This is a genomic window from Luteibacter sp. 9135, from assembly GCF_000745005.1.
Taxonomy (GTDB): domain Bacteria; phylum Pseudomonadota; class Gammaproteobacteria; order Xanthomonadales; family Rhodanobacteraceae; genus Luteibacter.
This window is the reverse complement of sequence record NZ_JQNB01000001.1, coordinates 2,300,853-2,531,538: the sequence shown is the minus strand read 5'-3', so window position 1 is coordinate 2,531,538 and position 230,686 is coordinate 2,300,853. Positions and strand designations below refer to the sequence as shown.

Genomic DNA, 230,686 nt, shown 5'->3' with positions numbered 1-230,686 from the left:
GTAATTCGCGTCCACGCCGTTGGCGGCCAGGTAGGCGTTGACGGCCGGCGTGTTGACCGGAATGTTGGACGACAGGTTGATCCGGTTGGCGATCTTGATCCAGTAGGCATCCGCACTGACGTTCCAGCCGTCCAGCGGTTCCAGCACCAGGCCCAGCGTGGCGCTGCGCGACTTCTCCGGCTTGAGTTTCACCGCGCCGAGCAGGCCGGCCGCCGCGGAATCCACGGGGAACGTGCCCGACTGCACCAGCACCTGGCCCTGGCCGAGGTCTTGCAACTGCGAGGAAATATCCGCGTAGTGCTGCTGCACCAGCGTGGGCGCGCGGAACCCGGTGCCTACGCTGCCGCGCAGGGCCACGCGCGGGGTGAAGTCGAAGCGACCGGACAACGCACCGGACGTGGTACCGCCGAAGTCGCTGTACTGCTCATGGCGGCCGGCCAGCGACACCGCGAAGCGGTCGGTCAGGTTGGTGTCCAGGTCCACGTACACGGACGTGTCGTGGCGCTGCCAGTTGCCTTGCAGGTCGCCGGTAATACCGCCGTTGGCGCCGTACTGCGACACGGCGTCGCCCGGCTTCACCTTGTAGCCCTGGCGCAGGTATTCCGCACCGAACGACACGCTGATCGGGTTGGGCAGCCACGACGGGCTGAATTCCTTGCCGATGTCGAGGTTGGCCACCTGCTGGTTGGTCTTGTAATCGGCGCCCTGGATGAAGAACGGCGTGCTGCCGAACGCGCGGTAGTAGTCCGCGTTGATCGCATGGCTGCGCTGGTCGTATTCGTTCGACCCATGGCTGACCGACGCGTCGTAATGCCAGCCGCTGTCGAATTCGCCACGCACGCCGGCGGTCAGCGTGGTGTCGTTGACGATGGGCACGTTCACCGGCAGGTAGCCCTGCGGATAGATCGACGCGACGTTGGTCGATTCGCCACGGTGGCGATAGAGGCTGGCGGTCTCGTCGCGATCGCGCCGGTAAAGGGCTTCGACATACACCTCGGCCGCCTTGCTGAAGGCGTACTGTCCCACCAGCGACACCTTGTTCGACTGCACGGCGGGTTCGCCCAGCCAGTACACCTTCTTCCCGTAGGTGGTGCCGACCGAGGCGGCCGTGCGATCCAGGCCGGCGCGGTTGGTGCCGTCGTTGTTCTGCGTGTCGATGGCGACATGGATCGAGCCCTTGTCGCCCAGCTTGAATCCGGTGTCCGCGCTCAGCTGGCGCTGGAGGCCATCGCCCGCGTCGTAGCCGCCGAACTTGGCGGTCACCTGCCCGCCCGTGCCGGACTTCTTCAGGATCACGTTGATCACGCCACCGATGGCATCGGAGCCGTAGCGCGCCGACTGCCCGTCACGCAGCACCTCGATGCGCTCCACCGCCGAGACGGGGATGGCGTTGAGGTCCACGGGGTTCGAACCGCGTCCGATCGCACCGCCCAGGTTGAGGAAGGCACCGGCATGCTGGCGCTTGCCGTCGATCAGCACCAGCACCTGGTCCGGGCTGAGACCGCGCAAGGTCACGGGACGGGCCACTTCGGCACCGCTGATCGTGGTCGGCTGCGGAAAATTGAGCGACGGCACCAGCCGCGCCAGGGCGGCCGTGAGCTGGGTGGCGCCGGTCTGCTGCAGCTGCTGCGGGGTGATCACGTCGATCGCCTGCAACGAGCTGGAAACGGTGCGCTCGGTGCTGCGGGTGCCGGTGACGATCACGGTATCCAGCTGGCTCGGTTTTGCCGATTCCGCTTTGTCCGCCGGGGCGGCCTCCTGGGCATGGGCGGACGTGGCGCCGAGCACGAGGGCCAGCGCGAGGGACAACGGGTGACGACGATGGGTCGAAGGCGACATGGGTGGGACTTTCCCCTGGAAAACGATGAAAGGATCGGCACCTGAGGCGCCGGATAGCCGGGAACGGCGGCACGACACCGCGGCGAAGGCAGCGGCAGCCGGCATGGCCGGAAAAGAATCGAAATATCGTTACCTGCGGCCGACCCGCAGGACACGCGCAACGCGTGGCGTCAGTCGCTCAGGCCCGTCGACACGAACGACACGCAGCGCCGACCGGACATCGCGGCGTGGCCGCTGACATCGACGGAAAGGCAGGTGCGCGGCAGGTGTGTGCGTTCACGGTGAGCGGGTGTCGCCTGGATAGGGCCAGGTGCCATTTGTTGCACCGCAGCGACCCGATGTCAACCCGGTCGATTGGACGTCCATTTCAAGGACTGCGACGCTTTGACGCGCATCGTGCGATGATTTCGCCAGTTCTCCACAGGCCCTTCCCCATGAGCTACGACGACGATTACCCTGAAGAACGCGAGTTCGACGACGAAGAAGGCGAGGAGACGGTCGAGTCGCAGGTGTGGCAGCTGTTGCTGCTGATCAACCCGGGCGACGAGGAAAACGCGCTTCGCCAGTTCACCGTCTACCGCGCGGAAATCGAGGACCAGGGCGACGACGATCCCATCCGTGTCGTGGCGCAGGTCACCGACTGGCAGTCCAGTTTCGAAGTGGACGCCGACGATACCCGCACGCTGGTGGATGCGATCGCCGAGCTGGTCTCGCGCTGGAGCGACGTCACCATCGACTGGGACGGCGACCCCAGCGAGGACGACTTCCACGAGGACATCGACGGTCCGGAGATCTTCAGCCGCGCCTTCGACCAGCTCAACCAGTACGGTTACACGTTGTGGGCCCGCGAAGCGGAAGACGACGACGTCTACGCCGGCTGGATCACGTCCTCGCGCGATGACGAGAACATGCGCCAGCTGGCGGCCAAGCTGGGGATCAACCTTCGGCTGGGTAGCCAAGTCACGTAAGCGGCAGGCGCGCCACGCGGTGCGGCGCGTTCAGGCCAGACGTTCCTTGAGCAGGTCGATGAACGCCCGCACCTTCACCGGCGGTTGGTTGCCCGGATAAACGGCGTGCACCCCGCCCTCGGGCAAGGTGTAGCCCGGCAGCAGGGCCACCAGGCCGCCCGCTTTCAGTTCGGCCTCCACGATGTAATCGGGCAGCACCGAGAGGCCCAGGCCTTCGAGCACGAAGCGGTACGCCGCCGTGGCGCTGTTCGCGCTGGCGACGGCGCGGGTCTGCACCACGCAGTCCGCGGCGTTCGGATCCTTGAACACCCAGCGGGTCGGCGAGGCGAGCACGCTCACCGCGATCCAGCGATGCGTGGACAGATCCTCGGGCACCGCGGGGATGCCGTGGCGGGCGAGATAGGCCGGGGACGCCACCAGGCATTGCCGGAAACTCGACAGCTTCGTCGCGCGCAGGCTGGAGTCGCGCAGCCAGCCCAGGCGGATGGCCAGGTCGAAGCGCTCGGCGATCAGGTCGGTCACGGTGTCGGTAACCACCAGTTCCACACGGACCTGCGGGTAGCGCTCGGCATAGGCGGCCAGCGCCGGCGCCACCACGTTGATGCCGTGGTCGTTCGCGGCGCTGATGCGCAGCGTGCCCATCGGGGTGTCGCGACATTCGCCCAGGCGGGCGATCGCGGCTTCCGCCTCCGCCAGCACGCGCGCGCAGTCCTCGTGGAAACGCTCGCCCGCGTCGGTCAGGGCCATGCGGCGGGTGCTGCGCACCAGCAGCTGCACGCCAAGCTCGGCCTCCAGGCGGGCCAGGTGCTGGCTGACCATCGCCTTGGTCGTGCCCAGTTGCTCGGCGGCGGCCGTGAACGAGCCGGCACGAACCAGGGCGACGAAGACGCCGAGACGGTTGAGGTTGATGTCGATGGCCATGGGCTGGGCTGGGCTGGGCTGGGCTGGGCTGGGATCGTAAAGCAGGAGTTTACGATGAATCGCGCAGATGGCGGTTTTTCCGTAACGGTGCGAGGCGCATGCTGTGCGCCTGACCTGACCAACCCGAGGTTTTTCCATGAAGATCGTTCTGTTCGGCGCCACCGGCAACATCGGCAATGTGATCCTCGACGAGGCCCTGGCCCGCGGCCACGAGGTCACGGCGGTGGTCCGCGACCCGTCGAAGCTCGCCACGAAGCATCCGAAGCTTCACGTGGTGAAGGGCGACGTGGCCGAGCCGGCTTCGTTCGCTCCCTCCCTTGGCGGCGCCGATGCCGCCATCGCCAGCCTCAACGACCACGCCGATCCCGCCAACGTCCCCCGCCAGGCGACCACCCTGCTCGACGCGCTGGCCGCGGCACACGTGAAGCGCTTCGCCTGGGTTGGCGGCGCCGGCAGCCTGGAAACGGCGCCCGGCGTGCGCGTCATCGACGATCCGCATTTTCCCGAGGCATGGAAGACGGCCGCGAACGCGCAGATCGAGGCGCTGAAGGCGTTTCGTGCCAGCACGGCGGCCGTGGACTGGACCTATATCAGCCCCGCCGCCGAGATCGCTCCCGGTGAGCGAAAGGGCAGCTTCCGGGTCGGCGGCGAGCAGTTGCTGGTGGATGCTGGCGGGCACAGCAAAATTTCCACGGCGGATTTCGCCATCGGCGTGCTGGACCGGATCGAGCAAGGCGATGCGGCGAAGAAGCGGGTGACGTTCGCGTATTGAGGGGTGTGAGGTGCGACCGCAACCGCAACCGCAACCGCAACTGTAGGAGCGCACGCATGTGCGCGACATCTTTTCGCGACAACCTCGGCGCTGGCGCTTAGAGGTGGGGGACTGGTGCGAAAAGCACTCGCGCACATCGTGCGCTCCTACGGTATACCGGCCTGCGGCCGGTATACTCTGCCCCCATGAACTACCGTCACGCTTACCATGCCGGCAATTTTGCCGATGTCCTCAAGCACATGGTGCTCGTGGCCCTCATCGATGCCTTGAAGCAGAAGGCCTCGCCGTTCTGCTACATCGACACCCACGCCGGCGGCGGCCGCTACGACCTTCAGGGCAACGAGGCACGCAAGACGGCCGAGGCGGACGAAGGCTTCGGCATCCTCAAGACCGCCAGCGGGCTGCCGCCCCTGCTGTGGAAGTATCTCGAGATCGTCCGGGCCTGCAACGAGGGCAGCGATACGCTGCGTTACTACCCGGGCTCGCCGTGGATCGCCGCGCACCTCATGCGGCAGACGGATTCCGCCCAGATGGTGGACCTGCGCAACGACGAGTCCAGCGCCCTGCGCCAGCTGTTCCATCACGACAAGCGCATCCACGTGCACGAGCGCGACGGCTACGAAGCCATGAAGGCGTTCGTTCCGCCGAAGGAAAAACGCGGTCTGGTCCTTATCGATCCCCCGTTCGAGGCGCAGGAAGCCGAGTTCCGGTTGATCGAGAAGACGCTGAAAGCCGCGCTGGAAAAATGGCCCACCGGCGTCTACGCCGTCTGGTATCCGATCAAGCTGCGCAGCCATGTCCAGCCGTTCCACCGCTGGCTGACCAAGTGCGGCGCCCGGCGCGTGCTGGTGGCCGAGCTGCTGCTGCGTCCGGACGATTCCCCGCTGCGCTTGAACGGCACCGGCATCGCCATCGTGAATGCGCCGTGGAAGCTGGATGACGCCCTGCGCGATTCCCTCAAGCTGCTGCCGAAACTCCTGGGCACCGCCGGCCAGTCCGAGTACCGCCTGACCTGGCTGGTTGAGGAAGGCAAGGATGAAGACGTAGCCCACGCGCCGCAGTCGCCACGTTCAGTCCGCCGGCGGTAGATTGGTGGCACACGCCAGGAGCCGACCCATGCGCCCCCAGACCGTTCGTTTCACCGCCGCCGCTTTCCTGTTCGCCGCCGCCCTTTCCGCCTGCGCCCCGGCACCGATCTACAAGCCGACCCCCAACAACGCCGCCGTGCCGCCGTCCCAGGTGGCCCGGGAGCCGGAACGATACGGCAGCGCCGACGTCATCTGGGGCGGGCGCATCGTCAAGGTCAGCAACTTCGCCGACCACAGCGAGATCGAGATCCTCGCCTACCCGCTGGACCGCTCGCAGCGGCCGCAGGCCAACGACACCGGCAACGGCCGCTTCATCGCCGCCATGCCCGGTTATGTCGAAAGCCTGGATTACCCGGCGGGGGGGCTGGTCACGGTATCCGGACGCCTCAACGGCACGCGCGCATCGAACGTGGGCCAGGCGTCCTACACCTTCCCGCTGGTGACGGTGAACCAGTCGCACGTATGGACGGCCAAGGAAATGTCCGGTGGCCATCCGAACGTGAGTTTCGGCGTGGGCGTGGGCATCCTACGGTAAGATCTTTCGATTACCCATCGGGAACAGGGATCACATGTCGGGACACGCCGATTCGAAGCGCGCGATCTTTCTTGCGCTCGGAGCCAATTTCGCCATCTTCGTCGCCAAGCTCGTAGCGGCCATCTTCACCGGTTCCGGGGCCATGCTGGCCGAGGCGGTCCATTCCCTGGCCGACTGCGGCAACCAGGGCCTGCTTCTGCTGGGCATGCGCCAGGCCAAGCGCCCCCCGTCGGCGGACTATCCGCTCGGCTGGGGCCGTGCGCTGTATTTCTGGTCGTTCCTGGTGGCGATCCTGCTTTTCAGCGTCGGCGGCATGTTCTCGGTGTACGAGGGCGTGCACAAGCTGACCCATCCCGAGCCGCTCAAATGGGCGTGGCTGGCGATCGGCGTGCTGGCCTTCTCGATCGTCACCGAAGGCATTTCCATGCATGGCTGCATGCAGGAAGTGAACAAGGCCCGCGGCGACCAGCCGCTGTGGCAGTGGTTTCGCGAAACCCGCGCCAGCGAGTTGCTGGTGATCTTCGGCGAGGATCTGGCGGCGCTGGTGGGGCTGTGCTTCGCGCTGCTCGCCGTGCTGCTCACCATGCTCACCGGCAACCTCATGTTCGACGCCATCGGCACCATCGCCATCGGCGTGCTGCTGATCGTGGTGGCGGTGGCGGTGGCGCGCGAGGTCAAGGCGCTGCTGATCGGCCAGGGCGTGGAGCCGAAGCGCCGCGTGCAGATGATGGCCTTCCTCGAGGCCCGCCCGGAAATCGACACCGTCTACAACCTGCTCACGCTGCAGATGGGCAACGAGGTGATGGTGGCGATCAAGGCCCGCATGAGCCCCGCGCCCACCGCGCGGGCCATGGTCGAGGCGATCAACATCGTCGAGGCCGACTTCAAGGCCGAGTTCCGCGATGTGCGCTGGAGTTTCTTCGAGCCCGACATCACCGACTGACCCCGTCCGAGGGGCCGGCACCGCTGGCCCTTCACGGGCAGGTAGTACAATCGTCGGCTTGTCCGCAAGCTGCCAAGCCGACTCCATGCCTCTAGTGCTCCCCCGCCCGTCGCTCCCCGCCACCGCCAAGACCCGCCGCTACTGGGCCACGCCCCATGGCTCGGCGTGGGCACTCGAAGTCGCCGAGGCGGCACGCGCGCACGAGGGCGTACTGGTCGTGGTCACCCGCGATACCCGCAGTGCCGACAACCTCGAAAGCGAACTGGCGGTGTTCGCCGGTGAACTGCCGGTGCTGCATTTCCCGGACTGGGAAACCCTGCCCTACGACGTCTTCAGTCCGCACCCGGAAGTGGTTTCCCAGCGTATCGCCACGCTCTATCGCCTACCCACCACCCGGCGCGGTGTGCTGGTGGTGCCGGTGGCCACGCTGATGCAGCGCATCGCGCCGCGCGCCCACATCACCGGATCGGGACTGGTGCTGCGCAAGGGCCAGAAGCTCGACATGGGCGCGGAGCAGCGTCGGCTGGAGGCCGCCGGCTACCGCAACGTGCCGCAGGTGGCCGAACCGGGTGACTTCGCCGTGCGCGGCGCGCTCATCGACATCTACGCGATGGGCGCCGACGAGCCCTACCGCGTGGAGCTGTTCGACGACGAGATCGAGTCCATCCGCAGTTTCGACACCGAAACCCAACGCTCCACCCACCAGGTGGACAGCGTCGACCTGCTGCCCGCACGCGAGTTCCCGCTGACCGAAGACGCGGCGAAGACCTTCCGCGCCAACCTGCGCGAACGCTTTCCCATCGACATCCGTCGCTGTCCGCTCTACCAGGACATGAAGGAAGGCGTGACGCCCGGCGGCATCGAGTACTACCTGCCGTTGTTTTTCGGCGCGACCGAAACCCTGTTCGACTACATCGCGGGCGATGCGATGTTCGTCCTCGGCGAGGGCACGCTGGACGCCGCGGAGCAGTTCTGGACGCAGACCGCCGAGCGCTACGACCAGCGCGCGCACGATATCGAGCGCCCGGTGCTGCCGCCGGCGGAGATCTACCTGCCGCCGGAGCAACTGCGCGAGCGCCTCAACAAGCAGGTGCGGATCGACGTGGTGCCCGCCGGCCACGAGCACGCGGTGGACCTGGGCACGCAGCCGGCACCGGACGTACCGCTGAACCGCAAGGGCGACGAACCGGGCGCGGCGCTGCGGCATTTCCTGTCCAGCTACAAGGGCAGCGTGCTGATCGCGGCGGATTCCGCCGGCCGCCGCGAGGCGCTGATCGAGCAACTGGCCGGTGCCGGCCTGAAACCGGTCAACCTCGACAGCTGGAAGGATTTCCTCGCGCGCGACGAGAAGCTCGCCATCACCGTCGCGTCGCTGGAACAGGGTTTCGCGATCACGAAGCCGGCCTTCACCGTGCTCACCGAGCGCGAGTTGTTCGGCGAACGCGTGCGCACCGATCGCAAGCGTCGCGCCGGTGCCGCGCGCGATCCCGAAAGCATCATCAAGGACCTGACCGAGCTGTCCATCGGCTCGCCCATTGTCCACATCGATCACGGTGTCGGCCGTTACCAGGGGCTGGTGTCCCTGGACGTGGGCGACATGCCCGGCGAGTTCCTCACCATCGAATACGCCAAGGGCGACAAGCTCTACGTGCCGGTGGCCCAGCTCGGTCTGGTCAGCCGCTATACCGGCACCGCGCCGGAACTGGCACCCCTGCACTCGCTCGGCGGCGACGCCTGGGAGCGCGCGCGCAAGAAGGCTGCGGAAAAAGTCCGCGACGTGGCCGCCGAGTTGCTGGGCATCTACGCCCAGCGCGAGGCGCGCCAGGGGCAGTCGCTGTCCGTCGACCGCCCGATGATCGAGGAATTCGCGGCCACCTTCCCGTTCGAGGAAACCCCGGACCAGCAGGCGGCGATCGATGCGGTGATCGTCGATCTGGCCGCGCCGCGCGCCATGGATCGCGTGGTCTGCGGCGACGTGGGTTTTGGCAAGACCGAGGTCGCCCTGCGCGCCGCGTTCGCCGCGGCCACCGCGGGCAAGCAGGTGGCCGTGCTGGTGCCGACCACCCTGCTCGCCCAGCAGCATTACCGCAACTTCGCCGACCGCTTCGCGGACTGGCCGGTACGCGTCGACGTCATCTCCCGCTTCAAGTCGAAAAAGGAAGTGGACGGGGCGTTGCAACGGCTGGCCGACGGCCAAATCGACGTCATCGTCGGTACGCACAAGCTGCTCGGCCCGGACATCCGCTTCAAGGACCTGGGCCTGGTCATCGTCGACGAGGAACAGCGTTTCGGCGTGCGCCAGAAGGAACAACTGAAGAAGCTGCGCGCCGAGGTGGACCTGCTGACCCTCACCGCCACGCCGATCCCGCGCACGCTGAACATGGCGATGAGCGGCCTGCGCGACCTGTCGATCATCGCCACGCCACCGGCCCATCGCACGGCCGTGCGCACGCTGATTTCCACCTATCAACCCGCGCTGATCCGTGAAGCCATCCAGCGCGAGCTGGCCCGCGGTGGCCAGGTCTACTTCCTGCACAACGAAGTGGAGTCGATCGAGCGCATCTCACGCGAGCTGGGCGAACTGGTGCCCGAGGCACGCATCCGCGTCGCCCACGGCCAGATGCCCGAGCGCGAGCTGGAACAGGTGATGGCCGATTTCCACCGGCAGCGGTTCAACGTGCTGGTGTCCACCACCATCATCGAATCGGGCATCGACATCCCCACCGCCAACACCATTGTGGTGAACCGTGCCGACCGCTTCGGCCTGGCCCAGCTGCACCAGTTGCGCGGACGCGTGGGTCGCTCGCATCACCGCGCCTATGCCTACCTCATCGTGCCCGACCGCAAGGCGATGACCGCCGATGCGGAGAAGCGCCTGGAAGCGCTGGCCTCGCTGGAGGAACTGGGGGCCGGCTTCACGCTCGCCACCCACGACCTAGAGATCCGCGGTGCGGGCGAGATGCTGGGCGAGGAACAGTCCGGACAGATCCAGGAGATCGGCTTCGGGCTGTATACCGAGCTGCTGGACCGCGCGGTGCGCGCGCTGAAGTCGGGCAAGGTGCCGGATTTCGACCTCACCTCCGAGCACGAAACCGAGGTGGAACTGCACCTGCCCGCGCTGATCCCCGGAGACTACCTGCCCGATGTCCACACGCGACTGACGTTGTACAAGCGCATCGCCAGCGCGCGCGACGAGCACGGCCTGCGCGAGCTGCAGGTCGAGATGATCGACCGTTTCGGCCTGCTGCCCGAACAGACCAAGTGCCTGTTCGCCGTTGCGCAACTGAAGCTCATGGCCACCCCGCTCGGCATCCGCAAGGTCGATTTCGGCGCCAGCGGTGGACGCATCACCTTCCGCGACAAGCCCGACATCGACCCGATGGCCCTGATCAAGCTGATCCAGCAACAGCCGCGCATCTTCAAGATGGACGGCCAGGACAAGCTCCGGGTAATCCTCGAGCTATCTGGTAGCGCCGAACGCATCCGCACCGCGCAAGACCTGCTGGTCTCCCTGGGTGCCCGCCGGCCGGGGTGATGCCCCCCCGCACAACACATGCACGCATCTTCCAGGCGACACATGTAGGAGCGCACGATGTGCGCGACATCTTTCAAAGCCGACCCTTCGAGCTGGCGCGCCAACTCGAAGAATGCAGTGAAAAGATGTCGCGCACAGCGTGCGCTCCTACAACCGCCGATGTAAGGCGGCGGGCGAACGGGTCAGGCGACAGGCGTCGTCCGCACCAGGTACTGCACGCTGAAACGGCGATCCTCGTCCATCCAGACCTGCTCCACCGACAAACCGGCTTTGTTCGCCATCTGCGCGAAGTCGTCCAGCGAATACTTGCAGCTGTACTCCACCTGCATTGCTTCGTCCTCGCGGAAGGTGAAGGCGTCGCTACCCACATGCACCACCTGGTGGCGGGTGCTGACCAGCGAGGTCTCAATCCGGCCGGCCAGCACGTTGTAGCGTGCGCGGTGGCGGAACGCATCGAGATCGAAATCGGTGCCGATCTCGCGATTCAGCCGCACCAGCATGTTGAGCGTGAAATCGCGCGTGACACCGGCGGCGTCGTTATACGCCGCCTCGATCTCCGAGGCGTCCTTCTTAAGGTCCACGCCGATCAGCACCCCGCCGCCGTCGCTCATCTCGGCGCGCATCTGGCGGAGAATCTTCACCGCATCCTTCGCCTCGAAATTGCCGATGGTCGAACCCGGGAAGTAGATCACCGTACGCCGCGGGGAGCGCGAGGCCACCGGCAGCCGCAACGGCTGGGTGAAGTCGGCGCACACCGGCTGCATGGGCACGTCCGGGAAACGCGTGGACAATTCGGCGACGCTTTCCATCAGCGCCGTGCGCGATATCTCCACCGGCACATAGGCCACGGGCGTGACCAGATGCTCCAGCAGCATCCGCGTCTTGATCCCGCTGCCGCTGCCGTATTCGACCAGGCGCACGTCAGGCCCGATCACGTCGGCAATGTCGGCCGCATGATCGCGCATGATGCGTATCTCGGTGCGCGTGAGGTAGTACTCCGGCTGCTCGCAGATGGCCTCGAACAGCGCCGAACCGCGCTCGTCGTAGAACAGGCGCGAGGGCAGCTTCTTGATCTTGGCCCCGAGGCCGCGCCGGACGGTCTCGAGGGTGTCCTCGACATCCGGATGGCGGTCGTCGACACGGATGTCTTTGGGTTGAGCACTCATCGATCGTTTCCCAGTCGTATCCCCGTGAACTGCCAGCGCGCATGGGGAGGAAAAAAATTACGGTAGGTGGCACGAATATGATCGGAGGGCGTCGCGCACGAGCCCCCGCGGAGTATCCACTGACCGTTCATGAACTTGCCGTTGTATTCCCCCAGCGCACCGTCCAGCGGACGAAACCCCGGATAACTGACATATGGGCTCATCGTCCATTCCCAAACGTCGCCATACATCTGACCCAGGTCGGTTTCGAACGACGACGCACGTGGGTGGAACAAACCGTTGTCCTGGAAATTGCCGCGAACCGGCAGTGACGTGGCCATGGTTTCCCATTCGACCTCCGTCGGCAGCCGGGCGCCGGCCCAGCGCGCGAACGCGTCGGCCTCGAAATAGCTGACATGACACACCGGCGCATGCGGATCGATGGCCCGGCGGCCCTGCAAGGTGAACTCCGTCTCGCACGCCTCGTCCCAGTAAAACGGACGCTGCCAGCCCTCGGCCCGCACGGTGGCCCAGCCATCCGACAACCACAGCAACGGGTCGCGATAGCCGCCATCCTGCACGAACGCAAGGAACTCGGCGTTCGTCACCGGGCGATTGGCGAGCGATCCCGCCTGACGCCAGGTGCGATGGCGAGGCCCTTCGTTATCGAAGTGGAAACCGTCACCGGCATGACCCACCTCCACCACGCCTTCGTCGAACGGCACATAGCGCAAGACAGGCGCGGCCACGGAGAGCGCACGCGGCGCCTCGGTGGTAAACGCCGGCTCCAACGGATTCTGCGCAAACGCGTGCTTGATATCGGTGAGGAGCAATTCCTGATGCTGTTGCTCATGCTGGCAGCCCAGTTCGATCACGACAGCCAGCGCCGGATCGTCGCCGCGCAGGAGGCGCTCGGCCACGGCGTCGTCCACACGCCGCCGGTAATCCAGCACTTCGGCGAAGTCCGGCCGCGTAATCATTCCCCGACTGGGGCGCGCGTGCATCGGGCCTACCGACTGGTAGTACGAATTGAACAGGAAGTGCCACTCCGGGTTAGCCGACACATAGCCTTCGCTGGGACCGAGAACGAAGTGCTCGAAGAACCATGTGGTGTGGGCGAGGTGCCACTTGGTCGGGCTGGCATCCGGCATCGACTGGATGACGGTGTCCTCCGGACGCAGCCGCGAGGCCAGTTCAGCGCTGCGACGACGCACGCCGAGGAAGCGCGTGACAAGGTCCGCAGGGGCCGAGGGGGTAGGGTCGAGGCCAAGCGGGCGGACCGTCATGCGCTGGCCTCCTGTGCGGCCTTAATAGCGTCAGTCATGACGGAAAGGATGGCCGAGGAAACGTTCAACGAACGTGAGTGGCATTCTCCACGCCCTTAACGAAAGGTGCACCGTGGCCCCTGTCAATCTCGCCCATGGGCCGATCCCGGCTTAACATCTCTATTCCTCCCGGAGGACCCCGTCATGACTGCCCGAATCCTGTTCAGCGCCGCCCTCCTGCTCGCCGGCGCGTCCATCGCGCACGCGCAGGACAACATGCCCCGTCCCGGCCCCTCCCCCCAGGCCCGCAACGAACTACCCTTCAACGATTGCCTGCGCACCGACCGCATCAACGAATGGGCCGTGGTCGATACGCGAACGGTGGCGGTGCGCAACGGACCGAACCATTTCGTCGTGAAGACCAGCGCGGACTGCCCGCGGATGGACCTGGGCGGCGGCATCCGCTTCAAGTCGTCCAACAGCGACAAGGCCATGGGCGAGATGCGTATCTGCGGCGGCATCGATGAGAAAATCCTTCGCCGCAACGAGCCACCGTGCCAGATCCAGTCCGTGCAGACGATCGACAAGGCGACATTCGAATCGATGAAGAAGAGCGCAAAGCGCCGCGGCTCGGGTGCGCAGCTGCCGTCTCCGGGTGGTTGAGGCGGGCTCGCCTTCGGCATCGCGTTGGGGCTCGAGCCTTGGCGTCGCGGAGCAAGAGCCGGCGGGTGCCACCCTCGTGGCCACGCCTGCGGCGACCCGCTAGGGAAAGGCCGCTCCGCGGCCGTTTATTTATTGCCCTTCGGGCCGGGTCGGGCTTCGAACGGGGATTTTCGATTCGACCTCCTGTCTCAGCGAAAATGGCCGGCCGTCCTGGCCGGCCCCCTTCGGGCCTTGTCCGTTCGAAGTCCTCGCCTGCGGCTACCGGCCCCGAGGGCACCCGCCGGCTCTTCCTCAAGCTGAGGTGGGTTGGGGTCGAGCGCAGAGCAGAGCTGGGTTTCGCTTCGTTGCTGGGACCGCTCGCTTGCCTGTTGCGCATGGCATCCGTCGCCTTAGGTACGTCGAGGGTTCGCGCACGTGCGTGCGCTCCTACCCAGCCGATAGATCATGCGTCGGGTATTCCAACACCTGCCCTACCCCCCGAGGTAGGAGCCCACGATGTGGGCGAAAAGCCAACAAAGCGGCGACGCCGTACCCCTCCCGCTACTCGTTCACCACCCCTCGCTGCTCGCCCAACATCCCACCTCAGTTTGAGGAAGAGCCGGCGGGTAGCCCCCTCGGGGCCGGTAGCCGCAGGCGAGGGCTTCGAACGGAAAAAGCCCGCAGGGGGCCGGCCAGGACGGCCGGCCGTTTCCGCTGAGACAGGAGGTCGAATCGGAAACCTCCGTTCGAAGCCCGACCCGTGCCCGAAGGGCAATAAACATACGGCCGCGGAGCGGCCCTTCCCTAGCGGGTCGCCGCAGGCGTGGCACCGAGGGGGCTACCCGTCGGCTCTTGCTCCACGGCCCAAGGCCAAACGCGATGCCGAAGGCGAGCCCTCACGGCAATCCACCACGAAACGTCCGCCCCAAAACAAAAAGAGCCCGGCTTGCGCCGGGCTCCTCCATCAAACCACTCAACCGAAAACGACTCCGATCAATACCCGTCGTCACGCACATAACGGGTGCCACCGTAACCATCGTCCACGTAGGTGGTCGTGGTGGTCACGCGGCGGGTAACGACCGGCGCGTCGTCATAGACCACCGTGCGGGTGGGCGGGGCGTAGTAGTAGCCCGGGCCGTTGTCGTAGACCACCGTGCGCGGCTGCGTGGCGTTGGCGACCAGGCCGACGACCGCACCGGCGACGATGGCGCCAGCGATCCAGCGGCCGGCGTGGTCGTAGTGACCGCGACCGTAGTAACCGCCACGACCGCCGTAGTAGCCACCACCGTGGTAACCATAGCCGTAACCACCATGGTAGCCGCCGTAATAACCACCGCGGGCAAAAGCGCCGGGTGCGAACGCCATCAGACCCGCAGCGGCGAGGACGAGAGCGGACTTTACGAACTTACCTTTCATGACAGTTACCTCCGGGTGTTGACTGCAGATTCGCGCTCGGCCACTGAATCCAATCTGAAGTTTTCTACACCCTCAATTCACGTTTTCCACGGATTCACGAACGGCTTACGGAGCAACCAGCAACCGTGGATGTTGTGCCGGCGGGAGAAGTCGAACGGGATGCTGGGGGCGCTCCAGTCCTCGATGGAAAAATGGGGCTCCAGCGCCGCCTTATCAAGCTGGAAACGACGGAAATTGTTCGAGAAAACAATGACCCCGTCCGGCAGTAGCCGGTCCAGGCACAGCATCAGCAGCTTCATGTGATCGCGCTGCACGTCGAAGTCGTCGGCCTTCTTGGAGTTGGAGAAGGTCGGTGGGTCGACGTAGATCAGCCCGTACTGCATCGAGCGCTTCTCGAGGAAGGTCAGGGCATCTTCCTGCACCAGCCGATGGCGTGCACCTTCGAACCCGTTCAACGCCAGGTTGCGCGATGCCCAGTCCAGGTAGGTGCCGGACAGATCCACGGTGGTGGTGTCGCGCGCATCGCCGGCCGCAGCATAGACGCTGGCCGTGCCCGTATAGGCGAACAGGTTGAGGAAGTGCTTGCCCGGCGCCAGTTCGCGGATCTTCTCGCGAACCAGGCGATGGTCGAGGAACAGGCCGGTGTCCAGGTAATCGGTGGGGTTGATGAGGAAGCGCAGGCCGCCCTCGCCCACCTCGATGAACTCGCCCTTCTGGTCGAACTGACCGTACTTCGAGCCCCCCTTGCCGCGCTCGCGCGTCTTCACCGCGATGCGCTCACGGGGAATGCCGAGCACCTCGCTGGCCACGCGGCCGATCTCGCGCATGCGGATGCGCGCCACGTCCACCGGCACGTCCTGCGGCGCCTTGTATTCCTGGATGTGCAGCCAGTTTTCGTAGACGTCGATGGCGGCGGCGTACTCGGGCAGGTCCTGGTCGTAGGCGCGCCAGCAGGTGATGCCCTCGCGGGTGAGCCGCTTGCGCAGGTGGCGGACGTTCTTCTCCAGGCGGTTCTTCAGCATCTCCGCGCCGGGCGACAGCGGCTTCGCTTCGCGCGGGGCTTCGTCGCGTGCGCGCAGGGCGTAGGTCAGCAGCGGGGTTTCCAGCGCGCCGTTGAACAGGGCGTAGCGTTTGTCGGGGCTGAGGCGCAGCGCACGACCCAGTTCCTCGTCACCGGCCAGCACCGCCGCGCGCCAGCCGGCGAAACGGTCCTTCAGGGCCTGGCCGAAGTCGCGATAGAGCGCCGGCAGTTCGGCACGATCGCCCAGGCGCTCGCCGTAGGGCGGGTTGGTGATGACCAGGCCGAGCGGGGTTTCCGGCGGCGGGGCCACGTGCACCGCGTCGCGCTTGTCGAGGTGGACGAAACCCGCCACGCCCGCGCTCTGCGCGTTGCGCTTGGCGGTCTGCACCATCTGTGCATCCGAATCGCTGCCGAAGAACACCGGGCGCAGGGCACGCAGGCCTTCTTCCGCCCGCGCCTTGGCCTCGTCGTAGATGGAGCGCCACAACGCGTAATCGTGCTTGGCCCAGCCGAGGAAGCCGAAGTAATCGCGACGCAGGCCGGGCGCCACGTCGGCGGCCATAAGCGCGCCTTCGATCAGCAGCGTACCCGAGCCGCACATCGGATCGACCAGCGCACCGCCTTCGGCGTAGATGCGCGGCCACTGCGCGCGCACCAGCATGGCGGCGGCGAGGTTTTCCTTCAGCGGCGCCTCGCCTTGCTGCTCGCGCCAGTTGCGACGATGCAACGGCAGGCCCGAGAGGTCGATCGACAGCGTGGCGCGGTCGCGGCGCAGGCGCACGTTGACGCGCAGGTCGGGTTCTTCCGGATCGATGTCCGGGCGCGCGCCGGTGGCGGCGCGGAACTGGTCGACGATGGCGTCCTTGGTCTTCAGCGCGATGAACTGGCTGTGCGTGAGCTTGCTCTGTGCCGTGTTGGCATCCACGGCCAGCGTGCCGTGCGCGGCCAGATGGGTGGCCCAGTCGATGTCCTGCACACCCGCATAGAGCGCGTCCTGGTCGGCGGCGTCGAACTCGGCCAGCGGCAGCAGCACGCGGCTGGCCATGCGCGACCACAGGCAGGCGCGGTAGGCCGTCTCGATGTCACCGGCAAAGGAAACGCCGGCCAGGGCCTCGCGTACGTCCTTTGCGCCGATGGCGATCAGTTCGTCCTTGAGCAGGTATTCCAGGCCCTTCGGGCAGGTGGCGAAGAAGTTCATGCCAGGCCCTCGAGGAAACGGCGGAAGGTGGTTTCGATGCCTGCCATGGCGTTGCCCAGCCGGTGGTCGTCCTCGACCAGCAGCATCGGGATCGCATGGCTGCGCGCGAAGGCGAAGGCCTCATCCACCGGGCAGACGTCGTCCGCATAGCCGTGGATCATGAAGGCGGGCACGCCCCTGGCGAGGTCGAAGGCCCGGGCGTAGCCGGGGATGCGCGCAGGCAACGCCAACAGGAACACGCCGGCCACCGGTACCTGCAGCGAGGCCAGCCCCGAAACGAAGGCGCCCATGCTGGAGCCGACCAGGATCGGGGGCGCCCGCGAGTCCGCGATTGCCCGGGCCAGCCGCGCCAGCCGCGGTTCGACGCAGCCGGCGTGGCCGAGGGCGTCGTCTTCACGGTAATCGGGGCGGACCGTGGTCCAGCCCAGTGAGCCCGCCAGGGCCGCCAGCGCGCTGACCTTGGTGGCGTCGGGGCCGGAATCGGAACCGTGGGAAAGGATGATGTGACCGCGCATGGCGGACTCCGTACGCGGAATGACCGGCTATGTTATCAAAGCGCCATGATCGACATCCGCCCTAACCCTCTCCCCTACGAACACCGCCTCCCGGAGCGCCAGGCCGACGCGGTGGACCTGATCGTCATCCACTGCACCGAGCTGCCCGACCTGGCCATGGCGCGCGAGTACGGCGAGCGCGTGCTCTACGAGGACCGCGGCACGGGTGCCAGCGGGCATTACTACGTCGATCGCGACGGAACGATCCAGTGCTACGTCGATCCGCACCGCGTTGCCAATCACACCCGCGGCTACAACCCGCGTTCGATCGGCATCGAACTGGTCAACACGGGGCGTTATCCCGAATGGTTCCACTCGGACCGGCAGGTCATGACCGAGCCCTACCCCGCCGAACAGATCGACGCCCTGCGTGCCCTGCTCGACGACCTCACGCTGCGCTTTCCGTCGCTGCGCCATATCGCTGGCCACGAGGACCTGGACACCGCCATGGTTCCCGCCAGCGACGATCCGCACCGCGAGGTGCCACGCAAGCGCGATCCGGGCCCGCAATTCCCCTGGGCACGCGCCTACGATGCGGCCCGCCTCGCGCGGCTGGCGGGCTGAGGCCCGGTATACTTTCCGGCCATGTCGCCACCCCGCTCAACAGAGACCCCCATGACGGACAACCACGTCGGCGAACTCGTCGAACTGCTCGAACTCGAGCGCCTCGAAGACAACCTCTTCCGCGGCCAGAGTCGCGACATCGGCACCAAATTCGTCTTCGGCGGCCAGGTGCTCGGCCAGGCGCTGTCCGCCGCGCAGCGCACGGTGGACCCGCGCCGCGAGGCGCACTCGCTGCATGCCTATTTCCTGCGTGCCGGCGACATCAACGCACCGATCGTCTACAGCGTCGAGCGCACGCGCGACGGCGGCTCGTTCTCGTCGCGCCGCGTGGTCGCCATCCAGCACGGCCAGCCCATCCTCAACGGGTCCATCTCGTTCCAGGAACCGGAAGCCGGCTACGAGCACCAGATGTCGATGCCCGAGGTGCCTGCACCCGAGGACGTCGAGCCGATGCCCGCGATGACCGCCGAGCAGCTGGCCCGGCTGCCGGAGAAGACCCAGCGCTGGCTCGGCATCGACGGCCCGTTCGAGTTCCGCCACGTGTGGCCGCGCGACGAACTGCGCCCGGCCAAACGGCCGCCTTACCAGCACATCTGGTTCCGCCTCACCGCGCCGATCGACGACACCCTCGGGCTGCACCAGGCGCTGCTGGCCTACGCGTCGGATTTCCACCTGATCGGCACGGCCACCCTGCCCCACGGCATCTCCTACCTCACCCGCAACATGCAGATGGCCAGCCTGGACCACGCGTTGTGGTTCCATCGCCCGTTCCGTATCGACGACTGGCTGCTGTATTCGTTCGACAGCCCCACATCGCAGGGCGCGCGCGGCCTGGCGCGCGGCATGATCTACACCCGTAACGGCGTGCTGGTGGCCTCCACCGCGCAGGAAGGCCTGATCCGCGTCCGGCCGGACTAGGCAACCCATGGGCATCGAGCTGCGGCACCTGCGTTATTTCATCGCCGTGGCCGACGAGCTGCATTTCAGCCGTGCCGCCGAGCGGCTGGGTATGTCCCAGCCGCCGCTCAGCCAGCAGATCCGCGACCTGGAAAGCCTGCTCGGCCTGCGCCTGCTGCGACGGACGAACCGGCGCGTCGAACTGACCGATGCCGGCCGCGTCTACCTCGACGCCGCCCGCGACATCGTCACGCGCGTGGACGATGCCGCCGACCAGGCGCGCCGCGCCGAGCGTGGCGAGATCGGCGAACTGCATGTGGCTTTCACTCGTTCCACCCCGTTGATCGAGCGGTTCCCGCGAACGATCCGCGCCTTCCGCGACGCTTATCCCGCCGTGCGGCTGGTGCTGGTGGAACGGAACACGTTGCAGCAGGTGGCGTGCCTGCTGGAGGGAAGCCAGCACGTCGGCCTCCTGCGTGGCGGTGCACTGCCCGCCACGCTGGTCTCGCACAAGCTGGTCGACGATCCCCTGGTGGCCGTGCTGCGCGCCGATCACCCGCTGGCCACGCGCAAGCGCGCCCGGCTACGCATGGACGAACTGGCCGACGAACGCTTCGTGGTGTTCAGTCGTGCCGCCGGCACCGGCGTGCACGACCAGCTGCTGTCGATGTGTCGCAATGCGGGCTTCGTGCCGCGCATCGCCCAGGAAGCCGGCGAGTCGTCCACGATGATCGGCCTGGTGGCCGCGGGCCTGGGCGTCGCCGTGCTGCCGGACTCGCTGCGCCACGTGCGTGTCGACGGCGTGGCCTACGTCGCCATCGATTCGCCGGATGCCGCCAGCGCGCTGCACGTCGCCCACCGTCGCGACGATGCCTCGCCGCTGGTGAAGGCATTTACGACGCTGATGCTAAAGGCGTGAGCGTGCGCAGCTTCAACGCGACAGCCAGGCCGGCAAGGATCAGCACGGCCGCATAGATCGCCACGCCGTTCCACCCGCCGTGGTTCCAGGCCAACCCGCCGATCGAGCCGGCGATGCTCGACCCCATGTAGTACGCGAACAGGTAGAACGACGACGCATGCGCCTTGGCGAACGACGCGCGCCGGCCCACCCAGCTGCTGGCGATGGAATGCCCGCCGAAGAAACCGAAGGTCAGCAAGGCGATCCCGGCGACGATGGCCCACAGCGACCCGCTGGCCGTCAGCGCCACGCCGGCCAGCATGATGACGAACGCCGCCCACAGCACGCGACGGCGACCCAGCCGGCCGGCAAGCGCACCCATCCACGCCGAGCTGCCCACGCCGATCACGTAGACCATGAAGATGGCACCTACATGCGACTGCGACAACGAGAACGGCGCGGCGATGAGACGGTACGACACATAGTTGTAGATCGTGACGAAGGCGCCCATCAGCAGGAAGCCTTCCGCGAACAGCCACGGCAGGCCCTTGTCCCGCCATAGCGAACCGAACGACGCCAGCAGGGCCCGCGGATGCGCGCGCCGCTTCTCGAAATACGCCGACGCAGGCAAGCCGCGCAGCACCAGGTACGACGCGATCAGGCCGAGGCCACCGATGACCGCCACGGCCACGCGCCACGAGGCATGATCCGCGGCGAAGCCGGCGATCAGGCGCCCGCCCATGCCGCCGAGAGCATTGCCACCGATATACAGCCCCATGGCGAAGCCGAGTGAATCGCCGTGGATCTCCTCGCCCACATAGGTCATGGCCACCGCAGGCAACCCCGCCAGGGTAAGGCCCAGCAGCGCGCGGATGATCAGGAACGTACCCCAGTGCGGCGCCATGGCGGAGAGCAGCACCAGCAGCGACGAGCCCAGCAGCGAGGCCAGCATCACCGGCTTGCGCCCCAGGACATCGGAGATCGCCCCGGCGAACAGCATGCCCACGGCCAGCACGCCGGTGGTCAGCGACAGCGACAGGCTGCTGCTGGCCGCGTCCACGCCGAAATCGTGCGAGAACGCGGGCATCAACGGCTGCACGCAATAAAGCAGGCCGAACGTAGCGAACCCCGACGAGAACAAGGCCAGGTTGGTGCGCCGGAACGCCGGCGTGCCGTGCCTGATACGGCGATCGACTACGACGGCCGGTGCGGGCGACGAACCGTCCACGGGAACCTCCAGGGAATGCGCCATGTCGCCAAGGCTAGACCCTGAATTGAGTCGGATCGATACCGGTATGCGTCCTCTTCGATATGTCCTGCGTATGAATCGGCTCAGCGGGTGACGGTGCCGGTGTCGCCGCCATCCCACTGGATGGCGGCGGCCAGTTCCTCGTCGGTGAGGGCAAGGGCGCCGGACCCGGCCTCGGTCTTGAGCGACAGCACATGGCCGTCGTGACGGGACAATTCCCGCGCGCCCGAACTCGCCATCGCATGCGCGCGTTCATCGTCCGAGGACAGCAGCACCAGCAGGGTCTTCGCGCCGGCCACGAAGCGCACGCCGCTGGTGGCTCCCGACTTCGCCAGCGCCGCGGAATCCAGCGGCACCGCCGTGACCTTGTCCGTCCAGCGCGGCGGCCCGACGAAGGTGTACCCCGCAGCTTCATCGCGCCAGGCGAAACGTTTCATCGGATCGGCCGCCGGGGCGCGCTGCCCGTGGGTACCGGGCGGGGTCTGCGCGGCCGAGGCGGCGAAGGTGCAACCAAGCAGGAAAGCGATGGCAAGGGGTTTCATGGCGCACCTCGGGAAGATAGGCGCAGCGTACGCTTCCCGTGTCTGGATGGCGTCAAGCGCCCCGGTCGGCGTCCGGCCCGTCCGGATCGGGTGAACCGTCCCGGCCACTCGCCCATGCGAACAGGGCGATGCCGACGACGATGGCCACGGCTCCGAAGGCCGCGAGCGGGCCGGGCAGCGACTCGTGCAGGAAGAGCACGCCGATGCCCGTGGCGAACAGCAGTTCGGCGGCTTGCATGGCCTCCACGCCGGCCAGCGCGGTGCCTTGGCGTCCCACCATCTCGGTGGCGTGGAAGAACAGCACGGTGGCCACCACACCCGAGGACAAAGCCACGCCACCGGCCAGCAACACCTCGCGCAGCGACGGCGGCCCCAGGGTGAACCACGCCACGCCCGCGAGGACCAGCCACACCGGCGCGCTGGCCAGGGTCATCCCGAACACGCGCTGCACGGCGCCCAGCCGGGTGCCCGTGCGCTCCAGGTGCAGCAGGATCATCCGGTTGCCCAGCGGATACGCGAACGCGGCGAACACCACCGCGCCCACCGCCAGCCAGGCGGAGGCATCCAGCGCACCCCGCGCATGGCCGAACTGCAGCAGCATGACGCCCAGCACGATCAGCGCCCCGATCGACAGCGCCCCGACCTGCCAACGGGCCCGCTCGTCGCGATAGATGAAGGGCGCCAGCAGGGGGCCGGCCAGCACGGTGGTCTGGAAGCTGCCGGCCACCAGCCACGACGGCCCGCTGCTGGCCGCCCAGGTCAGCGGCACGCCGAACAGCACGAAACCGACGCCGCTCCAGGTGAGCCAGGTGCACGTATGCCCGCGCAGTTCCTGTGGCAGCGCGCCCAGTCCACCGCTGAAGGGCAGCACCGCCGCCAGCAGCGGCAGCGTGATGAGATAACGAAGGATCACCGCCCATTGCCAGTGCCCGCCCCCGCTGACCACGGCGCGGTTGAGGACATAGGTGAGCGTGAAGAACAGTGCGGACAGCAGCGCGAGGGCGACCGCCCGGGAAGCACGGGAACGCATGGCATGACCTGGAACGAACAGGCCCCAGTGTGCCAGCGACCGCGCGCAACGTCAGCCGGCGTCGTCCGTCGCCTCGTTGAGCTCCAGGAACAGCTCCTGCAACTCGCCACCGATGGGCCGGCCGTCGATGCACAATGTCACGTCGCCCTCGATACCCGCCACCGGGCAGCAGCCGTCGACGATACCGAGCAGATTGGCCGTGGTATCGATCATCGTGTGGCAGATCACCTGGAGGAAGACCTCCTTGCCGGCCTCGTCCAGCCCGTTGAACAGTTCCAGCGCGTTCACCCAATGCGGGTCCACCGCGCGCTCGGCCGGCGTGGTGCGGAACAGTTCGGCGTAGACGGCGAGGTTGTCACGGACCACGGCCTGCTGGAGGGCGGAGACGAAACACTCGGGAGACATGGCGCCACCTGCGGGAAGACGATATGCAGCCTATGTGTGGGGGGTGTGCCCCCGGCTCAATGGCGCTCCCGCCCTTTTCGTCCTTCCCGCCGCGGCCGGCGCGACGCCGGCACGTAGCCGGGCCAGATAGCGTCGTAGAAATAGCGCTCCACCGCGCTGGGCGGCGCATAGGCCTGCACCGGTGGCGGAATGAGCTTCCGCAGCTTAGCCTCGTTGTGCTCGGCCCAGCGCGTCACCATGCGCTGCATCAGGGACATCCCCCGCAGTACGGCCCCCTGCCCCTGCCGCGGCCCATAGCGCCAGCGCACCACCCAGCGCCCGTCCTGCGGACTGACCCGCGCGAACGGCCGCGTCGTCCCATCGAGGACCGCGTACTGCCGCTCACCCATCCGTATCCAGTTCACCGTGGCCATGGGGCCGAGATTAGGTGGGCCCCGTCTCAGATATGTGGACGGCGCGGCAGGTTTGCCTGAGGTTTTTCAGGCAAGTCGCTGGGCACGGACGCGAATCCGCCGCGGGCCCTAAAGCGCCGGCTGCCGAAGGTGTGTAGCGATAACGAGTAGGAAGATGGGGATCAGAGACAGGGCGGCAAAGGGAATATCAAGCCCCACAAAGGTATCGGGCTTGAGCAGCGGAGGGAAAACAAAAAGCGCAGCACCCACCACAGCTACGGCTACACGGCTGGGAAAGACCACCCAAAGTACGACCAATGCGCAGGCAACCGTCAGAAACCCAAGATCGAGGAAGTGAGCATCCGCATTCGCGAGGTACCACCCGTAGCGCATCTTGAACATGACGTAGCTAGCGACGAGTCCAATGCAAGCCGTTGCTAAGAATAAAATCTTAGTCATGGGCGTTATTCCCCGAGTAGCTGGCTGTCGGTAATGTCGTGCTGATTCTTCTACCACGTCTGGTACACCTCCCGAAGCCGAAGCCGTCGTTCTCGCATGGCGCGGCGACGAGGTGCTGGGTGGTCACACTCTGCGCTCGAGCAGCGGCCGCAAGCGGCCGAACTCGCTCAGAGCGTAACCACCCAGCACCTCTGCGACGACAGAGGCAAACGGGGGTGGAGAGCAAAGCGGCGGCGACTTCGGGGGCTCCACCCTGGGGATGCCGCTCCGTGCGACGCGGCGAGCGTTGCTTTCCCAGCCCGCAACCTCAGTGGTCAGGGAGGTGTCGGGTGGTCATCCTCTGAGCGAGTTCGGCCGCTTGCGGCCGCTGCCCGAGCGCAGAGGGTGACCACCCGACGCCTCCTCCCCGCACCCTACGAGGAAAGCGGCTTCGACCCTTAAAGGGCTTCCATATGCGTCAGCAGCAACCGCACGCTTTCCCTGCCCTGCCAGTCGTTGACCGATAGCTCGTAAGCAACACGCATGCGCGCGGGTGGTGGCGTGCCTTCGTAGCAGTTGAACATCACCGCCTCCAGCGGCGCGCCGCCCTGGGTGTGCCGCAGTTGCAGGCGCAGGTGGCGGCTGCCCATGGGTTTCCACGAGGCGCACTCGAAGCGCGCTTCGAACACCGGCGGGGGGAAGGCCTGGCCCCAGGGACCGGCATGGCGAAGCTGCTTCGCCAGGTCCAGCGTGTGGTCGCGGTAATCCAGCTCGCCGTCGGTGTGCACCAGCGCCTGCAGGTGGTCGTCGTCGAGGTGGCGGCGCGCGGCGGCGTCGAACGCCGCGGCGAAACGGTCGAAGTCACGCGCCTGCAGGCTGAGGCCGGCGGCCATCGCGTGACCGCCGAAGCGCAGGATCAGGCCGGGGTGCTTCGCGTCGATCTCGGCCAGCGCGTCGCGGATGTGGAAGCCGGGAATGGAGCGTGCGGAACCGCGCAGCTCGTCGGTGTCGTCGCCGGCGGGCGCGAAGGCCAGCACGGGGCGATGCAGTTTCTCTTTCAGCTTCGATGCGATCAGGCCGACGATGCCCGGATGCCAGCCTTCGTCGAACAACGCCACGCCTACGGCATCCACGTGCCGTGCCAGCGCCACCATGCGCTCGGCTTCCTCGACCATGCCCGCCTGCATTTCGCGGCGTTCCTGGTTGATGCCGGAGAGTTGTTCCGCGTAGCGCCGCGCGATGCCCACCTCATCGGTCAGCAGGCAAGCCACGCCCAGCGACATGTCTTCGAGCCGCCCCGCCGCGTTGAGCCGGGGGCCGATGGCAAAGGCCAGGTCGGTCGCGGCGATGGTGGCCAGCGAGCGGCCACTGGCCTCGATCAGTGCGGTGATGCCAGCGCAGGCCTTGCCGGCGCGCATGCGTTTCAGGCCGGCCTCGACCAGCACGCGGTTGTTGAAATCCAGCGGCACCAGATCGGCGACGGTGCCGAGCGCGACCAGGTCGAGCAGCGCGCCCAGGTCGGGCTCGCCCTGCGTGAACCGGCCGGCATCGCGCATCGCGGCGCGCAGCGACAGCAACAGGTAGAACATCACGCCGACGCCCGCCAGCGCCTTGCTGGGAAAACCGTCGTCGGCGAGGTTGGGGTTCACGATGGCATCGGCCTCGGGCAGCGTGTCGCCCGGCAGGTGATGATCGGTGATCAGCACGCCGATGCCGCGTGCCCGCGCCGCGGCGACGCCGGCCACGCTGGCGATGCCGTTGTCGACGGTGACGATCAGGTCCGGCGACGGTTGCAGCGATGCCACCAGCGCTTCACTGAGGCCATAACCATGCACGAAACGGTTGGGCACCACATGCGCCACGTGCCGCGCACCCAGCAGACGCAGGCCGCGCACGGCGACTGCCGTGCCCGTGGCGCCGTCACAGTCGTAATCGCCGGCCACCACGATGTGCCGGTCGTTCGCGATGGCATCCATCAGCACCGCCACGGCACGGTCCATGCCGCCCAGCAGCGTCGGCGACAGCAGCCTCGCCAGGCGATGTTCCACGCCATCGGGCGTGCACACGCCACGCGCGGCATAGATGCGCTGGATGACGGGATGGACGTGCCCGGGCCAGCCGCTCGGCGGGGCCTCCGCCTCGCGTCGGCGCCACACGCGGCGCGTCATGGCTTGCGCCAGAACCGCAGCCGGTGATGCTTGCGCAGTACCGTGCGCGTGCCGTCGGCGAAAGCGAGACGAAGCTCCGCGCCGTCTTCCAGCCGCGCCTGGATGGCGGGCCACCACGACCGTGCGAAATCGTCCGCCTGCACGTCCTGCAGGTCGAGCAAGGTATACGGCGAGGCATCGCTGCCGACGAACGCGCTGCGCGCCTGCACATCGACATCGGCCTTGTGGCCCAGCGACCAGGCCAGCAGGTCGTCGCTGTGGATACGCGACAAGCCGCACTCGATCCAGTCGGGCAGCACACCCGGTCCCCACAGCCACACGCTGTTGACCGGCGGCAGGCCGCGCGAGGCGCGCGCGTGGTTCACCGGATGGTTGTGCAACACCACCTGCGCCTCGTTGATCAGGGCACGCCAGCGCCGTCCGGCGTCGCCCTTGGGCAACTGCTCGAAGAGGTCGGCACCCAGCGCGTCTTCCGGCTCGGGGAAGGACGGCACGTCCACGTCAGCGGGCAGGCGCAGCTGCCAGTGCTGCGCATCGCCCATCTGCAGGCGCATGCCTTCCGCCTCGAACGTTTCGGTCAGCGCGGCCACCAGGGCGGCCGACTCCTCGACCGTCAGCCCCAGGTTGCCGCATGCCAAAAGGCGCGCGCCGCTGAGCTCGGGCTGCACCCAGGCCGGATCGGCGGACAGCCATTGCGCCGTGCCTGCATCGCCGGCCACCGACTGACGGATCAGTGCGGCGGCGGGCAGCCGCCCGCCGGGCCAGCGGAAGTACTCGGCCATCGCCGCCAGGTAACCCGGCGCGGCGGCCGGCAACGTGCTGCCACGCGCCAGCCAGGTGGCGAATGGGACCACGGTGGCGAGCTTGTCGCGCCCCGGCAACAACACGTTGAGGACGACACCCACGCCTCAGTCCCCGATCTGCTCGAGGATGCCCAGCCATTCCAGCTCCAGGGCCTCCTTCTCGCCGCGCAAGGTCGACTGGCGCTGGCTGAGATTCATCAGCTCTACCGTCGGGCCGTCGTAGACCTTCGGATCAGCCAGCTTGCCTTCCAGCGTGGCCAGTTCCTTGTCGAGCGTGGCGATCTGCGTCTCGATCTTCTTCACCCGCGCGCGCAGCGGTTTTTCCTTCTCGCGTTCCTCGGCGCTGAGCTTGCGTTTCTCCTTCGCGGACGCCTGGATGGGCGCTTCCGCCGCGGCCGAGGCGACGGCGGCGGTCTTGCGCGTGGTGGCGCGCGAGCGCAGCCATTTCGCGTAATCATCCAGGTCACCGTCGAAGGCGTCGACGTTGCCGTCGGCGACACGCCAGAACTCGTCGCAGACCATACCCAGCAGGTGACGATCGTGCGAGACCAGCACCAGTGCGCCGTCGAACTCGGCCAGCGCATCGGCAAGCGCTTCGCGCATGTCCAGGTCGAGATGGTTGGTCGGTTCGTCGAGCAGCAGCAGGTTCGGCTTGTCCCAGGCGATCAGGGCCAGCGCCAGGCGCGCGCGCTCGCCGCCGGAGAACTTGTCCACCGGCTCGAACACGCGATCGGCCGGGAAATTCCAGGTACCCAGGTAGTCGCGCAAGGCCTGCTGGCCGGCGGCGGGCGCCTTCTCCTGCAAGTGGTCGTACGCGCTCCAGCCTTCGTGCAGGCTTTCCACCGTGTGCTGGGCGAAGTAGCCGATCTTCATGTCCTTGTGGAACGAGCGCTCGCCCGTGAGCGGCTCGAGTTCACCCACCAGCGACTTCACCATGGTGGACTTACCCGCGCCGTTCGGGCCGAGCAGGCCGATGCGATCGCCGGCCTCCAGGCCGAAGGCGACGTCGCGCAGCACCACGTGCTCGCCGTAACCGGCGTCGATGTGGTCCAGCTGCAACATCGACGTGGGCAGGCGGTCCGGCGTGGGGAACGAGAAACTGAAGGAGCGCTCGGCGCGCACGGCTTCCGTGCCGGCCAGTTTTTCCAGGCGCTTCATGCGCGACTGCGCCTGCTTGGCCTTGCTCGCCTTGGCCTTGAAGCGGTCGATGAAGGATTGCAGGTGGGCACGTTCGGCCTGCTCGCGCACGTGGGCGATCTGCTGCTGGCGCAGGTGCTCCGCGCGCTGCCGCTCGAAGGCGGTGTAGTTGCCGGTGTAGAGCTTGGCCGTGCCGTCGTGCAGGTGCATCGTGTGCGAGATCACGCCGTCGAGGAATTCGCGATCGTGCGAGATGATCAGCAGCGTGCCGGGGTAGCGGCGCAGCCATTCCTCCAGCCACAGCACGGCGTCCAGGTCCAGATGGTTGGTCGGTTCGTCCAGCAGCAGCAGGTCGGACGGCGCCATCAGCGCGCGGGCCAGGTTCAGGCGCACGCGCCAGCCGCCGGAGAACGACGCCACCGCGCGCTCGTGGGTGTCCGGGCTGAAGCCCAGACCGTGCATCAGCCGGCCGGCACGCGCGCGGGCGTCGTAGCCGTTCAGTTCCTCGATGCGCTGGTTGGCTACCGCGACGGCTTCGTAGTCTTCCCGCTCGTAGGCTTCCGCCTCGGCCTTCAGGACGGCCGCCACCTCCACATCGCCGCCCAGCACGTAGTCGATGGCGGGGTCCGGCAGCGCGGGGGTTTCCTGCGCGACCGAGGCCAGGCGGACCTTGGACGGCATGTCCAGGTCGCCCACTTCCGGCTCGAGCTCGCCCTTGAGGGCGGCGAACAGGGTGGACTTGCCACAGCCGTTACGGCCGATGACGCCGAGGCTCCACCCGCTCTGAATGGTGAGGTCCATCTGCGACAGCAGGGTGCGGCTGCCCCGGCGAAGGGCAAGATTGCGGAACGAGATCATGAATTGGGCAAACTGGCGGCTGGCGACCGCCCATGATAGCCGCCCCATGGCGTGTGTGGAGGCGATCTGTTAAAACGGCGTCTTGCGCCGCATGGGGAGCGCGCCGGAGCCATCATGAACACCTTCAAGCCTGTTTTCCTCGCGACCGCCCTGGCCGTTGCGTTCGCCGCCCTGGCCCCGGTCGCTCACGCCGGCGACAGCCTGCTGGTCAACCGCGTCCAGCAGGAGCAGGCGATGAACCTGCCCCGCAAGGGCATGAGCATGGCCCAGGTGGAACGCCAGTTCGGTACGCCCACCTCGAAACTGGACGCCCGCGGCGGCGGCAGCGCGAAGCAGCCGGTGATCAACCGGTGGATGTATCCGGGCTACATCGTGTATTTCGAGCGCAGCCATGTGGTGCATGCCGTGTTGAATACGCCGGCGGGGAACAACGTGAATCCGCAGGGTTCGCGGTGAGGGGCTTGAAGGTCGGTTGAGGGTACGGGATCGCGCACATCGTGCGCTCCTACACCGGGTGTGCGGCACCGGGTGGTGCGGCAAACGGCGCGGGTGTGTGGTGGGTGGGGTGGAGGCTTTACACTAGCGGGCTCACCCCTTGCCGCCGTTGCCCGCCATGACCGACCGTAGCTCGTATCGCCTGCCCGCCGAATGGGAGCCGCAGGCCGGCGTCCTGATCGCCTGGCCCCACGCGGACACCGACTGGGCCGATCGCCTGGCCGACGTCGAGACCACCTATGTCGCGCTGGCCGTGGCCGTCACCCGCTTCGAACCGCTGCATGTGATCGTGGCCGATGCCGCGCTGCGTGAGCGTGCGCGCCAGGCCGTCGAGCACGCCGGTGCCGACATGGCCCGCCTGCACTTCATCGAACTGCCCTACGACGATACCTGGCTGCGCGATTCGGGCCCGATCACCCTGACCGGTCCGAATGGCGTGCTGCTGAACGACTACCGGTTCACCGGTTGGGGCGGCAAATTCGGCGCCGACCAGGACGACGCGCTGATCGCCGGCCTGCTCGAGCGCGGCGTGTTGTCGGGGCTGCCGCACCGGCGCATCGACTGGGCCCTGGAAGGCGGCGGCATCGAGAGCGACGGCCGTGGCACCGTGCTCACCACGTGGAAGTGCCTCGCCCAGCGCCACCCCACGCTATCCCGCGAGACGATGACCGACACCCTGGCCACCACCCTGCACGCCGACCGCGTGCTGTGGCTGGACCACGGTTACCTTGAAGGCGACGACACCGACGCCCATATCGATACGTTGGCGCGCTTCTCCGAGGACGGCGGCATCGTGTACCAGGCATGCGACGACAGCACCGATCCGCACTTCGCGGAACTCGGCACGATGGCCGATGAACTGGCCGCGCTGCGGACGCCGGAAGGCACGCCGTATCCGTTGCACTCGCTGCCGTGGGCGCAGCCGATCCTCGACGAAGGCCGTCGACTCGCGGCGTCCTACGCCAACTACCTGATCGTCAACGGCGCCGTGCTGGTGCCGTCGTATGGCGACGCCCGTGATGACGAAGCCGCACGCATCATCGGGCTCGCCCACCCCGGCCGCGAGGTGGTGCAGGTGCCATGCCGTCCGTTGATCTGGCAGAACGGCAGCCTGCATTGCATCACCATGCAGCTTCCCGCCGCCGTCGCCGCCTGAAGGAACCCCTCATGTCCCGCACCACCCTCAAGGTCGCCCTGCTCCAGGAAACCGATCGCGGCAGCCGCGAAGCCAACCTCGACGCGATCGAGCAAGGCCTGCGCGATGCCGCCGCGGCCGGCGTCGAGCTGGTGCTGCTGCAGGAACTGCACAACGGCCCGTACTTCTGCCAGCACGAGAACGTCGACCTGTTCGACCTCGCCGAGACCATCCCCGGGCCGAGCACCGAGCGCCTGGGCCGGCTGGCCGAGGAACTGAAACTCGTCGTCGTCGCCTCGCTGTTCGAGAAACGCGCCACCGGCCTGTACCACAACACGGCCGTGGTCTTCGATCGCTCTCGCGCCATCGCCGGCAAGTACCGCAAGATGCACATCCCCGACGACCCGGCGTTCTACGAGAAGTTCTACTTCACGCCGGGCGACCTGGGTTTCGATCCCATCCCCACCTCGGTCGGCAAGCTCGGCGTGCTGGTCTGCTGGGACCAGTGGTACCCCGAAGCCGCGCGCATGATGGCGCTGGCCGGTGCGGACATCCTGTTCTACCCCACCGCCATCGGCTGGGATCCGAAAGACACCGACGAAGAGAAGGCACGCCAGCGCGAGGCGTGGATCACCGTGCAGCGCGGCCATGCCGTGGCCAACGGCCTGCCCTTGCTCGCCTGCAACCGCACCGGCTACGAGGCCGACCCCACCGCTGTCGGCAACGGCATCCAGTTCTGGGGTTCCAGTTTCGTGGCCGGGCCGCAGGGCGAATTCCTCGCCCAGGCCGGCACCGAGGGTCGCGAGTTGCTGATCGTGGATGTCGACATGCAGCGCAGCGAGCACGTGCGTCGCATCTGGCCGTTCCTGCGCGATCGCCGCATCGATGCCTACGGCGACCTCACCAAGCGCTTCCGCGACTAAGCCCCAGCCCAGGACAACCGAGCGCATGATTCCCGCCGAGCACGACGTCACACCGCATCCCGCACTGGACGGCCAGCCCATCGAGCGCATGACGCGCGACGGCGTCGACTACGTCATCCTCGGCACGGCGCACGTGTCACGCGCCAGCGTGCAGGCGGTGGATGCGCTGCTGGAACGCGAACACTTCGACGCGGTGGCCGTGGAGCTCTGCGCCAGTCGCGCGCACGGCATCCGCGACCCGGAAGCCTTCAAGCAGATGGATCTCTTCCAAGTGATCCGCCAGGGCAAGGCCGGCATGGTCGCCGCCAGTCTGGTGCTCGGCGGCTTCCAGAAACGCCTGGCCGCGCAGTACGGCATCGAGCCCGGCGCGGAAATGAAGGCCGCGATGGATGGCGCCGACGCGCGCGGCATCCCGGTGTGGCTGGTCGATCGCGAAGTGGGCACCACCCTCAAGCGCGCCTGGCGCAGCGTCGGTTTCTTCCAGCGCTTCGGCCTGATGGCCGGCATGCTGGGCAGCGTGTTCGAACGCGAGGAAATCGCCGAGGCGGACATCGAGAAACTCAAGCAGTCCGACCTGCTGGAAAGCGCGTTCAGCGATTTCGCGAAGGACTCCGCGCCGCTGTACCGCGCGCTGATCGCGGAGCGCGACGAATTCATGGCCGCGCGCCTGCGCGAAAACGGCCAGCGCATGGATGCCGCCGCGCCCGCGCGCACCGTGCTGGTGGTCATCGGCGCGGGCCACCTCAAGGGCATGAGCCACCAGTTGGCGGAGCAGCACGGCGACGCGCGCGCCACCGCCGACGATCTGGCCGTCACCCCGCCGGCCTCGCCGTGGCCCAAGGTGTTCGCCGTGGGCCTGGTGCTGGCGATCTTCGCCGCCATCGGCTTCGCGTTCTACCGCAGCCCCAGCCTGGGCGCCGACGCGGTGAAGAGCTGGGTGCTGCTCACGGGCGGGTTGTCCGCCCTTGGCGCGCTGATCGCCGGCGGCCATCCGCTGTCCATCGTCGCCGCGTTCGTGGCCGGCCCGCTGAAACCGTTCCGCCCGGGCATTCCTTCCGGTGCGTTCAGCGCCATGGCCGAGGCATGGGTCCGCAAACCCCGTGTAATCGACTTCGAGCACCTGCGCGACGACATCACCCACTGGACCGGCTGGTGGAAGAATCGCGTGGCACGCACCCTGCTGAACTTCTTCCTGGTCTGCGTCGGCACCATCGCCGGCGAGTACATCGCTGGCTTCCACATCCTCAAAAGTCTTTTCTGACCTGCACTTACGCCCGAGTTGTTCCACCTTGCGACAGCCCTCTATACTTCGACGGCTGTTCAACCCCGGCCCCGACCGGCACCCAGGGAACTCTTAATGAAGCGTCTGCATCTGATTGGCCTGATCGCTGTAGCTCTGTGCGCCGCATCCGCCGCGCATGCCGAAGGAGACAAGGCCAGGGGGCGGACGCTGGTCTATACCTGCAATGGCTGCCACGGCGTACCGGGTTATGCCAATGCGTATCCCGAGTACCACGTGCCGCATATCGGCGGCCAGAATGAGCAATACCTCGTCAACGCCCTGAAGGCCTACAAGAGCGGCGAGCGCACTCACCCAACGATGGGCGCCCAGGCGCAGAGCATGTCCGATCAGGACATCGACGACATCGCCGCCTACCTTTCCAGTCTCGCCAAGTAAGCCGCCGAGGACGAATGATGATCCGTGGGTTTTCCCTGATTGCCATCGGCGCGCTCTTCGCGCTGACCGCCACCTCGAGCTTCGCCGCCGGCGACCCGGCCCGCGGCAAGACCAAGATCGCCACCTGCGTAGCCTGCCACGGCCAGGACGGCAACTCCGTCGATCCGCAGTACCCGCGCCTGGCCGGCCAGTACGCCGATTACCTTGCGCAGGCGCTGCACGAGTACAAGGATGGGCGCCGCAACAACGCCATCATGAAGGGCTTCGCCGCAACGCTGTCCGACCAGGACGTCGACGACGTGTCGGCGTACTTCGCCACGATGCCGACGAAGCTGCAGGGCCTGGAACACCACATCCAGGGCGACTGATCCGCCGGGCCGTACTTACGCCTTGGCGAAGTACGGCGTGTCGCCGGTCTCGTGGTCGGTGACGTCGCGCACCTCGGTAATTTCCGGCACGCGCTCGCGTAGGGTCTTCTCCACACCGTTCTTCAGCGTGACATCGACCATGCCGCAGCCGTGGCAGCCGCCGCCGAAGCGCAGCACCACCACGCCCTCGGCGGTAACCTCGACCAGCGAGATGCGGCCGCCGTGCGAGGCGATCTGCGGCGCGACCTCCGACTCCAGCACGAACGTCACCCGCTCCACGATGCCCGCACCTTCACCCGGTGCATCGCCCTTGATCCGCGGTGCGCGGATATTGAGCTGGCTGCCGGTGGCGTGGGTTTCGTAGTCGATGTTGGCCGGGTCGAGCCAGCGCATGCTCTCGCTGTCGACATAGAGGTTGAAGCCGGTGCACTCGACGGTCCATTCGTCGCCGGTAAGTTCCGTCGCGTCGCAGAACTCCAATTCGCACTGTGCGGCAGGCGTGCCCGCCTCGACCACGCGCAGGCGGATACCGAGGCCGTCGCCGCCCTGCTGGGCAAGCAACCGCTGGAAATGCGCCTGGGCGCGCTCCGAAATATCGATCATGACCACTCCGAATCCGGTACCGGCGTGGGGACGCCGGAATACAGCACCATTCTAGTACTGTTTCGCGCGAGGCGCCGCCTTTTGACAATTCCAGCCGGAGCGCCGACGCTTCGCGCTTTCCCCGGACGGATCTTCCCCATGTCGCTTTCCCCACTCGCCTCCCAGCACTGCCAGCCGCGCAAGGGCGCGGAGAACGCGCTCGATCGGGCCACCCTCGACGGGCACCTGGCCACCCTACCCGGCTGGACGGTCACCGCCGACGGCAAGGCCATCGTCAAGGACTTCACCTTCCCGGATTTCCGCCACACCCTGGGCTTCATCAACGCCGTCGGCTTCATGGCCAACCAGGAAGACCACCACCCCGATCTCGAAGCCGGCTACGGCCACTGCCAGGTGCTGTGGTCCACCCACGACGTGGGCGGCCTCTCGCTCAACGACGTGATCTGTGCGGCGCGGGTCGAGGCGCTGCTCGATCGCTGACGTGCCGCCACGCGCCGCCGGTTGGGCCCCGATGGCGACGGTGGTCGCGGCCATCGTCATGGCGGTTGCCCTGCTTTTTCTTGTCTTGCCGCGCTTTGCCGCCTCGGTGGTCCACACGGCCATCGAGCGCGACAGCGCCGTCGACCGCGCCGCTTTTGCCCGCGGCGAGTCCCCTTGGGCATGGTGTTTCCGCGATGCCGGGGATGTCGTGGCGGGACGTGCCTTCGGCGCAGGCAAGCTGTCGTCGTCACCCCAGGGACTGGTGGTGCAGGCCCGGGCCCCCACCGGTTTCGAGATCGGCCTGCCGCTGCGTCGGGATGCGGACCTTGCACGAACCGCGGCATTCCATCTGGATGCGGAGGCGAGTGCCCCGGGCCGATATGGCCTGACGGTTCGCCAGACGCTGGACAGCCCGGGCCTGCGCGCCGAACTGGGCACCCTGGGTCCGGGTCCGCTGGCGAAGAACGCCGTAGGGCTGGACCAGCTGGCATGGACCGACGAGCGAGGCGCGGCCGTGCCGGCACCCCACCGCGTGGCGATGCTGCGCCTACGCGTACAATTGCCCGTCGGTGAGACGCTCACCCTTCGCGACGCCCGCCTGACATCGATCGACGCGCCAGCGTCGCTTGCCCTTGCCGCGACCGTCCTGCCGACCGGCCTCACCGCCGAAGCCATGCTTGGCTGGCGCGACAAGGCACGTGCCCGCGATGCCCTGGTGATTTTCGGCGACGGCGACATCCCACCCCGAGCGGCGGATGCCCCCGGCACCGACGGCACCGCGTCGGGCTGGAAGGCTTGGCTGCTCCCTTCGCTTTACCTGCTTCTGCTGATCGCCCGCCACCGTCTGCGCCGTGGCAGCGCCGGGCCGACCGATGCCGCGCTCGCCGTGCTCGGACCCGTCGCATTCATCGCCGGCCTGGGGCTGTCGTTTCACCCGGCCCCGAGCGAGGTGGCGCTGTTCGTCCTCGGCGTGGCCTACGCGGGCCTGCTCGCAGCGCAACGCCGGCTGCCCTCGTGGGGCTGGCTGGCCGGCTGGCGTGTCGGCTGGGTGCCCGCGGTCGCCCTGCCCGCGGCGCTCGTCGTGGCCGCCATCGCCGGTCATGCGCCCGCGTGGCCCCCGATCGCACGCGTGCTGGTCTACCTGGCCTGGGCCACGTTCCAGCAGTGGCTGATCCTGGCCGTGGTGGCCGGCCTGCTCGACCGCGCGTGGCCCCGCCCGCTCGCCATCCTGGGGACGGCCACCGTCTTCGCCCTGCTGCACACGCCTAACGGTCTGCTGATGCAGCTGTGCTTCGTCGGCGAACTGGGCTGGGCCTGGTGGTACCTGCGCCACCGCGCGCTGGTGCCGGTGGCGGTGGCGCATGCACTGAGCGCGGTGGTCCTGCAGGCCTGCGTCAGCGGCGGCGCGTTGCGATCGCTGGAAGTCAGCGCCCGCTACCTGGGCTAGGCACGGCCGCCGCAACCATGGGCGCGGGATCAGCCGCGAAGGTTGTTCAGGAAAACCTTCAGATCGTCGGGCAACGGCGAAGAAAAATCGTAGTTCTTGCCGCCAAGATCGAAACTCATGCGCGCGGCGTGCAGGAACATCCGTTTCAACCCCTTGGCCCGCAGCCGCTTGTTGGCTTCCTCGTCGCCGTACTTGGGATCGCCCGCCAGCGGATGCCCGACATACTGGGCGTGCACGCGGATCTGGTGGGTGCGCCCCGTGCCCAGCGTGGCCTGCATGAGGCGCGAGCCGGGGTACTGCTCCATCTCCTGGAAGAAGGTGAGCGACGGCTTGCCGCCGTCGTCCACCCGCACCAGGCGCTCGCCGCCGTGCATGACCGACTTCAGCAGCGGCGCGTTGACGTCGAACTTGGCCTTGCGCGGCGTGCCGGTCATCAGGCAGAGGTATTGCTTGGTCACCTCGTTCTCGCGGATCAGCGCCTGCAGGCCGGTCAGGCCCGGGCGGGAACGCGCCAGCACCAGCACGCCGCTGGTGTCCCGGTCCAGCCGGTGAACCAGTTCCAGGTGCTCCGTGGGGCGCGCCGCGCGCAGCAGTTCGATCGCCCCGTGGCTGACCCCGCTGCCGCCATGAGCGGCGATGCCCACGGGCTTGTCGATCACGAGGAAGTGCTTGTCCTCGAAGATGACCGAGTCGGCCACGGCCCTCACCATGCCGGAGGGAGCCACCGTCTCATCGCGCTCCGCGACGCGCACAGGCGGAATACGCAGCATGTCGCCAGCGGCCAGGCGCGTTTCCGGCTTGGCGCGCTTGCCATTGATGCGGACCTGACCGGTTCGGAGGATGCGATAGACGAGACTGCGCGGCACCCCCTTCAGGAGGGTGAGCAGGGCGTTGTCCACGCGCTGACCATCCCGCTCGGGTCCGATTTCGACGATGCGCACACCTTGGCCGCCGTCGAGGGAAGTTGCCGTCTGCATTGATAAAACTCGAAATTGATAGGATACTCGGCCAGCGCCAGGCTCCGCTGAAGACTTATCTCTCGCGGGGTGCCTGTACCGTCACGTAAGGCGAGTGTCGCGCGGGTCCGTCCAGGGAGACGGACCGCGAAGACACCCCACATCGTAACGGTTCGGGTTGCGGTTGTCCGGCTAATCCGTAGGGACGCGGACCGGTTGCAAGGCGCTTATCACGAATCACGCCGGGTCCAGGCATCGGTCCCGGATCCCATGCCGCTTGAAGCCTCACCGCTGCGGCGCGATCCCCGGCAGGCCGCCACATGGGCGCCACCGCGGCCCGCGGCCGCGCGGCAAGGCCGAGGAAATTACAAATGAAGCGTATGCTTATCAACGCGACTCAGCGCGAAGAGTTGCGTGTGGCCATCGTCGATGGTCAGAACCTCTACGACCTCGATATCGAAATCCCGTCCCGCGAGCAGAAAAAGGCCAATATCTACAAAGGCCGCATCACTCGCGTCGAGCCCTCGCTCGAAGCTTGCTTCGTCGACTACGGCGCCGAGCGCCACGGGTTCCTTCCCCTGAAGGAAATCTCCCGCGAATATTTCAATCCCAACGCGGAAGGCAAGTCGAACATCCGCGATCTCCTCAAGGAAGGCCAGGAGATCATCGTCCAGGTCGAGAAGGAAGAACGTGGCAACAAGGGCGCCGCCCTGACCACCTTCATCAGCCTCGCCGGTCGCTACATGGTACTGATGCCCAACAACCCCCGTGCCGGCGGCGTCTCGCGCCGCATCGAGGGTGAAGACCGCCAGGCCCTCAAGGAGGCCATGGAGCACCTGCAGGTGCCCGACGACATGGGCCTCATCGTGCGCACCGCCGGCATGGGCCGCGACGCCGAGGAACTCCAGTGGGACCTGGACTACCTGCTCCAGCTGTGGAAGTTGATCTCCGGCGCGTCGCAGTCGCAGAAAGCCCCGTTCCTGATCTACCAGGAATCCAAGCTGTTCATCCGCGCCCTGCGCGATTACCTGCGCAACGATATCGGCGAAATCCTGATCGACGAGGAGTCGCTGTACAACGACGCCCGCGACTTCGTCCAGCAGGTGATGCCGAACAACCTGCGCAAGCTCAAGCTCTACCAGGATCCGACCCCGCTGTTCTCGCGGTACCAGATCGAAAGCCAGATCGACAGCATCTTCGAGCGTAACGTGCGCCTGCCCTCGGGCGGCTCCATCGTCATCGACCAGACCGAAGCCCTGACCGCCATCGACATCAACTCGTCGAAGGCCACCAAGGGCAGCGACATCGAAGAGACGGCGTTCAACACCAACCTCGAGGCCGCGACGGAAATCGCCCGTCAGCTGCGCATCCGCGACGCCGGCGGCCTGATCGTCATCGACTTCATCGACATGGACAGCCCGCGCCACCAGCGCGAGGTGGAAGAGCGCCTGAAGGACGCCCTCAAGGCAGACCGCGCCCGCGTCCAGATCGGTCGCATCTCGCGCTTCGGCCTGCTGGAGATGTCCCGCCAGCGCCTGCGCCCCAGCCTGGGCGAAGCCACGCAGATCGTCTGCCCGCGCTGCGAGGGCCACGGCCACATCCGCAGCGTGGAATCGCTGGCGCTGTCCACCCTGCGCCTGATCGAAGAACACGCCATGAAGGAAAACACCGGGCAGGTCCTGGTGCAGGCACCGTCCTCGGTGGCCAACTTCATGCTCAACGAGAAGCGCGCCAGCGTCGTCGAAATCGAGCTGCGCCACAACGTGCACGTGGTGGTGGTCGCCGACGAGAAGCTGGAAACACCGCATCTCGAGATCACCCGCATCCGCGAAGTCGACATGGGCGAGCACAGCAAGCCCAGCTACGAGCGCACCACCCCGGTGGTGGCCCAGGCCCTGCCCAAGATGGGCCAGGCGCTGGGCAGCGGCGAGCAGCCGCTGGTCACGGGCGTCGTACCGTCGTCGCCCGCCCCGGTTCGCGAGGAAATCGCCGAGCCGGTGGCCGTCGCCGTTGCGGCGGCGGTGCCCCGCGCTGCCGCACCGGTCGCGCCTGCCGCCCCCGCGGGTGGCTTCTTCTCGCGCCTGTTCGGCAGCCTGTTCGGCGGCAACGCCGGTACACAGCCCGCGCCCACGGCGCAGCCCGGCCCGGCGTCCCGCCGTGACGAGGCGCGCTCCGGCGGCCGCAATGAGCGAAACGACCGCAACGAACGCGGTGATCGCAACGAGCGTGGCAACCGCCGCGACCGTGACGACCGTCGCGGCAACGAAGGCCGTGGTCGCGGTGGCGAACCGCGCCAGGCGCAGGGTCCGCGCAAGGACCGTGACGGCCTGCCCGCACAGGGCAAGACGCAGCAGCCGCGTAACGGCAACAAGCCGGCACAGGGTCGTAACGACGCCGCGCCGCGCCAGGGTGACGAAAAGGCACCGCGCCAGAAGGATCCCGCACAGCAGGGTCGCCAGGGTGGCCGTGCCGAGGCCTCGCCCACGGGTGAGACCACCGGCCGTCGTGAGCGTCAGCCGCGCGGCGAGCGTCAGCCGCAGGGTGAGCGCATCGAGAAGGCCGCCAACGTCAACATCGCGCCGGACGTCGCTGCCGCCGCCCCGCGCAACCCGGCCGAGAAGCCGGTCACTGCGTCGGTGGTCAACGACGACGAGAAGCTGATCCTCGACGCCGACGCACTGGGCGTCGATGCCGTCGCCACGGGCGAGGTCGACAGCGAAGCGCCTTCCACCGATGGCGGCAAGGATACCGAGGGTGGCCAGCGCCGCCGTCGCGGTCGTCGCGGTGGCCGTCGTCGTCGTCGCCAGGAAGACGGCGGTGCCGTCGGCTCGGCCGATGGTGCCAACGGTCCCGACGATCTCGACGACGACGAGGTTGAGGGTGAGGATGAAGCACAGGTCGGCACGGGCCGTTCCAGCGCCAGCGTGCCGCCCATGCTCGACACCGCTGCCGCGGCCGAGAACGCTTTCGCCGTGGAAGCCCCGCGCCACGAAGCCACCCGTCCCGCCCCGGCCGCTTCGATCCGGGCACCGGCCGCCGTACAGGGCGACGCCTCGGACGACGAAAACGTGCCGTCGGCCCTCACCCTGAGCTCGCTGCCCAAGCTGCCGCCGATTCCGGGCCAGCCCACGGCACCGGCACCGGCACCGGCACACCCGGTCGATAGCGCCACCCCGGCGGACTCCGCCCCGGTCCGCACGACCGAGCGTCGGCAGACCGAATCGGATGCACCGCTGAACACGCCGCCGCCTGCTTCGCAGGCTGCCCGTGCCCCGGCAGCAAGCGACGTACCGGCAATGGCAACCGAGACGATTCAGCCCGCCGCCTCGCCGGCCAGCCAGCCCTCGGTGCTCGATGCGCCTGCGCGTGGCATGCTGCCGACCGAAGACGGCACGGATGACGTCGGGACCGAGCGAAAGCCCGAGCGCAAGCCCCGGCCCGCCGCTGCCGTGACTCCGGCTCCGGCGGCGCCTGCGGTCGAGACGGCACCTCGTGCCGAGCCGGTTCGCCAGGCCGACGCGCCCGTGGCCCACGCGCCGGCGCCGGCTCCGGTCCAGGCTCCGGCCCCGGTGCAAGCACCCGCCCCGGTCAAGGCACCCGCTCCCGCGGAAGCCCCGGCGCCTGCGGCACCGGCACCGGCACCGGCACCCGCGGAGTCTCCGGCACCTGCCCCGACCCCGCGTGCTCCGGCCCCGGCTCCCACGCCAGTGCCGACCGCGGTCGCCCCGGCCTCGGCAGCCGTGGACCATGTGCCGGTCGATGCCCCGGCACCGCCCGCCGTGGTCACGCCGAAGTCGCCCGAGGCATCCAACGTCTCGCCGGTGTCCCACGAACCGGTGGCTCCATCGCAGCCGGCTTCGCCGGCACCGGCCCAGGGCGACCTGCTGACGCGCCCGCGTCAGGAGCCGTCGTCCGACAAGCCCTCGTCCGACGAAAAGCCGCACGGCGACGCGTGACACCTGGGGAGGTGAAAGCCTCCCTCTCACCATAAAAAACGCCGGGCTAAGCCCGGCGTTTTTTTGTTACGTCCATCGGTGGATCGTGGTCAGGAATGCCGATTGTCACGTACCGACCTGATGGTTATGGGTATCCAACAGTCCATGCACGGTCATGAGGTGCGCAAGGCCGACGACATGCTCGACGTGCAGCTTCTCCATGAGGCGCTGCTTATAGGTCGAAACCGTCTTGGGACTGAGGTTCAGGCGCTCGCCGATGGAGGTGAGCGGCATACCGCGGACCAACATCATCGAGACCTCCATCTCGCGCGTGGACAAGGTATCGAACGGCGAGTCGGAGCCATCCAGCGTGGCCAACGCCAGTTGCTGCGCCACGGTGGGGGCGAGGTAACGCCGACCCGACGCCACCTGCCGCACGGCCGCGAGCAGTTCGTCGGCCGTGCAGGCCTTGGTCAGATAACCCAGTGCGCCGGCGTCAAGCAGGCGCTTGGGAAAACGCGCGTCGTCGACGACCGTGAGGATCACGACATTGGTGCGCAACTTGGCGCGGATTACACGTTCCGTGAGCTCGACGCCGCTCATGCCCGGCATGTGGACGTCGACCAGTGCGATGTCCGGTGAGTGCGAGCGGATAAGACGCAGGCCTTCTTCCGCCGAACCGGCCTCCCCCCGAATGCGGACGTCGGCCTGCTGCTGCAGGATCATCCGGAAACCGGTCCTGACCAGCTCGTGGTCGTCGACCAATACAACATTAATCATTCTTTGCCCTCCCTGGGCCGACTGTACTTCTGTGCGCGAGGAATGACCTGCACGCTGCCTGCGAATGCATACAATGCCAGATGTGCAGGCGAGACAACCAGCGTGCCGGTATGATCATCGAATGCCCGCAGGGCCTGTAGCGGTAATCTCCCCGCGTCGTGAGGCGACGCGACCCGATCGTCACGTAGGCCGCGTCCGCGTTGGTATGTAGGGGTTCGCTTACTCCCAATCTCGCTGCCACATGTCCTGCGCCACGGGAGCGTAATTCACCGATCGTTACAGCCTGACGGTGGTGAACACCTCGGCCAAATCGGCCATCACGACATCGCACTCACGAAGTGACCACACCATCGTCAGCGCCGACACGCCAAGGTGAATCTTTAACCGAGGAGACGATCATGGCTAATGAGAAAAATCGCCCGCCGCAGCATCCCGGCCAGAACGACGCCCCGCCGCAGAAGCGGGGCCCGACCGAACAGCCGAAGACCGACTCGTCCGGCGACCCGTTGGACGGCACCGGCGAAGACAACAAGCAGCAGGGCTGATTACGGTCAGTACGACGCGTCGGCGTGGCTCGCGAGGGCCATGTCGGCGCGTTGTCGTTGTGCGGCACGTTGTGCGGCGCGCTTGCGCAGCAGGATGATGCCGGCAAGGATCAGGATGGCCGGACCCCATTTTCCACCAGTGGCCTTGGCCAGCAGTTTTCCAGCGGCCAATGCGCCGATGGTGTTGACGTGAGAGCCCGTCGTATTAGCCATGATCCGATCCCCGAGTGGATAGTGCGCGCCAGAGCGGCAAGAGTCGCCGGGGCCGCATGGCAACCACGTGAAGCCGGGGGATAGGACGTATTTACGTCAGCCGGTGTGGTCGCTGGGGGCCCGGATGCCATGCATCAGCAGGGCCAGCGCATGGCGCGTGATGACGTCTGCATCAATGTGGCCCCGCAGGGCATCGCCCTTCCATTTCCGGCTGGCCGTCACCGGCAGCACGGTCAGGCTTAGCACCGTACCCATCAACAGCGCGGGGTCGAGATCCTTCGCGATACGCCCTTCCTCCTGCCACCGGCGAAGGGTGCCGACGACCGCCACCTGGCGCGAGTCGCCCAGCCGTTTGCGCATGTGCTGCTTGAACAGGTCGCTGTCGTTGAGCATCTCGCCAAAGAAGACCGGCCCCACCCACGGTGAATCGCCTGCGATCTCGACGAAGCGGCGCACCAGGCCCGCAAAGGCGGCCACCGGATCATCGGCGTGCTCCAGGAAGATGCCTTCGAGGCGTTTCTGCATCGGCGCGATGCGCTCGTCGAACAACATGTCGAACAGTTGCTCGCGTGTCTTGAAGTAATAGTGCACCGCGGCGGACGTCATGCCCGCGGCCCGGGCGATGCCCGCCAGCGTGGTCTCGGCGTAGCCCTTCCGGGCGATCAGCTCCAGTGCGATATCGGCCAGGCGCTGGCGCTGGTCGGGGCCATCCGGCTGGACGGGTGGCCGACCGGGGCGGCGGCCGCGGCGAGGGACAGAAGTAACCAAGGATGCTCCGACATGGTCGACAGGTGCTCGACACCATGACTTCAATACCACGGCAGCGTGTCGGATTGACCGGACGCCGTGTCGCACCTATATTAACTTACCCATTAATTAAATTCACGGGATACCCTAGTGACCGCTACCCCCGTGCCGGATTCGGCGCCCTCGCCGACCGCCAGCCCCTCCCTGCGCGTGCTGTTCCCTGCCCTGATGCTGGTGATGCTGCTGGCCGCGCTCGACCAGACCATCGTCTCCACCGCGCTGCCGACGATCGTCACGGAACTGGGCGGTTTCAGCCAGTTGTCGTGGGTCGTGACCGCCTACCTGCTCAGTTCCACCGTCGTGGTGCCGCTGTACGGCAAGTTCGGCGATCTGTTCGGGCGCAAGGTGGTGCTGCAGACCGCGATCGCCCTCTTCCTGCTCGGGTCCGTCCTGTGCGGCCTGGCCCAGGACATGACCCAGCTGATCGCCATGCGTGCGCTACAGGGACTGGGCGGCGGCGGCCTGCTGGTGATCGTCATGGCCTCGATCGGCGACGTGATCCCGCCGGCCGACCGTGGCAAGTACCAGGGCCTGTTCGGTGGTGTGTACGGCCTGGCGACCGTTCTCGGCCCGCTGGTCGGCGGCTTCATGGTCGACCATCTGTCATGGCGCTGGATCTTCTACGTCAACCTGCCGCTGGGACTGGTCGCCATCGGCGTCATCGCCGCGGCGTTCCATCCCCATGTGCGCCACGTGAAGCACACCATCGACTACTGGGGAGCCGCGTGGCTGACGCTCGCGCTGAGCTGCCTGATCCTCTTTACCACCGAGGGCGGCACGATGCTGCCGTGGTCGTCCGGGGAACTGTGGTTCATCCTGGCGTTCGCCATCGTCGGCGTGATCGGCTTCGTCTACGAGGAATCGGTGGCCAGCGAGCCGATCATCCCGCTGGGACTGTTCCGGCACCGCACCTTCCTGCTCAGCTGTATCATCGGCCTGTTCGTCGGCGCGGCGCTGTTCGGCTCGACCACCTTCATGCCGTTGTACCTGCAGGTGGTCAAGGGCGTGTCTCCCACGGCGGCCGGCATGCAGCTGCTGCCGCTGATGGGCGGCCTGCTGGTCAGCTCGATCGTCAGCGGCCGCCTGATAAGCCGCATGGGGCGCTACCGGGTCTTCCCCATCGTCGGCACGTTCCTCGCCACCGTGGCGCTGACGCTGTTGGGTACGCTGCACAACGACAGCCCCATCCCGCTCATGTACGCCTACGCCGGGCTGCTCGGCGTGGGACTGGGCATGATCCTGCAGGTGCTGGTCCTCGCCACGCAGAACAGCGTCGACATGAAATACATGGGCGTGGCCACCTCCGGCGTGACGTTGTTCCGCTCGATCGGCGGCTCGGTGGGCGTGTCGGTGTTCGGTGCCGTATTCAGCAACGGCCTGCAGTCGCGCATGGCCGACCTGCTGCCTGCCGGCTCGCCGGTGCGGTCGCTTCGCCCCGACGCCGTGAACGCCCTGCCCCCCGATATCCATGCCTCCTACCTGGAGGCGTTCGGCGCTTCCTTGCATACCGTGTACGACGTCGGCGCCTGCGTGATGGCGGTGGCGTTCGTCGTCGCCTGGTGGATGAAGGACGCGCCGCTGCGCCGCGCACCGGTCGCACCCGTTACGGCAGGCAAGCCGGTCACGTCCGAGGAGCGCCTCGTCGAGGCGCGCCCATGAATCGCGGATACATAGGCGCATCCTCCGGCATCAAGCTTTGCCGACCTCGGCCGTTACCGGTGGCGACCCTCCGGCTGGACATCACGTGAAACGCTACCGCGTACTGGGCCTCATCCTGCTCCCCCTGCTCCTCGCCGGTTGCGCGGGCGACGACCTCCACCTGGCGGGCAAGGGTGCAGACCCTGCCGATATCGCCCTGCAGGGCAAGCGGGGCACGGTCACCTGGCACTGGGGGTCGAAGTCGTTCACCGAGGCGGTCACCGCTAACAAGCGCACCACCGTCCGCGGGGATGCCGGGGTGTCCGGCACGCTCGACATCACGCTTGCCGGCGGAAAGCATGTCTTCCTAGTGGGTGAGCACAGCACGTTCGCCTGCCGGCATGGGTGTGCGGAGCTGCACATGCCGGCGCTTTGGGTTGTGGCTGATCCCTGAGCGAGGTGGCCGTGGTAACGGGCTGGGCATGAGTCCGCGACAGACTATCGCCAAGCTGCCGCTTGCCGAGCTTCCGGGCATGAAGGGGTCAAGGACGGCACGCGTGTAGCCAGAGCCTGGATCCCGCCGGCGTACATGAAGCCGAACGATCGACCCGGCGCGGCTTTGGCGTCATTCCCTGAGCCTACGCGATGCTCCCGATCGTGCCATAACTGGCCGAGCCAGCGGCGCCTGATCCGCCACCGATCGAACCACGAACGGATGTCTTGAGATCATCCAGCTGTCTTTTGGATGGCGTCGGTTTGGCCGCCGCGGCGCCTGCGAGCCAGGCCGTGCCCAGCGTTTCACTCAACGCGTCAGCCGCGGCCACCACAGCCAGTGCGCGGTCCGCGACGGCTGCCGTCTGCCCATGGAGGATTTTCGCCGCTTCATCGCACATGTGCTCCACACCTGCCAACGCGGATCCCCGACCGCCATGCTCAGCAGACACAAACCGGCCGGAAAAGGCCAGCGCGGTGGCCACTTGCAGAAAGTAAAACAAGGCCTGGCGCTCAGCCTCCGCCACCAAAGCACTATCGTGCGCCGAATCCTCCGTAGGAGATGATGCCGTCGGTGGATCGACATCGACCGGCAGGGTGTAGGAGGCAAGCTCTTCACCATGCCCGATGCGCACCGCTTCAATCCGTCGGCGCATCTCCTCCGTCGTCCCGACGCGTCTCGACTGCTCGGCAAGATCATGCAGGAACTCGCTGTGGGCACGCAGCCATTGAGGAATACTTGAGCGAGCGTCCCATGCAGAAGGATGCTGCTTCATCAACAGGAAACGAAGGGCGCTGATTTCGTAATAACGCTGCACGACGCCCCCACCCTTGTGGTGGATCACCTTTACAAGAGCACCAAGGTGGCGCTCCAGGGACGCGACCTGCTGCTCCGCACGTTCGGATCGCTGACGCCATTCCCGAAGCGCGTAGCGCGATTGGTAGACCGTCCAGCCGCCGTACAACATGGCGGCGGCGAGAAGGGAGACGACGGAGGCGACAACGATGACCAGAGGCATGAGCCCATCCCTAAGCAGCCGACAGCACGTCGCGGTGACGTGCGCGGCGAAGATAGGGTTATCGGCGGAAGCCCCGGCAACTTTATCTGCCGTGGTGACCTCGACAGGAACAAGGGCATCCGAGTCTTTGAACTCAAAGACGCTGGCTGTCGATGGATTTGCGTGAGGTTGACTGAAACGAAAAAAGGAGCCGAAGCTCCTTTTTTCGAAGACCTACAGAGGCCGATGAATGCCTGTAGATCGCAATCTGGAGCGGGAAACGAGACTCGAACTCGCGACCCCGACCTTGGCAAGGTCGTGCTCTACCAACTGAGCTATTCCCGCATCGAGCCGGCAATTCTAGGCAAGCCTTGCCCGCATTGCAAGCCCTCGACACGTTTCAGTGATCGTCGTCCAACGGTCCGCGATCGGCGTCGTCGCAGGCCACGCTCGTTGTGCCCGCATCGCCGGGATCGGCCAGTTGCCCTGCCTCGTCCTCGGGATCGCGGTAACGACGTGGATCGACGATCGCCGGGCTACGCACCTCGCGACGCTGCGCCTTGAGTTCGCCGATCAGGCGCTGGTTGATCGTTTCGTACTCGGTCGTCATGGCGAAACACCTCTGGACAGGTCGAACTGGATCAACAGGCACTCATTACCGGCGATTGCTCACGACACGCGAACGGCCATCCACGATCCCGAGATTTTTTCCTGCAGCACCTCGACAGGGCGGCCGTGACCACGCAGCGTGCGGGCGCGCGTCACCGCGAACTCGATCGCCGCGCCTTCCGAGTCGAAGGACTGCTTGGCCGAACCCGGAAGCAGGACCCACCACGCACGGTGATTGATCGACGGATAGAAGACGTAGACGCGCAGTGGCTTGACGTGTTCGGTCGCGGCGGCGGTCACCGTGGCCTGGGTAGATCCGAGCATGGCGCACCTCCCTAATACCCACGTGTCGCACAGGCGGCGTTACGGGGGTGTGACCTGTCGCCGAACCGACACACCAGTGTCATGGCTTACGGGACGACTCGCGAAGCCAAACCGTAGAGATCGGGGTTCAGGAACGGCGCCATCGCCAGCAGCAGGGCCTGCGTGTACGCGCCCTCGCGAGTGGCATGACCACGGGTGACGAGGCCCATGGCGCCTCCTTGCTGCTTGACGTTGACCGTGCCGAACAGCCGGTCCATCACGTCACCCAACTCTTCGCCCTCGAGCAGGGCCTCGTACGCAATCGGCGGCAAGGGCAGCCAGGCGCTGCGCCCTACGGATACGTGGTCGCCCCCGGCGATGGCCACGTAACCGACCGTGCCTGGACCGTCCTCACCCATGTCGATCCCACTTTCCAGCGCGACATGGAAGTCGGCCTCACCACCGTGTCGCTGGCAGTACTGCATGCGCTGGATGGCGCCCTGACGCGTCTCCGTCGCGGTCATCGGCTGATCGGCGACGCCGGATGGCGCATGCATGCCTTCGCAGGCGAGGACATGCTCGGGAAAGAGCGTTGCGAGCGCGTTGCGTACCGCGCCGATCTTGACCGGATTGCGCGAGCCGACAATGACCTTGAGCACCGAGCGGGATGTCATGGGATCGATCTGCTTTCGGTAGACATGGTGCCCGGAGTCGGACTCGAACCGACATACTCTTACGAGTGAGGGATTTTAAGTCCCTTGCGTCTACCGATTTCGCCATCCGGGCTTTCAAGAAAAAAGGCGCACCGCGTGAGCGGAGCGCCTTGGAATGCGATGGAGGCCGAGGTCGGAATCGAACCGGCGTACGCGGATTTGCAGTCCGCTGCATGACCACTCTGCCACCCGGCCATCGCTGGCGCAGCGCGAGAGTATCGCGTGGCGCCTAAAAAACAAAACCCCGGGTGACCGAGGCTTCGTGAAAACTTTGGAGCGGGAAACGAGACTCGAACTCGCGACCCCGACCTTGGCAAGGTCGTGCTCTACCAACTGAGCTATTCCCGCGTCGTTGTCCCGCTATTCTAGATCACGACGTCCATGTGTCAACCACCTTGCAGCGGTTTTTTTTCATTTTTGTTGACCGCCTCGGCGTCGCCACGCAGGGCCGGCCATGCGGCGCGCAGATAATCCAGCCCGGACCAGATCGTGAGGATGCCGGCGATGACCAGCAGGGCCTCGCCGATGTGGTACAGGCGCAGCGTCTCGGCGTCGTGCTGCAGCAGCAGGACCACGAGGGCCACCATCTGCATCGTGGTCTTCAGCTTGCCGAGGAAGGCGACCTTGACCCGCGAGCGCGCGCCGATCTCGGCCATCCACTCGCGCAGCGCGGAAACGCTGATTTCCCGGCCGACGATGACGGCGGCCGTGACCGCCAGCAGGATGCCCTGCCAACCGCCAGGGTGCGACTGCACCAGCAGGAACAACGTGACGGCGACCATCAGCTTGTCCGCCACCGGGTCCAGGAATGCCCCGAACGCCGAGGTCAGGTTCATGCGCCGGGCCAGGTAACCGTCCAGCCAGTCGGTGAAGGCGGCCAGCACGAAGACCAGTGCCGCCGTCAGGCTGGCGCCGCGGAACGGCAGGTAGAAGACGACGACCATGACCGGCAGCAGGAGCACGCGGAACAGGGTCAGCCAGGTGGGAAGGTTGATGCGCATAGGTCAGCCAGTACGGGAGGAATCGGTGCGAGCCGACACCTCCGTTCGATCAGGGATGCAGCATGGCATAGATGCGCTCCGCGAGCCCGCGATCAATGCCCTTCACGCTCATCAATTCCTCGACGCCGGCCGCTTCCACGCCCGCCAGTCCACCGAAGGCCTTCAACAGGGCCGCGCGTCGGCGCGCGCCCACGCCGGCCACGTCCTCCAGCGTACTGCGTTCGCGGGCCGCTTCACGACGGCGGCGATGGCCACTGATCGCAAAACGGTGCGCTTCGTCACGGACCGCGGCCACGAGGTGCAGGGCCGGCGACGAGGTGCCGGGGTGCAAGGTCCGGCCGCTGTCGGCGAGCACGAGGGTTTCCTCGCCGGCACGGCGGCCGGGGCCCTTGGCCACGCCGACGACACGGATGCCCTCGACGCCGAGCTCGCGCAGGACATCCACCGCCTGCCCCACCTGGCCCGTGCCGCCGTCGATCAGCAGGATATCGGGCCGCACACCGCCCTCCACGACCTTCTTGAAGCGCCGGGTCAGTGCCTGGTGCATGGCGGCGTAGTCGTCGCCCGGGGTGATCCCGGCGATGTTGAAGCGTCGGTAGTGCGACTTTTCCGGGCCCTCGGGACCGAAGACCACGCAGGAAGCCACCGTGGCCTCACCCATGGTGTGGCTGATGTCGAAGCACTCGAGGCGTCGCGGCATCTCGGTCAGCTCGAGCACCTTCTGCAAGTCGTCGAAACGCGCCAGCAGCGTGTGCCGACTGGCCAGGCGCGAGGTCAGCGCCGCGCCCGCATTACGCTGGGCCATTTCCAAAAAGCGGGCGCGCTCGCCGCGCACGCTGGGCTTGAGCGACACCGTGTGCCCGGCATGCTCCGACAGCACGCCGGCCAGCACCTCGATGTCTTCCACGTCGTCGCTGAGCACCAGCTCGCGCGGCACCTGGCGCTCGAGGTAGTACTGGGCGATGAACTGCGCGAGGACATCGGGGATCGATGCATCCGTACCCAGCCGCGGGAAGAAATCGCGCGATCCCAGGCTGACGCCGTTGCGGAAAAACAGCACGCTGACGCAGGCCATCCCCCCTTCCATGCTGCAAGCGATGACGTCCATGTCCGCGCTCGCCCCCTGCACGAAATGCTGGGCCTGGAGCCGGCGCAGGGCGGCCACCTGGTCACGCAGGGTGGCGGCACGCTCGAAGTGCAGCGACTGGCTGGCGGTTTCCATGGCCACGGCCAGCTCGTCGATCACGGCGCTGCTGCGCCCTTCCAGGAACATCTCGGCGTGACGCACGTCGTTGCGGTAGTCCGGCACGTCGATCAGGCGCACGCAGGGCGCGCTGCACCGGCCGATCTGGTGTTGCAGGCAGGGGCGCGAACGGTTCCGGAAATAGCTGTCCTCGCACTGGCGCACCTTGAACAGCTTCTGCATCAGGCCCAGGCTCTCGCGGACGGCGAACGTGCTCGGATAGGGACCGAAGTAGCGCCCCGACGCGGTCTTGGCACCCCGATGGAAGCCAAGCCGCGGATACTCATCGGTGCTGGACAGATAGATGTAGGGATAACTCTTGTCGTCGCGCAGGACGATGTTGTAACGCGGCTTCAGCGACTTGATCAGCTGTGATTCGAGCAGCAGCGCCTCGCCCGCGGTGCGGGTCAGGGTCACTTCCGCCCGCGCGATCTGCGACACCATCGAGGCGATGCGCGGGTCCATGGGCGGCTTCAGGAAGTAGTTGCTGACGCGCTTCTTGAGGTTGGCGGCCTTGCCGACGTACAGCAACTCGTCCTCCGCATCGAAATAGCGGTAGACGCCGGGCGAGGTGGTCAGGTGGCGGACGAAGGCCTTGCCGTCAAAGGGGTGCGACTCGGTGTGCTCCATGCGCCCATTTTACCGCGTAGACGTACGCCGGACGCGAAAACGCCGGCATGGGATGAATCATGCCGGCGCGGACCTTCCGTGGGAGCGTCGCCGTCCTTAGGGGGAGAGAGCTTGGCGACAGGGATAGGTTACGTCGTCGCCCTACGGGGCGCGCCCGGCCGAGACCGAATATCCCTGTAGGTGGCGACCAGATACCCGTGTAGGAAATCCCCTAGGACGCGCTCGCTTACCCGGCCTGCGTCGCCACCCAGCGCTCGGCCCGCTCCATATCCTCGGCCGTGTCGATCCCGGGCGGGAACGGCTCCGGCGTGGGCTGGACCGAAATGGCGTGGCCGTGCTCCAGGGCGCGCAGCTGTTCCAGCGACTCCAGTTGCTCCAGCGGGGTGCGCGGCAGGGCCGCCAGCCGGCGCAGGAAGCCGGCCCGATACGCGTAGATGCCGATGTGGCGCAGGAACGGCAGGCCGGGTGGCAGCACGCCCCGGTCCCGGGCGAACTCGTCCCGGGCCCAGGGCGCCGGTGCGCGGGTGAAATACAGCGCGCGACCGTTCTGGCTGCGCACCACCTTGACGATATTCGGGTCGAAGAATTCGTCGGCATGCACGATAGGGGTCGCCAGGGTGGCCATGGGTGCGTCGTCCCCCGCCAGCGTGGCCACCACCGCACGGATGCCGGCGGCGGGAGCGAAGGGCTCGTCGCCCTGCAGGTTCACCACGATGGTGTCGTCGGGCCAGCCGAAGTGAGCTACGGTCTCGGCGATGCGGTCGCTGCCCGAGGCGTGGTCCGTCCGGGTCATGCAGACCAGCAGGTCGCCGCAACCGCGCAACTCGGTCGCCACGCGGTCGTCGTCCGTGGCGACCACCACCTGCGCGGCGCCGGCCTGCCCTGCCCTTGCCGCCACCCGCCGGATCATCGATTCGCCGGCGATCTTCAGCAGCGGCTTGCCCGGCAGTCGGGTGGAGCCGAACCGCGCCGGGACGACGACGACGAACGGGGGGAGTTTGTCAGCCATGGGGGCATCCGGACGGGGAAAGCGACCAGCGTAGCGCCTACGCGGACGTCACGGTATCCGACAGGTCGAAGCCCAGCCCGTTGGCCAGCGCCATGAAGCCGGGAAACGAGGTGGCGACGTTGGCGCAGTCGCCGATGACGATCGGTGCGCTAGCGACCAGGCCGGCAACGGCGAAGCTCATGGCGATGCGGTGATCGCCATGGCTGTCGACGTGGCCGCCGCCGATGCTGCCGCCACGGATCATCGCGCCATCCGGCAGTTCATCGATCAGCACACCGCAAGCCTTCAGCCCGTTGGCCATGCTGGCGATGCGATCAGACTCCTTCACCCGCAACTCCGCCGCGCCGCGAATCGTGGTCATGCCCTCGGCCACGGCTGCGGCGACGAACAACGCGGGAAACTCGTCGATCATGTCGGGGACGATATCCAGCGGCAAGGCCACACCATGCAGCGGCGCGTATTTGACCACCAGGTCGCCGATGTCCTCGCCACCGCTGCTGCGCTCGTTTTCCACGGCGATGTCCGCGCCCATGAGTTCGAGCGCGGCCAGCAGTCCGGTACGGCGCGGGTTGAGGCCCACGCCCTTGATGCGCACGTGGGAACCGGGCACCACGCAGGCTGCGACGATAAAGAAGGCCGCCGACGAGAAATCCGCCGGCACGTCCACGTCCACCGCGGTGAGGCGATGGCCACCTTCCAGCTTCGCCTTGCCCGGCGAATACTCGATCGGCCAGCCGAACGCCTTGAGCATGCTTTCGGTGTAGTCGCGGGTGGGATGCGGCTCGATCACCTCGGTGCTGCCCTCGGCGTAAAGGCCGGCCAGCAGCAGCGCCGACTTGATCTGCGCGCTCGCCACGGGCGGCTGGTAGCGGATGCCCTTGAGCCGCCCACCGCCGTGGATGCGCAACGGCGGCTTGCCGTCAGCGCTGTCGATCGAGGCACCCATCAGCGCCAGCGGATCGGTGACACGACGCATCGGTCGCTGCGACAGCGAGGTGTCGCCGACCAGCGTGCTGTCGAACGCCTGCCCGGCCAGCAGCCCGGCGAGCAGGCGCATGCCGGTGCCCGCGTTGCCGCAATCCAGGTTGTCCGTGCTGCCGCGTAGGCCATGCAGGCCCACGCCATGCACCACGCGCTCGCCCGGGGCCGGCGTGTCGAAACGCACGCCCAGCGTGCCCAGGATCGCCGCGGTGGCGCGGGTGTCCTCGCCTTCAAGGAAACCGCGGATGTGGGTGACGCCCTCGGCCAGCGCGCCGAACATCAGCGCGCGATGGGATACGGATTTATCGCCCGGTACCGTGATCTCGCCGTACAGGGGGCGGCCCGTGCGGCTTTGCCAGTCCATGCGGCTCATGGCAGGTTCTCCAGTAGACGGTGAAGTTCGGCACGGCTGCCGATGCTGATGCGGACCGTATGGGGCAGGCGGTAGCCGCCCATGGGCCGCACGATCACGCCGCGCTCGAACAGATGGGCTTCGACGGGCGCGGCGTCGCGCCCCAGGTCGACCAGCAGGAAGTTCGCCTGCGACGGCAGCACGCGCATGCCGCGCGCGGTCAGCGCATCGGCCAGCCAAGCACGGTCGCCCGCGTTGACCTCGCGCACGCGATCGCGATGCGTACGATCTGCGAGCGCGGCCTCCGCGGCGGCCAGGGCCACGGCGTTGACGTTGAACGATTCGCGCAGCCGCTCGCACACCGCCGCCACCGACGGATGGCTGGCCATGTAGCCGACACGCAGCCCGGCCAGGCCGTGCGCCTTGGAAAAGGTGCGGGTCACGACGAGGTTGGGGAAGCGATCCATCAGGGCGATGGCGGTTGCGGGACCAGCGGCGTCCACGTACTCGTGGTACGCCTCGTCCACTACCACCAGGGTTGACGGCGGAACGCGCCCGAGGAACGCGGCGAGCGCGGCGGCCGTGAACCAGGTACCGGTCGGGTTGTTGGGGTTGGCGAGGTAAACCAGCCGCGTCGCGGGGGTGACAGCGTGCGCGATCGCCTCCAGGTCGTGCCCGTAAGGCGCCTGGGGATGGTCGGCCGACAAAGCGGGCACGGCGATGCCCTGCGCACCGGCCGCCGCGGCGGCGATGGGGAACACCGCGAAACCATACTGCGAGAACACCACCGGGTGCTCGGCGTCGGCGAAGCACTGCGCCAGCAGCATCAGCAGTTCGTGCGAGCCGTTGCCGAGCGTGATGCCTGCCGGTGCGATGCCCAGCTCGGTCGAGAGGCACGCCTTGAGCGCCGTGCCGGTCGGGTCGGGGTAGCGCCACATGTCCTGCAGCACCCGTGTGGCCGCCTGCATAGCCATTGGACTGGGGCCGAGTGGATTCTCGTTCGAGCCCAACTCGGCGATGGTCGCGCCGAAGCGTCGCCGCAGCGCGGGCAGGTCGTGGCCTGGATCGTATGCGCGCAGCGCGGCCGTCGCCCGGTTCGCGAGCGCGGTCGCGTCGAACCCGACGGTCACGGCAAGGCGACCGGATAGGAACCGAGTACGCGCACGTCGGCGGCGGCCGGCTTCATCTCGTCGAGGGCGGCCTTCATCGCGTCATCGTTCACATGGCCCGACACGTCGATAAAGAACGCGTACTGCCACTTACCCGTATGCGCCGGGCGCGACTCGATACGGTTCATGCTGATGCCGTGCTGCGCCAGCGGGCTGAGCACGTCGTACAGCGCGCCGGGCTTGTCACGCACGGACACCAGCAGCGACGTGCGATCGTTGCCCGAGGGCGGGAAGATCGAGCGACCGATGACGAGGAACCGCGTGGTGTTGTCCGAGCGGTCTTCGATCGGGCCTGCGATGGTCTTCAGGCCATACACGCGGCCGGCCGTCTCGCCGGCGATGGCGGCGGATTCCGGTGACAGCTTGGCCGTTCGTGCGGCCTCGGCGTTGCTCGAAACGGGAATGCGCTCGGCGTTGGGCAGGTTCACGCGCAGCCAGCCCTGGCATTGCTGCAACGACTGCGGGTGCGAGTAGACGCGCTTGATTTCTTTCAGCTCGCCGTCGAGCGAGAGCAGGTTCTGGTGGACACGCAGTTCCACCTCGCCGCAGATGGTGGCCTTGGAGACGAGGAACATGTCCAGCGTCATCTGGATCATGCCCTGCCCGGAATTTTCCACCGGTACCACGCCGAAATCGGCATTGCCGGCAGCCACTTCCTGGAAGACTTCCTCGATGCTGCCCAGCGGCAAGCCGTAGGCGGCATGGCCGAAGTGCTTGCGCACGGCCTGCTCGCTGAACGTGCCCTCGGGGCCGAGGAAGCCGATCTTCAGCGGCTGCTGCTGCGACAGGCACGACGACATGATCTCGCGGAACAACCGCACCAGCTCGCCGTTGGGCAGCGGGCCGTCGTTGCGGTCGATTACGCCACGCAGCACCTGGGCCTCGCGCTCGGGTCGGTAATACTCCACCGCCGCCTTCAACGGGCCCTTGGCCCGGCCGACCTGCTGTGCCCAACGGGCGCGCTCGCTGATGAGCGACTGCAGTTGCTGGTCGATGCTGTCGATGCGCGTACGCGCTTCGATCAGCGTGGCTTGCTTATCGGTGGGGGTCTTGCTCATGGACTTCCAGGCGGCTAAGTGGTTGCAAATGAAACGGTTATCACCGCACTACGCATGCTGCAATGCGGTGAATCCCGACTTTAACCGTGACGCGCCGTAAAGTCCCGCATGAAGTTCACCAGCACATCCACGGCGTACTGCGGCACGGCGTTGTACAGCGATGCGCGCATGCCACCCACGGCCTTGTGCCCCTTGAGGGCCAGCAAACCCGCCGCGGCGGATTCGGTAAGGAACGCGGCATCCAGCGCACTGTTGTGCAGGGTGAAAGGCACGTTCATCCGCGAGCGCGATGCCACCGCCACCGGACTGCGATAGAAACCGCCCGAGCCGTCGATCGCGGCATACAGCGTGGCCGCCTTGCGCGCATTGCGTTCGCCCATGGCTTCGAGGCCGCCCTGATCTTCCAGCCACTCGAACGTGAGCCCCGCGAGATACCAGCCCCACGTGTTGGGCGTGTTGAGCATCGAATCGTTGGCGGCGTGCTCGGCGTACCGGAAGATCTTCGCCATGGGCCGGCCTTCGCGGGCCAGCAGATCGTCGCGGATGATCATCACCACCAGGCCGGATGGCCCGATGTTCTTCTGCGCACCGGCGTAGATCAGGCCGAAGCGCGATACGTCGACCGGCCGGCTGAGGATGTTCGACGACATGTCCGCCACCAACGGCACGTCGCCCGCGTCAGGCACGTCGTGGAACTCCACGCCGTGGATGGTCTCGTTGGGCGTGTAGTGCAGGTAGGCGGCGCGGGGATCGAGTTGCCAGGTGTCTCGCGCCGGCAGGGCCAGGTACCGGGCGTCTTCCGAGGTGGCGGCCACGCGGGCGGTGAGGTAGGGCGACGCTTCGCGCACCGCTTTCTCGCCCCAGTGGCCCGTCACGATGTAATCGGCCGACGCATCGGCCCCGGCCAGGTTCATGGGGATCTGCGCGAAGTGCTGCGTGGCCCCGCCTTGCAGGAACAGCACCGTGTAGCCCTCGGGCACCGCCATCAGCCTGCGCAGGCGCGCTTCGGCACTGGCCGCCAGGGCCATGAAATCCTTGCCGCGGTGGGACAGTTCCATTACGGAGGCACCGGTGCCGTTCCAGTCGAGCAGTTCCGACTGGGCGCGGCGCAGCACCGCTTCCGGCAGGGCCGCCGGGCCTGCGCTGAAGTTCCAGGCTCTTGTCATGCTCGATGCACCCTCGGGAAGGAAACCCCGATTATGCGCCCGCTTCAGAGCTTGACGAACAGCACCAGTGCGATACCCACGGCAAGCAACGCCGCGGTGAGGATCAGCCACCACACGTCGCCGCGTGCGCCGGCGGCGTCTTCACTGCCGGGGTCGACCGTGGGAGCGGGCCCGGGCAGCACCACCGGTGGCTCCGCCGACCAGCCCGGGGCATCGACCACGAAGCGATGCGCGGCCAGACCGATCTGGTCGCCCGGCTGCAACACCGCGCGCACGGCGGTGATGCCGTTGACGCGTACGGCATGGCGCGCCGGAACGCGTGAGCCATCGAGGATCAGCTCGCCGTCCTCCCACGCCAGCACCAGCAGGGCGACATCGTTGCCGGGTAATTCGAGCGGCAAGGCACCATGCGTGGCGCCCAGTTCGAGACGATCGCCCACGGTAATGACACGGCCGGACAAGGGGCCGGCCACCGGCCGCAACGCGACGGTGCAACGGGCGTCCGTCGGCTCCACGGTGGGCCGGGCGTCGAGGTCGGCATCGTCGCGCAGCAACATGCGGCAGTCGCCTAGCGACAGGCTGTCGCCGGGGCGCAGGATCGCGCGTTCGCGCACGGGGCGGGCGTTGACGTAGACACGCCCCGTGGACGGGGCCACCTCCAGCACCATGCCGCGACGGTCGCGATGGAGGGTGACGTGCCTGGCGGCAACGTGGTTTTCGGACACGACCAGGTCGTTGTCCTCGCCACGGCCGATCGTGAGCACGGGCCGTGACCAATGGAAATCACCGCGAGCCGAGCTGACGAATTCGATGCGCATGGAGGAACCGGGACGTTGACGAAGTAACTTTAGCAGAGTGCGCTATCTGTTTGACCTTAAAGGTGTCGACGAAAGTGTCGACATGGCGTGATGCCCCATCCTGCTAGACTCCGCCGCTTTCAGTGCAGAGGATCGCTCCGATGGCAAGAATCGATATTCGCCGCCCGCATGGCAAGACCGTCGCGGAAGCACGCGCCGTGGTCGAGAAAGTGGCCGCCCGCATGAGCGAGAAATTCGGTACCGAGGGTCGCTGGGACGGCGACACGATGAGCTTTGCCCGCTCCGGCGTAAAGGGTGCCATCGCCGTGTCGCCGTCCGACGTGCACGTCACCGCCGAGCTGGGCATGCTGCTGTCGCCCCTGAAGGGCACCATCGAGGAAGAGATCCGAAAGAAGCTGGACGAGCACTTCGCCTGAGCCAAGGCGGCTGCGTGGGCTGGCCCGAGCCGGTCCGCTATGGCATACTAAGGGACTTATGCGGCCATTCCGGCCGTTCATCCGACCCGGAACACATGGCAAAAGACGACGTCATCGAAATGGAAGGCACGATCCAGGAGACCCTTCCCAACACCATGTTCCGCGTGCAGCTCGAGAACGGGCACGTCATCATTGCCCATATTTCCGGCCGCATGCGCAAGCATTACATCCGCATCCTCACCGGCGACAAGGTGAAGGTAGAGATGACCCCGTACGACCTGACCAAGGGTCGTATCACCTACCGTATGAAGTAAGCGCGTCTCGCGCCGCACCCGGTAGGCCAAGAAAGCCGCAGCTCACGCTGCGGCTTTTTGTTGTCCGACTGATCCAGACTCAGTCGAGGCGGACGTCCTTGCGATGCTCGATGATGCGCGAGACCAGACCGTAGGTCACCGCGTCTTCGGCCGACATCCAGAGGTCGCGCTCGATATCCTCACGAACACGCTCGATCGGCTGTCCGCTCTCACGCGAGATCACGCGGGCGATGCGCTCGCGCGCCTTCATGATCTCCTTGGCCTGAATGGCGATATCGCTGGCCTGACCACCGGCGCCACCGCTGGGCTGATGGATCAGGAAGCGCGTCTGCGGCAGGCAGACCCGACGCTCGCGCGGCGCGCCCAGGTACAGATGCGTGGCGGCACTGCCGACCCAGCCGGTGCCGATCATGTTGACCGGCGCCGTGATGAAACGCACCACGTCGTGAATCACGTCACCCGACTCCAGATGACCGCCCGGCGAGGACACGATCATGTCGATCGGCGCATCGGACTCCGCGTCCAACGCCAGCAGGCGGCGAACCGTATCCGCGGCGACGGCGTCGGTGATCGTGCCGAACACCAGCACGGTACGCGCGCGGAAGGCTTTTTCTTCGAGGAAGGTGCTGCCCTGGCCCTGACCGGCGGACGCCTTGGGCTCGGTTTCGTTGCTGAACATGTGCATTATCTCCATGGGGCAGTTGTAAACGTCAGGCGGCAAAAAAGGGCGGCCCGCAGGCCGCCCTTTCTCTTACGCCAGCATGTCTTTCAAACCATCATTCCGACTCAGGCCGTCACGGCCGCCGGTTCCGCCGACTCCGTCTCGACGTGCAGTTCGTCGCCGTCCACCGACAAGGTGACCTTGCCGCCGTCGGCCAGCTTGCCGAACAGCAGTTCGTCGGCCAGCGCGCGCTTCACCTTGTCCTGGATCACACGGGCCATCGGACGGGCGCCCATCTGCGGATCGAAGCCGTGCTCCGCCAGCCAGCGACGGGCTTCCGGCGTGACATCCACGCTCACCTTCTTCTCGGCCAGCTGAGCTTCCAGCTCGATCAGGAACTTGTCCACCACCCGCAGGATGTGGTCGAAGTCCAGCGCGTTGAACTGGATCACCGCGTCCAGCCGGTTGCGGAACTCCGGCGTGAACAGGCGACGGATGGTCTCCATGGCGTCCGTCGCGTGGTTCTGCTTGACGAAGCCGATGCCGCGACGCGATGCGAGCTGTGCGCCCGCGTTGGTGGTCATCACGATGATCACGTTCTTGAAGTTGGCTTCGCGGCCGTTGGTATCGGTCAGCACGCCGCGATCCATCACCTGCAGCAGGATGTTGTACACATCCGGATGGGCCTTCTCGATTTCGTCCAGCAACAGCACGCAGTGCGGATGCTTGGTGATCTGCTCGGTCAGCAGGCCGCCTTGGTCGAAGCCGACGTAGCCCGGAGGCGCACCGACCAGACGCGACACGGAATGGGCCTCCATGTACTCGGACATGTCGAACCGCACCATCTCGATGCCCAGCTGCATGGCGAGCTGACGGGTCACTTCCGTCTTGCCCACGCCAGTGGGGCCGGCGAGCAGGAAGCTTCCGATCGGCTTGGACGGGTCGCCCAGGCCGGAGCGTGCCATCTTGATCGACGAAGAGAGGGCCTCGATCGCGCCATCCTGGCCGAACACCACCATCTTGAGGTTGCGCTCCAGGTTGCGCAGCACGTCGCGATCCGACGCCGAGACCTGCTTGGCCGGGATACGCGCCATCTTGGCCACGATGTATTCGATCTCCGGCACGTCGACCTTGCCCGTGCGCTCTTCCTCGGGCAGCAGGCGCTGGCGGGCACCGGCTTCGTCGATGACGTCGATGGCCTTGTCCGGCAACAGGCGGTCAGGGATATGCTTGACCGAGAGGTCCACGGCCGCACGCAGAGCCTCACCGGTGTATTCCACCGAATGGTGCTCTTCGAAGCGGCTCTTCAGGCCCTTCAGGATCTCGATAGAGTCGGCCACGGTGGGCTCGACCACGTCGATCTTCTGGAAACGACGCGCCAGCGCCCTGTCCTTCTCGAACACCCCGCGAAATTCTTGGAAAGTGGTCGAGCCGATGCAGCGCAGTTCACCAGAGGCCAGCATCGGCTTGATCAGGTTGGAAGCGTCCATGGTGCCACCCGACGCCGAACCCGCACCGATGATGGTGTGGATCTCGTCGATGAAGAGGATGGAGTTGGGCTGCTTCTTCAACTGGCCGATGACGGCTTTCAGCCGCTTCTCGAAATCGCCGCGGTACTTGGTACCGGCCACGAGGGCGCCCAGGTCCAGCGACCAGATGGTGCAATCCTCCAGCACCTCGGGCACCTGACCCTCGACGATGCGCTTGGCCAGGCCTTCCGCCAGGGCGGTCTTGCCCACGCCGGCCTCGCCCACGTAGAGCGGGTTGTTCTTGCGGCGGCGGCAGAGCACCTGGATGGTGCGCTCCACCTCGTCCTGGCGGCCGATCAAGGGGTCGATCTTGCCCTGCACCGCCAGTTCGTTGAGGTTGGCGGCGTATTCGTTGAGCGGATTGCCCTTGCCTTCACCGCCCTCTTCCCCTTCGCGCTCGGGGCTTTGCGCGGCCGCGGCCGCTTCATCGCCGATCTTGGCGATGCCGTGGGAGATATAGTTGACCACGTCCAGGCGGGTGATCTCCTGCTGATGCAGGAAATAGACCGCGTGGGAGTCTTTTTCGCCGAAGATCGCCACCAGCACGTTGGCGCCGGTGACTTCCTTCCGGCCCGACGACTGCACGTGGTACACGGCGCGCTGCAATACCCGCTGGAAACCCAGCGTGGGCTGCGTGTCGCGTTCGTCACCGGCCGGCAGCACCGGCACGGTTTCGGCGACGATGCGCTGCAAATCGGCCGAAAGCCTCGGCAGATCGACGCCGCAGGCACGCAGGGCGGCCAGGGCGGAGGTGTTTTCAGTGAGCGCAAGCAGCAGGTGCTCGACGGTCATGAATTCGTGGCGCTGTTCGCGAGCCTGCTTGTAGCAGTGCCCGATGGTGACTTCGAGATCCTTGCTGAACATACGGACCGTCTCCGATAGATGTGGGCGGCGGGGACCAGCCCCTTCGTCTTGCCGCATGAACACCAGATGGGGTAGCGCTTACATTTTTTCCATAGTGCACAAGAGCGGATGCTGATTGGCTCGCGCGTACTCGTTGACCTGCGTCACCTTGGTTTCTGCCACCTCGCGAGTGAACACGCCGCACACGCCCTTGCCGCGGGTATGCACATGGAGCATGACCTGCACGGCCCGTTCCTGGTCCATGCCGAAGAAACTGCGTAGCACCTCGATCACGAAATCCATGGGGGTGAAGTCATCATTGAGCAAAACCACCTGGAAAAGGGGCGGTCTTGCCGTTTCCGGTCTGACGGTCTCGACCGCCAGCCCGTGGCCGCGATCGCTTTCCTGATCGTGTTCGTGTTCCTGGGACATTAATTAAGAACCTGTCGGTGCGCGATTCGATTATATACACCGGAATTCGCCCACCCTCCGGCTCGATTTCCACAGGTGATGGCACAATATGCTTTTTTCCAGAGCCAGACCGATCATCACGCCCATGCCGCCGACACCTTCCCAGCCCGAAAACGTCTGGCGCCCCCGTGCCACGGTGGCATGCGTGGTCGCCCGGGGCGATCGCTACCTGATCGTCGAGGAGGATGTCTTCGGCGAGGTGGCGTACAACCAGCCGGCCGGGCACCTCGATCCGGGCGAGAGCCTGCAGGCCGCAGCCATCCGCGAAACCCTGGAGGAAACGGGTCACACCATCGCCCTGGACCACTTCCTGGGCGTGTGGCAGTGGGCCAGCCCGGAACATGGCGAACAGGTGCTGCGTTTCGGTTTTGCGGGTCATGTGAAGTCATACGATGCGGACCGTCCCCTGGATGAGGGCATCCGTCGGGCGATCTGGCTGCGCCGCGACGAAATAGAAGCGCTCGGCCCCCGCCTGCGCAGTCCGCTGGTGCTCGAAACCATCGACGCCTGGCTGGACGGACGCCGCCTGCCCCTGGACTCGCTGAGCTGCCGCCTGCCGGGCGTGGTCGCGTGAAGGTCATCCTGGGCGTCTCCGGCGGCGTGGACTCCTCGGTCGCGGCCCTCCTGCTCCAGCAGGCGGGACACGACGTGGAAGGCATGTTCATGCAGAACTGGGAGGAGGACGACCGCTCCGGCCCCTGCACCACCGACGACGACCGCCGGGACGCCGTGGCCGTCTGTGGCCGCCTGGGCATCCCGTTCCACGCAAGAAATTTCGCCAGCGAGTACTGGGACGGCGTGTTCGCCTATTTCCTGGCCGAATACGCCGCGGGACGCACGCCCAACCCGGACGTGCTGTGCAACCGCGAGATCAAGTTCAAGACCTTTCTCGACCACGCCCAGGCCCTGGGCGCCGAGAAGATCGCCACCGGCCACTATGCCCGGGTCGATTATCGCGACGAACGCTATCGCCTGCTCCGCGCCATGGATGCCGCCAAGGACCAGAGCTATTTCCTGCATGCGCTGGGCCAGAAGCAACTCGGCGCCACGCTGTTCCCCGTGGGCGAGATCGAGAAACCGCTGGTCCGCCAGATGGCCCGGGACGCCGCGCTGCCGACGCATGCCAAGAAGGATTCCACGGGCATCTGCTTCATCGGCGAGCGCGATTTCCGCGCCTTCCTCTCGGCGTACCTGCCGGCCCGGCCCGGCGCAATGGTCGATCCCGAGGGGCATGTCATCGGCGAGCACCAGGGCGTCATGTACTACACGCTGGGCCAGCGCAATGGCCTGGGCATCGGGGGCCGGGCGGATGCGCCGAACGAGCCCTGGTACGTGGTCGGCAAGGATGTCGCCGCCAACACGCTCATCGTGGCCCAGGGCGGCGAGAACCGATGGCTGCAGTCCACCCGCCTGAGCGCCGGCGAGGCCACCTGGGTGGCGGGCGAGCCCCCAGCGACCGCCTTCCGCTGCACGGCCAAGACCCGTTACCGCCAGTCGGACCAGGCTTGCCACGTGGAAGTGAGCGGCGCCAGCGTGCACGTGCGCTTCGACGAACCCCAGCGCGCGGTCACCCCCGGCCAGTCCGTCGTGTTCTACGACGATGAAACCTGCCTCGGCGGCGCCGTGATCGACGCCACCGATGCCACCTACGGCGGCCTGGCGTGAGCCGCGCCGCCTCCTTTTCCAGGCTTTGCGAATGAACGAAGAACGCGTGCTCGCCCTTGCGGGTGTTTTCCAGGGTGCCTCGCTGGCCCAGCAGCTGGCCACCGAGGGCCGCTGCGACGACGCGGCGTTCGAAGCGAGCATCGGCAGCGTGTTCCGCATCGATGCCGACTCGGTGGCCTCGGTGTACGGCGGGGTGGGCAAGGTGCGCCGTGGCCTGCGTACGCTGGTGTCCCAGTTCGAGGACGCCACCCGCGATGTCGCGGTCATGCGCATGGCGATCACCGTGCTGCGGCTGGAGCGCTCGCTGTCGCGCAACCGCGGCCTGCTCGATCGGCTGCGCGAGGGCATCGTGTCCACGCAGCGGCAGGTGGAGCATTTCGGTATCGAGCACCCCAACGTGGCCGCCCGGCTGGCCGAGGTCTACGCCGGCACCCTGTCCACCCTGAAGCCCCGCGTCATGGTGACCGGCAACCCCACCCACCTGCAGCAGAAGGGCAACGTGGACCGGGTACGCGCCGCGTTGCTGGCGTCCGTACGCTCGGCGGTGCTCTACCACCAGATCGGCGGCCGGCAATGGCACCTGCTGATCTACCGTAAGCAATGCGCGATGCTGGCCCGCGGCCTGCTGACCGGATCGACGCTCGACGACGGCGGTTAATATGCCCCGATCTCCCTGGCCTCACGGGCGGGTGTAGGAGCGCACGATGTGCGCGATCCGGGCTGCCTCATTCCCAATGATCGGCACGCGATGTGGGATACCGCTTTTCCGCCTTGTTGGTTTTTCGCGCACATCGTGCGCTCCTACACCCGACGTTGGGGGCCTAGGCGTTTGTGGCGGCGTCGAGACCGGGAATGGTCCGCGCCAGCTCGCGTAGCAGGTCGCCGAAACGGTCGAGGTCGTCGCGCCAGGGCGTGGCGCTGCGCCAGTAGAGGGCGATGTGCCGGCCGGGTCGCGCGGCGTCCACGCCAGCCAGCACCACGTTGCGGATCGAGCCCAGGCGCTCGTGCGCCAGGATCGGCACCAGGGTGTAGCCGCCGCGCATGGCCACCAGCGTGGCCAGGCTTTCCAGGCTGACGTCCTGGATACGCTCCGGACGCGCCGCACCGGCCATACCCAGGTCGGACACGCCATTGCCGTGGCTTTCCGCCATGAGGGTGGCTTCCGCCGCGTCCAGTTCGGTCAGGGCGATGGCGGCGCGTCCGGCCAGCGGATGCGCCGCGTTGAGCAGCAACTGATAGGGCTCGAAGAACAGCGGCGCCGATTCCAGCCCGGTGGCCGTGACGCTGGGCGGCGCCAGCACGGCATCCAGCTCGCCCTCGTGCAGTCGCCGCAGCAGGCCGCGCGGCTTGCCTTCCGAGATGGTCAGCCGTGCGCCCGGGAAGCGCTGCGGAAACGGCTCGATGAAATGGGGCAGCAGGTAAGGCCCGAGGGTGGAAGGCACGCCCAGCCGCAGTTCGCCACCGAAAGCGACATCGCCGGCGCGTGCCGCGTGCTCCAGGTGCTCGGCGGAGCCCAGCACCGCCTCGATGAAGCCCAGCAGGCGCTGTCCGCCCACGGTGGCCACCACGCGGCGCCCACCGCGCTCGAACAGTGGCACGCCAAGGGCCTGCTCCACCTTCTGCACCTGGTGCGACAGGCCCGAAGGGCTGATGTGCATGGCCCGCGCGGCGCCGGTGAAGCTGCCTTCCCGGGCCACCGCCTGGACCAGGGCGAGGTCGCGCAGCGACACCGATGAGAGGGCCATCGATATCATCGAACGCTGCGTGCCATCAAATACGTTTGCACCCATCCGCCTGCCGCTCCATCCTTTCGCCGCCGAATCATCGCCCGGCCATGCCCCGAAGCCCGCCATTCTAGCCCGACGCCAGAACCGTGGCGGTCGCACAGGGGCAGCGGACTGCGCGATAATCGACGCTTTGGCGGACGCCCTCGGGGGTTTCGCCGGCCTCCCCAGCTAAAGAACGTCACGCCAGGAGTACAGCATGAAAGACTCGTTCTCGGTACGAGACAGCATCGAAGTCAACGGCAAGCGGCACACCATCGCCAGCCTGGCCAAGTTCGGCGAGCAGCACGATATCAAGCGCCTGCCGTACTCCATGAAGATCCTGCTGGAAAACCTGCTCCGCCAGGAAGACGGCGTGAACGTCACCACCAAGGAAATCGAGGCGGTGGCCAAGTGGGATGCCAAGGCCGAGCCGGACACCGAGATCTCCTTCATGCCGGCGCGCGTGGTCCTGCAGGATTTCACCGGCGTTCCCTGCGTGGTCGACCTGGCCGCCATGCGCGACGCCGTCGCCAAGCTGGGCGGTGACCCGAACAAGATCAACCCGCTGGCGCCGGCCGAACTGGTCATCGACCACTCGGTGCAGGTCGACGCGTTCGGTTCGTCCAGCGCGCTGGAAGAGAACGTCGCGATCGAGTTCGAGCGCAACCAGGAGCGTTACTCCTTCCTGCGCTGGGGCCAGAAGGCCTTCAACAACTTCAAGGTCGTGCCGCCGCGCACGGGCATCGTCCACCAGGTCAACCTGGAGAACCTGGCCCGCGTCGTGTTCACCAATGAAGTGGACGGCGAGTCGTTCGCCTATCCGGATACCGTGTTCGGCACCGACTCGCACACCACGATGATCAACGGCATCGGCGTGCTGGGCTGGGGCGTGGGCGGCATCGAAGCCGAGGCGGCCATGCTCGGCCAGCCCTCCTCCATGCTGATACCGCAGGTCGTCGGCTTCCGTCTCACCGGCAAGCTGCCGGAAGGCGTCACCGCCACCGATCTCGTGCTCACCGTGACCCAGATGCTGCGCAAGCTCGGCGTCGTCGGCAAGTTCGTCGAGTTCTTCGGCAACGGCCTGCAGAACCTGCCGCTGGCCGATCGCGCCACCATCGCCAACATGGCCCCGGAATACGGCGCCACCTGCGGCATCTTCCCGATCGACCAGGAAGCGCTGAACTACATGCGCCTGTCCGGCCGCGACGAAGCGCAGATCGCGCTGGTCGAGACCTACGCCAAGGCGCAGAACCTCTGGCACGACGCCGATACGCCGGAAGCCGAGTTCACCACCGTGCTCGAGCTGGACCTCGCCGACGTGCGCCCGTCGCTCGCCGGCCCGAAGCGTCCGCAGGATCGCGTGCTGCTGGAAGGCGTGCAGCAGAGCTTCCTCGACGTGGTCGGTTCGCTCACCGCCAACCGCAAGCCGAAGAGCCACGGCGAAGCCAGCTTCAGCAATGAAGGCGGCGGCACCGCGGTCGGCAACGAAGCCAACAACGTCGGTGAAGACGGCGGCGTGCTGGTCGAGAAGGACGGCAAGTCCTTCCGCATCAACGACGGCTCGGTGGTCATCGCCGCGATCACCTCGTGCACCAACACCTCCAACCCGGCCGTCATGCTCGCCGCCGGCCTGGTGGCGAAGAAGGCCGCCGCGCGTGGCCTCACCTCCAAGCCGTGGGTCAAGCCCTCCCTCGGGCCGGGCTCGCTCGTGGTCACCGAATACCTGAAGAAGACCGGCCTGCTCGCGGAGCTGGAGAAGGTCAACTTCTACGTGGTCGGCTACGGCTGCACCACGTGCATCGGCAACTCCGGCCCGCTGCCGGCCGAGATCAGCAAGGGCATCGCCGAAGGCGACCTCGCCGTGGCGTCGGTGCTGTCCGGCAACCGCAACTTCGAAGGCCGCGTGCATCCGGAAGTGAAGATGAACTACCTGGCCTCGCCGCCGCTGGTGGTCGCCTACGCGCTGGCCGGCACGCTCAACATCGACCTGACCAAGGATCCGATCGCCAACGGCAGCGATGGCCAGCCCGTGTACCTGAAGGACATCTGGCCGAGCAACCAGGAAATCTCCGACGCCATCGCGGGCGCCATCAATCCGCAGATGTTCAAGGACAGCTACGCCGACGTGTTCAAGGGCGACAGCCGCTGGAACCAGATCGCCTCGCCGGATGGCCAGACGTACGCCTGGGACGATTCGACCTACATCAAGAACCCGCCCTACTTCGACGGCATGTCCGCCGAGGCCGGCACCATCGAGGACATCCACGGCGCACGCGCCATGGGCATCTTCGGCGACTCGATCACCACCGACCACATCTCGCCGGCCGGATCGATCAAGAAGGACTCCCCGGCGGGTCGCTTCCTGATCTCCAAGGGTGTCGAGCCGAAGGATTTCAACTCCTACGGTTCGCGTCGCGGCAACGACGACGTCATGGTGCGTGGCACGTTCGCCAACATCCGCATCAAGAACCTGATGCTGGACGGTGTCGAGGGTGGTTTCACGAAGTACATCCCGACCGGCGAAGAGATGGCGATCTACGACGCCGCCATGAAGTACAAGGCCGAAGGCACGCCGCTGGTGGTCCTCGCCGGCAAGGAATACGGCACCGGCTCGTCGCGTGACTGGGCCGCCAAGGGCACCCTGCTGCTCGGCGTCAAGGCCGTGATCACCGAGAGCTTCGAGCGCATCCACCGCTCCAACCTGGTCGGCATGGGCGTGCTGCCCTGCCAGTTCCAGGAAGGCGAGAACGCGCAGACGCTGGGCCTGAAGGGCGACGAAGTGTTCGACATCACCGGCCTCAACGGCGGCGAGTCGAAGACCGCGACGGTCAAGGCCACGCGCCCGGACGGCTCGGTCAAGGAGTTCACCGTGAAGGTGCTGCTGCTGACGCCGAAGGAGCGCGAGTTCTTCCGCCACGGCGGCATCCTGCAGTACGTGCTGCGCCAGCTGGCGAAGGCGGCCTGAGGGTTTCCTAGGCTGGTAGGCGGGTAAAAGCATCGCCCACATCGTGGGCTCCTACACGTATGCCATACGGCGTCCCTGTAGGAGCCCACGATGTGGGCGATGTCATTTATGCCGCAGAAGCCCACGATATGGGCGATGTCGCTTACACCGCAGGATCGCCCATCCCACGCACCCGACGACGCCATCTCCCTGCCTGTTTCACGTTGCATTGCGGCTTGCCGCTATACGCGGGCGTATGCTCCAATGCCGCGATCGTACGACGATTGCCGTGCGTCACGTCACACTACGGAGCCCGTCCGATCCATGAGCATTGAGCGTCCCTGGCTTGCCCACTACCCGGCCGGTGTCCCGGCCGAGGTCGACATCGACGGTTACTCCTCGGTCGCGGCCGTTTTCGAAGAATCCTTTAAGAAATTTCGTGACCGCCCCGCGTTCTCGAACTTCGGCAAGGTCCTGACCTACGGACAGCTCGACGAACTCTCCGCGGCCTTCGCCGGCTTTCTCTCCGGCGAGATGGGCCTGAAGCAGGGCGACCGCATCGCCATCATGCTGCCCAATCTCCTGCAGTACCCCATCGCCCTGTTCGGTGCGTTGCGCATCGGCCTCACGGTGGTCAACACCAATCCGCTTTACACCGCGCGCGAGCTGCACCACCAGCTGGAAGACTCCGGCGCCAAGGCGCTGGTCGTGCTGGACAACTTCGCCGCCACCGCGCAGCACGCGCTGGACGGCACCAAGGTACAGAAGGTGATCACCACGGCCGTGGGCGACATGGTCGGCTTCCCCAAGGGCAACATCATCAATTTCGTGGTGAAGAGCGTCCGCAAGGAAGTGCCGCCCTTCCGCATACCGCAGGCCGTCCGCTTCAAGGATGCCGTGGCCAAGGGCAAGGCGCATGCGCTGCCCGCCGTCACGATCAAGCCGGACGACCTGGCATTTCTGCAGTACACCGGCGGTACCACCGGCGTGGCCAAGGGCGCGATGCTCACCCACCGCAACATGGTCGCCAACATGCTGCAGACGCGCCCGTGGGTGGCCGGCTTCGCCAAGCTCGGCGAAGAAACGGTGATCACCGCGCTGCCGCTGTACCACATCTTTTCGCTCACGGTGAACTGCCTGATCTTCGCCAGCCTGGGCGGCCTGAACCACCTGATCACCAACCCGCGCGACATGAAGGGCTTCGTCAAGGAACTACGCAAGACGAAGTTCACCGCGATCACCGGCGTCAACACGCTGTTCAACGGCCTGCTCAACACGCCGGGTTTCGACCAGGTCGATTTCTCGCACCTGCACCTGGCCATGGCCGGCGGCATGGCCTTGCAACGCTCCGTGGCCGATCGCTGGCAGAAGGTCACCGGGCGCGTCATCATCGAAGGCTACGGCCTGACGGAAACCTCACCCGTCGCGTTCGCCAACCGCGTTGATGTCACCGGCTACACCGGCGCCATCGGTTATCCCATCCCGAATACCGACGCCCAGATCCGTGGCGACGACGACCGCGTGCTGCCCGTGGGCGAGGCCGGCGAACTCTGCATCAAGGGCCCGCAAGTGATGAAGGGCTACTGGAACCAGGTCGAGGAAACCAGCAAGGCGATCGACGCCGACGGCTGGCTGCGTACCGGCGACATCGCGAAGATGGACGAGAACGGCCAGGCCTTCATCGTCGATCGCAAGAAGGACATGATCCTGGTGTCGGGTTTCAACGTATACCCGAACGAGATCGAGGACATCGTCGCCCGCCACCCCGGCGTCAATGAGGTAGCGGCCGTCGGCATCGACGACGAGCACTCGGGCGAGGTGGTGAAGCTGTTCGTGGTCCGCAAGGACCCCTCGCTGACCGAAGAAGCCCTGCGCGAGTACTGCCGGGAAAACCTCACCGGCTACAAGCGTCCCAAGCAGATCGAGTTCCGCGACGCCCTGCCGAAGACGAACGTCGGCAAGATCCTGCGTCGCGAACTGCGCGACGAGGATCGCCGCAAGCGCGCCCAGGCCTGACCCGACCCCGGCTGTGTAGGAGCACACGATGTGCGCGAACCCTCAACGTTGCTGTGGCGAATAAGGCCGCGCACTGACTCCGTGCGGGCGTTTCCGGGCGACACAAAGGAGGCGTCACAAAGGCCGTGCACGGCATCCGTGCGAGCGTTCCCGGCATCGGAAGAACGGATGGTGCGCCAGAAGAGCGAATGCCGGGTTCACGGAAGCGCTCGCCTGTTTGGGGCGGGGGGCTTCATTCGCGTCGGCGGAGGCTGAGGGGTCGCGCACATCGTGCGCTCCTACACCTCTGTTTTGGCGGGCGCGTGCGTTTCGAGGGGGGGGCTTGTGACGTATTACGAGTCTTGCCAGGCCTCGAGTGTGTCGGCGTAGCCACCCAGCAGTTCCCATAGCGCCGCCTGCTTGTCTTCGGGAATCAGGGTGTATTCCAGGCCGATCTGGCGGGCCGACACACGTGCGACGCTGGCTTCCATGTGGATGTGCAGGTCGTGGCCGAAGATCATGTCCAGGACCCAGGTCTGGCCGGACTCGCCGCGCCAGCCGAGCGGGCGGCGCAGCAAGGCGCCCGTGGCGGAGATATCCACGAGGTCGGTGGGGTGCGCTTCGCCACCACGGCTCATCAGCACCGCGCTGTGCACTTTCATGCGCGCGTGGCGGTAACGCATTCCTTCCTTGTCAGACGACATCTGCCTTTGGGTCCATACTGGTTCAACGTTCGTACTTGTGGCGATTTGCATGGTCACACCTCGACCGACTTACCTTTCGTGTCACAAACGGACACATTAGCGCAGTCGGAGGTTCCGCTCCTTAACGTAAGCGTTCATTCGCTGCCACGCGTTTTCAGCACACCCGCACGTACCAGCGCCCCGGCCCCGAAGCGGCCGTTGATCAGATCCTGCACGCCATCGGACGGTTTTTTCGAGGCGGGCGCCGCGAACATGTCCTGCTGCTCGTCACCGCGCCGCGCGTCGAATCCCGAAAGCGTCACCCCCAGCAGCCGTAATCGCGGGCGAGGATGTTGGTTCCACCAGACATGAAGCAAGCGACGTGCCACTTCGAAGATTTCGGGCGTAGCGTTGCCGGGAACGGGCAACTGGGCCTGGCGGCTGTGGGTCAGGAAGGGTGGTTCGCGGAGCTTGACCGATACCGTACGCGCCTCCACGGCACGGCTGCGTGCACGCGCGCCGACCCGCTCGCACTGGCGCAGCAGCCAGGCCTCGGCGATGCCCAGGTCCTCCACGTCGTACTCGAAGGTCCACTCCGCGCCGATCGACACCTCGGGCGCGTCGGTAACCACCGGGCGGCGATCCTCGCCCCGGCAAAGCTGGCGGAGTTGGGCGGCATGGCGCTCCCCCACCGCCTTGTTCAGGCGCCAGGCATCCGCGTGCACCAGGTCGCCGATGGTACGGATGCCGACCCGCTGCAAGGCCTCCTCGGCTACCTTGCCCACCGTCCACATTCGCCCGATGGGGAGCGGATCGAGATAGCCACGCACCTGGTCCGGCGGGATAACCAGGAACCCGTCGGGCTTGGACAGCTCGCTGGCCAGCTTGGCCAGCAGCTTGTTATGGGCCATGCCCACCGAGGCATTGAGGCCGGTGCGGGCCCGGATCGCCTCCTTGACCCGGCGCCCGATCGCCTCGATGGAGGCGAAAAGCCTCAGGCTGGCGGTCACGTCGAGGAAGGCCTCGTCCAGCGACAGGCCCTCGATCATCGGGGTGACCTCGGCGAACACCCCGAACACGATCCGGGATATCTCCGTGTAGCGGGCGTGGCGCGGGTAGATGTAGATCCCATGCGGGCAGCGGCGGCGCGCCTCGGCCGTGGCCATGGCCGAGCGCACGCCGTAGGTACGGGCCTGGTAGTTGGCCGTGGACACCACGCCGCGCCGCCCGAGACCGGCCACGATGACCGGCTTGCCCACGAGGCTGGGGTCGTCCAGCTCCTCGACGGACGCGTAGAAGGCGTCCATGTCCACGTGGATGATCGCGCGGTCGGCGGGCTGCATTCGCCCATTGTGCCAAAACCGCGGAGTGCCCGGCGCATGGCCCCGCTGGACTTGCGTGGACACAGGCGATACCCTGTGTCCATTCGGGTGAACTTATTCGGGCGTCATGCCCTCCCCGGTCCGTCTTCTGGACCGGCAGCAGACAGCTTCCGACGATTCTTCACAGGCGGTGACCCTCCTGGGGTGTCCAGCGGCAAGGCCTTTCGCTCGTCGGCGACGATGCGTGGCATGCCGGACGAGGCGGCGGTATGGCCGCCGGACGGCATCGATTGTTGCGTTCCCGGTCGCACTCGCGACCCTTCTGACGTGTGCCGATGACTAACGAGACAACCGACGTCCAGGTGGTCGAAAACATGCCGGGTGCCTTCGCGGGCATCCCGCAGCAACAGGAAATGCCCCTTGCGCTGGTGCGCGGGCAACCCGTGCTGCACATGCCCCAGGACCTGTACATCCCACCGGACGCGCTCGAGGTCATCCTCGAATCGTTCGAAGGTCCGCTGGACCTGCTGCTTTACCTGATCCGCCGGCAGAATCTGGACATCCTCGACATCCCCGTCGCCGAAATCACCCGGCAGTACATGGATTACATCGAGATGATGCGCGAGGTGATGCGCCTGGAGCTGGCGGCGGAATACCTGCTGATGGCCGCCATCCTCGCGGAGATCAAATCCCGGCTGCTGCTGCCGAGACCTCCCGCGGAAGAAGGCCTGGAAGACGACCCCCGCGCCGAACTGGTCCGGCGGTTGCAGGAGTACGAACGCTTCAAGAGGGCCGCGGCGGATATCGACGAGCTGCCCCGGCTGGAACGCGACACGGCGGTGGTCCACGCCTTCGTAGGCGAGCACACCGTGGTCCGGGTGCCGCCGCCGCTGGACCTCAGGGAGATGTTGCTCGCGCTCAAGGACGTGCTGGGACGCGCCGACCTGTTCACGCACCATGCGATCCAGCGCGAGCCGCTCAGCGTCCGCCAGCGCATGGGCGACCTGCTAGGCACGCTGAGCGAAGGTGGCGGCTTCCGCCGGTTTGAAACGCTGTTCGACGTCAGCGAAGGCCGACTCGGTGTAGTGGTCACCTTCCTGGCCATGCTCGAGCTGGCAAAAGAAATGCTCATCGAGATCGTTCAGGAGGAGGCTCTCGGGCCGATCTACCTGAAGACGAAGGTACAGACGGAGGCCGCGCGCGAAGAAGCGCTCGCCTGACCCAAGCAAGCACCCGAAGGCCTATGCAACCCGAACAACTCAAACCCATCGTGGAAGCGGCGCTGCTTGCGTCGACCCAACCGATGACGGTCGCGCAGTTGAAGGCGATCTTCGCCGAAGAGGATGAAGTCACCGACGACGATCTGGTCGTCGCCCTGGCCTCCCTCACGCACGACACCGACAATCGCGGTGTGGAACTGAAGGAAGTAGCCACCGGCTGGCGCTACCAGGTCCGCCGCGAAGTGCACCCCTGGGTCTCGCGGATGTGGGCCGAAAAACCCAGCCGCTACTCGCGCGCCCTGCTGGAAACCCTGGCGCTGATCGCCTACCGCCAGCCCATCACGCGTCCGGAGATCGAACAGATTCGTGGCGTGGTGGTGTCCTCGAACATCATCAAGACGCTGGAAGAACGTGAGTGGATCCGCATCGTCGGCCACCGCGACGTACCCGGCAAGCCGGCCCTGTTCGGCACCACCCGGCTCTTCCTCGATTACTTCAACCTGAAATCGCTGGACGCCCTGCCCCCGCTTTCCGAGATTCGCGACCTGGAGGAGCTCAACCCGCAGCTTCGCCTGGGCGACGCGGACGGCGTTCCCGCCAAGGCGTCCCTGCCGACCGATCTTCCGGTCGACGTGGACGACGAAAGCCCCACGAATCCCGAACCCACCGATGATGTCGTGGCCGAAGCCCCGACGATCGACCACACCGCCGTGGAGACCGCGCCCGACGAGGGCGTCGATGTCGACGTGGCGAACCACATGCCTGCCGGCGACGACGACGTCGCCGCGGCTTCCCCCACTGCCGACGAGGCAGAGAACCCCGCAGGCGACGTCGTCGACGACGCCCGCAAAGATACCGAGGAGTCACGCGCATGAATGCGCCGCAACGTTCCGTACTCAGTTTGAAGCGCGGTGAGAACCGCACCGAAGAAGGCCCGCAGCTCGAAGAGCGCCTGCACAAGGTCCTGGCCAACGCGGGCCTCGGCTCGCGCCGCATGCTCGAGCAGCGCATCCAGGCCGGTGAGGTCGAGGTCAACGGCACCGTCGCCACCATCGGCGCCAGCGTGCATGCCGGCGACCGCGTGACGATCGACGGCAAGCAGTTCGTCGTCGCCACCGACAACCGCAACGACGCCGAAGTGCTGGTCTACCACAAGCCGGAAGGCGTGGTGACCACGCGCGAGGACACCGAGGGCCGTCCCACCGTGTTCGAACAGCTGCCGCGCCTGAAGGGTGCGCGCTGGGTGGCCGTGGGTCGCCTGGACATCAACACGACCGGCCTGCTCCTGCTCACCACGGATGGCGAACTGGCCAACGCGCTGATGCATCCCAAGAGCGGGCTCGAGCGCGAATACCTCTGCCGCGTGCACGGCGAAGTGCCCGAAGAGACCATCGAGCGCCTGAAGGCCGGCGTCGAACTCGAAGACGGCCCCGCCCGCTTCGACGAGATCGCCACGATCAGCCGCGGCGGCAGCCATAGCTGGTTCCGCGTGACCATCCGTGAGGGTCGCAATCGGGAAGTCCGCCGCTTGTGGGATTTCGCCGGCTTCCTGGTCAGCCGCCTCAAGCGCATCCGCTACGGCACCGTCGAGCTGCCGCGCGCGCTGCGCCGCGGCGACTGCGAATCGCTGGACGAAACCGCCATCAAGGAACTGCGCGAGCGGTCCGGCCTGGGCGCTCCCGCGCCGGTGCTGACGCTGAGCGCCGTGGTGCACCAGCGCCGCGCGCCGCGCCATGTCACCGAATACAAGCCGAACGCCGGTGGCGCCAGCGCCTGGAGCTCGGGCCGTCACGACGAAGCCCGCGAGCTGACCGCGTTCGATCGCCTGCGCGACGATAACCCGCGCGGCGGCCGTGGTGGTCGTGCGGGCGGCGGCGGTGCCGGCGGCCGTGGCGGCCAGGGCGGCGCCCCGCGTCGCGAGGTCAACGGCAACGTGGCGCGTCCGGAACGCGGTGGCAATACCGCCGGCGGCCCGCAGCGCAAGCGTCGCGTCGCACCGGGCCAGGAACTGCCGGGCGTGCGCACCTGGTTCGCGGGCGACTCGCGTACGGGCGGCGGCAATGCAGGCAATGCAACGGGCAACGGCGCGGGCAACCGTGGTCCGCGTCCCGGTGGCCGCAGCGGTGGCAACACCGGTAACGCGGGTGCCGGTGGCGGCTACGGCAATACCGGCAGCGGTGGCGGGTACGGCAACCGCGCCGCGGGCACCGGTGGCAATCGCGCCGCGAGTCCGGGTGGCAATCGTGCGGCCGGTCCGAGTGGCAACCGTGCCGCCGGTCCCGCCCGCGACGGCAACCGTGCCGCCCCGGGTGGCGGCGGTGGCGCGCGCTTCGAAGGCGGCGGCAATCGCGGCGGTCGTCCCGGCGGCGGCGGCAACGCCGGCAACCGTGCAGGCGGCGGCGGTGGCAATCGCACCGGCGGCGGCCCGCGTGCGGGTGGCGGTGGCGGTGGCAACCGTGGCCCGCGTCCGGGCGGCGGCGGCGGTGGCAATCGCGGCGGCGGTGCCGGTGGCGGCAACCGCAGCGGTAACCGGTAACCGACGAAACCGGCGTCTACGAACGAACCTGTGTAGGAGCGCACGATGTGCGCGAAAAGCCAACGAAGCGGCGATGGGGGTGCCTCCATAACGGAGGCACCCCCATCGCGCGCATCGTGCGCTCCTACACGGTCGTGGTTACGTTTAGCGGTGGCGGGCGGCCAGCCTGGCGGCTATCGCATCGAAGCCGATGCCCCGGGCACGCAGCACCACCATCAGGTGGAAGACCAGATCGGCGGCTTCGCCAATCAATGCGTCGTCGTCTTCGGCGACCGCCGCAAGGGCCGTCTCGACGCCCTCCTCGCCCACCTTCTGTGCCATCCGGCGGATACCGCCTTCGAACAGCGTCGTCGTGTAGCTGCCTTCCGGCCGCTCCGCGTGGCGTGACGCGACCAGGGCATCCAGTTCGCCGAGGAACCCCAGCGACGGGGCCACATCGTTGCCGAAGCAGCTGGTCGTGCCGGTGTGACAGGTCGGACCGGCCGGGATCGCCTGCACCAGCAAGGTGTCGGCGTCGCAATCGATCCGGAGATCGACCAGCGTCAGCGTGTCGCCGGAGGTTTCGCCCTTGGTCCACAGGCGTTGCTTGCTGCGGCTGAAGAACGTGACCAGGCCGAGCTCGCGTGTCTTCGCCAGCGCGGCTTCGTCCATGTAGCCCAGCATCAATACCTCGCCCGTGCGCGCATGTTGCACGATGGCCGGCAACAGGCCCTCACCCTTGGCGAAATCGGGTGTCGTCATCTCACTCATCGTCCCACCTCGACACTCATCGTCTGACGCGACGCTCATAGTCTTACCTCGATGCCCTGCGCACGCAGTTCACGCTTCAGGGCGGGAATGCCGATGTCACCGCTGTGGAACACGCTGGCGGCCAGGGCCGCGTCCACGTCCGCCACGCGGAACACCTCGGTGAAATGCGCCGGCGTACCGGCACCGCCGGACGCGACCAACGGCACGCGGCTGAGGGCACGCGCGGCGCTGAGCTGTTCGATGTCATAGCCACGGCGCACGCCATCGGTGCCCATGCAGTTGAGCACGATCTCGCCGGCACCCAGCGCCTGCACTTCCTCGATCCAGTCCAGCGTGCGCTTGCGCAACGCCTTCGTACGGGAGGGATCGCCGGTGTACTGGCGCACGCGCCATTCGCCGTCGTCGTCGCGCAGGCTGTCCACGCCGACCACCACGCACTGCACGCCGAACGCATCGGCAATCTCGGCGACGAGAGCCGGGCGCTCCAGCGCAGGCGAGTTGATCGAGATCTTGTCGGCACCCGCGTGCAATACCTCGCGCGCGTCGTCGACGCTGCGGATGCCACCGGCGACGCAGAACGGGATGTCGATCTCGCGCGCCACGCGCTCGACCCAGTCGCGATCGACGCGGCGACCCTCGGGGCTGGCCGTGATGTCGTAGAACACCAGTTCGTCGGCACCTTCGTCGCGGTAGCGCAAGGCCAGCTCGACGATCTCGCCGACCACCACGTGATCGCGAAAGCGCACGCCCTTCACCACCTGGCCGTCGCGCACGTCCAGGCATGGAACGATGCGGCGGCTCAGCATGATGCGCTCGCCTTGTCGGCCACGGCGAAGGCGTCGGGAAGCGCGAAGGCGCCCTCGAGCAACGCACGGCCGAGGATCACCCCGGACACGCCCTGCAACGCCAGCGTGGCGATATCGTCCAGCGAGCGCACGCCGCCGGACGCCTGCACGTCGAGGCCGGGCGCCAGCGTGGCCAGGTGACGATAGAGGGCGAGGTTCGGACCGGTCATCGTGCCGTCACGGTCGATGTCGGTGCAGAGCAGGTGACGCGCACCCGCCGTCTGGTACCACGGTACCAGGTCGTCCAGGGTGCGCTCTTCGTCGGCGGTCCAGCCCGCGCTGGGCAGCTTCCAGAGACCGTCACGGAAACGCGTGTCGAGGGCAAGCACGATGCGATCGGCACCGTAGCGACCGATCCACGCGGCCACGGTCTCCGGGTCGCGCATTGCCACGCTGCCGACCACCACGCGCTGCACGCCGGCGTCCAGCAGACGACGCACGCCGTCTTCGTCGCGCACGCCGCCGCCGGCCTGCACCTTGAGCCGACCGCTGGAGGCAATGCCGGCCAGGGTAGAAAGGTTTTCGAAGCGACCGGTACGCGCACCGTCGAGGTCGACGACATGCAGCCAGCCGGCCCCTTCGTCGGCGTACCGTGCAGCCAGCGCCTCGGGCTCGAACGCGAAGGTGGTCTGCTGCGCGTAATCGCCTTTGTACAGGCGTACGACCTTGCCTTCGCGCAGGTCGATCGCGGGAATGGGTAACGTCATAGCGAGAGAAAATTCCGCAGGAGTTGGGCGCCGACACCCGCTGAACGCTCGGGGTGGAACTGCATACCCATGAAGTTGCCGGACGCGACGACGGCGGAGAACGGCATGCCGTGCTCGCTGGACGCCAGCGTGTAGTCACCCGTGGGGACGGCATAGCTGTGGACGAAATAAGCGGCGTCGCCTTCGCGCAGGCCATCGGTGAGGCGGTGGCCGCGGGTCGCGCGCAGGGTGTTCCACCCCATGTGCGGCACGCGCAGGCCCGGCTGCTCGTCGAAGCGCCGCACCGTGGCCGGGATCACGCCAAGGCATTCGGTATCGCCCTCTTCCGAACGCGCGCACAGCAACTGCATGCCGAGGCAGACGCCGAGCACCGGCTGGGTCAGGCCGCGCATCACCTCGACCAGACCGGCCTCGCGCAACATGCGCATGCCGGGCGCGGCGGCACCGACACCGGGCAGGATCACATGCGTGGCGGCGCGAATGCGGTCGGCGTCCGAGGTCAGCGCCGCGTCCGTGCCCAGGCGCTGCAGCGCGTAACGCACCGAACCGATATTCGTGCCGCCCGCGTCGACCAGGACCACGCGCATCACAGGCTTCCTTTCGTGCTGGGCAATTCCGACCCCTCGCGGCGGATGGCCTGGCGCAGTGTACGGGCGACGACCTTGAAGCAGCCTTCGACCATGTGGTGCGCGTTGTCGCCGTGCACCGTGAGGTGCAAGTTGGCACCCAGCGTCTCGCACAGCGAACGGAAGAAATGCGGCACCAGCTCGGTCGGTATGTCGCCGACGCGCTCACGCGGGAACTGGCCGTCGAAGACGAAATACGGACGACCCGAAAGATCCAGTTCCGCACGCGCCGCGCTCTCGTCCATCGGCAACGCGAAACCGTAGCGGCCGATGCCACGCTTGTCGCCGAGCGCCTGTTTCAGGGCCTGGCCCAGCGCCAGCGCGGAGTCCTCGATGGTGTGGTGCTCGTCGATGTGCGTGTCGCCATCGCAGCGCAGTTGCAGGGCGAAACCGCCATGCTTGCCGATCTGCTCGAGCATGTGATCGAAGAAGCCCAGGCCGGTGTGCACGACGGGATCGGCGACGCGGTCGAGATCGACGGCGACGGTGATGGATGTCTCCTTCGTCTTGCGTACCACCTCGGCGGTGCGCGGGGCATCGAGCAAGGCGTGGACCAGTTCGGCCCAGCTGATGCCTTCCGGCCCGACGCGGAAGCCACGCACCCCCATGTTCGCGGCAAAGGCCAGGTCGGTCTCGCGGTCACCGACCATGGCCGACTGCGCCCGGCTCCAGCCGTCGTCGGCGAGCCAGTGGCGTGCGAGCCCGACGCCCGGCTTGCGCGTGTCGCGGTGCTCGTGCGGAAAGCTGCGGTCGATCAGCTGTTCGCGGAAGGTGATGCCCTGCGAGGCGAGGATACGCAGCAGCAAGGCATGCGGACCGTCGAAGGTTTCCTGCGGGAACGACGGCGTGCCCAAGCCATCCTGGTTGGTGACCATGACCAACTCGTAGCCGGCGGCCACGCAACGCTGCAGCGCGGCGATCACGCCCGGCAGCAACGCCAGCTTCTCGTAGCTGTCGATCTGCTGGTCGGCCGGCTCCTCGATCAGGCAGCCGTCGCGGTCGACGAAAAGGATCTTGCGGCTCATGCCCCTGCCCTCAGCACCGCGAGCACGCGGTCGTTCTCGTTGCCCGTGCCCACCGTGATACGCAAGGCATCGCCCAGGCCGGGATACTTCGTGATGTCACGCACCACCACGCCGGCGGCGAGCAGGCGGCGATAGGTGCCGGCCGCATCGTCGAAACGGACGGCCAGGAAATTGGCGTGCGAAGGCAGCACCGCGCGAACGCCCGGCTGCTTCGCCAGTTCGACCACCATGCGCGCGCGCTCGTTGAGCACCTCGTGCACGTGATGCCGCTGCAGGCGGCGGCCTTCGTAGGACACCGCACCCAGCGCGGCGTCCACGCACGGCGACGGCAGCGGGTACGGCGGAATGATCCGGCGCAGCAGCGCGATCACCTCTTCCCGCGCGACCAGCGTACCGACGCGTGCGCCAGCCAGCGACCAGGCCTTGGACAGCGTGCGCAGGACGGTCACATGGTCGTACGCGTCGATCAGGCCCACCGCGCTGCGTGTGCCGCTGAATTCGAGATACGCCTCGTCGACCACGAGCACCGCCCTGCCCTGCAACGCGCGCGCGATGCGCTCGATGGTGGGCAGATCCACCAGGTTGCCGGTGGGGTTGTTCGGTGAGCACACGTAGACGAGCTTCGTGGCATCGGTGACGGCGGCGAGCAACGTGTCGGCATCCAGCGCGCCATCGGCCGGCAAGGGCGATTCGATGACGGTCGCCCCCTGGATACGCGCACACACGGCGTACATGCCGAACGTGGGCGGCGACACCAGGACGGCGTCCTGCCCGGCGCGGCAGAACGCGCGGGTAAGCAGGTCGATGGCTTCGTCGCTGCCGCGGGTCACCAGCACGCGCTCGCTCACGCTGCCGTACAACTCGGCCAGCGTTTCGACGAGGCCGCGTGGCTGCGGGTCGGGATAGCGGTTGAGGCCTTCGCCGCCGGGGATGTTGGGCGAGCGCGAGGATTCGTTGGCATTGAGCAGCACCGTACCGCCCTGCGCTTCCATGCGTGCGCTGGAGTAAGGCGCGAGGGCGCGGATATCCGCGCGGGCAAGATCGAGCACGCTCATGCGGCGGCCTCCATGGCGGCGAGGCGCAGGGTGACCGCGCGGCGGTGTGCTTCCAGTTGCTCGGCTTCCGCCAGCGTCGCCGCGCACGGACCGATGGCACGCAGGCCCTCGGCGGTGGCTTCCTGCACGGTCACCTGCTTCTGGAAGCTGGCCACCGACACGCCGCTGTAGCTGCGCGCGTAGCCGTAGGTTGGCAGGACATGGTTGCTGCCGCTGCAATAGTCGCCCAGGGATTCGGGCGTCCATTCGCCGAGGAATACCGAGCCGGCCGATTCCACATCGGCGAGCAGCGCGCGCGGGTCGGCCGTCTGGATGATGAGGTGTTCCGGCGCGTAACGGTTGCTGACCTCGATCGCCTCGGCCAGATCGGCAACGAGGACGAGTCGGCTCTCCGACAGCGCCACGGCGGCGACCTCGGCACGCGGCAGTTCGCGGCGCTGACGCTCCACTTCCACTTCGACCCGATCGAGCAGGTCGGCCGACGGACTGACCAGCAGCACCTGGGAATCCGGCCCATGCTCGGCCTGCGAGAGCAGGTCGGCGGCGATGAAAGACGGATTGGCCTGGGCGTCGGCGACCACCAGTACCTCCGACGGACCGGCCGGCATGTCGATGGCGGCGCCGGCGGGATCGCCGGCCACCTGCAGCTTGGCTTCGGTGACCCAGGCGTTGCCCGGCCCGAACAGCTTGTCGCAACGCGGCACCGAGGCGGTGCCGTAGGCCATGGCGGCGATCGCCTGCGCACCGCCCAGCTTGAACACGCGATGCACCCCCGTCGCACGCGCCGCGAACAGCACCGCATCGTCGCAGCGCCCGTTCGCCTGCACCGGCGTGCACAGCACCACCTCGCGGCAACCGGCGATGGCCGCCGGCACGCCCAGCATGATCGCCGTGGAGGGCAGCGGCGCGCCACCGGCCGGCACGTACAGACCCACGCGACGGATGGGTCGGAGCACGCGCTCCACGCGGACACCGGGCGCGGTATCGACTGCGACCTCAGTGGGCGCGGCCGCGCGATGGAAGCGATCGACACGGCCGGCGGCCTCGCGCACCGCGGCTTTCAGCGCCGGTGCCAAGCGCGCCTCGGCGGCGTCGAATTCCGCGTCGGTGACGGCGAGGTCGTCGAGGGAGGTGCCGTCGTAGCGCGCGGTGAGTTCGCGCAGGGCCACGTCGCCCCGTGCACGGACGTCGGCCACGATGGCTTCCACGCCCTGGCGCAGGTCGGCGGCGCGCGATTGCATGGGACGCGCCAGGGCGGCGTTACGCGCGGTGTCGTCGAGGGAGGTCCAGTCGATCCGTTTCATGCCAGCATCTTCTCCACCGGCAGCACCAGCATGTCGCGGGCACCGGCGCGTTTCATGTCTTCCAGCTGGCGCCAGCTCACCGACCCGGCGCACAGTGCCTGCAACACCACCTGGTCGGGTGCGCCGTCCACCGGGGTCAAGGTCGGCACCGGCATGCCCGGCAGCAGCCGGGTGATCTCCGCCAGCGCCGCGCGCGGCGCCTGCATCAGGATCAGGCGCGAGTCGCGCACCTGGATCACGCCGTCCAGGCGGCGCAGCAGCAGTTCGGCAATCTCACCACGTTCATCCAGCGGCAGTTCCGCATGGCCGGCCAGCACGGCTTCGCTTTCGATCACCACGGCCACTTCGCGCAGCTGGTTGGCGACCAGCGTGGCGCCGCTGGAGACCAGGTCGCAGATGGCGTCGGCGGTACCCAGGCGCGGTGCGATTTCCACCGAGCCGTTGAGCATGAACACGGTGGCCTCGATGCCATGCGTGCGCAGCCATTCGCCGGTGAGGCCGGGGTACGACGTGGCGATGCGCTGCCCGGCGAGCTGCGCGGGACTCTCGTAGGCATCGTCCTGCGGCACAGCGATGGACAGCCGGCAGTGGCCGAAGCCCAGTGAGCGCAGTTCGTCGATGCCGGTGCCGGCCGCCGGGTTGGACAGCTGGAACTCGCGCAGCACGTTGCGGCCCACGATGCCCAGGTCACACACCCCCTCGGCGATGAGGCCGGGGATGTCATCGTCACGGACCAGGAGCAGGTCCACCGGCTCGCCCTCGCCGAAGCAGAACAGCTTGTCGCGGCTCTGGCGGAACTTGAGCCCGCAGCGAGCGAGCAGATCCTGGGCGGGCTCCGTGAGCCGCCCCGATTTCTGCATGGCGATGCGCAGTCGATCACGCGGCTTCATGCGGCACTCCCGGCGTTGCGGCGGGCGGCGGCGGCCATGTAGCCGCCATTGCCCTGGTTGAGGTAACGGGCGACGCGCCCGATGGTGGTGATGCTGACCGCCGTGCGCTCGTGGATCTCACGGTACGACCGCCCTTCCAGCAGGAACGGCACCACGCGCCAGCGATCGACCATCACCTCGATCTCGGCCGGGGTGCAGAGGTCGTGCAGGAAGGCCCGCATCTCCTCGACCGTGGCCAGGCCGGCCAGGGCCTCGCAGAGGCTGGCCTCGGCGGAGTCCGCGGGTGTCTCGGGATCGAGGTGACGTCGCTTCATAATGTACTAACGCGTTAATACGATAACGCATACTAACTTGGGCAACCGAATCGTGGCAAGCGCCGACTCCGAATTGCGCTTTTGTTCCATATACCGCGCAGCGACTCCCCGCCACCATGACGCCATCTTTTCCATGAGCCCTACCCATGCCGAGCACCGTGATCATCGCGGACGATCACCCGGTCGTGGTTGCAGGGGTCGAGACCATCCTGAGGTCGCACCGCTACGACATCGTGGCGCGTGCGCACGACACCGATGCCCTCTTCGACGCCCTGACCGATCACCCGTGCGATGTCGTCGTCACCGACTTCTCCATGCCCGAGGGCAGCCGTCCGGACGGCATGCCGATGATCCGCCGCATACGCGCCCTGCGTCCGGACACCGGCATCGTCGTCCTCACCATGCTGTCCAACGTGGCCATCCTGCGCAGCCTGCTCGACATGGGCGTGGCGGCGCTGTTCGACAAACGCACCAGCCTGCGCGATATCCCGGTGGCCGTGCATGCGGCGGATGTCGGCCGCTGCTACCTCAGCCCCGCCATCCGCCGGCTGTTCCACGAGACGGACTGCGCACCCACCGACAAGGAACTGGTCACGCGGCTGTCCCCACGCGAGGTGGAGGTCCTGCGGGCCTATGCCCAGGGCTACCAGCTGGCGGAGATCGCCAGGGCGATGGGGCGCAGCTTCAAGACGATCAGCCGGCAGAAGCGCTCGGCCATGCTCAAGCTGGGCCTGGCCAACGACGCCCAGCTGTACCAGTACCTGGCCGGCGTGCGCGCGGGCATGCTGGACGACTGGTCGCCGGCGGACGAAGCCGCCGCCAGCCTCAACTTCTGCGCGCCCTGATCAGGCGTCGGCCACCAGCCGGCCGGAGGCCACCAGTTCGCACATCAGGCGCACTTCGCCGTCCATCGCGCGGTCGCGCTGCATGAAGGCGATGTACTCGCGAACGGTGGCAAGGGCGTGGCGCACCGCCACGCCGCCATGGAAGTCCTCGGCACCGGCCAGGGCATCCATCAAGGCACGCACTTCCGTTTCGAAACGCGCGTAGTGCGGCGAATCGGCGCGTGGCGCGCCGGCGACCTTGGCGGCCAGCGCCTGCCAGTCGCCGCGCATGGCCAGCGTGCGGGCGGCGTTGAGCATGTCCTGGCGGTACTCCAGCGCCTGGGCGGCCGTGTACAGCTCCATGGCCAGCACGTGGCCGAGATCTTCGGTCATCTCCAGCACGTGACGCGCCTCGTTGGCGCCCATCGACACGTGATCTTCGGCGTTGGCGCTGGTCGGGATCGAATACACGGAAGCCGGGTGCGCGCGCGTGGCCAGGTCGTTGACCAGGGCCGCGGCGGTGTACTGCACGATCATGAAGCCGGAATCCGTGGCGTCCTCGTTGCCGATCAGGAAGGCCGGCAGGCCGTCGTTGTTGGCCGGGTCCACCAGCTTGGCCGTGCGGCGCTCGGAAATGGAGGCCAGCACCGGGATCGATGCCTTCACGTAGCTCATCACCAGGGCCAGCGGCATGCCGTGGAAATGACCGGCGGAGATCACCTGGTCCTCGATGACCTGCGCATCCTCGGCATCGGGGAACACCAGCGGGTTGTCGGTTACCGCGTTGAGCTCGACGTCGAACACGCGGCAGGCCTGCTCCCACGCATCGCGCACGGCGCCATGCACCTGCGGCGCGCAGCGCAGGCAGTACGCATCCTGCGGCTGGTGCTTCTTGCCGCCCTTGAAGGGCAGGAAGCGCGAGTAGAACGCCTCCTTGCCATGCCGCTGCGTGGCCGGCACCCAATCCCAGCCGATGTCGAAACGGTGACCCTGGTCGGCCGGATCGGCCCACGAGTCGGACAACCAGGGACGGAATCGCGGCACCATGTGGTACGCGATGTCGGCCAGCGTCGAGCCGTCGAGCAGGCCGCGTATGTTCCGCGCCGCGGCCACCTGGCCCGGATGTGGGCGCAGCGCGTGCACCTGCTCGGCATAGGCGCCGGTGCGACCGGCGAAAGCGTCCAGCGTCATCGCCGCAGCCAGATCGGCCGTGCGGATCAGCATGTCCATCGTGTCCAGCGCAAGCACGCCGGTGGCCAGCATCTGCGTGGTGCCGTTGTTGAGCGCCAGGCCTTCCTTGAACGACAGGCGCACCGGTGCCAGGCCCGCACGCTTCAGCGCTTCCGCACCGGGCAGCCGTTCGCCCTGGTAGAAGGCTTCGCCACCGCCTAGCAGCACGATGGCCAGGTGCGACAGCGGCGCGAGGTCGCCACTGGCGCCCACCGAGCCCTTCTCCGGGATCACCGGGATCACGTTGCGGTTGAGCAACTCGGCCAGCGCGCGCAGGGTTTCCACGCGGATGCCGGAGTGCCCCTTCATCAGCGTGTTGACGCGAATGGCCAGCATCGCGCGCACCACGTCCTCGGCGAACGGCTTACCCACACACACCGCATGGGTGATGATCAGGTTGTGCTGCAGTTCTTCCAGCAGCGTGCCCTCGCGCGGCTCGGGGTTGCCACCGGCCAGTTCGTCGCGCACGCGGTGGGCGCCCAGCAGCTTGTCGGCATTGCTGCCGAAACCCGTGGTCACGCCGTAGATCGGCTCGCCGCCACCCACCTTCTCTGCCAGGAAGTCGGCCGCGCGCTTCACCTTGACCAGTTGCGCGTCATCCAGGCGAATCGAGACGCCACGGCGGGCGATGGCCGCCACCTGGGCACGCGTGAGGCTGCGGCCATCGAGAAGGATAGGAGAGGTCATGGGCGATGCCGTGCGAAGTAAAAGGGAGGATCAGCGACCGATGTCGGCCTGGGCCAGTTCGACGCGCAAGGTCTTGATCAGGTCGGCGCGCGCCACCTCGAACTGGTCTTCGCGGCGCAGGTCCTTCACGGTAACGACGCCCTTGGCGATCTCGTCCTCGCCCAGCACCACGACGAAACGGATGCCGGCGCGGTCCGCGTACTTGAACTGCTTGCCCAGCTTGCCGCCTTCCAGCACCACTTCCGTGGCGATGCCGGCGTTGCGTAACTCGGTGGCCACGGCCAGGTAGGTGGGCAACTGGGCCGCATCCATCTGCGTCACCAGCACGTCCACGGTGCTGCGCGCGGTGGAGACGAGGCCGGCGTCGCGCAGTTGCCAGTACAGGCGCGTGAGGCCGATGGAGATACCGACACCCGGCAGGTGCGATTTGGTGTACTGACCGGCGAGGTTCTCGTAGCGTCCGCCCGAGCAGATGGAACCGATGCCGGGATGGTCGTTGAGCGTGGTCTCGTAGACCGTACCCGTGTAGTAATCCAGCCCGCGCGCGATCGACAGGTTGAGCGCGAAATGCGTCTCCGGCACGCCGAAGTCGCGGATCATCGTCAGCACGTCCTTCAGTTCGGCCCTGCCCTGCTCGAAGGTTTCCGAGCCGGAACCCAACGCATCCAGATGGGCGAAGGCATCGGCCACGGACGTGGAACGCACCTGCACGAAGGCGAGGATCTTCGCCGCCACCTCGGCCGACAGGCCGAACGCGTCGCCGGTGAGCGTGTCGCGCACATAGTCGGCGCCGCGCTTGTCCAGCTTGTCCACCTCGCGCAGCACCAGCATCTGCTGCTCCGCGTCGGCGATACCCAGGTTCTCGAAGTAACCGCGCATGAGCTTGCGGTTGTTCATCTGGATGGTGAACGCACCGATGTTCAGTTCCTTGAACACGTTGTAGATGACTGCCGGGATCTCGGCGTCGTAGCGCACCGAGAGGGAATCCTTGCCGATCACGTCGATGTCGCACTGGTAGAACTCGCGGAAGCGGCCGCGCTGCGCACGCTCGCCCCGGTAGACGCGCTGCATCTGGTAGCGACGGAACGGGAAGCTGAGGTCGTGCTCGTGCTCGGCGACGTAACGGGCCAGCGGCACCGTGAGGTCGAAACGCAGCGCCAGGTCGGGTACGGCGCCGGCGTCCTTCTCCGCCGCCGCGCCCAGCGCGCCGGTGGACTGCACGAAGTACACCTGACGCTCGGTCTCGCCGCCGGTCTTGGTCAGCAGGACGTCGCTGTGCTCGATGACGGGTGTCTCGATCGGCAGGAAGCCGAACTTTTCGTAGTTGCGACGGATCGTGTCCAGCATGCGCTGAAAGGCGATCTGGTCGAGCGGCAGGAGCTCGAGGACACCGGGCATGGTGCGGGCCGGGGTGAGTGCCATGCAATTCCTCTTGGGGACAGGCTATACGGGCGCCGCCACGCGGCAGCCGCCTAGGTTAGCAGATGGCCAGGGCCGGCCCCTGCGGCGGGATGGTAAAAAAAGTCGGAGCGCCCTGTTGCCATCCGGCGGGTGCATGGCTAATATACGCGGCTCCCGTCGGGGTGTAGCTCAGCCTGGTAGAGCGCTACGTTCGGGACGTAGAAGTCGCAGGTTCGAATCCTGTCTCCCCGACCAACGAATACGTTCGTTATGAAAACGCCGGCCTAGTGCCGGCGTTTTTATTTGTGTCGCCGGCCTAGGCCTGTTGCAGGTGCGACACCGGTGAGGACAGCTGCAGCAGCAGGCCCTCGGCGAGGTATTCGGTCTTCACGCTGCCCGAGCCCAGGCCCATGGCGATCAGCTTCGAGCCGAAGCCCTTGCGGGACGGCAGCATGACGGCCGGGCCATCCACCTCGCGCCAGATCATCAGGAAATCGCCACCCTCCTGCGTCCAGCTGAGCTCGACACGGCCCTGGTCGTTCGACAGCGCGCCGTACTTCAGGGCGTTGGTCGCCAGCTCGTGCAGCAGCAGCGATAGAGACAAGGTGGCCTTGGGGCCGATCTCGACCGGCGGCCCGCGGAAGTCGATGCGGCTGTCGATACACAGGCGCCCCAGGGCTGCCCGGGAGATCGCTTCCACCGAGGCGCCTTCCCAGTTCTTGTCGAACAGGATGTCGTGGGCCGAGCTCAGTGCCGTGATGCGTTCTTCCAGCGCCTCCACCGGCGCGCGCTCGGGCACCGCGCGCAGCGTCTGCGTCGCCAGCGCCTGCACCATCATCAGCGTGTTTTTCAGACGGTGGCTCATCTCGTGCTTGAGCACCTCCTGCAGTTCTTCCCGCGTGCGTCGCTCGGTCACGTCGCTGACGAAGCCGATCATCCGATCCGGCCCCAGCGGGGTCATGCGCGTTTCGAACCAGCGCCCCGCCAGCAGCGTCGAGCGGCTGACATGAACGCCCGGAACCTGCTCGTCGACGATCTTCTCGAATACCGGAAGGATCTCCGCACCCGCGCCCGGTACGACCTCGCTCAGCAGCGCACCGTTGACCTGCACGCCACCCAGGCCGGTGAGGCGATTGAACGACGGATTGACCTCGTCGAAACGGAAATCGACCACCGTACCGTCGCCATCGCGGATCACGTCGCCGACGTAGAAGCCCTCGCGCATCTGCTCGAACAGCGTGCGGTAGCGCCGCTCCGACGCGCCGACGCGGATCTCCTTGTCGACGATGACCGCGACCGACTCGAGAAAACGCTGGTCGTGCGCCGTCCAGGCGTGCGGCCGTGTGTTGATGGCGGCCAGTGCCCCGATGAGTTCGCCACCGGGCAGGCGAATGGGTACGCCCAGATACGCCACGACGCCCAAATCCGGAATGGCGAGGTTATCGCGCACCAGCGGCTCGGCATAGGCGTCGTTTACCGAAAGCGCCGTACCCCGGTCCACCACGTGCTGGCAGAACGAATGGGTGATGGGCGTCTGCCCACGGGACGACCATGGCTCGGGCAGGCCGCTGTGGCCGGCGAACACCTGGCGGTGCTCATCGACGATGGACACGATGGCCACCGGCACGCCCAGCATCATCCGGACCAGTTCGACAAGGTGCGCGTACTGTGCCCCGCCCGGCTCGTCGAGGATGCCACTGCGGCGAAGTGCGGCGATCCGACCCGGGTTGAGTCGGTGAGGCAACGGGACAGGCATGGGGGTGCGCAGCTGTAGGGGGACCAGTGCGGAGGATAATGGGGATGCCCAGGCGATAGGGGCTTGTCGCCTTGCGCGCTGACGGGACCGTTCAGCGGGCACAAAAAAGCCCTGCGAACAGGGCTTTTTGCAAACTGGCGGAGAGTGAGGGATTCGAACCCTCGATAAGGCTTTTGACCCTATACTCCCTTAGCAGGGGAGCCCCTTCGGCCACTCGGGCAACTCTCCGGGATTGTCGTGAAGAACCTGCCCTCACGAGCCGGCAAGGATACTTAACCTTGCACGCCTCGTAAAGCCTCGGGCCTTACTGGTCTTGGTCGTGGTCGTCCCCGGCATGCGTGCCGGCGTCGCCTTCGTTCTTGATGCGCTGGTAGATCTCTTCGCGGTGGACCGCGACATTTTTCGGTGCATTGATGCCGATGCGCACCTGGTTACCCTTGACACCCAGAACGGTGACGGTCACCTCGTCGCCGATCATCAGGGTTTCACCGACCCGGCGGGTCAGAATCAGCATGATTGATACTCCATAAAATCAGGTATTGGCTTCCCCACCAACGACAACCTCACCCCGAGTGCTTGCCGTCGATGGATTGACGTTTCGACCATCGAAGGCCGAACTGCCTTCCCCGGCTCTAGTTGTGTGTGTCGCTGACCAGCTGTCCTGCCATTTCCGATCCGAAGGATCGATACCGAAAAACGCTTTCGGCATTCGGATCATACTAGCTGAGCCAATCCCGGGTAAGCAACGCGCAAGCACGTGAAGACGTTTACACAAACGGCCTTACAGCCGTCCATGCTCGCGTAGCCCACTCGACGTTCAGCCCAGACGGGATTGCACCCATCCCGGAATGGCGGCAAGGATGCCAGGCAATGCCGGACTATCTACACCGCCACCCTGGGCCATGTCGGGACGACCGCCGCCCTTGCCGTCGATCTTCGAGGCGACTTCGCCCACCAGGTCGCCCGCCTTGACCCGGCCGAGCGCGGAGCCGCCGACACCGGCCACGAGCGCGACGCGCCCGTCGACCGCACCGGCCAGCACGATGGCGCAGTCGCCCAGCTGCTGCTTGAGTACGTCCACGCTGTCGCGCAGGGACTTGGCGTCCAGGCCCTCGACGCGGGCCGCGACCACCTTGATGCCCGCGATGTCGACCGCCGACTCGGCCAGGCCTGCCGAGGCCGAGCTGGCCGCCTTGGACTTGTAGGACTCCACCTCACGCTCAAGCTTCTTCTGCCGATCGAACAGCTGGCGAAGCTTCTCGATCACGTCGTCACCCGTGGCGGCGAGTAGGCCGGACACTTCGCCCAGCACGCGCTCCTCATCGGCCACGCGCGCCATGGCGCCCGCACCGGTCACCGCTTCGATGCGGCGGACACCGGCGGCGACGCCGGATTCGGAGACGATCTTGAACAGGCCGATATCGCCCGTGCGCGACACGTGGGTGCCACCACACAGTTCCGTGGAAAAATCGCCCATCTTCAGCACGCGCACTTCGGCACCGTACTTTTCACCGAACAGCGCCATGGCCCCGAACTCGATCGCTTCGTCGTAGCCCATGTTGTGGATTTCGGCGGCGTCGTTGTGACGAATCTCGTCGTTGACCATGCGCTCGATCAGCGCCAGTTCGTCGGCCGTCAGCGGCTTGAAATGCGAGAAGTCAAAGCGCAGGCGCTCCGGAGCCACCAGCGATCCCTTCTGGGACACATGGTCACCCAACACGGTGCGCAGCGCCGCGTGCAGCAGGTGGGTAGCGGAATGGTTGAGCACAGTGGCCTGGCGCTGGGCGGCATCCACCGACGCGCCCACCACATCGCCCTTGTTCAGCGGTGCGGAGCCCTGCCACGTGCCGAAGTGCGCGAAGAACGCGCCGCCGACCTTCTGCGTGTCCTCCACCGCCAATGCGCCCGCCGGATTACGCAGTATGCCGGTATCGCCGACCTGGCCGCCGGATTCGGCATAGAAGGGGGTGCGGTCAAGCAGCAGGAATGCCTGCTCGCCATCCGCCAGACGGTCCACCGACTTGCCGTCGCGCACGATGGCAACCACGGTCGCATCGGCTAGTTCGAGGCTGTCGTAACCGGTGAAGACCGTGGGCGACACGGCGCTGGCCACCTCGGCCGGCAGCTGCGCCTTGGTGGCGAAGTTGCTGGCCGCGCGGGCACGGGCACGCTGCTCGCCCATGGCCCGCTCGAAGCCGTCCATGTCGACGCTCATGCCGCGCTCGCGAGCGATATCGGCGGTGAGATCCACGGGGAAGCCGTAAGTATCGTAGAGGCGGAACGCGTGCTCGCCCGGGATCACCTTCTCCGACTTGGAAGCCACGTCGTCGAACAGGCGCATGCCGTGTTCCAGCGTTTCTCCGAAGCGATCTTCCTCGGTGCGCAGAGCCTGCTCCACGAAGGCCTGCTTGCGGGCGATGTCCGGATAGGCCTCGCCCATCTCGGCCACCAGCGGGGCCACCATCTTCCAGAAGAAGTCGCCACGCACGCCCAGCATCCAGCCGTGGCGCAGGGCGCGACGGATGATCCGGCGAAGCACGTAGCCGCGCCCCTCGTTCGAGGGCAGCACGCCATCGACGATAAGGAAGGAGCAGGCACGGATGTGATCGGCGATGACGCGCAGCGACTTGTTCGACAGGTCGGCGGTGCCGGTCAGGCGACCCGCCTCGGCGATGAGGTGCGCGAACAGGTCGATCTCGTAGTTGGAGTGCACGTGCTGCAGGACGGCGGCCAGGCGCTCCAGGCCCATGCCGGTGTCGACGCAGGGCGCCGGCAACGGCGCCAGCGTGCCGTCCGGTGCCCGGTCGAACTGCATGAAGACCAGGTTCCAGATCTCGATGTAGCGATCGCCGTCTTCGTCGGGCGAGCCTGGAGGGCCACCAGCCACATCGGCGCCGTGGTCGTAGAAGATCTCCGTGCACGGGCCGCACGGGCCCGTGTCGGCCATCTGCCAGAAGTTGTCGGAAGCGAAGGGCGCACCCTTGTTGTCGCCGATGCGAACGATCCGCTCGGCCGGCACGCCCACTTCCTTGTTCCAGATATCGAAGGCCTCGTCATCCGTGTGGTACACGGTGACCCACAGGCGCTCCGCCGGCAGCTTGTAGACACCCGTCAGGAGCTCCCAGGCATAGCGGATGGCATCGCGCTTGAAGTAATCGCCGAACGACCAGTTGCCCAGCATCTCGAAGAAGGTGTGATGGCGGGCGGTGTAGCCCACGGCATCCAGGTCGTTATGCTTGCCGCCCGCGCGCAGGCAGCGCTGGACGTCGGCCGCACGGACATACCCGGGCTTTTCGCTGCCCAGGAACACGTTCTTGAAGGGCACCATGCCGGAGTTGGTGAACAGCAGCGTGGGGTCGTTCGACGGCACCAGCGATGCCGACGGCACGATGGTGTGGTCCTTGGACCGGAAGAACTCGAGGAAGGTCGAACGGATTTCGGCGGTTTTCATGAGCGATCGTGGCTGGGGAGCTGCGAGACGCGTTGCGTCGACGCTCCGTCCCAATCAAGGCTGGTGGCCTTCAATCGTCGTCGGCGTCTTCCGCATCGGCGTGAGTTAGACCCCGTACTGTGGCGGCGGCGAAGCCGCGACGCAAGAGGAATTGCGCCCGTCGGGCCCGTTCAGCCGGGTCGGCCGATGGCCCGCCATAGCGCCGACGAAGCTGACTGGCGGCCAGATCGTGCCAATCGATCTCGGTGTTTTCCATCAACTCGCGGATGGTGGCGTCGCTGACGCCCTGGCTGCGCAGTTCCGCACGGATGCGGGCCGGCCCGTAGCCCTGCCCTGCCCGGCTGCGAAACAGCGAGGCCGCGAAACGGTCGTCGTCCTGATAGCCCTGGTCGCCCAGCCGCTCCAGGGCGACGGCGGACTCGTCACGCGCAAAACCGCCGCGCTCGAGCTTCTGCTTGAGTTCGCGGCGGGAATGCTCGCGCCGGGCCAGCAGGCCCAGCGCCTTGTCGTACGCGGTGCGGGTGGGGCGAGCGGCCTTGCCGTCGCCCTGCCCGGTGCCCTTATCAGACTTCCTCAAGCTCGTCGGCCTCGGTGGAGGCTTCGGACTTGGGACCCGCCTTGACCAGCAGGCGGGCGCGCAGCTCGGTATCGACCTCGTTGGCGATGCCCGGGTTGTCACGCAGGAACTGACGGACGTTTTCCTTGCCCTGGCCGATGCGGTCGCCCTTGTAGCTGTACCAGGCGCCGGATTTGTCGATCAGGTTCTCGCGCACGCCCAGTTCGATGATCTCGCCTTCGCGCGAGGTGCCCTCGCCGTAGAGAATCTCGAACTCGGCCTGACGGAACGGCGGCGCGACCTTGTTCTTGACGACCTTGACGCGGGTCTCCGAACCGATGACCTCGTCGCCCTTCTTCACCGCGCCAATGCGGCGGATATCCAGGCGGACCGAGGCGTAAAACTTCAGCGCGTTACCGCCGGTGGTGGTTTCCGGGCTGCCGAACATGACGCCGATCTTCATGCGGATCTGGTTGATGAAGATGACCAGGCAGTTGGTCTTCTTGATGTTGGCCGTGAGCTTGCGCAGGGCCTGGCTCATCAAGCGGGCGTGCAGGCCGACGTGGGAGTCGCCCATCTCGCCTTCGATTTCCGCCTTGGGGGTCAGCGCGGCCACCGAGTCGATCACCACCATGTCCACGGCGCCCGAGCGCACCAGCATGTCGGCGATCTCGAGGGCCTGCTCGCCGGTGTCCGGCTGGCTGACCAGGAGGTCGGCGACGTTGACGCCCAGTTTCTCGGCGTAGCTCGGGTCGAGCGCGTGCTCGGCGTCGACGAATGCCGCCGTGCCGCCCGCGCGCTGGCACGAGGCAATGGCCTGCAGGGTCAGCGTGGTCTTGCCCGAGGATTCCGGGCCGTAGATCTCGACCACGCGGCCGCGCGGCAGGCCGCCGATGCCCAGGGCGATATCCAGGCCCAGCGAGCCGGTGGACACCGTGTCGATGTTGTCGTCGACGCGGTCGCCAAGACGCATGACCGCACCCTTGCCGAACTGCTTTTCGATCTGGCCGAGGGCACTCGCCAGCGCCTTGCGCTTATTGTCGTCCATCGTCATATCCGGTCTCTTGTGTAGGTAGGTATCTTGACGGACCGTCGTCTCAGGGACTGCGATCCGCAATCCCCAAGTTTGCCATAGCCCGGGGCGTTCAGCCCTTCAGTTCGGTAGCCATTCCAACAAGTGCGGCCGCTACCGTCTGCCGCCGGACAGCCTCGCGGTCGCCGTCGAAATGGTGAAGGCTGGCGTGGGCGTAGCCCCCGCGCCGCTTCCATCCGATCCACACGGTGCCGACAGGCTTGTCCGGAGTGCCGCCGGACGGGCCCGCGATACCGGTGACCGCCACGGCGATGCCCGCGCCGTAGCGCGCCAGGGCGCCCGAGACCATTTCCAGCACCGTCTCCTCGCTGACCGCACCCGTGCGCTCCAGGGTGCGCGGGTTGACCCCGAGCAGCGACTCCTTGGCGCTATAGCTATAGGTGACCACGCCCGCCTCGAACCAGGCCGAACTCCCGGCCAGGTCCGTCAGGGTCTTGGCGATCCACCCACCCGTGCACGATTCGGCCGTGGCCACCATGACGCGCCGCTCCTGGGCAGCAGCGGCGACGGCCTGGGCTAGCACCATGAGGTCATCGTCGGTGGGCATGTTCTGTGTGGCCATACCTGGGCTACCTGTCGATAAAGGCCAAGGTTCTAACCCGGATCGTGCAGGCGTGTCGATGCAACGCCCACCACATGCTGACGATTTTTCAGAAAAGTTCTATGCCGAACGCATTGTCGCGGCCACGACGCACGGCTACGATGGCAACCCATTAGTGACGTAGCACGTCACACCTACATTGCCATTCAAGAACGGGGCGTCGTGCCAGCGGTTGCGGCACAGCGCCCCTGCACTCCCCCTCGATGTCGATCCGATGGTGCGCTCCGGCGCGCCCTGGAAAGGAGTACGCCCCATGGAAAGGACCGGTCAGCCATCCCGCATCTCCCGCGGTGTGACGGCAACCGTGTATTGCCGTTCGATCTTGCTCGGTGCGATGGCGGCGTTACTCTTCGCGCCACCTTTGCCCGCCGTGGCTGCGGTGGAGGCCATGCCTGCGGTGCCAGACGAGGTCCGTGCAGTCCTCGCCCCGGACGACCTTGTCCTCGCTTATGAAAAGGCGGATGCCACGGGCGATGGCGCCATGGACCTCGTTATCGCCGTGTACCGCGGCGCCCGGTTCACGGAACAACCCGACACCTCCGCCGATAACGCGTGCGAACTGCTCGTCTTCACGGGTTCGAGCACCGGCACCGGCACTGGCGCACAAAGCGCGTGGAAGGAGGCCGAGCGCAGCCGCGAGGCGATCGACTGCGTCGACAACCCTGTCATGGATCGCCCGAGGGAAATGGCCTATCACGACAACCTGCTGGTCAAGCCGGGCGCGATCACCTGGAGCAACCAGGGCGTACGGCGCCACACGACCTTTGCCTTTGTCCATCACCGTGCCGACGGCCACTGGTACGTCAGCTCCATGAGCCAAGGCTATGTACTGACTAACGCCGGGTCCAACAGTGATGTCGTCATGGCGTACGGCGAAATCGCTTCCCCGCGCGACTTCCCGCTTACCCCCATGAGCGAGTTGAAGGCGGCGCCGCTGCAGCGCCTGCTGGACACGCGCACCTCGACGGACGACTGACCCGGCTATGCGCACGCCTCGATTCAATCCGCATTCCGCGCAGCTGCTGAAGCGCGCCATCGACAGCGGCATTACCTCGCCCGCGGAGCTGTCCAACCTCATGGGCCAGACCGCCGTGGAATCCGCCGGGTTCACCCGCACCCACGAGGATTTCCGTTATCGCAGCGCCGACCGCGCGCTGAGCGTGGTGGGACAGCTTCGCCAGCGCCACACTCGTGACGAAGTGGCCGCCGTGCTCGCCGCGCGCGACCCGGAAGCGACCGCCAACCTCTTCTACGACGGGCGTACCGACCTGGGTAACACGACGCCGGGCGATGGCTGGCGTTTCCATGGACGCGGCGTGATCCAACTGACCGGTCGGGCCAACTACGAAACCTACGGGCGCCTGGTCGGAGTCGACCTGATCGAACACCCCGAGCGCGCCGCCGACCCCGAGGTCTCGGCCGATGTCGCCGTCGCCTACTGGCAGCAGCGGCTGAAACACGTCGACCGGACCGATGTCGAAGCGGTAACGCGCCGGATCAACGGCGGTACCAATGGCTACGACGAGCGGGTGGACGCTGTGGCAGGCTGGGCGGCAGTCATTACCCCGGAACTGGTCGAGGGGCTTCGCCAGCAGACTCTCACTCCCGATGACCTGCTGGGACTTGAGCCGTTACAGGCCTCGCAACCCGCAGGCGCGCTCACGGCCGCGACGCTCCGGGCCGGAGCGCACGGCGCCGATGTTCGCCACCTGCAGGAACAACTGCACGACCTCGGCTACGACGTGCGTATCGATGGCGATTTCGGCCATGCCACGCGCCATGCGGTGATGGACTTCCAACATAACCACGACCTGGCCGCGGATGGCGTACCCGGCCCACGGACGCTGGATGTCGCAGACATCGCGCATCGGCATCTGAAGGAAAACCGGGGGCCTTACGCCGATGACAGGGTCGCCGGTCGGACGGAAGCCGCTTCGAAGGAGCCTTCGATTCACGACATGTTCGAGGCGCTGTGCCAGGCGGGACACGATCGCGACGTCGACGCCCTCTGCCGGGTCGGTCAGATCTATGCGAACACGCCGGGCGGAAGTGAGTTCCTGAGGGATGGCGAACACGCCCGGCAGCAGGCGGCAGAGGACGCGCTGGCGGCGCAACAGGCACAGCAAGCCCAGCTACAGCAACAGGAAATCATGGCCGCGCCGCAACGAAGCGGTCCGGTGCTGTCGCTTTGAGACGAGGAATGGAAGGACACATGGATCGAACGGACGTCGAAGAACTCGCGGTGAAACTGGGCATGCTGGCCGCGGGGTTGAAAGACCTCGGCGAGCGACTGACCCGCCAGACCGAACGGTCGCAAACGGAGCTGGCGCGCACGGCAAACGCCCTGGCCAGCACTGCGGAAGCCAGCGCACGACAGGCCACGAGCGACCTGATGTCCCATGCGGGCAAGGCGATCCTGGCAAGCACACAAGCCGTGACGGCCGACCTCGAGCACGTGATCGTGGACGCGTCGTCGACGGTGACACGAGCAAGTACGGGCCTGGAGGAGAAGATCCATGCGCTCAAGCGGCTGCACGCCCTCAGTGTCTGGAAAGCGCTGTTGGCCACGGGAGGCGCCCTGTTGGCCATCGCTGCCGCCACATGCACCATCGGCTGGAGCACTTATACCTACAGAGAAGACACTGCCTGGGCAGGTGAACTGCATGAGGCCCGGATACGTGGGAGTTTGCGCCCCTGTCCCGAGGGAGGCGTGTGCGTGTATGTCAACAAACGCTGGCATCGCCTGGCTCGTTGAGCGCACGGGCACGCCCGGAGAACTTGCGCGGGCCCAACTGACCCAAAAGCATGGGCGTGGACGACTGCTCTCTCGCCGATGCCTCGGTCAGTATGTCGTCTCTCAGGCCGGCCCAGTTCCACAGCGCCGCTAATGGCATGTAGCAAACCTGACATATACCCGTGACACCGTTACGAGCAAGGGATCCAGATATGCGCAAAAAGACCATTTCACGGAATGTAGACATTTCGCCATGTCTCTTACACCAGCCTGACGAACGTGATCCACGTCACCTTCGGGCTGTGTAATTCACGTTACAGCCGGAATTTGTGTGATATCGGCCGCAGAAACGCGTATACAGACCCCTAGTCAGCGCGCGGATATTGCTTTATCTTAACAACGTGGACTAGCTCCATTCAGGGTGGGGGAAACCTCAAGGCTCCAACGCGGCAACCGCAAGTGGCGATTCATCACATCGCTCCGGGAACCCGTTTGGCCGGTCATTAGCGGTTACGTAGTGCAACGGCGCGCCAGCGCTCGATACAGGATGTTTTATGGACGATTTGCATCACGCTCGTGGCCGTTGGGCCCAAGGTTTCAGCTGTTCAAGGGGAGTGTTTGCCATGAACGCGCGTCGCGTCGTGGCGAATCGACCGAACCAGACCCGGCCAGGCGCCGGACATCTGGCTGGGTCGTCAGTTTCGTAGCGATGTAAACGATTTCTCGACCCCGCGTCCCGGCCAAGCCGACGACGAGGGCCGCTGATGTTTTCTTTGCCTTAGATGACTTACGAGCCACGCGTGAAAAAAATCCTCAACCCCGCTTGCACCCTTCTCCTCGCCTCGGGCCTCGCCCTGGTGCTGACCGCGTGCGGCACGCCTTCCGCCAAGGACTTCGGCGGCCGCTGGAAGCCGGTCAACAAATACGACGACAAGGTGGTCGAGATCCCGCTCGCCGTGCCGTACACCTACTATGCGGCGCCGATGGATGGCACGTTGAAGACGATGCTCACGCGGTGGACGAAGGACACCGGCATGAAGCTGGCCTACCGGCTCAGGTCGGATTTCAGCCTGACCCGTGCCACCTCGGGCATCCATACGACGGAACTGCGCGATGCCACCACGCAGCTGAGCACCATTTACGGCGCACAAGGCGTAGCCGTTACCGTCAATGGTCCTGAACTGGTCGTCGAGGAAGTCAGCGCAAGCGTGGCGCCCGCGGCCGCGCCGCCTGCCCAAGCGCATGCAAAGCCTTCCCCCACGCCTGCCGTCTCTCCCGCGAACGACGCAAACGTCGGCGCGAGCGCGAACGCCAAGTAAGCGACGACGACGAGACAGGCCTACCGATGCTAAAGAAGAAAAATTCGCCGAAGATCGACCAGGCCGTTGCGCAGGGTGTGAACTTCGAGGTTACCGTCGCGGATATTGCAAAGCGCAGCGAGAAGCGTGCGTGGGCAGTGGCCATGTGCTCGTTGGCCATGTCGCTTATCCTGGCCGGCGGCTATTTCTACATGCTGCCGCTGAAAGAGAAGGTGCCCTACCTGATCCTTGCGGACGCCTACTCCGGTACCAGTTCACTGTCGCGCCTCACCGATGATGTGGTCAATCGTCAGATCACTGCTAGTGAGGCCGTGAATCGCAGCAACGTGGCTCACTTCATCCTGGCACGTGAGTCGTACGATCTGGCACTGACCAACCTTCGCGACTGGCCGACCGTGCTTACGATGGCATCGCCCGATGTCGCGCAGGCCTATATGAATTTGCATGCTCAGAATAACGAGCAGGCCCCATACAAGGTTTACGGCAAGGTTCGCGCCATTCGGGTAAAGATCCTGAGCATCGTGCTTATTGGTGGAGAGAACGGCCAGACGCCCAAGGGCGCAACCGTACGCTTCCAACGCAGCATCTACGACAAGACCAGCGGTTCGACGTATCCGCTGGACAACAAGATCGCCACGATGGAGTTCTCGTACAAGCCGAATCTCCGCATGAGCGATCAGAACCGCATCGAGAATCCGCTCGGTTTCCAGGTAGGCAGCTATCGCGTGGACAACGATTACGGCTCGCCGCCCCCAGCGGAGTCGGTTGATCCGAACGCCGCCGTTCCTCCGGCGACCGCCGCGGGCACACCGGCGGGTATCCCCGCGGCGGCAACACCCGGTGGTATACCCGCTCAACAGCAGATGGCCCCTACGACCGGCTATGGCCCTCAGGGCACCATGCAGATGGCTCCCGGCCAGCCGCCTCAAGCACAGGCCATTCCATTGCAGCAGGGCCAGATTCCACCCTCCCCGATTCCTTCCGAGGCGGGCTACGCCGCGCAGCCGCAGGCTGCCGGTGCGACCGCTACGTACCCGCAGGCGCCCGCGCCGGCGGCTCGTCCCACGACCCGCGCCGCCAATGGAGGGCGCCGTTAAATGAAGCGTTACATCAAGCTGACTCTAGCCTCCAGCGTGGCCCTTTTGGTCACGGGTGCCCTGTCCGTGGCGCAGGCGGAAACCACTTCCATCACGCCGGCACCGTCGACGACGGGAAGCGCGATTGCCGTCCAGCCCTACGAATACCAGCCCGACCGGATCTACACGATCCGCACGGGCCTTGGTATCACGACGCAGATCGAGCTGAGCCCCAACGAAAAGATTCTCGACTACAGCACGGGCTTCAGCAGCGGTTGGGACCTGACGCGTCGTGACAACGTCTTCTACGTCAAGCCGAAGAACGTCGACGTCGACACCAACATGATGATCCGCACGGCCACTCACTCCTACATTCTGGAGTTAAAGGTCGTGGCTACGGATTGGAAAACACTGGACCAGGCTCGTCGAGCAGGCGTCCAATACAAGGTCACTTTCACCTATCCAGCGGACACGAGCTTCATGTCCGAGTCGAAGAAGGTGGAAGAAACGCCGGAGCTGGACACCGACCTCGTCAAAGGGCGCGATTACAACTTCAATTACGACTTCTCCAAGTCGCGCAAGACGGCGCCCTGGCTGGTGCCGATCAATGTCTATGACGACGGCAGGTTCACCTACATAAAAATGCCGGACCTCAAGCAATTTCCGACCGGCAACTTTCCGACGGTCTACATGCGCGAAAAGGAACACGGAGAGGACTCGGTAGTGAACACCACCGTGGAGGGCAACACCATCGTCGTCCACGGCACGTACAACTACCTGGTTATTCGTCACGACAATAATGTCGTGGGCCTGCGAAGGAACACAAAGAAGTGAGCCCGAACAATCCCTATCAGCCGGACGACGAGTCCAACAACGGCGCCAATCAAGTTCCTCCGCAAGGCGAGCCGCGTCCCGCCGAGCGTGAGCCACTGACCGGCAATCCTTACGCCAATCAGCAGCGCCAAGCATCGCAGCCGGATCTGGACAGCTCGGCTCCGCAGCTGACGACCAACGACATGCGCCGGATGAATCGCAGTGCCCTGGGTCTCCTTGCAGGCATCGTGCTGCTGCTCGTAGTCGTTGCCTTTTGGTTGTTCCATAGTTCAGGCTCGAACGACAGACCGTCGAACAAGCCGCGCGAAGAAACGGTTACCGTGCCCGATGCACCGACGGGTCCGTTCACGCCGCCAACGCCGACTACGGACGCGCAGGCGATCACGCTTGCTCCCCAGTTGCCTCCCCCGACGCCTGCGGCACCGCCCATCCCGATGCAGCAAATGCCCAGCGCGCCGCACATCCCGACGCTTTTGGAGCGACGCATTGCCGCGGCAAATGCTGGAGGTGGCGTCCAGAGCCCGACCGATGCGGCCATTCAGGCCGGCTTCTCCCCTGCATCCTCCGCTGCAGGTGGAATGGGTGGTCCGGGCGGCGCAGGCCCCGGGGGTTACCCCGGCATACCCGGCGTAGGTGCTCCGGCAAACCCGTTCGGCAATAGCGCCTATTCGTCGAGCAAGGAGTTGCCCGATGTGTCGAGCGCAACGCCGTTGCAGCATCCCGATACGCTCATGCTTCGGGGGACGTTTATTCGTTGCGTCCTCGAAACCCGCATCATCACCGACATTCCCGGGTTCACCTCGTGTGTCGTGACCGAGCCCGTCTACTCGTTCACCGGCAAGCGTCTGCTCCTGCCGAAGGGCTCGAAGGTCATGGGCAAGTACGAGATGGAACCGAATGGACCGCGTGTAGCGGTCATCTGGGACCGGATCGTCACTCCGACCGGTATCGACGTGAACATGGCCAGCCCGGGTATCGATACCCTGGGTGGCGCCGGACACCCCGGTTTCTACAATGCTCATTGGGGCAGCCGTATCGGCTCCGCCCTGCTGATCAGCCTGCTAAGCGATGCATTCAAATATGAGGCTGCCGAGCACGGCCCCCGCCAGACGTCGATCAGTAACGGCGTCGTCACCCAAAGCCCGTTCGAGAGCAATACGGCCGATACCGTTCAGCAGCTGGCTAACCAGGCCGTGCAGCGGCAGGCGAACCGTCCTGCCACGGTCACGATCAACCAGGGCACGGTGTTGGCCATCTACGTGGCCAAGGACGTCGATTTCACCGGCGTGGTCGCGAGGTACTGAGGCAGGTATGGACGACGGCGCACTGGCATCGGTGAGTAACGATTTCCTGGACTACCAGTACGAAGTACTGGGGGTGAAGGACTTCCTTGCCTCTTCCGATGTCACTGAAATCTGCATCAATCGCCCCGGCGAGCTCTACCTCGAACGTCGAGGAGGCTGGCAGCGGGTCGAGGTGCCGTCGCTCACCTTCGAGCGCGCCAGACAGTTCTGCACCGCGGTGGTCAACGAAAGCAACACGGGTCAGCGAATCACCGACACGGATCCCGTCGTGTCGCTGACCTTCCCGACCGGCCAGCGTGCACAGTTTGTCATCCCGCCCGCTTGTGAAGCCGGACGTGTATCGATAACGATCCGGTTGCCATCGAAGCAGACGCGTACGCTCGCGCAGTACAACGAAGACGGTTTCTTCGATGAGATACTCGAAGGAGCGAATTCGCTAAGCCAAGCAGACAAGGAGTTGCTTGAACTGCGTGCAGAGAGGCGTTATGCCGACTTCTTCCGGCACGCGGTGCTAAGCAAGAAAAACATCGTCGTGGCCGGTGCCACCGGCAGCGGCAAGACGACGTTCATGAAGTCGCTTGTGGGGCACATACCCGAAGAAGAGCGACTGGTGACGATCGAAGACGCGCGTGAGTTGTTCATCGACCAGCCCAACGTCGTTCACCTTCTTTATTCCAAGGGCGGACAGAGTGCGGCCAACGTGACAGCCAAGAGCTGCATGGAAGCCTGCCTGCGCATGAAGCCTGACAGAATTATCCTGGCCGAGTTGCGCGGCGACGAGTCGTTCTACTTCATCCGAAATTGCGCATCAGGCCACCCGGGATCGATCACAAGCTGCCATGCAGGCAGCGTTGAGCAGACCTGGGACCAGTTGGCCCTGATGGTAAAGGCCTCTACGGAAGGCGCCGGGCTGGAGTTCGCGACCATCAAACGATTGCTCATGCTTACGATCGACATCGTGGTTCATATCAAAGCACACGCCGGACGTCGCTATATCACCGGCATCGACTTCAACCCGGCTCGCGCACTGGGCGCGGACGGGGGGTAACGCTCACACACATCGGTCATCAGACAGGAGTTGTAGAGGTGGTACCAGGAATGGAAATGATGGGCTGTCAAAACCTTGCCGTACCGGCTGAGGTGATGCAGCACGTCGTCAACGTGGAGTCCAGTCGCAACCCGTACGCTATCGGCGTCGTGGGTGGACAGCTCGTGCGTCAGCCGCAAAACCTCCCGGAAGCGGTGGCAACCGTGCGCATGCTGGAAAAGAGCGGCTACAACTATTCGCTCGGCGTGGCACAGGTAAATCGCGCGAACCTCGGCAAGTACGGGCTGGACAGCTACGAAAAGGCCTTCGAATACTGCCCTAACCTGACCGCGGGTTCGCAGATCCTGGCCCAGTGCTACGCGAGCGCAGGCAAGGATTGGGGCAAGGCTTTCAGCTGCTACTACTCGGGAAATTTCACGACGGGTTATCAGGATGGCTACGTCCAGCGCATATTCGACTCCATGGCGAGGAGCGGCACTATCGCCGGGGTACAGGCGATTCCGCTTCAGGCAACGAAGACGCCCGTCAGGGTCGTCAGTGTGGGCAAGGATGTCACCGGCATCACCACGGATAGTTCCGCTTATCGCGTGGCCATGCGGCGTGTCGTCGACGCCGCAGCGGCGTCCCTGATCGGGCCGGCAGTTGCATCCGCTACAGGTACGGGTGGTGCATCTCCGCAACAGATGCTCGCGCAGGCCCAGTTGCCGACGTTGCCTGCCGGCGTCGTCGCCGTCACGAACCCCGCCCAGTCGGGTATGTCACAAGAGCAATCCGGCCGCATTCCCAGCGACCCGGCCACTTCCGCGGCTATGTCGCAGGTCGGCCCTCGGCTGCCGCAGGTCGACCTGACCAATACGCCCGGGCGCATTCGTACCGACGCGTCCACGGCCGCCGTCATGTCGCAGATCGGCATCTCGGCCAACGCAACCGGCAGCGGCCCTCAAGAGGCGCCCCCCGGTAATCAGGCGGGCGCCGATTCGGGCATTTTCGTCCCACAGGTCCATGGGCCTCATGACGCCACGCCCACTCAGGGCAGTGCAACATCCGCTGCACAGCCAGGGCCGCGTCAAGACCCTGCCGATCTACGAAATGGGGGGAGCGATGGCGCATTCGTTTTCTGATCATCAATCGAGCATTTGTGTAGTGGAGTACCTGCCCTGCTACGCAGGCCTTCGGGCCACCCCCGCCTCGACGACATACGTCGTAGGCACCCCTGGAAACCGGATGAGCACCGCAAATCCGTCCCTCGCCCGGCGGCTATCCGCCGTTAACGTCAGAACTGTAGAAAGGAACCACGAGATGGCCCTGCCCTCCCTGTCCAACATGTTTGCCAAGTCCAAAAACCCGGTGATGAACTTCGTCGGCACTGCAGCCCTCATGGCAGCCCTCATGATCCCGAGCCTCGCCTTCGCACAGATAGGCGACACGGGCACCAAGGTGTGCGGCTTCTTCCAGAACATCAACTCGCTGCTCAACGCCGCTTCCATCGTCGTCGTGACCATCGCCGTGATCTTTTCTGGCTACCAGATCGCCTTTGCGCATAAGCGCATTGCCGACGTTGCACCGGCCCTGATCGGCGGCGTGCTGATCGGCGCGGCAGCACAGGTGGCCAAGATGGTCGTCGGCGGTAACGGTAGCGGCAACGGCGCCACGGCTTGCACGCAGAGCAGCGGCGGCACCAGCTTCCTGATCGACGCCGTGAACACGGCGATGCACCTCATCCAGTTCCATGCATAAGAACGCGCTATTTCGTGGATGTACCCGGCCGCCCATGTTCATGGGCGTGCCTTATATCCCATTTTTCATGGGTGCGGGCACCGGGCTGTTGATGGCGATGTACTTCAACTTCTGGTATTTGCTGCTCATTCCTGTATCAGTTCTCGTGATGCGCCAGATGGCCCGTCGTGACGAAATGATCTTCCGGCTACTCGGGCTTCGCCTGAGATTCAAGACGCTGGTGAGGAATGTGCCAGAGCATGACGGGATGTGGGTGTTCACGCCTAACAACTACCGCGACGCCTCCAAGGAAAAAAAGCGTAAGTAAGGACAGCCGCCCTGGCACGTTTGTGCCAGGGCCTTCCCGTTCAACCGGTACCGATGACCATGTTCACTCCAGACGCTCCTATCTCCGCCCACATTACGTTGTCCGCTCATGTCTCACCATCTGTGGTGAAGACAACGGGAGGCGATTACCTGTTGTCCTGGCGCCTGGGCGGCCTTCCCTTCGTAGGCCGCGAAGAATGGGAACTGGAGCACAGGCACAACACCTTCAACCGGATGCTGCAGACGCTGCGCGCACCCGATTACACCAATGTCGCCTTTTGGGTACACGATATCCGTCGGCGTCGCGCCATACGGAACAAGTCGAAGTTCAGCCAGGAGTTCAACCAGACGCTTTCGGACGCCTACTACGAAGCGCTGTCCAGTCAGAAGCTCATGCAGAACGAGCTCTATTTGACCATGATGTATCGCCCTGTAGTGCGGGGCAAGGCTTTCGCTGAGAAGCACTCAGACGTCAGCCGACTGGAATCGGAGCAGGCGCAGGCAATTGCGCAGGTGCTGGAACTCGCCGGCAACGTCGAAGCTGTCCTGAAAGATTACGCGCCCGTCCGTCTCGGCATGTACGAAGCGTCGAACGGTGTGGTGTTCTCGGAAGTCCTCGAGCTCTTTGGCTTCATCCTCAATCGGATCGACGAGCCTGTTCCGGTTTTGAATGCGCCGGTTTACGACTTTCTTCCTGTGAGCCGCCAGCGATTCTCGGCCAAGACCGGTGACTTCGTACTAACCACACCCAACGGCGTGAATCACTTCGGTGCCATCCTGAATCTTAAAGAGTACGTTGATTCCACGTATCCCGGGATTCTCAACGGACTCAAGTTCCTCGACTTCGAATACGTCGTCACCCACTCTTTCACGCCCATGGGCCGCCAGGACGCGCTCAAGGCGCTGGACCGCACCAAAGGCATGATGGTGTCTTCGGGTGACAAAGCTGTGAGCCAGATCATCGAGCTGGACCACGCAATGGATCAGCTCGCATCCGGTAACTTCGTGCTCGGCGAGTATCATTTTACAATCGCGGTCTATGCGCCCAGCCAGGAAGCGCTATCGCAGCAGATCGCGTCCACTCGTGCGGAGTTGTCCAACGCCGGCTTTGTGACGGTCAAGGAAGACCTTGCCGTAACCTCCGCTTTTTATGCCCAGTTTCCCGGCAACTGGAAGTACCGCACGCGACTGGCTAACGTCAGCTCGCTGAACTTCCTTGGTTTGTCTCCCCTGCACAACTTCGCTACGGGCAAGAAGGACCAGAATCCCTGGGGTGATTGCGTCACTACACTGCAGACGACCAACGGGCAGCCGTACTACTTCAACTTCCACGCGACGCATCCGGCTGAGAATTCGCTGGGCGAGAAAGCCATTGCCAACACCATGGTGATCGGCAAGTCGGGTACCGGCAAGACCGCTCTCATCAACTTCTTGCTTAGCCAGGTCCAGAAGCTGGATCCATCGCCTACCATCTTCTTTTTCGACAAGGACCGCGGTGCCGAGATCTTTGTGCGCGCCTGTGGTGGAAACTACCTCGCGCTCGAAAACGGCAAGCCGACCGGCTTCAACCCGTTTCAGTGCGAACGAACGGAAGAGAATGTCCAGTTTCTCGGAAACCTGATCAAGGTTCTGGCCGGCAAGAGCATCTACAGCTCCCGTGAGGAAGAAGATATCTTCCGCGCGGTCGAGAGCATGCTCGATACGCCGATGCATCTACGCAGCATGACCAACTTTCAGAAGAGCCTGCCCAACCTGGGCGACGACGGTATCTTCATACGCATGCGTAAGTGGACGTCAGGGAACGCGCTTGGCTGGGTCTTCGACAATCCACGCGATACGGTGAACCTGTCCAAAGCGAACATTATCGGCTTCGACTATACCGACATCATCGACAATCCCGAAGTGCGTGTACCGGTGATCAACTACCTTCTGCACCGCTTGGAAGAACTGATCGACGGCCGACGCCTTATCTATGTCATGGACGAGTTCTGGAAAATCCTCGACGGCAAGGGCGGATTGAAGGAGTTCGCGAAGAACAAGCAGAAGACCATCCGTAAGCAGAACGGCATGGGTATTTTCGCCACGCAGAGCCCGGAAGACGCGCTTGCAAGCGACATCGCTTCGGCCTTGATCGAGCAGACTGCCACGATGATTCTTCTGCCAAACCCGAATGCGAGCCGAGAAGACTACGTTGATGGCCTCAAACTTACAGACGCTGAATATCAGGTCGTGGTGAGCTTGGACGAGCGCTCACGCTGCTTCCTTGTGAAACAGGGTCACGCCTCGGCGGTGTGCCAGCTGAACTTGCGAGGCATGGACGACGCACTAGCTGTCATATCGGCATCCACGGACAACATCGAGATCATGCACGAAGTCCTGCAGGTACGTGCAGAAGCGGAAGGCGTCCATACCGATGAACTTCGCCCCGAACAATGGCTTGAAACGTTCTACGAAAATCGTAAAGGCAGTGGGAAAGGTCCCTCGCGCCCGAGCCCTTCCAACAAATCGCAACGCGCGGCCTGACACGATGACCATGCTTCCGGAGATGCACATGGAAACCAAGACTTCCGAGAAACATCCTCTTCTGCGTCGCGCATCCAAGATTGCGCTGGCAGCTGCGTTGACGTTGGCCGCGGGGAGCTATACCCCACCGACACGAGCGCAGTGGATCGTGGAAGATCCTTTGCAGATCAGCAACTCTCTTATCGAGTACGGAAAGGACCTGGCCAGGTGGACCGAAACCGCCCAGCATTACGCGGCTACTGTTTCGTTTTGGCAGGAACAGCTTGTAAAGATTCAAAGCATGCAGTTCTCGCTTTTTCAGATACAACAACAGTTTCCGAAGTTGCCCGCCGATTACGGCGTTGCCGTAGAGTGTCCGGGCGCGTCTGCTTTCAGCGGCGACATAACGACCGCCCTCGCAAACTTCGCGTCGAGTCAGTTGACGGGCGGCGACGTGACCACGCAGCAGCGTGACGTGTGCGTACTCATGCAAATGACGCGGAACCAAAAGTACGAAGCGACCCGCCTATATCTCCAAAGGATCGGAGCTCAGGCGTCCGCCTTGCAACAGCTTGCCAATCTCCGCCTCACGGAAGTACTTCAATCTCCTGGCAAGCTGGCGTCGTACTCAGCCGACACCGGTAAGTACTCAGCCGACATGGTTCAAGCACGCGAGGCTTGGCAGTCTCATATGCAGGAACTGGATGCTCAGCTCGAAATGCTCGGACATAGGCAGCAGGTGCTTTCCCGTCAGGCTATTGACGGTTCTGGCTCCAACATCATCGGCAATCTAGTGAATATGGCCGCTTTAAAAGCTGCTTTTTCCATCAATTAACTGTTTTTTGTTCCGCGAGAGCGGACCGCCGTCCACGAAGGTCATCGCATTCATATTGCATGACACGGAATGAGTGACTCATGTCAGATATCGCCAGCTACGTCTACTTCCAGCTTGTCTACAACTACTTGCAGAAGAAGATAAATACCTTTGGAATGGAGCTCATGGGTCGCATGATGACCTGGGCAGCGGCGATCGCTTTGACGCTCGTCACTCTCTGGATACTCATACAGGGTTTCCGCATCATGACGGGGCGCTCGCGCGAACCGCTCATGGAAGTGGTCATCAATATGGGCCGAATCGTGGTCATCGTAGCGGCGGCGACCACGATGGCGGTGACGAGCACGGATCTGAACGACTTCCTTACCAAACAGATGGACCAGGAAGTTCACTACCTCTTTACCGGCAACAAGGACGAGACGACGTCCAGCGCGATCGACCAGAACTTGGCGTATACCCAGCTAGCCCTGGCATCTATCGATTCGGTGAAAGTACTCGACACCGATCAGGAGATGATCGGCAAAAAAGAACGTACTTCACTTCTGGCCACAATCGGCACCGCTAGTCCCCCCATGGCTGCTGGCGCCATGCTCCTGCTTTATCAGTTTGCTATGGCTCTGTTCATTGGACTTGGGCCACTGTTTATCCTGTGTCTCATATTCGACCAAACAAAGGACCTATTCCGTCGTTGGCTGATGTACGGCATTGGAACCATCTTTTCGATGGCGTTGCTTAGCGCGGTTGCCAGCATGGTTCTAGAATTGACCCTCAGGATAAGTGGTGCCATGTGGGGAGCCAAGATTGTGAACAATCTTTTGCATACCACCGCCGAGGGCCTCAGCAGCACGGCCATTCAGCAGGGTGGTATTGGGCTGCTTTTGAGCATGCTGATCATTTCCGTGCCGCCAATGGCTGCGATGTTTTTCCAGGGAACACTGGGGAGTGCGCTTACCTATTCAGTGTTTCAAGGCGCGAGGCCTGGTCCACAGGGACAGCCTATTGGAATGATTCCGGCGCAACATGCCACTGTCACGCATGCAAACCAAAATGCTCAAGTTGCTCAAGGCCAATTTGGCGGAAGGATTTCCGGCCAGAATACGGTAGCTCAACGAGATGAAGTCAAAGACGGAAGAACCACATGACAAAGACGTTACTTCTATTTGCCTTTTTAATGATTACCACAATCTCGACGTCAGCAGCGCGAGCTGAAGGTGGGTGTCCGCCTGGAGAATATCCCCAGGAAGGCAATGGATGGAGAACTTGCGTACCCATTCCTGGTGCTGAGCAAAACAGCACAGCTACAGCTAATTCTGGATATTGGACGGAGAGCTGGGGTGCTTTAGCGACTTACGTGCCGAAAGGGGTTATTGGAGTTGCGACAGGTCTCGGCAAGAGGCGGGATGCGGAACAAGCAGCCCTTTTGGATTGCAAAGAGAAGGCTGGCGCGACTTGTAAGCTGGAGGCATATTATCAAAACGCCTGTGTTGCATTGGCTGGAAGCGATACCGGATATGCGATTAATAGTAATGCCGATTCAAATGTAGCAAAGAGAAATGCTTTGGATACCTGCAGTAAAGCTGGATATCCTAACTGCCACATTTTTTACTCTTCGTGCAGCAAGTCTACTTTTGTCCACCCGTAATAGTGAGATGCCGTAAGACTTGCTGTCCTGGTCCGGACTAACGTTGGAGTGCGTTGTCCGGAGGGATATAGCTAACCGGATGGCTCATTTCATATGACTCGCTGAGTCCGGGCAATCATCTTTCGGAGTCCGTGTTAAGCGACATCAGCAGTATGCTTTCGAGCTGACATGCTAGAGCCCGTTTAGTATCAACCCGAAAGACGTGCAGCACTCAAGTTGGCCGAATAAAAAGTTATAGTTAATTTTAAATTAAGAATATATTGATCAAGGAAAGCAGATGAATAAAATCTTGCTAGCGGCTGTCCTGCTTGGCCTCAGTTCCGGCGCCGTCGCCAACGAGTTCATCCCGTACTACGGCAACAACCCATTCCTGTTTTGCACTTACGGTGTACCTGAAGATTGCTGGACGCCGACGCATAAAGAGTCAGGCCAGTATCGAGTCACCGACAGAAAATGCTTTAAGCCTTGGTCAGCCAGATTGTATTCGCGTGTTTGTAGGCAGGCTTTTCCGAATGGAGCAGTCGACAAATCTGCGCCGGGTGAAACATTGAACGGTACGGGCGGCTCATCGAGTGTGTACAACCCTACAGATCCTAACGCGACAGCGAATCAGCCAAAGCCGGCTATGCGCGCGGTCGCTCGCGATCCTGCCGATGCCAGCCCTTGATGAGGCGACTGGTCAAAAACCGGGAAGGAGCGGCAAGATGAAGATCGTTCATTGCTCGGTTCAGGCTCTTATCTTTGTTTGCCTTGGCGTAGCGTCGGCCTCCAACGCCCAAACCCACAACCCCTACGCCCGCCCTGCCCCCGCCCCGACTGCCGCAAAAACGGCCAAAGGACACGCCATGGACGACCTCACCGCGTTCGCCACCGATGGCGCCAAGGTGCTTGAGTCGGTCAAGGGCGACCTGACGGGCGCCGGCCACGCCGACGTGCTCCTGGTGCTCGATCCGCCCGCAAAAGGTGATGAGAAACTGGGCCAGGGCCCGAACCGCAACGTCGTGCTGCTGGTGCGCGACGACGCGGGTCAGCTGAACAAGGCAGCCGCAAACGCCCACATCATCCCTTGCGCCCTTTGCGGCGGCGTTTCTGGCGACCCGTATGCCTATTCAAGAATCGGCAAGGGCCAGTTCACCATCGTCGTCGGTGGCGGTAGCCGCGAACGCTGGACAGACGAGTACACCTTTATCTACGTCAGTGATAAAAAGAACTGGATCACCTCAGGCGTGACGCGAAAGGTAACCGACACGGACACCGGCAAGGAGAAACACCTCGACCTGACGAGTCGGGAGCTGGGCACGGTGCTTTTCAGTGATTTCGACCCCAGTCACCTGCCGGAACCGACACTACCCTGAAGTCAGACGACGAAGTACCCCGCCAGGACGGTGGGTAGGGCCAGCAGGAGGCAAAGCCGACCGGACATCAACCAGGAGTTACACGTGACGATTGATCGTTTCCCGCCGGCATGCTCCGGCAGCTGTTCCTCGTGCGCACCCATCCAAGCCGGCGCCTCTGCCCTTGGCAGGCAGCCCTTGCCGCGCTTCGCGTCCGCGACCCCGACTCGCCCATGCGCTGAGTCCAGCCCCCTATAACGCATTCGACAACGGCCTCCGCCAAGGACAGCGGATCAGACAGGCTTAAGGACGCATCAAGGCACGCGAGTCAACCAGGAGCTCCACATGGCGATTGATCGTGAAACCCAGGTGCTGAACGACGCGACTGCGGCGGGCATCACGCGACCGAGGGAGCTGGCCAACTTCATGGCCCAGGTCACTCATGAATCGAACGGGCTGAACCGGCTCGAAGAAAGCTTTCGCTACACGCGCAATATCTCGCAGATCCCGGTGCAGTCGGCCTGGCGCGAAGGTCCGGAGGCCCTGGACGCCGCACGCAAGCAGGCGTTGATGGGCAAGCCCGAGACGTTGGCCGAGCTGATGTACGGCGGCCGCAACGGCAACGACGAGCCGGGCGACGGCTGGAAGTACCACGGGCGCGGCTACATCCAGCTCACCGGCAAGGCGAATTACCGCGCAGCGGGCGAGGCGCTCGACCTGGATCTGGTCAAGCGTCCCGAACTCGCCGCCGATCCCCAGAATGCGTCGAAGATCGCCGTCTGGTACTGGGAGAACCGCGTTCCCGACAACGCGAAGGAAGACGTGCGCGCGGCGACCAAAGCCGTCAACGGTAAATACAACGGACTGGAAGATCGCGAGAACCGCTTCGAAGACTGGCAGCGCCGCCTGAATCCGGAGGTCATGCATCGTCTTGCCGAAGGTAACGTCGGACGCCCGCAACCGTCGCATCCGGCGGACGCCCCTGCCCCGTTGACCACGCTCACCCAGGGCGCAAAAGGCGAGGATGTCCGTCTCCTGCAAGGCAGCTTGGCGCGTCTGGGCTATACAGATGGACCGCACGGCGAACTGCATACGGATGGCGTCTTCGGTCCCGGTACACGCGCCGCATTGGAAGCCTTTCAACGCGATCACCACCTCGCGGCCGATGGCGTTGCCGGACCGAAGACCATGGAAGCCATCGCGCAGGCCAAGCATCAAGACGCGGTTCAGCGTACCGCTGCGGCCAGCCGCCTCGATAATCCAGCGCATCCTGACTATGCCCTCTTCGAACAATCCCGCACGGCCGTCCATGCACTGGATGCCCAATACAAACGCACGTCCGATGTGCAGAGCGACCAGCTTGCTGGTGCGGCAGCCGTCGAAGCGAAGCGCCAGGGCTTGACGAAGATCGATCACGTCGTGCTCAGCGACGATGGTAGCCGCGCCTATGCCGTACAGGGCGAGCTCAATTCACCGCTCAAACGCATGGCGGAAGTCGACACCGCAAAGGCCGTCAACACCCCGATCGAACAAAGCAGCGCGGACATCGCGAAGCTGTCCCAGACACCCGCCGCTACCGAGCATACCCGGCAGCCGGTACAGGAGGCCGCAACGCCTTCACCCGCCCCCGCGATGACGCCCAGGGAATAACGCCATGAGCAAAGACATCCTCGATGCCGCCGACGAGCACTTCTTCCACTCCGGGATGAAGTTCGAATACGGCCGCCCCGACTCGCAAAACAAGACCAACTCGGCACATGGCATGACCGACCGGAGCCGCACCGAGCAGGACCTGGATGGTGACGGCTACCGTGGCGTCGACTGTTCGTCCTTCGTCTGGCGCGGGATGAAGAACGCGGGCTACGACGTCGGCGACCAGCCGTTCAGCACACATGCGCTCTATAACGGCAATAAGACGACCGATTATGCGCAGAAGCACTTCGATGTCATTTCGAAGGCGGATGCATCAAAGCATCCCGGTGATCTCCAACCGGGCGACATCCTCATGCTGAAGAGCAAGACGGGGTCGAACCAGCATGTCGCCATCTTCAAGGGCTACGACGCGCACGGAAATATCGAGTTCATAGGCTCGCAGACGTCCACAGGCCCGGCAGCGGTCACGATGGACGCCCGGTCGTATTTCACCAAGAACATGGAAATCGTGGGCGCCCTGCGCGCGAAGCCCGAGTTCCGCACGCACGAGCCGGTCCATGGTCACGCCACGACGCCGACCGGGCAACACGCGGATACCACCGCGCATACGAAGGCCGAGCCGAAGCACGTCGAAGCGAAACCGACGGCGGCACATCCCGATACCCTTCGCAAGGGTGACGAAGGCGCGAAGGTCACCGCGCTCCAGGAATCGTTGATCCGCCTTGGCTACAGGGACGACAACGGCCATGCCCTGAACCCCGATGGCCGCTTCGGAGACCACACCAAGGCCGCCGTCGAGCGCTTCCAGCGCGATCATCGACTGGACCCGGATGGCGTCGTTGGCACGAAGACGATGGAAGCGCTCGACAAGCAGGCGCACACCGGCCCTCGCCTGGATTCACCGGCCAACCCGTACCACGCGATGTTCCGCCAAGCCCAGGACGGCGTGTTCCGCATCGATGCCGAGTACGGTCGCACGCCGGACATCCAGAGTCACCAGCTGGCCGGATCGGTGACGGCCGACGCCGTCAAGGGCGGCTTCAAGAGCATCGACCACGTCATGCTCAGCCCGGACGCCACCCGCACCTACGCCGTCCAAGGCGACCTCAATTCACCTTTCAAACAGATTGCCGAGGTCAACACGATGCAAGGCATGGCCACACCGCTGGAAAAGAGCAGCGAGGCCGTGCAGCAGCATGTCGCCGAGCAGGCCCGGAGCCAGCCGACGCAACAGCAGGCGCAGCAGCAACCCACGTCGCCGGCGGGGCTGTGATCATGAAGACCTCTGGACGGATGCTGGCAGCGACCTTTCTCCTGACTACCGCAACAGCGTCTGCCGCGCCCGGCGATGCCCGCGCCTTGCAGGCACTGCTTCAGGCATCGTCACCCGGGTCCGCCGTGACCTGCACCGGCGATAAGCATGGCAATACCGCCTGCACCATCGATAGCGTAGCGGTCGATGCCGGCGACGACTGCATATCGAATATGTCGTTCGGTGTCATCGGAGCCGATAAAGGCGCAACGCTCGGGGACAACTTCAAGGCGGCCGCCGCCAAGCCCGTCGCCCACGTGGGCGCAAACCAGCTGGTCTGTATCCAGGCCACGCAACGCAAGGACGGCGTGCTGGTCCGCGCCCTCGTCAAGGCGATCCCAACCCGCACCGTGAAGCTCTGCAAGGGCAACGAAATGTGCAAGGGTGCCGACGCAAAGGTCGAATGGATTCGCCCTGCCAGCGGCACCGCGTGCACGCTCAAGCCGGACGGTCACTACACGGGCGATTGCGCCACGGGGTGGGTCGATGGCAAGGAGATCGATGAATACTCCATGGGCCTGAAGCCCGAAGATAACGGAGGCTAAAGCTCCCTCTAATGATCGGTCATCGCTTCATTCGTTTTGCGCGATTCGTCCCTAGCGCACTTCTCCGGGCAACTCGTATAACGGTTGCCCGGAGAATCGTGCAGGTCGCCGTCCCCGGCCTGTTTCTCTTACTGACTGCATGTGGTGGAAACATGGAAGACCCAAGGATCGAACTGAATCCGCATCCGACGATGCGCTACACGATTACGGCGAGCATCGCCGATGCGCCAGGAGCGTTCGACACGATCGAGGCCGACGCGCAGTACCAGGTCACTAATAACGACTGCGCCCCCGAACAACCGATATCGGGCGCAAGAATCGTTCCTCGAAAGCGAGTAAGAATAGAGCTTCAACAAGCGGGAGACGGCGAATACCAAGGCGAGGTATACGTCGACCGAATGAAGGACCAGGACTATTACGCGCACGGCATTTGCCGGTGGTCACTCGTGGCGGTAAGCATTCGGGCACGCCACGGCAAGATGGAGTTCGACACGCCGCTCTTTATGCCGATATTCTTTGAAAAAGGTGGGATTACTCGCTACTTCTCCTATGACGCCTACAACGAAAGTGGGACGCGTCTTGCCATAACCGGCAACGAGAATCGCAATGCCTACGCCGACCCGTCGAAGACGTTCTCAGTGACATTGTCGGCACGGGAGGCTAGCCAGTGACCGAGAAGACAAGCGAATATGCTGCCATCGCTATGGACAGCTATACGATGTCGGTCGAAGGGGACAGCGTACGACTGAGCGGGCGCGACTATCAAATCGACCAGATCGCCATGGACGGGCTAACAGGCTTTTATGCTGCCGCCTATCGCGAAGTCGCCAGCGGCAGAACCATCATTGCGTATCGAGGCACCGATGACGTATCGGACGGGATAGTTGATCTGACCATGGCAGGTGCTCGACTCAATCTGCAGCAGATCGAATCGGAGATGTTCACACGGAGCGTGCTGAAGCACGTCCAGACACGGGCTGAGTTGAGCGGCACCTCGCCCGACATCACCGTCACCGGCCACTCCCTCGGCGGCGGCCTCGCCGAAGTCAACGCCGCGAAGTTCGGCCTCAAAGGCGAAACCTTCAACGCCTACGGCGCAGCCGGCCTGATACGCGGCACACCAGAGGGCGGCGACCAGGCCATCAACCACGTACGTGCGGGCGACCCGGTAAGTGCCGCCAATCGACACTTCGGCGAGGTGAAAATCTACGCAACCGCCGACGACATCACGACACTGAAGCATGCCGGCTACGACAGGCCGCACACCGGCCTGGGTGCGACGTTATCCGCCGTCAGCCCAAGCTCGCACTCCATGTCCAACTTCATTCCCAAAGGCGACGAGACACCGCTACTCGGTCCTGAAGCTGAAGCACGCTACCGCGCAAACAGCACCCTGGTCGATCGCTATCGATCCGACGTGCTCACGTCGCGCGAGATCGCCACGCAGGTCGCGACCGCGCCGTCTGTCGTGGCACCGGCCCTGGCCATCCGTGCCGGCCAGCTCTACGTCGACCGACTAGAGCACGACTGGAACGAACTCGTGGAGCGCAGCAAGCCCGTCGTGGAGGCCGCAGGACGCGGTGCCGTGGCTGCGGGGCATGCGATGGAAGTCGGCGCAGACCACGCACGCACCACCGCCATCACCGGCGCACGCACGCTCGGCCTCGTCCACGAGTCCGTCGCCAGCGGCGTCTGGGGGTCACCCACGCACTCCGCCGAACTGGAGCGCCTGCTGCACCCTCCCCGGCTCGACGAGCCCACGCACCCCGACAACCCGCTGTACAGACAAGCGCTACGCGGCGTCCACGCCATCGACGCCGATACCGGCCGCAAGCCCGACCACATGAGCGAGAACCTCGCTGCGGCCCTGGCCGTCGAGGCCCGAAAGCAAGGTCTCGCCCGTGTCGATCAGGTCACGATGAGCAACGACTTCAGTCGTGCCTATGCCGTGGAGGGCGACATGTACTCACCTTTCCGGAAGACGGCGCAGGTGCCCACGGAGATCGGTATCGCCACGTCCATCGAACGCAGCAGCAGCGCATGGCGTGAGCTCGAAGCGACCCAGGCCGTCTCGTCCGTCGTTGCCAGCCAGACAGCACAGCACGCGGTTACCACCGAAACCCCGCCCACCCATTCCGGCCCGTCGATGAGCCGATAGGAGCACGAGCCAGCCATGAAGCGAAGACTCGCTCTAACCGTTGCCACCCTGTTCGCCATCCACTCCCCTGCCTACGGTGCATCCATGACCCAGCCCGACATTAAGCTCAATCCCCATCCCCGGATGCGTTACGAGATCACCGTCAAGGTCGAGGGTGCGCCGGGTCCGTTCGATCGTATCGAGGGCGTGGTGGACTACCGCGTGGCTAACGAAGCCTGCGTACCGCTAACGCCGGTCACGGGTGCCACGGTGCCGCCGGAGAAGCGGGTGCCGATCAAGCTCACGCCGGCTGGTGACAACGTCTACAAGGGCGAGATCTTCGCCGACCTCCTGCAAGACGAGGATTATTTCGGCAAGGGCGTCTGCCATTGGTCGGTGGTCGCCACGAGTGCCAACCTCTGGGTGAAGCAGGTCGACTTCAGCGCGCCGCTGTTCCATGACGACCTGCTCAAAGGCAAGGCCGCCACGCGCTACTACTCCAACCGGTCCTATGCGACGACGCAGATGGATCGTGTCGACGTGGGTGAGGCGAATCGCGCGCAGTACCAGGATGAAGCCAACGCCACGTTCTCCGTGACGCTGCATGCCGAGGAGAAGCATCCGTGAGCCTCTCATCGACCGACTACGCGCTGCTTTCGCAGGATGCCTACCAGGATCCCGTACTCAACAAACCCAAGGAACTGGGCGGCGTCAATTACGAAGCGATCGACGTGGCCAACAACCCGGTCACCGGCTTCCAGGCCACGGCCTACCGCCGCATGGATACGGGCGAGGTCGTCATCGCGTATCGCGGCACCGAGTTCAAGCGCGAACCGGTGCAGGACGGTGGCGTGGATGCCGGCATGGTGCTGGCCGGGATCAACCTCCAGCAGGCCGATTCGGAGGCCTTCACCCAGCGCGTGCTCGAGCGCGCCAAACTCGATGCCGATTTGCACCATCGCCCCCTGCAGGTGACGGTGACTGGCCATTCGCTGGGCGGTACGCTGGCGGAGCTCAACGCGTCGAAGTTCGGCCTGCACGGCGAGACCTTCAACGCCTATGGCGCCGCCAGCCTGCGGGGTAACGTACCCGAAGGGGGTACGCAGGTCATCGACCACGTACGCGCCGGTGATCTGGTCAGTGCGGCCAGCCCGCATTTCGGCGAAGTGCGCATCTACGCGGCACAGCAGGACATCGACACGCTATCCCGCGCCGGCTACAAGGACGACGGCAGCATCCTCACTCCGCGCAACCCCATCAAAGCCACGGACTTCAGCGCCCACGCCATCGACAACTTCGTGCCCAACAGCAAGCTGCTGGGTCACTCCATCATCGATCCGGAAAACCAGGCGCGGTACACGGCGCACGAGAACATGGTGGATCGCTACCGCAACGATGTTCGCGACATTCGCCTGGGCCTGTCCGCCAGCTGGGAGATTCCCAAGGCGATCGGTGAGCTGAAAGACAACATCGAGCACCGCGTGGGCGAGGCCGTGGGTGCCGGGGTACTTGCCGTCGAGCACGGCGTCGAGCATGTAACGCAGCAGGCCAGGGAAGGCTTCGACCACCTCAAGGAAGGCGTGCAGCACGTGGGCCGTGATATCGCGGACGGCTTCCACGCCGCCGAGGAAAAAGCCCATGCCGCGTGGAACACCGTGACGCACCCAGGCGCGTGGTTCAGCCATGACAAACCGACCGTTCCCCTGGACCACGCCGCCCACCCCGACCACCCGATGTTCCAGCAGGCACAAAAGGCCGTGCATGCCATGGACAAGGCGCAGGGCCGCCAGCCGGACGTGGTCAGTGACAACGTCGCCGGTAGCCTGGTGGTCAAGGCACGCCAGGACGGCCTGCAGCGCATCGACAGCGCGGTGCTGAGCGACGATGCGCAGCGCATCTACGGCGTGCAGGGTACGCCCGAATCCCCCTTGAAGCGGGTTACCGAGGTCCCCACCGAGCAGGCCGTGAATACGAGCGTGGCGCAAAGCAGCGAGGCATGGAACCGTGCGGCGCAGCAGGCCTCGCAGGCGCAGGCGGCGCAGGCGCAAGCACAGGCTCAGCAGCAGCCGCCCACCCGCGATCACAACGCACCCGGTCCAGGGCTGTAAGCGCGGATGAAAGCCGTTACCACCGCGCAGACAAGCGTGACCGTCAAACAGGAGATAAACGTGACGACTGACCGTTCGAAGTCCGCCTACTTGAACACACGATGGTTGGTGGGCCTGCTGACAGCGCAGCTGGTCGTCCTTCCGAGTACCGTCATCGCAGCCGATGCTGCCAAGGTTCCCACCACGACGGCCACTTCCACAAAAGTACCGAAGGCTTTCAGCGCTTACGGCTCCACTTCCGTCGAAGGCGGCGAATGCGTCGCGGGAAATGTCACGAAGGAAGGCATGAACGGTCGTGCCTTTGTCTATTTCAAGGATGCACGGACACAGCAGCTACGCTGGGTCACCGCTATCCCGGTATCGCCCGACTATTATCAGAATCGGGCTACCCACTGCTTCGCCATGGGTGGATCGCTGTTCGTACTGGTGCAGAGCGACACCAACCAGGCCACGTCGCTGTCGCAGACTCTACTTAACGTGGTCGAGCTATCTCCAGCTGACGGGAAGATCGTGAGCGACCGGTACGCTGACGTGCCGGGTGTCGACGCGGCCTATTCATCGTGGGTCGACAAGGGCAAGGAGGGCTTTCACGAAGACCATGGCCAGATCAAGGTCTCGGGACAGTATTTCCTGATGGCTGATCCAAACAAGCGGATGCCGTTTACCGCCACCCTTCCCGCCCATCCGTCGAAGTAAGGACAAGGACCTTAACCATGACGACGCCGCAGCAACAGTTCATCGTCGATATCTACCCCGCCGTGCACAAGGTCGCACAGGAAACTGGTGTCTCGGAGAAACTGCTTCTAGCGCAGGCTGCCGCAGAAACAGGCTGGGGCCAGAAGACGCTGGCTGGAACGAACAATCTTTACAACATCAAGGCCGACTCAGGCTGGCACGGCGAGTCCAAGACCTTCCATGTTCCTGAGTTCCGGAACCATCATCGGGTCATGGAGGATGCCAAGTTCCGGGTGTACGGGTCGTACGAGGAATCGATCAAGGACCGTATCAAGTTCGTGCAGGAAAACCCGACCTACGCCAAGCACGGCTTGAACGATCCGGGCGTCAAGGGCAACCTCGAAGGCGAAGCCAAGGCGTTGCAGGCGGCCGGCTATGCGACCGATCCCAACTACGCCAAGAACCTCATCGAAATCGCCAATGGACCCACCATGCGCAAGGGCCTGGCCCTAGCCACGGGCCATGACCAACCGGCCCACAGCCAAGGAAACGGTAAAAGCCACGCGGCCGACAGTCACGCCGACAAAGGCGTCCTCCGCAAGAACGACGACAGCAAGGACGTTGGCGAACTCCAGGCCTCGCTACAGAAGCTGGGTTACAAGAATCCCGACGGCACGCCGCTCGGCACCGATCACAAGTTTGGCGCCAACACCGAAGCCGCACTGAAGGCCTTCCAGCGCGACCACGGCCTGAAGGACGATGGCGTCGCAGGCCCCAAGACGTTCGAAGCGCTCAAAGCGGCCCAAGAAAAGTCGGTGACGGCCACGCTCGCCGATCCCAGCCACAAGGCCAACGGTCTGTACACGCAGGCCGACGCTGGCGTCTGCCGTATCGATCGCGAGTACGGGCGTGAGCCTTCGCTGCAGAGCAGCCAGTTGTCCGGCTCGCTTGCCACGTCCGCAGTGCTGGCCCAGATGAGCCGCATCGACCACGTCGTACTCAGCGACGATGCCCGCACGATGTACGCCGTGCAGGGCGACCTCAAGTCACCCTTCAAGTCGATGGCCGAGGTCGACGTGGTTCGGGGGTTGAACACGCCGCTGGCACAGAGCACCCAGATCGTCGACGCCCACCTGGCGCGTGCGGCGACACAGGCTCAGGTCCAGCAGCAGACACAGCCGCTGCAGGAACAGGCTCCGACTCAGCCACTGACACCACTGACGCCCACGCCGACATCGACGCAGCACACGTCAGGTCCGAGTCTCTGAATCGTCAGCCCAGGGCGCTACAATCCTGGTACACAGAACGCATAGCAGGAAGGGGCGATGCAGGCGTCGCTCCCTCTGCGACTTAAAGGTCTAAGGGCGAACAACGCATGAGCAAAAACAGGGGATATTGGGCGGCCGGGCTTCTGCTCGTCGCATTGGTCATGGGGGAGATGCTTTCGGGCTACCTCACCCTGTCGTTTCTCGGCCTGGGCCAGGTGCCGCTGAGGTTCGCCACCTATTACGAATACATCCGCGCCCTGGACCTCCCGCAGGTCCAGCCGTATGCGTGGAAGATCAAGGCCGCTGGCGGCATCGGGTTCTTCGTGCCCCTGGCCGCATGGTTGGTCAGCCTGTATTTCCTCACCCGAAAGAAGAAGCAGGCCATGCACGGCGATGCCCGCTTCGCCACGGCCGCCGACCTGCGCAAGCAGAAAATGCTTTCCCCCGCGGACAACGGCATCCTCGTCGGCAAGTTCAAGGGCGAGCTGGTCCGCCTGCCCGGGCAGCAGTTCGTGATCCTCGCGGCACCCACACGCTCGGGCAAGGGCGTGGGCGTGGTCATCCCCAACCTATTGGACTACCAGGAATCCATCGTGGTCCTGGATATCAAGCAGGAGAACTTCGACCTGACCAGCGGCTGGCGCAAGTCGCAGGGACAGGAGATCTACCTGTTCAACCCGTTCGCGGAAGACCGACGAACGCACCGCTGGAATCCGTTGAGCTATGTCTCAAATGACCCGGCGTTCCGCGTGTCGGACCTGATGAGCATCGCCTCGATGCTCTACCCGGACGGTTCGGACGACCAGAAATTCTGGGTCAGCCAGGCACGCAATGCCTTCATGGCGTTCTCGCTGTACCTGTGCGAGAAGTACGAGCACGACGAGAACAAGGGCCTGCCGGCCATCCTGCGCAACAAGCCCACGCTGGGCATGATCTACCGCCTGTCCTCGGGTGACGGCACCGACCTGCGCGAGCTGTACACGCGCCTGTCGAAGGAACCGTTCCTCAGCGCCAACGCGCAGTCGGCGTTCGCCAACATGCTGTCGCAGGCCAACGAGACCTTCGCATCCATCCTCGGCACCTTCAAGGAACCGCTGAACGCCTGGATCAATCCGGTGCTGGACGCGGCCACCAGCGAAGACGACTTCCTGCTGACCGATGTGCGCAAGAAGAAGATGACCATCTACATCGGTATCCAGCCCAACAAGCTGGCCGAGAGCCGACTGATCGTCAACCTCTTCTTTAGCCAACTCATCAACCTCAATACCAAGGAGCTGCCGCAGAACAACCCGGCGCTCAAGCACCAGTGCCTGTTGCTGATGGACGAGTTCACCTCCATCGGCAAGGTGGAGATCATCGCGTCCGCCGTGTCGTACATGGCCGGCTACAACATCCGCCTGCTGCCGATCATCCAGAGCATGGCCCAGCTGGATGCCACCTACGGCAAGGACGTCTCGCGCACGGTCATCACCAACCATGCGCTGCAGATCGTCTACGCGCCGCGTGAGCAGCAGGATGCCAACGACTACTCCGACATGCTCGGCTACACCACCGTGCGCCGGGAGAACATCACCAAGAGCAAGAAGGGCGATATCTCCAAGAGCCATTCGGAAGAGAAGCGCGCCCTCATGCTGCCGCAGGAGCTCAAGGCGATGGGTACGGAGAAGGAAGTGTTCCTCTACGAGGGCATCCCGCATCCGGTGATGTGCGAGAAGATCCGCTATTACCAGGACAAGTACTTCACCTCGCGCCTGATGGAAAAGGCGAAGGTCGAGCCGCTGACGATCTGATGACTCGCCGCTTGCGTGTAGTTTGGCGAAATGTCACTAATCGGATTGACCTATGAAGTTACTTTCCAGGACCCTGTTACTGATCGCCGCCATGGCGTCGTTCGCAGCCAACGCCGGCGTCGCCACGCCCGCACCGACGATGTGCGCCAAAGGTGACCAGCCTGTGTTCTCCTGCCCGCTCGCTGGCGGAAGCAAGACGGTCTCCATCTGCGCGGCGGGGGACGTCGCCCACGGTGCAGGCCGTTTCTACTACGGCTATGGCCGGGTCGGTGCCACGCCTGAACTGACATACCCTGCCAGCGGAGAAACAGCCGCTTTCACGCGTACCCACCTCATGTTCGGCGGCAACAGCGGCGGATATGCGTATGCGTTCACCAACGCGGGTTTCAAATACGTCGTCTACTCGGTATCGGGAGCCAACAACCTTCAGGAAGGCGGATTGACGGTCACCAAGGGTGGCCAGACGAAACCGCTTAAACAGATCACCTGCCAAGCCGGCAAGATCATCGACACGGAAGACGATGCGCTCATCGACGCCACGCTCAAGTGGAAGAGCGACCCTGCGATCGAGAAAACCGGGGTACCGGAGCGATAATCGCGCCGCGTGGGGCCACGCGGCACGTTGGCACAGAGCGACATGGAGGGCCTCGGTCATGCTGGACACGCCGAGAGCCAACGGCAAAACCTTCAGCATGGCGGCCCCGCGCGGTAATCGGACCACCGTACCCAAAGAACTAGCCGGCCGCCCAAAAGGCGGCCGGTTTTTTAGTGGCCTCAGCGATGCGGCGCCATCGGCTCCGGAGGCGTCGGCGTCGGCGCACTCTGCTGCTGTGCCTGGGTCGGCTGCGGCGCCGGGTTCTGTGGCTGTAACGCCGGCTGCCACTCGCGACTGCTCTGCTCCAGCGGCTTGGCCACAGACTGGGCCACGTCCACCTCGGCGATCCGCTTGAACGGCGAATTCAACTCGCCTTGTACCGCATAAGCACGCTTGGCGTCGTCGCTGAGCACGACGTGGTCGATCCGGGTCAGGCCCTGCTCGTGGGCCTTGTTCGCCAGCGAGCCGGCAAAGTTGTTGCTCATCTGGTCCGGCGTGCGCCCCTGCTGCGCATCGATCCCGTGCACGGCATCCAGCGCCTGCTTGTACATCGCGTTACCGGCGTGCGACGGATCGGCAAGGCCCGCGCTCTGGGCCACAGGACGCTGGGTAGCAGCGTGCAAGGCGTCCATCGTCTTCGATCCGGCAATGCCGTCCTCGGTCAGCCGGTGATCGCGCTGGAACGACTGCAACGCGTGCTTGGTGTTGCCGCCGAAATCGCCGTCCGGGTGCAGGGCCTTGCCGTCTGCGCCCTTGTAACCCAGAGCGGCAAGCTGACCCTGCAACACCTGGACCTGTGGAGCGCGATCGTGTTCGCGCAGCGTGCCGGCGCGCTGGATGTGATCCCCGCTGGCCTGGCTGTGCTGTGGTGCGCCCTGTCCGTGCGACGCGGCCTGTCCGTGCGCGGCAGGCGCGGCGGCCGGCTGGCTACGCACATGGCCGGGATGGGTGACATGCAGCAGCCGCTCGTCGGCACCGTTGCGATGCACATTCACGTCCAGGGTCTTGTCGGCGTTGACGTGGGTGGAAATATCCCGGCTGTTGAGCGTGCTCCACTGGCCGTTGACCAGCGCCTGCGCGTGGCCCGAACGATCCCATGTCACCAGGTCGCGGCCTTCCGCCACGAACCCGCGCTTGTTCTGCGTATTTGCATAGGACCCGCCCTCACCCAGCGCCTGCACCATGCCACGCGAGTGAGCCGGATCGGTGAACGCATCGCGGATGGCGGCGTATTCGTGCGGCAGGTTGGGATGGGTGGGGTCGTTACCAAGCTGCGTCGGATTGACCGTCGGGTTGGTGAGCACGTGGTCCCACGCCGGGCGTAGCGGATGGTTCGCACCCGTGGCTTGCAAGTCGTTGAACAGCGCCGTGCCGGCCAGCGCGTGGTCGCGGCCGTCGCGTACGTAATCCGGGTAGCGGTCGATCGAGTGCTTGACGTCGTCGACGCTGTGGTGCTCGTTGTTCTGCAACTGCCCGACCAGGCGATTGCCGTACACCTCGCTCTGGTTGTAGAGCTTGGCGGTCATCGTGATCAGCCGCGCTTGGTCCTGCTCCGACGCATGCTGGTACAGCGGCGTCTGCTGGAGCGGGCCGATCGCCTTGGTCATCAGGCGGTCCACCTGCGCGGTGTCGTGCCGGTGCACGAAGTCGACGCCCGCGTCGCTGGCCATGAAGCTGTCCAGGTGCGACTTGACTGTCGCGTCCAGCGGACGGCCATGCTGCGCGGTGATCTGGCGGCCGGTGCGCCCCAGGTCGTCGATCGTCTGGGTGCGCTGCGCCGCATTCAGGGCCCAGTCCGGGTGCGCCGTGCGTGCCCACGTCTGGTAGGCGTCGGTGAGTTGCGTGGCCACTTCGGGATGCTGGCCCAGGTCGGTCTGCAACGTACCGATGGAAAAGCCGCTGTTGCCGATCGGGTGCATCGCGGGGTTGCCGTGCGCGTCGTTGCGCACATTCCCCGCGAAACTCAATTTATAGGCGACATCGCCGCCTTCCGAACTCACGCCAATGGCGAAATACGACAGCGCCCTGGCTTCGTTATCGGTCAATCCTGGCATCTTCCAACTCCTGGTTAACGGTCGGTGTTACGGGGCGTCCTTGCACTGGGTATCGAGCGGCGCCCTGCCACCCTTCGGCACGCGGTCAAGCGTGACGTATTTCGAATAGTTGCCTTCGCTGGCCGGGCCCTCGGCCTGGTACCACGCCAGCCGCTTGCCCTCGGGCACGACATAGGCTGCGACATCGCCGTAGGCCGGGCACGCGGGATAGCCGCCGCGCTCGGCCGGGTCGGCACAGAAACGCGTATACAGCTTGCCGTCCCGCCACTCACCCTTGAAGCGACCCTGGCTGCCGGACTGATGGGTGCCGTCGGACCAGGTGCCTTCGGCCGTTTTTGCGGTGGACGCGGTGACGCCGAGCTGGGCGGCATGACCCAGGTTGCAGTCGCTGCGGTAGCCCCAGTCGCCGACCATGGCGGTGCCTGCGACGGCGCCCGTCGTGGACGGGGCCGTGGTCGCGCGCGAGCCGCCGGCCGTTTTCAGGCGCGCTGCGAGCTCGTCGGCCCGGAAGCTGGCCTGGGTGGTGGTGCATTCGTTCTTGGCCGTGCTACCCGCGGGCACGCCGCAAGACTGGTCGCGCCCGGCCACCCATTGACGCTCCTCGTCGCGAAGCGCCTTGCGTCCCGGCTCGTCCAGGGACTGCATCAGCTTCTTGTACACGGCATTGAGCCGCACATCCTGCGCGTCGTAGTTACGTGCCGCCTCGTCCTGGCCGGTCGGGGCCGCGGCAGCGACATGGCAGAGTGCCAGCGCCACGGCCAGGCCGCACCCGCGCAGGGCATCGCGTACCTGGATCCTATCCTTTCGCGTCACACGCATTGCAACTCCCGATGTGAGGTAACCCCTGTTCCCGCGCGGGAGGGTAACAGCGAAAGAGTGAATAATTCGCCATTACCCATCCCGCCCGGCCCGGCCGATGCCTAGCGCTTTTCGGCCTCGCGCTTTTCGCCCTCGACGAACTTGTCGTAGTAGCGCACGACCATCTCGGCGACCTCGCTGTTGATGACATGGCCGTCCATCGTCGGATGGTCCACCGCCATTTCCGTCGCGGCATACATCACCTCGGTGGAGAGTCTCATCGCTACGCGCAGCGCTTCCGGGTCCGCGCTCGGGTAGCGGTCACGAAGACCCTTGAAGCTCGTTTCCGCCACGTCGTCGTGCGAATCGAGACGGATATGGCGCAACGTGGGTATGGCGCGCAGCGCTCGCATGATCCACACGGCACCGGGAAAGGCCAGCGTGGCGGCATTGATCGCCGCCTGCATGTCGCGCAGGCCACGGATGCTGGCCTCGCGCGAGCCGTCGTACTCCAGTGCCTGCTCCTCTTCCAGCCACGCGCGATAGGCCTTGTTCTGGCAGGCCATCAGGCGTTCGCCCAACACCTTGAGGATGGCGTACTTGTTGGGGAAATAGCGATACAGCGCCGGCGGCGAGATGCCCGCCTGGGCGCAGATCAGGTTCGTCGAAAGCCGTTCCACGCCGACTTCTCCAAGCAGCCGCGCAGTGACCTCGAGGATCGACTCGAAGGTTTCCAACGAACGCTGCTGGACCGGCTGCTGCTTGGTGTCCAGCGGTATCGCCGGACGCGCGTCGTTCTTCCTTCGACGCGTAACGCTTTTCATGGGTCCACCTCGAAAGGATTGATCGCAAATTCTGACGAATCAGGCGAGGGCTTTCGCATGATAGTTCTTCCATGCGTGCACGCACGTTGCAACGCAAGACGCAGGCTTTCCGCGCCAGACGCCATGTAAACGTCAAGGCACTGTCACGTGCACACGATAGCTTTGATTACTGTTTTAAACACCCCTCCCCCACAGCTTCCATCCCATGCCCTTCGGCCTCGTCAGAGCTGACCGTTGCGGGTCACCGCGCGGCCGATTTACGCAGGAGTTTCGACGCAATGCATCAGACGGTACGGTTTGGATTCGGCCTGGCGGCACTCGCCACCGCCATCGGCGCGACGGCAGGCATCACGGACGCCGGCATCACGAAACAGACGACCACCCTGCAAGGTGTCGCGGTATCCGCAGGCGTGGACGATCCGAATCTCGCACCACCCGGCAGCGCCGCGGCGCTCGCGCCTTCACAGGGCAACCTGTTCGAGATCGAACCGCAGTCGGTGCTGAGCGCGAATTTCATCCACACGATCGCGACACCGAAGGCGGACTACCTGGCGCTGGTGGAACTCACGCCTTCCGCGGTGAACGCCGCTCCGAACGGTGCCGGCCTGTCCAGCAAGAGCGCCACCATACGCGGTTTCCAGGACGGCGAATACGACGTGACGTTCGACGGCATTCCCTTCGGCGATCCCGGCGCTTTCGGCCACGCCACCACGGCGTTCTTTCCGGGGCCATCCCTGGACAAGGTGGTGGTCGACCGTGGCCCGGGAACGGCCAGCAACCTCGGCAACGCGACCTTCGGCGGCACCGTGGCGCTGTACTCTGCACCCACTACGGACAAACCGTCCGGCCAGGTGTCCGCCATGTACGGCAGCGGCGCCACGTGGCAGGTGGCCGGCACCGGCAACACCGGTGCGATGAACAAGATCGGCACCGAGGCATCGGTCAATTACAGCCACACCGAATCCGACGGCCTGATCGACCACGCCGGCTTTCGCCAGGACAACGTGCTGTTCAAGGTCAGCCAACCGGTCGGCGAGAACACGACACTGACCCTGGTAGCCGACTACAACAAGGTGAAGTGGAACACCTTCACCGCCCAGCCCCGGAAGCGCACCGACCTCTATGGCCTGGAGTTCGGTGGCCTGAACGACGATCCGACCTCGCAGGGCTACGCCAGCTACAACATCGACGACCGCCATGCCGATTTCGAATACCTCCAGCTGCATGGCGACTACGGCGACTGGCGCGTCGACAACAAGTTCTACACCTACGGCTTGCGTGACAGCGGTCCGGGGGCCGTGAGCCTGATCGGCTCGGTGCCGAACAACGCACTCCTACCCGGTGGTGGTGTCCCGGGTGCGTTCAACAACAGCCGGTATCGCGCGGTGGGCGATTTCCTCACCGCGGAGAAAGACGTCGGTAGCGGCTGGCTCCAGAGCACCGTGAAAGCAGGTATCTGGGCCGAGCGCACCTACCAGGTACAGGACCAGGTGACGGTGGATCTTTCCACGATGACACCGCGCGTCCTCAAGGGCGAGCCGAACGCCAACATTATCGACACCCGCCAGCACACGAACACCACGCAGAGCTACCTCGAGATCGACTGGCATCCGCTGGAGAACCTGAGCATCGTGCCGGGCGTGAAGCAGATCGTGTTCAACCGCACGCTCGACGGTGTCTCCAACTTCCTGCCGGTGGGCGGTAGCGGCCATTTTTCCACCACGCTCACCTCCGTGGCGGCAAACTACCGGTTCTCGCCGAACCTGGCCGCGTATGCGCAGGTAGCCAAAGGCTTCCAGGCGCCCAAGGTCAACATCCTGCAGGGCACAACCGGCACCGGCAACGTCGAGCCGCAGACCACCACGAACTACCAGGCCGGCGTGGTCTGGAAGACCCCGACCACCGTGGCGGACGTGGACGTCTACTACATCGACTTCGGCAACCTGGTCACCAGCGTCGATGAACCGATCGGGCCCGGCGGCGCCTTGGTCAGCGTATTCGTGAACCAGGGCGGCGTGATCTACAAGGGCGTGGAAGGCGAGCTCACGCACATCCTGGGCGACTCCGGGTTCAGCGTGACCGCCAACGGCAGCATCAACAGCGCGTATTCGAAGACGACCCGCCGGCAGATCGCCAATGCGCCGATGTCCACGGCGGATGCCGGCTTCATCTACGACCACGGCCCGCTGTATGGCTCGTTCCTGGTCAAGTACGTGGGCACGCGCTTCGCCGGCGTGGGCGAGACCGGTGGCGCCACGTACAACCCGAACACGCGGTTGCCCCGCTACAACTACACCAATTTCAACATCGGCTACCGCTTCACGCCCGACCTGAGGCTACAGCTGTCGACCAACAACCTGTTCGACCATCGCACCGCGATCCAGGGCAACGGCCTGGCCAAGGACCCGACGTACTACTACCTGGCACGGCGCAACTACACCGTGCAGGCCACCTACACGTTCTGATCGGACGGTTGAACAGGAAAGTGCACCGATGCATACCCACCGCTCCACGGTACGAAACACCTTCGCTGTCGCCCTCGCCTGCCTGATCCTCGCAACGCCTGCCGCCATGGCCGCCGACCATGCCGGCGACGTCGATCCGCTCATCGGATCGGACTGGTTCGGCGAGGTGTTCGTCGGCGCCACCCTGCCCTTCGGTATGGTCAAGGTCGGCCCGGACCTGCGCGACTACGGTTATCGCAAGGGCTTCCAGAGCACCGGCGACATCCGCAGCTTCTCGCACCTGCACCTCAGCGGCGGATCGGGCAAATACGAGAACGTGCGCGTCATGGCCACCACCGGCGAACTGGAACCCGGCGCGTTCCACTCGCCACGGGCCAACGAGGTGGCCGCCGCAGGTTACTACGCCGTGGACCTCACGCGATACGGCGTAAAAGCCGAGATGACCGCCACGCGCCGCGTGGGCATGCATCGCTACACCTTCGCGAAGGACGGCGACGGCCACATCACGCTCGACCTCGACCTGCTCTACAAGGACACCGGCCCGGAAAGCCAGCGGTTCCTCGGCGGCGAACTGCGCGTGGCCTCGCCCACCGAGGTCACGGGCGTGGGGCATTACGTCGGTGGCTGGAACGAAGGCGGCCCGTACGATGTGTATGTGGACATGATCGTCGACACTCCGGCGTCGGGCACGCGTACGTGGCACGACACCGCCGTGAGCAACGCATCGACGGTGAGCACCACCGGCGCCATGCCACTCGGTGTCTCGTTCGATTACGCGGTCAAAGGCGGCCAGGCGATTCAGGCGAAGGTCGGCATCTCGTTCGTCAGCGAAGCCCAGGCCCGCCGCAACGCGGCGACCGAAGCGCGCGGTTGGGATTTCGACGGCGTGCACCAGGCGGCGGTGGCAGCGTGGAACAAGGCACTGGGACGTATCGAGATCGCGGGAGCGGATGCGGCCCGGCGCCGCATGTTCTACACGGCGCTCTACCACACGATGATGATGCCGTCCGACCACACGGGCGAAAACCCGAAGTGGACCTCGAACGAGCCGTACTACGACGACTTCCAGGCCATCTGGGATACGTTCCGTAGCCAGGGCCCGCTACTGACCCTGATCGCGCCGGACGTGCAGCGCGACATCGCGCGCTCGCTGGTCGATACCTTCCGCCACACCGGCTACATGCCCGATGCGCGGGTCGGTAACGATAACGGACGCACGCAGGGCGGCAGCAATGCCGATGTGCTGGTGGCCGATGCGTACGTCAAAGGGCTGACCGGCATCGACTACGCCACGGCGTTCAAGGCGATGATGAAAGACGCCACCGTCGCTCCCGCCGATGCACGCAAGGAAGGACGTGGCGGCCTGGAGACCTACAACCGCCTGGGCTACGTGGCCCAGCCCACCGAGCGGGCCGGGTCGCGCACCGTGGAATATGCTTACGACGACTTTGCCATCGCCGAGTTGGCCTGTGGCCTGGGCCACGCCGACGAGGCAAAGCGTTACCGCGAGCACGCCGGTAACTGGGCCAACCTGTGGGATGCCATGAGCGCGCAGGAAGGCGTCACCGGCTTTCTTCGTCCCCGCAACGCCGATGGCAGCTGGGCTGCGCAGTACCTGGTCCGCCGAGGCACCTGGCCGGACTTCTACTACGAAGGCGATCTGTGGACGTATTCGCTCTACGCCCCGCAGGACGTCCGCCGGTTGATCGCGCTATCGGGCGGTAACGCGGCCTTTGTGAAGCGCCTGGACACGGTGTTCGACAACCTGCATTTCGACATGACCAACGAGCCGGGCTTCCTGATCCCGGACCTCTATCTCTGGGCAGGACGACCCGACCTCACGGCCGATCGTGTCACGACGTTCCTGCACCGCGCGTTTGGTGCGAATCGCTCCGGCATTCCGGGCAACGACGATTCCGGTGCGATGTCCAGCTGGTACGCGTTCCAGTCGATGGGTTTCTATCCGAACGCGGGACAGGACGTCTACCTGATCGGCACGCCCTCGTTCAGTGAATCGCGGATCGATCTGGGCGGTGGCAAGACCTTTACCGTGCATGCCACGAACTTCACGCCGGACGGTACGAACCGTTATGTGCAGTCGGCCACGCTCAACGGAAAGCCACTCGATACCGCGTGGTTCCGCCACGGCCAGATCGACAAGGGCGGCACCCTCGACCTCGTCATGGGGCCGTCGCCCTCGCGCTGGGGCACCACGTCGCCCCCGCCGTCCCTGGCCGATCCCGACTTCGCCCTGTGCACACGCGTCCGCCACTGATCGCCCCGAGGATACCCATGGCTTCCCTTCGTTTCCGCCTGCTGCCGCTCGCCGCGGCCTCGTTCCTCGTCGCATCGGCCGCGTTCGCCGCGACGAGTGACCTCCGCCTCAACCAGATCCAGGTCATCGGCACGCACAACAGCTATCACGCCGGCTTTGCCCCCAGCGCCACGCGGGTGATGCAGAAGGAAGCGCCGAAGGAGTTCGCGGCGATCGACTATCGCCACCCTTCCCTGACCCGCCAACTCGACGACGGCGTGCGCCAGGTGGAGCTGGATGTTTTCGCGGATGCCAAGGGCGGCCTGTACCTCGACCCGGCGATCGACCACCTCATCGCGATGAACGGCCTCCCGCCCGACCCGCCGACCGCGGCGCCGGGCGTCTGGGAGAAACCCGGCTTCAAGGTCATGCATATCCAGGGCGTGGACCAGCGCAGCACCTGCCAGCCGTTCACCGCCTGCCTGACCGAACTGCGTGCGTGGTCGCGCGCGCACCCGGGACACGCGCCGCTGTTCGTGCTGGTGGAAACCAAGGACGAGCCGCTCAAGGCGAAGATCCCGACCGTGACGCCGGAGCCCTTCACGCCCGCCGTCTTCGATGCCCTGGATGCGGAGATCGCGTCGGTGTTTCCGCGCGACGAGATGATCGTTCCCGACGATGTGCGCGGCGATCACACCCGCCTCGACGAGGCCGTACGTGCAGGTGGCTGGCCCAGCCTAAGCAAGGCACGCGGCAAGGTGGTGTTCCTGCTCGATCAGCGCAAGGTGGAAGGCGTGTACGGCGAAGGCCATCCCTCGCTACGCGGCCGGCTGATCTTCACCAACGCCACGCCGGGCGCCGACGATGCCGCGTTCACCGAGTGCAACGAGTGTTCGGCGAATGAGATAGACGCGCTGGTGCATCGTGGCTATATCGTGCGTGCGCGGACCGACGATCCGGCGCAAGGGCAAGGCGTCAAGAACGACACGACACGCCGCGATGTCGTACTGGCCAGCGGGGCCCAGTTGATCAGTACGGATTACCCGGCGGGCGAACCGTCGGAGCACGGTTACTCGGTGGGTTTTCCGGGTGGGATGACGGTGCGGTGCAATTCGGTGGTTACGACGAAGGGGCAGTGCCAGCACGCGGCGCTGGAGGCCTCCGGAAAGACCGTTACGCTGACATCAGCGACGGCGTTGCACCAACGCCTTGCCTCGCCGGATTACGTCGCCCGCTGAGGCCCAATCTACGATGCTTGCAGCCTCACAGAAGATACGAAGCCTATTCCAGAAGCTCGGGGATGCCAGCCACAACCTGTAACGCCACGTCATCCACATAAGCGCGGCACGATCCACAAGACATGCCTAGTATCTTCCCGCCAGGATCGCCGCCCCCGCGGCTAGAAGAATATGCCTCAATGCCGCCGTGCGACCATGAGCTTTTACTATCTGTAGAACTGTGCTTGCCTTAGAGACGAAAACTAAGGCACTCCACCATTTCCATCCTCGCTCTGGGATTGAGTCTACTCAAGGCGGGGGAAGTCGGAAATCCCACACGCCCTCGATTGAGCTAGCCTCTTTCGACCATCGAAGACCGGAGACGAAACATGCTGGAACGAGGAACCTGGCTCAACGAACCGCCGCACTGGAACATCGCCGACGACGCCCTGCACGTCACGACAGGTCCGGAGGGCGACTTCTGGCGCCATACCTACTACGGTTTCGTACACGACTCCGGTCACGTACTCGCCGTCCCGGTATCCGCTCACTTCACCGCACAGGTCTTCGTCGAAGCGGACTTCCAGCATCTCTACGAACAGGCCGGCCTTATGCTCCGGGCGAGCCCCGCGATATGGTGCAAGGCCGGCGCGGAGTTCAGCGACGGCGAACGGATGATCGGCAGCGTGCTGACCCAGGAGAAATCCGATTGGGCGACCTGTCGCATGCCCGAAGCATCCGGCGGTTTCTGGGTACGGATGACGCTGAAGGACGGCGTGCTACGTGTGCAATATTCGACCGATGGCCATCGCTGGCCGCTGCTTCGGCTGTGTCCATTCCCCGCTGAGGATGGACTTTTGATCGGGCCGATGTGTTGTTCGCCGCAGGGCGAAAGCCTTCGGGTGACGTTTCGTCATTTTTCGGTCGGGGTGGCGCAGAGGAAGGACCTGCATGACCTGAGTTGACAAAGAAATCTGAGAGCAGACCTCACCTCCAAGGCGGGCACGGACGCGACTACATTGCTGCGAATTAGCTCGTCCCACGGCACAGCCACAAGCCTTCTGCAGGCTACTCAGTGGCGCTGCTGGGCCTTGCAGGGGAAGTTGAGGCCCTAGCCGCGACGCCCATTAATCGCGTCACCGAGCCCGAAACGCGGAAAGTGCGACTTCCGCATAGTCTCCGGCGTATAGGAGCGCTCGGCGCTTATCAGCGAAAACGATCGGGCATTGATGAGCAAAAATCTCCCTAGATCGCCTCGAGATTCGTACCGAGGGTATGAAGCCGCCATCCGTAGCTTCGGCATCAATCTCAACCGTGGTGTCTTCTCTCATCGGGGTCATGATGACTCCCGCTCGGATGACGAGGACGTAACGGGCGCGTAGGGTACGTAGCTGATCAAGCCGTCCCTCACCATGATCCGCACCGCGTATGAGCATGCGCGTTGAACGGACGTAGCGCCGCAGCGTTCGCTCAGCCGTAGTGCAGCGTGGAGGCCCTCTACGGCTTCGCGCGTCTCCCCGAACCCTCGATCTGCCGCCATCTCGCGAAGTGCGGACATATGGACCTCGGCCTGGCTCACGTCGTCGGATTTAAGGGCAAGGAATAGTTCAAAAGCCTTTCGCGATAAGGCGTGATGACGACCGACCGGCGAGAGACGGCCAAATAGCGCCGTCCATACGTCTTCGGCCGCTCCATCGGATACCTGGAGCGCATCGTCGAAGGCTCTGCCGGCGTTTATTCGTTGCTGAAGTTGTTGGCGAAGCATGTGCCTTCCCCCATTAGGAACCCACTAACGATCGGGAAGCATCACGCGTGCCAAATCTAAGCCTATGAATTTGCAGTTAACTTAGCTTTGGCTTTGCCGAAAAAGTGCCACTTCTTGCCTGGGGAGGGCAGTTCTTGGCGAGGGGTCACCAACCCTGTTCGTCGAATACTGCCGATGACCGACGACCTTGGGCAGATTATCCTGCTCCGCGTCAGGCGCGCACCGTTTCCCAAGTGCTGTCGTGCCGCTCGACTTTCACGATAGCGTGCCCACCGGAGAGTTCGATCACTGGTGCGTACCTGACCGCAAGAGCAACAGCTTCGCCCTCGGTTGCCCTCTCGTCGACCGCATGCTGATCCCAGCGCACCCGCCACGACAAGGGCCGTGAGTATAAAGGCGGTTATGGCACTCACCTCCATACGCACAATTTTTATCTGATGTGGGAGCCTACGCATGGCACTTCGAAACGCGCCTACTCAGCGATGAACTTCTACCGGTCGACGTGATCGGCCTCCTGCCCTGGCAAGCCCGTATCTCCTACTTTCTCACGGGCTTCAGCGGCCCGATTTAGATAATGCCGGCGGATGACATCAAGTGACTTCTCGTCGAGTTCTTCCAGATCCAATAGCGCGGCATTGGCACCCTTCATGGCGTATATTAGTTCGTCCAGCTTGATTTGCATCGCCTCGGTGTCACGGTTCTGTGTGTTCTGAATCAGGAACACCATGAGGAAGGTGACAATCGTCGTGCCGGTGTTAATGACCAACTGCCAAGTATCGCCGAAGCCGAACACAGGACCGCTGGCTGCCCAGATAACCACAATGCCGGCGGCAGCCGCGAACGTCGCTGGCCTACCAGCAGCTTTGGCCACAGCCATCGCCATGCGCGTAAACAGCGACTGCTTCTTCTGAGTCATCGCAACGCTCTCATAAGGCCGAACTTACTTCATCGTACGGCCCGCGTATTTAATACGTGAAGGTCGCCTAGGCCATATGCAGTAAGCAACACTGCGGTTCATTAGACGGACCCAGCCATTCTGCCTGCCGACCTTCTGCGCCACCTGCGCTGTGCTGGACTCGGTGCCCACCGTAGCCTTGTGGTAGTCGCTTAGCGAGGGTGCACACGATGACCACCGCATTGACCTGTGTCGGAACGCAGCATAGCGCAGTGAAAAATGCCTCGGGTGGCCGCTCCGGTCGTGTCGCGCAGCGTCCTCCTTGCCCCCTCACCATCGTCAACGGCATGTATCCACGTGGCCAGAAACGGTTGACGCTGCATCAACGCGCGAGTAGCAAAGCTTTTCCGGAAGGATCGAGTGCATGGCAGCCAATGGCTGCATTTGCTCCGCTTGCCATTGCCGCCTCGTCATTGTCCACGCCGATCCCGTGACGACGTACGCGTGGGCCAGCGCACTGGAGCATCGAGGCGCCCGCATCGCAGGCATCCCACTGTTCATCAATTCGCCGCAGGAGAATGCGCCATGCCCGAGAAAAAGACCGTCGCGAAAGCGGCCAAAGACAAACGCGAAGGCAAATCTGCCTCGACGCAAGCGGGCGAATTCGTGCATGAACAAATCGAACATATCCGAAAAGGAAAGCACGGCGCGCGCTCGGCGAAGCAAGCCATCGCTATAGGCCTGTCTGAAGCCCGCAGGGCTGGCGTGAAAGCCAAGCCACCCAAAACTGCCAGTACGTCGACCAAGAAGAAAGCCGCCCAGGACACCGCGAGCGCTAAAGAGCGCTCATCGGGAACGGCGACCAAGAAATCGGCGACGCGGAAGCGCGCCACGACGAAAGCGCTCAAACGAGAAGGCAGCGCAGCTGTATCCAAGCGCGCGTTGTCGGCTCACGCAAAGAAGACTGCGGCGAAGCGCTCCTCGGCGAGCAAGTCCGCTGCAGCAAAGAAGGCAGCCAAGACCAAGGGGCCAGCAACTCGAAAGGCTGCCGCAAAGAAAGCTGCGCGGACGCGCGCTAAAAAGTCCTCGTAGCTTCCATCGGGGCGAGCCTCATCGAACGACCAGCTTCCAACGCGCATGAGCCGGCGACGCACGCACTCCGGAAGAAAGATTGGATGCTTCGTTACTGCGAATTCGAGCTGAAGGCACAAGCATCTCGGTCAGCATCAGCATCAGCATCGGCGTTTCGGGGTGAACCAAGGGCACCACGGATGAGACCGTCGGGACCAGGGCTCACCCCTTCGGCCTAAGCAACGCGTCCGAGGCGCCGTACTTGCTCAGAAGCCCTTCTGTACCTGCACCCACGCGCGGACACCGTGCGTATCGCCAAGCATGGCCGGGCGCGCGCCAACGGGATGGGCCACATCCGCACTGACGGTCCATTGGTCCTCGCTCTGCCAACGCATGCCCAGGCCGACATTCTGCATGTGGGCGCTATTGGTGCCTGGTGCGAACCGGTCTTTATACAGGCTCACACGCCCGGCGTCGGCAAATGCCAGCGCGGTCAGGCTTCCGGGCATGCCGACCCGGAGCGTCCGACGAAACTCGAGGTTCACCATTTGCCCCTGGCTGCCTGCCAGGACACCGGTATCGTAGCCGCGCACATTGTTCGCCCCGCCCAGGTAGAACTGCTCGGCCGTGTCGACATTCTTGTTCGCCCACTGCCCCTGAAACCCGACGTACAACGCATTGTTGTCCGACAGCTGCTGCAGACGGGCGACGGACAGGGCGTATTTGAGGTAATGCCCCTTGGTCTGCGCGCTGATGGCATCGACAAACTCGGCGAACGCGTCGTTGAACCCGAGCAGACCATAGGTAGCGGCCAGACTGAAATTGGTCACGCCATGGGCGTCGCGCTGATCGCCAGCGAGTGTCGCTGTCCACCCATACGTGTGACGAAGTGTCCGGACGCCTACGATGTCGATCGAATCGTTGAGATGACGCCTGTCGTAGCCAAGCTGACCATAAAGATTGCCATCGGTCGAGCGAATCAACGGATGGCTGACGAAAACGCTGGCCACTTGTGCGGTGCCGTGCGCATCGAGCACGCGCAAGTCGCCCTTGAGCTTGTAGTCGAGTGATGAGACTGCCGCGCCCACCACGGTGCCTTCGCCATTCACCAAATAGCGGTAGCCCAGGCGGCCATAGTTCATGTTAGAGCCCGCAGTGAGTGCGGTCGCGTCGAGCACATCACCCTGATGGAATAGCCCGTTGACATTGAAGGTGCCGGTCAGGCGCGCGCGACCGGTATAGCGATTGCCGTAGTCGTCCAGAGCCAGGACACCGGTGTAACGCGGGCGATCGTCCGTGCGCACGTCAAGGTCGGACGTGCCCGGTTCCGCACCGGGGCGCAGCGCGGACGACTCCGTCACACCCGCGATGTCGCCGAGCAGAAGTAGGCTGCGATCAAACCCATGGGCCGAGACCGGCATGCCTTCCTTAAGTGGAGCCAGGGTGGCCAGCAACGGCCCGTCGTGGGTTGTGCTGTGGTTTTCCAGCGTGACCTTGCCCAGCCGCGCCTCCTGAACGGCAATGTGCACCGTGCCGCTGGTCAAGGTTTGCGCGGGCACATATGCGACTGTCAGCGGGTAACCCTTTGCGCGGTAGACTGCCGTGATCTTGGCAGCGAGGACATTGAGCTGTCCGAGCGTGAGGTCGCTGTTCTCGCTCGGACCGACCAGGGCACGCAGCTCCTCGGGAGGCACCAGCGTGTTGCCCGTGATCTCGATACGGACGACGTGGAACGGTGCGCTGTCGCCCCGTGCGGCGGGGACTTCCGGCGCGACGGTCAGGCCGGTGTCGTCCGAGCGCTGAAGAGAAGGCGTCGCTGGCACTTGGCGGAGCAAATCGCCCGCTTGTGGCGTCCGCACCTGCGCGGCCGCACCTGGGGCGATAGCCAGCAAGATGCAGGCACCCAGAACGTTCACAGCACGCTTAGGAAATTGAACCATGGTCATCGGTAAGCCGTTTCGAATTCGAGGAGAGTGGGTCACTGCATCACATCCGCAGGCAGGCGCACCCCACCGCCAATGACCTGCAGCGAAAGCCCGGAATTGAAGTCCGACCGCCCCACATTTTTCTCCACGGGCTGGCGGGTCTTCTTATGGTTGCCGGTGTAATCGCCAACCGTCACATTCGAGGCGACGCCATAGGGCGTAGCCAACGCATCCGGCTGAAGCACGGCGTCAATTTGGGTCAGCGCACTCGCAGAGGCGCCCTGCGACGTGTTCTGGTCGATGTTGGCCGAGGTCTCCGCCGTCACGTTGAACGCGTAGTTTCCCGCGTCTGCGCCGGTGGCAAAGATGCCATCGACGGTTACGGGTTTGCCGTGGCCTACCGATGGGTCCGCAAACAGCGCACTCGTGGCACCGAAGCTCACCACGTCGCCGTCAATAAGTCCGCTGCTCGACAGGGTCACCTTGTCGACCGTGTTGCCATCGAAGAACTTGTCCGTCCCCTGGGCGCCCACAACGACGGGGCGCTTCGTAATACTTGCCGTCGTGGTCGGGTTGAAGGTAAGCGTGTAGTTGGCCGAGTCTCCGCCGGATAGCGTCCCTCCGACGACTACCGTCTTCCCATTGGCGGCATTCCTGTCCACAAAACTGCCGGTGGTTGCAAGATTCACCTGGTCGCCACCCAGCACGCCGTCCAGTACGCCGTGCGTGGAGGCACCGGTATTACCGTCGTAAACCTTATCGTCGGCGGAAATACCAGCATTGATCCCCAGCGGCGTCACCGTGGCGACATGGTTGCCACCGACCAGCGTGTAGTTGCTGGCAAGACCGGCACCGTCATCGTTGAGGGCGAGCGACCCGAGACCCGCCAGTGGCCGGTCGGCCGCGACGTTCTTGCTACCGAGAACGCCCTGCCCGCTCAGGATCAGGCTTTCACCGGCCACGCCCGCAATGACCCCGGCACTACCGAACATCCCGGCGGAGCCGACCGTGCCACCGTCATACACACGGGTGCCGTCGAGGTTCAATATGACCTTGTAGACATCGGCCAGGGTGGTGGAGTTCGTCGTGAGCGTGTAATTGCCTGCGTCGGCTCCGGTGAGAACACCGGCCACGCCCACAGCCTTGCCGCTGCCAACGTTCTTGTCGACGAAGCTACCGCTCGTCTCGATACCCAGATTGTCACCCGCCAGCACGCCGTCGACGGTTCCACTGGTCTGCGCCGCAGTCGTCCCGTCATAGGTCTTGTTGACCGCGACGATGCTGCCGCCAATGGCCAGCGGCGTGATATTGCCGGTAGTCAGGGCCGTGGTATTGAACGCGTAGTTGCCGGCATCCGCACCAGCGGCAGTGATTCCGCTGACCGTGATGGTCTTGCCATTGGCGACATTCTTGTCGCTGTAGTTGGCCGCACCGCCCGTGAAGGTGATTTGGTCTCCGCTGACGACGCCGGCCGAACCAAGACCCGCAAAAGCAAGCGACCCACCGTCGTAGACCTTGTTGGACCCAGTGGCATCGACCACGATCTGCTTAGGCGTGATGGTCAGGTCGTGCGCGCCGCCGACCAAGGTGTAGTTGCTGCTCAGCGCGGTCCCGTTGCCTGTGAGCACCAACGTGCCCGTCGAAACGAGTGTCTTGTCGACGCCCACCTGCTTGTCGCCGACCGACCCGGCGCCACTGAGATCCAGCGTGTCACCGTTGATACCGGCGATTACGCCTTGGTTGCCAAATACCCCGGCTGTCCCGACCGTTGAGCCATCGTATTCGCGTTCGCCGTGCAGGTTAATGATGTAAGGCGTAATATTGGCGAGCGTCGCGGCGACCGTGTTGTAAACATAGTTACCCGCGTCAGCGCCCGCAGCGGTGATGCCGCTGACCGTGACCGTCTTGCCGTTGGCCGCATTCGCATCTGAAAACAGCGACGAGGCACCGCTGAAGGTCACGTCGTCGCCACTGAGGAGACCGGTCTGCGACAAGGCGGTCGTCGCCGACGCATCGCCGTCATACATCTTGTCACCCGCGCTGGTGCTCACCACGATGGTCGCCGGTGTGATGTTCGCGATCGTCGTGGCATTGCTCGTGACGACGTAGTTGCCGGCATCAGTTCCACCCACGACACCGGAGACATTCACGGTCTTACCATTGCCGACATGTTTGTCCTGGAAGCTGCCGGTGGTCGAGGTGTAATCGACCACATCGCCGCCGAGCACGCCCGACAGGCTGCCGTGGGTCGCCGCTCCGGTCGTGCGGTCGTAAACGCGGTCGTCGGCGACGATGCTGCCGCTGATGGCAAGCGGCGTGATGCTGCCGGTGGTCTGGGCGGACGTATTGAAGGTGTAGTTGCCGGCATCCGCACCAGTGGCCGTGATACCGGTGACCGAGATGGCCTTGCCATTGGCGACATTCTTGTCACCAAAGATGGCGCCACCCAGGGCAAAGTTCACCGCATCCCCCGAAATCACGCCGCTGGCCGCCAGGGTCGCGGTGGCGGCGGTCGTTGCGTCATAGACCTTGTTGCCGCCCGTCGCATTGACCGTTACCGCCAGCGGGGTGATCGTAAAGCTGTCGGTGCCGCCCTGCAGCGCGTAGTTGCCCGCGCTCGAACCACCCGTGCCATTGAGGACAAGCGTGTCGAGGTCGAAATTGCCCGTGCCATCGCTCGCCCGCTGGTAGGTGGCCACGTTCTTCGATGCGCTCTTGCCCGAACCGGAAAGGACCAGCGTTTCCCCATGAACGCCCGTGACCACGCCGTTCGCGCCAAAGAGGCTTGCACCGGCCGTCGCCGTGCCGTCATAGACGCGCGCGCCACTGAGATTGATGATGAACGGCGTGATGTTCGCCATCGTGGTTGCGTTGGTGTTCGCCAGCGTGTAATTGCCCGCGTCGGTGCCGCTGGCGGTAATTCCATTAACGCTCACAACCTTGCCGGTGCCTACATCCTTGGTGTCGAACAGGTTGCTCGTGGCATTGAAGGTGACTTGGTCAGTCCCCGCCAAGTCCTGGCTCGACAGGGTCGCGCCCGAAGCCGTGGTGCCGTCGTAGACTTTGCTGACGCCATTGGCGTCGACATGAATGAGTTTAGCGGTGATATCCGCGACGACATCAGCCGGCTGCACGAGCGTGTAGTTGCCCGCATCAGTCCCCGCGATGCCCATCGCCGTGCTGACCGCCTTGTGCGTGCCGACATTCTTGTCGCTGAAGGTGCCGGCATCGGCATGGGTCAGGTCAACGGTGTCTGATCCCAGTACCCCATCGAGGGTGGCATGGTGCAAGGCGGCGATGGTATTTGCGTCATACACCTTGCTGTCGGCCGTGGTGTTGATGACATGGAGGGTCGCCGGGGTAATGGTGTAGGTATCGGTACCGCCACTGAGCGTGTAGTTGCCCGCGAGGCCGCCTGCGCCATTGGCGAGGGTAAGCGAGCCCAGCGCGAAATTGCCGCCGTTGTAGCTTCCGACATTCTTGCTTGACGTGTTGCCGGTGCCCGAGAGGCCAAGGCTCTCACCCGACACGAGGTTCCCGAGGGTCAGACCCGCACTGAAAATCGAGGTCGAGGTGTCGTAGACCCGGGTGCCACTCAGGTTAAGGACGCGCGGCGTGATGTTCGCCAGTGCCGTTGCACTGGTCGTCGACAGCACATAGTTGCCCGCATCCGCGCCACCCTTGGTGATGTTGCTCACCGTGACGGTACGGCCGTTGGCGACATCCTTTCCGTCGAACTGCGGCATGGTGGACTTGCCAAAGGTGACGGTGTCGCCTGCCAGGACGCCGGAGGACGACACCGTCGCCGTGGCATTGGTGGTCCCGTCGTACTGGCGGCTATCCGCCGTGGCGGTCGGTGTGATCGTGAGCGGCGTGATCGTCGCTGTCAGCCCTGCCGGCTGCACAAGGATGTAGTTACTGCTGTCGCCGCCGTCCACGGTCATCGACGTGCTGACCGCTTTGTTGACGCCTGCATTCTTGTTGACGAAGGTGCCCGTGGCGAAATTCGCCAACGTCACATCGTCCGAACCCAACCGACCGACAAGCGTGGAGCCCGAGAGCTGGGCGGCGGTGGAACGGTCATAGGCCTTGTCGGCGGCGACCGTGCCGGCCACAGTCAGGGTTGCCGGGGTGATGGTGACCCAATCGATGCCGCCCGCAAGCGTGTAATTGGCCGCGGTGCCGGTGTTGTCACCCAGGGCCAACGTGCCGAAGTTCGCAAAACTCCGCTGGTTGCCCACGTTCTTGGTTGAAAGAACGCCACTGCCCGTCAGAGCAACACGTTCGCCGTTCACGCCAGCGATCGTCCCACCATTTGTAAACAGGCCAGCATCGGCGCTGGTCGTAGCATCGTAGATGCGCTGGCCCATCAAATTGATGACGAACGGCGTGATCGTACCGAGTGCACCCGTCGCGCCGACGGGGAGGTCATAGTTGGCGAGGTTGGTTCCAGCGAGCGCCACGAAGTCCGACACCGAGAGCGTCGAGGTCAAGCCGCGGTTGCTGCCGGCGTTGACGTTGTTGTACTTCGCGGTCGACGACTGCGGGATGGACGCGCCCTGGCCGGAGACGAAACCTGACAGCGTGTAGTCCCCTGCGGTCAGCGTCACTGAGTTTGAACCGTCGTATGGCTTGGTCGGATCGCCTGTGATCGACGCGGTAACGGCGCGCTTTGAGATGTTCGCAGTGAGACCGCTGACCTGGTTGACGCGATAGTTGCCCGCAGCACTGCCTGCCAGGCCAAAGCCAGAGGTTGTGACATCGAGGTTATTGGCGGCATTGGCCGACCTCACGTTGCCCGCAGCACCCGACGCATCGAGGGTCACGTTTCCGTTGTCGGCGCTAAAAATGCCGCCCAGCGACGCGGTGCCGGTATTGAGCGCAATGCCCGTATTGCCATCGTAAATCTTGTCGATGGCCGACACGCCATTGATGCTCAGCGTGAATGGACTGATGGTCGCTGTCAGGCCGGCCAGCGGCATGAGCGTGTAATTACCCGCTTCGCTGCCCGAGATGGAGAAACCGTTCGCCGTGACGGCTTTGCCCACGCCTGCGTTGGCGTCCGCAAAGAGGCCGGTCGTGCCGGCCGTGAGGGCCACTTTCCCGGTGTCGTTCGAGTCGGCGCCAACGAGCCCGACCAGGGAAGCGCCCCCACTGTTGAGTGTCGCCAGGGTCGTTGCGTTGTAATCACGACTCTGTGCGGATACGCCGACGATATAGAGGGGTGCTGCCGTGATGGTACCGGGGCCGGTGGCGACCGTGGGCAGGATGTAGTTCGAAAGCAAGGTCTGGCTGTTCGGCAGGTAAGAGGACACAGCCATGTTCGCCGTGATCGTCTTGTTGCTGCCGACATTCTTGGTGTCAAAGGAAATCGAGGAGCTTGGAACGATATCCGCGCCTTCGCCGGCCACAAAGCCAAGGACCTGGTAGTTCTGGGGCGTGAGCGTCACATAGCGCGTGCCGTCGTACACCTTGGACGGGTTGCCGACGATCGATGCGGTCAACAGCGCCTGCTGGATTTCGCCGGTGCCATACGCCATCGATGGCAGGGTGTAGTTGCCAAGGTTGGTGCCGGCATTGGCATCAAAATTGGCACTCGTCAGCGCCGCAGACACGGCCTGCTTGCCCACGTTCTTCGAAGCAAAGATGCCGACGGTCTGGTTGACCGAAGCACCCTCCCCCGACGCAAAGCCCGAAAGGATGAAGTTAGCTGGCGTGAGCGCCGCGACGGTGGTGCCATCATAAACGCGAGTCGGGCCGTTGATGCCCGCCGTAATGAAGCCAGCCAAGGGGGCCGGCGTGATGGTGCCAACGCCGGTCATCACCGTCGGCAGCACGTAGTTCGACAGCACGGTGGCATTGAGCGCCGTAAAGTCCGCGATGCCTAGGTTTGCCGTGACGTTCCGCTGGCCGACATTGGCGGTGTCGTAGGTGCCATGGGTCTGGGTAACCGTGGCGCCCTCTCCGCTGAGGAATCCGGAGAGCTGGAAGTTGTCACTCGTCAGCGCCGCGTTCGTATTGCCGTCGTAAATCTTGGTGGGATTCCCCACCAGCGACCACGTCAGAATGGCCTGGGCGATCGTGCCATTCCCGGTAATAGAGGTGGGGAAGGTGTAGTTGGAAAGCTGCGCACCGTTGCCCAGGCTGAAGTCCGACGGTTCGAGCAGTGCGGTCAACAGCCGGGTGCCTGCGTCCTTGCTGGCGTATGTGGCGCCAGCACTCTGCACCACGCTGCCCGTTTCGCCACCCTGGAAGCCGGTGATGGTCACGTCGCCCGCGCCAATATTGGCCGTCGTGGTTCCGTTGTACGTGCGGGTGGGATTGCCGGTGATGGATATAAGCAAGGGCGCGGGCGTGATGTTGGCGAACAGGCCGGTGGGCTGCGACAGGGTGTAGTTGCCCGTGCCGGTGCCCGCCAACGTAAAGCCCGACGCGGTAACCCCGATGCCGTTGCCTACGTTCTTTGTGGCAAACGTTCCGTTCGCGCCCGCTGTGACCAGGGAAATGTTGGCGCTGTCGGTGCCGTTGACCAGGCCATTCAGGGCAAGGTTGGTGTAGGCAAGTGATGCCACGCGCGTCGCGTCGTAGACCTTACTGAGGGCCGATACCCCACTGATACTGAGCGCCTTCGGCGTGATGGAGCCGGTGATGTCCGACTGCAAAACCAGGTCGTAGTTGGTCGCCTTGCTACCCACGAGCTGGAAGCCCGTGGCGCTGACGGATTTGCCGTTCCCCACGTTGGCATCGGCGAATTGGCCGATGCCATTCGTGCTGTCGAGCGTGGCGTTGGCTGCGTCGCCCGCGATGACGCCGAAAATCGAGACACGGCTCTTATCCAGGCCATCCGTGGTGGTGCCGTCGTAGACCTTGTCGCTTCCGATGAGGCCCGACAGCTGCACCTTGGCCTTGTTGATGGTGCCGGGGCCCGTCGCCGTCGTCGGCAATACGTAGTTGGACAGCTTCGTGCCGTTCGCCGCCGTGAAATTGGACGGTAGGAAGCCTACGTTGACCGTGCGCACGCCCGCGTCGGCAGAATCGTAAGCCACGCTGTTGGGCTGGCTGAAGGTGATGTTCTCACCCGCCACGAGCCCCGAGGTCAGGTAATTTGCGCTGCTCAGGGTGGCGGTGGTCGTCCCGTTGTAGGTCTTCGTCGGGTTGTTGATGACCGAGACGCCGAGCTGGCGCGGGTCGATAACCCCGATATTTGCCGAAGCGCCACCGCCGGTGATGGTGTAGCCGTACACGGGTACGAGCCCACTCGCGTCGGTGAAGGTGTACCCCGCGCTGCTGCCCGCTGCCGTCACCTGAATGCCGGATGCGGCGTCCTTGCTGCCATAGGTGCCCGTCGCCGTGGCGATGCGGTCGCCGTTTGCCAGCGTCGCATTGACGTTGGTCCCGTCAAGACTGGCCGTCGCCGTGCCGTCGTAGGTCTTTTCCACCGTGCCGCTGAGGCCCGTGATGGCCGCGACCGCGGTCTGTTTGTAGAGGAAGCCACTGCCCGTGCCCAGCGGCGTCGCGCCCGCTGCGGCGTTGTATTGAATGAACTGCGGCGTCAGGCCGCCGGTCACGTCGGCCGCGCGATTCGCGGAATACACCAGCCATTTGCCCGATGCCGAGCTGAGCGCATTGCCACCGGCGTTGTTGATGAAGGCGTTGGCTGCGGTGAGGGTCACCCCTGCTCCGCCGCTCACCGTGCCGCCGGCGGCGAGGTTGATGTTGCCATTGTTGCCTGCGGCGCCCTGGGCCGTGAGCGCCACGCGGCCAGCACCGGAAATGGGAGCATTGACATTGATGGCGCGATACGCCGTCAGGGTCAGTGTACTGTTTGGGTTCGTCCAGTTGATGGCTGCGTTGACATTGATGTCACCCACGCCGTTCGGGTTCTGCACGCCCGCGCCCGAGGCACTGCCTGCCGACGTCGATTCGGTGACATTGGTGCCGTTGTTGAGCGAGCTCGAGATGGCGTTGGCTGCGGTCGCATCGATGGTCAAGTCATAGGGGTCGACCAGCCAGGTGCCCGCTTTGCCGTAGGGTGCGCCGGCGGTGATCGCTGCGCTGCCGATGTGTGCGAACGCGCCCGATGTCTCGATCGCGCCGCCATTGCCGCCATCGGGCGCGCTCGCATCCAGCGTGCCCTCAACATTCACATGGCCGGCCGTCATGCCGCCGAGCAAGACGATTTCGCCGTTGTGGTTTTGCACCGTCTGCGCGCGAACAACACCAGTATTGTTCACCGTGCTGGCCAAGAGCGAATCGGCCGCGCCGGCGGTCATGAAAATTCGGCCGCCATCCGCTTGAACCAGCTGACGGTTCTCCACCAGATTGTCGAGCGTGCTGCGGTCAACCTGGAGATGGAGCAGCTGACTGCCTTCGAAGGTGAGCGTTATGGCACTGCCGCCCCCCATCGCCACTGTGCCCAGCTGCGCGCTGATGGTGCCTTGGTTCGATACCGTGTTGCCCAGCAAGGCCACATAGCCGCCGTTGGCCGCGCGGATCGAGCCCTTGTTGACGATGCTGCCCTTACCATTGCCGCTGAAGGTGCGTGAGGTCGCGTCGAGCGAACTGTCGGCGGTATCGAGTGTCGATGCGACGAGTCCACCGACGTTGACCTGCGAACCCTCGCCGAACAGCACACCCTTGGGATTGATGAGCCAGACCTGGCCGTTGGCATTGAGATGCCCATAGATCTCCGAGGCGCTGTTACCAAGGATGCGGTTGACCGCGATGGCGTCACGACCTGGCTGGACGAAATTGACCGTCTCGTTCGCGCCGATGTCGAAGGTCTGCCAGTTGAGCGAGAGGTGTTGGCTCGCCTGATTGATGGTCGTCGTGGTGCCGTGCTGGTTGATCGCACCGCTGCCCGACACCACCTGACCGCCTGTCTGACCCGCGCGCGCAGCTCCTGCGCTGCCCAGCGCCAGGGCGACCCCTAACGCGATGGATGCTGCGCGTGGGGCGCTTGCGGAAGCGGTGACCCGAGCGCCTGGGCGGCGGCTGCGGGCAAGTTCGCTGGCCGCGACCCACTGAGAGGTGGCGGCGTTCCAGCACAGGCGATAAATACGATTCATTGTTGCGGGGCCCTGATTTGATGCGATCGGTTGCGCGCAGCGCGAGAAAATCGCGACGCAAGCCTGGCCGTCACAGTGCGTCGGCAGGACAGCGTCGCGCTCGCTTGCAAGTGGTCGCGTCGGCAGTCGCAAAAAATGCGAACGGCGTCGCGGCAGCGGGCCGATTCTAGAAACCCGGGCGCGGCGTCGTAAGGCCGCCAGACGGGAACTTATGTCACGCCCGGCGTGACACGTTCCGCCCATTCAAAAGAGCGACTAACGGGATTCAACGAAAAGTAAGCAGCCCCAGCGCTTAAACGGGTCGGACGTTCTTTGCTGGAGGGGACGTCGGGCGCGCAGGGGCGAAAGGCTCCGGATGTGAATGGCCGTCGGATGGGTCGATCAGCCGTGCCACGCAGGACATGACCTCCGCTGCGTCGGACGGCTTCAGCAGCATCACTGCTGTTGGTGAGCGTGATGCGTCGGCGGGAGTCGGCGGAACAGCAGTAAATATCAGGACAGGGACGCCAGGCAGGCGCTCGCTTAGGCGTGGGATCACCGTCCCCTCTCCTCCCCCCGGCCACCGATGCTCGGCAATGATGAGGGCCGGCCGCGTGGCTTCAAGGCCGTCGAGGCCTCTCGCCGAATCCACGGGCATGGACTGGAATCCATAGCCGTCCAGCAAGTCGCACAAAACGGCGCGGCGGGCTGCATCGGGCTCGGCCACGATCACCGCTCTGCCGTGACCCTCCACCGCGACAGGGTCCTGGCCCATAGCCAAGTCCGGCTCGACATCGTACTCGTCCGCCAAAGGAACTTCGATCTCGAACGAGAAACGGCTTCCCGTTCCCCGTGAACTGTCTCCCGCCTCTAGCCGAGACCCCATGCGACTCAAGAGTTGCGCCACGATGGCAAGGCCCAGTCCGCTTCCGGGTGCATCACTGATGTTGGTGCCCCGGACGAACGGTTCGAGAAGTGTCTCTGCGCCCATGCCTCCCAAACCGATGCCCGTGTCTTCGACCGCGAAGCGCAGCCGGCTCGAACGACCAAGAGCGGAGATCCGAGCCTCGACCGTAAAGACGATTTCGCCATTCCGGGTGTACTTGGCGGCGTTGCCCAGGAGATTTGAAAGCACCTGACGCAGGCGCCGAAAGTCCAGCTCGACCACGGCCGGAAGGTCTGTGCCAATGGATACGTTAAGCCGGTTGTTGTTGGACTGGGCAAGGAGTGCGCCCTCTTCCGTGGCCTCGTGGAGGAAGCGGTAAAGGTAACCAGGTGCCGGCTCCAGCAGCACGTCCGTCAGTTCGCCCCGCGAGAATTCCACGACCTCGTCGATGAGTTCCATGAGCATTCGCGCGTGACGCTCAATCGTCCGGGGGTGTTCGACATCCGGTCCAGTCCAGCGCCACTGCCGTGCCACATTCACGATGGCTGAGAGCGGCGAACGCAGATCGTGCCCAATGTGCGCGAGCAAACGGCGCCGGGCGTGCAGAAGCGCGCGAAGCTCCTTGGTGCGTTCCACGACGATCCCCTCCAAGCGGCGGGCATGTGCAACGAGAACTTGGGTCCGCCAGCGCCACGCTCCCACCGCTAGGCCCACGATGGCCAAGGCGAGGGCAATGAAGGCGCCGGGGGTCATCCACCAGGGTGCCTGGATGGTCGCCTCGAGCGAGGCAATGGCCGACACTGTTCGCCGGTTTTCGTCCACGACCTGGACTTCGAACTGGTAGTGGCCCCAGGGAAGCGAGGCGTAGCGGACCTCCCGCTGACTTGTATCGACCCAGTCGCGGTCCAGTGGCTTGAGACGATAGCGAAAGTGCACGGGATGCCCGGCACTGTTGCCCGAGACACCAAACGCGATCGTCAAAGGTGCGCCGCGTTCGTACGGCAGAGCGTCCGATGCCACGGGACGGTCCCCGTAGCGCGCCGGAAAAAGCTGCGGCGTCATCGTTCTAGGCGCCAGCAGGTCCGCGGGCTTGAGCACGTGGGTCAATCCGACGGGGGTTCCGATCCAGACCGACCCCTCGGCATCCGCAAAAAAAGCGCCATGGTTGGTCTCGTCCCACAACAAGCCGTCGCGGCTGGATAGACGCGTCCATATTCCATCCGCAAGGACATCGACGCCCTTGCCGCCGCCCGCCCAAACCCGGCCTTGGTTGTCCGAACGCAGAAAATAAAGGCGCGTCGCGGCCAATAGCGGGTCGTTGACCGATTCCATGGTGAGGCTTTCGCCATCCCCAGCGAGCCCCATGACAAGGCCTGGTTGCAACGAACTGAGCCAGAGGTGTCCGTCGGGGGTTACTGCGACGTTTTCATAGCCTCCCGGAGACTCACCCGGAAGGACGCGAACACGTGCCCATCCACTCTCGTTGTGGCGATACAAGCCAGAGTTGCAGGCGAGCCATAGTCGCCCGGCGGCGTCTTCCGCCAGGTCGGAACACATCGTGGAAGGAATCAAGCTCGGAGCCACGTGCACAGCCGACCCGGAGACCGGGTCAAGCTCGTAAAGCCCGCCCATCGTGTAAATCCAAAAGCGCCCGGACCCGTCCCGATGTGCTCCGCGAATGAGGTAGGGCAGTTGCGCGACTTGCACACTGCGATGGTCTTTCGGCTCATACCGGACCACCCGACCATCGAACAGGAAATACCAGATGGATCCACCCGGACCCGTGAGCACAGCATGCGCCTGGACAGGAGGAGGCACGCTCACAGGCCATCGGTGGGCACGCCCTTCGGACGGAACAATGACTTCTCCGCCGCTTTCGCCCGCCACCCAAATCGAGTCAGGACCTGCTCGGGTGATGGACCAAATGAGGCTATCACTGAGCCCCTGATTGGAGGTCCAGTTTTCGACGGCGCCAGCGCTGCTCCAATAAAGCACCCCTCGGCCGTAGGTTCCCGCCCACAGCGCGCCGTCGTGGTCGGCGATCAGAGCGGAAATCCCAACGCCCGGCAGTCCGTTGTGCGTGTCCAGAAGGTCCCATCGGCCGCCGGCCCAGCGCGCAATGCCTGCGTCCGAGCGCGTGACAATGCGCCCCTCGCCATCTTGTGCCAGATCAATACTGGTCGCCGCCACCTCGCCGTGCCCGCCCGGGATGTCGTGCGCGACGAACGCCGACCCGTCGGCAGCGAGCGCAACGACGCTGCGCAACCCGCGCGCCCAGACCGTGCCGTCACGAGCGACCAAAAAACCTACCCATTTATCGGCGGGGACGCCTTGCGCTGCGGTAAATCGGGTCAGGACGCCGTTACTCGACCGGCACACGGCTTCATCGCACCCGAACCAGATCTGGCCACCATGGCGATAGACGGCGGCGACCTGAAAGGGTGGTTCTTTGCCGGCGGTCTCTTCCGGCCACGGGCTCGCCGTCCATCGATCGGCCGCCTGCCGTTTCAGGCGGACGAGGTGGTGCCCGGTGACCACCAACATGCCGTCCTGCCCGTCCGGCGCCAAAGTCTGCCCTCGATCCACGAGCATGGTCCGGCCATCCGGCCGCACCCAGGAGAACGTCCCGCTGTCGTCTTGCGACTGTAAGCCCGCCCTGGTGCCAGCCCAGACATGTCCGTCGTCGTCCTCGGCCAGGCTCACGACCTCGGAGGTCTGGAAACCGTCCTTTTCGCGCATCGGATTGAAACCGATGCCGTCAAAACGATAAAGGCCCTGCTCGGTTCCGGCCCAAACAAAATGATGCTGGTCCTCCAGGAGCCGGACCACGGACAAGCTCGACAGGCCTGTATTCTGGTCGTAGACCACCAGGGGCAGCTGCACATGCGCCGAGGGAGTGCCGGCGACGGCCGGCGCACCCAGCGCAAGCACTAAAAGTGCGCATGCTGCGCCCCGTAACCAGGTCAGCACGCGGCGGTGACCCCGGCCTTCGCGCGGGCGTCCCCAGCGGCTTCCTCTTGAGACACCTGGCGGAATCGCGTGGGCGTAACGCCCCAGCGCTCCCGGAACGCCGTGGTGAAGTTGCACGCGCTCCGAAAACCTATCTCGAGTGCGATGTCTTGCATATTCAATGTGGTCTCGACCAGCAGGCGCCGGCTTCGCTGAATGCGCTCCTCCCGCAGCCAGGCAAATACCGTGGTGCCAAGGTGTTCCCGGAAGATGGCTGACAAACGCTTGTCATACGTTCCCACTTCACGCGCTACCTCGTCCAGCGACAGAGGCTCCGCGAGGCGACGCCGGAGAAGTCGCATGGCGGCTTGCAGGACCACCTCGTCGGCGGTCAGCGATGCGGCGGACGTTCCATGGTCCGGCGCGATGACAGACCGGGGCGAGAGCCTCAGATGGATGCGAACCCGTGCCACAAGCTCGGCCGGATGGCAGTCTTTCAGGATGTAATCGACGCCGCCGTGGCTGAGCCCCTCCAACCGCTCCTCAACACTATTGGCCGAGGTCAGAAACACCATCGGCGTCCCTTTTAACTGCGGCATTTCCTGAAGCAGACGACTGACGGCAAATCCGTCCATGTGTGGCATGCGCACATCGAGCAGCATGAGGTCCGGCGCCATCGTTTGCGCGCGTTGAACCCCTTGGCTCGCGTTCGTGACGAGACTGACCCGCCACCCTTCAGTACGGAGGGCCGCAACGAGTGCGCCAATCTCCTCAGGCCGGTCATCGACGACCAGAATGTGTGGCGGATTCAAGGTATTCAAGCAAACCCCCGGTGTACTGCCGAGGGGCGCACGAGGCCCCCTTCGGCTGAAGAGTATAGACGACTCAAACGACTTTGCCCGCGACCAAAGACCTTGGTCCCTCCGCCAAAAGCGGCGCCAAACCATCCATTTAAGGTATCGCGCACCTAACGCAAGTCATACAAGCATGAAGCGGACCAACGATATGGCGGACCTGTTCCTATTGGTGCAGGTGATTGAGGCTGGAAGCTTTTCAGTAGCCGCCGAGCACCTGCGGACTACGCGATCCCTGCTGAGCCGCCGTATTAAGGCACTGGAACGGCGCCTTGGAGTGCAGCTCTTGCACCGGAATGCTCGGCGCTTCTCCGTTACGCCCATTGGTGAGGAGGTATACAGGCATGCCTCTGCAATGTGCGAGGCGGCCGTGGCTGCAGAACGTGCGGCCACAGATACCGATGTCGGGGGCCGGTCGTTGAGAATTCATGTGCACAGCCTGCTGATGCCCTTGCTGTCAAATATTCTGCCGGAGTTCTCCGCGGATCATCCTCAGATGCGCGTGTGGTTGACCACGAGCAACGGCGACTTCGAGCCGCTCATCCGGCAGCAGGCAGATGTCGTCCTATCGGTGCGCGATAACCTGCCCGATAGCACGGACGTCGTCGCACGAGTGCTCACGCACATGCCAACCGTTACCGTCGCGGTGCCCGAACTGGTGAGGCGCCTGGGACCGTCACCCAGCGTCGACCGCATCGCGGATCGCGATGTGCTCGCGTATGCCGGCCCAGGCGCGCCGATGAACTTGCTTTTTCGACCCAGCAAGCAAGGTGAAGCAAGAATGGTGACCAGTGACATTGCCGTATTACTCGCCTCCGTTCGTACCGGCCTTGGCTTCGCACGTCTGCCTGCTTGCCTGTGCGAGGAGGATATCCGGAGCGGTAGCCTCACCGTTGTCCACGAGGCTACGGAAAGCCCCGGTGTGCCGGTGCACGCCTTAACGATGTCGGCTCGAGCAATCACAGACGCCGCGCTCGCCTTCGTCCGATTCACGCAAGAACGGCTGAGTATTCGCACTGCACAGTGAATTCGTGCTTAGACAGTTCATTGGATGGCGTTCGAAGTCGACGTGAACCGTCTGTGCGAGAACGTTCGTCTTGATGAGATGGCTTGCGAATGGGATCAAGGTCTGGCACGCCTTCCGCGAACTGAAGGATGTCGGTCATGAATTTGAACTCGCCCGACCCCGCCCAAGGTGTTGCATACGTGCGCGCCGCATCGGTGGCAAGCCAGCACCCAGCTCCAAAATCATTACAGCTTACCTGTACATATTTCCTGTATTTATGTTACGGTCCATACATGGCCCATTCCTCGCTCACACCCAACACACTCTCAGCAGCTTCCCTTGCTGGCGAACTTCGCATCTCCCTGGGAAAGCTGACGCGACGGTTGCGGGAGCAAGCTCACCCAGGTGACTTCACGTCCGCTCAGAAGTCGGTGCTCCTCCGCTTGGATCGTGACGGGGCCACCACCGTGTCTGCCCTGGCTCGAGCCGAAAGCGTCCGCCCGCAATCCATGCGTATCACGGTGGCCAAGCTGGAGGCGATGAAGGCCGTTAGCGGCGCCCCCGATCCCAGCGATGGTCGGCAAACCCTCGTCGACCTGACGCCGAGTTTTCGGAAGACCCTTAAAGAGACACGGGCTGCCAAGGAAGACTGGCTGGTCCGTGCCCTGCAGGCACAACTGTCCCCCCAGGAACAACGCGAACTCGCGGCGGCCATGAAGCTGCTGCAGCGTCTTGCCGACTTTTGAGCTAACCCCGTCCCAGGAACCAGCATGGCCCTCACCACGCTCGACCCAAACACCGCCCTCATCATCGTCGACCTGCAAAAGGGCATCGTCGCCTCCCCTTTTATTCATCCCATTGCCGGGGTCGTGGATCGCTCGCGGGCGCTGCTCGATGCGTTTCGCGAACGCGGCCTGCCGGTCGTTCTCGTCAAGGTCGTCGGCGTAGCGCAAGGCCGCACGGAGCGGCCGCGTCATGGCGGATCGTTCCCAGAGGGGTGGACTGACTTCATCCCCGAACTCGATCAACAGCCGAGCGATCTCGTCGTGGCGAAGCGAACCTGGGGCGCGTTCGCCAACACCGACCTCAAAGATCAGCTAACCGCGCTGGATGTTACTCAGGTCGTCATCATCGGTGTCGCCACCGGGACGGGTGTCGAGTCCACCGCGCGCCAAGCCTATGAGCACGGATTCAATGTCACGCTGGCCCTCGACGCCATGACGGACGCACGTTCCGAGACGCATGACCATAGCAGCCGGCATGTTTTTCCGAAGCTGGGTGAAACGGGCACGGCCCAAGAGGTCATCGATCTCTTGGCAATAAGGGGCACCTGAAAATGGTATGGCTTCTTCTCGTCTCGTGAGTGTGGCACCGGCGGGCGTCTTCCGTTCGCTGAGGAATTCCAACTACCGGATCTGGGCCGCCGGAGCGCTCGTGTCGAATGTCGGGACATGGATGCAGCGCACGGCCCAGGACTGGCTGGTCCTCACCCAACTCACCCATCACGACGCCTCGGCCGTGGGCACCGTCATGGCCCTTCAGTTCGGGCCACAGCTCCTGCTGCTGCCTTGGACCGGCTTCGCGGCCGATCACTACAACCAGCGCAAGCTCCTGATGGCGACCCAGGCAACCATGGGCGTTCTTGCCTTAGCGCTGGGGCTTCTCACTGTCACCGGCGGCGTCCAGCTCTGGCATGTCGATGTCTTCGCGTTTCTGTCCGGCTGCGCCTCGGCCTTTGACGCCCCCGTGCGCCAGACCTTTGTGACCGAACTGGTCGGCGACGCGGACCTGCCCAATGCGATCGCGCTCAACTCGACGTCGTTCAACGCGGCGCGCATGATCGGGCCAGCGGTGGCCGGTCTGGTCATCGCTTCGGTGGGCACCGGTTGGGCATTCCTGCTCAACGGCGCCAGCTTTATCGCGGTTCTGGCTTCCCTATTCCTGCTCCGCCTTTCCGGTCTGCACGCAAACGCTCGGGCCTATAGAACGAGAGGGAGCCTGACCGAGGGGTGGCGCTATGTGTGGTCCCGACCCGACCTCAGGGCGATCCTGGCGATGTTGTTCCTGATCGGCACGTTCGGACTGAACTTCCCGATCTTTATCTCAACCATGGCCGTCAATGTCCTCCACGCCGATGCACGTGGCTATGGCCTGCTGTCGTCGACCATGGCTATCGGTACCATCTCAGGGGCGCTACTTGCCGCCGGCCGCGACCGACCAGGATTCAATGCCTTGCTGATCGGGTCCGCCGTGTTTGGACTGGGCTGCGCCCTGGCCGCTATCGCCCCGAACTATTGGCTGTTCGCCGGTGCGTTGGTGGTCATCGGCGTCGCCGCCTTGACCTTCACGAACGCGACCAACAGCCTGATGCAGCTCACGACGGAGCCCGCTATGCGGGGACGGGTGATGGCATTACGTGTGGCCATCGCCCTTGGAGGAACGCCGCTCGGGGCGCCGATGGTGGGATGGGTAGCAACCATTGGGGCCCGCGCCAGGCACTCGGCGTGGGCGCGGCGTCCGGCGTTGCTGCGGCCTTTGTGGCCGTTTACGCCATGGCGAGACAGATTCATCAGCCACGACGGGCGTCTGACTCGGGACGTGAGCCGAGCTAGCTTCGATACGGACGGCAAGCGAGATCACTCGAATAACGGCAGCCAGATCATCGCGCGGGATGACGTGGCCTGTTGCTTCTGACAGTCATGTCCAGCACGCCGCGGCGAACGAACGAGGAACAGGCGCCAGACCCCGCCCGCGGCCAGGGCGGTATCATGGCCGACCGGTGCGCCATGAGCGGCGTGCCACAAGGCATAAGGTCCAGTTAAATCATGGCTTTAGCACACGACGACCCTTTGGCGGGCCACACGCCCTTCATGCGCCAGTATCTGGCAGCCAAAGCCGAGCATCCGGACATCCTGCTGTTCTTCCGGATGGGCGACTTCTACGAGCTGTTCTACGACGACGCCCGCAAGGCGGCGCGACTGCTCGACATCACCCTGACCCAGCGCGGCCAGTCGGCCGGCGCGCCCATTCCCATGGCCGGCGTGCCCTACCACGCCGTCGAGAACTACCTGGCTCGCCTGGTAAAGCTGGGCGAGTCGGTGGCGCTGTGCGAGCAGATCGGCGATCCGGCGCTGTCGAAGGGCCCGGTCAAGCGCGAGGTGGTGCGCATCGTCACGCCGGGCACGGTGACCGACGCCGCGCTGATGGAAGAGCGGCGCGACAACCTGCTGCTGTCCATCGCCGCCGGCCAGACCGGTTACGGACTGGCCTGGGTGGACCTGTCCACCGGACGCTTCCTGCTGACCGAGGTGACGGGCGCCGAGGGCCTGGCCGCCGAGCTGGCCCGCCTCCAGCCCGCCGAGACCCTGGTCGGCGAAGACGTGGCCTGGCCGAAGCTGGTCGCCTCCCTGCCCGGCCTGCGCAAGCGACAGCCGTGGCACTTCGACGGCGATGCCGCCACGCGCGAACTCTGCCGCTTCTTCCGTACGCGCGACCTGCGCGGCTTCGGTGTGGACGGCATGCCGATGGCGGTCGCCGCGGCCGGCTGCCTGCTGGGCTACGTGGAGGAAACCCAGAAGGCCGCCCTGCCCCATCTCACCGGCATGGCCGTGGAGAACGCGGGCGAGACGATCGCCATGGACGCGGCGACACGACGCAACCTGGAGATCGACACGCACCAGAGCGGGCGCGTGGAAAACACCCTGCTCGGCGTGCTTGACGAAACGGTGACGCCGATGGGCGCGCGCCTGCTCCGCCGCTGGCTCAACCGTCCGCTGCGCGATCGCGTCGTGCTGCGTGGCCGCCACCAGGCCATCGGCAGCCTGATCGATACGCGCCGGCACGCCACCCTACGTGAGCGCCTGCGCGGCATCGGCGACCTGGAACGCATCCTTGCACGCGTCGCACTCCGTTCCGCGCGGCCGCGTGATCTCTCGACGCTGCGTGACGGCCTGGCCGCCGCGCCAGCGCTGCGCGACGACATCGCGGGCCTGGACAGCCCGCTGCTGCACGATCTGGTCGAACGCATCGGCGACCATGCCGACACGGCCGATCTGCTGATGCGCGCGGTGATCGCGCAGCCACCGGTGCTGCTACGCGACGGCGGCGTGCTCGCCGAGGGCTACGACGATGAGCTGGACGAACTGCGCCAGTTGTCTACCAACGCGGATCAGTTCCTGGTCGACATGGAAGAACGCGAGAAAGCCGCCAGCGGCATCCCGACGCTCAAGGTCGGCTACAACCGCGTGCACGGCTATTACATCGAGATTTCGCGGGCTCACTCCGAGAAGGCGCCAACACATTACACCCGCCGGCAGACCACGAAGAATGCCGAGCGCTACATCACCGAGGAACTGAAGCAGTTCGAGGACAAGGTGCTGTCGGCGAAGGAACGCTCGCTGATGCGCGAGCGCGCGCTGTACGAACTGCTGCTGGACAAGCTCACCGAGCACCTGGGCGAGCTGAAGATCGCCGCCGCGGCGATGGCCGAGCTGGACGTGCTGGCCGACCTGGCCGACCGTGCGGAAGCCCTCGACTGGGCCGCACCGGTGCTCACCGACGTGCCCGGCATCCACATCGAACGCGGCCGCCATCCCGTGGTGGAGAAGGTGCGCGACGAACCGTTCGAGCCGAACGACCTGGCGCTGGACTCTGCGCGGCGCATGCTCGTCATCACCGGCCCCAACATGGGCGGCAAGTCCACCTACATGCGGCAGAACGCCCTGATCGTGCTGCTCGCCCATGTCGGCAGCTACGTGCCGGCCTCCGCCGCCACCATCGGGCCGATCGATCGCATCTTCACCCGCATCGGCGCCGGCGACGACCTGTCGCGAGGGCAGTCCACTTTCATGGTGGAGATGAGCGAGACCGCGAACATCCTGCACAACGCGACCGAGTGCAGCCTCGTGTTGATGGACGAGGTGGGGCGTGGCACCAGCACGTACGACGGCCTGTCACTGGCCCGCGCGGCGGCCGTCCATCTCGCGGCGACGAGCTGCGCGTACACCTTGTTCGCCACGCATTATTTCGAACTGACCGAACTGGCTGGCGATTACCGCACCATCGCCAACGTCCACCTGGACGCCGTCGAATACGGCGAGCAGCTGGTTTTCATGCACACGGTGAAGGACGGCCCGGCCAATCGCAGCTTTGGCTTGCAGGTGGCGGCGCTGGCCGGCTTGCCCAAGGCGGTGATCGCCGATGCACGGCGTTATCTGGCTGCCCTGGAACAGGGGCACGAAGTAACGGCCGCCGTGGCGACGCCGCCGGCCGCCGCGCCGCAGATGGGGTTGTTCGCCCCGCCGTTGCCCTCGCCCGTGGAAGAGGCGCTTCGAGCGATGGATCCCGACGACCTGACGCCGCGTGCGGCCCTGGACCAGCTATACAAACTGCGAAAAATGCTGCGCTGAACCATTGAGTCACCCTATCGGATCGATCCAAACAATCGAATTCCCCTTGGGAACTGCGCTGCCTATAGTGGCCTTGTCGATTTCACGGGGTCTTACGACTCTCCATCTTCCGACTCCGTGACGCCCCCGCCCCATCCCCGAGTCAGCAGCCCGGGACATGGGATGCGGGGGCGGTTTTTTTGGGACTCTTCGTACATGACCGGGGCCTGCCCCGGAGCCCATGCCGGGGCCGCCGCCGCTCGTACGGCGCGGCAATGAGGCGCCGGGTGGTCACACTCTGCGCTCAAACAACGGCCGCAAGCGGCCGAACTCGCTCAGAGCGTAACCACCCGCCACCTCCGTGACGACAGAGGCAAGCGGGGACGGAGAGCATTGGCGACGGCATGGCACGAAACGGCTGCTGGAACAGCGCTCTAAACCTGATTCGGCACGTCAGTTGTGAAGAATCCTTTTTATTTGCTTTTGAGCGCGTAGCGAGTCGCCCAACCCGCCTCAAACGTACCCGGCTTCTGGGGCAGGGCTACAACTCCTGCCCCTAGGGTTATGTCCGCCGGCTTGGCTTTGCCGAGAAGGCCAGCCAGGGATGGTGCGATCAAGCCACTTCGCTGCCATTCCGAGACATGCTCAGCCGTCGCCGGGACGCGGAGCACGTTGAAGGACTTCAAGGCGCAGGTTGCCGTATCTCCATCCGTCTGTTTGCACGCATCGTGATTGATGACGACGCTCGCTCCATCGACGACAAAGCCGTCCGCATAGACCACGTCCCCTTTTCCGACCCGGAATGATGCAAACGGGCGAGACAACGACGTAGTCACAAGCAAACCGCTTACCTGCTTGTCGAGTTGCACGGTCTTGTATCCTGCCGAACTAACCTGCTTCGAGTAGCTTCGCGTGCCGACATCGAAACCTGCACACCCACCTGTCGATGCGTCCATCAGAGCACAGTACGTACCTGTGTAAGTACCATTTTGATAGGTTGCGCCTTGCCAGACCTGTGTTTTGTAGTACTCCGTGTCCTGGGTCGACACAAACGATACCGATCCCAACGATGACTTCGCTGGATCGGCCTGCGCCGACATATCCGGCATGGGCGCGCGGCGGAACTCGGTACTCGTCCCTTTAAGTTCGTAGGTGCCGGGATCGACGATGAATAGGCCGTACTCCGACTTACCGCTTCCACCGGGATACCTATAAGCAAACCCGTGCAAACCCTGCTCAGTCATGCTGGACATGGAGCCCGTTTGCAGGATATCCGCCGCGTCGCCCGCTCGTTGCCACTGAGTGGTGGCCGTAAGGTCGATCCAGTAGTTCACGAGCTGTTCTTCCCGCAGCTGGTCGACGCCCATACCCTGGTATTTTTTGAATACGAACAGGGATGGCATGGCCACGAATGCCTTGCCTGCGTGGATCGCACGTACAAACAAGGCCTCCATGCCATCAGTTCGGCGTTTAAGATCGTCCGTTCGCTTGGCCATAGCAGAGTTCTCGACCTTCTTGAACGGATTACGGAGTCGCGGCGTCTTTTCGGATTGATTCGGCAAAGACGGCGCCGTACCGGCCGCGGTGGCGGAGAGCATTGCGCACGCGATACTACGAAGCGCGTCTCGGGAGCCTTGTTGCTTGGAGTACGTACGAAGGACTAATGAAACCGCCCCCATGTCACTGTCGAACTCCACTCGTACCGGGAACGGTCGAACGTCGGGCGCGTCCATGATGGTCGAACGGATGTACGCGCCGCTGGTCAGCGAGATATCCATTGCACCCTTTTTGCCGTGGAAGTCCTCCCGAAGCATGCGGGCATCCGAGGTCTTGGCCAGAAATGCCTTGAGACGTCCGAACGCATGCTGCGCGTCGTCGCCGGAAGAGGTCAGTGTCCATGTGCCGAAGACGGAACGGGTGCCGCCGACGACATCGGTTTCATCGGTAAAATTCGCCTCGCACAGACGGGTCGAATCCTCGGGCGAGATAGGACCAGGCAAAGCACCCGGCGCACCCTGAGCGGCGCGCGCGTCCGTCGTGGCCGTGGCCGTGGCCGGCACGGAAGATTCCACTCCGCGCGGCTTCACCTTCGCGAGAATGCCGCACATCGACGCTCTCATGTCTTTTTCGCTGGCGCCCATACCTGCAGGCAGGCTGGCCTTCAACACGAGCTGACCGCTGTCGTCAGCCGAAAAATCGACGGGGAAACCCCGTGAGTTCGCCTGGGGTTTGTTTGTGAGAGCGAGCTTAGCGGTTGATCCGGCAAGCGTATCTTGCCCGACCTGGAAGTCCTCGCCTGGGGCAATGACCTTCATTTGCTCAACCGCGCCTTGTGCCGACACACCAGGCGCGATCCAGCGCGCTTCGAATACCTTGCCTGAGAAAAGGCTACCTGATGCCTTAAAGGTGGACTCACACGTATCGGCGGCCCGAGCGGCAGGACAAGCTGCCAGGAAAAGAAGCGCGGAAATACCCGTAAGGCACGTCGATGCGGCATACCGACGGTCCGGTCGGCGAAGATCGTTAAACATCATGCTGTCCTTGTTCCCTGAAATGGCGCTGCCATGTGGCACCCGTCGATTGGACACTGAACGGGTTGCGGGAACAAGCGGTCTGGTCTGAAAAGGCGGCCACACACTCAACGCGGAGTTTTATGGGAGCGAACGCTATCGCGATAGCCGTCTCGCTTACGTAGAACCGAGGGCAAGACCAGACGGAAATTGCTGGAAGGAGCACTCTCACAACTGGTTCAAGGAGGCGGAACCGCAAGTCACAACGTCTTTTTGAGGTTCTGGATCAGTCGCCGCGAACGCTTGTCCGGCCGCGAGTCCGGACGCAGCAGCGCACCGCCGGTCAGACGCTTGTCCTCACGCAGTCGCTCGCGCTCGGCGATGCTCTCTTCGGTCTCGGTGTAGAGCTTGCGCGCCTCCGGCGCCGGGCCGCGCTTGGTGGACAACGCCACCACGAGGCAGACCAGGCGCTCGTCGCCGCGGGTGATCCGCAGCGTGTCGCCGGCCACCACGGGTCGGGCCGGTTTGCAGGGCGCACCGTTGAGCACCACCTTGCCGCCCTCGATGGCCTGCTTGGCCAGGCTGCGGGTCTTGAAGAAGCGTGCTGCCCATAGCCATACGTCGGCGCGAACCCCGGAACTACTGGTCTGATCGGTCATGGGCTGAGTGTGCGGACGCGCCGGGGCAAAACCAAGCGCTCACGCGGCTGGCAGCAGCAGGTTGCCGAGCGGCAACGTCATCAGCGAGAGCACGATCCCCGCGCCCAACACCGTGTTCGCCAGCCGCGGCTCCAGGCCGTGCTGGTCGGCGAGGATGGCTGCCGAGATCATCGGTGCCATCGCCGACTGCATTACCCCGACGGTGAGAATCAGTCCGCCCACGCCGGCGGACAGGCCCAACGCCAGCACAGCCAACGGCGCCAACAGCAGTTTCCAGCCCAGTCCGGCCAGCAGGGGAAGGGTTTCTTCCCTGCGCATCTGCAGACGGAACTGCAGGCCCACGGAGAACAGCGCCAGCGGCGTCAGGGTCTGGCCGATCTGTAGCAGCACTTTCTCGCAGGCGGGAGGCCAGCCCCCGGCCATGCCCACCACCACGCCCACCAGCAGCGCCAGGAATGCCGGGAAGCTCAGCACGCGCCACACGATGGCCGTGGCGCGGGTGCTCTTGCCCGAATACAGCGACGCCACGACGATGCCGCCCGCCGCCAACAACGGAAAACACCCGAGTTGGTCGGCGATCACCGCGATGGACAAGCCCGGCTTGCCATGCAGCGCCTCCATCAGCGGGTAGCCCATGAACGAGGGGTTGCCGAAGCCACCCACGAGGGTCAGGCAACCGACCCGCTGCGGCGTCCAGTGCAGGAGTTTGCCCAACAGCGCGAACAGACCCCAGGCGCCGAAGAAGGTGATGTACATACCCGCGACCGGGAACCACAGGTGGGCATCGACGGTGACCTGCGGGACGAGCGCCAGCACCAGCGCCGGTAGCGCCACGTTGAGCACCCACCAGTTGATGCCCGGGACGATGCCCTCGGGCAGGCGGGCGAAACGCCGGCAGAGGATGCCGAGCGCGAGGCAGACGAAGAGAATGAGCAAGGCGGACATGGGGTTGGACGATAACATCGTCGCCTGTTGCGCCGCGCGGCATGTAGGAGCGCACGATGTGCGCGACATGGTTTCGCGGTGCCCATCGAGCTGGCGCGCCAGGTCGTGGGTTCGGCCTCAAAAGATGTCGCGCACATCGTGCGCTCCTACGACGGGCGGTGTTGCGGGGCAGACGGACGGTGTCGCACCGGGTGCGGTGCGACACCGTGAGCTTTACGCCAGCAGCACGCGGTTCATCCGCTGCACGAAGGCGGCGGGGTCGGACAGCTGCGCGCCGGCGGTGATCTCGGCCTGCTCCAGCAGCAGCCCGGCGAGGTCGCCGGCCTTGCCGTCGTCGGTTTCGGCGGCCAGGCGCTTCACCAGCGGATGCTCGGGGTTGAGTTCGAGCACGGCCTTGGACTCCGGCACGTCCTGGCCGGCTTCGCGCAGCAGGCGGGCCAGGTGCGGGGCGAGGTCGAAATCGGCCAGCGCCAGGCACGACGGCGAGTCGGTGAGGCGCGCCGAAATGCGGACGTCACCGACGCGATCGCCGAGCAGAGCCTTGGCGCGCTCGATCAGCGGGGCGGCGGCTTCGGTGGCGGCTTCCTGCTTCGCCTTGTCGGCCTCGTCCAGCGGGAACTCGCCCTTGGCCACGTTGCGCAGGCGCTTGCCTTCGTACTCGGTCAGGTAGCCCAGCATCCACTCGTCGACGCGGTCGAACATCAGCAGCACTTCGATGTCCTTGGCCCTCAACGCTTCCAGCTGCGGGCTGCCGGCGGCGGCCGCGTAGCTGTCGGCGGTGACGTACCAGATCGTGTCCTGGCCGACCGACATACGGTTGATGTAGTCGTCGAACGACACCGTCTTGGCCGAGCCCTCGCCCTTGGTGGAGGCGAAGCGCAGCAGCTTGGCGATGCGGTCGCGGTTGGCGGTGTCTTCGACGATGCCTTCCTTGAGCGTGTTGCCGAAGCCGGCCAGGAACGTGGCGAACTTCTCCGGCTCGTCGCGGGCCACCTTTTCCAGCAGGTCCAGCACGCGCTTCGTGCAGGCGCCCTTGATGCGCTCGAGCTGGCGGTTCTGCTGCAGGATCTCGCGGCTGACGTTCAAAGGCAGGTCGTCCGCATCGACCACGCCACGCACGAAGCGCAGGTAGTTCGGCAGCAGTTCTTCCGCGGCATCCATGATGAAGACGCGCTTGATGTACAGCTTCAGGCCCTTGCGCTCTTCGCGGCCGCCCATCATCAGGTCGAACGGCGGTTGCTCGGGCACATACAGCAGCGTGGTGAAGCTCTGGCTGCCTTCGACGCGGTTGTGCGTCCAGGCCAGGGCGTCGTTGAAGTCGTGGCCCAGTGCCTTGTAGAAGCCCTGGTACTCCTCGTCGGTCAGCTCACTCTTCGGACGCGACCACAGCGCGGACGCCGAATTGATCGTGGTCCACTCGGTCGGGTCGGGCTTGCCTTCCTTTTCCACCGGCATGCGGATGGGGAAGGCCACGTGGTCGGAATACTTGGTGACCAGCGAGCGCAGCTGCCACGACTTGAGGAATTCGTCCTCGTCGGCCTTCAGGTGCAGCACCACGGTGGTGCCGCGCTCAGCGACGCTGGTGTCCTCGAGCAGGTATTCGCCCTTGCCGTCGCTTTCCCAGCGCACGCCTTCCGCGTCCGGCGCGCCGGCGCGGCGGGTGATGACGGTGACCTTGTCAGCCACGACGAAGGCGGAATAGAAGCCCACGCCGAACTGGCCGATCAGGCGGGCGTCCGCCTTCTGCTCGCCCGACATGGCCTCGAGGTAGCGGCGCGTGCCGGAACTGGCGATGGTGCCGATGTTGGCGACCACCTCGTCACGGCTCATGCCGATGCCGTTATCGCGGACGCTGATGGTGCGGGCATCCGGGTCCCAGGTGATCTGGATGCGCAGGTCCGCATCGTCGGCGGCCAGCTGGGGGTCTGCCAGCGCCTCGAAACGCAGCTTGTCGCAGGCGTCGGAGGCGTTGGAGATCAGCTCGCGCAGGAAGATTTCCTTGTGCGAGTAGAGGGAGTGGGTGACCAGATGCAGGACCTGGGCGACCTCGGCTTCGAACTTACGGGTTTCCTGGCTCACGATGCCGTTCCTTCATGGGTGGACAGGCAGCGGATTATGGGGGCGCCCCCGTGAGGAAAAAAGGTGGGTCACCGCCCCTTCTGCAGGGCGGCGATGCGTTCCTCGATGGGCGGGTGGCTCATGAACAGGCGCTTGAAACCCGAGGCGAGGTGCCCGGAGATGCCGAAGGCCTGGATCGTCTGCGGCAGGCTGGTGTCGCCATGATTGGCGGAAAGGCGCTGCAGGGCCGAGATCATCGAGGTGCGTCCGGCCAGGCTGGCGCCCGCGGCGTCGGCCCGGAACTCGCGCCAGCGGGAGAACCACATGACGATCATGGAGGCGAACAGGCCGAACACGATCTGCAACACCATCACCACCACGAAATAGCCGATGCCGCCCTCGCCGTCACGCTCGCGGCCGCCGCTCATCCAGCTGTCGACCACGCGGCCCACCACGCGCGCCAGGACGATCACCAGGGTATTGAGCACGCCCTGGATCAGGGTCAGGGTGACCATGTCGCCATTGGCCACATGCCCGATCTCATGGCCCAGCACGGCCGAGACCTGCTCGCGGTCCATCTGCTGGAGCAAGCCGCTGCTGACGGCGACCAGGGCATTGTTGCGGCTCATGCCCGTGGCGAACGCGTTCATTTCCGGGGCGTCGTAGATGGCCACCTCGGGCATGCCGATGCCGGCCTTCTCCGCATGGCCGCGCACGGTGTCGACCAGCCAGCGCTCGGTCTCGTTGGCCGGCTGGGTGATGACCTTGGCCCCGGTGGTCATCTTGGCCATCCACTTGGAGATGGCCAGCGAGACGAAGGCGCCGCCCATGCCGAAGATGGAGGCGAAGACGATCAGGCCGCCGATGCCCATGCCGCGTTGGGCGGCCCACTGGTCGATACCCAGCACGTGGGTGACGCAGGTGAGCAGCAGGATGACCGCGAGGTTGGTCGCGATGAAGAGGGCGATACGTTTGAACATGGTCTTCTCTCTCTGGGCGGCTGACTGGAAGGCGCCGCGCACGGCAAGTTTTCGGGGCGGACGCTGAACGATTCAATGCCTGGGGCCCACGCCTCCGGCCCGGACTCGGCGCGGCGCGGCTCGCCGCCCGGCGCCATCGCCTACACTGGATCGATCGCGTCCCGCACGCCCTGAGAAACGACTCAACCCGTGGCACCACCGCCTCCTTCCCGCTATCGGGGACGCTTCGCCCCCTCCCCCACCGGCGCGCTGCACCTGGGCTCGCTGGTGACGGCGGTCGGCAGCTGGCTGGTCGCGCGGCACCACGGGGGCGACTGGCTGGTGCGCATGGAGGACATCGACCCGCCACGCGAAGTGCCCGGCGCGGCGGCGGACATCCTCTCGACGCTGCACGCGTTCGGCCTGGTCGCGGACGAGCCGCCGGTGTTCCAGTCCGATCGGGGCACCCTGTACGCCGCGGCCTTCGCGCAATTGCGGGACCAGGGCGACCTCTTCCCCTGCGGGTGCAGCCGCGCCGACCTGGCACCCTACGGCGGCGTGCACCGCGATGGCCGCTGCGTGGCGCCGCCCGATCCCTCGCGTCCCGTGGCGTGGCGGCTGCGCACGCCGGACATCGACCTCGCCTGGACCGACGACCTGCAGGGCCCGCAAGCGGAAAACCTCCGTGAGACGGCAGGCGACTTCGTCATCCGCCGGGTGGAGGGGCTGTGGTCCTACCAGCTGGCCTGCGTGGTGGACGATGCCGGGCAAGGCATCACCCATGTCGTGCGCGGTGCCGACCTGCTCGAGTCCACCGCCCGCCAGCACTACCTCCAGCGCCGGCTCGGCCTGCCATCGCCCGGTTACCTGCACCTGCCCCTGGTGTGCGACGCGGAGGGGCGCAAGCTGTCCAAATCGGCGGCATCGTGGCCGATGGACCCGGCCGATCCGCTGCCTGCCCTTCGCCTTGCGCTGGCGCAGCTGGGGGTGCCGTCCCACTCTGCGGCCACCCGCCCGGAGCGCTTCCTGCACGATGCCCTGGCGGTCTTCGACCCTGCGTCGCTTCGCCGCAGTAGTCTTACCCACACGCCGACGCTATAAAAGTCGGCTTACCGCGCAGCGGATCACCCACGGATACGGTCAGACATGAAGCAGGGCATCACGCAACGCACGGCACTGGTCACCGGGGGCACCGGCGGCATCGGTACGGCGCTGGTGCGCTACCTGGCCCGTCAGGGGCACCGGGTGGCGACAAACTACCGCGACGAGGCCCGCGCGACCGCCTGGCGCGAGGACATGATCCGCGATGGCATTGACGTGGTGATGGTGCCGGGCGACGTGGCCGACCCTAACGCTGCGGAAGCCATGGTCCGCGAGGTGGAAGCCCTGGCCGGCCCGGTGGAAATCCTCATCAACAACGCCGGCATCACGCGCGACACCACCTTCCACAAGATGGACTACCAGCAGTGGACCGAGGTGGTGAACACCAACCTCAATGCCTGCTTCAACGTCACCCGACCCGTCATCGAGGGCATGCGCCTGCGCCAGTGGGGCCGCATCGTGCAGATCAGCTCGATCAACGGGCAGAAGGGCCAGTACGGCCAGGCCAACTACGCCGCCGCCAAGGCGGGGATGCACGGCTTCACGATTTCGCTGGCCCAGGAAAACGCGCGCTTCGGCATCACGGTCAACACCGTGTCACCCGGCTACGTGGGTACCGACATGGTGATGGCGGTGCCTGAAGACATCCGCGCGAAGATCGTCGCGCAGATTCCGGTCGGGCGCCTGGGGCGCCCGGAGGAAATCGCCCATGCGGTGGCCTTCCTGACGTCGGAGGACTCCGGCTGGATCACCGGGTCCAACCTCGCCATCAACGGCGGTCACTACATGGGCTGGTAAGGCGTCAGAGCTTGAGGTCGTCCAGGGACCTCGGCTCGCTGATCGCAAGACCGTTATGGTGAGCGCGGAACTTCGCCATCACGCTGTAGGCCACGCGTCGCGCGCGCATCACCGAACCCAGCGGGCGGTGCGCCGCCACGCCGTGCCAGGGGCTGAAGGACAACCCATCGTCGATCGCCTGCTTGCGCGCTTCATCCCATGCGGACTGCGGCTGCAACACGATGCGGGCCACGTCGATGTACGGGCTTTTCTCTTCCGACCAGGCCACCGATGCGTCCTCGATCGGCATGCTCTCGCTATCGGTGCAGAACTGCACGCGGACATCCCACTCGCCACCCTCGCGCGCGAAATGCTCGACCATCGCGTCACGCAGGCCGTCGGGCTTGCCGTTGACGTTCAGTTCGGCATCGGTGAGCGCGGTGAGGTTCGGCGAATGTGGGGCCACGGACACCTTGACCACGTAGTCGCCGAAACGGATCGGCGCCTGGCTGTAGTACGTATCGCCCAGCGGGTTGGTCTCGGGCTGGCCACCCAGCGCCAGCAGCGTGGAGCTCTTGCCGCCGAACGCCTCGATCAGGCGCTCGGTGCCGCGAAACACGGCGGAAATGACTTTCTTCGCCCCTTCCGCCCGGTCGGTGGTGGCGGCCACCAGCTTGAGCGTGCCGGCGAACTTCTTCGCCGTGGGCGCGCCGAATGTCGGGCCGTTGACCATGACGAAGTCCTGCGTGGCATCGCCTTCGCTGCCGGGCAGACGGTCGCCTTCCACGCCGATGATCTTGATCGACATGCCGCGCGGTGTCGACACGCTGTCGTCGAGGATGTCGCCCGGCACGGTCGACAGGCGCATCACCACCGGATAGCGCCCGGGCTTCGAGAAAATGCCCTGCGCGAGTTCAGACGGCAGGCCGTCCGGCACCACCAGTTCACCTGTAAGCAGGCCGTGGCTCTTCGCATGCACGGAACGGTAAGCGTGTTTCTCGTGCTCCAGCGTCGTCTCGTTGATGCGGGTCAACGTCTCGATCAGCTGTTCGGCGGTCTCCGCCTCATCGGGTGCGACTTGCTCGAGCGATTCGTCGAAAAGGATGGGCGGCGGCGTCAACGAGAGGGGCATGGGGCGGCTTCCGAGCAGGTGGCGTGGAAGGATCGTGCCGCCGTGCTTGTGAACACCGGGTCGGTGTGCCACCCGGTGTGTGAACGGAACCGCGGCTACATCAGCTTGTAGCTGAAGGTCAGGTTCCACCGCGTATCGCGATCGTTACTTTCCGGCGGCCGGTCGCCCGTGGGGCGGGCCAGCGCGAAATCCACCGAATAGTGCCGGTTGTCCGACACCCTCACCCCGACCGCCGCCGAGTCCAGCTTGTCGATCAGGGGACGCGCGCCATTGAGGTAAACGTGAGCGCTCTGGTACACGACGTACGGCACCACGGACTTGACCCAGCGGCTGCCGATGACGAAGCTGCGGTTCACTTCCGCCGAGGCGGCCCAGCCGCTGTCGCCCGCCGCGTCGCCGGGATCGTACGCATAGGCGTAGCTCGGTCCACCGAAGTTGATCTGCTCGGTCGATGGCAAGGCGTTGTCGCTGTATTGCCCGGTCGCCCGGAATACCGTGCCGAAGCGGTGCTTCCACTGTTCGGCCCAGGTCATGCTGGTCGTGTAGCGTGTAAAGCTGACATCGGGCGTGGCAATGGCCAGCGGACCGGTGTTGCTGACCGCGCGGGAATACGCACCCATGCCCGCGAAGCCGTGGAACACCGCGGCGCTGAACTGCTGCGTGCGCTGCGTGCCCACCTGCAACCACGACAACTCGGCGTTCAGCACGCGAACGCTCGATTGCAATGCCACCATCGCGCCGTTGAGCGTGTTGCGGTAGCGATCGTCCTGCTTCGAAGCATAGATCCCCATCGTCAGGTTCAAACGCTTGCTGTTGGTCAGCACCAGCGGATAGACGGCCGAAAGGGCGAGCCGGTCCTGGGTGAGCCGGTGATCCAGGTACGCCGGCAACTGGTTGTCGGTGTCGGGCGTACCCCAATAGCGGGTGGCGTCCACCTTGCCCTGCCAGCCCTGCGAGCCGAACGGCTGCATGTACCCGAGCACGTAGAGGCGCTGGCCGCCGCCGTTCGGAAACAGCGTGGACAGGCTCACTTGCTCGCCCAGCGGCGTGGCACCGTTTTCCAGCAGCGTGAACACGCCCTGCGCACCGGGGTGGTTGAGGTCCATGCCGTAGCTGACGTCGTAGCGCTGCCGCTTCGCGCTCAGTTCCAGGCGGGTTGCACCGTCGGTCGTGGTGGGCGGCGGCACGTTCGCGCCGATGGTCAGCCCGGGCAACTGGCCCAGCAATTGGGTGTAACGCTCGAAGGTGTCCTGCCGCAGCGGCCGCTCGCCGACCACGTGCGAGGCGATGGCACGGATGCGCGACTCCATGTTGCCGGCATCGCCGGTGACGCGCACCTCGGACACATAGCCTTCCACGACGGCCACACGCACCACGCCGCCGGAGAAGTTCTGGTTGGGCACGAACGCGAACGACAGCGCGTAGCCGGCCTGCTTGTACATCGCCGTGACGCGGTCGGCGGCGGCGATCAGGTCGCGAACCGTGGTGTCCTTGCCGCGTATCGGCGCAAACTCGGCGGCCACCTTGTCGAACGGGATGGATTTCACGCCCGTCACGTCGAAACGGGTGGGCGTCAGGTGACGGGCCAGCAACGCCTCGACGGCCTGGCTGGGCGCTTCGACGTTCACCTTGACCGGCGCCTGCCTGGGCGTCTCGGTACGGGGAAGGGTTTGCAGCGGATTGGCAGGGGCACGCACCTGCCCCTGCGCGGAACACACGACGACCACACCGATAAGGAAGCCGAACCATCGATTCATGGACACTCCCCTGGGTCCATCGGACCGGAAACGGAACAGGTGGACGGGCGACGCCGGAGCGTCGCCCGTCTTCGACATCACGATGGGGTCAGCGGGTACCGCCGCCGAGGCCGATCTTCACGCCGAGCTTGGAGCCTTCGTTCGCATTCAATGCGCCACCCGTGAGGCCTCCCACCAGTCCGCCGACGGTACCGCTCACCGTGTTGGTCACGCCGGCCAGCGCACCACCCAGGCCGGTCGGAGCCGTACCGGTGGAGCCACCGCCCGCCGTGGCGCCCGAGACGGTGCCCGTGGCCGCGGCAACGGTATTGACGACCGAGCTGACCGCGGAGGTCGCATCCGACAGCGCGCCACCGCCCGAGACGGCCGCCGTGGCGCCGTTGCCGATGCCGGACACCGTGTTGCCGAGGGCGGACGTTACCGGAGCCAGCGGCGCGAGCGCGCCGGTACCGAGACCGGACACCGTGTTACCCGCACCGGTGACGGCGGCCGTGGCCCCTGCGAGCGTGGTGCCGACGGTATCGCCGCCGCCGACGCCTGCCTTGCCCAGGCCGTTGGACAGGCCCGCGCCCACCGGCGCCAGCGTCGATGCCACGTTCTGCACCGCCAGGCCGGCGGTGGCGGTCAGGCCCGACGTCGCGCCCGGTCCCTGCACCGCGGCGATGTTGCTACCCAGCGACGACACGCCGGCGCTTGCGCCGCTGACCAGGCTGCCGCTCGCCGAACCGATCGCCGAGACCAGGTTGCCCGAGTTGATCGGCGAGGCGCTGTCACCCAGCGCGCTGACCACCGGCGTGAGAACGTTGCTCACGGCCTGCGTCAGCGTGTTGCCCGAAGCGGAATCCAGTGCGCCGCCGAGCGTCGACCCCACCTGTCCCACGCCAGAGCCGGTATAGCCCACGACACTGCCTACGGCCTGGGTGATCGGCATGATCGGCGTACCCGCACCCACCGTCGCGACACCGTCGCCCAGATCGTTCACCGCCCCGCCGACCTGTGTCACCACATTGCCGAGGCTGTCCGTCGTCGTACCAACCGGATCGGCAATGTTGCCGATCTGGCCCAGGCCGCCACTGGTGGCATTGCCGAGCGTCGTCACCGCACCACCCACGCCCTGCACCGCCGAACTCAACGCATCGGTCAGGCCCGCCGTACCGCCCAGCACCGTGGTCGTCGGCAACTGCGCGCCGACGCCGGTCACCGTGCCGCCAATCGCCGCGATGATGCCGCCCGCTCCCGTCGCCAGCGATCCGACGGCCGTGCTGGCTGCCGCGGTCGTCGGGCCGGTGCCGCCGCCCGTACCGCCGCCCGTGCCACCGTCGCCGCCGGTACCACCGCCGGTGCCTCCCGTGCCGCCGGTGCCGCCCGTTCCACCGCCGGCACCGCCTGTGCCGCCCGTACCGCCGCCGGTGCCGCCGGTGCCCGTACCGCTGGGGCCGCCCGCCGTGCTGTCGCCGCCGGTGCTACCGGTGCCGCCCGTTCCACCGGCGCTACCCGTATCCGAAGGCCCGCCTGCCGTTTCCGAACCGCCACTCCCCGTACCGCCGCTTCCGGAGCCGCCGCTTCCCGAGCCGTCGCTACCGCTGCCGCTGGGACCGCCGGCCGTACCGGGGCTCACGCTGGTACCCGTCTTGCTGCCGGAGCGGGTGGAGCCATGACCACTGCAGGCCGTCATCGACACGGCGCCTGCGAGCAGGCAACTGACGAGGACGGTACGTGTGAGAACCTTGCTGAATTTCTGCTCGCTCATGATTCACCCCTCCGAACGCATGGCATTTTGGACACTGCTCCCGACCTGCGGGAGCGGAACATCGACTGTGACCCACGTCACACCCGGTGATTCATGAAACGCCGCGCGCCTGTGCCGTATTACGCAAATACGGCCAATAAACGCGCATATTCCAAGCCGATTCGGCCATTTGTGTAGCTGCGTCAAGCCGCCGACGCGCTGGATCGAGCAAAACGACGAATTCGCGCAAGGCATTCAAAACGCCAAAAAATCCACGTCATTTCCCTGACGTGGTTGGTAGGAGCGCACGCGCGTGCGCGAACCCTAAACGTGGCTATGGCGAAAGAGGCCATGCATCGCATACGTGCTGGCGTTCCGAGCGAAAAACGAAGCGGGCTTTGACGGGCGCAAGGCTTCGCTTGCCCAATGAATGGCAAGGGTTCGCCGACATCGTCGGCTCCTACAACCGCACGCGATGGCGTAGCCGAGCCGGCCAGTGCGATGGCAAAGCCGAGCCCGCCAACGCGATGGCAAAGCCGAGCCCGCCCCACCAGCCCAAAAAAAACGCCCCGATACCGGGGCGTGTTTCAAAACCTGAAAAAACCGCTCAATGCACGGTAAACAACTTATCGAACCCCGCAATACGCAACGTATTCCGCAAATCCGCCCCGGCATTCACGATACGGATCTCCGCACGATCGCCGCCGGCATGCTCGCGCAGCAGCATCAGCATGCCCAGCGCGGAACTGTCCATGCTGGTCACCTGTTCCAGGTCGAGCACATAACTCCGTGCCGCCAGCACGTCGCCCAGGCAGGCATCGTGGAAGGCACGGTGGATCGAGAAATCGAAGCGGTCGCCCAGGTGGAGGGTGAGGCAGCCGTGCTCGGCATCGTTGTGAACGTTGATGGACATGGGTGTCTTCCTCAGAACAGGTCGATGTCGCCGGCAGCCATCGACTGCTGGAGGGCGGGGCCGCGGGCACGCAGGCGGGCACGTTCACGCTGCTCGGCAAGGCGGGCACGCACACGCTGGGCGCGGCCGCCGAGCTCGGACGGATCGGACGGCGCGCAGGCGAGCTCTTCGATGTCGCGCGTGCAGTCGGCGGTGATCTCCTGCAGCTCGACCAGGCGCGAACGCGTCTGGTGCAGCAGCTGGCTGAGGATGTCCTCGAACTGCAGCGAACGGATGGTGGTGGACACGTCGTTGCCGAGGCCGCGATTGATGGTGGCCGCCTCGTCCGCCGCGGCGCTGGTGCGCTGGTTGGACTCGGTGATCGTCGACATCATCTGGTCGATGTCGCCCTTGGCCGACAGCGCCACGTTCATGTCCTGCGAGGCCATGTGGCCGACCAGTTCGCGCAGCTGTTCCATGGCGGTGCGCGAGCGCTCCACGTGGGTGCCGATCTTCTCGTTGAACTGGTTGCTGTGCTGGGCGAGGTTGCGGATTTCGCCGGCGACCACCGCGAAGCCGCGGCCGGATTCACCCGCACGCGCCGCTTCGATGGCGGCGTTGAGCGCCAGCAGGTTCGTTTCTTCGGCGATCGTGTTGACGTTCTTCAGCAGCGCAAACACGGCATCCATTTCCTTCGCCATGCCGTCGATGCGGTAGACGATGCGCAGGCTTTCGCGCGACAGCTGGACGATCAGGCCGACGAAATGCTCGAGCAGACCGGCGGTGCGGGAGGCAAAATCCTGCACCGAGATGCCCTGGCCACCGCTTTCGATGATCTCCGTCAGCAGCTTCTGCTGCTTGCCGGTCTTGTGCGACAGGCCGTTGAAGCCGCCGCCCAGTTCAGCCACCGCATCACGTACCAGGTCGAGCGCCTGGTGCAGTTCGCGGCTGGCGTGACCCAGTTCGTCGACGATGGCGCTGCGCACGTCTTCCATGGCCTCGCGTACGGATGCCTCGTCGCTGGTGGCGTGCGAGTTGAGCACCACCTCGACCTCCGGCAGCGGGGCCGGCACCAGGCTGATGGCGATCCAGGTAGCCGTCAGCACGGCCACGACGACCGGAGCGACCCAGGCAGCGTGGAACACCAGGACTATGACCAGGGCGATGGCACTGGCGATAAAGCCGATGCTGCGTTCGTTCTTCGGGATGACCATGATGATGTCTCGTTCTTCAGGTGCCGACGCGGGCGACGGCGGAAACAGGGGTTTGGGCAAGCGCGAGCAAGCGCGCGGCGATGGCGTCCAGCGGCAGCATTTCGCTGGCGGCACCGGCTTTCCAGGCGGCGCCCGGCATGCCCCAGACGACCGATGACGCTTCGTCCTGGACCAGCGTGGGCGCGCCGATTTCCTTCAGTTCGCCCAGACCGCGGGCGCCGTCGTCTCCCATGCCGGTCAGCAGTACGGCAACGGTGGCCGCGCCGACGCTGGCGGCCATGGAGCGGAACAACACATCGACCGACGGCTTGTGCCGGTTGACCGGCGGGCCGTCGTGCAGGCGACACACATGCTTGGCGCCGTCCCACATCACCAGCAGGTGCTGCCCGCCCGGCGCGATGTAGGCATGACCGGCCTGGATCGGCTGGCCGTCACGGGCCTCGCACACGCGCATGGCGGAACAGGTATCCATGCGTGCGGCGAACGGACCACTGAACGCCGCAGGGATGTGCTGGGTGATGACGATCGGCGGGGCGGTCGGCGGCATGGCCTCGAGCACCACGCGGATGGCTTCGGTGCCGCCGGTGGATGCACCGATGGCGATGATGCGGGTACCGCCGCGGCTGCCTGCGGTCTGCGCGCGCGGCAGCACTGCGTCGGCGGACAGACGCGGCGGCACGTCCATGCGCGGCAAGTCGTACCGTGGCACGTCAAGACGGGTGACCTCGGAACGCTCGCGCGGCTTGGCGCCCGCGGCGAGGCGCACCTTGGCGCAGATCTCCGGCGCGTGCTCCATGAAAGTGTTGGCGAGGTCGGCCGACGGCTTGGTGAAGAAGTCGATGGCACCCAGCTCGAGCGCGCGCAGCGTGACTTCCGCGCCCTTCTCGGTCAGCGTGGATACCATCACCACCGGCATCGGCCGTAGACGCATGAGGTTCTCGAGGAACGTCAGGCCGTCCATGCGCGGCATCTCGACGTCGAGCGTGAGCACGTCGGGGTTGAGCTGCTTGATCTTCTCGCGGGCGATCAGGGGATCGGCGGCGGTGCCGACCACTTCGATGCCCGGATCGGACTCGAGCATGGTCGACAGCACCTTACGTACGAGGGCCGAGTCGTCGACGATGAGAACGCGAACTTTCTGCATGGATGCTTGCAACTCGGGTGGCGTGACGTCCCCGTCGGTGGAACCGAACGGCGCTGAATGTCTGTGTGGAACGGCCTGACGATTTACACGTCAGAAAAGTTCCACCTCTCCCTTTATCGGATCGTCGGCCAATCGCTTGAGGTATCGTTTCTCGCGATCGGCAAGATTGTTGTCGTGGGCGGCTCGCAACTGGCGCACGCGCACCTTGCCGCTGAACGGAAAGAACTGCACCTGGCGCGGGAAGATGTCGCCGACGTCCGACGCGCAGAGCCGCAGCTTCTCGGTGGCGATGTAGCGCTGCACGAAGGCGATGTTGCGCTGGCCGATGTCGGTCATGGTGGCGAGCACGCGGCCGCCGCCGAAGATCTTGACCTCGAAGTCGTCACGGCGCCCGCCGGCCTTGAGGATGGCGTTGATCAGCTGTTCCATGGCGTCGTTGCCGTAACGCGCGGCGCGACCGACCGTGGAGCTCCAGCTGTCGCGCTCGCCGGCCGGCTCGGGCAACATGAAGTGGTTCATGCCGCCGATACGCAGGCGTGTATCCCGCACGCAGGCCGACACGCACGAGCCGAGCACGGTGGAGATCATCTCCTCCTGCCGGCTGACGTAGTACTCGCCGGGCAGGATCTTGACCGTGACCACTTCCTGCGCGGGATCCCAGAATCGCCGGATGTGTTCGAACCCCGGCAGCACCGCCTTGGGATCGAAATTGGCGAACGTCCTGGGCTGCGCAACGAAGGTGTCGCTCATGTGCGTTTCCGGTAGACCGTTCGACCGATCAGGTCGAAGTCCTCGGACAGTCCGTACATGGATTCCGAGTGACCGAGGAAGAGGTAGCCGCGGCTGTCCAGCATGCCGGCGTAACGGGAGAACAGGCGCTGCTTGGTCGGCTTGTCGAAATAGATGACGACGTTGCGGCAGAAGATGGCGTCGAACTTGCCCTGCATGGGCCAGTCGTGGAGCAGGTTCAGCGGCTGGATGGTAACCAGCTCGCGTAACCGCGGGTGCACCTGGGCAAAGCCGTCGAACGAGCCCTCGCCACGCAGGAACCAGCGCTTGCGCCTCGCGTCGCTCACGCCCGACAGGCGCTCGACCGGATAGACGCCCTTGCGACCGAATTCCAGCGCCTGGGGCGAGAGATCGGTGGCGAGGATCTTCGCGTCGATCTGGATACCCGTACGCTCCATGGCCTCGGCCAGCACCATCGCGATGGCATAGGGTTCTTCACCGGTCGAGCAACCGGCGGACCAGATACGCAGGCGGCCACCGTTGCGTTTTTCCTCCAGCCAGCGCGGCAGGAGTTCATCGACCAGCATGTCGTAGTGGTGCATCTCGCGGAAGAACGAGGTGACGTTGGTGCTGATGCAGCTGGCCAGTTCGCCCAGCTCGCCGTCCGGATCGCGGCGCAGGAGGTCGCAATAGGCGGCGAAGCCGTCGAGCTGCAGCGTGCGCAACCGCCGCAGCAGGCGCCCCTGGACCAGCTGGCGCTTGTGCTCGCCCAGGGAGATGCCGCAATGCTGCAGCACGAACTCGCGCAGGAAGGTGAACTCGGCGTCGCCGAGGTTCGGACCCGACGCGCTCGTCTGCGCGACGGTGTCGCTGGAATGGACGAGCGCGTTCATGATCAGAACTCCTTCCAGGCGCCTGTGTCGGCCGACTCGGCCGGACGGGATGCGCGGGTGGCGGGTGCGGCGACAGGCGTGCTGCGCACCGCGGCAAAGACGGTTTCCATTTCCTGCTGCGTGGCGTCCTTGCGCGGCGCCTTGGCGGCCGGCGTGGAGGAGGCGACGTTGCCGGTGACGCGGAAGAACGAGACCTGGCGGCTGAGCTCGGTGGCCTGCTCGTGCATGGCACGCGCGGCCGCTGCGGATTCCTCGACCAGCGCGGCGTTCTGCTGGGTCATTTCGTCCATCTGCAGCACCGCATGGTTGACCTGGTCGATGCCGGCGGACTGCTCGGAGCTGGCCGCCGCGATCTCGGCGACGATGTCGGTCACCTTCTTCACGCTTTCGACGATCTCGGCCAGCGCCTTGCCCGACTGGTCGACCAGTTCCGAACCGGCCCTGACCTTGCTGGCACTGTCGTTGATCAGGCCCTTGATCTCCTTGGCCGCACCCGCCGAACGCTGGGCGAGGTTGCGAACCTCGGTGGCGACCACGGCGAAGCCGCGACCCTGCTCACCGGCGCGGGCCGCTTCCACCGCAGCATTGAGCGCCAGGAGGTTGGTCTGGAAGGCGATTTCGTCGATGAGGCTGACGATGTCGGAAATCTTCTTGCTGGAGCTGTTGATCTCGCGCATGGCCACGACCGTCTGGGCGACCACTTCACCGCCCTTCTCCGCCTGCTCGCGGGCACCGCGGGCCAGCTGGTTGGCGTGGCTGGCGTTCTCGGCGTTCTGCTTGACCGTGGAGGTCATTTCTTCCATCGAGGACGCGGTCTGTTCCAGGCTGGAGGCCTGTTCCTGCGTGCGCTGGGAGAGGTCGTCGTTGCCGCGCGAAATCTGCTGCGCGGCGGTGCTGACCGAACCGGAGCCGTGGCGCACCTCGGTCACGATGGCACTAAGGCGCTCATCCATGGCGCGGAACGCCGACTGCAGCTGACCCAGTTCGTCGTTGCGCGTGACCTGCACGTCGTGGCCCAGCTTGCCTTCGGAAATCTCGTTGGCGATACCCACCGCCTCGTTGAGCGTACGGATGACCGAGCGGATCACCAGCACACCGATCAGCAGGCAGATCGCCAGGCCGATGGCGAGCGAGCCGATGCTCAGGGTGCGGATCAGCGCGTACTGCGAGGATTCGGTGGCGTAGATCTCGGAGGCCTCTTCACGCTTGGCCTCGATCAGCTTGGTCAGCTGCGACTGGCGATCCATCAGCAACGGACGCACCTGCATTTCCAGGACGTCCGAAGCGCCTTCGTCGGCCTGCTTCAGCGCGTCGATCATGTCAGCCTTGGCCTGGTCGTAATCGGACGCGGTGGCTTCCCATTTTTCGTACAGCTTCTTGACGTTGGCCGACATGGGGATCTTCAGGAACTCGGCCTGTGTCTTGTCGTTGTCCGCCTGGTACTTGTCGAACTCGGCCAGCTTCTGCTTCACCTGGTCGGCATTGCTGACCTTGGTACCGGCCTCGCCGAGCACCACGAACGACATCAGCGAATTGGTGGCGATGCGCGCGAGCATCTCCGAGGGTGCAAGTCCTTCCTGGTAGATCTTGCGCATGCCTTCGTTCTGGAAGTGCATGGCGCCCAGGCCCACGGCGGCGCCGCCGAGCAGCATGATCGTGAGCAGGCCGAGCACGCCGTAGAGACGACCGCGAACGGTCAGTGCGGGCTTCTTGAACTTGAACTTCTTCATTACGGTTCCAATCGGCAAGGTGCGGCAAAGGCAAACCGGGCATCGCGTGTCGCGGTAGCCGGGGCCACCGCCGCACGCTCAGGCTCAGGCGACGGCTTTGACATCCGTGGAGGCCAGGGCGGCTTCCAGCATCTGGGCGTCCTGCGGCTGAAGCAGGCGATCCACGTCGAGCAGGAGGACCATGCGCTCCCCGACGGAGGTCAGGCCCTTGAGGTATTCGGTATCGACCGTGGTACCCATGTCGGGCACCGGGCGGATGCTGCCGGGGGCGACTTCCACCACGTCGGAGACGGCGTCGACCACCACCCCGAACTGGCGACCGTTGACCATCACGATGACGGTGACGGTGGTGGCCGTGTAATCCTCGCGATCCAGGCTGAAGCGCAGGCGCAGGTCCAGCACCGGGACGATGGCCCCGCGCAGGTTGAGCACGCCCAGCACGTAGGGCGGTGCCTGCGGGATGCGTGTGACGGCTGTCCAGCCGCGAATCTCGCGGACGGCAAGGATGTCCACCGCGTATTCCTCGTTGCCGAGGTTGACGGTGAGATATTGCGCGGCCTCTTCGGACGCGTCGATGGCGGTATTGGCTGCTTGGTTCATGTCGTTCCCACGGCGGATCGGATCGGCGGTTCGGGACCCCTTCCCTTGGGGTATCGGCTATCCCCAGCGGAGCTTGAGGGCCAATTTCAACGGGATGTGCGCGGATGTGAGCCAGGCAGGCCCGGGCGGGCGGGCATGGGCCGCGCGCGCAGGACGGGCGGGCATCGGAACGGCGCGTATGGGACGGCCGCGTGTAGGAGCGCGCGCGTGCGCGCGACATGTTTTGCGGCCGTGAGCCCGGATCTGGCGCGCCAGCTCAGAGGTGATCGCGAGAGGATGTCGCGCGCGAGCGCGCGCTCCTACCTATGGACATGCACTGCGGGGGGAGTGCCCCGAGGTGCGGGCGTCAGGCGGCCTTGCGGCGGGCCTGGAGGCGCACCAGGCCGGCGACGTCGGCGATCAGGGCGACCGAGCCATCGGCGAGGATGGTGGCGCCGGAGATGCCGCTGACCCGGCGGTAGTTCGCCTCGAGCGACTTGACGACCGCCTGCTGCTGGCCGATCAGCTCGTCGACGAACAGGCCGATGCGGCTGCCCTCGCCTTCCACCACGATGACGATGCCCTCGTCGATGGTGCGGCGCTGGCCTTCGCAGTTGAACACGTCGAACAAGCGGACGATGGGCAGCCACTGGTCGCGGAAGCGGAACAGCTCGCCGCCGCCGACCACACTACGCAGGGCATCGGGCTTGACCTGCACGGACTCCACGATCGACACCAGCGGCACGATATAGGTTTCATCGCCCACCGCCGCCGTCAGGCCGTCGATGATCGCGAGCGTCAGCGGCAGCGTGATGGTGAAGGTGGTGCCCCGGCCCTGCACGCTGCGGATATTGACCGTGCCGCCCAGGTCCATGACGTTGCGGCGTACCACGTCCATGCCCACGCCACGGCCCGACAGGTCGGTGGTCGCGGCGGCGGTGGAGAAGCCCGCTTCGAAGATGAGGTCGGCCACGGCGTCGTCGGACAGATGCTCGCCGGAGCTGATGATGCCGCGCGATACGGCCTTGGCGACGATGGCGTCGCGATTGAGACCGGCGCCGTCGTCCGCCACTTCGACCACGATGGAGCCGCCGCGGTGGAAAGCTTCCATACGCAGCGTGCCGGTGTCGCCCTTGCCCGAGGCCAGGCGCTTGTCCGGCATCTCCAGGCCGTGATCGATCGCGTTGCGTACCAGATGGACCAGCGGATCGCCGATCTTTTCCAGCACGGTCTTGTCGAGTTCGGTGGTTTCGCCGCGCATGTCCAGCACGACTTTCTTGTCGAGTTTCTGCGCGAGGTCGCGGACCAGGCGCGGGAAGCGGTTGAACACCGTGCTGATGGGCAGCATGCGGATGCTCATCACGCTTTCCTGCAACTCGCGGGTGTGCCGACCCAGCTGGGCCAGGCCCTGGCGGAACATTTCCAGCTGCGATTCGTCCACGCCGTCGTTGAACTGGGTGAGCATGGACTGGGTAATGACCAGCTCGCCGACCAGGTTGATCAGGACGTCGATCTTCTCGATGCCGACGCGGACCGAGCTGGATTCGCTGTTGACCGCGGGTTCGCGGACGGCGCGTGGCGCGGCGGCCGCAACCGGCGCGACGGCCTCGACGACGGGCGCGGCCACCGGTGCCGACAGGCGCGGCGTGGCCGTGAGGTCACAATCGCCGTCGACCCAGTCGAACACGCCTTCGACGGCGGCGCGCTTGGCGCCGGCGTCCAGGCTCAGCGTCCAGCCGAGATAGGACGACTCGGCGTTCATGTCGGCCAGCGCGGGAAGCTTGCTGGTGTCACAGGTGACCGTGAGCGGACCCATGGCCTCCAGCTCGCGGAACATGCGTGCCGGATCGTTGCCGGTCTTGAGCAGGTAGTCGAACGGGCGGAACGCGATGTCCCAGCCTTCGATGGCTTCGACCGGTGCGGGGGCCTTGGCCGCCACCGGCGCGACCGGCGCCCCCGAGACCATGGCCGACAACTCGGCCAGGAGCGCCTGGCTTTCCGCCGTGGCGGCCGGCTGGCCGGCCATCGACAGGGACAGCATGTCGCGCACCGTATCGCCCGAGCGCAGCAGCAATTCGACGACGGCCTTTTCCATCGGACGGCGGCCACTGCGGACCTCGTCCATCAGGTTTTCGGCCACGTGCGTAAAGGCCGCGACGTCGGTGAAACCGAACGTGGCCGCACCGCCCTTGATCGAATGGGCGGCACGGAACACGACGTTGATCAGTTCCGGGTCTTCGGCACCCTCGTCCAATGCGAGGAGCGCCTGCTCCATGGCGTCGAGACCGTCGAGGCTCTCTTCATGGAACGCCTTGTGGAATTGCGCCAGATCGACTTTGGACATGGGGAACCCTGGATGACCGGAACGTGTAAGGAAGCGACTTGCGGAAAGATCAGCCGAGAACGCGGCCGACGGTGGCCAGCAGCTGCTCCGGATCGAACGGCTTGACCAGCCAGCCGGTGGCACCGGCCGCCTTGCCTTCCATTTTCTTTTCCGGATTGGACTCGGTGGTGAGCATGAGGATGGGCACGCCGCGGTAGTCCGGGCGGGTGCGGATCTCACGAACCATCGAGATACCGTCCATCACCGGCATGTTCACGTCGGCGAGGATCAGGTCGAACTTATGCACGGCGGCGGAATCGAGCGCCGCCTGGCCGTTGTCGGCCTCTTCGACGTCGTGACCGGCGCCACGCAGGGTGAAGGCGACCATGCTGCGCATGGAAGCCGAATCGTCTACCGCAAGAATCTTAGCCATCGAAGCACCTTCAGTTCACGCCGGCGTGGGCCGGCAGTTCAATCAGACTGTTGAGACCCAGCACGACCACGCCGCGCTGGAGGGGATCGCTGACGCCTGTCCAGGTGACGGTGCGTCCTGCCGCCCGCGCATCGCGGGAAAACGCGGCAAGCAACTGTAGCGCCGCCGTGTCGACCTGGGCCACCGCGCTACCGTCGATACCGACCGGACCGCCGCTGGCGAGCGCCGCCAACAGCGTATCGCGCAGCGCGGGGGCCGCGGCGATGCGCAGGTCGGCATCGAGTGCCAGCGCTGTGCTGGTGGCTTCTTTGGAGGATTTCTTGGCCATCGTCCGTACCATGGGGACCCCGTGGCGCAGATCGCCTGGGGTCGTTCGATGGGCTTATCGGCCCCACGGGGGAAAGCTTTAGGCGATGCGTCACCGGTTATGAAATCCACCGCCGACCATTGTGAAATTCACTCATCTTCACCAGTGAACATGATATTCATTGACAACGTTGTCATGGCGGAAAAAACTCGAACCGTATCGTCGCGCCGCATGACCTTTTTCGTCACGCCGCGATCGCCAGCAATCACGGGGTCAATGATGGGAACCTTCTCCAACCAGCCGGTCGTTACGGACATCGCGTCGGCACGGCGCCCGGTGCTCGCGGCGGATGTCGGCGGCACGCATGCGCGCGTCGCGCTGGTCTATCCCCAGGGGCCGGCACAGGCGGCCGTCCAGCTGCTTTGCCACCGCCGCTACGTCGGCGCCGAATGGCCCAGCCTGGCCGCCATCCTAAAGGATTTCCTGGCGACCCATGCGTACCTGGCCCCGCTGGGGGTGGAGCGCTGCGCCATCGCCATTGCCGGGTATGTGCTGAATGACCAGGTCGCCAACAGCAACCTGCCGTGGCCGGTGGCGCTGGGCGACATTCGCGCCGTGGCGGGCGACGCGCTGGAGGTGGTCAACGACTTCGAGGCGGTGGCCTTCGCCAGCCAGTTCATCGACCCTGCCGAGGCGATCGCCGTGCTCCCGGGCATCCCCGGTGGTACGCGCGGTCCCGTCGTGGTGATGGGACCGGGTACCGGGCTCGGCTCGGCCGTGCTGCTGCCGGGCGACGGGCAGGCCACGGTATTGCCCACGGAGGCGGGCCAGATCGCCTTCGCCCCCGGCGACGAGCGCGAGGCGGCCATCCTGCGCATCCTCTCCCGGACCCGGCCTTACGTATCGGTCGAGTCGCTGCTGTCGGGACCCGGCCTGCTGGCCACCTATCGCGCCCTCGCCGAACTGAACGGGCGGGACGCGTCGCTGGCCACCCCCGGCGAGGTGAGCGCGGCCGGCATGGCCGGCACCGATCCGACCGCCCATGCCGCGCTGGACGTCTTCTGCGCCGTGCTGGGCGGTTTCGTCGGCGACCTGGCCATGCTCTACGGCGCGCACGGTGGCGTATTCCTGGCCGGCGGCATCCTTCCCCAGATCAGCGACTTCGTCCTGGCCAGCCGGTTCCGCGAGCGCTTTTTCAACAAGGGCGTCATGCGACCTTTCCTGGAGCGCGTGCCGGTGTGGCTGGTGGAGCACGGTCACCTTGGCGTGCTGGGCGCGGCCACGATGCGCGCGGGCTCGCGGGTGGGCTCACGATGACCGTCGGCAGCAACGGCCGGAAGCCCGCGGCACGGCACCTTGGCCGCCGCCTGGCCTTGGCCGCCGCGCTGGCCTGCACCGGCGGCCTGGTGCACGCCGACGCGCTGCCGCTCATTCCCCTGCCCGCCGACATCCGGCAGACCGAAGGCTCGCTGGCCATCGACGCGCATACCGTCATTGCCTATGCGCCCGGCGATCGTGGCGCCGAAGCCGCCGCGGTCTACCTCGCCGCCGAACTGAAACGCAGCCGCGGCCTGTCGCTGACGCCCATCCCCACGCGACAGCCACCCCATGGCGCCATCGTGCTGCGCACCGATCCGGCCGCCCGCGTGACCCAGGCGGACGGCTACACCCTAGACATCACCGGCGACGGCGCCCGGATCGCCTCGCGCGGCGACGCGGGTCTTTTCTACGGTGCGGTCACCCTGTGGCAGCTGGCGAGCGCGGATGGCCGGCAGGGTGCGACGCAGCTCCCCGATGTCGCCGTCCGTGACTGGCCGCGCTTCGCGTGGCGCGGCCTGATGCTCGACGTGGCCCGGCATTTCCACGACGTGGCCACGGTCAAGCAGGTGCTCGACACCATGGCCGAGCACAAGCTCAACGTCTTCCACTGGCACCTCAGCGACGACCAGGGCTGGCGCATCCAGATCAAGCGTTACCCCCGCCTTACCGACGTGGGCGCCTGGCGGACGCCGCCGGGCGCGGGCACGTTCGGCGAGCCGGAACGCTACGGTGGCTTCTACACGCAGGAGCAGGTGCGCGACGTGGTGGCCTACGCCGCCGCCCGCCACATTACGGTGGTGCCGGAACTGGACATGCCCGGACACGCACAGGCCGCGGTGGCCGCCTACCCCGATCTGGTCGGTGTCACCGGCGAGCATCCCGCGGTTTCCGTGGACTGGGGCGTCAATCCCTATCTCTACAACGTGGACGACAAGAGCTTTACCTTCATCGAGAACGTGCTCGACGAGGTGATGGCGTTGTTCCCGTCTAAGTACATTCACCTAGGCGGCGACGAAGCGGTCAAGGACCAGTGGAAACAGTCGCCCGCCGTGCAGGCGAAGATGGCCTCGCTGGGCATCAAAGATGAAAACGCCCTGCAAAGCTGGTTCACCGACCGCCTGGGCGATTACCTCGCCAAACACGGCCGGCGCCTGATCGGCTGGGACGAAATCCTCGAAGGCGGCCTGCCGCGCACGGCATCGATCATGTCATGGCGCGGCGTCGAGGGTGCGGTGGCCGCGGCGAAGCAGGACCACGACGTGGTGCTCGCGCCCGCCGGCTGGATGTATTTCGACAACCTGCAGAGCGACCGCGCCGACGAGCCCAACGGCCGCCTGTCGGTGCTCGACCTCAAGCGCGTCTACGGCTTCGAACCGGTGGACGCGTCGCTGACGCCGGAACAGGCCCGGCATGTGCTGGGTACCGAGGCCACCCTCTGGAGCGAGTTCATTCCCTCTACTCGCCACATACAGCATGCACTGTTCCCGCGCCTGGATGCCATGGCGGAAATCGCCTGGTCGCCACGTGACGTGCGCAACTGGGACAGCTTCCTGCAGCGGCTGCCCGCGCAGGTGCGTCGCTATGCGGCACTGGACATCGACGCGTCGGATACCGCGTTCGCGCCGGGCATCCACCTCGACGAACCGGTGTCCGGCATCCTGCGCGCCGGCAAGGCCACGGTGCGGATCGACACCCAGACGACGTTCGGCACGATCCGCTACACGACGGACGGCAGCCTGCCCGATACTCAGGCCATGGACTATGCCGCGCCCTTCGACGTGACGCTGCCGACCACCGTGCGCGCCGCGACCTTCGCCCCGGACGGCACGCGGATGGCCGCGGTACGCAGCCGCGTGATAGACCGCGACACGCTGCTGACCCGACGCACCGGCGAGCTGACGAAGTGTGCCGATGGCAGCCTGGGCCTGCGGATGCCGTTGTTGCCCGACCTGGGCGCGATGGACACCGCGGTGTTCGACATTGACCTATTCCACGCCTGCTGGGCCTACCCGGCCGCGCCGCTGGACGGCATCACCGGCATCCGCGTGGACGTGGCCCGGCTGGCCCGCAATTACGGCCTGGCGCACGAGCTGTCCAAGGTCGTGTCCTACCCGGCGAAAACCGCCTACGGCGAGTTGGAAGTCCATCAGGACACCTGCACGGGCCCGCTGCTGGCCACCCTGCCCCTGCCACCGGGCAAAGCCCTGGGCGAGCGCTTCGTCCTGCAAGGCAAGCTGCCCGCGGTGCGTGGCGACCACGATCTGTGCCTGCGTAGCACCGCACCCATCACCGGCCCGCTTTACGGCCTGGGTTCGGTGAAACTGACCGGGCCGGCGCGATGAGCGGTCCTCACGCGACACGGCGTGTCGCAGCCGTCGCGGCGGGGTTGCTGCTGTGGGTGGGCCACGCATCGGCCGTCACCCCGGCGGCGGCACCCGAACAACGCGCCCGCGACCTGGTCTCGCGCATGAGCCTGGACGAGAAGGTAGCGCAGTTGCAGAGCGCGGCGCCGGCGATACCGCGGCTCGGCATTCCCGCCTACGAGTGGTGGAACGAAGGCCTGCACGGGGCGGCACGCGCGGGTTATGCCACGGTGTTTCCGCAGGCGATCGGCCTGGCCGCCAGCTGGAATCCCGACTTGCTGCAGCAGGTGGGCGAGGCGATAGCGCAGGAAGCGCGCGCACGCTTCGACGCCATCGGCGCGGGCCACGACCACGGCCGCTACGAAGGGCTGACCATCTGGTCGCCGAACATCAACATCTTCCGTGATCCGCGCTGGGGCCGTGGCCAGGAAACCTACGGCGAGGATCCCTACCTCACCGGCCGGCTGGCCGTGTCCTTCGTGCAGGGTATCCAGGGGCCCGACCCGGCGCATCCGCGCGCCATCGCTACGCCGAAGCACTTCGCCGTGCACAGCGGACCGGAAGCCGGTCGGCACGGCTTCGATATCGACGTGTCGCCGCACGATAAGGAAGCGACCTTCCTGCCGTCGTTCCGCGCCGCGATCACCGAAGGCCACGCGGGCTCGGTGATGTGTGGCTACAACGCGCTGCACGGCACGCCGGTGTGCGCGGATGCGGGGTTGCTCCAGGACACGCTGCGCACGAGCTGGGGCTTCACCGGCTTCGTCGTCTCCGACTGCGACGCGGTGGACGACATGACCAAGTTCCACTACTACCGCGCGGACAACGCCGGCTCGTCGGCGGCCGCCCTGCGCGCGGGCACCGACCTGGATTGCGGCTTCGCCTATGCGGAGCTTGGCGAGGCGGTGCGCCGCGGCGACGTGGACGTATCCGTGCTGGATACGGCCCTGGTCCGCCTGTTCGCGGCCCGCTACCGGCTCGGCGAACTCGGCGTGTCCGCATCGCCCCGTGCCCGGCCCGCCGAGTCGCCGGCGCATGCGGCGCTTGCGCTGGACGCGGCGGCGCAGTCGATGGTGCTGCTCAAGAACGACAACGGCGCGCTGCCCCTGCGCGGCACCCCGCGCATCGCGGTGATCGGACCCAACGCCGACACCGTGGAAACCCTGGAAGCGAACTACCACGCCACGTCGCGCGCACCGGTCACGCCGCTGCAGGGTCTGCGCACGCGGTTCGGCACCGAACGCATTCGTTATGCGCAGGGCTCGCCGGTGGCCGTGGGCGTGCCGGTGCCGGTACCGGAAACCGCACTGCGCACGCAGGCCGCACCCGGCGCCGCGACCGGCCTCAGCGGCAGCTATTTCGTCGGCACCGGTTTCCAGGGCAAGCCCAGCGCCACGCGCGTGGATCGCAGCATCGACTTCGACTGGGACCACGTGACCCCCGCGGGCCTGCCCAAGGGCACCTACGCGGTGCGCTGGACCGGCGCCCTGTTTCCACCCGGCCCCGGTGACTACACGCTGGCGGTGCATGTGGATCGCTGCTTCGACTGCGTCGGCCACGATCCGGTGCGCCTGTTCGTGGACGGCAAGCTCGTGGTGCAGGACGACGGTAGCGACACGGCCATGCAGGCCCGCCTGCACTTCGACGACACCCGACCGCACGACATCCGCCTGGAGTACGTGCACAGCGGCAACGACCAGGGCGTGCGGTTGCAGTGGCTGGCGCCCGCCGACGCGCAGCTGGCCGAGGTGGACCGTACGTTGAGCGACGCCGATGTCGCCGTGGCCTTCGTCGGCCTGTCGCCCGACGTGGAAGGCGAGGAACTGCGGATCGAGGTGCCGGGCTTCGCCGGCGGCGATCGTACCGACATCGGCCTGCCCGCCGCGCAACGCGCCCTGCTCATGCGTGCCGCGGCCAGCGGCAAGCCGCTGGTCGTGGTGCTGATGTCCGGCAGCGCGGTGGCGCTGGACGAGGCGAACGAGCGCGCCGCCGCCATCGTCGCCGCGTGGTACCCCGGCCAGAGCGGCGGCACCGCGGTGGCGCGCCTGCTGGCGGGCGACGACAACCCCGCCGGGCGCCTGCCGGTCACGTTCTACCGTTCCGTGCGCGACCTGCCTCCCTTCACCAGTTACCAGATGAAGGGGCGCACCTATCGCTACTTCGACGGCACGCCGCTGTACCCCTTCGGCCACGGGCTCAGCTACACGCGCTTCGCTTACGCCGAGGCACGCCTGTCGCAGCCGGCGCTGACGGCGGGCGATACCCTCACCGCCAGCGTGGACGTGCGCAACAGCGGCGAGCGCGACGGCGACGAAGTGGTCCAGGCGTACCTCGGTTTTCCCGAAGGCGACAAACTCGCGCCGCACCGCACGCTGGTCGGGCTGCAGCGCGTGCACCTGCGCGCCGGCGAAACGCGCCGGATCACCTTCGTCCTCGATCCCCGCCGGCTCAGCTCCGTGGATGCGGCTGGCCAGCGTGCCGTCGTCCCCGGCAGCTACCGACTCTTCCTCGGCGGCGGCCAGCCGGGCGATGCGCCGGGCCAGTCGCTGGAGTTCACCCTTCAGGGCCGGCAGGCGCTGCCGCGATGACGCGCCTCGTGCCGCGTCTCGCGTTACTGGTGGCCGGCCTGCTCGCGGTGCTGCCCGCGGCCTTCGCCAACCCGCCGCTGACCGTGTCCGGCGCGCATTTCATGCGTGACGGCAAGCCTTACCAGATCATCGCCGGCGACATCCACTTCCAGCGGGTGCCGCGGGCGTACTGGACCGACCGGCTGCGCAAGGCGCGGGCGATGGGCCTGAACACCATCACCACCTACGTGTTCTGGAACGCGGTGGAACCGACGCCCGGCCAGTTCGACTTCAGCGGCAACAACGATGTGGCGGCCTTCGTGAAAGCCGCGCAGGCCGAAGGTCTGAACGTCATCCTGCGCCCAGGGCCGTACGTGTGCGGCGAGTGGGATGCCGGTGGTTTCCCCGCCTGGCTGTTCGCCGAACCGGGCATGCGCGTGCGCACTCGCGATCCGCGTTTCCTCGCCGCCGCCGACCGCTACCTGCAACGCCTGGGCAAGGAACTGGCACCCCTGCTCGCGTCCCGCGGCGGCCCCATCGTCGCCACCGAGCTGGAAAACGAATACGGCTCTTACAGCGACGACAAGGCCTACCTCGGCCAGATCCGCGACATGCTCAAGCGGTCGGGCCTGGCGGACGACCTGCTGCTCACCTACGACGGCCCCGACCTGCTCGCCAACGGCACCCTGCCCGATGTGACGGCGGTGATCGACTTCGCGCCGGGCGAGGCGAAGAAAAGCTTCGAGACGCTGGCGCGCTTCCGGCCGGATGCACCGCGCATGGCCGGCGAATACTGGGCCGGCTGGTTCGATGCGTGGGGCGGCAAGCATGCCGACACCGATACGAAGCAACAGGCCGACGAACTGGCCTGGATGCTGTCTCGGGGCGACTCGGTCAACGTGTACATGGTGCATGGGGGCACCAGCTTCGGCTTCATGAACGGCGCCAATTTCCAGGGCAACCCCTCGGACCACTACACGCCGCAGACCACCAGCTACGACTACGACGCCGCGCTGGATGAAGCGGGACGCCCGACCCCGAAGTACCTGCGCTTTCGCGAGGTGATCGCGAAGGCGACCGGGCAGGCCCTACCCCCGGTGCCGGCGTCGCCGCCCCTGCGCAGCCTTCCCGCCTTCACCCTCGACGAATCCGCATCGCTGTGGGACAACCTGCCGGCGCCGCACGCGTCCGAGCAACCCCGGTCGATGGAAGCGTATGGCCAGTCCTACGGCTACATCCTCTACCGCACCACGGTGCATGGTTCGTTCCACGGCACGCTGTACCTGGGCGACGTGCGCGACTATGCAGCGATCTACCTCGATCGCGACGCGCGCGGCACGGTCGACCGACGACTGAAGCAGGTGTCCGTGCCGCTCGATGTCGGCAGCGGCGAGCACACGCTGGATATCCTCGTGGAAAACACCGGCCGCGTGAACTACGGGCCGCACCTGGACGACGGCCGCGCCGGCCTGGTCGATCCGGTGATGCTCGGCACCGATGTGTTGACCGGCTGGCAGGTGTATCCCCTGCCCATGGACACACTGCGCACGCTGCGCGGCTGGACGACCGCCCCGGTCGCGGGCCCGGCGTTCCACCGCGGCCACGTGGATATCGGGACGCCTGCCGACACGTTCCTGGACACACGGGCGTTCGGCAAGGGCGCCCTGTGGCTCAACGACGTAAACCTGGGCCGGATCTGGTCGATCGGACCCCAGCATGACCTTTACGCGCCCGGCCCCTGGTTCCACCGGGGCCGCAACGACGTGGTGGTGTTCGACCTGGACACGCGCGACAAACCCGTCGTAAGGGGTGTCGATCACCGGCTGTGGTCCGACCCCGCCAAACAACCCTGACTTTTTGCGCCTGTGCTGGAGTGCCTGCCCATGTCGACGTCCGTTCCGTTCCGCCGCCTGAAGACCTGCCTCGCGACGGCGCTGCTGGCGGCCCTGCCGGGCATCGCGCCGGCCGAGTCGTTCACCGACGTCAAGCCGTCGCCGCAGCAGGTGGCCTGGCAGGACCTGGAGTTCGGCGTCATCGTGCACTTCGGCACCAACACCTTCCTCGACCGCGAGTGGGGCGACGGCACCGCGTCGCCCAGCGTGTTCAACCCCGACAAGGTCGATCCCGACCAGTGGGCGCGCGCGGTCAAGGCGGCCGGCGTGCGCTACATGGTGCTGGTGGCGAAACACCATGACGGTTTCGCCCTGTGGCCCACCGACCAGACCGATTATTCGGTGAAGGCCAGCCCGTGGAAGGGCGGCAAGGGCGACCTGGTACGCATGGCGTCCGACGCGGCGAAGAAGAACGGCCTGGGCTTCGGCATCTATCTATCCCCCTGGGACCGACACGATCCGCGTTACGCCAACGCCGCCGCGTATGACAAGTACTACCTGTCCGAGCTGGAAGAACTGGTGCAGCACTACGGCCCGCTCACCGAGTGGTGGCTGGACGGCGCCGGCAGCGCGGGGCATGTCTACGACTTCGCCAAATACGTGGAAACGCTGCGGACCTACCAGACCAACGCGATGATCTTCGCCGATGTCGCCCTGTTCGACTACGGCGACATCCGCTGGGTCGGCAACGAGGACGGCGTGGTGCAGGGCGAAAACTGGAACGTCATCGACCGCCACGGACAGCTTCGCTGGCGGCCCCTGGAAGTGGACACGCCGCTGCACAAGGGCCACTGGTTCTACAGCTCCAGGCCGGACTTCGGCACGTCGCTGAAGACCGTGGACGAACTGATGGACAACTGGGAAAGCAGCGTCGGCCACGGCGGCCAGCTGATGCTGGGCGTGGCGCCGGACACCCATGGCCTGTTGCCCGAGGCCGACGTGCGCCGGCTGGCCGACTTCGGCAAGGCGCTCAAGGCACGCTACGGCGATGCGGCCAACCTGGTGGCCCAGCATGCGCCCACCGACGCCAACACCGCGGCGGCCCTGGACGGCGATCCGTCGACGTTCTGGTCCGCACCGAACGGGGCGGCCAACGCCACGCTGGAGGTGGACCTGGGTCGCGAGGTCACCTTCGACCGCGCCATGACGATGGAATGGCTGGACGGTGGCCAGAACGTGCACGGCTATGCGGTGCAGGTGTGGGACGGCAACGGCTGGAAAACCGTCGCCCAGGCCCAGGCGATCGGTCACATGAAGATAGATCGCTTCGCGCCGGTTACCGCACGGCGCGTCCGTCTGAACATCCTGTCCGCCGTGGGCACGGCGCGTATCCGCGAGTTCAAGCTGTTCGCGGTCAACGCACCGCGTTAGGCAGCTCGTCCCAGATCTTCGGGTCTTCCGACCCCAGCACCCAGGCGCAGAAGCCTTCCAGCCCGTATTGCTTGACTACGTCGTAGCGGTCGCGGAAGGCGCGGGCATCGGGCAGGAACACCCACTCGCGCATCTGGTCGCGGTAGAAGTAGAACCACGACTCGTGCTCCACCGGATCCCACTGCATGGTGACACCGAACTGCTTCGCCAGCGGGAACGATTCGTCGGCATCGATATAGGTGCCGGAGATGTTCGAGTTTTCCTTGCCGTCGGCGCCCACCGGGTTGCCGGTGAACCAACGGTAGCCGTACAGGCCGATGCCCAGCGACAGCTTGTCCTTGGGCACGATCTTGATCGCGTACTGCAGCTGCTCCATCACCCAGGGCATGCCCGCCACCGGGCCCGGCGTGGTCCAGCGCGTGTGCTGGTCGTAGGTCATCAGGCAGACCAGGTCGAGCACCTTTGACAGCTCCTTCAGATCGTACGCGCCGCGCCAGTATTCCCACATCCACTTGCCGAAGGCGCCCTGCCCCGCATACCCCGGTGCATTGGGGACCACGGCCATGCTCAGCTTCAGCCCGTTCTTGTGCAGCGCCTCGTAGGTCTGGCGCGTGATCAGGGTGAGCGCGTCGCGATCGGTCCAGGCGATATTCTCGAAGTCGAACTGGTAGCCGACGAAGCCGTGCAGCTTCGCCTGTTCGATCATGCTGGCGATCATCGCCTTCTTCGCGGTTTCGTTGGTGAGCAGCGCGTGGAACTTGGCGCGGTCGCCCGCAGCCGACACGATGGGCATCACCGGCAGCTTGTGTGCCTGGGCGATCTTCAACACGTAGTCGTCGGGACCACCGGAGACCAGGCCGTTTTCGTCCACGCCGTACCATGTGGGCACCAGCAGGTCGATCTTGTCCACGTGCGCCTCGAACGAGGCCACCGATTTCTGCGTGCCCATCAGGTAGAACAGCGCCACGGGCGCCTTGGCGAACGCGGCCAGCGGCAGCCAGAACAGGCCGGCGACGAAGAGGAATTTCCAGCGATTCATGGGGAGGCCTTGGGGGTGGTCGGCGTGGCCAGCGTGATGCGGTACACGTAGGCGTCGCTGCCGACGGGATGGGAGGGAACCCGCAGGTGAAGCCCGGTGCCGTCCTGGGTGAAGGGCACGTTGCTACCGTCCGCCAGCAACTCGACGTTCGACACGGCGTCGGTCGGCTTGATCGCGTGCACGGTGGCCTTACCGGCCGCCGGCCAGCCCAGCTCGATCGCGTAGAGCTTGCCGTTGCCGGTGGTGAAGCGGAAATCGTCCGCGGTGAACGGCTTGGTCTTGGTGTCCTGGAACGTGCCGCCGATGACCTCGGTGGGGCCTTCGCCGTACACCCGCCACGGCTTGCTGCCGTAGATGGCCTCGCCGTTGACCTTCAGCCACGCACCGATGCCGCGCAACGTATCCTGCGCGCCCTGCGGGATCGTGCCGTCCGCGCGCGGACCGATGTTGAGCATCAGGTTGCCGTTCTTGGAGACCACGTCCGCCAGCAGGTGGATGATGACCGTGGGCGACTTGTAGGTGTCGTGGTCGATGTAACCCCACGAGGCCTCGCTGACCGACGTGTCGGTCTGCCAGTGCGTGGCGTGGATGCCGGTGAGCTGCCCGCGCTCGATATCCAGCGTGCCGGCGCCCTCGGGGAAGTCGCCCAGCTTGTAGTTGACCACCACGCCGTCGCGTTTCGCGCCCTGGTTGTAGTAGTACGACAACAGGGTGGGCAGCGTGTTGCGGAAGGTCGGGTGACCGATCCACCAGTCGAAGTAGATGATGTCCGGATGGTAATCGTCGATCAGCTCCGCCGTGCGGGCCAGCCAGTCGTCCAGCCAGGCCTGCGAGACGAAGGTCCAGTCGTCGGCCAGGTTCTGGTCGTCCTTGCTGAGGTGGTCCACCGCCGGCCCGTAGAGCCCGGCGTTGGCCGGATCGTTCACGTCGGAAGCGAAGTGGCGACCGCCGTCGAAGAACCAGTCGTGCTCGGCCCGGTGGGACGACACGCCGAAGCGCATGCCCTGCGCACGGATCGCTTTGGCCAGCAGGCCGATGACGTCGCGTTTCGGGCCCTTCTGCACCGCCGTCCACTCGGACAGCTTCGAGTCGTACATGGCGAAGCCGTCGTGGTGCTCGGCCACGGGCACCACGTAGCGCGCCCCCGCCTCACGGAACAGCGCCGCCCAGGCGTCCGGATCGAACCGCTCCGCCTTGAACATCGGCACGAAATCCTTGTAGCCGAAACGCGACTGCGGGCCATAGGTGGCCACGTGGTGCGCGAATTCCTTGGTGCCCTGCTGGTACATGTTGCGCGAATACCACTCGCTGCCGAAGGCCGGCACCGAGTAGACGCCCCAATGGATGAAGATGCCGAACTTGGCGTCGTCGTACCAGGCGGGCGAGCGGTAGCCCTTCAACGAAGCCCAGTCGGGCCGGAACGGACCCTTGGCGACGTCGGCACCGACATGATCGAGGATGGCCTTGCGCGCCGGGGCGAACCGGGCGGTGGCCTGCTGCCAGCGCAGGTCCTGGACCTGCGGCGACACGGTGCCGGCGGTGGGCGCCGTCGCTTCGCCCGCATGGGCGGCACCGAACGCCAGCGCCGCCGCGATGAGGGGGACCAGGGATCGTCGCACCATCGAAAGAACTCCTCGTTCCGTAAAAAAACCCGGCGGCGCCGCAGGGAGACGATCGCCGCCGGTAGCGCGCTAAAGCTTGAAGTTCAGGGTCATCGAATACGTACGGCCGCTCTTGTACTCACCGATCGGAGCGTACTTGATGTCGGCGTACTGGTAGTACGTCGAATCCAGCAGGTTGGTCGCGCTCAGCGTCACGCCCATCCATTCGTTGACCTGGTAGGACGCGCTCAGGTCCAGTTCCTTGTACGCATCGGCGAACACGTTGGAATTCAGGCGACCCACCTGGGTGAAATACGGGGAACGGCGGCTGTAGTTGATGCGCGCCGACCACGGACCGTGCTCGTAGTAAGGGATGATGTTGACCGTGTTCTTGGACAGGTACGGCAGGTTGAGCTTGCCGCCATCGGCCTGGGTCTGCGTGGTGGCCTTGCTGTACGTGTAGTTGGTCTGGATGCCGAAGCCGTAGCCCAGGTCCTGCTGGTAGATCAGAGACAGCCCCGAGACCTTGGCGTTGGACGCGTTGACCGGGGAGGTCACCTGGTACAGGTTGGTCTGACCCGTGGTCGGATCGGTCAGCGAGCGCTCGCTGGTGGTCGTCACGATATAGCTGTCGATCTTGCGCACGAAGCCTTCGACCGAGAGCAGGCTGGCCGGGGCGAAATACCACTCCGCCGACACGTCGAAGTTGGTCGACTGGTAGGGCTTCAGGTCCGGGTTGCCGGCGCTGGCGGTGAAGTTGCCCGTGGATGCGCCGTTGAGCGACGTGGCACCGGCGAGGTCACCGTAACGCGGGCGGGCGATCACCTTGGCGATCGACGCACGCAGCACCTTGTCCTCGTCCAGGTCGTAAGCGACGTTGAGCGAGGGCAGCGGCTTGTAGTAGTGCGTGGTGTTCGACACGGCGCTGTACGTGCCGCCGTTGTTGTTCACGTAGTAGTTGGAAGTGTCCTTGGTGTCGACATAACGCACGCCGACATTACCGCGCCACTTGCCGGATTCGAAGTCCAGCTGCAGGTAGGCGTCCTTGGTGATCTCCGCCACGCCGAAGATCGACGGGTAGTTGATGGTGTACGGGCCCTGCGGCTGCGACTTCAGGTAGTTGACCACGCTGCTCTGGCTGGCCGTGGCCCAGTCGGTCATGTTGCCGCTGGCGTGCAGGCCGTCGTACAGGCCGCTGGGGGTGGAACCCGGATCGAAGTCCGTCAACGACACCGGATCGGTGGTGTTGATGCGGTTGCCGCGCGACTGCGTGCCGTTGAAATGGTTGGTGTACTTCACGCCCATTTCGATCTGGTTGATCGGGCCCCACGACAGGTCGCGCAGCGCGTCGAACTGCGCGTAACGCTCGCGGTCGGTGGTCTGCTCGTAGTAGATGCCACCGGCCTGGTTCTGGCCCGGCAGGGTCGGGTCGCCCGGGGGCGAGTTGGCCGGCGAACCCGGCAGGCCCCAGTTGGCGGCCGAGCCGTTGTCGTAGTTGGTGCTGGTGTTGCGGCCGTCGTAGCCGAAGTTGTAGCCGCCGTTCTTCAGCAGGTACTTCATCAGGTACTCGGGATCCTTGCCGCCGCTGGCGCTGGTGTAGCCCACCTGGCTGGTGAACTGCCACTCGTCGCCGGTGAAATCGTGGCGCAGGTTGATGCTCTTGGTGGAGACTTCCGTCTTGCGGTAGTTGGCATCCAGCTCGGCATACGGCTGGCCGTTACCGGTGTTGGGCGACACCACGCCATTGGTGATATAGCCGTTGCTGTTGGTGATGCTGGTCAGCTTGTTGAGGTCGCCGCAACCCGGGCACACATAGCGCGCCTCGCTGAAGTTGTCGTACTTGCCCTTGACGTACAGGCCCGTCAGGTTGAATTCGTTGTGGTCGTCCGGGCGCCACTGCAACGTGGACTGCAGGCCGTTGCGCTCACGGGTCTGCTGGAAGTAGTCGCTGTTGATGCCCACCGGGATCTTCGAATTGGCGTAGTTCGGGTCGCCGGTCACCGTGGGGTTGCTGGTGATCTTGTCGCCCGTGGTGTAGCCGAAGAATTCGATACCGGCGCGCGACAGGTTTTCCTTGTCGTGCGTGACGCTGGTCAGGAAGCCGAGCGTGCTGTCGTCGTTCTTCCAGCTCCACAGCGCCGAGGCGCGCGGGTTGCCCTGCGCGGAACGGTCGTTGTAGTTGTAGCCGAGCGAGCCGCGCAGCGTGTTGGCCGGCAGGTCCAGCGGCTTGCGCGTCTGGATGATGACCGTGCCGCCGATGCTGCCTTCGTCGATGTGCGCTTCGGGCGACTTGTACACCTGCATGTTGCCGATGATCTCGGGCGACAGCAGCGAATAGTTGAACGTGCGGCCGCTGGTGTCGGTCGGGTTGCCGCCCCAGTCGCCCGAGGCGATGGTCTGGCCGTTCAGCAGCACGCGGTTGAGCGCGGCGTCGGTGCCGTTGACGCTGATCTTCTCGCCTTCGCCGAACTGGCGGTCCACCGTGATGCCCGGCAGGTGCGACAGCGACTCGGCCGCGTTGGTATCCGGGAACTTGCCGATGTCGGTCGCGCTGATCGCATCCACCACGGCGTTGGCGTTGCGCTTGATGTCGATCGCCTTTTCCAGGCTGCCGCGGTAACCGGTAACGGTCACGGCCTGCAGCGTCGCAGCCTGCTTTTCAGCGGCGCGTTCCTGGGCGGTCTTGGCTGCGTCCGGCTTGTTCGGGTCCGCGGGCGCGCTGGCGGGCGCGGCGGCGGGTGTCGTGGTGTCCTGGGCGTGCGCCGCGGCGGCGAATGCACAAAGGATGCTGGCGCACAGCAGGGTCTTGTTGATGGTCATGCGGATGTTCTCCCCCAAACTCTTCTTATTCCGGATGCTGGCGATCCGCCCGGCAGGCAGTGCGCTTCGTCCGTACGGAACCGCAACCGTCGGCGACGGCGCGGGCTAACAGCCCATGTATTCGTGGCACGCGTCATCGACCCCTCGCCGACAACGTTGTCATCCCTGGTGTGTCGCTACCTACCATCCGTTCACTGGCGAACGCAGTATTCAGATATGTTTCGCACGATTCAAGTTGCGCTGCAACAAAAATTTCATCGCGCCGTCACCTGTACACGGGTTCACCTATAAACGTAGTATTTATACCTGTGCAGGCGATACCGTCTGCCGTGTGTTTCCCTGGAGCCCCCATGCCGCTGCCGTCCGCGAGCCCGACCGCCACTGTGCCGCCCGCCCGTTGCGCCACGCTTTCGTCGCTGGCCTTCGGTGGCGCGCCGGTGGGCAACCTCTACACCGAGGTGGACGAGGCCGAGGCGCTGCGAACCCTCCGGCAGGCGTGGGAGGGTGGCATCCGCCACTTCGATACCGCGCCCTATTACGGCTTCGGCCTCAGCGAAAGCCGTATCGGCGAGGCGCTCGCCGACCTGCCGCGCGACAGCTACGGGCTGTCGACCAAGGTCGGCCGGCTGGTCGAGGATGCTTCCGGCCGCCACGGCGACCAGGACGGCTTTGCCGTGGACGGTCGCGTCGCGCGTTTCGACTACAGCCGCGACGGCGTGCGTCGCAGCTTCGAGGCAAGCCTGCGTCGCCTACGCACCGATCGCATCGATATCCTGTTCCTGCACGACATCGGCGCGCTGACGCATGGCCCGCGGCATGCCGAGGTACTGGCACAGGCCCTGGACGAAGCGCTGCCGGAGATGGCGCGCCTGCGCGACGAAGGCGCGGTCGGCGCCATCGGTATCGGGGTCAACGAGGAAGCTGTCTGCCTCGACGTCATGGCCCGCTTCCCGCTCGATGCGATCATGCTGGCCGGTCGTTACACGCTGTTCGAACAGACCGCCAGCATGCGCGTGATGGCGAAGGCCCAGGCCGACGACGTGGCCATCCTGGTGGCCGGTCCCTACAACTCCGGCCTGCTCGGCAACGCCGACCATCCCGGCGCTACCTACGATTACGCACCGGCGTCGCCCGCCGTACGCGAGCGCGCGCAGCGTTTCTACGACGTGTGCCGGCGCACGGGCGCGGACGTCGGTGCAGCCGCCCTGCACTTCCCGCTGGCCCATCCCGCGGTGGCCAGCGTGGTCTGCGGCCTGCGTTCGGTGGCGGAAGTGGACACCGCGCTGCGGCGTCGCGCCACCGACGTGCCTGCTGCGACATGGCAGGCACTGATCGACGAAGGCCTGCTCGCCCCCGGGGTGCCCACGCCATGATCGTCGACGCACATCGCCATTACTGGGATCCGTCGCGCCTGCACTACGGCTGGCTGGCCAATGCACCGCCCTCGCTGCAAGCGACCTTCCTTCCCGAGGATGCCGGCGCGCCGACGGATGCCTGCTTCCTCGTCCAGGCTGCACCGGACGAACGCGAGACGCGCTTCCTGTTCGAACTGGCCCGCGCACGGCCCGAGGTGTTGGGCGTGATCGGCTGGATCGACATGGAAGCGGCCGATGTCGGTGCGCGCCTGGACTGGCTGCTCGCGGACGGCCAGGGCCTGCTCTGCGGCATCCGTCCGATGGTGCAGGATATTCCCGATGTCACCTGGCTGGCCTCGCCAGGGCTCGACCGGGCGTTCGATCACCTGCGCGACCGCGACCTGGTCTTCGAGGCCCTGGTCGACGGTCGCCACCTGCGCACGCTGTCGACGCGACTGGCCCGGCACCCGGGCCTGCGCACGGTGATCGACCACGCGGCCAAACCGGACATCACCGGCGGTGGCTTTGCCGAATGGGCCGGCGCCATCGCACGACTGGCACAGATGCCCGACGTGTACTGCAAGTTCTCCGGCCTGCTCGACCGCACCGGTGCCGTCGCGGACCCGCGCGCGCTGGAACCCTACGTCGGCCACCTGTTCGAGACCTTCGGCGCCTCACGCCTCATCTGGGGTAGCGACTGGCCGGTGGTCACCACGCACGCTACCTACGACGCCTGGAAAACCGTGGCCCGCGCCTGCGTGCTGCGTCATGCCCCCCATGCCGAGTCGGCCGTCTTCGGCGACAACGCCATCGCTCTCTACTCCGCCGCATCGAGGTCTTCCCCATGACATCGTCCGCCCGTTCCGGCCGCCTGGCCGGCAAGCACGCCCTGATCACCGCTGCCGGCGCCGGCATCGGCCGCGCCACCGCACTGGCCTTCGCCGCCGAAGGCGCCACCGTGCTGGCCACGGACATCGACGAGCACGGACTGGCCGGACTGGCCGCTGCGCTCGACGAGCACCTCGCCGCCACGCCCTCGGCCGCACGCGGCACGCTGCGTACACAGCGCCTCGATGTGACCGACGCGTCGGCGATCGTCGCGCTCGTCGCCGACGCGGGCCCGCTGGACATCCTGTTCAACTGCGCCGGCTATGTGCATGCCGGCACCCTGCTGGATACGGACATCGACAGCTGGCGCCGCTCGTTCGCGATCAACGTGGACAGCATGTTCCACACGTGCCGTGCGGTGCTCCCGGGCATGCTGGAACGGGGCGGCGGCAGCATCCTCAACATGGCCTCGGTCGCGTCCAGCATCAAAGGCGTGCCCAATCGCTTCGCCTACGGCACCAGTAAGGCGGCCGTGATCGGCCTCACCCGCTCCATCGCCGCCGACTACGTCGCCCGCGGTATCCGCTGCAACGCGATCTGCCCGGGCACGGTGAAGACGCCGTCGCTCGGCGAGCGCGTGCGGGCGCTGGGTGGTGACGAGGAAGCGGCCTGGCAGGGTTTCACCCAGCGGCAACCGATGGGCCGGCTGGGCGACCCGCAGGAGATCGCCGCGCTGGCCCTGTACCTCGCCTCCGACGAATCGTCGTTCACCACCGGCACCGTCCACGTCGTGGACGGCGGCATGTCGAACTGAAGGAACCCGTCATGAAACTCGTACGCTATGGACAACCCGGGCACGAAAAACCCGGCATGATCGATATCGACGGCCGGCTGCGCGACCTGACGGGCATTGTCGGCGAACTTGCCGGCGAGACGCTGGGCAACGCGTCCCTTGCACGTCTGGCCGCCATCGAGCCCACGTCCCTGCCCCTCGTCCCGGGCGAGCCGCGCTTCGGTACGCCTGTGGCAGGCATCGGCAAGATGATCTGCGTCGGCATGAACTACGCGGAACACGCCGCCGAAACCGGCGCGCCGGTACCCGAGCAGCCCGTGCTCTTCATGAAGGCCACCAGCGCGATCGGCGGCGCGAACGATACGGTGGTGATCCCCCGCGACTCGGTCAAGACCGACTGGGAAGTGGAGCTGGGCGTGATCATCGGCGAGGTGGCACGCGATGTCTCGCCCGAGGATGCCCTGCATCACGTCGCCGGGTACGCCGTCATCAACGACCTGTCCGAGCGTGAGTTCCAGCTGGAGCACGGCGGGCAGTGGGTGAAGGGCAAGAGCTGCGACACGTTCGGCCCGATCGGCCCCTGGCTGGTCACCCGTGACGAAGTGGCCGATCCACAGAACCTCTCGCTGTGGCTCGAGGTCAACGGCCATCGCTACCAGCACGGCAATACGCGGACGATGGTCTACGGCGTGGCCTACCTGGTCAGTTACATCAGCCGCTACATGACTCTCATGCCGGGCGACGTGATCAGCACCGGCACGCCGGCGGGCGTCGGCCTGGGGCTGAAACCGCCCACCTACCTCAAGCCCGGTGATGTCATCGAGCTGTCCATCGAAGGCCTGGGGCGGCAACGCCAGGACGTCGTGGCGCATCCGGGCCGCCATCCTTGATCCCTTCCTCGACGGATCCACACATTCCCGGCCAAGGAGGCCGGACCGCATGGTGAATATCACGGCGCTGGACACGTACGATGTCCGCTTTCCGACCTCGCTGGACCACGACGGCTCCGATGCGATGAACCCCGACCCCGACTACTCGGCGGCCTATGTGGTTATCCGCACCGACAGCCCCGATGGCCTGGCAGGCTATGGGCTGGTGTTCACCATCGGCCGCGGCAACGACGTGCAGACGGCGGCGCTGGCGGCGCTTGAACCGATGGTGGTGGGACGCCCGCTGGACAGCGTGATCGATCACCTGGGCGACTTCGCGCGCGAACTCAACGGCGATTCGCAGCTGCGCTGGCTGGGCCCCGAGAAAGGCGTGATGCACATGGCCATCGGCGCGGTGATCAACGCCGCCTGGGACCTCGCCTCGCGCCGTGCGGGCAAGCCGCTGTGGCGTTTCATCGCCGACATGAGCCCCGAACAGATCATCGCGCAGATCGACTTCCGCTACCTCACCGATGCGATGACGCCCGAGCAGGCGCTGGCGATCCTGCGTGAGGCCGAGCCGCACAAGCAGGCGCGCATCGCGCAACTGGAAAGCGAAGGCTATCCGGCCTACACCACCTCGCCCGGCTGGCTCGGCTACAGCGACGCCAAGATGCAGCGCCTGGCACGCCAGGCGGTGGCCGACGGTTTCCGCACCATCAAGCTGAAAGTGGGCCTGCACCTCGAAGACGATATCCGCCGTTGCCGGCTCGCCCGCGAGACGGTCGGCCCCGACATCGCCATCGCCGTGGACGCCAACCAGCGCTGGGACGTAGGCACCGCCATCGACTGGCTGAAGCCACTGGAAAGCGTGGGCCTGGCCTGGGTGGAAGAACCCACCAGCCCCGACGACGTACTCGGTCACGCGGCCATCCGCCGTGCCGTGGCACCCACGCCGATCTCCACCGGCGAGCACGGCCAGAACCGCGTGCTGTTCAAGCAGCTGCTGCAGGCCGAGGCCGTCGACCTGATCCAGATCGACGCCGCGCGCGTGGGCGGGGTCAACGACAACCTGGCGATCCTGCTGCTGGCGGCGCATTTCGGTGTGCGTGTCTTTCCGCATGCCGGCGGCGTGGGCCTGTGCGAACTGGTGCAGCACCTGGCCATGGCGGATTTCGTGGCCATCACGGGCAAGAAGGAAGATCGCGCCATCGAGTTCGTCGACCACCTGCACGAGCACTTCGTCGATCCGGTGCGCATCGAGAAGGGCCGCTATCGTGCGCCGTCCGCGCCAGGGTTTTCCGCGCAGATGCACACGAGCTCGGTGCGCGACCACCTGTTTCCCGATGGGATCGTGTGGCGTAGCCTGCCGCTCGTCGCGGGCGCCTGACACCACGCCGACGCCCGGCCGGCGCCGCCGTGGCGTCGGCCTCCGTCGCGATCGCCGGAAGACGGCTTTCAGCTAGCCGCGCAGGCCGCCAGGTCGAAGATACGGTGCATAGGCACCCATTTCTGCCCCGCAGCGGCCCACGGTAGCGGCTGCTGGAACGTCGACATCAGCGCTTCCCACGCTTGCACGCGCTCGCTGGCGGCATCGGCCGCGGCCTTCGCCGCGCCATCGAAATCCGGCCCGACACGCATTAGCATCACCAGCCGGTTGCCCGTGCGGAAGATCTGCATGTCGAGGATGCCGGCCGTGCGGATGGACGCCACCACTTCGGGCCAGATGAATTCGGCCCGGTGCCAGCGCTCGTATTCGGCGATCGACGCGGGATCGTCGTGCAGGTCCAGCGCGAGGCATTGCCAGTTCATGCGACCACGCCCCTGGCCGCCGTGCGCCGCCAGGCGAACAGGAAGATGGCGACGAAGCACAGCATCGGCACCAGCATGGCGTGGGCGATGCCCAGGCGATCCGACGTGGCGCCCATGACGGCCGTGACCACGGCACCGCCGACGATGGCCATGACCAGCAACGAAGCGCCGAACTTGCGTTCCGTGTCGCCACGGCCCTCCACGCCCAGCGCGAAGATGGTCGGGTACATGATCGACATGAAGAAACTGGAAGCCACCAGCGCGTAGATGCCGACGTGGCCGGGCACGAAGGCAGCCACCGCCGCCAGCACCACGTTGGTCAGCGCGAACGTGCGCAGCACATGCGCCGGACGCAGGTACTTCATGATGGCGGCGCCGGCAAAGCGCCCCGCCATGAAGCACAACAGCGCGGCGGTGATGTAGTTGGCCGCCGCCTTGTCCATGGTGCCCGGCATGGTGGCCTGGGCATAGCGGATCATGTAGCTGAAGACGGCCACCTGGGCACCGACGTAGAAGAACTGGGCGACCACGGCCGACATGAAGCGACCGTCACGCAGCAGGCGACCGAGCACACCGCGATCCACCGGTCCTGCCGACTCCGATGCGTCGACCGAGGTGCGCGGGAAACGGGTGATGGCGATGAGCGCCGCCCAGGCGATGACACCCAGCCCGATCACCAGGTAGGGCATCTGCACGGCCGCCGCTTCGCTCTTCATGTAGGCCAGGTGCGCCGCGGCATCCATGGCGGCCAACTGCTCGGGCGAGCGTTCCACGCCGCTGAAGATGAAGTGCTGCCCGATCAGCACACCGGTGATCGAACCCAGTGGATTGAATGCCTGCGCGAGGTTGAGCCGGGAGGCGGCCGACTCGCGTGGGCCCAGCAGCGTCACGTAGGGATTGGCGGAGGTTTCCAGGAAGGCCAGCCCGGCGGCGATCACGAACAGGCCGACAAGGAAGGTGCCGTAGGTGGCCGTGGCCGCGGCGGGCCAGAACAGCAAGGCGCCGGCGCCGTACAGCAGCAAGCCGAACACCACGGCCGGTTTATAGCCGAAGCGCCGCATGAACATGCCGGCCGGCAGCGCCACGAGGAAATAGCCGAGATAGAAGGCGCTCTGCACCAGGCCGGCATCGAAGTCGGATAGCGTGAACGCTTTCTTGAACTGGGCCACCAGCACATCGTTGAGGTTGTTGGCCACGCCCCAGAGAAAGAACAGGCTGACGATCAGCACGAGCGGGAACAGCGGGGCTCGCGCCAGGGCGCGCGTCGGGGTCGCCGTGATCGGCGTGTGCTGCTGCATGCGATGTCTCCGCTGACATGGCCCGGAACGCGGGATGTGCAAATATGAACTTATTATTCACCAGCATAACAAGCTGCGCTGCAGCATGGCACGCCGGTATCGATGTATATACACGCCCGCACGCAGCCACACGCTAGACTTGCGTTGCACCGTTTCTGCCCATGCCACGGAATGCCATGCCCCCTGCCGATTCGCCGAAGTATCGCGCCCCTGCCCTGGACAAGGGCCTCGACATCCTCGAACTGCTCGCCCGTGCGACCCAGCCGTTATCCATCGCCGAGATTTCCGAAGGCGTGGGACGCTCGCGCGGCGAGATCTTCCGCATGCTCCAGGTGCTCGAGGAACGCGACTATATCGCCCGACCCGACGGCGAAGGAGCCTACTCGCTCACGCCGCGCCTGTTCCGGCTGGGCATGGAACAACCGCCGGTCAGGAACCTGATCGAAACCGCGATGCCGGTGATGCACCGGCTGGCCGACGGCATCGACCAGTCGTGCCATCTCGTGGTGCCCTCGCAAGAGCAGATCGTGGTGATCGCGCGAGTCGATCCCCCCGGCGAGACCGGACTGGTGGTACGCGTGGGCCATCGTCGCCCCATGTCGCATTCCGCATCGGGCTATGTGCTGCTGGCCTGGCAGACCGACGACACCCGCGAGCGCTGGCTGCGTACCATGGCCGCGCACGATCCGGCGCTGGACCGTGCGCGTGTGGACGCGACGGTGGCGAAAGTACGCGCCGCGGGCCTGGCCCGCATCGCCAGCGAAGTGGTGGATGGTGTCACCGATCTCTCGGCACCGATCATCGAAGGCAACCATGCGGTATGCGCACTCACGGTGCCCTTCATCGAGCGGCGCGGCGCGAGGATCGACATCACGGCCACCGCCCGCCTGCTGGCGGACGCCGCGGCCGAGGTTTCACGCGAGCTGTCGCACGGCGTGCCGGGACTCTAGCCGCCGCGCGGCGGGTAGATCAGCATCGCGTCGCCGTAGGAGAAGAAACGGTAGCGTTGCAGCACGGCGTAACGGTAGGCATCCAGGATGGTTTCCTTCCCCGCCAGCGCCGAGACCAGCATCAGCAGCGTCGATTGCGGCAGGTGGAAATTGGTGATCAGCGCATCGACGCTGGTGATGGTGTAGCCGGGGAAAATGAAGATCTGCGTCTCGCCGGCGAACGGACGCAGCACGCCCTCCACCGTGGCGCTTTCCAGCGCCCGCACCACCGTGGTGCCCACCGCGATCACCCGACCGCCCGCCGCCCGCGTGGCGCGAATCTTCTCCACCAGCGCGGCACCCACGTTCAGCCACTCGCGGTGCATGACATGGTCACGCACATCCTCCGCACGCATGGGCTGGAACGTGCCGGCGCCCACGTGCAGGGTCACGTAGCCCATGTCCACGCCGGCGTCGCGCAGGCGCTGCAGCAGGTGCTCGTCGAAGTGCAGGCCGGCGGTGGGCGCCGCCACGGCACCCGGCTCGCGAGCGAACACGGTCTGGTAGCGTTCCATGTCGGACTGATCGGCGCTGCGCTCGATGTACGGCGGTAACGGCATCTCGCCCAGGCGCGACAGCAGCCGCTCCAGCGGCTCGTCCGCGTCGAAGCGCAGCAGGAAGAACTCGCCGTCGCGTCCCAGCACGGTGACCATGCTGCCGTCGGCCAGCTCGATACGGCCGCCCTCCTTCGGCTTCTTGCTGACGCCCAGCTGGGCCCGCGCCTCATGGGCACCGGTGACGCGCTCGATCAGGATCTCCACCGCGCCGCCCGATTCCTTGCGGCCGTGCAGGCGGGCCGGCAGCACGCGGGTATCGTTGAACACCAGCAGGTCGCCCGGGCGAACCATCTCGGGCAGTTCGTCGAACTTGCGATCCTTCTTGCTGTGCGCCGCCACGTCCACCACCAGCAGGCGGCTGCCCGAGCGCCGCGCCAGCGGTGCCTGGGCGATCAGGTCGGGCGGAAGGTCGAAGTCGAAATCGGATTTCTTCACGGCGGGTACGGCATCGGGAGCGGGTGGGGATTATCCCCCATCCCGCTCCCGGCCGTTCAGGCCACCGTCCGGCGGCGGCGCCGGCGGATGATCAGGGCACCGATGGCCGCCACCAGCGCGACGAGCACGACGATCTCGATCACCAAGTGCTTGCGCACGAACTGCTTGACCGCCCTTACCTGCTGCGCACGCTTGAGTTCACGTGCGCGATCGAAATTCGGCGGCTCGCAGTTCATGCCGAAGTTGTCGGCCCACGCGACATGCGGCCCCTGCTTCACGTAGCGCTCGTAATAGATGCGGGCACGGCGCGACCGTTCGTTGAGCGGTTTATCCGCTTCGCCATCGGCGGCCTCGTCGTAATCGGGCGGACCCTCGCGCATCCAGCGGGTGGCCATGCACAGCGTGGCCGCGAACGCCTGCGAGCGCGGCGGCAACAGGTCCGCCGCTGCCGCGGCGTGGTCGGCTGCCACGTAGCGGTAGTGGAAGCGACGATCGGGCTGTGCGTTGCTGTCGGCAAAACGTTGCCGCTCGCCGGCGGTCACCAGGTCGCCCTTGAGCGTCGCGGCCGACTGGCCGCTCCCGCCCTGGAACACGCCGCCGTTGTCGGCGAAATCCGGGGCCTGTTCGAAGCCGAGGATCTCCATGCCGTGGTCGCGCGCGACCGTCGCCGCGGCGAAGCGGGCTTCGGCCTTGCCGATATCCGTCCAGCGATGGTCGCCATCGTGCACGTCGTCGGCATAGGCCTTGGCCGTGGCACGCAGGTCCACCTCGGCGTAGCGCTTGTCCACGCCCGCCGGGAAATAGGCCAACGCGTCGTCGAAGCGCCCGGCGCGCATGAGCCGGCGCGCCAGCATCCAGCGCAGGCGGTCGCCGAACAGCAGCGAGGCCGCCGTCACGTCCTTGTCGTCGGCCTTGGGCGCCGCCGATGCCGTGGGTACGTTGGCGTCCACGAACGTCTTCAGTTCATCGACGGTGAGCACGCGCTCGCCGATGTACATCGTGTCGTTGCCGTAGCCCGCGCCTGCGCTCTCGCCATCCTCGTCGACGACATTGCCGTCGCCGCCGACCGCGTTGGACGCTTCGAACATGCGCGTCATGGCTTCCACGTAGTCGCCACGGGACAGCGCGAGCACGCCGCGCTCACCCATCAGTTGATGGACGCTGCCGGGCTCCAGCGAGGCCTTCGGATCGTCCGCGCGCGGGAACGCCTTGGCCGCCTCCGCATAGGCCTGGGCTGCCGCGTTGCGATCGCCCCGGCGCAGGGCCAGCTTGGCGCGCACCCAGCTGGCCAGCGGACCGTCCGCATGCGCCAGCAACGCCTGCGCGGCGTCGTAGCGGCCCAGCTCGTAGGTGAGCGAGGCCAGGCGATCGGCCGCGGCCACCTTGTCCGGACCGGCCTTGTCGATCGCATCGAGCAAGGCGCCGAGCACGGGATCGGGCTTGCCGTCCGTGGACTGCGGGGCCACCCTTGCCAGCGCGTAGGTGACCAGCAACCGCTGCGACACCGGACCCTCCACCAGCGCCTGCGCCTGCTCGGGCACGGCCAGCACCGCGCCGGCGATCGCCGCCAGCGATTCCACCGCGCCGCGTGATCCGTGCCCGGCCTGGGCCGCATACAGCGCGATGGCGTGTTTGAGGTCAGTGGGCGCCAGTTGCGCCACGCAGTCCTCGCCCTTGACCATGTCGATCCACAGGCAGGCGGTGTCGCCGGTATACAGGCTCAGGCGCGCTTCCTCGCCGAAACTGGCCACGGCAAGGCCCTGGGCATCGGACGCGCCTGCGAGGACGCGGGCCCGGGTGTCCTGGAACGCTTTCGCCGCCGCGGCGCGCTCCGTCGCGAAAGCGGGTGTGCCGGTGGCGCCGGCCGCACGCAGCGCGTGCACCTCGCCCAGCATGTAGGCCGCCCACGCGCCGCGCGCCTTCGATGATTCCGGTGGCAATGCCGTCACCGCCTCGAACTGCGCCTGCGCGCTGGCCAGGGCGGCCGCGTCGAAGGTCGCACACGGCGGCTTGCCGCTCGGCTGGCCGTATTCGTTTTCCGGTGCGGCGGGGCACGCCGCGGTGGCACGGTTCCACTCGACCGCGCCCGCTACGTAATGGCGTACGTCGTCCGGCAGGTCCTTGCCGGCATCGAGTGCCTCGGCCGCACCGGCCGACGCCATGATCGCCTTGACCCGCTCGGCCTGGTCGGCCGGCAGGTCCGGCTTGACCGACGGCTCGTCGAACGGTGCCGTCTCCACGGCGGCCAGCGTGTCCGTGGCCGGCAGCAGGTGCGCCGCCTCGAAGGCGAAGGTGTTCTGCGGCACGGCGGCCAGCGTGGCCGCGCGATCGTCCAGCGTCTGCGTCGGGAACCAAGGCCCGCAAGCCCAGGTGACCGCGCCGGCCAGGGCCAGCACGCAGCCGATCGCCAGCGAATGGGTCTTCATCATGAAAGCGGCGCTCCTTCAGCGCGGAGGGAAAGGGTGGATGGCGTACCGGTCGGGCAATGTGCCCAGCCGATCGCCCGTTGCGCTTGTGCGGGTAACGGTCGTGCCTGCCGCGACACCAGCTCGAGACCATCCCCGGTGTGATGCACCACGTAACCATCGATGCCGTCGGCGACATCGCAGCCACGCGGCAGGGTAACCGACAGCGGCGGCGCCATGTCGATGCCGCCGGTGTTTTCCAGCACGACATCGGCGGCGGCGCCATCCTTGCCCGGGCGCAGCATGGCACGCAGGGGCGCTGCGTCGAGGTGGCCGGTGACGACACCTCGCCACGTCGCCAGGCTCCACGCCCGGCGATCTTCCGCGGTGGGCAGCCGGAACCAGGCGAAGCCGACCAGGCCACGGGGACGCTGCGCGGCCAGCCGATCGACCACGCGGCGAACGGCCAGCGGCGAGGCGTAGAGTTCGGACGCCGCGATGCCGGCGGCCCGCAGGCCCTGCTCGCTTTCCACGGCGAGCATCGACCCGTCGGCGTTCCAGCTCACCCGCGAGCCGTACGTCGGCAAGGCCACGCGGAACGGCTTGTGCGTATGCCGCGCAAAGTCGTCGATCCAGCCCAGCGCCACCGCAGGATCGAACAGGCCCGCCTGCGGCGCCTGCACGGCATGCACCTGCAACACGGACGCGTCGGGCACGGCGAGCAGGTCGTCGAGGTCGGCCGAACCGATCCAGGTCGGCAATGCCGTGATCGACAGCGGCGTGTCGCCCAGGGCGGGCTTGAGTCGGCGCAGGAACGCCGCGTACGCGGGCAAGCGTGCCGTGGGGCAGTCGTAGTCGATCTCGATGGCCGCCGCGGGCAGCGACGCGTCGCGGGCGATGCCGACGATGCGGCTCACCAGCCCGGCTTCATCCAGCCGGGCAAGCCGCCCGTCGATGCGCACGACCAGGATCGCCGGGCGTCCGCTGGCGGCCAGGGCCGCGCGGTCGGGCGCGAACGCGTGGAACGTGCCGTCGCGGTCTGCCTGGGCGACAAGCACGCGCCAGTCGCTGACCAGATCGCGCGAGGCCATGACCGACGCGCCCAGCGACGGTGTCCATTGCCGCTGCCAGATATAGGCGTCGTGGGTGAGCGGCGCCTCCGCATGGCGGCATGCGGACGCGATCAACGCAAACGACACGGCCACGGCCCAGCGCAAGCGACGAATCGAACGTCGACGGGCGTCACGGCGGACTGGCGGCATCGGGGCATGCATCCGTTTCGGTTCCCTGGCGCCGTGGAAGCGCAAGCCGTCATTCTAACCGTCTTGCGTTGCGTCGCTTACAACCAACCCTTCTGCCGGGCCAGCCGATAGGCCTCGATACGGTTGGCCGCACCGAGCTTGCCGATCGCTTCGGAAAGGTAGTTGCGCACCGTGCCATGCGACAGGTTCAGTTGCACGCCGATGTCACCGGCCGACTGACCCTCGCCGGCCAGGCGCAGTACCTGCCGCTCGCGATCGTTCAGGGGATCGGCATCCGACCAGGCTTCCAGCGCCAGTTGCGGATCGATGGCGCGACCGCCGCGATGCACCTTGCGCAGCGCCTCGGCCAGGTTCTCGGCCGGGGCATCCTTCAGCAGGTAACCGCTGACGCCTGCGTCCAAGGCGCGGCGCAGGAAGCCGGGCCGCGCGAACGTGGTCACGATGACCACCTTGATCGGCAGTTCCTGCCGATGCACGCGCTGCGCGATCTCCAGCCCGGTCAGGCCGGGCATTTCGATGTCGGTGACCAGCACGTCGGGCTTGAGCCGCTGCAGTTCACGCCAGGCGGTTTCGCCATCGGCGGCCGTACCCAGCATCTCGATATCGGATTCCAGGCCCAGCAAGGCGGACAAGGCACCCCGGACCATGGCCTGGTCCTCGGCCAGCAGCACCCGGATCATGCCGTGTGCTCCAGCATGCCGCGTGCCGGCAGACCGCCGTAGCCGTTGTCCGTGATGCGCATCGAGAAAGCCTCCTGGTTCCGGGTGATGACCACACATGCCTCCGTGGCACGCGAATGACGATGGATATGGGTGACATGCAGGTCGCGGCATGAAGATGTCACGTGGCGATTCCGGCATCGGTGGGCAGCTCGCCGCGTGGCGGAGCCGCCAGCCGGTCGGCGGGCGTCAGCGGGATCGCGATGCGCACCCGCGTGCCTTGCGCACGGACGGATTCGAAACCGATGGACCCGCCCAGCTTGCGCACGCGCTCGCGCATGCCGCAGATGCCATTGCCCTCGTCACGGACGCCGCCCTTGCCGTCGTCCGTGACGGTGAGCACCAGCGTCCTGCCCTCGATTCCGACATGCGCTTCCGCGGTGGATGCCCGCGCGTGGCGATGCACGTTGGTGATCGCCTCGCGCAGGATGAGGGCCAGTTCGGACTCGATCCGCTCGGGCAGCACGGGCAGCTCGCTGGTGTATTCGAAGCCGACCATCGACGCGTTCAACAACAGGCGCGCCGACGCCAGTTCCGCGGCCAGGCCCGACGCACGGATGCCGGTCACCGCCGAGCGCACTTCCGCCAGCGCATGCCGCGCCACCTGTTCGGCTTCTTCCATTTCCCGTCGCGCGGCTGCCTCGTCGCGATCGAGCAGGCGCCGGGACAGCTCCAGTTTCAGCGTGATCAGCGAAAGGGTGTGACCGAGCAGGTCGTGCAGGTCGCGGCCGATACGCTCGCGCTCGGCCATCGCCGCCAGTCGGCGCACCTCGTCGTGGGACAGTTTCAGTTCGGCATCGCGCTGCGCGTTGAAACGGTAGATGACGTTGATCGCCCCCACGCACAGCGCGATCAAACTCAAGCCAGCGATGATGGCCGGCGGCCAGTCGTGCAGCAGGTAGGCCACCAGCACGAAGCTGCCCAGGATGGCGCCCATGCCGCTCAGGGATCGACGCGGCGATCCCTCGAAGCCGACGATGGCGCAGGCGTAGATCACGTAGCAACCGCACGCACTGGCGTTGACGTCCATGACCGCGAAGCCGAGCAGTGCCGACGCCGCGGCGAACCACGGCGTCAGGCGCAGCGACTGCGTATAGGCGAGCACGTAGATCACGAGGAACACGGGAAACGAGATGCCGGTGACCAGCCACCAGTGCGGCTCCAGCGTCTTGGCGAACACCAGGTCGCCGAACACGTACACCGTCCAGACCAGATGGAACAGGCTGGCAAGGCGCAGGCGCGGCTTGTCGCGGAAGCGGTTCCATAGCGAATCTGGCGTCGGCGTGAACCACGAGCGGGGCATGCGGGCATCCGAAGACAGGCGGGCGTTCATGCTACTTCAACCGTGCCGGCGCAGGCGGCGTGCCGCCAGCCAGAGGAAGGCGCCGGTGAAGGCGGCGAGCACGCCCACATGGATCGCGTTGCCGCCGTCGCCCAGGCCCACCACGGACAGGGCCAGGCGGTCGAGGTGGTAGGCCGGCCAAAGCGGCGCGATCGACTGCAGGAACGCGGGCAGCACCGGCAGCGGGATCCACAGGCCGGACAGGAAGGCCATGGGCAGGTAGATGAGGTTCACCACGCCCGGCGCGCCCTGCCCTTTCACCAGCGTGCCGATCAGCAGGCCCAGCGCGCAGAACGGCAGCACGCCCAGCACTTCCAGGACGAAGAACGCGGCAAGACGCGACACCGGCAGCGACACCCCCGCCACGAAGGTGGCCAGGCTCATCAGGATGATCGAGATGATGGCGGCGACCAGCATGGCCATGCACATCTTGCCGAGCAGGTAGGCACCCGGCGGCATCGGCAAGGCGCGTTTCAGCGTCAGCAGGCCCGAGTCGCGCTCCAGCGCGAGCGACACGCCGAAGCCGAACAGACCGGGCGCCATCACGCCGAAGGTGCCGTACGACGCCAGCAGGTAACGCGGCGCATCGGCGCTGTTCGCATGGGACAGGAATATTCCGAACATGATGTAGAACACCGACGGAAACAGCAGGGTCGGCAGGAGGAAACCCGGGTTGCGCAGGTAGCGCAGGCATTCCGCCTTCGCTTCCTGCACATAGGCGTTGACGACACGGCGACCGCTCATGACCGGCGCGGCGATGCTCTCGATGGTGTTCATGCGGCCTCCTGGGCCATGGCGCCGGTCTCGGCTTCACGGGTGATTTCGGCGAACGCCTCGGCCAGGCCGGCGCGCTGCACTTCCAGTTCGGACAGCCCCTCGTCGGCGGCGAGCAGCCGGCGCACGATGCTCTCGGCATCCGCGGTGGCGAGGCTCAGGCGACCATGTTGCAGCTCGACGGAGGTAACACCCGGCCAGGCGGACACGGTGGCCACATCCGTACGGGTCACGCAGCGGACGCGACGCACCGCCACATGGGCACGCAGCGCATCGACGCTGCCTTCGGAGATGACCTTGCCGCGAGCCACCACGCAGACGCGGTCGGCCAGCGCTTCGGCTTCCTCGAGGTAGTGCGTGGTCAGAACCACGGCGCAGCCGCCAGCGACCAGTGTGCGGATGGACGACCACAGCGATTGCCGCGACGCGATGTCCATGCCGACCGTCGGCTCGTCGAGGAACAGGATCTCGGGGCGCCCGACCAGGGCCATGGCGAACTGCGCACGACGCTGCTGGCCGCCGGACAGGTCGGCGTATTTGCGACCCATCAGGTCCGTGATCCCAGCCAGTGCGGCGCACTCGGCGATGCCGCGTGGTTCGGGGTAGTAGCTGGCGGTGACGGTCAGCAGTTCACGCAGCTTCAGCGTGGGTGGCAGGCTGGCCGACTGCAGCATCACGCCGATGCGTCGACGCGCCTGGATGTCCTGGGGATCGCGACCGAACAGGCTGGCCGTACCGCTGTCGGCGCGGATCAGGCCCAGCAGCAAGCCGATGCTGGTGCTCTTGCCGGCGCCGTTGGGACCGAGCAGCGCCAGTACCTCACCCCGGTGGATGGAAAGATCGATGCCGTCGAGCGCGACGACGTTGCCGTAGCGTTTGCCGACGCGATCCAGACGTGCAATGCAGGTGTCGTTGTTCATGAGTGTCCTCCCTTGCGTCGCACCATATTCCGCGGCAACCCCTTGACGGCAGTCGCTTGCGTCATTGTGCGGATGTGACAAGCGTCACCCGGGGGTTACGGGGCAAAAAGCCGCATGCTATGCTGGCTCATTAAACCCTTTACATATAGATACTTAGCGGCAGCGCCGCGTCATCCAGTGCGACAAGTACCAGGAGTGGGTTATGGACGTGATCGGTCTTCTGCATGAGCTTCGCGACTTCGGTGGTGCCGCGCGCACGCGGGGCCTCCCCGACACGGTGGTTTCCCGCTTCGCCGCCACCGATCCCGCGCTGGTGCAGGCGATCGAGGATGCCGCGGCCTATCACCGTGCGCTGCGCACCGACATGGCCGACTTCCTGCGCCTGGACGAAGTGGCGCAGATCCACCAGTTGCAGGCCAGCCTGGTCAACTTCTATCCGGACGACGGCCTCAACCCCTATGTGCCGGCCGCCGCGCGCGGCCCGTGGGTGGTGACGCTCAAGGGCGCCGTGGTGCACGACAACGGCGGCTACGGCATGCTCGGCTTCGGCCACAACCCGCAGGCGATCATCGACGCGATGTCGCGTCCGCAGGTCATGGCCAACGTGATGACCGCCAACGTCGCCCAGGTGCGCCTGTCCGACGCACTGCGCCGCGAGCTGGGCCACACGCGTGGCGGCAGCCCGTACACCCGTTTCCTGTGCCTGAACTCCGGTTCCGAGTCGGTGACGCTGGCCGGCCGCATCGCCGACGTCAACGCCCGCATGATGACCGACCCGGGCGCACGCCACGCCGGTCGCACCATCAAGCGCCTGGCGGTCAAGGGCGCGTTCCACGGCCGCACCGAGCGCCCGGCACTGTATTCCGATTCCTCGCGCCGCAACTACCAGCAGCACCTGGCCAGCTTCCGCAACGAGGACACGCTGGTCACGGTGGAGCCCTACGACGTGGCGCAACTGCGCGCCGCGTTCGCCGAAGCCGACCGCCAGGGCTGGTTCATCGAGGCGATGTTCCTCGAGCCGGTGATGGGCGAAGGCGATCCGGGCCGCGCGCTCACGCCCGATTTCTATGCCGCCGCGCGCGAGCTCACCCAGGCGCACGGCACGTTGCTGCTGGTCGATTCGATCCAGGCCGGCCTGCGTGCGCACGGCGTGCTTTCCATCGTCGACTATCCCGGCTTCGAGTCGCTGGACGCGCCGGACATGGAAACCTTCTCCAAGGCGCTCAACGCGGGCCAGTACCCCTTGTCCGTGCTGGCCGTCACCGAGGCCACCGCCGACCTCTACCGCAAGGGCATCTACGGCAACACGATGACCGCCAACCCGCGCGCGCTCGATGTCGCCGTGGCCACCATGGCCGAGTTGACCGACGAGGTACGCGAGAACATCCGCGCCCGCGGTCGCGAGTTCGTGCAGAAGCTGGAAGGCCTGAAGACCGAACTGGGCGGCCTTATCACCAAGGTGCAGGGCACGGGCCTGCTGTTCTCCTGCGAGCTGGCGCACGAGTTCAAATGCTACGGCGAAGGTTCCACCGAGGAATACATGCGCGAGCGTGGCGTGGGCGTCATCCACGGTGGAGCCAATTCGCTGCGCTTCACGCCGCACTTCCGCGTCACCAGCGCCGAGGTGGACCTCATCATCGAGGAAATCCGCCATGCGCTGAAGGAAGGTCCGCGGCGTCAGGTGGCGGCTTCGACGCGGGCTGCTTGATAGCGGTTGCCGTCCTAAGCCAGAGCCAGAGCCACAGTCGCTCGTATGGCGCGGCGAGGAGGCGCTGGGTGGTCACACTCTGCGCTCGGGCAGCGGCCGCAAGCGGCCGAACTCGCTCAGAGCGTAACCACCCAGCACCTCTGCGACCACAGAGGCAAGCGGGAGTGGAAAAGCAAAGCGTTGGCAACCTCGCGCGGCCCGCCCTGCAGATGCCGCTCCGTGCGACACCTCGAGCGTTGCTTTCCCGGCAACGCACCTCAGTCGTCAGGGAGGTGTCGGGTGGTCACCCTCTGAGCGAGTTCGGCCACTTGTGGCCGCTGCCCGAGCGCAGAGGGTGACCGCCCGGCGCCTCCTCCCCGGCCACCCACCCCTAACATGCAAGAATAGATACACCGCCCACCATCCCCACCCGCCCATGAAAATCGTCGAAGTCCGCCACCCCCTCATCCAGCACAAGCTGGGCCTCATGCGCGTCGTGGGCATCAGCACGAAAGAGTTCCGCGAGCTGGCTTCCGAAGTGGCCGCGCTGCTGACGTACGAGGCCACGGCGGACATGGAGACCGAGACCAAGACCATCCAGGGCTGGGCGGGTCCGGTGGAGGTCACCCATATCAAAGGCAAGAAGGTCACCATCGTGCCTATCCTGCGCGCGGGCCTGGGCATGCTCACCGGCGTGCTCGAGATGATCCCGGCCGCCAAGGTCAGCGTGGTCGGCCTGCAGCGTGACGAGGAAACCCTCGAGCCGGTGGCCTATTACGAGAAGCTCAGCGGCGGCATGGACGAGCGCACGGCGATCATCGTCGATCCCATGCTCGCCACCGCCGGCACGCTGGTGGCCACGGTGGACATGCTCAAGGCGGCCGGCGCGAAGCGGATCAAGGGCCTGTTCCTGGTTGCCGCGCCCGAAGGGCTAAAGCGCATCGAGGCAGCGCATCCGGACATCGAGATCTACGTGGCCTGCATCGACGAGCGGCTGAACGAGCTGGGCTACATCCTGCCGGGGCTGGGCGACGCCGGCGACAAGATCTTCGGGACCAAGCAGAAGACCTGACCGCGCCACCCCGCCCTCCGAAGCCCCGCCCCCTGAAACACGACCTGATCCACGGCTATCCGTAGCCGTGCATGCCGCTGTCATAAAATGGCGTCACACTAGGGTACGGGCCTTCGCAGGGGGAACGTCGTGCGAGGACACGCATGACGCTGTGGGTCGCGTACTACTCAACGACTCGAGGGGACAATCGAATGCGTTTGACCACGTCACGGCGCGCCTCATGGGCGGCGCTGGCAGGCCTCATGGCCGTCTTGCCGCTGCAGGCGGCCGACCTTTCCATCACCCAGTTCCGTGCCCGCGGCCCCGCCGGCGGCAACGACGAATTCGTCGAGGTGCAGAACACGGGCACCGCCGCGCTGGACCTGTCCGGCTACAAGTTGAACGCGTCCAACGCGAGCGGCACCACCGGGACGCGCTTCACCTTCCCCACCGGCACCGCTGTGGCACCGGGCTGTTTCCTGCTGCTGGCGAACAAGGCCGCGTCGGGCTATTCCGGTACCGTTACCCCCGATCTCACCTATGCCACCGGCTTCACCGATGACGGTGGCCTGGCCGTGCTCGATGCCAACGGCGCGATCGTGGACCAGGTGGGCCTGAGCGCCGGTTCCGCCTACAAGCTGGGCACGCCGCTGGCGTCGCTGGGCAGCGGCAATTCGGACCAGGGCTACGGGCGCAAAGTCAACGGCGCCGGGTTGCCACAGTCCACGGGCAACAATGCCGCCGATTGGGTCAAGGTCGCACCCACCGCGCCCCGCGCCAGCACCTCGCCTTGCACCGTGCAGGGCACCAGCGTGTCGGTCGCCGACGCCACGGTGAACCTGCGCAACGGCGACGATGTGCCGATGCCGTTCGCGATCACGCTGAGCGAGCCCAGTTCCGCCGACGTGACCGTGCATGCGGTGACCGTGGACGACACGGCAACCGTCGCCGCGGGCGACTACGATAAGGTCGACACGACGCTGACGATTCCTGCGGGATCGACAGCCACGACGCTTACCGTCAACGTGCATGGCGCCAAGGCCGCCGGGCCCGACAAGGCGTTCCGCGTGAACCTCAGCGATGCCACCGGCGGCGTCACGCTGGCCAAGGCCACCGCGGTCGGCGCGATCCTCAACCAGATTCCGCTCACCGCCGAGATCTGGCAGGTCACCGGTCGCGGGCAGGTGTCGCCGTTGCTCGGCAAGCGTGTCGCCACCAAGGGCAACATCGTCACCGCCGTGGGCCCGGCCGGCTTCACGATGCAGACGCCGGACAGCCGCGACGACGACGACCGCCTCACCTCCAACGGCATCTACGTGTTCACGCAGTCCGCGCCATCGGTAGCGATCGGCGACATGGTCGACGTGGAGGCCACGGTCGACAACTACTTCAACCTGCCCGAACTGAAGAACGCCACGGTGGCGACCACGATGCGTGGCGCGAAGCTGCCTGCACCGGTCGTCTTCGGCGCCAACGTGCCCTCCACGGACCCGAACGCGCTCTCCTGTGGCGAGACCAACTTCCAGTGCTATGTCGGCATGCGCGTGGCGATCGACAACGGCATGATCACCACCGGCAACCTGCGCTTCAGCAACGAGCCGTTCGCGGAGGTGTACGTCACCGCCAACGGACAGCGCTCGCTGCGCAAGCCCGGCGTGCGTTACACCGTGCCGGTGCCGGACGGCGTGAACCTGCCGAACTGGTCCGGCAACCCGGAAGTGTTCAAGATGAACACGGCCGACTACGGCGCCGTGGCGGCGAACACGCCGTTCAACGCCGGCACCACGTTCCGCGCCGAGGGCGTCATGTCGTACGCGTTCGGGGCGTACACCTTCATTCCCACGAAGGTGACCGTGACCAAGGCCGCCGAACTGCCGCGTCCCGTGGATTCACGACCGTTCTTCGCGGTACGCGTGGGCGCGTTCAACATGGAGCGCTTCTGCGATACGCAGTTCAACACGACCTTTACCTGCAGCGGTGGCGACACCGAGCCGACTGCCGACCAGGTGCGCCTGAAGACCCAGCGCCTGTCCGCGTACGTCGGCAGCGTGCTGAAGCTGCCGGACATCCTCTCAGTGGAGGAAGTGAAGAGCCTGACCGTGCTGCAAGGCCTGGCCAGGCAGCTGGGTGACGATTACCCGGCGCAGTACGAGGCCTTCCTGCAGGAAGGCCACGACCCCAGCGGCATCAACGTCGGCTTCCTGGTCCGTACCGATCGCGTGCGCGTGCTGGACGTCCACCAGCTGGCCGCCGACGAGACCTGGCAGGACCAGGGCAGCACCGCCTTCATCCACGACCATCCGCCGCTGCTGCTGACCGCCGAGGTGCCCTCGATCCTCGGCAAGATGCGCATCAATGTGATCGCGGTGCATCCGAAGGCGCGGCAGAATGTGGACAAGACCGGCAGCACGGCCGACCGTGACCGGCAGAAGCGCTTCCTCCAGGCGAAGTCGCTCGCGGCGCAGGTCCAGGCCTTGCAGATGGGACGGAAGAACCTGCTCGCGCCGCTGCTGGTCGTCGGCGACTTCAACGCGTATCAGTTCAGCGATGGCTTCACCGATGTGGTCGGCCTGATTTCCGGCCGCTACGACGACAGCCAGAACCTGCTGAAGCTCGGCGGCAACCTGGTCAAGCCGGCCTTGTGGAACGCTGTGGACTCGGTACCGGCGAACGATCGCTATTCGTTCCTGTTCACCGAGAACTTCGGCAACGTGCAGGGCCAGGCGCCCCGCTCGGTGCCGACGCACCAGGTGCTCGACCACGCGCTGCTCAACACCGTGGCACGCGGCCTGTTCCTGCGCATGGAGTACGGCCGCGGCAACCTCGACGCGCCGGTGCAGACGCTGGATGACGCGGCCTCGGCCACGGGTGTGAAGAAGGCGATGGGCTCGTCCGACCACGACGGTTTCGTGGTGGACCTGGTAACCCTGCCGCTGCGCTTGTTCTGACGCTTGTTCTGAAGCGTGTCGTGATCTGACCTGGCTGCCCGGCATCGACCGGGCAGCCTCTTTTTTGTCTCAGCCGGCGAAGCGATCCGTGGTCCGCACCAGTTCGCGGACGATACCCGGCTCGAACGCGGAATGCCCGGCGTCCTGCACCACCTTCAGTTCGGCCTCGGGGAACGCGCGGTGCAGGTCCCATGCGCTGCGCATGGGGCAGACGACGTCGTAACGGCCCTGCACGATCACCGTCGGGATGTGGCGGATCTTGCCCACGTCGCGCAGCAGTTGGCCGTCCACCTCGAAGAAGCCGGCGTTGACGAAGTAGTGGCACTCGATCCGCGCGAACGCGAGGGCGAACTCGTCTTCACCGCTGGACGCGATGTGGCCTTCGTCCTGGTACAGGTAGCTGGTCGCACCCTCCCATACCGACCACGCCCGGGCTGCGGCAACGCGCACCGCCGGGTCCGTGCTGGTGAGGCGACGGTGGTAGGCACTGATGAGATCGCCGTGTTCCGCCGGCGGGATCGCCGAGAGGTAGGTTTCCCAGGCGTCCGGGTACAGCTGGTCGCAACCGCCCTGGTAGAACCACTCCAGTTCCGATCGGCGCAGCATGAAGATGCCGCGCAATACCAGTTCGCTGACACGCTCCGGATGCGTCTCGGCATAGGCCAGCGCGAGGGTCGAACCCCACGAGCCGCCGAAGACCTGCCAAGCATCGATACCCAGGTGCTCGCGTAGCTGCTCGATGTCGGCCACCAGGTCCCACGTGGTGTTGTCGGTCAGTTCCGCGTGCGGCGTGGATTGCCCGCAGCCGCGCTGGTCGAACAGCACGATGCGGTACTTCGCCGGGTCGAAGAAACGACGACAACGCGGGTTGGTGCCGCCGCCGGGGCCGCCGTGCAGGAACACCACCGGCTTGCCCCGGGGATTGCCGCTTTCCTCGAAATACAGCGTGTGCAGCGGCGAGACCGCGAGCATGCCGCTGTTGTAGGGCTCGATCGGCGGATACAGATCGGGGGAATCCTGGGCCATGGCGCGGGTCCTTGAGCGGGACGGAAGAGGCCCACAAGGCTAGCGGGCCGATCCCGCGCTGCCAACTGCCGACGCCGCGCCTTGCCCCTCCTTACGGAAGCAGCTTGCCCGGGTTCATCACGTTGTTCGGGTCCCACACCGCCTTGATACCGCGCATCAAGGCGATCTCGGCTTCGCTGCGCACGCTGTCCAGCCACGGCTTCTTGACCAGGCCGATGCCGTGTTCGGCGGAGATGCTGCCGCCATGGCGGTGCAGCGTATCGACCAGCAACGAGGTGACGTGCTCGCACTGGGCGACGAACACGGCATTGTCCAGGCCTTCCGGCTTCAGCACGTTGATGTGCAGGTTGCCGTCGCCGATATGCCCAAACCACACCACGTCGACATCGGGGTACTCCGCCGCAAGCAAGGTCTGCATGTCCGCCATGAAGGCGGGCACGGCGGAGATCCGCACCGACACATCGTTCTTGTAGGGCTTGTGCGGCGCCAGCGACTCCGTGATGCCCTCGCGCAACCGCCACAACGATGCAGCCTGCGCCTCGCTGGAACTGATGACGCCATCCACCACCCAGCCCTCGCCCAGGCAGAATTCGAAGAAGGCCAGGGCGGCGGCTTCGGCCGACGCATCGGGCACGTCGAACTCGGCCACCACGTAGAACGGATGGTCTTCCTCGAAGGGACGCCGTGCGCCATGGGCCACCACGTGGTGAAGCGCCCGGTCGGTGAAGAATTCGAAGGCGCCCAGGCTGAGGGAATGCCGCGCTTCGGCAAACACCTTCATCAGGGCATCCATGGCAGGGATGGCCAGCAGCATCACCTGCGAGGGCGGCGGCGGCGAGGTCAGGCTGAGGGTGGCCTCGACGACGATGCCGAGGGTGCCTTCGGAGCCGATGACCAGGTGCCGGAAATCGTAGCCGGAGGCGTTCTTGACCAGCCCCCGGTTGAGGTCCAGCAGCTCGCCCGTGCCCGTGACCACCTTCAGCCCGGCCACCCACTGGCGCGTGTTGCCGTAGCGGATCACCCGGATGCCGCCGGCGTTGGTGGCGATATTGCCGCCGATCTGGCACGAACCGCGCGCGGCGAAGTCCACCGGGTAGATGAGCGAGTGCTCGCGGGCGGCGTTATGCACCGCTTCCAGCGCGATGCCGGGCTGCACGGTGAGCGTGCGGTCGATCGGGTCGAACTCGAGCACGCGGTTCATGCGATCGAGCGTGACCACCAGTTCGCCATGGGCGGCCACGGCACCGCCCGACAGGCCGGTGCGACCGCCGGACGGCACCAGCCCGACGCCCTGCCCGTTCGCCCAGCGCACGATGCCCTGCACTTCCTCCACCGTGGCCGGGTAGGCGATGGCCAGCGGCGCCGGTGTCCAGCGGCGCGTCCAGTCGCGGCCGTGGTGTTCCAGGTCGCCCGGTTCCGTGGACAGCTTCAGGTCGGGGAGGAGACGGGCCAGTTCGGCCAGGCGCGGATCGGTCATGGGAATCTCGCTCGGGTGTCCACCGAGGGTGCCAGTCCCGTCGCCGCGCTGCAACATGGGCGCCCCGATCTGGCATAGTGTCCAGCCGATCCGCGGAACAGAAGCGCCAGCCATGAAACGCACGTCGTACCCGAAAGAAGACATCAAGGTGCTGCTGCTGGAAGGGGTGAGCCGCAGCGCACTCGACACCTTCCGCCAGGCCGGTTACTCGCAGATCGAGTTCCACGAGAAATCGCTGCCCGAGGACGAACTCAAGCAGCGCATCGCCGATGCGCACATCGTCGGCATCCGCTCGCGCACGCACCTGTCCGCCGAGGTGCTGGCCGAGGCGCGCCGCCTCATCGCGGTGGGCTGCTTCTGTATCGGCACCAACCAGGTCGATGCGGCCGAGGCAGAGCGCCTGGGCGTGCCGGTGTTCAACGCACCCTACTCCAACACGCGCAGCGTGGCCGAGCTGGTCATCGCCGAGACGATCATGCTGGTGCGGCGCATCCCCGAGAAGAACGCCGAGTGCCATCGCGGCGGCTGGTCCAAGTCGGCCGCCGGCAGCTTCGAGGTACGCGACAAGGTGCTGGGCATCGTCGGTTATGGGCATATCGGCACCCAGGTCGGCGTGCTGGCCGAATCGCTGGGCATGCGCGTCATCTTCCACGATATCGAGCCCAAGCTGTCGCTGGGCAATGCGCGGCCGGCGTCCAGCCTGGACGACCTGCTCGAGCGAGCCGACGTGGTCACGCTGCACGTGCCGGAAACCGCGCAGACGAAGCACATGGTCGGTGCCGCGGAGATCGCCCGCATGCGCGCCGGCTCCATGCTGATCAACGCCTCGCGCGGCACGGTGGTGGATATCGACGCGCTGGCCGATGCGCTGCGCGAGAAGCACCTCGCCGGCGCCGCCATCGACGTGTTTCCCGTCGAGCCCAAGGGCAACGGCGATCCGTTCGTCTCGCCGCTGGTGGGCATGGACAACGTGATCCTCACCCCGCACGTCGGCGGCAGCACCGCCGAGGCGCAGGAGAACATCGGCATCGAGGTGGCGTCCAAGCTGGTGCGCTACAGCGACAACGGCAGCACGCTCTCGGCGGTGAACTTCCCCGAGGTCTCGCTGCCCGGCCATCCCACCAGTCGCCGCCTGCTGCATATCCATCGCAACATCCCTGGCGTGCTGTCGCGGGTGAACGAGGTGTTCTCGCGCGCGGCGGTCAACATCGACGGCCAGTACCTGCAGACCTCGCCCCAGGTGGGTTACGTCGTCATCGATGTGACCACCAGCGAGGAACGCGCGGTGGCCCTGCGCAACGAACTGGCGGCCATCGAAGGCACGCTGCGGGCGCGCGTGCTCTACTGACGCGCGTCCGCGTCGCGCCAGCAACGCCTTTTTTTCGCGACCGGCGATAGCGGGTCGTCCTAGCATCGGATCACCGTATCCCTGCGCTGGACGACCCATGCCCGCTCCCGTCACCTGTGTCGCCGACCTGCGCGAGCTGGCCCGCAAACGCGTTCCCCGCGCCTTCTTCGACTACGCCGACCACGGCTCGTACGACGAGGTGACGCTGCGCGACAACCGCGCCGTGTTCGACCGCATTCGCCTGCGCCAGCGGGTGATGATCGATGTCGACCGGCGCGACCTGGCGACGACCGTCGTCGACCAACCCGTGTCGCTGCCCCTGGCTATCGCACCCACCGGGCTGACCGGCCTCACCCATGGGTCCGGCGAGATACTGGCCGCTCGCGCCGCCGCCGCGGCGGGCATCCCGTTCTGCCTGAGCACCATGTCCATCTGCTCCGTGGAACAGGTGGCGGCGGCGGTGGACGATCCGTTCTGGTTCCAGATCTATGTCATGCGGGATCGGGGCTTCACCCGCTCGCTGATCGCCCGTGCACGCGAGGCAGGCTGTTCGGCCTTGATGGTCACGGCCGACCTGCAGATCCAGGGCCAACGCCATCGCGAGATCAAGAACGGCATGACCGTACCGCCGAAGCTCACGATGAAGAACCTGCTGGATATTCTCGGCAAGCCACGCTGGGTGCGAGGCGTAGTGACCGCGCCGAGTCGATCGTTCGGCAACCTGGCCGGCCAGATCGACGGCGCCGGCGGGCTGACCACGCTGGCCCAGTGGATCGGCAGCCAGTTCGATCCGCGGCTGAGCTGGGACGACATCGCCTGGATCAGGGACCTGTGGCCCGGCAAGCTGATCCTCAAAGGCATCATGGACCCCGACGATGCCCGTGCAGCGGTGGCCGCCGGCGTCGATGCCATCGTGGTCTCCAACCACGGCGGCCGGCAACTGGACGGTGCGATCGCCTCGGCCGTCGCCCTACCCCGCGTGGTCGACGCGGTGGGCAACGATATCGAGGTGCTGTTCGACGGCGGCATCCAGACCGGGCAGTCGCTGCTCAAGGCCCTGGCGCTGGGTGCGCGTGCCGGCCTCATCGGCAAGGCGTTCCTCTACGGACTCGGTGCCATGGGCCAGGAAGGCGTGACGCGCGTCATCGAGATACTGCGTCGCGAGCTGGACGTCAGCATGGCGCTGACCGGGCATACGTCGGTGCACGACCTGGATCGCTCGGTGCTGCTGGACGAGCGTGGCGAACCTTGGCTGCCGATGCGTGCGCGGGTGCAGGGCACGACCTGAGGCCGCTGTTCCTATGCGTCCCGCGCAACGGACGCGCCTTGCGCCGCCCGGCACACCTCGTGCAGCCACGCCCCGAACGCGGCACGCGATCCGTCGTCGTCCACGCCGCGTGGCGAGCACAGGTAATAAGCGGACGTCGGTCGCGCCTCGATAGCGAACAGAGGGATCAGCCGACCCGCCTGTAGATACCGCCAGGCAAGACTACGCCGGACCAGGGCCACGCCCTGCCCGTTCAACGCCGCCTCCATCAGCATGCCCAGATCCATCAACCGATGGCCCTGGGTAGGCTCGTCGACATCCCCCGTGCCGGTATGCTCGCGCGCCGCGCGCATCCACGGTCCCCACGGTTCCAGCGGGCAGCGCAGCAGCACGCCACGCCGCAGCATGTCGGCGGGCGTATCGAAGCGGACCCGGGCCAGGTAGGCCGGGCTGGCCACCGGGAACACGGTGTCGTCGGTCAGCCGCTCGCTGAGCACGCCGTCGAATGCACCGTCGCCGAAACGGATCTCCACGTCCCAGCCGGGCGCGGTGATGTCCAGGTAGGGAATCGAGGGCATCAGTTCCAGTTCGATGTCCGGATGCCGTTCGCTGAAGGCCGGCAGGTGCGGCACGAGCAGGTCGCGGCCGAACGTGGGCGGCGTGGCGACACGCAGGCGCCGACGTGAGGTGGACGCACGCTGGTGATACGCGGACCGGGTGAGCAGGCCCAGCGCGACATTCACCTGCTCCAGGTATTCGCGACCGATGGCCGTGGGCTCCACGCCCCGCCCCGTGCGCGACAGCATCTTTACGCCCAGCAGCGACTCCAGCGCAGCCACCCGCTTGGCCACGGCGCTGGCCGTGATCGCCAGCTCATGACTGGCCCGTTCGAACGAACCGAGCCTGGCCGCCGCTTCCAGGGCACGCAGGTGCGCGGTGGAGGGCAGTCGATGGTGGGGACCGTCGGGCGACGGATGGCGAGGGGAAGTCATGGGCACCGTTCTCCTGGCCGCCACCTTAAACGAAAAAAGGCGCCCCATCGGGACGCCTTTTCGAATAATGGTCGGGGTGGCGAGATTCGAACTCGCGACCACTACACCCCCAGCGTAGTGCGCTACCAGGCTGCGCTACACCCCGACGAGCAAATGATTGTAGCAGCAACGCCGTGAACTGCGAAAGCGGTTCAACGACGAAGCAGGGTAAGGACTTCTTCCAGCTCCAGGCGAACCTGGCGGACGATCTGGTGGGACATGCTGGCTTCCATCCGGGCCTGGGGGCCCTCCAGCCGCGCACGCGCACCGGTGATGGTGAAACCCTCGTCGTACAGCAACGAACGGATCTGGCGGATCATCAGCACATCGTGGCGCTGGTAGTACCGACGGTTGCCGCGGCGCTTGACCGGCTTGAGTGCGGGGAATTCCTGCTCCCAGTAGCGCAGTACGTGCGGCTTGACGCCGCAAAGCTCGCTGACCTCACCAATGGTGAAATAGCGCTTCGCCGGGATCGCCGGAAGCTCGGTGTTATTCCCTGGGTCCAGCATAGCCCTCGACTCTTACCTTGAGTTTCTGGCCGGGACGGAAGGTGACGACCCGCCGGGCAGAGATGGGAATTTCTTCGCCGGTCTTGGGATTGCGACCGGGACGCTGATTCTTCTGGCGCAGATCGAAATTGCCGAAGCCGGACAACTTGACCTGTTCGCCCCGCTCGAGGGCTTCACGCACGACCTCGAAGTACGCGTCAACGAACTCCTTGGCCTCACGCTTGTTGAGGCCCACGTCGAGGAAAAGCCGCTCGGCCATTTCCGCCTTGGTCAGCGCCATCTTACCCTCGCAATCTTGCCTTGCATGTCTTCTCCAATGCCCCCACCGCTTCTGCCACGCGAGCGTCGGCATCTTCGTCGGTAAGGGTGCGTGAAGCGTCCTGTAAAATCAAGCCCATAGCGAGACTCTTTCGTCCTTCGTCGATGCCTTTTCCGGCGTATCGATCGAACAGTCGAAGCTCTTTCAGGACCTCTCCCAAGGCACCGCGCACGGCGGTTTCGACGGCGGACCAGGACACCTCTTCCGGCAGCTCCACGGCGATGTCGCGGCGGACGGCGGGGAAGCGGGTCACCCGGCTGGCGCTGGGCAGCCGGCGCGCGAGGATCGGCTCGAGGGCCAGCTCCATCACGTGCACATCGGGGCCCAGGTCCAGCGCCTTGGCCAGCGCAGGATGCAGGGCGCCCAGGTAGCCGACGGGCTGGCCGTCGCGCAGCACCCTGGCGCTGCGGCCCGGATGCAGCCAGGACGGCAGGCTTTCGGTGTCGACCGACCAGCGCGCCGGCTCACCGGTGTGGGCGATCAGCGCATCGAGGTCGCCCTTGAGGTCGAAGAAATCGACCGTGCGCGACGGCGTGCCCCATTGCTCCGCACGCGCGTGGCCCGAAGCGACCACCGCCACGCGGCCGATCTCGTCGGGCGCGCCGCCGGTGGCATGGAAGCTGCGTGCCACCTCGAACAGGCGGACGCGCTCCTGCTGGCGCGCGCGGTTGTGCCGCAGCGCCTCGACCAGGCCGGGCAGCAGCGAGGTGCGCATCACCGCCAGGTCGGCGGAAAGCGGGTTGGCCAGCGGCACCCAGGCGTGGTCCAGGCCCCAGGTGGTCAGCAGGTCGGCACTGAGGAAGGACAGCGTCACCGCTTCGAAGTACCCACGCGCGGCCAGCTGGTCGCGCAGGACCATTTCGCTCAGGCGCGCTTCCGGCTCCGAGCGCAGGGCGATCTGGCCGGCGGGGATGTGCGTGGGGATGCGCTCGTAACCGTGAATGCGGGCGACCTCCTCGATGAGGTCTTCCTCGCGCTCGATATCGAAGCGGCTGCTCGGCGGGGTCACCCGCCAGCCGTCGGCGATCTCTTCCACGCCCATGCCCAGGGCGGTGAAGATACGGACCACTTCGTCGGCCGTGACCTCGATGCCCAGGATGCGGTGCAGGCGCGCATGGCGCAGGACCACCGGCGCATGCTCGCGCAGGTCTTCCGGACGCTCCGCCACCGTGATCGGGCCCGCCTGGCCGCCGGCGATCTGCAGCAGCAGTTCGGTGGCCCGTTCCATGGCACGCCGCGGCAGCGCAGGATCGACGCCGCGCTCGTAGCGGTGCGAGGCATCCGTGTGCAGGCCGAGCTTGCGTGCGCGCCCCATGATGGCGGCGGGTGCGAAATGCGCGGCTTCCAGGAACACGTTGCGCGTGCTCTCGGTTACGCGCGAATCGGAGCCACCCATGATGCCGGCCACGGCCAGGGCGCGGGCTTCATCGGCAATCACCACAAACGAGGGGTCCAGGGTGGCCGCGTTGCCGTCGAGCAGCTTCAGGGTTTCGCCCTGCCCCGCATGACGGACGACGATCGCGCCGTGCAGCGTGTCGTTGTCGAAGGCATGCAACGGGTGACCGAGTTCCAGCATCACGTACTGGGTAACGTCCACGATGGCGCTGATCGGACGGATGCCGGCGCGACGCAGCCGTTCGGCCATCCACAGCGGCGAGGCGGCGGCAGCGTCGATACCTTCGATGATGCGCCCGAGATAGCGCGGCGCGTCCGCGCCGGCGTCGAGGCGCACCTCACGCGTGGCACTGGCCGTCACCGGCACCGCGTCGACACCGATGGCCTTCACGCGACTGCCGAACAGCGCCGCCACGTCGTGCGCCAGGCCGTTGAGGCCCAGCACGTCGGGGCGGTTCGGGGTGATCTTCAGCTCGATGCTGGCGTCGGGCAGGCCCAGGTAATCGGCCAGCGGGGTGCCGACCGGCGCATCGGCTGGGAGCTCGAGCAGGCCCGACGCGTCGGCGTCGATGCCCAGTTCCTTGGCCGAACACAGCATGCCGGACGATTCGACACCACGCAGTGTCGCCGCCTTGATCGCGATACCGCCGGGCAGCGTGGCACCCACCGTGGCGAGCGGCACGCGGATGCCGACGCGCGCATTGGGCGCACCGCAGACGATCTGCACCGGTTCGCCGAGGCCGGCGTCGACCATGCAGACCTGCAGGCGATCGGCTTCGGGATGCCTGGTGGCGGAGACGATCTCGGCCACGACCACACCGTGCAGCCCGTCACCCAGTTCGGTGACCTCTTCCACTTCCAGGCCGGACATGGTGAGCGCATGGACCAGCGCCGCGCGGTCGGCATCGATGGCCACCAATTCGCGCAACCAGTTTTCGGAGAATTTCATGGGGACACTCTTTGATCCGGAGGGCGGTCAGGCGAACTGGCGAAGGAAGCGCAGGTCGTTCTCGAAGAAGGCGCGCAGGTCGCCGACGCCATAGCGCAGCATCGCAAAGCGCTCCACGCCCAGGCCGAAGGCGAAGCCGGTGTAACGCTCCGGATCGATGCCGCAGTTGGCCAGCACGGTCGGGTGGACCATGCCGCAGCCGAGCACTTCCAGCCAGCGCGTGGAACCGTCCTCGGCATCCCAGCGGATATCGACTTCCGCCGAGGGCTCGGTAAACGGGAAGTAGCTGGGACGGAAGCGCATCTCGAAATCGCGCTCGAAGAACGCGCGGATGAACTCGGCCAGCGTGCCTTTCAGGTCGGCGAAGCTGGAGGTCTCGTCCACCAGCAGGCCTTCGATCTGGTGGAACATCGGCGAGTGCGTCTGGTCCGAATCGCTGCGGTATACCTTGCCCGGCGCGATGATGCGGATGGGCGGCTGGCGCCCCTGCATCGAGCGCACCTGCACCGGCGAGGTATGCGTGCGCAGCAGCCGACCGTCGCCGAAGTAGAAGGTGTCGTGCATCGCGCGCGCGGGATGGTGCGGCGGGAAATTCAGTGCTTCGAAGTTGTGCCAGTCGTCCTCGATCTCGGGACCATCGGCACGCTGGTAGCCGAGGCGACCGAAGATATCGGCGATGCGCTCGAGCGCACGCGTGATCGGATGGATCCCGCCGTATTCGCCATCGCGGCCCGGCAGCGTGACGTCGATGCGTTCCGAGGCGAGGCGGCGATCCAGTTCGGCCTGCTCCAGCGCCTGGCGGCGGGCGGCAATGGCGTCGGTGAGACGCTCCTTGACGCGATTGACCTCGGCGCCGCGCGCCTTGCGTTCATCGCCCTGCAACTGGCCCAGGGCCTTGAGCGCCGCGGTGACTGCACCGTTCTTGCCCAGCAGCGCAACGCGGACGGCGTCCAGCGCCTCCAGCGAGGCGGCCGCATCGATGTCGCGCAAGGACGCGTCGATATGCTCGATCGATTCCATCGGATTTCCTGACGTCCAAAAAAGAAATGGGGAGAAGGCAAGGCCTTCTCCCCACGTC

At 65.7% G+C, this 230,686-nt stretch carries 190 protein-coding genes, 7 tRNA genes and 2 pseudogenes (1 of these 199 running past the window's edge); 91 read left to right on the top strand and 108 right to left on the bottom strand.

The features are described 5' to 3' along the window. Nucleotides 1-1,839 carry the 5' portion of a TonB-dependent receptor plug domain-containing protein gene (locus tag FA89_RS10925; RefSeq protein ID WP_036140649.1) on the bottom strand. The gene continues 570 nt to the left of window position 1, outside the view, so only the first 1,839 of its 2,409 coding nucleotides appear in the window; its start codon is at nucleotides 1,837-1,839; the stop codon falls past the left edge of the window. 434 nt (nucleotides 1,840-2,273) lie between these two features. Here FA89_RS10925 and FA89_RS10920 point away from each other — a divergent pair, with 434 nt between their 5' ends. Continuing rightward, entirely contained in the window at nucleotides 2,274-2,807 is a 534-nt protein-coding gene (locus tag FA89_RS10920; protein WP_036140648.1) for a DUF6630 family protein, read from the top strand. A 30-nt stretch (nucleotides 2,808-2,837) separates the two neighbouring features. Here the strand turns inward: FA89_RS10920 and FA89_RS10915 are convergent, their stop codons facing one another. After that, nucleotides 2,838-3,728 carry a LysR family transcriptional regulator gene (locus FA89_RS10915; protein ID WP_036140647.1) on the bottom strand — a complete coding sequence of 297 codons (891 nt, stop codon included), beginning with the start codon at nucleotides 3,726-3,728 and terminating at the stop codon, nucleotides 2,838-2,840. Nucleotides 3,729-3,864: 136 nt separating this feature from the next. On the opposite strand from FA89_RS10915, the gene FA89_RS10910 reads away from it, so the two are divergent. From FA89_RS10910 to mfd, 5 genes are all read left to right on the top strand, one after another. Next, nucleotides 3,865-4,500 carry an NAD(P)-dependent oxidoreductase gene (locus FA89_RS10910; protein WP_036140646.1) on the top strand — a complete coding sequence of 212 codons (636 nt, stop codon included), beginning with the start codon at nucleotides 3,865-3,867 and terminating at the stop codon, nucleotides 4,498-4,500. Nucleotides 4,501-4,685: 185 nt separating this feature from the next. Then, the gene (locus FA89_RS10905) at nucleotides 4,686-5,588 is read left to right on the top strand and encodes a 23S rRNA (adenine(2030)-N(6))-methyltransferase RlmJ (RefSeq protein ID WP_036140645.1); all 903 of its coding nucleotides are present in this window, start codon (nucleotides 4,686-4,688) and stop codon (nucleotides 5,586-5,588) included. A gap of 28 nt (nucleotides 5,589-5,616) precedes the next feature. Then, nucleotides 5,617-6,123, top strand: a complete 507-nt coding sequence (locus FA89_RS10900) for a Slp family lipoprotein (RefSeq protein ID WP_036140644.1) — start codon at nucleotides 5,617-5,619, stop codon at nucleotides 6,121-6,123. 34 nt (nucleotides 6,124-6,157) lie between these two features. Continuing rightward, nucleotides 6,158-7,066, top strand: coding sequence for a cation diffusion facilitator family transporter (locus tag FA89_RS10895; RefSeq protein WP_036140643.1), 909 nt, complete (start codon nucleotides 6,158-6,160; stop codon nucleotides 7,064-7,066). A gap of 85 nt (nucleotides 7,067-7,151) precedes the next feature. Continuing rightward, nucleotides 7,152-10,601, top strand: a complete 3,450-nt coding sequence (gene mfd, locus FA89_RS10890; protein ID WP_036140642.1) for a transcription-repair coupling factor — start codon at nucleotides 7,152-7,154, stop codon at nucleotides 10,599-10,601. A gap of 182 nt (nucleotides 10,602-10,783) precedes the next feature. Here mfd and egtD read toward each other — a convergent pair whose 3' ends face one another. Continuing rightward, a complete protein-coding gene (gene egtD, locus FA89_RS10885; protein WP_036140641.1) occupies nucleotides 10,784-11,767 on the bottom strand; it encodes an L-histidine N(alpha)-methyltransferase in 984 nt (327 codons plus the stop codon). Further along, nucleotides 11,764-13,032 carry an ergothioneine biosynthesis protein EgtB gene (gene egtB, locus FA89_RS10880; RefSeq protein ID WP_036140640.1) on the bottom strand — a complete coding sequence of 423 codons (1,269 nt, stop codon included), beginning with the start codon at nucleotides 13,030-13,032 and terminating at the stop codon, nucleotides 11,764-11,766. The genes egtD and egtB overlap by 4 nt, the downstream gene beginning before the upstream one ends. A gap of 183 nt (nucleotides 13,033-13,215) precedes the next feature. Here egtB and FA89_RS10875 point away from each other — a divergent pair, with 183 nt between their 5' ends. Further along, entirely contained in the window at nucleotides 13,216-13,674 is a 459-nt protein-coding gene (locus tag FA89_RS10875; RefSeq protein WP_051938687.1) for a DUF6491 family protein, read from the top strand. A gap of 972 nt (nucleotides 13,675-14,646) precedes the next feature. Here the strand turns inward: FA89_RS10875 and FA89_RS10870 are convergent. From FA89_RS10870 to FA89_RS10860, 3 genes are all read right to left on the bottom strand, one after another. After that, entirely contained in the window at nucleotides 14,647-15,069 is a 423-nt protein-coding gene (locus FA89_RS10870; RefSeq protein ID WP_036140639.1) for a hypothetical protein, read from the bottom strand. A 77-nt stretch (nucleotides 15,070-15,146) separates the two neighbouring features. Next, the gene (rlmKL, locus tag FA89_RS10865) at nucleotides 15,147-17,288 is read right to left on the bottom strand and encodes a bifunctional 23S rRNA (guanine(2069)-N(7))-methyltransferase RlmK/23S rRNA (guanine(2445)-N(2))-methyltransferase RlmL (RefSeq protein ID WP_036140638.1); all 2,142 of its coding nucleotides are present in this window, start codon (nucleotides 17,286-17,288) and stop codon (nucleotides 15,147-15,149) included. Beyond that, nucleotides 17,285-17,803, bottom strand: coding sequence for an alpha/beta fold hydrolase (locus tag FA89_RS10860; RefSeq protein WP_036140637.1), 519 nt, complete (start codon nucleotides 17,801-17,803; stop codon nucleotides 17,285-17,287). The genes rlmKL and FA89_RS10860 overlap by 4 nt, the downstream gene beginning before the upstream one ends. A 45-nt stretch (nucleotides 17,804-17,848) precedes the next feature. Between FA89_RS10860 and FA89_RS10855 the strand changes: the two genes are divergently transcribed. The 3 genes from FA89_RS10855 to FA89_RS10845 are packed head-to-tail and all read left to right on the top strand — an operon-like array spanning nucleotide 17,849 to nucleotide 20,222. Next, nucleotides 17,849-18,406 (top strand): N-acetylmuramoyl-L-alanine amidase, encoded by a 558-nt coding sequence (locus tag FA89_RS10855; RefSeq protein WP_036140636.1) that lies wholly within the window; start codon nucleotides 17,849-17,851, stop codon nucleotides 18,404-18,406. Nucleotides 18,407-18,457: 51 nt separating this feature from the next. Next, on the top strand, nucleotides 18,458-19,324 hold the full coding sequence (locus tag FA89_RS10850) for an acyl-CoA thioesterase (protein ID WP_036140635.1): 867 nt from the start codon (nucleotides 18,458-18,460) through the stop codon (nucleotides 19,322-19,324). 7 nt (nucleotides 19,325-19,331) lie between these two features. Further along, complete coding sequence (locus FA89_RS10845) at nucleotides 19,332-20,222, top strand: LysR family transcriptional regulator (protein WP_036140634.1); 891 nt, start codon at nucleotides 19,332-19,334, stop codon at nucleotides 20,220-20,222. Here the strand turns inward: FA89_RS10845 and FA89_RS10840 are convergent. The 9 genes from FA89_RS10840 to FA89_RS10800 form a co-directional block, all read right to left on the bottom strand. Continuing rightward, nucleotides 20,197-21,453, bottom strand: coding sequence for an MFS transporter (locus FA89_RS10840; RefSeq protein WP_081916471.1), 1,257 nt, complete (start codon nucleotides 21,451-21,453; stop codon nucleotides 20,197-20,199). The genes FA89_RS10845 and FA89_RS10840 overlap by 26 nt on opposite strands. 80 nt (nucleotides 21,454-21,533) lie before the next feature. Continuing rightward, a complete protein-coding gene (locus FA89_RS10835) occupies nucleotides 21,534-21,992 on the bottom strand; it encodes a hypothetical protein (RefSeq protein ID WP_036140633.1) in 459 nt (152 codons plus the stop codon). A 52-nt stretch (nucleotides 21,993-22,044) separates the two neighbouring features. Next, on the bottom strand, nucleotides 22,045-23,022 hold the full coding sequence (locus FA89_RS10830; RefSeq protein WP_036140632.1) for a multidrug resistance efflux transporter family protein: 978 nt from the start codon (nucleotides 23,020-23,022) through the stop codon (nucleotides 22,045-22,047). 51 nt (nucleotides 23,023-23,073) lie between these two features. Then, nucleotides 23,074-23,427 (bottom strand): hypothetical protein, encoded by a 354-nt coding sequence (locus FA89_RS10825; RefSeq protein ID WP_036140631.1) that lies wholly within the window; start codon nucleotides 23,425-23,427, stop codon nucleotides 23,074-23,076. A gap of 56 nt (nucleotides 23,428-23,483) precedes the next feature. Further along, complete coding sequence (locus tag FA89_RS10820) at nucleotides 23,484-23,831, bottom strand: hypothetical protein (RefSeq protein ID WP_185754319.1); 348 nt, start codon at nucleotides 23,829-23,831, stop codon at nucleotides 23,484-23,486. A gap of 117 nt (nucleotides 23,832-23,948) precedes the next feature. Beyond that, a complete protein-coding gene (locus FA89_RS10815; protein WP_036140629.1) occupies nucleotides 23,949-24,278 on the bottom strand; it encodes a hypothetical protein in 330 nt (109 codons plus the stop codon). Nucleotides 24,279-24,715: 437 nt separating this feature from the next. Then, a complete protein-coding gene (recJ, locus tag FA89_RS10810; RefSeq protein ID WP_036140628.1) occupies nucleotides 24,716-26,425 on the bottom strand; it encodes a single-stranded-DNA-specific exonuclease RecJ in 1,710 nt (569 codons plus the stop codon). Then, nucleotides 26,422-27,330: a hypothetical protein gene (locus FA89_RS10805; RefSeq protein WP_051938686.1), complete on the bottom strand. Its 909-nt coding sequence runs from the start codon at nucleotides 27,328-27,330 to the stop codon at nucleotides 26,422-26,424. Before FA89_RS10805 ends, recJ begins: the two co-directional genes overlap by 4 nt. A 3-nt stretch (nucleotides 27,331-27,333) precedes the next feature. Continuing rightward, the gene (locus FA89_RS10800; RefSeq protein WP_036140627.1) at nucleotides 27,334-29,223 is read right to left on the bottom strand and encodes an ABC-F family ATP-binding cassette domain-containing protein; all 1,890 of its coding nucleotides are present in this window, start codon (nucleotides 29,221-29,223) and stop codon (nucleotides 27,334-27,336) included. A gap of 114 nt (nucleotides 29,224-29,337) precedes the next feature. Between FA89_RS10800 and FA89_RS10795 the strand changes: the two genes are divergently transcribed. From FA89_RS10795 to FA89_RS10770, 6 genes are all read left to right on the top strand, one after another. Beyond that, nucleotides 29,338-29,679: a hypothetical protein gene (locus FA89_RS10795; protein WP_036140626.1), complete on the top strand. Its 342-nt coding sequence runs from the start codon at nucleotides 29,338-29,340 to the stop codon at nucleotides 29,677-29,679. A gap of 157 nt (nucleotides 29,680-29,836) precedes the next feature. Then, nucleotides 29,837-30,874, top strand: a complete 1,038-nt coding sequence (locus FA89_RS10790) for an agmatine deiminase family protein (protein ID WP_036140625.1) — start codon at nucleotides 29,837-29,839, stop codon at nucleotides 30,872-30,874. Nucleotides 30,875-30,885: 11 nt separating this feature from the next. Then, nucleotides 30,886-31,776, top strand: a complete 891-nt coding sequence (locus tag FA89_RS10785) for a carbon-nitrogen hydrolase (RefSeq protein ID WP_036140624.1) — start codon at nucleotides 30,886-30,888, stop codon at nucleotides 31,774-31,776. Between the two features lie 25 nt (nucleotides 31,777-31,801). Further along, entirely contained in the window at nucleotides 31,802-33,037 is a 1,236-nt protein-coding gene (locus tag FA89_RS10780) for a TraB/GumN family protein (protein WP_036140623.1), read from the top strand. 96 nt (nucleotides 33,038-33,133) lie between these two features. Then, nucleotides 33,134-33,454 (top strand): c-type cytochrome, encoded by a 321-nt coding sequence (locus FA89_RS10775; protein ID WP_036140622.1) that lies wholly within the window; start codon nucleotides 33,134-33,136, stop codon nucleotides 33,452-33,454. A 17-nt stretch (nucleotides 33,455-33,471) separates the two neighbouring features. Next, a complete protein-coding gene (locus tag FA89_RS10770) occupies nucleotides 33,472-33,822 on the top strand; it encodes a c-type cytochrome (RefSeq protein WP_036140621.1) in 351 nt (116 codons plus the stop codon). A gap of 15 nt (nucleotides 33,823-33,837) precedes the next feature. Here FA89_RS10770 and FA89_RS10765 read toward each other — a convergent pair whose 3' ends face one another. Beyond that, nucleotides 33,838-34,425, bottom strand: a complete 588-nt coding sequence (locus tag FA89_RS10765; protein WP_036140620.1) for an NfuA family Fe-S biogenesis protein — start codon at nucleotides 34,423-34,425, stop codon at nucleotides 33,838-33,840. Between the two features lie 138 nt (nucleotides 34,426-34,563). Here FA89_RS10765 and FA89_RS10760 point away from each other — a divergent pair, with 138 nt between their 5' ends. Further along, on the top strand, nucleotides 34,564-34,905 hold the full coding sequence (locus FA89_RS10760; RefSeq protein WP_036140619.1) for a 4a-hydroxytetrahydrobiopterin dehydratase: 342 nt from the start codon (nucleotides 34,564-34,566) through the stop codon (nucleotides 34,903-34,905). Nucleotide 34,906: 1 nt separating this feature from the next. Further along, nucleotides 34,907-36,352 carry a CPBP family intramembrane glutamic endopeptidase gene (locus tag FA89_RS10755; protein WP_185754318.1) on the top strand — a complete coding sequence of 482 codons (1,446 nt, stop codon included), beginning with the start codon at nucleotides 34,907-34,909 and terminating at the stop codon, nucleotides 36,350-36,352. Between the two features lie 29 nt (nucleotides 36,353-36,381). Here the strand turns inward: FA89_RS10755 and FA89_RS10750 are convergent, their stop codons facing one another. Beyond that, nucleotides 36,382-37,329, bottom strand: coding sequence for an RluA family pseudouridine synthase (locus FA89_RS10750; protein ID WP_081916469.1), 948 nt, complete (start codon nucleotides 37,327-37,329; stop codon nucleotides 36,382-36,384). Between the two features lie 350 nt (nucleotides 37,330-37,679). Here FA89_RS10750 and FA89_RS10745 point away from each other — a divergent pair, with 350 nt between their 5' ends. Beyond that, nucleotides 37,680-41,264: an Rne/Rng family ribonuclease gene (locus FA89_RS10745; protein WP_051938685.1), complete on the top strand. Its 3,585-nt coding sequence runs from the start codon at nucleotides 37,680-37,682 to the stop codon at nucleotides 41,262-41,264. Between the two features lie 105 nt (nucleotides 41,265-41,369). Here the strand turns inward: FA89_RS10745 and FA89_RS10740 are convergent, their stop codons facing one another. Next, nucleotides 41,370-42,023: a response regulator gene (locus tag FA89_RS10740; protein WP_036140617.1), complete on the bottom strand. Its 654-nt coding sequence runs from the start codon at nucleotides 42,021-42,023 to the stop codon at nucleotides 41,370-41,372. A gap of 398 nt (nucleotides 42,024-42,421) precedes the next feature. Here FA89_RS10740 and FA89_RS20175 point away from each other — a divergent pair, with 398 nt between their 5' ends. Further along, nucleotides 42,422-42,568: a hypothetical protein gene (locus tag FA89_RS20175; RefSeq protein ID WP_185754317.1), complete on the top strand. Its 147-nt coding sequence runs from the start codon at nucleotides 42,422-42,424 to the stop codon at nucleotides 42,566-42,568. A gap of 6 nt (nucleotides 42,569-42,574) precedes the next feature. Here the strand turns inward: FA89_RS20175 and FA89_RS10735 are convergent, their stop codons facing one another. Beyond that, a complete protein-coding gene (locus tag FA89_RS10735) occupies nucleotides 42,575-42,781 on the bottom strand; it encodes a hypothetical protein (protein WP_036140616.1) in 207 nt (68 codons plus the stop codon). Nucleotides 42,782-42,877: 96 nt separating this feature from the next. After that, nucleotides 42,878-43,549 (bottom strand): TetR/AcrR family transcriptional regulator, encoded by a 672-nt coding sequence (locus tag FA89_RS10730; RefSeq protein WP_051938684.1) that lies wholly within the window; start codon nucleotides 43,547-43,549, stop codon nucleotides 42,878-42,880. Between the two features lie 129 nt (nucleotides 43,550-43,678). Here FA89_RS10730 and FA89_RS10725 point away from each other — a divergent pair, with 129 nt between their 5' ends. Both FA89_RS10725 and FA89_RS10720 read left to right on the top strand, forming a co-directional pair. Continuing rightward, a complete protein-coding gene (locus FA89_RS10725) occupies nucleotides 43,679-45,247 on the top strand; it encodes an MDR family MFS transporter (protein WP_221174292.1) in 1,569 nt (522 codons plus the stop codon). 85 nt (nucleotides 45,248-45,332) lie between these two features. After that, complete coding sequence (locus tag FA89_RS10720; RefSeq protein WP_036140614.1) at nucleotides 45,333-45,680, top strand: hypothetical protein; 348 nt, start codon at nucleotides 45,333-45,335, stop codon at nucleotides 45,678-45,680. A 184-nt stretch (nucleotides 45,681-45,864) separates the two neighbouring features. Here the strand turns inward: FA89_RS10720 and FA89_RS10715 are convergent, their stop codons facing one another. The 16 genes from FA89_RS10715 to FA89_RS10640 form a co-directional block, all read right to left on the bottom strand. Continuing rightward, complete coding sequence (locus FA89_RS10715) at nucleotides 45,865-46,737, bottom strand: LapA family protein (RefSeq protein ID WP_036140613.1); 873 nt, start codon at nucleotides 46,735-46,737, stop codon at nucleotides 45,865-45,867. Between the two features lie 248 nt (nucleotides 46,738-46,985). Continuing rightward, a tRNA-Gly gene (locus tag FA89_RS10710) sits at nucleotides 46,986-47,061 on the bottom strand. A gap of 55 nt (nucleotides 47,062-47,116) precedes the next feature. Then, nucleotides 47,117-47,326 carry a hypothetical protein gene (locus tag FA89_RS10705; RefSeq protein WP_036140612.1) on the bottom strand — a complete coding sequence of 70 codons (210 nt, stop codon included), beginning with the start codon at nucleotides 47,324-47,326 and terminating at the stop codon, nucleotides 47,117-47,119. 59 nt (nucleotides 47,327-47,385) lie between these two features. Beyond that, nucleotides 47,386-47,649 (bottom strand): hypothetical protein, encoded by a 264-nt coding sequence (locus FA89_RS10700; protein ID WP_036140611.1) that lies wholly within the window; start codon nucleotides 47,647-47,649, stop codon nucleotides 47,386-47,388. An 86-nt stretch (nucleotides 47,650-47,735) separates the two neighbouring features. Further along, nucleotides 47,736-48,302, bottom strand: a complete 567-nt coding sequence (gene yjjX / locus FA89_RS10695; RefSeq protein ID WP_036144101.1) for an inosine/xanthosine triphosphatase — start codon at nucleotides 48,300-48,302, stop codon at nucleotides 47,736-47,738. A 25-nt stretch (nucleotides 48,303-48,327) separates the two neighbouring features. Continuing rightward, nucleotides 48,328-48,414: transfer RNA gene (locus FA89_RS10690), tRNA-Leu, on the bottom strand. A 48-nt stretch (nucleotides 48,415-48,462) separates the two neighbouring features. After that, nucleotides 48,463-48,536: transfer RNA gene (locus FA89_RS10685), tRNA-Cys, on the bottom strand. Between the two features lie 77 nt (nucleotides 48,537-48,613). Further along, nucleotides 48,614-48,689 (bottom strand) — tRNA-Gly (locus FA89_RS10680). Nucleotides 48,690-48,727: 38 nt separating this feature from the next. Further along, nucleotides 48,728-49,342: a CDP-diacylglycerol--glycerol-3-phosphate 3-phosphatidyltransferase gene (gene pgsA / locus FA89_RS10675; protein ID WP_036140610.1), complete on the bottom strand. Its 615-nt coding sequence runs from the start codon at nucleotides 49,340-49,342 to the stop codon at nucleotides 48,728-48,730. Nucleotides 49,343-49,391: 49 nt separating this feature from the next. Next, nucleotides 49,392-51,215, bottom strand: a complete 1,824-nt coding sequence (uvrC, locus tag FA89_RS10670) for an excinuclease ABC subunit UvrC (protein WP_036140609.1) — start codon at nucleotides 51,213-51,215, stop codon at nucleotides 49,392-49,394. A gap of 226 nt (nucleotides 51,216-51,441) precedes the next feature. Then, on the bottom strand, nucleotides 51,442-52,224 hold the full coding sequence (gene kdsB / locus FA89_RS10665; protein WP_036140608.1) for a 3-deoxy-manno-octulosonate cytidylyltransferase: 783 nt from the start codon (nucleotides 52,222-52,224) through the stop codon (nucleotides 51,442-51,444). 37 nt (nucleotides 52,225-52,261) lie between these two features. Next, nucleotides 52,262-53,578 (bottom strand): 3-phosphoshikimate 1-carboxyvinyltransferase, encoded by a 1,317-nt coding sequence (gene aroA / locus FA89_RS10660; protein ID WP_036140607.1) that lies wholly within the window; start codon nucleotides 53,576-53,578, stop codon nucleotides 52,262-52,264. Then, nucleotides 53,575-54,687, bottom strand: a complete 1,113-nt coding sequence (gene hisC / locus FA89_RS10655) for a histidinol-phosphate transaminase (protein ID WP_036140606.1) — start codon at nucleotides 54,685-54,687, stop codon at nucleotides 53,575-53,577. The genes aroA and hisC (FA89_RS10655) overlap by 4 nt, the downstream gene beginning before the upstream one ends. Next, complete coding sequence (pheA, locus tag FA89_RS10650; protein WP_036140605.1) at nucleotides 54,684-55,784, bottom strand: prephenate dehydratase; 1,101 nt, start codon at nucleotides 55,782-55,784, stop codon at nucleotides 54,684-54,686. The genes hisC (FA89_RS10655) and pheA overlap by 4 nt, the downstream gene beginning before the upstream one ends. Before the next feature lie 80 nt (nucleotides 55,785-55,864). Beyond that, nucleotides 55,865-56,950 carry a 3-phosphoserine/phosphohydroxythreonine transaminase gene (gene serC / locus FA89_RS10645; protein ID WP_036140604.1) on the bottom strand — a complete coding sequence of 362 codons (1,086 nt, stop codon included), beginning with the start codon at nucleotides 56,948-56,950 and terminating at the stop codon, nucleotides 55,865-55,867. Nucleotides 56,951-56,994: 44 nt separating this feature from the next. Beyond that, nucleotides 56,995-57,768 (bottom strand): FHA domain-containing protein, encoded by a 774-nt coding sequence (locus FA89_RS10640; protein WP_036140603.1) that lies wholly within the window; start codon nucleotides 57,766-57,768, stop codon nucleotides 56,995-56,997. Between the two features lie 140 nt (nucleotides 57,769-57,908). On the opposite strand from FA89_RS10640, the gene FA89_RS10635 reads away from it, so the two are divergent. Together FA89_RS10635 and infA are read left to right on the top strand one after the other, a co-directional pair. Further along, nucleotides 57,909-58,184: a polyhydroxyalkanoic acid system family protein gene (locus tag FA89_RS10635; RefSeq protein ID WP_036140602.1), complete on the top strand. Its 276-nt coding sequence runs from the start codon at nucleotides 57,909-57,911 to the stop codon at nucleotides 58,182-58,184. Between the two features lie 95 nt (nucleotides 58,185-58,279). Then, on the top strand, nucleotides 58,280-58,498 hold the full coding sequence (gene infA, locus FA89_RS10630; RefSeq protein ID WP_036140601.1) for a translation initiation factor IF-1: 219 nt from the start codon (nucleotides 58,280-58,282) through the stop codon (nucleotides 58,496-58,498). Nucleotides 58,499-58,577: 79 nt separating this feature from the next. On the opposite strand, the gene FA89_RS10625 is transcribed toward infA, so the two are convergent. From FA89_RS10625 to clpS, 3 genes are all read right to left on the bottom strand, one after another. Continuing rightward, on the bottom strand, nucleotides 58,578-59,177 hold the full coding sequence (locus FA89_RS10625) for an ATP-dependent Clp protease proteolytic subunit (RefSeq protein ID WP_036140600.1): 600 nt from the start codon (nucleotides 59,175-59,177) through the stop codon (nucleotides 58,578-58,580). Between the two features lie 107 nt (nucleotides 59,178-59,284). Further along, on the bottom strand, nucleotides 59,285-61,552 hold the full coding sequence (gene clpA, locus FA89_RS10620; RefSeq protein ID WP_036140599.1) for an ATP-dependent Clp protease ATP-binding subunit ClpA: 2,268 nt from the start codon (nucleotides 61,550-61,552) through the stop codon (nucleotides 59,285-59,287). A 78-nt stretch (nucleotides 61,553-61,630) separates the two neighbouring features. After that, complete coding sequence (gene clpS / locus FA89_RS10615) at nucleotides 61,631-61,963, bottom strand: ATP-dependent Clp protease adapter ClpS (protein WP_036140598.1); 333 nt, start codon at nucleotides 61,961-61,963, stop codon at nucleotides 61,631-61,633. An 88-nt stretch (nucleotides 61,964-62,051) separates the two neighbouring features. On the opposite strand from clpS, the gene FA89_RS10610 reads away from it, so the two are divergent. The 3 genes from FA89_RS10610 to hflD are packed head-to-tail and all read left to right on the top strand — an operon-like array spanning nucleotide 62,052 to nucleotide 64,325. Further along, the gene (locus FA89_RS10610; protein ID WP_441295035.1) at nucleotides 62,052-62,576 is read left to right on the top strand and encodes an NUDIX hydrolase; all 525 of its coding nucleotides are present in this window, start codon (nucleotides 62,052-62,054) and stop codon (nucleotides 62,574-62,576) included. Beyond that, nucleotides 62,573-63,667, top strand: a complete 1,095-nt coding sequence (gene mnmA, locus FA89_RS10605) for a tRNA 2-thiouridine(34) synthase MnmA (RefSeq protein ID WP_036140596.1) — start codon at nucleotides 62,573-62,575, stop codon at nucleotides 63,665-63,667. Before FA89_RS10610 ends, mnmA begins: the two co-directional genes overlap by 4 nt. Before the next feature lie 31 nt (nucleotides 63,668-63,698). After that, on the top strand, nucleotides 63,699-64,325 hold the full coding sequence (gene hflD / locus FA89_RS10600; RefSeq protein ID WP_036140595.1) for a high frequency lysogenization protein HflD: 627 nt from the start codon (nucleotides 63,699-63,701) through the stop codon (nucleotides 64,323-64,325). 163 nt (nucleotides 64,326-64,488) lie between these two features. Here hflD and FA89_RS10595 read toward each other — a convergent pair whose 3' ends face one another. Continuing rightward, the gene (locus FA89_RS10595) at nucleotides 64,489-65,421 is read right to left on the bottom strand and encodes a LysR family transcriptional regulator (protein ID WP_036144099.1); all 933 of its coding nucleotides are present in this window, start codon (nucleotides 65,419-65,421) and stop codon (nucleotides 64,489-64,491) included. 229 nt (nucleotides 65,422-65,650) lie between these two features. Here FA89_RS10595 and acnA point away from each other — a divergent pair, with 229 nt between their 5' ends. Together acnA and FA89_RS10585 are read left to right on the top strand one after the other, a co-directional pair. Further along, the gene (gene acnA / locus FA89_RS10590) at nucleotides 65,651-68,398 is read left to right on the top strand and encodes an aconitate hydratase AcnA (protein ID WP_036140594.1); all 2,748 of its coding nucleotides are present in this window, start codon (nucleotides 65,651-65,653) and stop codon (nucleotides 68,396-68,398) included. A gap of 303 nt (nucleotides 68,399-68,701) precedes the next feature. Beyond that, nucleotides 68,702-70,393, top strand: a complete 1,692-nt coding sequence (locus tag FA89_RS10585; protein ID WP_036140592.1) for an AMP-binding protein — start codon at nucleotides 68,702-68,704, stop codon at nucleotides 70,391-70,393. Nucleotides 70,394-70,725: 332 nt separating this feature from the next. On the opposite strand, the gene FA89_RS10580 is transcribed toward FA89_RS10585, so the two are convergent. Then, entirely contained in the window at nucleotides 70,726-71,055 is a 330-nt protein-coding gene (locus FA89_RS10580; RefSeq protein WP_240003885.1) for a PilZ domain-containing protein, read from the bottom strand. Nucleotides 71,056-71,210: 155 nt separating this feature from the next. Next, a complete protein-coding gene (gene dinB / locus FA89_RS10575) occupies nucleotides 71,211-72,398 on the bottom strand; it encodes a DNA polymerase IV (RefSeq protein WP_036140590.1) in 1,188 nt (395 codons plus the stop codon). 392 nt (nucleotides 72,399-72,790) lie between these two features. Between dinB and FA89_RS10570 the strand changes: the two genes are divergently transcribed. Genes FA89_RS10570 through FA89_RS10560 form a run of 3 tightly spaced genes read left to right on the top strand, consistent with a single transcriptional unit; the run spans nucleotide 72,791 to nucleotide 76,133 of the window. Continuing rightward, nucleotides 72,791-73,597 (top strand): segregation and condensation protein A, encoded by an 807-nt coding sequence (locus FA89_RS10570; RefSeq protein ID WP_185754507.1) that lies wholly within the window; start codon nucleotides 72,791-72,793, stop codon nucleotides 73,595-73,597. Between the two features lie 23 nt (nucleotides 73,598-73,620). Continuing rightward, on the top strand, nucleotides 73,621-74,472 hold the full coding sequence (gene scpB, locus FA89_RS10565; RefSeq protein WP_036140589.1) for an SMC-Scp complex subunit ScpB: 852 nt from the start codon (nucleotides 73,621-73,623) through the stop codon (nucleotides 74,470-74,472). Continuing rightward, nucleotides 74,469-76,133, top strand: coding sequence for a pseudouridine synthase (locus FA89_RS10560; RefSeq protein ID WP_036140588.1), 1,665 nt, complete (start codon nucleotides 74,469-74,471; stop codon nucleotides 76,131-76,133). Before scpB ends, FA89_RS10560 begins: the two co-directional genes overlap by 4 nt. 144 nt (nucleotides 76,134-76,277) lie before the next feature. On the opposite strand, the gene hisIE is transcribed toward FA89_RS10560, so the two are convergent. Genes hisIE through FA89_RS10515 form a run of 9 tightly spaced genes read right to left on the bottom strand, consistent with a single transcriptional unit; the run spans nucleotide 76,278 to nucleotide 83,649 of the window. Continuing rightward, nucleotides 76,278-76,883, bottom strand: a complete 606-nt coding sequence (hisIE, locus tag FA89_RS10555) for a bifunctional phosphoribosyl-AMP cyclohydrolase/phosphoribosyl-ATP diphosphatase HisIE (protein WP_036140587.1) — start codon at nucleotides 76,881-76,883, stop codon at nucleotides 76,278-76,280. 35 nt (nucleotides 76,884-76,918) lie between these two features. Then, complete coding sequence (gene hisF / locus FA89_RS10550; RefSeq protein ID WP_036140585.1) at nucleotides 76,919-77,689, bottom strand: imidazole glycerol phosphate synthase subunit HisF; 771 nt, start codon at nucleotides 77,687-77,689, stop codon at nucleotides 76,919-76,921. Next, nucleotides 77,683-78,435 (bottom strand): 1-(5-phosphoribosyl)-5-[(5-phosphoribosylamino)methylideneamino]imidazole-4-carboxamide isomerase, encoded by a 753-nt coding sequence (gene hisA / locus FA89_RS10545; RefSeq protein ID WP_036140584.1) that lies wholly within the window; start codon nucleotides 78,433-78,435, stop codon nucleotides 77,683-77,685. The genes hisF and hisA overlap by 7 nt, the downstream gene beginning before the upstream one ends. After that, complete coding sequence (hisH, locus tag FA89_RS10540; RefSeq protein ID WP_036140583.1) at nucleotides 78,432-79,022, bottom strand: imidazole glycerol phosphate synthase subunit HisH; 591 nt, start codon at nucleotides 79,020-79,022, stop codon at nucleotides 78,432-78,434. The genes hisA and hisH overlap by 4 nt, the downstream gene beginning before the upstream one ends. Then, complete coding sequence (hisB, locus tag FA89_RS10535; protein WP_036140581.1) at nucleotides 79,022-80,086, bottom strand: bifunctional histidinol-phosphatase/imidazoleglycerol-phosphate dehydratase HisB; 1,065 nt, start codon at nucleotides 80,084-80,086, stop codon at nucleotides 79,022-79,024. Before hisB ends, hisH begins: the two co-directional genes overlap by 1 nt. Beyond that, nucleotides 80,083-81,141, bottom strand: a complete 1,059-nt coding sequence (hisC, locus tag FA89_RS10530) for a histidinol-phosphate transaminase (protein WP_036140580.1) — start codon at nucleotides 81,139-81,141, stop codon at nucleotides 80,083-80,085. The genes hisB and hisC (FA89_RS10530) overlap by 4 nt, the downstream gene beginning before the upstream one ends. Continuing rightward, entirely contained in the window at nucleotides 81,138-82,445 is a 1,308-nt protein-coding gene (hisD, locus tag FA89_RS10525) for a histidinol dehydrogenase (RefSeq protein WP_036140579.1), read from the bottom strand. The genes hisC (FA89_RS10530) and hisD overlap by 4 nt, the downstream gene beginning before the upstream one ends. Next, nucleotides 82,442-83,335: an ATP phosphoribosyltransferase gene (gene hisG, locus FA89_RS10520; protein ID WP_036140577.1), complete on the bottom strand. Its 894-nt coding sequence runs from the start codon at nucleotides 83,333-83,335 to the stop codon at nucleotides 82,442-82,444. Before hisG ends, hisD begins: the two co-directional genes overlap by 4 nt. Continuing rightward, nucleotides 83,332-83,649 carry a YerC/YecD family TrpR-related protein gene (locus FA89_RS10515; RefSeq protein WP_036140576.1) on the bottom strand — a complete coding sequence of 106 codons (318 nt, stop codon included), beginning with the start codon at nucleotides 83,647-83,649 and terminating at the stop codon, nucleotides 83,332-83,334. The genes hisG and FA89_RS10515 overlap by 4 nt, the downstream gene beginning before the upstream one ends. 146 nt (nucleotides 83,650-83,795) lie before the next feature. Here FA89_RS10515 and FA89_RS10510 point away from each other — a divergent pair, with 146 nt between their 5' ends. Continuing rightward, a complete protein-coding gene (locus FA89_RS10510) occupies nucleotides 83,796-84,494 on the top strand; it encodes a response regulator (protein ID WP_051938681.1) in 699 nt (232 codons plus the stop codon). Here the strand turns inward: FA89_RS10510 and FA89_RS10505 are convergent, their stop codons facing one another. Together FA89_RS10505 and hisS are read right to left on the bottom strand one after the other, a co-directional pair. Then, nucleotides 84,495-86,390 carry an HAL/PAL/TAL family ammonia-lyase gene (locus tag FA89_RS10505; RefSeq protein WP_036140575.1) on the bottom strand — a complete coding sequence of 632 codons (1,896 nt, stop codon included), beginning with the start codon at nucleotides 86,388-86,390 and terminating at the stop codon, nucleotides 84,495-84,497. 30 nt (nucleotides 86,391-86,420) lie between these two features. Further along, nucleotides 86,421-87,812: a histidine--tRNA ligase gene (hisS, locus tag FA89_RS10500; protein ID WP_036140573.1), complete on the bottom strand. Its 1,392-nt coding sequence runs from the start codon at nucleotides 87,810-87,812 to the stop codon at nucleotides 86,421-86,423. Between the two features lie 157 nt (nucleotides 87,813-87,969). On the opposite strand from hisS, the gene FA89_RS10495 reads away from it, so the two are divergent. After that, nucleotides 87,970-88,046, top strand: a tRNA-Pro gene (locus FA89_RS10495). A gap of 61 nt (nucleotides 88,047-88,107) precedes the next feature. Here FA89_RS10495 and FA89_RS10490 read toward each other — a convergent pair. From FA89_RS10490 to FA89_RS10460, 7 genes are all read right to left on the bottom strand, one after another. Then, complete coding sequence (locus FA89_RS10490; protein ID WP_081916465.1) at nucleotides 88,108-89,547, bottom strand: sensor histidine kinase; 1,440 nt, start codon at nucleotides 89,545-89,547, stop codon at nucleotides 88,108-88,110. Nucleotides 89,548-89,682: 135 nt separating this feature from the next. Further along, nucleotides 89,683-89,775 (bottom strand) — tRNA-Ser (locus FA89_RS10485). Nucleotides 89,776-89,851: 76 nt separating this feature from the next. After that, on the bottom strand, nucleotides 89,852-90,061 hold the full coding sequence (gene csrA / locus FA89_RS10480; protein ID WP_036140570.1) for a carbon storage regulator CsrA: 210 nt from the start codon (nucleotides 90,059-90,061) through the stop codon (nucleotides 89,852-89,854). Nucleotides 90,062-90,364: 303 nt separating this feature from the next. After that, nucleotides 90,365-92,998, bottom strand: a complete 2,634-nt coding sequence (alaS, locus tag FA89_RS10475) for an alanine--tRNA ligase (RefSeq protein ID WP_036140568.1) — start codon at nucleotides 92,996-92,998, stop codon at nucleotides 90,365-90,367. A 70-nt stretch (nucleotides 92,999-93,068) separates the two neighbouring features. Continuing rightward, nucleotides 93,069-93,575, bottom strand: a complete 507-nt coding sequence (locus tag FA89_RS10470) for a regulatory protein RecX (protein ID WP_036140567.1) — start codon at nucleotides 93,573-93,575, stop codon at nucleotides 93,069-93,071. Next, nucleotides 93,562-94,602 carry a recombinase RecA gene (gene recA / locus FA89_RS10465; protein WP_036140566.1) on the bottom strand — a complete coding sequence of 347 codons (1,041 nt, stop codon included), beginning with the start codon at nucleotides 94,600-94,602 and terminating at the stop codon, nucleotides 93,562-93,564. Before recA ends, FA89_RS10470 begins: the two co-directional genes overlap by 14 nt. 97 nt (nucleotides 94,603-94,699) lie before the next feature. Further along, a complete protein-coding gene (locus FA89_RS10460; protein ID WP_036140565.1) occupies nucleotides 94,700-95,209 on the bottom strand; it encodes a CinA family protein in 510 nt (169 codons plus the stop codon). Between the two features lie 292 nt (nucleotides 95,210-95,501). On the opposite strand from FA89_RS10460, the gene FA89_RS10455 reads away from it, so the two are divergent. The 28 genes and pseudogenes from FA89_RS10455 (at nucleotide 95,502) to FA89_RS10325 (ending at nucleotide 124,002) form a co-directional block, all read left to right on the top strand. Then, entirely contained in the window at nucleotides 95,502-96,224 is a 723-nt protein-coding gene (locus tag FA89_RS10455) for a hypothetical protein (RefSeq protein ID WP_036140563.1), read from the top strand. Between the two features lie 100 nt (nucleotides 96,225-96,324). Further along, on the top strand, nucleotides 96,325-97,440 hold the full coding sequence (locus FA89_RS19230; protein ID WP_185754316.1) for a peptidoglycan-binding protein: 1,116 nt from the start codon (nucleotides 96,325-96,327) through the stop codon (nucleotides 97,438-97,440). 20 nt (nucleotides 97,441-97,460) lie between these two features. Beyond that, nucleotides 97,461-98,003, top strand: a complete 543-nt coding sequence (locus FA89_RS10445; protein ID WP_036140562.1) for a hypothetical protein — start codon at nucleotides 97,461-97,463, stop codon at nucleotides 98,001-98,003. A gap of 761 nt (nucleotides 98,004-98,764) precedes the next feature. Then, nucleotides 98,765-99,190, top strand: a pseudogene (locus FA89_RS10440) (hypothetical protein); the annotation flags it as partial. A gap of 137 nt (nucleotides 99,191-99,327) precedes the next feature. After that, on the top strand, nucleotides 99,328-100,398 hold the full coding sequence (locus tag FA89_RS10435; protein ID WP_081916464.1) for a virB8 family protein: 1,071 nt from the start codon (nucleotides 99,328-99,330) through the stop codon (nucleotides 100,396-100,398). Further along, on the top strand, nucleotides 100,399-101,211 hold the full coding sequence (locus tag FA89_RS10430) for a TrbG/VirB9 family P-type conjugative transfer protein (RefSeq protein ID WP_081916462.1): 813 nt from the start codon (nucleotides 100,399-100,401) through the stop codon (nucleotides 101,209-101,211). Then, nucleotides 101,208-102,515 carry a TrbI/VirB10 family protein gene (locus FA89_RS10425; protein ID WP_081916460.1) on the top strand — a complete coding sequence of 436 codons (1,308 nt, stop codon included), beginning with the start codon at nucleotides 101,208-101,210 and terminating at the stop codon, nucleotides 102,513-102,515. Before FA89_RS10430 ends, FA89_RS10425 begins: the two co-directional genes overlap by 4 nt. A 7-nt stretch (nucleotides 102,516-102,522) precedes the next feature. After that, nucleotides 102,523-103,563: a P-type DNA transfer ATPase VirB11 gene (gene virB11 / locus FA89_RS10420; protein WP_036140561.1), complete on the top strand. Its 1,041-nt coding sequence runs from the start codon at nucleotides 102,523-102,525 to the stop codon at nucleotides 103,561-103,563. Nucleotides 103,564-103,613: 50 nt separating this feature from the next. Further along, nucleotides 103,614-104,069: pseudogene (locus FA89_RS20620) on the top strand (lytic transglycosylase domain-containing protein); the annotation flags it as partial. A gap of 871 nt (nucleotides 104,070-104,940) precedes the next feature. Then, nucleotides 104,941-105,300: a TrbC/VirB2 family protein gene (locus FA89_RS10410; protein WP_240003965.1), complete on the top strand. Its 360-nt coding sequence runs from the start codon at nucleotides 104,941-104,943 to the stop codon at nucleotides 105,298-105,300. Then, nucleotides 105,293-105,607 (top strand): type IV secretion system protein VirB3, encoded by a 315-nt coding sequence (locus FA89_RS10405; RefSeq protein ID WP_036140559.1) that lies wholly within the window; start codon nucleotides 105,293-105,295, stop codon nucleotides 105,605-105,607. The genes FA89_RS10410 and FA89_RS10405 overlap by 8 nt, the downstream gene beginning before the upstream one ends. 59 nt (nucleotides 105,608-105,666) lie before the next feature. Beyond that, nucleotides 105,667-108,129: a VirB4 family type IV secretion/conjugal transfer ATPase gene (locus FA89_RS10400; RefSeq protein ID WP_036144081.1), complete on the top strand. Its 2,463-nt coding sequence runs from the start codon at nucleotides 105,667-105,669 to the stop codon at nucleotides 108,127-108,129. Between the two features lie 28 nt (nucleotides 108,130-108,157). Further along, nucleotides 108,158-108,943: a hypothetical protein gene (locus tag FA89_RS10395; RefSeq protein WP_185754314.1), complete on the top strand. Its 786-nt coding sequence runs from the start codon at nucleotides 108,158-108,160 to the stop codon at nucleotides 108,941-108,943. A gap of 80 nt (nucleotides 108,944-109,023) precedes the next feature. Further along, a complete protein-coding gene (locus tag FA89_RS10390) occupies nucleotides 109,024-110,085 on the top strand; it encodes a type IV secretion system protein (protein ID WP_051938679.1) in 1,062 nt (353 codons plus the stop codon). Continuing rightward, nucleotides 110,082-110,585 carry a DUF4189 domain-containing protein gene (locus FA89_RS19635; RefSeq protein ID WP_081916456.1) on the top strand — a complete coding sequence of 168 codons (504 nt, stop codon included), beginning with the start codon at nucleotides 110,082-110,084 and terminating at the stop codon, nucleotides 110,583-110,585. The genes FA89_RS10390 and FA89_RS19635 overlap by 4 nt, the downstream gene beginning before the upstream one ends. A gap of 277 nt (nucleotides 110,586-110,862) precedes the next feature. Beyond that, nucleotides 110,863-111,252, top strand: coding sequence for a hypothetical protein (locus FA89_RS20170; protein WP_185754313.1), 390 nt, complete (start codon nucleotides 110,863-110,865; stop codon nucleotides 111,250-111,252). A 37-nt stretch (nucleotides 111,253-111,289) separates the two neighbouring features. After that, nucleotides 111,290-111,940 (top strand): hypothetical protein, encoded by a 651-nt coding sequence (locus tag FA89_RS10385; RefSeq protein WP_240003882.1) that lies wholly within the window; start codon nucleotides 111,290-111,292, stop codon nucleotides 111,938-111,940. 324 nt (nucleotides 111,941-112,264) lie between these two features. After that, the gene (locus FA89_RS19225) at nucleotides 112,265-113,569 is read left to right on the top strand and encodes an XVIPCD domain-containing protein (protein ID WP_051938678.1); all 1,305 of its coding nucleotides are present in this window, start codon (nucleotides 112,265-112,267) and stop codon (nucleotides 113,567-113,569) included. 4 nt (nucleotides 113,570-113,573) lie between these two features. Next, a complete protein-coding gene (locus FA89_RS10370; RefSeq protein WP_051938677.1) occupies nucleotides 113,574-114,845 on the top strand; it encodes an XVIPCD domain-containing protein in 1,272 nt (423 codons plus the stop codon). After that, nucleotides 114,842-115,429: a hypothetical protein gene (locus FA89_RS19220; protein WP_185754312.1), complete on the top strand. Its 588-nt coding sequence runs from the start codon at nucleotides 114,842-114,844 to the stop codon at nucleotides 115,427-115,429. The genes FA89_RS10370 and FA89_RS19220 overlap by 4 nt, the downstream gene beginning before the upstream one ends. A 98-nt stretch (nucleotides 115,430-115,527) precedes the next feature. Then, on the top strand, nucleotides 115,528-116,100 hold the full coding sequence (locus FA89_RS19215) for a hypothetical protein (RefSeq protein ID WP_185754311.1): 573 nt from the start codon (nucleotides 115,528-115,530) through the stop codon (nucleotides 116,098-116,100). Next, the gene (locus tag FA89_RS10355) at nucleotides 116,097-117,587 is read left to right on the top strand and encodes an XVIPCD domain-containing protein (protein WP_036140554.1); all 1,491 of its coding nucleotides are present in this window, start codon (nucleotides 116,097-116,099) and stop codon (nucleotides 117,585-117,587) included. The genes FA89_RS19215 and FA89_RS10355 overlap by 4 nt, the downstream gene beginning before the upstream one ends. 15 nt (nucleotides 117,588-117,602) lie before the next feature. Then, nucleotides 117,603-118,193, top strand: a complete 591-nt coding sequence (locus FA89_RS19210) for a hypothetical protein (protein WP_185754310.1) — start codon at nucleotides 117,603-117,605, stop codon at nucleotides 118,191-118,193. Beyond that, the gene (locus FA89_RS19205; RefSeq protein ID WP_051938673.1) at nucleotides 118,190-119,674 is read left to right on the top strand and encodes an XVIPCD domain-containing protein; all 1,485 of its coding nucleotides are present in this window, start codon (nucleotides 118,190-118,192) and stop codon (nucleotides 119,672-119,674) included. The genes FA89_RS19210 and FA89_RS19205 overlap by 4 nt, the downstream gene beginning before the upstream one ends. Nucleotides 119,675-119,680: 6 nt before the next feature. Continuing rightward, a complete protein-coding gene (locus FA89_RS10340; protein ID WP_185754309.1) occupies nucleotides 119,681-120,370 on the top strand; it encodes a hypothetical protein in 690 nt (229 codons plus the stop codon). A gap of 17 nt (nucleotides 120,371-120,387) precedes the next feature. Next, nucleotides 120,388-121,617: a glucosaminidase domain-containing protein gene (locus FA89_RS19200; protein WP_051938672.1), complete on the top strand. Its 1,230-nt coding sequence runs from the start codon at nucleotides 120,388-120,390 to the stop codon at nucleotides 121,615-121,617. 107 nt (nucleotides 121,618-121,724) lie between these two features. Then, entirely contained in the window at nucleotides 121,725-123,407 is a 1,683-nt protein-coding gene (locus tag FA89_RS10330) for a type IV secretory system conjugative DNA transfer family protein (RefSeq protein WP_036140551.1), read from the top strand. Between the two features lie 91 nt (nucleotides 123,408-123,498). Next, nucleotides 123,499-124,002, top strand: a complete 504-nt coding sequence (locus FA89_RS10325) for a hypothetical protein (protein ID WP_185754308.1) — start codon at nucleotides 123,499-123,501, stop codon at nucleotides 124,000-124,002. 179 nt (nucleotides 124,003-124,181) lie between these two features. Here FA89_RS10325 and FA89_RS19195 read toward each other — a convergent pair whose 3' ends face one another. The 3 genes from FA89_RS19195 to FA89_RS10305 form a co-directional block, all read right to left on the bottom strand. Beyond that, nucleotides 124,182-126,056, bottom strand: a complete 1,875-nt coding sequence (locus FA89_RS19195; protein ID WP_081916454.1) for a peptidoglycan-binding domain-containing protein — start codon at nucleotides 126,054-126,056, stop codon at nucleotides 124,182-124,184. 27 nt (nucleotides 126,057-126,083) lie between these two features. Further along, nucleotides 126,084-126,875 (bottom strand): lysozyme inhibitor LprI family protein, encoded by a 792-nt coding sequence (locus tag FA89_RS10310; RefSeq protein WP_036140547.1) that lies wholly within the window; start codon nucleotides 126,873-126,875, stop codon nucleotides 126,084-126,086. Between the two features lie 101 nt (nucleotides 126,876-126,976). Beyond that, nucleotides 126,977-127,678 carry a TetR/AcrR family transcriptional regulator gene (locus tag FA89_RS10305; RefSeq protein WP_036140546.1) on the bottom strand — a complete coding sequence of 234 codons (702 nt, stop codon included), beginning with the start codon at nucleotides 127,676-127,678 and terminating at the stop codon, nucleotides 126,977-126,979. Nucleotides 127,679-127,956: 278 nt separating this feature from the next. On the opposite strand from FA89_RS10305, the gene FA89_RS10300 reads away from it, so the two are divergent. The 4 genes from FA89_RS10300 to FA89_RS10285 all read left to right on the top strand — a co-directional run bounded on the left by FA89_RS10300 (nucleotide 127,957) and on the right by FA89_RS10285 (nucleotide 134,579). Beyond that, nucleotides 127,957-130,143, top strand: a complete 2,187-nt coding sequence (locus FA89_RS10300) for a TonB-dependent receptor (RefSeq protein WP_036140545.1) — start codon at nucleotides 127,957-127,959, stop codon at nucleotides 130,141-130,143. Nucleotides 130,144-130,171: 28 nt separating this feature from the next. After that, nucleotides 130,172-132,418 (top strand): GH92 family glycosyl hydrolase, encoded by a 2,247-nt coding sequence (locus tag FA89_RS10295; protein WP_081916449.1) that lies wholly within the window; start codon nucleotides 130,172-130,174, stop codon nucleotides 132,416-132,418. A 17-nt stretch (nucleotides 132,419-132,435) separates the two neighbouring features. Then, the gene (locus FA89_RS10290) at nucleotides 132,436-133,635 is read left to right on the top strand and encodes a phosphatidylinositol-specific phospholipase C1-like protein (protein WP_081916446.1); all 1,200 of its coding nucleotides are present in this window, start codon (nucleotides 132,436-132,438) and stop codon (nucleotides 133,633-133,635) included. 368 nt (nucleotides 133,636-134,003) lie between these two features. Next, nucleotides 134,004-134,579 (top strand): DUF1349 domain-containing protein, encoded by a 576-nt coding sequence (locus FA89_RS10285; RefSeq protein WP_036140544.1) that lies wholly within the window; start codon nucleotides 134,004-134,006, stop codon nucleotides 134,577-134,579. Between the two features lie 1,290 nt (nucleotides 134,580-135,869). Here the strand turns inward: FA89_RS10285 and FA89_RS10275 are convergent. Further along, nucleotides 135,870-136,295: a low affinity iron permease family protein gene (locus tag FA89_RS10275; RefSeq protein ID WP_036140540.1), complete on the bottom strand. Its 426-nt coding sequence runs from the start codon at nucleotides 136,293-136,295 to the stop codon at nucleotides 135,870-135,872. A gap of 209 nt (nucleotides 136,296-136,504) precedes the next feature. On the opposite strand from FA89_RS10275, the gene FA89_RS20165 reads away from it, so the two are divergent. Further along, the gene (locus FA89_RS20165; RefSeq protein WP_185754307.1) at nucleotides 136,505-136,768 is read left to right on the top strand and encodes a hypothetical protein; all 264 of its coding nucleotides are present in this window, start codon (nucleotides 136,505-136,507) and stop codon (nucleotides 136,766-136,768) included. A 91-nt stretch (nucleotides 136,769-136,859) separates the two neighbouring features. Further along, a complete protein-coding gene (locus FA89_RS19630) occupies nucleotides 136,860-137,366 on the top strand; it encodes a DUF6496 domain-containing protein (RefSeq protein ID WP_081916444.1) in 507 nt (168 codons plus the stop codon). A 245-nt stretch (nucleotides 137,367-137,611) separates the two neighbouring features. Here the strand turns inward: FA89_RS19630 and FA89_RS10265 are convergent, their stop codons facing one another. The 4 genes from FA89_RS10265 to FA89_RS10250 form a co-directional block, all read right to left on the bottom strand. Beyond that, entirely contained in the window at nucleotides 137,612-139,291 is a 1,680-nt protein-coding gene (locus FA89_RS10265) for a ShlB/FhaC/HecB family hemolysin secretion/activation protein (protein ID WP_036140537.1), read from the bottom strand. Between the two features lie 32 nt (nucleotides 139,292-139,323). After that, a complete protein-coding gene (locus FA89_RS10260; protein WP_185754306.1) occupies nucleotides 139,324-148,338 on the bottom strand; it encodes a YDG domain-containing protein in 9,015 nt (3,004 codons plus the stop codon). A 292-nt stretch (nucleotides 148,339-148,630) separates the two neighbouring features. Continuing rightward, entirely contained in the window at nucleotides 148,631-152,173 is a 3,543-nt protein-coding gene (locus FA89_RS10255; RefSeq protein ID WP_185754305.1) for an ATP-binding protein, read from the bottom strand. After that, the gene (locus tag FA89_RS10250; RefSeq protein WP_036140532.1) at nucleotides 152,167-152,973 is read right to left on the bottom strand and encodes a response regulator transcription factor; all 807 of its coding nucleotides are present in this window, start codon (nucleotides 152,971-152,973) and stop codon (nucleotides 152,167-152,169) included. Before FA89_RS10250 ends, FA89_RS10255 begins: the two co-directional genes overlap by 7 nt. Nucleotides 152,974-153,139: 166 nt before the next feature. Between FA89_RS10250 and FA89_RS10245 the strand changes: the two genes are divergently transcribed. The 5 genes from FA89_RS10245 to mutS all read left to right on the top strand — a co-directional run bounded on the left by FA89_RS10245 (nucleotide 153,140) and on the right by mutS (nucleotide 159,420). Beyond that, the gene (locus tag FA89_RS10245; protein WP_051938669.1) at nucleotides 153,140-154,033 is read left to right on the top strand and encodes a LysR family transcriptional regulator; all 894 of its coding nucleotides are present in this window, start codon (nucleotides 153,140-153,142) and stop codon (nucleotides 154,031-154,033) included. A gap of 137 nt (nucleotides 154,034-154,170) precedes the next feature. After that, on the top strand, nucleotides 154,171-154,758 hold the full coding sequence (locus FA89_RS10240; RefSeq protein WP_240003881.1) for a MarR family winged helix-turn-helix transcriptional regulator: 588 nt from the start codon (nucleotides 154,171-154,173) through the stop codon (nucleotides 154,756-154,758). 24 nt (nucleotides 154,759-154,782) lie between these two features. After that, the gene (locus FA89_RS10235; RefSeq protein ID WP_036140530.1) at nucleotides 154,783-155,346 is read left to right on the top strand and encodes an isochorismatase family protein; all 564 of its coding nucleotides are present in this window, start codon (nucleotides 154,783-154,785) and stop codon (nucleotides 155,344-155,346) included. 7 nt (nucleotides 155,347-155,353) lie between these two features. Beyond that, nucleotides 155,354-156,706, top strand: coding sequence for an MFS transporter (locus FA89_RS10230; protein ID WP_240003880.1), 1,353 nt, complete (start codon nucleotides 155,354-155,356; stop codon nucleotides 156,704-156,706). Nucleotides 156,707-156,837: 131 nt separating this feature from the next. After that, entirely contained in the window at nucleotides 156,838-159,420 is a 2,583-nt protein-coding gene (mutS, locus tag FA89_RS10225; protein ID WP_036140528.1) for a DNA mismatch repair protein MutS, read from the top strand. 452 nt (nucleotides 159,421-159,872) lie between these two features. Here the strand turns inward: mutS and FA89_RS10220 are convergent, their stop codons facing one another. The 5 genes from FA89_RS10220 to htpX all read right to left on the bottom strand — a co-directional run bounded on the left by FA89_RS10220 (nucleotide 159,873) and on the right by htpX (nucleotide 166,551). After that, nucleotides 159,873-161,933 (bottom strand): hypothetical protein, encoded by a 2,061-nt coding sequence (locus FA89_RS10220; RefSeq protein WP_221174291.1) that lies wholly within the window; start codon nucleotides 161,931-161,933, stop codon nucleotides 159,873-159,875. A gap of 236 nt (nucleotides 161,934-162,169) precedes the next feature. Beyond that, entirely contained in the window at nucleotides 162,170-162,568 is a 399-nt protein-coding gene (locus FA89_RS10215) for an RNA-binding S4 domain-containing protein (protein ID WP_036140525.1), read from the bottom strand. A gap of 39 nt (nucleotides 162,569-162,607) precedes the next feature. Further along, nucleotides 162,608-163,513 carry an AEC family transporter gene (locus FA89_RS10210; protein WP_185754303.1) on the bottom strand — a complete coding sequence of 302 codons (906 nt, stop codon included), beginning with the start codon at nucleotides 163,511-163,513 and terminating at the stop codon, nucleotides 162,608-162,610. Nucleotides 163,514-163,726: 213 nt separating this feature from the next. Then, entirely contained in the window at nucleotides 163,727-165,592 is a 1,866-nt protein-coding gene (htpG, locus tag FA89_RS10205) for a molecular chaperone HtpG (RefSeq protein ID WP_240003879.1), read from the bottom strand. A gap of 68 nt (nucleotides 165,593-165,660) precedes the next feature. Continuing rightward, entirely contained in the window at nucleotides 165,661-166,551 is an 891-nt protein-coding gene (gene htpX, locus FA89_RS10200) for a protease HtpX (RefSeq protein ID WP_036140522.1), read from the bottom strand. A 189-nt stretch (nucleotides 166,552-166,740) separates the two neighbouring features. On the opposite strand from htpX, the gene gluQRS reads away from it, so the two are divergent. Together gluQRS and phbB are read left to right on the top strand one after the other, a co-directional pair. Then, nucleotides 166,741-167,631 (top strand): tRNA glutamyl-Q(34) synthetase GluQRS, encoded by an 891-nt coding sequence (gene gluQRS / locus FA89_RS10195; protein WP_036140521.1) that lies wholly within the window; start codon nucleotides 166,741-166,743, stop codon nucleotides 167,629-167,631. A gap of 57 nt (nucleotides 167,632-167,688) precedes the next feature. Continuing rightward, nucleotides 167,689-168,429, top strand: a complete 741-nt coding sequence (gene phbB / locus FA89_RS10190) for an acetoacetyl-CoA reductase (protein ID WP_036144051.1) — start codon at nucleotides 167,689-167,691, stop codon at nucleotides 168,427-168,429. 4 nt (nucleotides 168,430-168,433) lie between these two features. Here phbB and FA89_RS10185 read toward each other — a convergent pair whose 3' ends face one another. The 13 genes from FA89_RS10185 to FA89_RS10125 all read right to left on the bottom strand — a co-directional run bounded on the left by FA89_RS10185 (nucleotide 168,434) and on the right by FA89_RS10125 (nucleotide 183,291). After that, nucleotides 168,434-169,540 (bottom strand): catalase family protein, encoded by a 1,107-nt coding sequence (locus FA89_RS10185; RefSeq protein WP_185754302.1) that lies wholly within the window; start codon nucleotides 169,538-169,540, stop codon nucleotides 168,434-168,436. A 95-nt stretch (nucleotides 169,541-169,635) separates the two neighbouring features. Continuing rightward, nucleotides 169,636-171,297 (bottom strand): ShlB/FhaC/HecB family hemolysin secretion/activation protein, encoded by a 1,662-nt coding sequence (locus FA89_RS10180; RefSeq protein WP_051938668.1) that lies wholly within the window; start codon nucleotides 171,295-171,297, stop codon nucleotides 169,636-169,638. Nucleotides 171,298-171,385: 88 nt separating this feature from the next. Continuing rightward, nucleotides 171,386-173,047, bottom strand: a complete 1,662-nt coding sequence (locus tag FA89_RS10175) for a collagen-like triple helix repeat-containing protein (RefSeq protein WP_036140519.1) — start codon at nucleotides 173,045-173,047, stop codon at nucleotides 171,386-171,388. A gap of 586 nt (nucleotides 173,048-173,633) precedes the next feature. Further along, entirely contained in the window at nucleotides 173,634-173,939 is a 306-nt protein-coding gene (locus tag FA89_RS10170; protein ID WP_036140518.1) for an STAS domain-containing protein, read from the bottom strand. A gap of 11 nt (nucleotides 173,940-173,950) precedes the next feature. Continuing rightward, entirely contained in the window at nucleotides 173,951-175,132 is a 1,182-nt protein-coding gene (locus tag FA89_RS10165) for a methyl-accepting chemotaxis protein (protein ID WP_036140517.1), read from the bottom strand. A gap of 16 nt (nucleotides 175,133-175,148) precedes the next feature. After that, nucleotides 175,149-176,276 (bottom strand): protein-glutamate methylesterase/protein-glutamine glutaminase, encoded by a 1,128-nt coding sequence (locus FA89_RS10160; RefSeq protein WP_036140516.1) that lies wholly within the window; start codon nucleotides 176,274-176,276, stop codon nucleotides 175,149-175,151. 90 nt (nucleotides 176,277-176,366) lie between these two features. Beyond that, nucleotides 176,367-177,026, bottom strand: a complete 660-nt coding sequence (gene cheD / locus FA89_RS10155) for a chemoreceptor glutamine deamidase CheD (protein ID WP_036140514.1) — start codon at nucleotides 177,024-177,026, stop codon at nucleotides 176,367-176,369. After that, on the bottom strand, nucleotides 177,023-177,898 hold the full coding sequence (locus tag FA89_RS10150; protein WP_036140513.1) for a CheR family methyltransferase: 876 nt from the start codon (nucleotides 177,896-177,898) through the stop codon (nucleotides 177,023-177,025). The genes cheD and FA89_RS10150 overlap by 4 nt, the downstream gene beginning before the upstream one ends. Nucleotides 177,899-177,900: 2 nt before the next feature. Next, complete coding sequence (locus FA89_RS10145; protein ID WP_036140511.1) at nucleotides 177,901-179,628, bottom strand: methyl-accepting chemotaxis protein; 1,728 nt, start codon at nucleotides 179,626-179,628, stop codon at nucleotides 177,901-177,903. Between the two features lie 84 nt (nucleotides 179,629-179,712). After that, on the bottom strand, nucleotides 179,713-180,228 hold the full coding sequence (locus tag FA89_RS10140) for a chemotaxis protein CheW (protein ID WP_036140509.1): 516 nt from the start codon (nucleotides 180,226-180,228) through the stop codon (nucleotides 179,713-179,715). 346 nt (nucleotides 180,229-180,574) lie between these two features. After that, on the bottom strand, nucleotides 180,575-182,551 hold the full coding sequence (locus FA89_RS10135) for a chemotaxis protein CheA (RefSeq protein WP_036140507.1): 1,977 nt from the start codon (nucleotides 182,549-182,551) through the stop codon (nucleotides 180,575-180,577). Nucleotides 182,552-182,600: 49 nt separating this feature from the next. Next, nucleotides 182,601-182,963 carry a response regulator gene (locus tag FA89_RS10130; RefSeq protein WP_036140506.1) on the bottom strand — a complete coding sequence of 121 codons (363 nt, stop codon included), beginning with the start codon at nucleotides 182,961-182,963 and terminating at the stop codon, nucleotides 182,601-182,603. Nucleotides 182,964-182,973: 10 nt separating this feature from the next. Continuing rightward, nucleotides 182,974-183,291 (bottom strand): STAS domain-containing protein, encoded by a 318-nt coding sequence (locus FA89_RS10125; protein WP_036140505.1) that lies wholly within the window; start codon nucleotides 183,289-183,291, stop codon nucleotides 182,974-182,976. Between the two features lie 258 nt (nucleotides 183,292-183,549). On the opposite strand from FA89_RS10125, the gene FA89_RS10120 reads away from it, so the two are divergent. The 5 genes from FA89_RS10120 to FA89_RS10100 are packed head-to-tail and all read left to right on the top strand — an operon-like array spanning nucleotide 183,550 to nucleotide 192,783. Continuing rightward, complete coding sequence (locus FA89_RS10120) at nucleotides 183,550-184,587, top strand: glucokinase (RefSeq protein WP_051938667.1); 1,038 nt, start codon at nucleotides 183,550-183,552, stop codon at nucleotides 184,585-184,587. Beyond that, on the top strand, nucleotides 184,584-186,932 hold the full coding sequence (locus tag FA89_RS10115; protein WP_051938666.1) for a beta-N-acetylhexosaminidase: 2,349 nt from the start codon (nucleotides 184,584-184,586) through the stop codon (nucleotides 186,930-186,932). Before FA89_RS10120 ends, FA89_RS10115 begins: the two co-directional genes overlap by 4 nt. After that, complete coding sequence (locus FA89_RS10110; protein ID WP_036140503.1) at nucleotides 186,929-189,541, top strand: glycoside hydrolase family 3 protein; 2,613 nt, start codon at nucleotides 186,929-186,931, stop codon at nucleotides 189,539-189,541. The genes FA89_RS10115 and FA89_RS10110 overlap by 4 nt, the downstream gene beginning before the upstream one ends. Further along, nucleotides 189,538-191,373 (top strand): glycoside hydrolase family 35 protein, encoded by a 1,836-nt coding sequence (locus tag FA89_RS10105; RefSeq protein ID WP_081916435.1) that lies wholly within the window; start codon nucleotides 189,538-189,540, stop codon nucleotides 191,371-191,373. Before FA89_RS10110 ends, FA89_RS10105 begins: the two co-directional genes overlap by 4 nt. A 30-nt stretch (nucleotides 191,374-191,403) precedes the next feature. Continuing rightward, nucleotides 191,404-192,783 (top strand): alpha-L-fucosidase, encoded by a 1,380-nt coding sequence (locus tag FA89_RS10100; protein WP_036140502.1) that lies wholly within the window; start codon nucleotides 191,404-191,406, stop codon nucleotides 192,781-192,783. Here FA89_RS10100 and FA89_RS10095 read toward each other — a convergent pair. The 3 genes from FA89_RS10095 to FA89_RS10085 all read right to left on the bottom strand — a co-directional run bounded on the left by FA89_RS10095 (nucleotide 192,767) and on the right by FA89_RS10085 (nucleotide 198,243). Further along, nucleotides 192,767-193,822: a glycosyl hydrolase family 18 protein gene (locus FA89_RS10095; protein WP_036140500.1), complete on the bottom strand. Its 1,056-nt coding sequence runs from the start codon at nucleotides 193,820-193,822 to the stop codon at nucleotides 192,767-192,769. The genes FA89_RS10100 and FA89_RS10095 overlap by 17 nt on opposite strands. After that, nucleotides 193,819-195,444 carry an alpha-L-fucosidase gene (locus FA89_RS10090; protein ID WP_081916433.1) on the bottom strand — a complete coding sequence of 542 codons (1,626 nt, stop codon included), beginning with the start codon at nucleotides 195,442-195,444 and terminating at the stop codon, nucleotides 193,819-193,821. Before FA89_RS10090 ends, FA89_RS10095 begins: the two co-directional genes overlap by 4 nt. A gap of 69 nt (nucleotides 195,445-195,513) precedes the next feature. Next, on the bottom strand, nucleotides 195,514-198,243 hold the full coding sequence (locus FA89_RS10085) for a TonB-dependent receptor (protein ID WP_081916431.1): 2,730 nt from the start codon (nucleotides 198,241-198,243) through the stop codon (nucleotides 195,514-195,516). A gap of 350 nt (nucleotides 198,244-198,593) precedes the next feature. On the opposite strand from FA89_RS10085, the gene FA89_RS10080 reads away from it, so the two are divergent. The 5 genes from FA89_RS10080 to FA89_RS10060 are packed head-to-tail and all read left to right on the top strand — an operon-like array spanning nucleotide 198,594 to nucleotide 203,478. Next, the gene (locus tag FA89_RS10080) at nucleotides 198,594-199,616 is read left to right on the top strand and encodes an aldo/keto reductase (RefSeq protein ID WP_036140499.1); all 1,023 of its coding nucleotides are present in this window, start codon (nucleotides 198,594-198,596) and stop codon (nucleotides 199,614-199,616) included. Further along, a complete protein-coding gene (locus FA89_RS10075) occupies nucleotides 199,613-200,446 on the top strand; it encodes an amidohydrolase family protein (protein WP_036140498.1) in 834 nt (277 codons plus the stop codon). The genes FA89_RS10080 and FA89_RS10075 overlap by 4 nt, the downstream gene beginning before the upstream one ends. Beyond that, on the top strand, nucleotides 200,443-201,240 hold the full coding sequence (locus FA89_RS10070) for an SDR family oxidoreductase (protein WP_036140495.1): 798 nt from the start codon (nucleotides 200,443-200,445) through the stop codon (nucleotides 201,238-201,240). Before FA89_RS10075 ends, FA89_RS10070 begins: the two co-directional genes overlap by 4 nt. 11 nt (nucleotides 201,241-201,251) lie before the next feature. Further along, nucleotides 201,252-202,109 carry a fumarylacetoacetate hydrolase family protein gene (locus tag FA89_RS10065; RefSeq protein WP_036140494.1) on the top strand — a complete coding sequence of 286 codons (858 nt, stop codon included), beginning with the start codon at nucleotides 201,252-201,254 and terminating at the stop codon, nucleotides 202,107-202,109. Nucleotides 202,110-202,158: 49 nt separating this feature from the next. Continuing rightward, complete coding sequence (locus tag FA89_RS10060) at nucleotides 202,159-203,478, top strand: enolase C-terminal domain-like protein (protein WP_036140493.1); 1,320 nt, start codon at nucleotides 202,159-202,161, stop codon at nucleotides 203,476-203,478. 68 nt (nucleotides 203,479-203,546) lie between these two features. On the opposite strand, the gene FA89_RS10055 is transcribed toward FA89_RS10060, so the two are convergent. Both FA89_RS10055 and fucP read right to left on the bottom strand, forming a co-directional pair. Then, nucleotides 203,547-203,900, bottom strand: coding sequence for an L-rhamnose mutarotase (locus FA89_RS10055; RefSeq protein WP_036140491.1), 354 nt, complete (start codon nucleotides 203,898-203,900; stop codon nucleotides 203,547-203,549). Next, on the bottom strand, nucleotides 203,897-205,198 hold the full coding sequence (gene fucP / locus FA89_RS10050; RefSeq protein ID WP_036140489.1) for an L-fucose:H+ symporter permease: 1,302 nt from the start codon (nucleotides 205,196-205,198) through the stop codon (nucleotides 203,897-203,899). The genes FA89_RS10055 and fucP overlap by 4 nt, the downstream gene beginning before the upstream one ends. A gap of 176 nt (nucleotides 205,199-205,374) precedes the next feature. On the opposite strand from fucP, the gene FA89_RS10045 reads away from it, so the two are divergent. Then, a complete protein-coding gene (locus tag FA89_RS10045) occupies nucleotides 205,375-206,148 on the top strand; it encodes an IclR family transcriptional regulator (RefSeq protein ID WP_036140488.1) in 774 nt (257 codons plus the stop codon). Here the strand turns inward: FA89_RS10045 and queA are convergent. The 8 genes from queA to FA89_RS10010 form a co-directional block, all read right to left on the bottom strand. Next, nucleotides 206,145-207,179 carry a tRNA preQ1(34) S-adenosylmethionine ribosyltransferase-isomerase QueA gene (queA, locus tag FA89_RS10040; protein ID WP_036140487.1) on the bottom strand — a complete coding sequence of 345 codons (1,035 nt, stop codon included), beginning with the start codon at nucleotides 207,177-207,179 and terminating at the stop codon, nucleotides 206,145-206,147. The genes FA89_RS10045 and queA overlap by 4 nt on opposite strands. Nucleotides 207,180-207,235: 56 nt before the next feature. Continuing rightward, nucleotides 207,236-209,608 (bottom strand): hypothetical protein, encoded by a 2,373-nt coding sequence (locus FA89_RS10035; RefSeq protein WP_051938665.1) that lies wholly within the window; start codon nucleotides 209,606-209,608, stop codon nucleotides 207,236-207,238. Further along, entirely contained in the window at nucleotides 209,605-210,846 is a 1,242-nt protein-coding gene (locus FA89_RS10030; protein WP_185754301.1) for a DUF3142 domain-containing protein, read from the bottom strand. Before FA89_RS10030 ends, FA89_RS10035 begins: the two co-directional genes overlap by 4 nt. Before the next feature lie 77 nt (nucleotides 210,847-210,923). Then, nucleotides 210,924-211,526, bottom strand: a complete 603-nt coding sequence (locus FA89_RS10025; RefSeq protein WP_036140485.1) for a response regulator transcription factor — start codon at nucleotides 211,524-211,526, stop codon at nucleotides 210,924-210,926. Beyond that, nucleotides 211,523-211,690 carry a hypothetical protein gene (locus tag FA89_RS20160; RefSeq protein WP_185754300.1) on the bottom strand — a complete coding sequence of 56 codons (168 nt, stop codon included), beginning with the start codon at nucleotides 211,688-211,690 and terminating at the stop codon, nucleotides 211,523-211,525. The genes FA89_RS10025 and FA89_RS20160 overlap by 4 nt, the downstream gene beginning before the upstream one ends. After that, a complete protein-coding gene (locus FA89_RS10020) occupies nucleotides 211,687-212,898 on the bottom strand; it encodes a sensor histidine kinase (protein ID WP_051938663.1) in 1,212 nt (403 codons plus the stop codon). Before FA89_RS10020 ends, FA89_RS20160 begins: the two co-directional genes overlap by 4 nt. Before the next feature lie 6 nt (nucleotides 212,899-212,904). Then, nucleotides 212,905-213,684: an ABC transporter permease gene (locus tag FA89_RS10015; RefSeq protein ID WP_036140483.1), complete on the bottom strand. Its 780-nt coding sequence runs from the start codon at nucleotides 213,682-213,684 to the stop codon at nucleotides 212,905-212,907. Further along, nucleotides 213,681-214,601: an ABC transporter ATP-binding protein gene (locus FA89_RS10010; RefSeq protein WP_036140482.1), complete on the bottom strand. Its 921-nt coding sequence runs from the start codon at nucleotides 214,599-214,601 to the stop codon at nucleotides 213,681-213,683. The genes FA89_RS10015 and FA89_RS10010 overlap by 4 nt, the downstream gene beginning before the upstream one ends. Before the next feature lie 202 nt (nucleotides 214,602-214,803). Between FA89_RS10010 and FA89_RS10005 the strand changes: the two genes are divergently transcribed. The 3 genes from FA89_RS10005 (at nucleotide 214,804) to FA89_RS09995 (ending at nucleotide 220,287) form a co-directional block, all read left to right on the top strand. Further along, complete coding sequence (locus FA89_RS10005; protein ID WP_036140480.1) at nucleotides 214,804-216,309, top strand: aminotransferase class III-fold pyridoxal phosphate-dependent enzyme; 1,506 nt, start codon at nucleotides 214,804-214,806, stop codon at nucleotides 216,307-216,309. A gap of 415 nt (nucleotides 216,310-216,724) precedes the next feature. Beyond that, nucleotides 216,725-217,360: a uracil phosphoribosyltransferase gene (gene upp / locus FA89_RS10000; protein WP_036140478.1), complete on the top strand. Its 636-nt coding sequence runs from the start codon at nucleotides 216,725-216,727 to the stop codon at nucleotides 217,358-217,360. Between the two features lie 242 nt (nucleotides 217,361-217,602). Beyond that, nucleotides 217,603-220,287: a lamin tail domain-containing protein gene (locus tag FA89_RS09995; RefSeq protein WP_036140477.1), complete on the top strand. Its 2,685-nt coding sequence runs from the start codon at nucleotides 217,603-217,605 to the stop codon at nucleotides 220,285-220,287. A gap of 69 nt (nucleotides 220,288-220,356) precedes the next feature. Here the strand turns inward: FA89_RS09995 and pip are convergent, their stop codons facing one another. Both pip and FA89_RS09985 read right to left on the bottom strand, forming a co-directional pair. Then, nucleotides 220,357-221,313, bottom strand: a complete 957-nt coding sequence (pip, locus tag FA89_RS09990) for a prolyl aminopeptidase (protein WP_036140476.1) — start codon at nucleotides 221,311-221,313, stop codon at nucleotides 220,357-220,359. A 91-nt stretch (nucleotides 221,314-221,404) separates the two neighbouring features. After that, on the bottom strand, nucleotides 221,405-222,790 hold the full coding sequence (locus tag FA89_RS09985) for an FAD-binding oxidoreductase (protein ID WP_036140475.1): 1,386 nt from the start codon (nucleotides 222,788-222,790) through the stop codon (nucleotides 221,405-221,407). Between the two features lie 112 nt (nucleotides 222,791-222,902). Here FA89_RS09985 and serA point away from each other — a divergent pair, with 112 nt between their 5' ends. Continuing rightward, the gene (gene serA, locus FA89_RS09980; RefSeq protein ID WP_036140474.1) at nucleotides 222,903-224,138 is read left to right on the top strand and encodes a phosphoglycerate dehydrogenase; all 1,236 of its coding nucleotides are present in this window, start codon (nucleotides 222,903-222,905) and stop codon (nucleotides 224,136-224,138) included. A gap of 97 nt (nucleotides 224,139-224,235) precedes the next feature. Continuing rightward, nucleotides 224,236-225,426 (top strand): alpha-hydroxy acid oxidase, encoded by a 1,191-nt coding sequence (locus FA89_RS09975; protein WP_051938662.1) that lies wholly within the window; start codon nucleotides 224,236-224,238, stop codon nucleotides 225,424-225,426. A gap of 11 nt (nucleotides 225,427-225,437) precedes the next feature. Here FA89_RS09975 and FA89_RS09970 read toward each other — a convergent pair whose 3' ends face one another. The 6 genes from FA89_RS09970 to pheS form a co-directional block, all read right to left on the bottom strand. Beyond that, the gene (locus FA89_RS09970; protein WP_051938661.1) at nucleotides 225,438-226,397 is read right to left on the bottom strand and encodes a LysR substrate-binding domain-containing protein; all 960 of its coding nucleotides are present in this window, start codon (nucleotides 226,395-226,397) and stop codon (nucleotides 225,438-225,440) included. A gap of 68 nt (nucleotides 226,398-226,465) precedes the next feature. Further along, nucleotides 226,466-226,542, bottom strand: a tRNA-Pro gene (locus tag FA89_RS09965). Nucleotides 226,543-226,588: 46 nt separating this feature from the next. After that, the gene (locus FA89_RS09960) at nucleotides 226,589-226,945 is read right to left on the bottom strand and encodes a MerR family transcriptional regulator (RefSeq protein ID WP_036114913.1); all 357 of its coding nucleotides are present in this window, start codon (nucleotides 226,943-226,945) and stop codon (nucleotides 226,589-226,591) included. Continuing rightward, nucleotides 226,926-227,225, bottom strand: coding sequence for an integration host factor subunit alpha (ihfA, locus tag FA89_RS09955; protein ID WP_036140472.1), 300 nt, complete (start codon nucleotides 227,223-227,225; stop codon nucleotides 226,926-226,928). The genes FA89_RS09960 and ihfA overlap by 20 nt, the downstream gene beginning before the upstream one ends. 1 nt (nucleotide 227,226) lies before the next feature. Further along, nucleotides 227,227-229,608: a phenylalanine--tRNA ligase subunit beta gene (gene pheT / locus FA89_RS09950; RefSeq protein ID WP_036140470.1), complete on the bottom strand. Its 2,382-nt coding sequence runs from the start codon at nucleotides 229,606-229,608 to the stop codon at nucleotides 227,227-227,229. A gap of 27 nt (nucleotides 229,609-229,635) precedes the next feature. Then, entirely contained in the window at nucleotides 229,636-230,628 is a 993-nt protein-coding gene (gene pheS / locus FA89_RS09945) for a phenylalanine--tRNA ligase subunit alpha (RefSeq protein WP_036140469.1), read from the bottom strand. Between the last annotated feature and the right edge of the window lie 58 nt (nucleotides 230,629-230,686).

Bases quoted from the DNA above. Each gene is read 5' to 3' on its own strand.
- FA89_RS10920 (WP_036140648.1), top strand. From the start codon at position 2,274: ATGAGCTACGACGACGATTACCCTGAAGAACGCGAGTTCGACGACGAA.
- FA89_RS10915 (WP_036140647.1), bottom strand. From the start codon at position 3,728: ATGGCCATCGACATCAACCTCAACCGTCTCGGCGTCTTCGTCGCCCTG.
- FA89_RS10910 (WP_036140646.1), top strand. From the start codon at position 3,865: ATGAAGATCGTTCTGTTCGGCGCCACCGGCAACATCGGCAATGTGATC.
- FA89_RS10905 (WP_036140645.1), top strand. From the start codon at position 4,686: ATGAACTACCGTCACGCTTACCATGCCGGCAATTTTGCCGATGTCCTC.
- FA89_RS10900 (WP_036140644.1), top strand. From the start codon at position 5,617: ATGCGCCCCCAGACCGTTCGTTTCACCGCCGCCGCTTTCCTGTTCGCC.
- FA89_RS10895 (WP_036140643.1), top strand. From the start codon at position 6,158: ATGTCGGGACACGCCGATTCGAAGCGCGCGATCTTTCTTGCGCTCGGA.
- mfd (WP_036140642.1), top strand. From the start codon at position 7,152: ATGCCTCTAGTGCTCCCCCGCCCGTCGCTCCCCGCCACCGCCAAGACC.
- egtD (WP_036140641.1), bottom strand. From the start codon at position 11,767: ATGAGTGCTCAACCCAAAGACATCCGTGTCGACGACCGCCATCCGGAT.
- egtB (WP_036140640.1), bottom strand. From the start codon at position 13,032: ATGACGGTCCGCCCGCTTGGCCTCGACCCTACCCCCTCGGCCCCTGCG.
- FA89_RS10875 (WP_051938687.1), top strand. From the start codon at position 13,216: ATGACTGCCCGAATCCTGTTCAGCGCCGCCCTCCTGCTCGCCGGCGCG.
- FA89_RS10870 (WP_036140639.1), bottom strand. From the start codon at position 15,069: ATGAAAGGTAAGTTCGTAAAGTCCGCTCTCGTCCTCGCCGCTGCGGGT.
- rlmKL (WP_036140638.1), bottom strand. From the start codon at position 17,288: ATGAACTTCTTCGCCACCTGCCCGAAGGGCCTGGAATACCTGCTCAAG.
- FA89_RS10860 (WP_036140637.1), bottom strand. From the start codon at position 17,803: ATGCGCGGTCACATCATCCTTTCCCACGGTTCCGATTCCGGCCCCGAC.
- FA89_RS10855 (WP_036140636.1), top strand. From the start codon at position 17,849: ATGATCGACATCCGCCCTAACCCTCTCCCCTACGAACACCGCCTCCCG.
- FA89_RS10850 (WP_036140635.1), top strand. From the start codon at position 18,458: ATGACGGACAACCACGTCGGCGAACTCGTCGAACTGCTCGAACTCGAG.
- FA89_RS10845 (WP_036140634.1), top strand. From the start codon at position 19,332: ATGGGCATCGAGCTGCGGCACCTGCGTTATTTCATCGCCGTGGCCGAC.
- FA89_RS10840 (WP_081916471.1), bottom strand. From the start codon at position 21,453: ATGGCGCATTCCCTGGAGGTTCCCGTGGACGGTTCGTCGCCCGCACCG.
- FA89_RS10835 (WP_036140633.1), bottom strand. From the start codon at position 21,992: ATGAAACCCCTTGCCATCGCTTTCCTGCTTGGTTGCACCTTCGCCGCC.
- FA89_RS10830 (WP_036140632.1), bottom strand. From the start codon at position 23,022: ATGCGTTCCCGTGCTTCCCGGGCGGTCGCCCTCGCGCTGCTGTCCGCA.
- FA89_RS10825 (WP_036140631.1), bottom strand. From the start codon at position 23,427: ATGTCTCCCGAGTGTTTCGTCTCCGCCCTCCAGCAGGCCGTGGTCCGT.
- FA89_RS10815 (WP_036140629.1), bottom strand. From the start codon at position 24,278: ATGACTAAGATTTTATTCTTAGCAACGGCTTGCATTGGACTCGTCGCT.
- recJ (WP_036140628.1), bottom strand. From the start codon at position 26,425: ATGACGCGCCGCGTGTGGCGCCGACGCGAGGCGGAGGCCCCGCCGAGC.
- FA89_RS10800 (WP_036140627.1), bottom strand. From the start codon at position 29,223: ATGATCTCGTTCCGCAATCTTGCCCTTCGCCGGGGCAGCCGCACCCTG.
- FA89_RS10795 (WP_036140626.1), top strand. From the start codon at position 29,338: ATGAACACCTTCAAGCCTGTTTTCCTCGCGACCGCCCTGGCCGTTGCG.
- FA89_RS10790 (WP_036140625.1), top strand. From the start codon at position 29,837: ATGACCGACCGTAGCTCGTATCGCCTGCCCGCCGAATGGGAGCCGCAG.
- FA89_RS10785 (WP_036140624.1), top strand. From the start codon at position 30,886: ATGTCCCGCACCACCCTCAAGGTCGCCCTGCTCCAGGAAACCGATCGC.
- FA89_RS10780 (WP_036140623.1), top strand. From the start codon at position 31,802: ATGATTCCCGCCGAGCACGACGTCACACCGCATCCCGCACTGGACGGC.
- FA89_RS10775 (WP_036140622.1), top strand. From the start codon at position 33,134: ATGAAGCGTCTGCATCTGATTGGCCTGATCGCTGTAGCTCTGTGCGCC.
- FA89_RS10770 (WP_036140621.1), top strand. From the start codon at position 33,472: ATGATCCGTGGGTTTTCCCTGATTGCCATCGGCGCGCTCTTCGCGCTG.
- FA89_RS10765 (WP_036140620.1), bottom strand. From the start codon at position 34,425: ATGATCGATATTTCGGAGCGCGCCCAGGCGCATTTCCAGCGGTTGCTT.
- FA89_RS10760 (WP_036140619.1), top strand. From the start codon at position 34,564: ATGTCGCTTTCCCCACTCGCCTCCCAGCACTGCCAGCCGCGCAAGGGC.
- FA89_RS10750 (WP_081916469.1), bottom strand. From the start codon at position 37,329: ATGCAGACGGCAACTTCCCTCGACGGCGGCCAAGGTGTGCGCATCGTC.
- FA89_RS10745 (WP_051938685.1), top strand. From the start codon at position 37,680: ATGAAGCGTATGCTTATCAACGCGACTCAGCGCGAAGAGTTGCGTGTG.
- FA89_RS10740 (WP_036140617.1), bottom strand. From the start codon at position 42,023: ATGATTAATGTTGTATTGGTCGACGACCACGAGCTGGTCAGGACCGGT.
- FA89_RS20175 (WP_185754317.1), top strand. From the start codon at position 42,422: ATGGCTAATGAGAAAAATCGCCCGCCGCAGCATCCCGGCCAGAACGAC.
- FA89_RS10735 (WP_036140616.1), bottom strand. From the start codon at position 42,781: ATGGCTAATACGACGGGCTCTCACGTCAACACCATCGGCGCATTGGCC.
- FA89_RS10715 (WP_036140613.1), bottom strand. From the start codon at position 46,737: ATGCCTCTGGTCATCGTTGTCGCCTCCGTCGTCTCCCTTCTCGCCGCC.
- FA89_RS10705 (WP_036140612.1), bottom strand. From the start codon at position 47,326: ATGACGACCGAGTACGAAACGATCAACCAGCGCCTGATCGGCGAACTC.
- FA89_RS10700 (WP_036140611.1), bottom strand. From the start codon at position 47,649: ATGCTCGGATCTACCCAGGCCACGGTGACCGCCGCCGCGACCGAACAC.
- yjjX (WP_036144101.1), bottom strand. From the start codon at position 48,302: ATGACATCCCGCTCGGTGCTCAAGGTCATTGTCGGCTCGCGCAATCCG.
- pgsA (WP_036140610.1), bottom strand. From the start codon at position 49,342: ATGCGCATCAACCTTCCCACCTGGCTGACCCTGTTCCGCGTGCTCCTG.
- uvrC (WP_036140609.1), bottom strand. From the start codon at position 51,215: ATGGAGCACACCGAGTCGCACCCCTTTGACGGCAAGGCCTTCGTCCGC.
- kdsB (WP_036140608.1), bottom strand. From the start codon at position 52,224: ATGGCTGACAAACTCCCCCCGTTCGTCGTCGTCGTCCCGGCGCGGTTC.
- aroA (WP_036140607.1), bottom strand. From the start codon at position 53,578: ATGAGCCGCATGGACTGGCAAAGCCGCACGGGCCGCCCCCTGTACGGC.
- pheA (WP_036140605.1), bottom strand. From the start codon at position 55,784: ATGAGCAAGACCCCCACCGATAAGCAAGCCACGCTGATCGAAGCGCGT.
- serC (WP_036140604.1), bottom strand. From the start codon at position 56,950: ATGACAAGAGCCTGGAACTTCAGCGCAGGCCCGGCGGCCCTGCCGGAA.
- FA89_RS10640 (WP_036140603.1), bottom strand. From the start codon at position 57,768: ATGCGCATCGAATTCGTCAGCTCGGCTCGCGGTGATTTCCATTGGTCA.
- FA89_RS10635 (WP_036140602.1), top strand. From the start codon at position 57,909: ATGGCAAGAATCGATATTCGCCGCCCGCATGGCAAGACCGTCGCGGAA.
- infA (WP_036140601.1), top strand. From the start codon at position 58,280: ATGGCAAAAGACGACGTCATCGAAATGGAAGGCACGATCCAGGAGACC.
- FA89_RS10625 (WP_036140600.1), bottom strand. From the start codon at position 59,177: ATGTTCAGCAACGAAACCGAGCCCAAGGCGTCCGCCGGTCAGGGCCAG.
- clpA (WP_036140599.1), bottom strand. From the start codon at position 61,552: ATGTTCAGCAAGGATCTCGAAGTCACCATCGGGCACTGCTACAAGCAG.
- clpS (WP_036140598.1), bottom strand. From the start codon at position 61,963: ATGTCCCAGGAACACGAACACGATCAGGAAAGCGATCGCGGCCACGGG.
- FA89_RS10610 (WP_441295035.1), top strand. From the start codon at position 62,052: ATGCTTTTTTCCAGAGCCAGACCGATCATCACGCCCATGCCGCCGACA.
- hflD (WP_036140595.1), top strand. From the start codon at position 63,699: ATGAACGAAGAACGCGTGCTCGCCCTTGCGGGTGTTTTCCAGGGTGCC.
- FA89_RS10595 (WP_036144099.1), bottom strand. From the start codon at position 65,421: ATGATATCGATGGCCCTCTCATCGGTGTCGCTGCGCGACCTCGCCCTG.
- acnA (WP_036140594.1), top strand. From the start codon at position 65,651: ATGAAAGACTCGTTCTCGGTACGAGACAGCATCGAAGTCAACGGCAAG.
- FA89_RS10585 (WP_036140592.1), top strand. From the start codon at position 68,702: ATGAGCATTGAGCGTCCCTGGCTTGCCCACTACCCGGCCGGTGTCCCG.
- FA89_RS10580 (WP_240003885.1), bottom strand. From the start codon at position 71,055: ATGCGTTACCGCCACGCGCGCATGAAAGTGCACAGCGCGGTGCTGATG.
- dinB (WP_036140590.1), bottom strand. From the start codon at position 72,398: ATGCAGCCCGCCGACCGCGCGATCATCCACGTGGACATGGACGCCTTC.
- FA89_RS10570 (WP_185754507.1), top strand. From the start codon at position 72,791: ATGCCCCTTGCGCTGGTGCGCGGGCAACCCGTGCTGCACATGCCCCAG.
- scpB (WP_036140589.1), top strand. From the start codon at position 73,621: ATGCAACCCGAACAACTCAAACCCATCGTGGAAGCGGCGCTGCTTGCG.
- FA89_RS10560 (WP_036140588.1), top strand. From the start codon at position 74,469: ATGAATGCGCCGCAACGTTCCGTACTCAGTTTGAAGCGCGGTGAGAAC.
- hisIE (WP_036140587.1), bottom strand. From the start codon at position 76,883: ATGAGTGAGATGACGACACCCGATTTCGCCAAGGGTGAGGGCCTGTTG.
- hisF (WP_036140585.1), bottom strand. From the start codon at position 77,689: ATGCTGAGCCGCCGCATCGTTCCATGCCTGGACGTGCGCGACGGCCAG.
- hisA (WP_036140584.1), bottom strand. From the start codon at position 78,435: ATGACGTTACCCATTCCCGCGATCGACCTGCGCGAAGGCAAGGTCGTA.
- hisH (WP_036140583.1), bottom strand. From the start codon at position 79,022: ATGCGCGTGGTCCTGGTCGACGCGGGCGGCACGAATATCGGTTCGGTG.
- hisB (WP_036140581.1), bottom strand. From the start codon at position 80,086: ATGAGCCGCAAGATCCTTTTCGTCGACCGCGACGGCTGCCTGATCGAG.
- hisC (WP_036140580.1), bottom strand. From the start codon at position 81,141: ATGAGCGTGCTCGATCTTGCCCGCGCGGATATCCGCGCCCTCGCGCCT.
- hisD (WP_036140579.1), bottom strand. From the start codon at position 82,445: ATGAAACGGATCGACTGGACCTCCCTCGACGACACCGCGCGTAACGCC.
- hisG (WP_036140577.1), bottom strand. From the start codon at position 83,335: ATGAAGCCGCGTGATCGACTGCGCATCGCCATGCAGAAATCGGGGCGG.
- FA89_RS10515 (WP_036140576.1), bottom strand. From the start codon at position 83,649: ATGAAGCGACGTCACCTCGATCCCGAGACACCCGCGGACTCCGCCGAG.
- FA89_RS10510 (WP_051938681.1), top strand. From the start codon at position 83,796: ATGCCGAGCACCGTGATCATCGCGGACGATCACCCGGTCGTGGTTGCA.
- FA89_RS10505 (WP_036140575.1), bottom strand. From the start codon at position 86,390: ATGACCTCTCCTATCCTTCTCGATGGCCGCAGCCTCACGCGTGCCCAG.
- hisS (WP_036140573.1), bottom strand. From the start codon at position 87,812: ATGGCACTCACCCCGGCCCGCACCATGCCCGGTGTCCTCGAGCTCCTG.
- FA89_RS10490 (WP_081916465.1), bottom strand. From the start codon at position 89,547: ATGCCTGTCCCGTTGCCTCACCGACTCAACCCGGGTCGGATCGCCGCA.
- csrA (WP_036140570.1), bottom strand. From the start codon at position 90,061: ATGCTGATTCTGACCCGCCGGGTCGGTGAAACCCTGATGATCGGCGAC.
- alaS (WP_036140568.1), bottom strand. From the start codon at position 92,998: ATGAAAACCGCCGAAATCCGTTCGACCTTCCTCGAGTTCTTCCGGTCC.
- recA (WP_036140566.1), bottom strand. From the start codon at position 94,602: ATGGACGACAATAAGCGCAAGGCGCTGGCGAGTGCCCTCGGCCAGATC.
- FA89_RS10460 (WP_036140565.1), bottom strand. From the start codon at position 95,209: ATGGCCACACAGAACATGCCCACCGACGATGACCTCATGGTGCTAGCC.
- FA89_RS10455 (WP_036140563.1), top strand. From the start codon at position 95,502: ATGGAAAGGACCGGTCAGCCATCCCGCATCTCCCGCGGTGTGACGGCA.
- FA89_RS19230 (WP_185754316.1), top strand. From the start codon at position 96,325: ATGGGCCAGACCGCCGTGGAATCCGCCGGGTTCACCCGCACCCACGAG.
- FA89_RS10445 (WP_036140562.1), top strand. From the start codon at position 97,461: ATGGATCGAACGGACGTCGAAGAACTCGCGGTGAAACTGGGCATGCTG.
- FA89_RS10435 (WP_081916464.1), top strand. From the start codon at position 99,328: ATGCTAAAGAAGAAAAATTCGCCGAAGATCGACCAGGCCGTTGCGCAG.
- FA89_RS10430 (WP_081916462.1), top strand. From the start codon at position 100,399: ATGAAGCGTTACATCAAGCTGACTCTAGCCTCCAGCGTGGCCCTTTTG.
- virB11 (WP_036140561.1), top strand. From the start codon at position 102,523: ATGGACGACGGCGCACTGGCATCGGTGAGTAACGATTTCCTGGACTAC.
- FA89_RS10410 (WP_240003965.1), top strand. From the start codon at position 104,941: ATGGCAGCCCTCATGATCCCGAGCCTCGCCTTCGCACAGATAGGCGAC.
- FA89_RS10405 (WP_036140559.1), top strand. From the start codon at position 105,293: ATGCATAAGAACGCGCTATTTCGTGGATGTACCCGGCCGCCCATGTTC.
- FA89_RS10400 (WP_036144081.1), top strand. From the start codon at position 105,667: ATGTTCACTCCAGACGCTCCTATCTCCGCCCACATTACGTTGTCCGCT.
- FA89_RS10395 (WP_185754314.1), top strand. From the start codon at position 108,158: ATGGAAACCAAGACTTCCGAGAAACATCCTCTTCTGCGTCGCGCATCC.
- FA89_RS10390 (WP_051938679.1), top strand. From the start codon at position 109,024: ATGTCAGATATCGCCAGCTACGTCTACTTCCAGCTTGTCTACAACTAC.
- FA89_RS19635 (WP_081916456.1), top strand. From the start codon at position 110,082: ATGACAAAGACGTTACTTCTATTTGCCTTTTTAATGATTACCACAATC.
- FA89_RS20170 (WP_185754313.1), top strand. From the start codon at position 110,863: ATGAATAAAATCTTGCTAGCGGCTGTCCTGCTTGGCCTCAGTTCCGGC.
- FA89_RS10385 (WP_240003882.1), top strand. From the start codon at position 111,290: ATGAAGATCGTTCATTGCTCGGTTCAGGCTCTTATCTTTGTTTGCCTT.
- FA89_RS19225 (WP_051938678.1), top strand. From the start codon at position 112,265: ATGGCGATTGATCGTGAAACCCAGGTGCTGAACGACGCGACTGCGGCG.
- FA89_RS10370 (WP_051938677.1), top strand. From the start codon at position 113,574: ATGAGCAAAGACATCCTCGATGCCGCCGACGAGCACTTCTTCCACTCC.
- FA89_RS19210 (WP_185754310.1), top strand. From the start codon at position 117,603: ATGAAGCGAAGACTCGCTCTAACCGTTGCCACCCTGTTCGCCATCCAC.
- FA89_RS10340 (WP_185754309.1), top strand. From the start codon at position 119,681: ATGAAAGCCGTTACCACCGCGCAGACAAGCGTGACCGTCAAACAGGAG.
- FA89_RS19200 (WP_051938672.1), top strand. From the start codon at position 120,388: ATGACGACGCCGCAGCAACAGTTCATCGTCGATATCTACCCCGCCGTG.
- FA89_RS10330 (WP_036140551.1), top strand. From the start codon at position 121,725: ATGAGCAAAAACAGGGGATATTGGGCGGCCGGGCTTCTGCTCGTCGCA.
- FA89_RS10325 (WP_185754308.1), top strand. From the start codon at position 123,499: ATGGCGTCGTTCGCAGCCAACGCCGGCGTCGCCACGCCCGCACCGACG.
- FA89_RS19195 (WP_081916454.1), bottom strand. From the start codon at position 126,056: ATGCCAGGATTGACCGATAACGAAGCCAGGGCGCTGTCGTATTTCGCC.
- FA89_RS10310 (WP_036140547.1), bottom strand. From the start codon at position 126,875: ATGCGTGTGACGCGAAAGGATAGGATCCAGGTACGCGATGCCCTGCGC.
- FA89_RS10305 (WP_036140546.1), bottom strand. From the start codon at position 127,678: ATGAAAAGCGTTACGCGTCGAAGGAAGAACGACGCGCGTCCGGCGATA.
- FA89_RS10300 (WP_036140545.1), top strand. From the start codon at position 127,957: ATGCATCAGACGGTACGGTTTGGATTCGGCCTGGCGGCACTCGCCACC.
- FA89_RS10295 (WP_081916449.1), top strand. From the start codon at position 130,172: ATGCATACCCACCGCTCCACGGTACGAAACACCTTCGCTGTCGCCCTC.
- FA89_RS10290 (WP_081916446.1), top strand. From the start codon at position 132,436: ATGGCTTCCCTTCGTTTCCGCCTGCTGCCGCTCGCCGCGGCCTCGTTC.
- FA89_RS10285 (WP_036140544.1), top strand. From the start codon at position 134,004: ATGCTGGAACGAGGAACCTGGCTCAACGAACCGCCGCACTGGAACATC.
- FA89_RS10275 (WP_036140540.1), bottom strand. From the start codon at position 136,295: ATGACTCAGAAGAAGCAGTCGCTGTTTACGCGCATGGCGATGGCTGTG.
- FA89_RS20165 (WP_185754307.1), top strand. From the start codon at position 136,505: ATGACCACCGCATTGACCTGTGTCGGAACGCAGCATAGCGCAGTGAAA.
- FA89_RS19630 (WP_081916444.1), top strand. From the start codon at position 136,860: ATGCCCGAGAAAAAGACCGTCGCGAAAGCGGCCAAAGACAAACGCGAA.
- FA89_RS10265 (WP_036140537.1), bottom strand. From the start codon at position 139,291: ATGACCATGGTTCAATTTCCTAAGCGTGCTGTGAACGTTCTGGGTGCC.
- FA89_RS10260 (WP_185754306.1), bottom strand. From the start codon at position 148,338: ATGAATCGTATTTATCGCCTGTGCTGGAACGCCGCCACCTCTCAGTGG.
- FA89_RS10245 (WP_051938669.1), top strand. From the start codon at position 153,140: ATGAAGCGGACCAACGATATGGCGGACCTGTTCCTATTGGTGCAGGTG.
- FA89_RS10240 (WP_240003881.1), top strand. From the start codon at position 154,171: ATGAATTTGAACTCGCCCGACCCCGCCCAAGGTGTTGCATACGTGCGC.
- FA89_RS10235 (WP_036140530.1), top strand. From the start codon at position 154,783: ATGGCCCTCACCACGCTCGACCCAAACACCGCCCTCATCATCGTCGAC.
- FA89_RS10230 (WP_240003880.1), top strand. From the start codon at position 155,354: ATGGCTTCTTCTCGTCTCGTGAGTGTGGCACCGGCGGGCGTCTTCCGT.
- mutS (WP_036140528.1), top strand. From the start codon at position 156,838: ATGGCTTTAGCACACGACGACCCTTTGGCGGGCCACACGCCCTTCATG.
- FA89_RS10220 (WP_221174291.1), bottom strand. From the start codon at position 161,933: ATGATGTTTAACGATCTTCGCCGACCGGACCGTCGGTATGCCGCATCG.
- FA89_RS10215 (WP_036140525.1), bottom strand. From the start codon at position 162,568: ATGACCGATCAGACCAGTAGTTCCGGGGTTCGCGCCGACGTATGGCTA.
- FA89_RS10210 (WP_185754303.1), bottom strand. From the start codon at position 163,513: ATGTCCGCCTTGCTCATTCTCTTCGTCTGCCTCGCGCTCGGCATCCTC.
- htpX (WP_036140522.1), bottom strand. From the start codon at position 166,551: ATGTTCAAACGTATCGCCCTCTTCATCGCGACCAACCTCGCGGTCATC.
- FA89_RS10185 (WP_185754302.1), bottom strand. From the start codon at position 169,540: ATGCCCCTCTCGTTGACGCCGCCGCCCATCCTTTTCGACGAATCGCTC.
- FA89_RS10180 (WP_051938668.1), bottom strand. From the start codon at position 171,297: ATGAATCGATGGTTCGGCTTCCTTATCGGTGTGGTCGTCGTGTGTTCC.
- FA89_RS10175 (WP_036140519.1), bottom strand. From the start codon at position 173,047: ATGAGCGAGCAGAAATTCAGCAAGGTTCTCACACGTACCGTCCTCGTC.
- FA89_RS10170 (WP_036140518.1), bottom strand. From the start codon at position 173,939: ATGTCCATCAACGTTCACAACGATGCCGAGCACGGCTGCCTCACCCTC.
- FA89_RS10165 (WP_036140517.1), bottom strand. From the start codon at position 175,132: ATGGTCATCCCGAAGAACGAACGCAGCATCGGCTTTATCGCCAGTGCC.
- FA89_RS10160 (WP_036140516.1), bottom strand. From the start codon at position 176,276: ATGCAGAAAGTTCGCGTTCTCATCGTCGACGACTCGGCCCTCGTACGT.
- cheD (WP_036140514.1), bottom strand. From the start codon at position 177,026: ATGAGCGACACCTTCGTTGCGCAGCCCAGGACGTTCGCCAATTTCGAT.
- FA89_RS10150 (WP_036140513.1), bottom strand. From the start codon at position 177,898: ATGAACGCGCTCGTCCATTCCAGCGACACCGTCGCGCAGACGAGCGCG.
- FA89_RS10145 (WP_036140511.1), bottom strand. From the start codon at position 179,628: ATGAAGAAGTTCAAGTTCAAGAAGCCCGCACTGACCGTTCGCGGTCGT.
- FA89_RS10140 (WP_036140509.1), bottom strand. From the start codon at position 180,228: ATGAACCAAGCAGCCAATACCGCCATCGACGCGTCCGAAGAGGCCGCG.
- FA89_RS10135 (WP_036140507.1), bottom strand. From the start codon at position 182,551: ATGTCCAAAGTCGATCTGGCGCAATTCCACAAGGCGTTCCATGAAGAG.
- FA89_RS10130 (WP_036140506.1), bottom strand. From the start codon at position 182,963: ATGGCTAAGATTCTTGCGGTAGACGATTCGGCTTCCATGCGCAGCATG.
- FA89_RS10125 (WP_036140505.1), bottom strand. From the start codon at position 183,291: ATGGCCAAGAAATCCTCCAAAGAAGCCACCAGCACAGCGCTGGCACTC.
- FA89_RS10120 (WP_051938667.1), top strand. From the start codon at position 183,550: ATGGGAACCTTCTCCAACCAGCCGGTCGTTACGGACATCGCGTCGGCA.
- FA89_RS10115 (WP_051938666.1), top strand. From the start codon at position 184,584: ATGACCGTCGGCAGCAACGGCCGGAAGCCCGCGGCACGGCACCTTGGC.
- FA89_RS10110 (WP_036140503.1), top strand. From the start codon at position 186,929: ATGAGCGGTCCTCACGCGACACGGCGTGTCGCAGCCGTCGCGGCGGGG.
- FA89_RS10105 (WP_081916435.1), top strand. From the start codon at position 189,538: ATGACGCGCCTCGTGCCGCGTCTCGCGTTACTGGTGGCCGGCCTGCTC.
- FA89_RS10100 (WP_036140502.1), top strand. From the start codon at position 191,404: ATGTCGACGTCCGTTCCGTTCCGCCGCCTGAAGACCTGCCTCGCGACG.
- FA89_RS10095 (WP_036140500.1), bottom strand. From the start codon at position 193,822: ATGAATCGCTGGAAATTCCTCTTCGTCGCCGGCCTGTTCTGGCTGCCG.
- FA89_RS10090 (WP_081916433.1), bottom strand. From the start codon at position 195,444: ATGGTGCGACGATCCCTGGTCCCCCTCATCGCGGCGGCGCTGGCGTTC.
- FA89_RS10085 (WP_081916431.1), bottom strand. From the start codon at position 198,243: ATGACCATCAACAAGACCCTGCTGTGCGCCAGCATCCTTTGTGCATTC.
- FA89_RS10080 (WP_036140499.1), top strand. From the start codon at position 198,594: ATGCCGCTGCCGTCCGCGAGCCCGACCGCCACTGTGCCGCCCGCCCGT.
- FA89_RS10075 (WP_036140498.1), top strand. From the start codon at position 199,613: ATGATCGTCGACGCACATCGCCATTACTGGGATCCGTCGCGCCTGCAC.
- FA89_RS10070 (WP_036140495.1), top strand. From the start codon at position 200,443: ATGACATCGTCCGCCCGTTCCGGCCGCCTGGCCGGCAAGCACGCCCTG.
- FA89_RS10065 (WP_036140494.1), top strand. From the start codon at position 201,252: ATGAAACTCGTACGCTATGGACAACCCGGGCACGAAAAACCCGGCATG.
- FA89_RS10060 (WP_036140493.1), top strand. From the start codon at position 202,159: ATGGTGAATATCACGGCGCTGGACACGTACGATGTCCGCTTTCCGACC.
- FA89_RS10055 (WP_036140491.1), bottom strand. From the start codon at position 203,900: ATGAACTGGCAATGCCTCGCGCTGGACCTGCACGACGATCCCGCGTCG.
- fucP (WP_036140489.1), bottom strand. From the start codon at position 205,198: ATGCAGCAGCACACGCCGATCACGGCGACCCCGACGCGCGCCCTGGCG.
- FA89_RS10045 (WP_036140488.1), top strand. From the start codon at position 205,375: ATGCCCCCTGCCGATTCGCCGAAGTATCGCGCCCCTGCCCTGGACAAG.
- FA89_RS10035 (WP_051938665.1), bottom strand. From the start codon at position 209,608: ATGATGAAGACCCATTCGCTGGCGATCGGCTGCGTGCTGGCCCTGGCC.
- FA89_RS10030 (WP_185754301.1), bottom strand. From the start codon at position 210,846: ATGCCGCCAGTCCGCCGTGACGCCCGTCGACGTTCGATTCGTCGCTTG.
- FA89_RS10025 (WP_036140485.1), bottom strand. From the start codon at position 211,526: ATGATCCGGGTGCTGCTGGCCGAGGACCAGGCCATGGTCCGGGGTGCC.
- FA89_RS10020 (WP_051938663.1), bottom strand. From the start codon at position 212,898: ATGAACGCCCGCCTGTCTTCGGATGCCCGCATGCCCCGCTCGTGGTTC.
- FA89_RS10015 (WP_036140483.1), bottom strand. From the start codon at position 213,684: ATGAACACCATCGAGAGCATCGCCGCGCCGGTCATGAGCGGTCGCCGT.
- FA89_RS10010 (WP_036140482.1), bottom strand. From the start codon at position 214,601: ATGAACAACGACACCTGCATTGCACGTCTGGATCGCGTCGGCAAACGC.
- FA89_RS10005 (WP_036140480.1), top strand. From the start codon at position 214,804: ATGGACGTGATCGGTCTTCTGCATGAGCTTCGCGACTTCGGTGGTGCC.
- upp (WP_036140478.1), top strand. From the start codon at position 216,725: ATGAAAATCGTCGAAGTCCGCCACCCCCTCATCCAGCACAAGCTGGGC.
- FA89_RS09995 (WP_036140477.1), top strand. From the start codon at position 217,603: ATGGCCGTCTTGCCGCTGCAGGCGGCCGACCTTTCCATCACCCAGTTC.
- pip (WP_036140476.1), bottom strand. From the start codon at position 221,313: ATGGCCCAGGATTCCCCCGATCTGTATCCGCCGATCGAGCCCTACAAC.
- FA89_RS09985 (WP_036140475.1), bottom strand. From the start codon at position 222,790: ATGACCGATCCGCGCCTGGCCGAACTGGCCCGTCTCCTCCCCGACCTG.
- serA (WP_036140474.1), top strand. From the start codon at position 222,903: ATGAAACGCACGTCGTACCCGAAAGAAGACATCAAGGTGCTGCTGCTG.
- FA89_RS09975 (WP_051938662.1), top strand. From the start codon at position 224,236: ATGCCCGCTCCCGTCACCTGTGTCGCCGACCTGCGCGAGCTGGCCCGC.
- FA89_RS09970 (WP_051938661.1), bottom strand. From the start codon at position 226,397: ATGACTTCCCCTCGCCATCCGTCGCCCGACGGTCCCCACCATCGACTG.
- FA89_RS09960 (WP_036114913.1), bottom strand. From the start codon at position 226,945: ATGCTGGACCCAGGGAATAACACCGAGCTTCCGGCGATCCCGGCGAAG.
- ihfA (WP_036140472.1), bottom strand. From the start codon at position 227,225: ATGGCGCTGACCAAGGCGGAAATGGCCGAGCGGCTTTTCCTCGACGTG.
- pheT (WP_036140470.1), bottom strand. From the start codon at position 229,608: ATGAAATTCTCCGAAAACTGGTTGCGCGAATTGGTGGCCATCGATGCC.
- pheS (WP_036140469.1), bottom strand. From the start codon at position 230,628: ATGGAATCGATCGAGCATATCGACGCGTCCTTGCGCGACATCGATGCG.